The sequence below is a fragment of the uncultured Tateyamaria sp. genome (assembly GCF_947503415.1).
Lineage (GTDB): Bacteria > Pseudomonadota > Alphaproteobacteria > Rhodobacterales > Rhodobacteraceae > Tateyamaria.
The window spans coordinates 2,036,954-2,257,908 of sequence record NZ_CANNDS010000001.1 but is presented as its reverse complement, the minus strand read 5'-3'; the positions used below and the strand labels follow the sequence as shown (position 1 = coordinate 2,257,908).

The following is a 220,955-nucleotide window of genomic DNA, read 5'->3' as shown; positions in this document are numbered from 1 at the left end:
CGGCGACGTGGCCGTGCTGCGCTCGGACAGCGACCTGTCGGGCTTTGGTACGGATGACATTCTGTTCGGGTGAACGGTGCGGGGCCGTAGCGCCCCGCAAAATCACTCTCCGAACGCGTATGTCCGGGATGAGATAGGCAACAGACCGCCTGCCATTTACAGGCTTCCGCCTACGGCATTACACCTTTTGGATCACCTCTGATAAGAGCTGCGCCCAGCGCTACTCAATGTGCGCGCATATCTGATAATGGCATCTCTTATTGTGTGCTTTGGGATGATACTAGTAAGCATGGGCTTACAGCGAATGTTGGAGTAAGGACGGTGGGGTCCCTTTCCTTCCAAATTCAGGCGGTCCCTCAAGGTTGGGCCCCAGAAAGCAACCATCGGCGCGATAGCACTGAGCGGTGGCTTTGTCCCGCACTGCCCATTTTCGCAGCGTCCGCAAAGCTAAAGGCGAATTGAATCCGAGGTATATAGACTATGTGGTCTTTCAGTCGCTTTGATGAAACAAAGAAAGATGTCTGAAGAGCAACTTTTTAGAGCTCAGATTGGAACATACGCCGGGGAACAAAAGATCTGTATTCAATCGACCAAATTGCCATCGCCGGTCAACTTTGAGAATCCGTTGGCCAACATTGGCGACCAATCAAGCATCACTATCGTGCTGTAGTGGGCCCACTCCAACCTTGCCTCGAAAAAACGCTCGTTGTGTACCATCAGGCTTTTCGGTCTAATTCGTCACGCCAATTGAAGTCCAGTTCTCATTGGCCTTTTCGATCTTCCCGGCGGTGTCTTTCTTCATGTAGGTAATCGCGCCTTCGGAACCGCCCAGAAAAAGCTGTCCATCGACGATCATCCACGCTTCGGGATCAATGTCAGATTTCCGGCCCAATGACATGCCGCCCGCGCAGAAACCACCATAGCGCGGTGCGTACTTGTCCGGGTCCTCTTCAAACATTGCGCGATGCGTGTCCGACGAAAATTGCCATCGGGCATCTTGCCAATCAACCGAAATGTTGGGGTCGCCAACCACGGGACGCGCTTCGGTGAAATAAGCGACCGGATCGTACCCGGAAAGGGCGAGGTTGTTTTCGTCGGTGTTCAAAAGTTCACCCGCGCCTGCGGGCAGCCCCGCGACCGTGGCCGCAAACGCAAGGGCCAGAAAGCGCCTCCTTGCCTTATCCAATCGCATTTTTCGCAATCCTTACCACAATCAAATCATAGCAAAGGATACCTGTGTTTCCGGCTTCTGGCTAGACTTACCTCAGTGTTCCTGAACAAAGTGGACGCTGTAGCAAGCAACCGGAATGGGAAACGGTTTGGCTGAAACACTTGGTCCCACGGACCGCGGCCCCAAAGGCTCGGTGAGACAGCTAGCGGCTGTGCTACATGCAGATGCCGTGGGTTTCAGCCGTCTTATGGCCAGCGATGAAGCGGGAACGCATGAACGTCTTGTCGCCTGGCGCAGCGAAATATTCGAACGTCTTGTCGAACATAACGGCAGGATCATCGGCACAGCAGGTGATGCTGTTCTTGCCATTTTCGACAGTGTTGTGGATGCGCTTGCCGCGGCCATTGAGATACAAGCGGTACTTGCCAAGAAAAACGCGTCCCTGCCTGCGCAGGATCAGTTGCTGTTCAGGATCGGTTTGAACATCGGTGACATTATTTTGGATGGCGACGATGTATTCGGAAACGGCGTCAACGTGGCCGCCCGCATCGAAGGTTTGGCCGATCCCGGTGGGATCGCGGTCTCTGCGGTTGTGCGTGACCAGGTTGGGAACAAATTACCATTGTCGTTCGAGAGCCTTGGGTCGCACACAGTGAAGAATATCGACACGCCCCTTGAGGTATTCGCGGTGCACGATGCGGCAGATATCAGTAGCCGACCGCGGCGCAAAACGCCGATCCGACCTGGGGTCATTGCAGCCATCCTCGCAGCACTGGCAATCGGGGGCGCGGGGCTGTTCGTCATTACCGATCTGATCCCCTTGAAAAACGCAGCAACGACAGAGGAGCCATTGGAAGACCCGGCCGTAGAGGCAAACGTGCGCCCAAAAATCGCCGTTCTCCCCTTCGAAAACCAAAGTGTTGACGCTGATGGATCGTTTTTCAGTGATGGGGTGACGGAAGACGTCATTGCCGCTTTGGGCAGGTTTTCCGGATTGCTTGTATTGTCATGGAGCGCGGTGCAAGCGGTCGACGACGCAGACGTCGCAGACAAGGAGATGGTCTCGCAATTGGGTGCCGACTACCTCGTGACCGGCTCGGTTCGGCGATCTGCGGACCAGATCCGTTTGTCCGTGCAAATCAGCGACGCTACATCGGGCGTTCTGATCTGGTCGGACCGGTATGATGAGGCCGTGATCAACCTATTTGACGTGCAAGACAGGTTGACCCGGCAGGTCGTCTCGGCACTGACCGTGAACGTCACGAAGGCCGAGGAAGCGCGTGTGGCCGTGGCCCCGACCGAAAGCCTCACGGCATTTGACCTGGTGCTGCGCGGGCGCGGCCTGGTCAACCAGATCAGCCGCACCTCCAATAGTGAGGCCCGTGATCTGTTCGAACGGGCCATCGCTTTGGACGCAAGCTATGCAGATGCGTTCGTTCAACTTGGACACACCTATCTCAACGACCTGAAATTTGGTTGGACACAATGGCCGCAACAGGCTTGGGACAACGCCCGCAGCAATGCTGAACAGGCGATCAAACTCGATCCCTTCAACGCGCGCGCCTATGCGCTCAAGGCATCGACATCGAAGTTTTCCGGGCGGTTGGCAGAAGCCGAGGACACCATAAACAGGTCGCTTGATCTCAATCCTAACCTCGCTGATGGCCATGCCGAGCGGTGCAGCATTCTGATGTTTGCTGGTCGCTCCGAAGAAGCCATCGGATCAGCTCAAAAAGCATTGGAAATCGATCCTTTTCCGCGTGGCGACCAAATCAACTGCCCAATTGTGGCTTTGTACTCCACCGGGCAGTTCGAGGCAGTGTTGGAGATCGCGAGGAAGTATCCACTGGTGTCGAAAGATGAGGCAGCCAGCGTTTTCGTTCTGGCTGCAACACATGCGATGCTTGGGCAGGACACAGAGGCGAAGGACCTGATCGATGAAGGATTGTCACGTTACCCATTCTTCAATCCAAAAAGATTTGCAGAGATTTTTACCTCCGAAGATCAGCGGGAAATCATTCTTGAAGGCCTGCGTCGAGCAGGTGTCGAGTAGTCCAGCCTCACTCCGTTACGCCGATCATACTCATTCGGGCGGGGCACTGCGGTGCATCGAAACAGGCCCGCAATCTCTGTGATCGAAAAGACCTTTAGGGTGCCATTGGGCACAACCGGTAGACAATTTAGCTTAGGGCTGATCGGGCTCCGTCTTTGAATGGCCCTATCCGGCCAGTCACTCAACCCCTACCATGCTGCGTTTCGGCCCGTCGAAGGAGTCCTTCGCTGCGCCCGCAAAATCGTGAGAATTGCGACATTACAGAACGCGGGACGAAGCTGCGTTCTGAAATAGGTTGGGACCGTCGGCTTTACGCGCCTCATGACAGCGCCGGGAGCATGTTTTCAGTCATTCGCAAAAAGAAGTGTTGGAGGGATGGAAAGTCTCTTCGAGATGTACGAATTGCTGACGTCCAGGCTTGCGGAAGTTACGGCATACTGCGAGCCTCCAATCGCCTAAGCATCGCATCAATGGTTTTTTGGCCTGACCTTTGGCAATGGCGAGATCTCTGGCCAACCCCGTACAACGACCCGGTCGCTCAAAACCGGAGCCCGGTTGTCGGCGCATCCGATCTTTGTGTTCTGCCAAAAGCGGTGAACAGATAGCATAAACAACAAATTGCAAACCGGGATTTGGAAGGATCGACATGCAGATCGGAGTTATTGGGTGCGGTGTCATTGCCGCGGCAGTTGTACATGGCATTGCGGCTGACGGTCATTACATCGTCGTTTCCGAACGCAGCTCACGATATTCAAAAGAACTGTCTGGCCAGTTTTCAAACGTCTCAGTGGCAAACAATCAGAGTGTCGTCGATTCCAGCGACGTCATTTTTCTCGGTCTCATGGCGGATGATTCGAAAGACATTCTCGCACCATTGCGGTTTCGCGATGGGCAATGCGTGATCACCTTTATGGCGGGGGCCAGCCTGGAAGAGGTTAACAAGATGGTGCGCCCTGCGCGTGCTGTCGCCTTGGTCATACCATTCCCCGGTATTGCGGTCGGCGGATCCCCTGTTCTGGTGCAAGGAGAAGACGCGCTTGTCAGGGACATCTTTGGTCGTAGCAATACCGTTTACCCAGTCAACAACGCTGCGGAAATGGCCGCTTACCTGAGTGCACAGGCCGTTTTGTCGCCGGTCGCACGGCTGGTGGGTGATGCGGCGGACTGGATGCAAGGTAAAGTCCAGGACACAAAGCAAGGCGAGGCATTTTTGCGGCATTTGGTGTCGTCGAGCCTCGAGAATGCGGACTGTGCGGCGCTGATAGAGGCGTTGAATACCGAAGGCGGGTTTAACCAGCGTTTGCGCCAGCATATGGAGAAGGCAGGGATGCGCACCGATCTGAAAACCGGCTTGGACGGCTTGACATAGTTAGCTGCCAGCTGCCGATGGTATCACCCATGTGCGCTGGCCAATTACCTCATCATCCCACTTTGCATGCAGGGTGATGTGGACCTGAGGTCCTCCTTCTGCCGACTGCGCTTGTAAATCAACAACGACGCTGGCGGTGCCGTCGGGTCGAACAAACGTCATGCTATGGTCGACAGTGACCCTTTCGGTCACGCGGTCCGAGATATCCTGCTGGTGAACCATCCGCGTCGTATACCCGAACACCGAGTCGATCTGATGGTAGGCGATCCGCGTTTCCGGTTGATGCCAGCCCACCTCTGAATGGGTGTCAGATGTCTTCGACCATCGCTCCAGTTGCGGTGCGGCCACTATGGTATGTGATTTTTGCGCGGGCAGGTCTTCTGGCTCCGGCAGTGGCACCTGCAAATTGCGGACCCCATCCCGCAGAACCGGCAATGACAGGGTGCCTGTCTCAATAGCGATGTGCCCGGCGGACCCAGACGACCAGATCAACGGCCACAGGCTGTCAGAGACAGCCACGCGCAGTTTGTGGCCCTTTCGCACACGGTAAGCGGTGCTGTGCAACGTCATCATGACTTGGGAAACACCATCCATCAACGGCGGGTCAGGTTGGTCCAGCGCATCATCCAACGCAAGGTTCCGGACGCCATAACTTATTCGACAGGCGCCCCCCTGTGGATCGACATCCGACATCCGAGCGACCAATGTTGCTGGTCCGCCATTTACCTTCGCGACCAAGGACAGGCTTGGGGCGCCAAAAATCACAAGATCCTGATCCAACGGCGCAGTTTCGAATACCAGAGAGCGCGCATCGTCACGGGTCTGATCCGTGGGTAAACCTCCGGCGCGCCCGAAGTATCCCGTGTCGCCACTCGTCAGGCCAATTTGAGGATCGTTTGGAACCGCCCACGGCGCTGGAGTGCTGGCCAGGTCAAGCAACGGATGCTCAATCACAGTCGTTGCCAGTATAGGCGGATCGCTTTCGATCCATGTACCGGCTCGCTGATCCAGCGTGTCGTGCGGCGGATCAAATTCCCTGAGCCATGCGCGCAAACGTGGCCAGTCCGGTGGCGCGGGGTGGTCCGGTTTCAGCCACTGATCCCACCATTCGAGCGCGAGATGTTGAAACCCCATGGCAGGGCCCGGTGCCCCGTGATCCGGGTACTGGTGCCCCCAAGGCCCAACGACGCCCCACACCAGATCAGGGCGAGCATCGACCAGCGACATGACGGAGTTTGAGTATCTGTCGCTCCACCCGCCGACAACCAGGATCGGCACACTTAACCTGTCTGGTTCGTGAATGACCGAGCCGTGCCGCCAATACGTGCCGCGCCCCTTTTCCCGCAACCAGTTTTCAAGCGGACAGGACAGGTTTTCGATGCGCCTGCGCCAGCGGTCTTTCCAGTCGGACCCGGCATGGGGCGTGGGCGGCGAAGCCAGGATGGAAGGCAGCGTCGCACCCCATTCGAACGTGTCTGACAGCACGCAACCGCCCATGTAGTGTATGTCATCCTCGAACCGGTCGTGGGTCGCGCAAACGCCGATGACCGCCTTCAGAGCCTCGGGCGCATCAACGCTGGCCTGAAGCGATGCGGTCCCCCCCCACGAGGTGCCGAACATGCCCACACGGCCATTGCACCAGGGTTGGGCCGCCAGCCAGTTTATGACCTGCCGCGCGTCGTCCAGTTCCGCAAGCGCGTACATGTCCGGCATGTCGCCTTCGCTGTCGCCCGAGCCGCGCATGTCCACTCGGATGCAGGCATAACCATGAGCCGCAAAGTAGGGGTGGTTCCGTTCATCCCGTGCACGCACCATGTCCGATTTGCGATAGGGAATGTATTCCAAAATCGCCGGCACGGGCCCGTCTGTTCTGGGCCGCCACAACCGCGCAGCCAGACGCGTGCCATCGGCCATACCGATCCAAAGATGGTCCGTTTCGTCAACTGAAAAGGGCGGTGCCGTCATCCTGATCCTGCCGTTCCATGCGTGTTTCAGAGTGAGAGAAGAGGCCGAGAAATGCAACTGCTGCCCTAAAATGCAGCTTCATTAGAATTTGACGCAATAATTCCAGTGTGCTTACATTTGGCCATGGTATTTGCGACAGGGGACACGAGATGCCGACTGACAACGTCTTGCCTCTGCCGGGAGCGCTGTCATCGCTTGGGAGCGAAGTCCGGCAATTGCGCAAGGCGCGACAACTCACGCTGAAACAGCTAAGCGCACAGGCGGGCATATCGCTCAGCCATGCCTCTGCCATCGAACGCGGGGTCACGAACCCGTCCGTCGACGTTCTGCATGCCATCACCCAAGCGCTTAGCGTGACCCCGGACTGGTTCTTTGCCCGCCGGTCCGGCGCAGGACCAATGGAGCAGACGTATGTCGTGCGGGCGCAGAACCGGCGGAACCTGAACGCACTTTACGGTCAGGGCGTCGAAGAGTTGGGGTATTCCGACCAGCTTCTATCCAGCTCGATCGGGGGCCAGTTCTATATGGGATTGGCAGTCTACGAGCCTTTTTCCGATGGTCCGGAACAGCCGTTGCAAGAACATGAGGGCGAAGAACACGGGCTGGTTCTGGAAGGTGAGCTTGAGATGCAGATCGGGGATGAGTGCATCACCCTGCGCCCAGGCGACAGCTACAGCTTTGACGCGCGCATTCCGCATCACGGGCGCAACCGCACGGATCGCGTGTGCCGGTTGATCTGGGCGGTCTCGCCCGTCGTGATCCCCAAGGACGTAATGCACCCGGCGCGGGCGGACAAGGACACGGTCAGATGAGCCGGGATGCCCTTCTCCAGCCGTATCAGCTCAGGCATCTGACGCTGAAAAACCGGGTGATGACCACCAGTCACGAACCCGCCTATCCCGAAGACGGGATGCCCAAGGCCCGCTACCGCGCCTATCACGCGATGCGGGCAAAGGCGGGTGTGGCCCTGACCATGACGGCCGGGTCTGCCACAGTCAGCCGGGACAGCCCGCCAGTGTTCAACAATATCCTCGCCTACAAGGACGAAGTTGTCAGCTGGATGCGTGAGCTGACGGACGAATGCCACGACCACGGCTGCGCCGTCATGATCCAGCTGACCCATCTGGGCCGCCGCACAGGCTGGAACAAGGGCGACTGGCTGCCGTCGCTGGCACCATCGCATCTGCGGGAACCGGCCCACCGGGCGTTTCCCAAGAAGATGGAAGATTTCGACATCGACCGCATCGTCACGGATTACGCGGATGCGGCAGAGCGCATGCAGGCCGCCGGGCTCGACGGGATCGAGTTGCAAGCCTACGGCCATCTGCTGGATCAGTTCTGGTCGCCCTTGACGAACGAGATGGACGCCCCCTTTGGCGGTGACCTCGACAACCGGTTGCGCTTTGGTTTCATGGTGCTGGACGCCATCCGTGCCCGTGTCGGATCGGAGTTTATCGTCGGCGTTCGGTACACGGCGGATGAAACGGCAAAGGGCGGGATCACCGAGGACGAGGGCTTGGAGATCGCCAAACGCTTACGAGACAGCGGGCAAGTGGATTTTCTGAATGTCGTTCGCGGACAGATTCACACCGATCCGGCGATGACAGATGTGATCCCGGTGCAAGGCATGAAAAGCGCGCCGCATCTGGATTTCGCAGGCAGGGTGCGCGCCGCCTCCGGCATGCCGACCTTCCACGCGGCACGTATTCCCGACGTGGCGACAGCGCGCCATGCGATTTCAGCGGGATTGCTGGACATGGTGGGCATGACCCGCGCCCATATGGCTGACCCGATGATCGTGCAAAAGGTGGTCGAGGGGCGCGAGGACGACATTCGCCCTTGCGTCGGCGCAACCTATTGCCTCGACCGCATCTATCAGGCGGGTGAAGCGCTGTGCATCCACAACCCGGCAACGGGCCGCGAACTGTCGATGCCGCATGTGATCCCGACAGCCGAGACGCGCAAGCGCGCGGTGATCGTCGGCGCTGGTCCCGGTGGGCTGGAAGCGGCGCGCGTGGCAGCCGAACGGGGCCATGACGTGACCGTGTTCGAGGCCGCACCAGACCCCGGCGGGCAAATCCGCCTGACCGCGCAATCCAAACGCCGGGCCGAGATGATTGGGATCACCGACTGGCGCATGGCCCAATGCGCAGCGCGGGACGTCACCTTTCACTTCAACAGGTTTGCAGAGGCCGACGATGTAATCGCGCTGGAACCTGACGTGGTGGTGATCGCCACAGGCGGCCTGCCGGAGGTTACGATTCTGGAAAACGGCAACGATCTCGCGGTTTCCGCGTGGGATATCCTGTCGGGCGATGTGGCCCCGGGCGAAAATGTCCTGATCTATGACGATGCAGGGGATCATCCGGCGCTGATGGCGGCAGAGGCAATCGCCGCGACCGGCGCGCATGTGGAAATCATGACCCGCGACCGAAGCTTTGCACCTGAAGTCATGGGCATGAACCTCGTGCCCTACATGCGGGCGCTTCAGGACAAGGACACAACATTTACGGTCACACGCACGCTTCAATCGCTTGCCAAATCCGGCAATTTGCTGGAGGCGACGATTGGCACCGATTATTCGGGTCACACAGAAAAACGCGTGTTCGACCAAGTGGTTGTGAACCAGGGCACGCTGCCGCTGGACGATCTCTACTTCGATCTCAAGCCGCAGTCGCGCAATCTGGGTGCGGTTGATCAGACGGCGCTGGTTTCGGGGACAGGCGCGCTGTTTCCCGAAACCAATCAGGCCGGAACATTCGACCTTTACCGCATTGGCGACGCGGTGTCGTCGCGCAACACCCACGCAGCAATTTACGACGCGCTGCGTATGGGCATTCAATGGTGACGACACTTGCATATGCCGGTTTGGGTCCAACAGGCCGCAGGAAAAATACATCAAATTTCTTGCGAAACAGAAAAAGTGTCATAGCCTTTCCCGTATCCAGCCGCGATCCGGGGGGATTCGTGACCAGCAGAGATCAGAAAAAACCGGCCCGTACCGCCACCGACACAAGCCTTGCCGCATTTGGGGCAGAGGTGCGGCAACTGCGCAAGGCGCGCCAAATGACTCTCGCAGAACTGGCCACCGCCAGCGGCGTGTCGGTGTCGCATCTCAGTGCGATCGAGCGCGGCACCGTCAGTGCCTCGCTCAACAGGATTACGCGCATCGCGGATGCGCTTGGCGTGCCGGAAGAGTGGTTTTTCAACCATCGCCCCGGCGTGGGCCCGAACGAACGCGCCTTTGTGGTGCGCCAATCCAACCGCCGCAGCCTGAACCTGCTTTATGGCGAGCCCATCGAGAAAGCGGGCTATGTCGACCAATTGTTGTCCAGCTCCATTGGCGGGCAGTTTTATCTGGGCGTTTCAGAGTATCGCCCGCGTTCCGAACAGGTCGTGGACCATGTATTTTCCCGCGATGGCGAAATCCACGGTCTGGTCCTTGATGGTGTCATGGAACTGACCATCGAAGACGAAGTGATCACCGTGCGCGCGGGCGACAGTTTCAGTTTTCCGGGCAAGATCCTTCATCTGTTGCGCAACGCGACAGACAAACCCGCACGCCTGATCTGGGTGAACTCGCCCGTGATCATTCCGAGATTCGCCGCGCAGGACACGGCGCAGCCTATGCCAAGGTCAGATAAGAAAAAGAGTGGATAGCACCTGCAGGCATCCGAAATCGCGGGCGCGCCCGCGCCACCCGAAACCGGCGATGACCGGCAATGATGAAAACAGGGAGTAAGCACATGAGTTCCATTTTGAAAAAGGATATCTCGCGACGGTCGGTTCTGGCAAGCGCCAGTGCCTTTGGCGCCGCCAGCCTTGCCTTTCCAAACATGGCGATCAGCGCCGATGGCAGCGTTCTGACGGTTCGGTCCTACAGTGACCTGCAAATCCTCGACCCCGCGTTCTGGCTGTCGCTGCCCGAGGCCGACATCATCAAATCCATCTTTGCGCCATTGGTCGACAATACGCCCGGCGACGAATGGGGTTGGCGTCCGGTGGCCGTGTCCTCCATTGAACAGCTGGATGACCTGACCGTCGCCTTTACCCTGCGCGACAATATCGGCTTTACCGACGGCTACGGCCAGATGACCGCCGAGGATGTGAAGTTTTCGATCGAACGCATCGTCGATCCCGAAAACGAAAGCCCCTATGCGGGTGACTGGAGCGCGCTGAAAGAGGTCGAGGTCAAGGATAAGCTGTCGGGCCTTATCCACCTCAAGAACAAGTTCGTGCCGCTGTGGACCACGACGCTGCCCACCGCTGCGTCCTGCGTGGTGTCGCAAAAGGCGGTTGAGGAACTGGGCGGCAAGATCGGCACCGAAGCCGTTGCGCAATCGGGTCCGTATCTGCTCAGCGAATGGGTGCCCAAGCAGAAGACCGTGCTGAAGCGGAACCCCGATTGGGCCTATGAGCCCGGCGGGTTCGAGGAAATCCACATCCTGCCCATCGAGGACCCGGCCACAGCAGAACTGGGCTTTGAAGCGGGGGATCTGGACTACACGTGGACAGCAGTATCGTCCCTGCCCCGCCTCAAGGAAAACCCGCCCGCAGGCAGCGTGGTCGAGGAGAAACCCTCGCTCGCCTATGTGTGGCTGGGCATCAATCAGGACAACGAGGCGCTGAAAGACGTCCGCATCCGCCGCGCCATCCAGCACGCGATCGACCGTGAAACCGTGGTCGATGCGGCTTATTTCGGAGCGGCCGCAGTGGCCAACGGGATCATCGCACCGGGCCTGCCGGGCAACCGCGATGGCGTGACCTATGACTATGACCCCGACAAGGCGCGCGCGCTGCTGGAAGAGGCCGGGGCGACGAACCTGTTTGTGACGTTGGACATCCTGAACCAGTCGGAACGGCTGACCGCGGCGCAGGTCATCCAGGCCAATCTGGCTGATGTCGGTGTCCAGTGCGAGATCAAGCAGAACGACAGTGGCACCTTCTGGACGCTGGGGTCCAAGGACGGCGACTACTTCATGAACCTGCAACTGGTGCTCAGCCGCTTTTCCATGAACCCGGACCCAAGCTGGGCGACAGTCTGGTTCACGCCGGAACAGGTCGGCGTCTGGAACTGGGAGCGGTTCGACAACGCCGAATACAAAGCCCTGCACGAAGAAGGGCTTGTGGAAAGCGATCCCGCCAAACGCGACGAGATCTACAAGAAGATGCAGGCGCTGATGGACGAAAGCGGGTCTTACGTGTTCCTGACCCACGAGGTCGTGGGCCTGATCCACAAGGACACCATTGATCCGGGCCTGAAGCCGAATGGCGAGCCGCTGCTGCCGCTCTTCAGACCGGCATAAACGATCCTTGGGCGGCCCCTGTGGCCGCCCATTTTGCTGAACCCAAGGGGGGATCATGCTGACCTATTTCTTCAAAAGGCTGGGCTTGGCGGCGGTGATTGTCTCCGTGGCGATGTTCATCCTGTTCTGCATGATCTACCTGATCCCGGGCGATCCGGCCTCGGTCGCCTTGGGCCCACGCGCGACCGAGGAAATGCGCGCCTCTCTGCGCGAGGCGATGGGGCTGAACCAACCCGTCCCGGTCCAATTCTGGAACTTCTATTCCAGCGCATGGATGGGCGATCTGGGCACCGAGGTGCTGTCAGGCCGTCCGGTTCTGACGGTGGTGCTGGAACAGTTGCCGTACACGCTGGCCCTGATCGCCGGGGGCATCACCTGGTCGGTGGCCTTGGGCATCCCGCTCGGGTGCTGGGCCGCCGTCAGCCGCGGCAGTTGGGCCGACCGCATCGTCGGCATCCTGTCGGTGGCCGTCATCGCCGTGCCGTCCTTTGTCATCGCGATCTACGCGCTGTTGATCTTTGCCGTGCAGTTGCGCTGGCTGCCCGCCATCGGCGCAGGCGAACCGGGCGATCTGGGTGATCAGCTGACGCATCTGATCCTGCCGTCGCTGGCTGTGGGGCTGGGCTGGGTGGGCTATATCGCCCGCATGGTCCGCGCCTCCATGCTCGAAGTGCTCGAAGCCAGCCATATCCGCACCGCCCGCGCCTTTGGCCTGCCGGACCGGATGATCACCTATCGCTACGCGCTCTCCATCGCGATCCTGCCCACCGTGACCCTGCTGGGTGTCGGCATCGGGCAGATGTTGTCGTCGGCGGTCTTTGCCGAGATTGTCTTTGCCCGCCCCGGCGTGGGCAAGCTGGTCTATGACGCCATCCTCACCCGCAATTTCCCCGTTGTGTCCGGCACCGTTCTGGTCACCACCGTTCTTTTCGTCCTGCTGAACCTCTTGGCAGACCTCATCATCGGAGCCCTGGACCCCCGTGTCAGAAGCAGTTTCTAACGCCCCGCCCAGCCGCATGGCCGAACTCTGGCGCCCGATCCGCAAAATTCTGCGGGAACCACTGGGCGCGCTGGGTCTGTTCCTTGTGGTGCTGGTCATCTTCGGCGCCATCTTTGCCGATCTTCTGACCAGTTTCGACCCCACGCGCATCAACCCGCGCGACCGGTTTCAGGGGCCAAGTGCCGCACATCTGATGGGCACGGATCAGTTGGGCCGTGACCTGTTCGCGCGCGTGTTGCATGGCGGGCGGATTGCGTTGTTCGTCGCGCTGGTGTCCACCGCCGCCTCACTGGTGATCGGTATTGTGCTGGGCCTGATTGCCGGCTACGGGCCGCGCTGGCTGGACAACCTGATGATCCTGCTGTTTGACGCGATGAAGAGCTTTCCCACCGTCATGCTGGCCCTCGCGCTGGTGACCATCATGGGACCGTCCCTGACGGCCGTGATGGTGGTGGTGATCCTTGTCACCGTCCCGGGCTATGCGCGGATCATCCGAACCCAGACCATTGCCCTGAAGAACTCCGAATACGTCACCGCCGCGCAAAGCATGGGGGCAAACCCGGCGCGCATCCTGCGGGTGCATATCCTGCCCAACGTGATTGGCCCGCTGGTGATCCTCGCGTCCATGGACATTCCGGTGGTGATCGGGATCGAGGCGGGGATGAGCTTCCTCGGTCTTGGCGTGCGTCCACCCACGCCAAGCTGGGGTTCAATGCTGAACGATGGGTTCACCAGCATCCGCGACACCGCATGGATCGCGATTGCAGGCGGCATTCCGATCATTCTGACGACGCTGGGCTTCACTTTCTTGGGCGAAACACTGCGCGACGTGTTCGACCCCCGTTTGAAAGGACGCTAAGCCATGACGACGCTGGCAATCGACGGGCTGAACGTCACCTTTTCGACCGAAGACGGGCCGTTGCACGCGCTCAAAAACGTCAGCTTCGACGTGCCGGAAAACCGGATTGTCGGCATCGTCGGCGAGTCCGGCTGCGGCAAGTCCACCCTGATCAACGCCATCCTCGGGCTTCTGGCCGACAACGGCAGCATCGACAGCGGGTCGATCCTGTTTCAGGGCCGCGATGATCTGACAAAGCTGGGTCCGGCGCAGATGCGCGATTTGCGCGGGCCTAAGATCTCGACAGTGTTCCAAGACCCGATGGGCGCGCTGAACCCGGTGATCTCCGTCGGCCAGCAGATGATCAACATTCAGTACCGGTCTGACATCTCGAAACAGGAAAAGGCGCAACGCGCAGTCGACATGCTGGAACTGGTCCGCATCCCCGATGCCCGCGCGGCCCTCGCCCGCTATCCCCACCAGTTTTCCGGCGGCATGAAGCAGCGCATCGCCATCGCCATGGCCCTGATGATGGAACCGGCGCTGTTGATCGCGGATGAGCCAACCACGGCGCTGGATGCGACGCTGGAAGTCACCACAATCGAACTGCTCAAAGACCTGCAACAACAAATCGGGTGTTCGGTCTTGTTCATCTCGCACCACCTCGGCGTCATTGCCGAGCTGTGCGACGATGTGGTGGTCATGTATGCGGGCGAGGTTGTCGAACGCGGCACTGTGCGGCAGATTTTCAACGACCCACGCCATCCCTATACCGCGCGGCTTCTGGAATGCGACCCGGCGCGGCAATCCGAACGCACCCGTAGCTTGCCCACCATACCGGGCGAAATTCCCGACCTGCGGGCGCGGCCCCGGGGCTGTATCTTTGCCAACCGCTGCCACCGCGTGCACGACGCGTGCGCGGCACCGCCCCCCGATCACGATGTCGGCGACGGCCATGTGGCACGGTGTTTCGTGGCGAATGTTCCCGAAACGGTGGAGGCAACAGCATGAGCGACGATCCGATCCTCACCGTCAGGGACGTACAGGTCAGCTTTCCCGTGGGTGGGCTGAGAAAGCGCGACGCGATCCTCGGCGTCGCCGGGGTCAGCTTTGACGTGCGGCGAGGAGAGACGTTTGCCCTTGTTGGCGAAAGCGGGTCGGGCAAGACCACGCTGGCGCGCGCGGTGAACGGGTTGCAGGCCATCTCGAACGGCGAGATCACATTTGAAGGGCAACGCATCGACGGGCTGGACCGCAAATCGATGAAACCCGTGCGCAAGCGCATGTCGATGATGTTTCAAGACCCGGTCGGGTCCCTGTCGCCACGCATGACCGTGGGCGATTTGGTCACCGAACCCTTCCGCATCCACGGGATCGAGGGTCGCAATCTGCGGGATGAGGCCGCGCGCCTGTTGTCGCTGGTCGGTCTACCAACCGATTTCGTCAGTCGTTTTCCGCATCAGCTGTCCGGCGGTCAGGCGAGGCGGGTGGGCGTGGCGCGGGCCATTGCGTTGGACCCGGCCCTGATCATCGCAGATGAACCGACGGCGGGTCTGGACGTGTCAGTGCAAGGCGAGGTGTTGAACCTATTGAATGACCTGCGTGAACGGCTGGGGCTGGCGATGATGATCATCACGCACAACCTGCACGTCGTGCACCACGTCGCCGACCGCACGGCAGTGATGTATCTGGGCCGCTTCGTCGAGGCAGGCGACACCGAAGAAGTGTTCGGCGCACCGCGCCACCCCTACACTGCAGCGCTTTTGTCGGCGAACCCGGAACCCGACCCCGACAAGACCCACGACCGGATCACCCTGCCCGCCGAGGTGCCGTCACTTCTCGCACGTCCACCGGGGTGCGAGTTTCACACCCGGTGTCCATGGGCCCAGCCCGCCTGCAGCGCCAAGGCTCCGACGCCTACGCAGGAAGGCACACGTGCCGTCGCCTGCCATTTCCCGCTCGAGCCGGGCGCGCGTCCGCCAACGCAGTCCGAATCCGCGGCCTGAGGAACACCGTCATGACCATCTTTCCCGGCTTTGGACCCAATGCCGCCGCGCATACGCTGACCGCCAACGGGGTCACCATGCGCATCATTGTTGAAGGTGAAGGACCACCGGTGGTTTTCGTTCCGGGGGGTGACCAAACCGCAGAGACCTATTCGCAGCAATATGCACGTCTCGCAGACGCCTACCGTTGTATTTCATACGATCCACGCGGGGCGGGACAGACCAGCGCCCCGCCACCACCCTGGACAATGGCCGATTACGCCGCTGATTGCGCCGCGGTCATCGATGCCTTTGCCGGTGGCCAGGCAGTGGTTTGTGGTTTGTCACTGGGCGGTCTCGTCACGCAACAAACCGCTATCGATTTCCCCGGCAAGGTTCGGCTGGCCATTCCGATGGGCACTTCGGCCTATATCGACGGGTTCACACGCGACTGGATGCAGGCCGAGATCGACCTGCGCAAGGATGGGATCGCCCTGCCCGATTACTTCCTTGCTCCGCATTACGCGGTATATGCTTTCCCGGCCAAGGCCCTGCACGAGCCAAAGCTTTGGGCACAAGTCAAAGCATCCTACACGGAACGCTTCCGTGACCGCGACCCACGGGACACAATTGATCAATGGGAAGCCTGCCTTGATTTTGACTGTCGCGAGGCGCTGAAAAACTGCCCAGTCCCGATGCATGTCATCGCCTTTTCCGAAGACGTGCAAACCGCCCCGTCCATGTGCAGGGTCGTGTCCGATCTCGCCCCCAATGGCGTCTTTCACGAGATACCAGGCCTAGGCCATGTGTCGATGACCCGCCACAGACCAGAGATTGTGGCCCGTAAATTAAGGGACATACTCGACACAGAGCTGGCAAAGGATTGATCAAAGGGCGCGCCATGCGGATCGCAATTGCCGGGTTTCAGCATGAAACCAATACGTTTGTGTCCGGGCTCACGGACCTGCCCGATTTCGAACAAGCCGACAGTTGGCCCGAACTTTTGGCTGGCGACGCGGTTGTCACAGGCACCCAGGGTATGAACCTGCCCATCGCAGGCTTTGCGCAGGCCTGCGAAGAAGATGTCGAGCTTTGCCCCATCCTATGGTGTGCTGCAGAACCCGGAGGGCGCGTTACAGATCGTGCCTTTGACACCATCGTTAGCCGGATCACGGACGCGCTTGGACAGTTTGGAACGGTGGATGCCGTCTATCTCGACTTGCACGGTGCGATGGTCACGCAAAGCCACGATGACGGCGAAGGCGAGGTCTTGAAGCGCGTGCGGACGGCCATCGGCCCGGATGTGCCGCTCGTGGCCAGTCTGGACATGCACGCGAATGTGTCACCGACGATGGTCGAGATCGCCGACCTGCTGACCGTCTTTCGCACCTATCCCCATATCGACATGGCCGAGACTGGTGCACGGGCGTATCGCCACCTTCGCAATATGATCGCGCATGGCCGACCCGCCAAAGCATGGCGACAGGCCGACTTTCTGATTCCACTTCACGCGCAGCATACCGGGGCAGATCCGGCTCTTTCACTGTATGATCAGATCGCTGGGTTTGACCACCAAAACGGTCAGTTGGCTGAACTTGCACTGGGGTTTACGGCGGCCGATGTCCTCGATGTTGGCCCATCCATCCTGGCCTACGCCGCCGCGCAAAGCGATGCCGACCGCGTTGCGGATGAGATGCTGGCGAGATTGATTGCCGCCAAGCCGGAATTCGATGTAACGCTCATGAGCGCTGACGCTGCCGTATCGACGGCGATGGCAATGGATGGTGACAAACCAGTTGTCATCGCGGACGTTCAGGACAATCCGGGGGCGGGCGCGTCATCGGACACAACCGGCCTTCTCCGTGCTCTGATCCAGCATCGAGCCGGGAACGCAATCTTGGGACTGATACACGACCCGGAGCTTGCGCAGCGCGCACACGCTCTGGGCCGGAATGCTCGGTTTCAGGCATATATCGGCGGACGCGGCCCAAATGATGCTCCGGTTAAGGCAAAAGTCCGCGTGCATTATCTCAGCGATGGTCGGTGCCCATACACCGGGGCGATGTATGGCGGTGGCATTGCGACCTTGGGACCTTCAGCTGCACTTGAAATCGAAGGCACTGGAATTCACGTCGTGATCACCAGCGTTCGCAACCAGTGCCTCGACCTGGCCCAGTTTCGTCACTTCAACCTCCACCCGGAAAGGGCGCGTATACTGTGTGTCAAAAGCACAGCTCACTTCCGTGCCGATTTTGCACCGATTGCGCAGGCTATCCTGCTTGCCGAGACACCAGGCCAGTTTCCATGCGCGTTGGAAAATGTTGCTTATGAAAATGCGCGCAAGATGGACACTTGGCCCTATCAACGGTCGGCAAAGTAGAGACTTTCCTGCATGGTGTTTATTTCCATTCACCAAGGCGGGTCATTCAGAAACTCAAGGATTGCGACCGCCGCAAAAGTTGAGAGACTTTAAATGGCTTTCGCCGACCTGCGATGGCTAGGTCACATACCAGCCAATCAACCAACAGCATGGGATTTCTCAACCGCCTACCCCACGTGATGTTGCAACAAGACACTTGGCTTTGGATTGCAGCGCGAGATGCAGGCCTAACATACTATCTTGGTGGAACCGATCTGCCTGCGACCTGGCGATCGAGATGGCCACAGTTAACGCGCTTTTGAACCAGCCTAAAATTCAGATTATCACAAACAGTGAGTATCCATAACGGTGCGTCGGGTCACGCCATCAAGTATCAATTTGGGTGGCAGTTACAAGCCAACCTATCAACTTTCAATGACCGTATTGGGACCTGTCGCAATTATTCAAACATGATGCAGCATTGGAGATGTTGGGCTAGCGCCAGAGCTCGGATGCAGCATAGCATCCTGTGATATGTTGCCTCGGTCAACTTCGGGTTGTCGTTGTGGGAGGGCATGACGGATCGGAGGATCAGTCATGGAAACACCAAACCTACCAGCCATTCGCGCACTTCGCCCCGCCTGGAACAAGGGGCGCATCGTTGGTCAGAAACGGCCGTTGAAACCCAAACACGTCTGGGCAGTTCGAGTTCGGCTTGAGTTGGCCGAGAACCATCTTGACCTTGCATTGTTCAACATGGCCATCGACAGCAAGCTTCCAGGGTTTGATCTCGTCAAGATGAAAGTTGTCGACGTCATGGCCTCGGGCCAGACCAAAGAACGCGCGTCCGTTCTGCAAAGCAAAACTCAAAAACCGGTGCGCTTCGAGATTTCGGAAGGCACCCGGGCATCTGTCGAGAAATGGATGGAGGATGAGCTCATGGTCGGTTCTGAGTAACTTTGGCCTGGCCGTTTTCACGAGCGCCTTCATATCTCAACCCGCCAGTATGCGCGGATCGTCCGGGATTGGGTCACGTCGATTGGTCTAGAGGCGAGCGCATACGGCACGCACTCAATGCGGCGGACAAAGGTTACTCAGATCTACAAGAAGACAGGGAACCTTCGCGCCGTTCAGCTTCTGCTCGGACACACTAAGATGGACAGCACAGTTCGATATCTCGGAGTTGAACTTGAGGACGCTTTGGCAATCGCCGAGACCATTGAAATCTAGTTATCTAGGGTCGTCTTCGCGGGCAGCCCAAACCAGCCGTTGATTTGATCCGGCCTCGCCGCAATGCAGCTTTACCGAACCGGACCTTCGCCACGAACGCTAAATCCGGCAGTGGTCGAACTCACAATCTGCGGGACCAGGTGTGAATTCGCCGCAGACGCGACGAACGACCGCTCTGTTAATCACGCCAGTATGTGCTGCAACAGATAAGTCTCAAGCATCGCCGCGACAGTTGGAAAACTTTCGATTTGATCGCCCGACATTCGGTCGCGACTGACTGCGTTCTGGCCTTGTAAGTCGACCGTTAAGAGGTCGATACCCGTTTCACCCAGGATGACATAGGTACTATGATCCCCGGTCTCACGCCACTCCCTATTGGCGGCAATCAAGCCTTGCCAGAAGCCGCCCGGCCCGGGTTTATCAATCGACTGATACGCTCCATAGAGGAGCAGCCCATTGAAATCCGTTCCGTTTGAATGAGATAGATACACCCGAATGTCATGCGGTAGCTTTGCTGACATCTCGTTTTCAACCGCCTCTGCCAATGCGTCTATGTCCTGCGGCGCAGCAGGTCCCTGTGCAGTTTCGGCTGCAGCGACTTGCTCATGGGCAATCTGTCTTAGAAGATCTTTCATTCCATGGGACGGCATTAACAGAGTTTTCCTGTACTTAGCGTAGCTGAAACCCGTTAGCCGTGAGGTCCAGCAGTGTGAGGTCCAGTCCCGATTTCATTGCTCCTTCTGCGACGGCTGACTTTAAAGCATCCAATTGGGCGGGATTGGATTGCAGCTCCGCGATGGCTGAATCGATGAGTGCCGCTTGGACCAGATAGGCTTCGGCCAATTGCTGCTTGTCAGCCGACGATGCGTTCATCAGAGAGGGCGTGGACAGCAGGATATTCGCCGATTGCTGGCGCACAGCCTGATAAGTTTGCCGAGACGGAGTGTCTCTCACCCCGTGGCTGCCCTGGTAAGCGCTGATCCACCAAACTGTGTAAGCATCGGCCACATTGCTCGCCTCGAGCCCCACCGAGTTCATCGCGCTGGCGATCATGCCCATAACATCGGTCGAAGCGAGAATGGCACTTAGCCGCGCAGCACCTGCCGGATCGGTTTGCTGCACGCGGGCCACAAAGCTGCGCAGATTTTCGGCGCGACGGTCAGGGTCCGTTTCAAACCGAAGGGCAGATTTATCGGCAAGCGCGGGAGCTTGGGCATTGGGGTTTGGGTTCTTGCTGCGCCTGTCGAGCAATTCGCGGTTCAGATTTGACATCGCAAAATCTGGCGCAATCTGCATGGTTAAGCCCTGAGCACGCGCGCCATGTGGCAAAAGGCTTGTGGCAAGCATCAAGGCAAACAGGTGGAATAAAAACCGTCTCATCTTGCAGAGCTCCTTGTTGAACGTTCAAACGCCCGTCTGACGCGGGACGGGTTGATCACCTAGGGCATGCTGTATGTGCTGAAGCTGTCATCGTAGGTGGAGTGATAGATCATCCCGGCTGGCACATTGTCGGCATGGATCGGTTTGTCATCATAGTCGCTGACTTTCACCAGCTCCTGGCCGTCCCTCCATGACAGCAGCAATCCATGCTCGTCTTCCCAATCGCAGTTCGCCTCCAATACCACATAGAACTGTGGATCAGCTTTGGTGGCCACGCCGGACGTCACCGGGCGGGACTTGATGATGACCGAGAGTGGTCGGACATGTTGCCAGATATCATCGGGTTTGGCGGGGCGCGGCATTGTCTCATCGATCCAGCTCGTGTCGGCATGGCTGAGCATGTCCAGATAATAGGCGTAGACATGCGGCGTAATGGACGGTCGGTCGGCCGGTGTCAGTTGCTCCAGCCGGTGCAAAGCCTCTCCAGCGGCAGATGTCATCGCTGCCAAATCACTCAGTAGTGCAACGGATGCGCCATCAAACAGGGGCAGGCTGATGCTATCTGACATAAGGCTATTCACTCGCGGCAAGGTTGGATGGTCATGAACTGGTCGTCATTCGAACGACACAATGGTGCACCTTCGCCTGGACTGGCGTTCATTCTGGGTGTGCTACTCATTGGGCAGCTCTTCGAGATCAAAGTGCATGGGTGGTGTATCCAGAACAGCCTCTTGGCCAAACTCCGCAACAACCTCAAATCCTGCAGGTTGCCACTCATCCTGCCCAATCGTTTCGGACTCAATCAGCGCCACGACAATTGCGGTCTTGGATGTGTCAGGATCAGCGACGGTAACAAATAGGTGTCCCATCCCCTCTGATCCGGGAACCTCTTGCATGTCGCTGGCCTTAAACGAAAAGGCTTCGGCATTGCGATCCGGTGCGATCTCTCTCAACCAGCCGATCAGGGGCTGTTTCAAAGCCACACGTATGTCTTGGTCTGCAAGTGCTGGATGTTCCGATACCGTCAGGAGCGATTTGTGGGTCTCTTCTCCCTCAACGATCAGTTCGAAATTGACGGTTCGGCCGTATTCCTTGATCGGAGTGCCACCGGGTTTGGCCGGAATGTAAGGCCCAGGGTCCAGCACTGGCCGAACGGCGGGCCTCGGCAGGTCATCCCGCAAGGGCAACGCCGTGATCGTAAACCCCACATCTTCTGTAACCAGCGCCCAGCCCGGGTTCTCTGTCGGCCGCTTCCGGAGGGTTTGCACGCAGTTTTCGGCTGTCCTCTGAAACCGGGAGACGTCGGCGTCAATATCCGCCGTGTCGAGGAACACGGTTGTTCTAAGCTTGAAGATCTGTCCTACCGGGCGCTGATCATAAGACCGCGCCTTCTGCCAAGGCATAATGATCTTTGGAATGGCGATTGGAGGCAGCCCGCATTCATCAAACGTGTCGAAGATATGATCCGCAATTTCGTGCTGGACGTCTCTCGACCAAAGCGCAGCTGACAGTTCCGAGAGGCACTCAGAACGAGCGCACGCGTTTACAAGAACCGGTTCAAGCGGAACCGGGTCACCCGCGCGTAAAAAGACAAGCTTGGTTTTCTCGCCCCGTCCCTCAATAGAGTGAAGCTCAAGAGCGACCTCGTCAAAGCGATCCATCAGACGGTGCGCTTCGATCCGTGTCAGAACTCGACCGGCAAGCGGACTATCGGTGGCGACCAGAAAGCCGACGAGAACCACCACGGAGCATAGCAAAACTGCAAAGCGGTATCTCCGGCTAAACACTTTTGATCTCCAATAACGCGGACAATATCAACCACTAGGCGCGTTCGCTTCAGCCCTGACAACCCATGTTTTATTGATGGTCTGTGTTCGGCGAAATACGGCCTCTGAACCGGTACTCTTTCGATCGCTTGCTAGCGGGGGCTTTTGGCCGAATTTCCTGTGCTGATTTGACGGCCGCTTCGAACGGCTCTCTAATCGATCAGCCTAGCGTTCCCTAGGTGGAACCATCGCCGCCGACCTATCGACATTGCTTCAAGTCGAAGACCAATAGCCGCCCTTGGTGCAAGGTGCGGCATCTGGAACTAAGGGCTCGCGACCGCCGGTAAATCGAATGCAGCATCCTCAGAGATTTGGTAACTTGCCCCCCGCGAGGACGTCCCTTACCAGCCATTCGTCATGGGTGCGTCGTGCTGCAGCGCGACCCGTCTATAGGAGACATTCGCTGCACAAAAGCATTTGCTGTCCTGAAGCATAACCGCGAGGAGCCGCCGCTCGTGGGCTTCACAAGGCCAACCGGGTTTTGAACTTAAAGATGGGACGACCATTTTGTTCATACGCTCCAGTTGCCAAGCCGAAATTCGCCGATTGTGCGGCGATCCAGATTTCCAGTTGAAATCAACGCCCAAATCTCGAAAATTCTAGCATAGGTAGATTTTCTCTACACCAGAAACGCCGCATCAACATTTGATGAAGGCGTCACGTTTTTCAGACAGCCCCTTTGCCATCGAAGTCAGCACACGCGAAGCCCGTTGATAACTGGCGGCGTCAAATCTGGACGGCCGTTACAGCTTTCGGTTGTTCTTCAAGGAGTCACTGAAGTTGCAATTTCCGAACCAAACGAGCGACCAAAGGCAGAAGAACGACCGGACGCCGATCAAGCCTTTTGACAAAGGCCAAGACTGCGATGACCAAAATTTCGGTCGAGACCATCCCAGCTATGACAGTGCTGCGTTTCGTCGAGGGACTGTGACGCGGCGATCCTTCCGGAATGAGATGTTGGGGCCACCGGTCACAAGAGAGGAAAGTGGACTATCGCAGCCTGGCGCGAAGTCAGTGGTCTTCTCTGAACCCACGCGCTGCTTCGATCGGCTGCTCTAAACGCAAGGAGTCTAACCATTTCGACGTGATCCACAAAGCATCTGAACGTTACTCGTTCTCCCCGACGACCTGAACTCACGACATGGGCGTCTTTACAAAAGGATAATCTAAAAATGTGCATGATGTGCGAACTGGGGTACGGCCCCGAACAAGAGTCTTCTTTTGGAAAGATCGGTCTTCAAAAGACTGGCCTCCAAGTGAACTTGGGTGAAGCGGTCGCTCTTACAGCGATGATGCCCGATCTTGCGACACTCGACGAAAACGCCGCGGCTCCTGTCGAGTCGGGCGACTCTAGCGAATTCACAAGCGACGCCGACACGTCCGAGGCGCCAGGTTCGCCCGCCGATGACAGGTCAGGCGAAACGTCGACCAACATGCAAAACTATACCGACGATGCCAGTGGCCCATGGTGGGTGAACGATCAGACACCAGACAACCCTTTTGGAAAAAGTGAAGATTACGAAGCCTATCTAGACTATCTCGGCGCGCTGCCGCGGAGCTTGACGCCAGAGATCGCGGCTGAACCGCTCCGGATCAACGTTTCCGAGCTCAGCAACCATCCCGATTATCAAGAAGCCGCCGTTGGCGCGCTCGAGATGTGGGCGTCGGTCACGCCATTCGAATTCGAAATCGTCTATGACACACCATACGACGAGAACACGGACTGGATGGAGATCGTCAGCCCGGAGATTGGCGAGCAAAGTGATGGCAGCGCCTTTTCTAGCAACCGTTACATCAGCGTCGGGCAGCGGTTCCACGACACCGAGCCCAATCTGACCGATATTGGCGGCTATGTCTTTGACACCTTCATACACGAACTTGGTCATGAATTCGGGCTGAACCACCCCGGCCTTTACAACTACAGTGGCCCCGGCGGCGTGCAGATCAACTATCTGAACAACGCCACTTGGACTTATGACCGGCAGCAATACAGCGTCATGTCCTATTTCGACGGGATCGATGTGGGCGAAGACACGCGCTGGTCTGCAGCGACCCCGCTGATGGGCGATATCGAAGCGGTCATCCGCACCTATTTCTCGACCGTCGACGAAGACGGCGTGCGGACTTATCAGATAATAAATCTGAACACCGGCGATGATGTCTATGGGTTTAACAGCACGAAATATGGCTACGAACTGACCTCTTCGGGGATGCAGCGCGATATCGGCTTTGTCATCCATGACACCGGCGGCACCGATACGATGGACTTTTCCGGCTCGATTGCGGGTACCATCCTCGACATGCGCGCCGGACACTTTTCCAGTGTGAACGGCCACAACAACAACGTGTCCATCTTTGCGGGCCACAATGCCGACGAGACCGAATACTACATCGAAAACGGGATCGGCAGCCAATATGACGACATCATCATCGGCAATGCTGGCGACAACGTCCTGGATGGCCGCGGCGGTGGAGACCGGATGGCCGGGGGCGACGGCGACGACATTTATTTCGTGGATTCCCTCGATGACGTGGTGCGCGAAGAGATGGGTGGCGGCAACGACACCGTTATCGTGATGTCCAGGGACCTGGAGATCGGAAACATCGCCAATGTCGAAAACATCATCTACGTCGACAGCACAATCGCCGAGATGGTGGAGAATAATGACGACACGGCCCCCACGGCTGGCGACAACACAATAACCAGCATCATATTCGGTGACGACACCGACGAGATGATCGACGGCGGTGCGGGCGACAATACGATCTTTGGGCTGGGCGGCGACGACATCCTCATTGGGGGCACGGATTCGCTCGAGAGCCGCGACATCAACAACACCATCGACATCGAGGATCTCGAAGACCAGACAGAAAGCAATGACGGCAACGACGCGCTTTATGGCGGCGATGGCAACGACACCATTCTGGGTGGTCAGGGCGACGACCTGCTCGACGGTGGTGACGGTGACGACATGCTCAGCGGCCAGGCGGGTGTCGATGTCTTCCGGGGTGGCGCGGGCAGCGACACCGTGGACTTCAGTCGCGAAAGCCCGTTCCAGTTGATCGTCAACCTCGAAACCAACTTTGCCAATGGCGGCACCGCATCGGGCGACACGTTCTACAGCATTGAGGGCCTGATCGGATCCGATGACCGCATCGACCGCTTCATCGGGACGTCCGCGGCCAACCACTTCATCGGTCAGGGCGGCGGAGACGTTTTCAACGGCCGTGACGGCAACGACACGCTGGACGGTGGTAGAGACGGCGACATTCTATACGGCGAAGGGGGCGATGACGTGATCATCGGCGGCGCCGGTCAGGACTATCTGGACGGTGGCGAAGGCATCGATACGGTAGTCTACAGGAATAGCTCAAGTGGAGTGACGGTTGACCTTGTCAACGGCATGGCAATGGGCGGAGATGCGACTGGACCGGTTCAGATTGTAGGCCGCGGCACAGCGATCGAACACGACATCCTTGTCGGCTTTGAAAATGTGCAGGGCTCGTTTCACGATGACTGGTTAATTGGCGACGACCAGGTGAATGGGCTGTCTGCTGGCGCAGGTGACGACACGTTGACTGGCGGAGGCGGCGGCGATTTGCTGGATGGCGGTTCAGGCAGTGATACGGCAGACTATTCCGCTGCGACCAGTGGGGTAATGCTCAATCTGCGCCACGAAACATCCGAAGGAGATACCTATGTCTCGATCGAAAATCTGGCTGGGTCAGGCTTCGATGATCGACTCGTCGGAGACGCAGCCGCCAACGTTCTGACTGGACAGGGGGGAGATGACACGCTGCGTGGTGGTAATGGAGATGACACCTTGCTTGGCGATTTCGCCTATCAGGGCGACGCGCTACCAACACCCGGAATGGGCACTGGCTACACCACGCTTGGACCGGATGCGACGAACAATTCAATAGCCACTGCATTCGACATTTCAGACAACTTTTCGCTGGTCGAAGACCCAAACATCTTCGACTCGACTACCGTGCTTCACACAACCGTCGAAGCCACGGGGAACGGTCAGGGCGGCTACTACAGCATCGAGCTTGCAGCCGGGACAATCCTGTCGATCGACGTCGATGGAATCGCCGATCCAAACGTGCACGACAGTTGGATTCGGCTCCTGGACAGCAATGGGGATATCGTTACCGAGAATGACGATGGCGGTGGTGATCCCGGCTCCACCTCTATCCGGGATTCAAGTACTGTTTATGTCGTCGAAGAAACCGGCACCTACTACATCCTGCAAGGCAGCTGGACGGCAGAGTCCACGGAAGGGGGCTGGACGGAAGCCGTCCCCGAAGGCTCGACATATTCGCTCAACGTTTCGGTTGATTTCCCGCCGGCGCCTGCTGAACCAGGTGAGGCCGGTGCCGATGTACTGTTCGGAGGTCGAGGCAGCGACCTGCTGGATGGCGGGTTGGGGGCTGATACGCTCACTGGTGGAATGGGCGAGGACTCCTTCCGCTTTTCGACAGAGCTCGGGGAGGGCAATGTAGACCGGATCAGGGGCTTCGACGCCAATGAGGATCTAATCCTTCTGGACAGTCTCATCTTCGAGGAACTGGGCGACGACGGCGCGCTGTCATTCAGAGCGTTCCACAGCAGTGCAATGGGTGTTGCCCGCGACAGCGACGACCGTATCATCTATGACACCGACAACGGTGCGTTGTCTTATGACGGTGATGGCTCCGGTGATGGTGACGCAATCCAGTTTGCGCAACTGAGTAGAAATCTGGACCTGTCGGCAGACAACTTCATTATCGTCTGACGCGCTATGGAAAGGGCGCATTCAATGCGCCCTTTCCGGTTCCAGCACGCTCTGTAAAACTGAATTGCCAGCTAAGGGAGAAGCCGCAATGACGCCCCAGATCAATCGCCGCACCTTGTTTGTTGGGACAATGTTCACGGGTGTTGCCGTGGTTGCCGGAACAGTGGGAGCTCAATCCAGAGATATGCAGGGCGGCGTAACATATGAGGGTGGCAAGGTTATCCCGGCAGGCCAAATTGAAATCTTTCTGGAGGACCCTGCCAATCAGGCCAAGAAGCGGCTTGGGGACCAACAGATACGGGTCGAAAGCGACGGTAAGTCACGTCAGATCCTATTTTCCCTGATAACGCCCGCAAGCTCTTCCGCTTCGCCAACCGTACGGGTCGTTGCGCATTTGGAGCGCGAAGACGGCTGGCTGCTTGCGCGCGGCAGTGCACAGGTCGAAGATGGTGTACCCGTTTCCATCACGCTTAACACGGTGATGTATTGAATGTTCAAACTCCAGTGACACAGGCGTGCGAAAGCTCAAATTCGGACTGATCAGCTCCATCTGAATGGTCCGTTTGAGCGTTTGTACATGATCGGCCTAAGTTTCATCGGGATGACGGCTTCGGCCCAAAGCTGCCGTTGTCCACCCATTTGCCATACTGCGATCGCAGCCCGCATTGCCGACATTCGCTGCGATAGCAAAATCTAGAGGTCAATGAATGGGAATGTCGCCGTACTTTGCTGCATTTCGGTTTTTCAGCGCCATTGTCCGGTGTGTGCGCTCGCACCGGCAGGAAGCAGTCATCGCTGCGGTGCCGTGCTGTTCACCGCGTCACGGATAAGGGTGACACACGTTTGGACACGCCTGCTGCTTCAAGAGCAGCACAAAAAAAGTGGTAGCATGGTCCCACACTCAGATGGGCGCCCATAGCGCACTGCGTCCGTCGCTACCTGTTTCGCTGCTAGCCTGTGTCAATCTGGTGAACGAGAAAACAGTCCGGGAGAGTTTCAATTGCAGGACACTTTTTCCCGAGGCCACGGGTTGACAGGTACCGCCCGACGTCAACCTGAGGCTTGCGGCTTCACAGGGAAACCAGCTCATGGTAACCCTTAGAATATTATAACTGCAGACTTCTGAATTGTCTTGAATAGGTTAGCAGTCTTTGTTGATTGAAAGCCAAGCGCCTTGAGCAAATCGAAAGCGAACGCAACGGAACAAAGTACATCAAGGCCTACGGAAAGCGGTGCGGTGGATGGCGCGACGGCTGCGCAACTGACGGCGGTGTCCGATGTCATGCAGGTCTTGGGCCGGTCACGGGACGACGATGGCCCCGTTTTTCAAACAATTCTGACCAACGCCGTTGAGCTGTGTAACGCGCAGATGGCGGGTCTGATCCTCGCGACACCGCAGGACGACGTCCAGACGCTGGCTGCGCATATTGACATGGCTCCGATGGCGGTCGAGCTTTTTGAAACGGGCGGCATGAAGATGGACCCGGACCTGTCGTACACGGCGCGGGCCATTGTCGAGGCGCGCCTGATCGCGCTCGAAGACATGGGTGACAGCGATCTCTATTCTGCCGGCAGCCCTGTGGTGCGTTCGATGGTCGATGACAGCAGCATCCGCAGTGTTCTCTTTGTCCCGTTGGTCGGGCAGCAGGGGGCCATCGGCGCAATCACATTGCTGCGGGGCAAACGCGCTCCGTTTTCGTCAAACGAGATTGCGCTGGTCCAGGCATTTGCGCTTCAGGCGGTCATTGCGATTGAAAACCAGCGCCAGTTCCAGGCCGTTCAAAAACAGATGGAGCGTGAACGCGCCTCTGCCGAAGTGCTCAAGGTGATCAGTGCCTCGCGCGCGCAGGAGGCACCTGTTTTTGAGGTTATCCTGCGCAATGTCGCACAGCTGTGCGAGACGGATCTGGCGACCTTGTCGCGCGTCTCATCCGACGGTGCGCATCTGGAATACGCCGCCCATATCGGGATGGACCTGCCGACCTACAACCTCGGTCAGGATGTCTGGCCGATCGATGGCCCCATGCAGATCGCGCAATCGGTGCGTGAGGCGCGCGTGGTGCATTCGCCAGACCTGCGGCTGACGCAGCCCTATATCGAGGGCGAGCACTACCGCCGCAAGATCGCGGACGACGAAGGCATCAGAAGCATGCTGACCGTTCCGCTTTTGACAAGTGACGGCGCGGCGGTCGGCGTGGTGGGGTTGTACCGCAAACGGATGCATCCGTTTGATGACGACGAAATCGCCCTGGTGGAGAGCTTTGCCGCACAGGCGGTCATCGCCATCGAAAACGTGCGCCAGTTTCGTGCCGTGCAAACGCAGCTGGAGCGCGAGGCCGCGACGCGCGACATCCTGTCCGTCATCAGCCGCAGCCGTGACGACGAGACGCCCGTTTTTGAAAAGATCGTAAAGCTTGGTCACCGTCTGCTGGGCGCCTCTTTCTCGGCCTTGATCCTAGGACGGCAAGGCGACGCGTACCAACGCATGGCCGCCAGCGAAAATGTGCCGGACTACATAACCCAGATGTTCCACGATCAGCGGTTCCCGATGGACCCGGCCCAGTCGATCACGCCCAAATCGATCATCGGCAAACAGGTGATCCACATTCACGACATGGCCGAAACCGAGGAATACAAACGCGGCGATCCGCGATTTGTGCCGATGGTCGAAGATGCCGGGATGCGGACCAACCTGTTTATACCGCTGATCCATAACGGTGAGGGGATCGGCTGCCTGCTGCATCCGCGCGATGTCGTGAAGCCATATACCGACGATGAAATTGCGCTGATACAAACCTTTGCGGATCAAGCGGTCATCGCTATCGAAAATGCGCGCCAGTTCCGCGAGGTGAAGGAGCGGCTTGAGCGGGAAGCAGCAACCTCGGAAATCCTGTCAGTTGTCAGCCAAAGCCGCGATGACGCCGCAGCCGTCTTTCAAACCGTTCTGGAACAGGCCACAACCGTGTGCGGTGCCGATCAGGCCGCCTTGGTCCTGCGCATGCCGTCTCGCGAAACCTATCAGCTTGCCGCGAATTGGGGCCACGCCAACGAGGTGTCCAAACCGGGCGATGAATGGCCCCTAAGCGGCCCACAGACAGCGGCCACAGCAATCAGGACAGGCAAGGTTGTCGAATTGCCCGACTTGGCCGACACCGATGCGTATCGCGGCGGCGAACCGATCACCGTGTCGCTGGTCGATGGCGAAGGCATCAGGTCCCGTCTGGCCGTGCCTTTGATCCGTGACGGCGAGGCTATCGGCGCAATTGCACTCAGCCGCCGCGAGGTCCGCCCATTCACTCCGACGGACATCGCATTGATCGAAAACTTTGCAAAACACGCCGTCATCGCGATCGACAACGCGCGGCAGTTCACCCAGACTGAGGAAGCACTGGCGCACCAGACGGCCACTGCGGGCATCCTCAGTGTCATCAACCAGAATCCAGGTGACGTTCAGCCTGTTTTCGATCTGATCGCCGCATCTGCGATGGAGCTGTGTGGCGCCAAATTCTGCAATATGTGGCGCATCGAAGACGGGATGCAGCATCACTGCGCGACCGCCGGTTTTGATGAGGCCAATCTCGACAGCTATCTGGCCCAGTTTCCGCGGCCTGCAGGCCCGGATTCCCTGTCGGCCAGAGTGGTGGAAAGCGGCGCGGTCGAGCGCATCGAGGACGGACAAGCCCCTGGCTACAAAGACTACAAGCTGGCGATTGAGAACGGTTTTCGTGAAATTGTGGGTGTCCCGATTTCTGTCGGCGGTACGATCTGGGGCACGATCATTCTGGCCTGGCCCGACGGCGTCACGCCGACCGAGGCGCATATCCACCTGACGCAAACCTTTGCCGAACAGGCCGCCATCGCCATCGAAAACGTGCGGCTTTTCACCGAAACGGAGCAGCGCACCGCAGAGGTTGAAGAGGCGCTGGTGCGTGAACAGGCCAGCGCGGAAATCCTGCAGGTCATTAACGAATCGACCTTGAATCTGCAGCCGATGTTTGACCTGATCGTGCAGAAATCAGCCGAGCTGTGCGGCGCGCGGTTTTGCGTGCTGGACCGGTTTGATGGGCAGGCCTATCACTTTTGCGCGCAACACGGGTTTCCACCGAAACTGGCTGATGACCTGATGGCGGAATACCCCGTAACAGAGGCTGAAGGTCATATTGCGGCCAAGGTGGTCGAAAGCGGGTCGGTTGTCCAAATAAAGGACGCGCAAGACGGGGCGGAGTATTATGCGCCAGACCGGGCGGCCGCTGTCGGTTGGCGGCGTATGCTGGGTGTACCGATCCGTGACGGAGGGCGCATCTGGGGGGTGATCAGTTTGGCTTGGCCGGGCACCGCCGCACCACCACCCGCGAACGTTGAACTGGTCCAAAGTTTTGCGGCGCAGGCCGGCATCGCAATCGAAAATACGCGCCTGATGCAGGAAACGCGCGCTCGCACCGCAGAGGTCGAAGAGGCGCTGGAACGGCAGAAAGTCACTTCCGAAATCCTGCGCGCGATCAGTCAGTCGCCCACCGACGTGCAACCCGTCATGGAGACCATTGTCAGCAACGCCACGCAGCTGATCAAGGCCGATCTGGCCATTTTTCACCAGCGCTATGAAGACCACTATTTCCCATCAGCTGGATCAGGTCCAAAAGGCGTATTGATCACCGACAGGATAGTGGAAGTTGCGCGCAAACGGGCGCAGAAATTCACTTCTGACGGAGTGCCACTGCATCCTCTGGCCCCGGACGAAAACTTCCCCTCCCGCGCTATGGTCACCGGTGAAGTGCAGCACATCATCGACTGGCCAAACGCGGACATTCCTCCGCATGAGGTCGAGCGAGGAAAACAACTGGGGCTAAAGTCCGCGATTTATATTCCACTCATGCAGGGTGACACCAGCATTGGCTCACTTGCCATTGGGTCGACGGAACAGACCGCGTTTTCGGATCAGGATATCGCCCTGGCGCAGTCGTTTTGTGATCAGGCGGTCATCGCGCTGCGCAACACGCAGCTTTTCGTTCAGACGCAGCAGGCGCTGGAACAGCAGACGGCAAGCGCTGAGATCCTGAGTGTGATCAGCCAGTCGGTCGAAGACACCCAGCCCGTCTTTGATCTGGTGGTGCAAAAGGCCGCAGAGCTTTGCGGGGCGTCGTTCTGCGTTCTGGATCGCTTTGACGGAGAAGCCTACCACTTCTGCGCGCAATATGGATTTCCCCCCGACCGCGCCGCCGCACTATTGGATGATTACCCGTTCACCGAAGGCAAAGGTCACATGTCGCCCATGGTGATCGAAAGCGGGCAAGTGGTCGAAATCGAAGACGCGCAAAGCGGGGACGTTTACTACGCGCCTGAATTGGCCAAGGCGGTTGGGTGGCGGCGCATGTTGGGTGTGCCGATCCGCGCTGGCGCGCAGATTTGGGGCGCTGTCATTGTGGCGTGGCCGCATACTGCACCACCATCCGACTCGGATATCGAATTGATCCAGAGCTTTGCCGCGCAAGCCGGCATCGCCATCGAAAACGCACGTTTGATGCAGGAAACCAAGTCCCGGACGCTTGAGGTTGAGGAGGCGCTGGAACGCCAGACGGCGACTGCGGAGGTGCTTGAGGTTATTTCCAACTCGGTCGAAGATACCAAGCCCGTCTTCTCCAAGATCCTCCACAGTTGCGAGCGACTGACCAAATCGACCGATCTGTCGCTGATGACACTGGACGAAAGCAATCTGGTCCACCTGGCAGCCTTCCGAGGCGAGGCCGCCACACTGACCGCCCAGAATTACCAGCCGATGCCGCTTGAAGAGACAATCCTGAGCGGCGCTGTCAGGCAAGGCGAGGTTATGCACTACGCCGATGTGGCGAACGATCCTAATGCCCCCGAGGCTCTCAAGAAGATGGCCACAAAATTTGGCAAGGACACAGAAAAGATGTCTGCGATTGTGGCTCCGATGATGTGGCAGGGCAGCCCTATAGGAGGGATTCTCGTCACGCGTATGATGAATGACGATAACTGGGTCCCATTTACCCTCCGAGACAGGGAACTGCTGGAAACGTTCGCAGATCAAGCGGTGATCGCGATCCAGAACGCGCGGCTCTTTTGGGAAACGAAGGATGCGCTTGAGCGTCAGACCGCCAGCGCCGATATCCTTCGGGTCATCAGTGAAACGCAGGATGATCTTTCGCCTGTCTTTGATGCGATCCTCAGCCGTGCGGCGGACCTCTGTGACGCGCCGATGGCCAGCCTGAACATCGTCAATCCCGAACGCACGCATGCCAGTCTTGTGGCCCATCATGGCGACCGGTTGCAGGCGCTGGAAGTGGGCAAGACGCAGTGGCCGCTCGATGACGACCTGTCCAACGCCGTTGCGATCCGGAGCAAGAAAGCGGTCCAAATTCCCGACCTGAAAGAAACCGACCTCTACCGCACGGGCAACGAAATCCGCCGCCATGCGGTAGACGAGGAAGGGGTTCGCACCTTCCTCGCCGTGCCTTTGGTGCACAAGGGGCTGGGGATCGGCAACCTCGCCCTCTACAAGCGCGACGTGAAGCCCTTCACCCCAGAGGACATCGCCGTTCTGGAAAGCTTTGCCGATCAGGCCGTTATCGCCATCCAGAACGCGCGTCTGTTCAATGACACACAAACCGCGCTCGCGCGCCAGACAGCCAGCGCAGACGTTTTGCGCGTCATCAGCCAGTCTCCCGGCGATGTCACGCCGGTATTCGAAGCCATCTGCGCGTCTGCGACATCACTGCTTGCAAGCGATATGGCCTTTGTGATGACCACGGACGGCAAGACCTATGCGCCTGTCGCTGGCGCAACGCCTGCCGGGGTCATTGAAGATCTCGGGCCTCAGAGCTTGCCTGTCGATCCCGCGCAGAACTTTCCATCTCGCGCCATCCAGTCACGGCAGTTGCTGCACCTTCCCGATTGGTCGACGATTGATCTGCCACCGCACGAAGAGGGCATACATCAGAGGTATGGCGTTCATTCTGCGCTCTATCTGCCTTTGAATTTGAAGGACGGACTGTTCGGTCTGCTGGCGCTGGCGCGGAGCGCGAAACAGGCGTACAGCGAAGACGAGATTGCCCTGGCCACCTCGTTCAGCGACCAAGCCGTCATCGCCATCGAAAACACACGCCTGTTTAACGAAACCCAGACGGCCCTCGTGCGGCAAACCGCCAGCGCCGACATTCTTCGGGTCATCAGCCAGGCGCAGACGGACCTGCGCCCCGTGTTCGAGGCGATCGCAGGGACTGCGGTGAGACTGCTGGACTGTGACGTCTGTTCGGTGATGATTGTCGAAGGCGACACGTTTGTTCCGCGCGGCGCGGTCAGCACGCACGGGCCCATCCTCGACCTGGGCGATGGCAATTTGATTGATGCCGAACGCAGCTTCCCGGCGCGCACGATTGTAAACAAGGAAATGGTCCATGTGCCCGACTTCTGGGCGGTTGACCTGCCTGTTGACGAGTATTGGGCACGGGAAAAATTCGACATTCATTCGGCCCTTTACATGCCGCTTATGCGCGGCGAGACGTGTTTGGGTGCGGTCGCATTTTCGCGAACGGTGACACGTGCATTCAGCGGCGAAGACATAGCGATGGCCAAGACCTTCTGCGACCAAGCGGTGATCGCAATTGAAAACGTCCGGCTTTTCAACGAAACGCAGGATGCATTGGCGCGCCAGACAGCCAGCGCGGATGTGCTGCGGGTGATCAGCGAGTCCCCCACAGACGTGCGCCCCGTTTTCGAGGAAATTGTTCAAGCCGGGGTGCGGCTGGTGGATTGCCATATGGTCGGCGCGACGATCCTTTCGGGGGATCAGTTCAAAGTCATTGCGCGCGCGCAACAGGGCGGTCTTGAGGTGATAGATGAGACCAACAACAGCTTTCCATTCGATCCTGAGATGAACTTCCCCAGTCAGGTGATGCAATCAGGCACCATGCTGCATCTGCCGGATTGGGAAACGGTCGCGCTGACGCCCTTTGAGCAACGCACCTTTGAAAAATACAGTGTCCGCGCATCCCTTATGCTACCCTTGGTGCAGGGCGGTACGTCGCACGGCGTCATGCTGTTTATCCGGCAAGACCCTCGGCCGTTCAGTCGTGAAGAAATTGCCGTTGCAAAATCGTTCTGCGATCAGGCGGTGATCGCCATCGAAAACGTGCGCCTTTTCCGCGAGGCTCAGGACGCCCGCGAAGAGGCCGAAAAGGCCAATGAGGCCAAAAGCGCCTTCCTTGCCACGATGTCCCACGAAATCCGCACGCCGATGAACGCGGTGATCGGGATGAGCGGTTTGCTGATGGATACGCAGCTGAACGCCGAGCAGGCTGATTATGCCCGCACCATCCGCGACAGTGGTGATGCGCTTCTGGGTATCATCAACGAAATCCTCGACTTCTCCAAGATCGAAGCCGGGCAGATGGACATTGAGGACCACCCGTTTGATTTGCGCAATTGTATCGAATCCGCGCTGGATCTGATCAGCGGGCGCGCTGCCGAAAAGCAGTTGGAGCTTGCCTATGTCTATGATGACTGCGTGCCTGTCGGGATCAGCGCGGACCTGACGCGCCTGCGGCAAATCCTGCTCAACCTGCTGTCGAATGCGGTCAAGTTCACCGATGCAGGCGAAGTGGTGTTGTCGGTCGAAGCCGCCCGCTCGGACCGTGGGAAAACAACCCTCGAATTCAGCGTCCGCGATACCGGGATTGGGCTGACCGAAGAGGGCATGAGCCGCCTATTCCAGTCCTTCAGTCAAGCTGACAGTTCCACAACCCGGAAGTATGGCGGCACCGGGCTGGGCCTTGCCATTTCCAAGCGGCTCGCGGAACTCATGGGCGGGACCATGTGGGCGACAAGCGACGGTGCGGGCACTGGATCGACCTTTCACTTTGCCATCGAAGCAAAGCCCGCCGCACTGCCCGACACCGAAAGCCGCAGCCTGATCGGCGAACAATCCGAACTACAGGGCAAACGTCTGATGGTCGTCGACGACAACGCGACGAACCTCAAGATCCTCACCTTGCAGACCCAGAAGTGGGGCACGCAAACCACAGCGTTTTCGACGCCGTCCAATGCGCTGAAGGCGCTTGATGCCGGGCAGCGCTTTGATCTTGCGATCCTTGATATGCACATGCCCGAGATGGACGGCATCGACCTCGCTCGCCAGATCCAGACGCGCCAACCGGACCTGCCGAAAATCCTCTTCAGCTCGCTCGGGCTGCGCGACACGGACGAGGACAAGGACCTCTTTGCCGCCGCATTGGCCAAACCGCTGCGCCAGTCTCAGCTGTTTGACACGCTCGTCACGCTCTTTGCACCGGCAATCGCAACCAAGGTCAAACCCAAGGCACCCGGAAAGCCGCAATCGGACCCCGACATGGCCAAGCGTCATCCCCTGCGCATCCTTCTGGCCGAGGACAACCTGGTGAACCAGAAACTCGCCACACGGCTGCTTGAACAGATGGGCTATCGCATCGATCTGGCCAGCAACGGGATTGAGGCCTGCGAAAGTGTGGCGCGCCAGACCTATGACGTTGTCCTGATGGACGTGCAAATGCCCGAAATGGACGGGCTCGAGGCTTCGCGCAGGATCAACCGCGAACATGCAGAAGGACGCCCTCGTATCATCGCGATGACCGCCAATGCGATGCAGGGCGACCGGGAAATGTGCCTGGCCGCAGGCATGGACGACTACATCGCCAAACCGATCCGGGTGGATCGCTTGGTCGAAGCCCTTTTGAACGTTCCGACATCGCGAGAGGATCAGGAATGACCAAGGATATCGTGAATACCGAAACCTACGCCGAGCTGTGTGAGGCGATGGGCGCGGATTTTGCCGCCGAGCTTCTCGACACCTTCCTGAGCGAAGGACCGACGATGCTCGCAAACCTGAAAACTGCTGTGGATGCGCAGGACGCTGACGGCTACCGCCGCGCTGCGCATTCGATCAAATCGAATGCCGAGATTTTCGGGGCAAAGGCGCTGGCTGACCTGTCGCGACAGATGGAACTGACCAGCCTGTCCGACGCGCCGCCACCGGTCGTGGAGCTTGAAACCACATGGTCGGATACCGAAACAGCGCTCAGGTCTCTATGCGATGAATGATGCGCCCGGGCATGTATTGATTGTCGACGATAACAAGGTGAACCGCCTGCTCTTGACGCGCAGTGTCGAGATGCTGGGCCATCGCGTGTCCGTCGCCGAAAACGGTCGGATTGCGATGGACATGCTTGCATCTGATCGGTTCGACATCCTTCTTCTGGATATCGAGATGCCTGAAATGGATGGCTTTGAAGTGCTCGAAGCGATCAAGAGTATCCCCGCCCTGCGCCACTTGCCCGTGATCGTGACCTCGTCAATCGAAGGGCTCAACAACGTCGTGCGCTGCATCGAGTTGGGGGCCGAGGACTACATCCCAAAACCTGTGAACAAGGTGCTGCTCAAGGCCCGTGTCGGCGCCAGCCTTGAACGCAAGCGGCTGCAAGACGAGCAAAAGGCACTGCTGAACCGGTTTGCCACCCAGGAGGTTGCGGATCAGCTCACCGAAAGCGGGTTCGCCATCGGGGGGGAGCGCCGGGTTGCAACGGTGCTGTTCTGCGATATCCGGGATTTCACGGCCATTTCCGAGACCATGACGCCAGAAGCCACGATTGATCTGATCAACACCTATTACACGTTGATGTTCGACGCGGTGTCCAGTCAGGGGGGCATTGTCAGCCTCATGGTCGGTGATGGGCTCATGGCGCTCTTTGGTGCCCCCAACCCGCTGGAGAATTCGGCGCAACGCGCGGTATCTGCCGCACAAGACATGCTTGCGATGACCGCCGCCCTGAATGAAGAACGTGCAGCGGTCACAGAGGCGCCCTTGCGGATAGGTTTCGGGATCGCCACGGGTGAAGTGGTCGCTGGGTATACAGGCACGCAACACCGTGCGACTTACACCTGCGTTGGCAAAACGGTGAACCTTGCGGCCCGGTTGGAAGCGTACACCAAGGTTGCCGGCTGCGAGATCCTGTTTGACCAGACGACACGTGCCAGCCTGCTGAATGCCTCCCAAACCCGCGAGATCGCCAACGTTCGTTTGAAAGGGTTCGCAAACACAGTGAACGCGTTTACTTTTGCATGATGGTCTCTAAAGCGCACGTTCCATGAAATGGACGTAGGGTTTCCACTCGTCAGGGAAGCCTTCGGGATGCGACGCATCGGTAAATTCGGCGGCTTGATACATCGCTTTCGCATGTGTCAGAAAAGTTGCGGATGAAAAGACCACTGTTTGGTACCCGTCTTCGATCATTTGCTTGAACATTTTATCCAAAAGAAGGCGACCAAACCCGTGACCCCGGCCCGCGTCGCTTAAAAACATCCGATTGAATTCGGCAACACCAGCCGTCATTTCATTGTACATGACGCAGCCGACCGGTTGGTCGTCAAGATACGCCACAACGATACCGCCACGCGGTCTTGCGTGCAGGGGTGACACGTTCTCTAGGATGTCCTCGAACCGGACACGTTCCATCGGGTATCCGTCCACGGGCCAGTCCGATGGGTAATTTTGCTAATGCCAGTCCAGCCATTGCCGGCAAAGACCACGAGCGGTCTCAACGTCCGCGTCGTCAGATGTCAGTTTCATCGAGATCCCCTCTGCTCAAGCTCCTATCGTGTTCTCCTTTTCGGAAGAGTGTGTTTTTCATTCGGTTAAGTCAAATAAGTCAATTTGCGAACGCGATTAGTCTCCCACGTTCAGCGATTTCATCCATGAGTTCTTAATTCGAGTATGCAAACACCATAGAAACGAAAGGAATGACCACTGAGCGGGCTGCAACACAAGCAATGAAACCGATTGATGGTAACGGCTTCAGGCTGTCATCATTGGATCCAATATTGGCTCTGCGGTGCTCCTTAAAGCTTGGGACATGATACAGCATTGGGCACTTGGGCTCACTACCGAACTCCGCAGCGGCGCTGCATCGGGCCCAAACGCGCCGCCAAAATTGATGAACGGCCCGTTGCGGCCGTTGACCACGTTATCTGGATGCTGCGGTCGCAGCCCGCATTGCAAACATTGGCTGCACGCGCGAAATCCGACGAAAGCTAAATTCACAGTTCGCCGAACCAACCCGCCTTCAACTATTGGTTTCCAAAGTGTGCTGTGCGCTGTTTCAACCAAAGCGATAATCATCACCGTCGAAAAGGCATTCAGGTGGATAGTAGGTATCGCTGCCGGGCAGAAACTACGTCACACGCGCGCGATCGCCAACTGCGTGGATGTTCACCTACTGCTGCACTTCCGACAATTGACGCACATCCGCCTGTAAGCACGTTGTCTCCTTTATCGGTCCGCACCTTCATTTTTTCAGAACCAAATCGTAAGGCGGAACCAAATCAGGAATCGGCTAATCGGGGCCCGACGCGGTTATGATTTCAAGTGACGCGGCAGCAATGGCTGCGTAGGCCAAGCGCTCTTTTGTGGTCTAGGCAGCTTAAGATCTGGATGCGTTCCAAGCCGCCGCGCGTGCGGGTTGAGATTGCCCCCCTCTACTCGACCACAATCATCTGGTGCCCGGTCACATTGGGCACTGAAAACGAAAGCGAGCCATCGTGGGTACGAAACCGCAATTCGGTTCCTTGGGGCTGCAGCGTCACGCGGCTGGCGTCTTTAATTTGCAGTGTCACATCGACGTCGTGCAGCGGAACGATATCTTGGATTGGTTGGACGTTGTCACCTCTCAGCCGACCACGCAGGATCGGGTTGGCGTAGAGCAAATGCAGCACGTGTTGTGCCTCATTCCTCCGCAAGGTTGCCCGCCCTGCCACTGGCAGAGAACTCGCAATCTGTCGCGGCGCGTCGAGCGCCTGAGAAATCACGTTCCCAATAATATCAAGAAGCGCAGGCGCACCGACTTTATGGTAGAGGCCAAACACAGGATGAGCCAAGCGGGTAACTCCGTCCAAGCGTGCACCGAAGACGAAACCGTTTGGATCAGGCCGGTTGGGCGCATGCAGATGGCCGCTGAAACGGCGTCCCTCTCGGTTCAGATAGGGGTCGAAGACGCTGCCAAGCGATGCGCCGCCGTCCAGCTTCAGTTGCTGCGAGGGGCCATACATGAACAGCGGTTCATCGACGAAATCAGCGCGCAAGTCTTTGGTTGGCAGGGCGAAATCCCCACCGGAAAACGCCGAAACACCGCAACGAATGGTGCCCGCTGGAAACAGCATTTCACCATCCGCGCCGATACCGCTGGAGCCAGTGAGCAATAGTCGCCCACCCTGATCGACATGGGACTGCAGCTTGACCGCAAGGTCCGCGTTAATGGGGATGGCGTCGGGCAGGATCAGCAAGCGGTAGGCGCTGAAGTCGGAGTCGGCGTCGAGAACATCAAATGTGAATTTGTGTTCCAAGAGGACCCGTACCGCGCCGTCGTCGATGGTATTGTGATGTGGTGAAGGTCCCGCATAGCGCGGCCTTTCTATCGCTTCGGTGCTGATCAACCCGATTTCGGCCACGTTACTTGTGCCTTCGCACCACTGTTCGCAGGCGGCCACCCATTCAAAGGCCTTGCCGACATTGGCGTAGGTTGATGGATCGATGCGCCCGGTCGGGTGAAGGTGATCGCCAATGCAGATGCGCGCGCCGTGGGCCAGCATCGCACCGCATTCATAGATCAGGGCTTCGGGCTTTTTGTAGCCCCCCATATCGCCCCACAGATGGTGGAACTTGCCGGTCATGCCCAGATAATCCATGCCAAGCGCTTCGACGTAGCGCGCAGATACCGGGAAATGATCATAGCCCCATTCCGCGGTTGGCAGGCTTTCGATCTCGAGGTGGCTGAAATAAGTGCGCAAGACGTCGCTTCGGCCGCGACGTAGATGGCCAAAATTGAAGAATACGGGCAAACCCGCATGTCGCGCCATCGTGCTGATGCGGTCGAGATTGGCCAGCGAAGCGGATTCCGCAAAATCGATCAGATCGGCCTGATTGTCCGGGTCCATGCCCCGCGCGCGCATCTGGGCGACCGCAGGGTCGCCGACCGACAGGTGTTGATGGCAGATATCGATCCAGAACCCGCCCGCATCGGGGAAAAGCTCGATCACTTCCTCGATCTGGGCGTAAAGGTAGTCCTTGTAGGGCGAGCTAAGATCTAGAAAATACCATCCCTGCCGCCCATCCGTGCCGTTGTGCATCTTCTCGCCGGTTTTGGGATCGACGATGATCCATTCCGGGTGCTGTGCGGCGGCCAGTTCATCCCAGGCGGCAGTGATATAGATTGGCGTCTTTATCCCTTCGGCTTGCAAGGCGTCGATCTGCGCACGCAATAGATCAAAGTCCAGATGCGGGTGCATTTTGCCCACTTTGGTGGGATGGTAAGAATACCCGTGGTGGCACTTTGCAAACAGATTGATCGAATTGACATGCGCGCCTTTTAGCGTGCGGGCAAAGGTCTTGGAATCGAATTTTGAGCCGACACCAGGCACTTCTGGTGACGTGTGAAAATCCAGGTGAATTTGGCGGAAGCGCATTTTGATCCAATCATTTTTTCTGGTTAGACATCTTGCGCGAAAGACAGGGCGATACCGTCAACGCTGAAGATGTAAAAGGACTCCGAGGCGCATTGGACTTCGACCGTCTGGTCGCGTTCAACGTCGCGTTGGCGCGGGTATTGCACGACGATGTCGCCGTCGTCCGCATCCGCTTCGACGCTGGTAAACCCTTGGGGTGTGCCGTAGACAAGCGTCTCCCGGCCCAGGTTTTCAACAAGATTGACGTCCAGCGCAAAGCTCAGATCGCCAGTGCCTATGGCCTCGGGCCGAATGCCGAGAACGACGGTGTCCCCTGCCCTTACATCCATTCTCTCGGTCCCTTTGAGCGTCCGCTCCAATCGCACGAGGCCCGGCAAGTCTATTGTGACCTGTGCCCCATCGACCTCTGCCACGCGGGCATCGAAGAAGTTCATCTTGGGCGATCCCAGAAACCCCGCAACGAACCTGTTTGCGGGTCGGTTGTAGAGTTCGCGTGGCGAGCCGACCTGTTCGATTTCGCCGTCGCGCAACACAACGATGCGGTCGGCCATGGTCATCGCCTCGATCTGGTCGTGCGTGACGTAAATCATTGTGGCGTTCAGTTCGCCGTGCAGTCGGCCCAGTTCGACCCGCATCTTGGTCCTCAGGGCTGCGTCGAGGTTGGACAGGGGTTCGTCGAACAGAAATACCTCTGGCTGGCGCGTAATGGCCCGCCCGATGGCGACACGCTGTTTCTGCCCGCCAGAAAGTCCGGAAGGGCGTTTGTCCAGATGATCGGAGATATGAAGGATGCCCGCGGCACGGTTGATCGCGGCCATGATGACCTCTTGGGGCATACGGGCCATTCTGAGGCCAAAGGACATGTTCCCGGCAACGGACATGTGCGGGTACAGGGCGTAGTTCTGGAACACCATTGCCACTCCGCGATCAGCGGGTTCTTCATACGTCACGTCGCGCGCACCGACGAAGATCTGGCCCGCATCCGCTCCTTCGAGCCCCGCGATCGTGCGCAAGAGTGTCGACTTGCCGCAACCCGACGGGCCGACCATGACGATGAACTCACCGTCTCCGATCTCGAGATCGACGCCCTTGATCGCCTCAAAATTTCCATAGTTCTTTTTCAGGTTTGATATTCGAACGGTGCTCATATCTGCCTCCAACGGGCCGTCATTTGCCGAGACCGGCAAGGCTTCGGACGAAATATTTCTGCGCGAAGGTGAAAATCAGCAGCAAGGGCAGCGTGGCCAATGTCAGCCCCGCCATCATCGCGGGCCAGTCTGCCGAATATTCGCCGCGCAACTGAAGGATGCCGACAGGCAGCGTTTTGACTTCGGGAGAGGTCAGCGTCATCAGCGCCAGAATGAATTCATTCCAGATAAAAACCGACTGGAAGATGGCGGCACTGGCAATTGCAGGGCCGGACAGCGGCAGGATCACCCGAATGAAGGTCTGAAACCTAGAGCAACCGTCCAGCCGGGCGGCCTCTTCCAACTCCTTGGGGAAATCCAGAAGAAACGCATAAAAAAGGATCACCGTGAACGGGATGCCGTAGCCCGCATAGGGCAGCACGATTGCCAAGCGGTCATTCAGCATGCCTGCGCCCGAAATGATCTGGAATAACGGCACAAGCACGGCCTGCATCGGGATGGCGAACCCGGCCACGATCAGAAGGTAGATGAACTTGCCAATGCGACCCTCCATGCGCACCAAGGCATATGCGGCCATGCCGCTGACAACGACGATGACGACCACCGATAGAAATGTCACCATCAGTGAATTGAGCAGGAAGGACGCGATCCCGACACCCCATGCCCGTTCAAACGCATCCAGTGACAGGCTGTCGGGCCAACCCAGCGGATCAAGGAACATTGACGACTTCGATTTGAAGCCGACCATGATCATGTAGAGCATGGGCAGCAGGATGATCATGCTGAAGAGGCCGACAAAGCCATAAAGCGCAAGGATCGTTCGGTTCAGACGCGGCGTGTCCATGGTTCAGTTCCGCCGTGATGTCTTGAGTTGCAGCCAGCCGAGGATCACCGCGATCAGCAGCAGAACCACCGAAATCGCATTGGCGTAGCCCGCGTTGCCGATGTTGAATGCCTGGTGGTAGATATACGTGCCCATTACTTGCGTAGCATTCGCAGGCCCGCCCCCCGTGGTGACGAAGATCAGGTCGAAGACCTTGAAGCCGCCAACTGTCGTGATCAGCACAGCCACAATGAGGATATTGCGGATCGACGGAAGCGTTATGAACCAGAACGCCCTGAGACCGGTTGCTCCGTCGAGTGCTGCGGCTTGGTAAATCTCTTTCGGCACGGCCTGTAGTCCGGCCAGGATCAGCACCACCATAAAGCCGGTGTATTGCCATGCGGAAATGAACAGGACCACAAAGATTGAAATGCTGGGGTCTCCAAGCCATCCGAGGCGCGGCGGAGTCATTCCGAACGCCTTCACGATGACATTGAGTGGCCCGACATTGGGGTCCAGCACGATCAGCCAGACGATGCCGACGGCCACAGAAGAGATCACCATGGGCGCGAAGATGATCGTGCGCAGCAGCGTGCTGCCAACAGTGATACCCCGATCCAGAGCCGCAGCCAGCAAGGTGCCCACACCGACCTGCAGTATGATTGAGCCGATGACGATGAAAAGGTTATTGTAGAGCGCTGTCCAGAAGATCGGATCTGCAAAGGCGCGGACGTAATTGCCAAAGCCGGCAAAGGTCCATGTCGCAGAGGTCAGGCCAAATTCGAAAAACGAACTGTAGATGACGAGAACACCCGGCGTGAATACGAAGACCCCCAGCAACAACAGCGCCGGTGTCAGCATCATCGCATAGGTCAACGTGCCTTCGGATCGTATTGACCTCGCCGTTTTGGCTGACATGGCGACTGACGCTCCCGGGTCTTGTGCGTGGGGTTTCTCCGGGCCACACGACGCTGCGCGGCCCGGACAAGGTGCGCGTCTACATCGCGGCGAGCGCTACATTGCGGATCGCTTCGACCGCACCTTCGGGAGTGAGTGTTCCATTGAGAACCTCGACGCCAGCGTCGAGATACGCCTCGGCCACTGAGTTTTCGAGCAACACATCAAGAACGTTGATCGGCTGGGTGACCGAACTGATGTCCGCAGCGATCCACTTGAACTGATCCGTCAGGCCTTGGCTGCTTTCCAGCATCGTCGGGTTCGATGGGATACGGTTGTTGATCTCGGCATATTTTGCGCCCATCTCAGGCGTAACGAGATAGCTCAACCATGCAACGGTCTCTTCCGGGTTCTCAGTGGCAGTTGCCACCTGAAAACCCTGAATGAACACCATGTTGGTGCCTTCCGCACCCGCACCGCCATCTATCATTGGCATGCGGAACATAGCGTAATCGGTGAATCCTTCACTGTCGAAGATGCCCGCGCACCATGTGCCACAGTAGATCATAGGGGACGCCTCTGCCGTGAACATCGAGCGGGTCAGTTCAGGCGATGTCGCATTCGGTGCATCCTGGAAACACCCTGCGCCCTGAAGTTCGAGGAGTTTTTCCCAAGCCGCCACATAGCCGGGATTGGTGAACAGATCATCCGCCGATGCCGCCAGCGCATAGTCCGCTGCCGCAGCTTCCGCTCCGACCACCCGTTCGTTCAGCATGGTCATGAAGTGGATCAGTTTCCAACGCTCGGAATTGCCCAGCGGCATAGGTACGATATCGGCATCGATTGCGCGCACATCGCGGCAAAGCTGAAGCAAACCGTCGAAGTTTTCCGGTACGTTCAAGTCATGTTCCTCGAAGAACCCGATGTTGTAGTAAAAGTACTTGGAGTTGGCCTCCATCGGCACACCGTAAAGCCCATCATCAAGGCGCATGGAGGACAGCCAACCTTCGCTCAATTCTGCCTGAAACCCGCCCTCGTCCTTACCAAAGGCGCTAATGTCCATCGCCAACCCGTCGTTAATGAGCCGGCTGGTATCGGCCCCAACCCAGTTAAAGAACGCATCCGGCGGTTCTGACCCGTTCAGCGCCACCTGAATGGCCGTCTTGTAGGCCTCGTTGGGGAAATACTCGACAACGACGTCCACCCCCGGATTTGCCTCCTCGAAATTCTTCTCGGCAAGCTCGTAGAATTCCTGGTTGGTGGCACCTTGCAGAGTCCAGAAGCGAACAGTTGCATCTTGCGCAACCGCTATTCCGGCGACGGTGGTCAACGTGGCGCTCAGAATGCAGGCGCTCGTAATGGTCTTGAAACTCATTTATTTTTCCTCCCGATCCATCGGCCCGACAAACATCTTGTGCAGATTAATTTTGTTGCAAACGATCTATCGAACCGGTTCGATAGATTGACGGTACGCGATTCGGGCTTCAAATCAAAACGTATTTGCAACCTGCCGTGCTAGCTGACTTGATGAAACTCACGGCGAGGTTCCATTGACCGAAAAGATCAGACGCACGACCTTGGCTGACGTTGCACGCGCCGCCAACGTCGCCAAATCCACTGCTTCGCTTGCATTTTCTGCACCTCAACGGGTGGCACCTAAGACCGTAACGCGGATCCGTCAGGCAGCGACTGAACTCGGTTTTAGCCCCAACCCCATTGCCCGAAGCCTCAAGTCGCAAAGCAGTGCGATGATTGGCTTGCTGATCGTTGACATGCACAACCCGCTGAATTCAGAGGTCCTGACCCAAGCGCAGCAGACCGCCGCTGAAACCGATAATCTCCTCCTGACGGCGACAAGTAACGGAGACGCAACAAAGGAGCTTACGATCCTCCGACAATTTGAGCGACTGAACGTCAAAGGTGTCATTCTGACCAGCGCGGGGCATAGCAAAGAGCATTTGGAGCAGTTGAAAGCTCTGAGTATTGAGATTGTGACGTTGGACTTGAAACTACCCGGCCTCGGATGTGACCATGTTGGCCTCGACAACGCTACGGCAACTAGGATTCTGTGCGAGCATCTGATCGAGCAGGGGCACGAGCGTATCGCGTATGTGTCTGGTGAAAGAGATATATACACCGCCGCGCGCCGACTGGAAGGATATGAGCGGGCGATGTCCGATGCCGGCCTTTCGGTTCCAGACGAAAACGTGGTCCATGCAGACTTTGCCGGCAAGCGGGCTTTGGCAATGACGCGAAGTCTACTGTCGCGGCAAATACGGCCGAGCGCGATCATCGCGGCCAACAACCTCATATGTGCAGGTGTGATTGAAGCCGTGTGGGATGCTGGGCTGAGTTGCCCGGACGACATCTCCATTGTTTCCGTCGACGCTGCACCCTGGCCGAAATTCATGTCTCCGCAGATCACGTATGCAGAGCAGCCGTTATCCAAAATGGCAGAACTCGCGACCAAATGGATAGTCGATCGGGGCGAACGACCGGAGGAAGACAAAGGGCCAAGGCTGTCAGAACTGAAGCCCAGACTGATTACCGGCAATTCGGTCATGACACTGTCCGGCAACACTTAATACTAAACGGGCCGAAACCCGGAAGAATAGACAATCCCACCCATCCAAGCTGTGAACACGGAACACTCTTTCCATCGCGTAGGCACGGATAACTGCCTCGCTACTCAGACGTTTAATCGAGCAGTCCTTGGAGCGCGAAGCCTGACTGGTGTTCGTCGTCTGACGCGACGACGGGCTACGGCTGTAATTGATCGAAAGGATATCACATACCCGATGAGGTCTTAGGCACTGCGATAGACATGCAGAGTTTAATTGTGAGGCTGAGCGGCAAGCGTGGTACTGCGAAAGCGGTTTGAGCATGGCGGGGCTTAGCGGACAATCGTACTTCGTGACGGATTGCCCGCTTTTTGAGATTGACTAGGCTTCGAACTCTTCAAGAAGATAGCCATTCGCATAGGTCTCTGTTCTGACTCGAGACATGCTGATGGGGCGAGCACACGCGCGAAATAAGGTCGTGCCGATCCCGAGGACGCATGGCGCACGCTTGAGGATGATACGGTTGATCAATTCTCGTTCCAGCATCCACCCTGCGAAATCGCCACCTCCGCAAAGATACACTGGGCCATCCGCGTTGCGCGCCAAAGCCCTGATCTCGTCAGGTGTGGGTCGGCTGCAAACTGAGACTTCAGAGCCTTGCGGAACCTCCAAAGCGTCGGAGAAGACAACTGTTTTCATGTGTGGATAAGGGTTTTGGCCCGGTTCAAGGCCAAAACGATATCCGAACTCATAGGTCTTTCGGCCCATGATTGCCACTTTGTAGGCTTGAAGGCGCTTTGCGTAGTCGTCTACGACAGGCCCTTCATGTGCGAATTTCGATATGTCCCCGGAAGCACCAGAGATAAAACCGTCTACCGAGACGGCGACGTCGTAAATAATGGGATGCATGAGATGCTCCTGTTCAATAATTCCCTAAAAGCCGTTGGGCTTCTGCATAAGTTGGAAATTATTTGATCACTGGCAGAGCACTCCTTGATTGGGTGTGCACCTAGAGAGATTTCTTTGTTTGGTCAACACGCAGCCACTTAGAAGCGGACCTTCGAACAAGATGCAGCAGCATGCCGGTTGGGCTCCCAGCAGCCCCAGGATCGGTCGCAGCATGTTAGCCGGACCGCGTACCATACCTCCAACAGAGCGGTCCAAAGCGATATGATTTCAACGGCTGAGGTCCCTGTTGGCGGAGGCAAGCAAAGCGGCCTTGCCCGTGAGGGATCACGACATGGGATCGATGATGTCATGACTCTCAAACATGTCTGTATGTCCGTTTGAAGAAAAGAGCTGGGACGCGCATGGGCCCTCACTGAAGCAGAAGGTTGTATTGAAGCCAAGTCTGGAGCAAGGAATTGCAAACATGATTACAATTCCTGCCCAAGCCTTTTGCGGTAGATCCATTGGTCCAAGGCGCTCGGCACCAGTGTGGTAAGATACGCGGTACAAAGCCAGGACAGGTTCATTTAGATTTGAAGAGATCCGTACCGGAACGGGCTGCTGCGTCGCGGCGCCCGATCCGAGTAACGATTGTACTGGTCAGCCAAACATCAACTCTTCACCGAGTGAGATGGGCAGATGATCGCCGCCGACCGGTGCCCAGCCACCGGGTCCTCCGCCCAGGCCTTCACTATGCCCGTGAAACAGACTGCTGTCGGCGATTGCTTCTGACAGAACTGTCAAGCCAATGCCTTCAAAGGTGGCAATATGCACCCACCCTTCATTGGCGCGCGCCATGAGCGCGCTGTCACCGGGCTGATCAGCGAAGAAGGCGTAGACTTCGCCAACATAGTCTTCGCCGACACCTGGTGCGTTCGCGAGGAAGTCGTCAAAGACAATCCGGTCGGTGCCCAGCTCGAAGTCGGTTATCGTATCTGCGCCGGAATCACCGCCGGCGAAAACGAAGCTGTCAGCCCCGGTGCCGCCTGTCAGTTCATCGAGCCCGTCGCCTCCACGGATCCGGTCATTGCCCTCACCACCCAGCACGATATCGTCACCAGACCCGCCGCGCAGGTCATCGTCGCCGCCTTCGCCATAGATGATGTCCACGCCGCCATTGCCTGCCACGATGTCATCACCCCCACCGCCCAGAAGCGTGTTGAACGCGTGGTCGCCACTGATCACGTCCCCGAAGTCACTTCCGACAATCGATTCAATACTGAAGAGCTGATCGTTCCCTGCAGCACCGACAGCAAAACCACGGTCCCAGGACAAAAGCACGGTAACTGAACCTCCAGCGTCTTGGTAGCTGGCAGTGTCAAAGCCGTCGCCGCCATATATTGTGTCGTCCCCCGACCCGCCTGACATCTCGTCATTGCCGCCCCATCCAAAGAGGGTATCGTCGTGTGCACCGCCATGAATGAGGTCGCGGGCGTTGCTGCCGTGGATCACGTCGTCCCCTTGGTCCCCCCAGGCCTCGCCGCCGTCACCTAGGGTGATGCGATCTTCGCCCCATCCACCGCGGATGGAGTTATCTCCGCCGCCACCATGGAGCTCATCGTCTCCGCTGCCCCCGTCGATGGTATCATCACCTTCGCCGCCGTAGATCGTATCTGCACCCTCGTTGCCGTGTAGCTTGTCGTCGCCGCCGTCGCCATAGATCTGGTCATCGCCGACGCCGCCACTGGCGGAATCATCATCCGCGCCGCCGTGGATTTCATCATCTCCGGCACCGCCCCAAAGACGATCCTTGCCCTCATCGCCATACATCAGGTCATCGTGATCTTCGCCGCGCATCGCATCATCGCCAGCACCACCACGCATGGTGTCATCGCCAAGGCCGCCCCACATGACATCATTGCCGCCCAGCCCGTGCAAGACGTTGTCTTCCCAGTTGCCACGAATGCGGTCCGCATGGTGTGAGCCCGTCGCATTTTCGATGGAAATCAGATCGTCCCGCTCCGCCCGAATTATTCTCGGATGATTCCAGTTCTGGCCAAAACGGTAGCCAATCCCCGCTTCAAGATTGATGGCCGCACCAACGCTTGCCCTGATATAGCTGACGGTATCTGTACCTGTCCCACCGTTGAAGACATCCACTAGGATGTCGGTGTCGATACCTCGGTATCCGAGACCATCCACGGTGTAAAAGATATCGTCCCCACCCTCGCCCCAGAAATGCGAAGGCCCAAACGCCCATCCATTTGGCATATTGTCCGAGGCATAGTGATTTATCTCGTAAAAGACATCGTCCCATTCCGTCCCAGATACATATGTATCGTCATCCAACCCGAAGATACCGCCACTTTGCGCATGAACGGCGGCTGCCGTATCCAGCAAGGCGCCATGCGGCGTTTGTGAAGTGGCGCCGCCTAAAGTCGACACCCAATGGCTTTCAAATGACCGCGTGGCGTGCAACGCCGGCTCTGCGCGGTTCTCTAATCCACTTGTGGCGACCGGCCCCAACCCGCTTGTTATCACCTCCGACCGTTGGTCGAGATCAAATTCCGTCGGTGCCACGTCAGGAACCGGGATCAGGACACTTTCATTTGCAACTTCGATGGCGCGCTCGAAATCGAGCGGGTCTTGGATACCGGGTGCATCTATGATGATTTCGGGTTCCAGCCATCCCAGGCTGAGTGCAGTCCAATCAATTGTTTGATCTGTCGTTTTGGCGCTATGCGCGACAGCGGCCAGATTGCCGATACTCGTACCCATCTTGTCCTCATTTCTATTACTGATGAAAGGCTCCGGAAAAGCGGAGCGTCATGGTTTGTCATAAAAAGTGCCGATGCCGGACAAGAGCTGCGCTCTGCATCCGGCGCACCATTAACTGTCATGTCTTTGTGTCTGATGCTTTTCGCGCTTGTAGAAATTTGTATCACCTGCGCACCGCTTCAAAGACCGTGCCACGCGCACGACAAACCAAGCTGTCATGGGCGCTGAGGGGCGTTCGGCGGGCACAATGTGGCCAGCTATCGTCCACCGTCAGATACAAACGATACAATTGAATCGAATCCTGACACATTCCGGATCAAATCCTGACCCATTGGTCTGGGAGCGCACGACAGAGAAGCGAGCATGCAGAACGCGTCCCTTTCAGAACAGATCAATTGTATCGAACCCGAACCTTTGCGCGCAGCCTTTGATGCGCTGAACCAGGCGACCATCCTGTTCGATGCCGATGGCACCTGCATTTTGGCAAATGCCCGCGCAGAGGACATTCTTGCTGACGCTGATCCGGAAGGCTTGACAGGAAGGACGATAACTCAGGTTGCTGAACATCTGATCCGGGGTGGCCAGATCGTCTTCCCCCCTTCTGTCAGCATTGAAAGTCTTGCAAAGAATTATGAAACCGCCGTCAAGTCTTTCGTGCAGGACGCAGATGTCGAACTTGCGAGCGGGCATATGCTGAGCGCAACATCCAGTCCAACCGCAGATGGCGGGTATCTTGTCACGTTCCGGGATCAGCACCGGGGCGTGGTGAACGAGCGCCGTACGCTTGAATTGCTGTCGGCGGCGTTCGGGTCTGTCGACATGGGCATGATCCTGTGGGACGCGACCCTACGCGTGCAAATGTGCAACGCGGCTTGGCGCGATCTGGCCTGGACCGTCGGAAAGGGGCGTTCGATCCTCGAGGCCAACAAGCAGATGGCACAGGTGGGGCTGTTCGATTTGGGTGATGGTCAAACCGTGGCCACTGCTGCTGCCGATGCTGTCGTGTCGATGCACGCTGGCCCGCAACAATACATGATCACCAAGGCAGCTGACCGCACAGTCCAGATTTCGACCTTTGTCACGCAGTTCGGCGGTGTCCTTGCGACAGCGGTTGATATCACCGAACGAGAGCGCGCCGAAGAACGGGAAAGGGATGCTGATGCGCTGGTTCGCAAGATCGTTGAGGCAAGCCCCACGACATTCCTCGTGACCCGCGTTTCGGATGGGCATATCCTCTACTCCGCGCCCGCATCGCGCGAGCGGTTTGGCCCCGTTACAAAAGCGTCGTCCTTCTTTCTCGAGCCCGACGCCCGGACGCGGTATCTCGAAGCACTTTTACCCACCGGCAAGTTGAACGACTATCCAGTAAAATTCCGCCGTGGCGATGGCACCACAATGGACGGCCTGACATCAGCCCGGGTGACCGAGTTCAGCGGCGAACAGGTCATCGTGTCTTCGACGCGTGACATCACCGAACAGCTTGCCATGCAGAAAGAGCTGGAACGCCAGAGAGAGTATGCGCATCAGACTGAAAAGCTGTCGGCGCTTGGGGAACTCTTGGCAGGTGTTTCACATGAACTGAACAACCCTCTATCGATCATTTCCGGTTGCGCGTTGATGCTTCAGGAGAGCACGGCGAATCCGAAAACGCTAACGCGGATCAAACGGATCTCTTCGGCAGCTGACCGATGCATTCGGATCGTAGATACGTTTCTAGCGATGGCACGCCAACGCCATACCATGGTCGCACCCTGCCAACTGAATGATCTGTTGTCGGAAACCACCGATTTGGTCAGTCACAGCTTTTCCAAAGACGGCATACAAATCTTCCTCGATTTGCAGCCAGACCTCCCCCTGATAGAGGTCGACGCCGATCAACTGGGCCAAGTCTTTATGAATTTGATGGTCAATGCCCAGCAAGCCCTGAAGCGACACAATAAACGCGGAGAATTGATGATCCGAACCTGTTGGGATGTGGAAGGATCCCGTGTTGTTGTTGAGGTTTCAGACAATGGCCCCGGAATTCCGCCCGAAGCTATGGGGCGAATTTTTGAACCCTTTTTTACAACGAAAGAAGTTGGCATGGGGACCGGGATTGGTTTGGCGTTCGCCGACCGCATCGTGTCGTCACATGGCGGACAACTGACGGTCGCATCACCGCCGGAAGGTGGTGCGACCTTTCAGGTGAAATTGCCTTGCAGACAGGAGGCTTAGGCAAGCGAATGTCAATGCCATACATCCTCATTTGTGATGACGAAGAAGACCTGCGCGAGATGGTGATCGACTATCTTGGGGAGCGGGGATATCGGGTCGAAGGTGTTCCGGATGCGGAGGGCTTGCGCGCGGCGCTCGGCAGGACCTCTCCCGAGTTGATCATTCTTGACGTACGCATGCCGCGCGAAAGCGGTATCACCGCCCTTACCAATTTGCGTGCTGAAAGTCGCATCCCGGTCATAATGCTCACTGCCGCTTCGTCTATCGTGGATCGAGTCGTCGGACTTGAGCTTGGCGCTGACGACTATATCGGAAAGCCCGTCGATCTGAGGGAACTGGAGGCGAGGGTTAAAAGCGTTCTGCGTCGTACAGAACCTGCCAACACCACAGCCATCAACGATAACCAGGGCTTGGTCCCCTTTGGTCATTGTACGCTTGATATGCATTCAGCGCGGCTGTTCAGCGAAGACAATGAAGAAATTCCAATCACGTCCATGGAGTTCGCTCTGTTAAAGACCTTTACCTCAAATCGTGGGCGCGTGCTCAGTCGTGACCAACTGCTTGAGCTCGCGCATAATCGAGGCTGGGAGCCTTTCGACCGCTCGATAGACCTGCGCATCTCACGATTGCGGAACAAGATAGAGAAAAACCCGAAAAAACCGGAGATCATAAAGACCGTCCGCGGCATCGGATACCGTTTCGTTTAGCTCGGCGACTTCGGCTAAGTAAGTGATCACTTAGATTGGCCAGACGCTTCATACTGCAAACTGGAAGAGAGGCAGCTGACACTGACCTGCTTCCTGTGGTCGGACCACCCGACCGGAGATTTTCCGGGGGCTGAGTTCAGGGCCGTTCGTAGGCCCCTGAACCGTTGATTAGCAATATCGGAGGGTTGTTCCCGATGGCGGCTTACTGAAACGACTCACCGAGAGCTGGGAAGAACCGGGCGAACCCGCCGGCACTCGCACAATTAGCCGATCTGTAGTTTTGATCCGCGATTGGCCTGCGCATGTATTGCAGTTCGAGGCGGCCATAAGGTTCACAAAATTACCGGGAAACTTTTATGGACTTCACAAGCTTTCGATAGACTTGGTGGACTCCCAGGCAAGGAAGCTAATGGAGCTTCCCGCAGAGTCGGACCAAATGGTGTCCATGATTGATACAGATCACTGCGGCACATGAAAGAATCCGTTGATCGTAAAGAAGACGTTTGAGGTTGTTCTCCCAGACGGATGGTCCGAGAATTTCAATCGGGAATATCGAAAAGCTAGCGGAATATATCTTGGCCTCCAGGAAGCTGAAACTAAACGGATCGTCCGGCCGTTCGCATGGCTCTGCTTTTTGATTTTCTTTTTTGTCTCATATCATCAATCCTAGGATGTATCCAACGAACGCTTTGCTGGTCGGAACTCGTTGACGGCTTTGGTCTGTAGACAACAGTGGTTTGCTTCTGAAGCGAAGGTCCGCTTTCCGCCCTTCTTTGAAGAAATGCTAGGGGACTTCGTCCCCACGCACCTGCAACACAATTAGACAGCGCCGTGTCCTCTGCATCGCCTACGGGCCGCACCAGCCCTGTCGAATTGTGTTGCACTTGCTACCCCCAAGCCCCGCCAGGAACAGGTTTTTGAGACGAGCGCCCTGAAGGGCTTCGCTCAAAACCAGTTTTTGAAGAGCAAGGATGATACGTCAGTCCACAAAGATCGAAGGCAAGACCATGCGTCGGAAAAGGGAAGGTTCTGTCTCACAAGGAAGGACTATGCGTCGCTTAACAAAAAAGAAATGGCGGACCGAGGAGGATTCGAACCCCCGACCCCCTGATTCGTAGTCAGGTACTCTATCCAGCTGAGCTATCGGTCCACTGGCGGGCGGTTTAGTCCCGCCGCCGCAGGTTTGCAAGGGCTTATCGCGGCAAAAGCGATGCCGGGATCAAATCTCATCCCCTTTCGGCAAACGGATCGAAAACACCGTTCCCTTTGGGCCCGTCCGGTCCAGCTCCAACGCGCCGCCATGGCCGCGGATAAGCTCTGATGCGATGGCAAGGCCCAGACCGGTACCGCCCTTTGCCACACCGCCCTGAAATGGCTGAAACAGATGCTCTTGCGCCTTGGGCGGTAGGCCTGGACCAGTATCGGCAATCTCGATCCACCAATTGTCGGCATCTTCATATGCGGACACGTTGATCTCGCCCGGATTGCCCGTGGCGATAATGGCCTGCCGGGCGTTGCGCACAAGGTTCGACACGACACGAAACAGTTGCTCAGGATCGGCGCGCAACGAAAAGAGCGGGGGGATGTTCTCGCTGAGGGACAGGTCGTGATCGCCCACGGCCAGGCGTTCGCTGTCCAGGACGTCAGACACCAGATCGTCCAGCGTAAAGATCATCAGCGACGGGCTTGGCTCCTCCGCCTTGCCAAAGGCAAGCGTGCTTTCGCAGAGGTTCACGGCACGTGTGATGGACCCGACCAGCTTGGGGGCCATCCGACGGACAAGTGGGTCCTCGGAGGTTTCGATCCGGTCCGTGAAGAGCTGAGCGGATGTCAGAATGTTGCGCAGATCGTGGCTGATCTTTGATACGGCGCCACCCAGTTGAGCCAGCCGATCCTTTTGACGCAGCGCGGAGATGAGTTCCGTTTGCAGGCTGCGCAGTGCCTCCTCGGCCTCGCGCAGTTCGGTCACACCGGCATTTGGCGTGATGATGCGGCGCGCATCCTCGGGAGCCGCGGCATAGCGCTGCATATGCCCGACAACACCCCGTATCGGCTTCACCAAAATGGCCCGCACCGCAATAAACAGTAAAAACGCCGTCACAATCGAAATTACGGCGGACAGGACAAGGATGCGGATGCCGTAGTCGATCATCGCGGCCCGCAAGGGCGCTGTTTCCATCGTGACTTCGATAAGCAGCCCCGCTTCCCGCGTTGGGGCACCGATCACTCGGATCACCTGATTTTCCGTCTGCACGATGCGCATCAGTGCATCGCGGATCAGAACGGGTGCTGTCCCCTCACGCAGGTCGAATGTGCCGTCAATCGGCTGCGGCATGGGGGATGCGAGCATCAGCTGCCGAACCTCATCGCGGCGCAGCACAACGTTGAAGACGCCTGCGTTTTCCAGCAGCTCTTCCTCAAGTTCACTGTCGATCATGTCATCCGCGAGCAAAGCAAGCGACGCGATTTGCGCCCGCTCCAATCGGTTCTGCAGGTATTCCTCGCGGAAACGCGCGATGGACGGCACGAAAATCAGAATCTCTGCCAACATCACGAAGATCGTGGTCAGGATCAGGAAACGGCCGGAGAGTGAGTTCATCATCTTACTATGTGGTCAAGGAACAAGGCGTTGCACAAGCCCTACCACCCGCTTGACCATAGCGCTTTCAAAAAGGCGCGGACTGAAATAGGCACCTGCGGCACGTTTGTTGACCTCTCCTATGGTCGGATAGGGTGAAACCATGGCGGCAACCTGACTCATCTTCATATTGTTCGCGATGACAAGAGACCACAGATTGATCAGCTCGCCCGCCTGATGACCGGCGATCGACGCGCCCACCGGGCGCCCCTTGACCACCATCACCTTGATCAGGCCGTCGGTCTTGCGTTCAGCAATGGCACGGTCGTTGTGATTGAAGTGGAAGCGCACGACCTCCAATTTGTCGCCGTGGGTGTCCTTGGCCTGCGCCTCGGTCAGGCCCACCTGAGCCAATTCCGGATCCGTATAGATGGCCCATGGAATATGCGCCGTCTTGGTCTTGGACGGCAGTGCGAACAGCAGGGACCGGATGATGACCCCGGCGTGATAGCCCGCCACATGGGTGAATTGCAGGCCACCGGCGGCATCGCCCACCGCATATACCCGGCGATTGGTCGTGCGCAGGCTGTCATCGACTTTTACGCCCTTTTTCGTCGTCTCGATGCCCGCAGCTTCAAGGTTCAACTTGTCGGTGTTTGTCTTTCTGCCAACGGCCACAAGCAGGTGCGAACCGGTGAAGCTCCGCCCATCTTTGGTGTGCACGGTGATAGTGCCCTCGCCGCCCTCGATCTTCTCGGCCAGCGCGTCTTCTGCAATCTCAACGCCCTCTGCGCGCAAGTTGGTCAACACCACCGCCGCCATTTCGGGGTCGTCCTTGCCCAGCGCCTTGTCGCCTTCGATCACGGTCACTTTCGACCCGAGCCGCCGATGCGCCTGCGCCATTTCCATTCCGATGGGTCCACCGCCGATGATCAGCAGGTGATCGGGGCGCTCTCGCAACTCCCACAGGTTTTCATTTGTCAGGTAAGGCACGGTATCAATGCCATCGATCGGAGGGACCAACGGGCTCGACCCCGTTGCAATCACGATCCTGCGCGCAGTGATGACGGTATCGCCTGCCTGAACCTCGGTGTCCGAAATAAACTCGCCAAACGCGCGAATGACATGCACGCCCAGACCTTCAAACCGCTCTTGGCTGTCGACAGGTTCGATCTGAGCGATCACCTCGTGCACATGATCTTTGGCTGCGGCGTAATCGATCTTTGGCTCGGTGTTGGACACCCCGTAAGCCGCGCTATGCGCTTGGCCGTACGCCATCTTGCCGCTGGCGATCAGAGCCTTGGATGGCACGCAGCCATAGTTCAGGCAGTCGCCACCCATCTTGTGGCCTTCCAGCAGGACCACCTTGGCCCCCATCTGAACGGCCCCGGCGGCCACAGACAGGCCACCAGACCCGGCCCCGATGACCAGGATATCGGTCTTGATACGTTTCATTGGAGTCAGAGACCTTTCTTGCCCGTCACAGCCTTGACCACCACCGGCAGAAGCGACAGCGCGGCCAGACCAAGGATTGGAAGCAGGATGTGCGGCTCAAAAATGATGCCAAGGTTCGGCGTCTCACCGCGGGCAAACACCTCGCCCAGACCGGCACCAACCGAATTGAAGACAACAGAGCCGGGGATGATGCCGAAGAACGTGGAGATAACGTAGCGGTGCAGCGGCACCTGCATGAAGGCCGGGATCAGGTTGGCGACAAAGAAGGGTACGGCAGGGACAAGGCGGATGACGAACAGCATGGACCACTGGTTTTCATCGATGCCGTCCTTGATCTTCTTGATGGTTCCCTTGGACGCTTCCATCTTCTGGCCCAGCGTCTCACCAAAACCGTGGCGGGCCGCCAGGAAGATGATGGCGGCGCCGATGGTGGCAGCGGTCACCGCGAACAGCGACCCGAAGATGGTCCCGAACAGAAAGCCCCCTGTCAGTGTGGCAATGCTGGCCCCCGGCAGCGAAAAGCCCACAATCAGCACATAGATCGCCACAAAGACCAGCGCCGTCAGCAGATAGTTGGCGTCGCGAAACGCAATCAACGCCTCACGGTTGTCTGCAAGCGTTTGAAAGCTGAGATAGTCGCGCAAGGTAAATGCGCCGATGGCCGCAATGATCAGGATACCGATCAGCGGCAGGTTCCGCATCAGGGTCGATTTGCGTGGTTCGCTTGTGTCGGTCATACCGTGTCCTTCGGTGCATCTGACGGGCTGCGCCAAGTGTTGCGCGGTTTGTGACCTGAAAATGCGCCTGCCGCACCCGTCAAAACAGGGGTATCACGCCGCGTTGAACGGAAGTGCCCATTTATGTGAGGTTTAATCGGCTTCGTGTCACAGATTGAAACATAGCAACGTGATGATACCGCGTTTTGTTGCAATCTGCGCTGATTTCGATGTCCGGAGGGTTTACTTGCCTCACCCTCCCCTTTAGAGGACGGGCTTCGAATACTGCCCCATCCCGAATCCGCGGGTGAAGGGGCCAACAGATCCGGAGCCAATGCGATGAAACGCACCTATCAACCTTCGAACCTCGTGCGCAAACGCCGTCACGGTTTCCGTGCCCGCATGGCAACCAAGGCTGGCCGCAAGATCCTCAACGCCCGCCGCGCCCGCGGCCGGAAGTCGCTGAGCGCCTAAAGCACACCCCGAAAGGGAAGTTCATGACCCCGCCGGAGGCCTTTTCGCCCAGCTTTGACGCTGGCGAGAACATGCCGCTGGCGGGGCCATTGCGTTTGGGCACTCTCAAAAAGCGCGCTGACTTTCTGCGCGCCGCGCGGGCGAGGCGCGTTGTCATGCCAGGTTTCATCCTGCAGGTCCGGCCCCGTGACGATGATGACGCAATCCGCATCGGGTTCACCTGTTCGAAGAAAGTGGGCAACGCCGTCGCCCGCAACCGCGCCAAGCGCCGCCTGCGCGAAGTGGCGCGCCATGTCCTCAGCCGTCGTGGTGTACCCGGAACGGACTACGTCTTTGTTGGACGTGCGGATGTTACGGCAACCCGCCCCTTCTCGGTTCTGATTGACGATTGCAACGCCGCACTGGACCGGTTGCCATGAGCCCGCTGGCCTTTGTCGTGTCGCTGCCGGTCCGGGCGTACCGCCTGCTCTTTTCCCCGTGGGTCGGGTTCAATTGCCGCTATCAGCCCACCTGCAGTGCCTATGCCATGGAAGCGCTTGAAAAGCATGGCGCGATCAAGGGCAGCTGGATGGCGGCCCGCCGGATCGGTCGGTGCCACCCCTGGGGCGGTCACGGGTATGACCCGGTGCCGAAACGCGACGATCCCTAGCGACCAAGGCCTGTTCAAACAGGCGCATCAGTTCATTTGAGTCGGCGCGCCGCGTTCCAGCGACATCATTGTTTTTCAAACGTGATGATCACATCACCAATGTCGACGCCTGCACGCTTCATATATGCACGGTTGAGCAATCGATCCTCACTCAGCAGCCACATCCAGTCGTCAAACGTCACCCGCAGCGTGCCATCGGGCACCGGCAGATCGATCGTGTACTGCCAGTTGAACGTATCGCCGCTTTCTTGCCCCGTCGCCGTACCGATCACACCCGGAGCGGTGCCCTCCCAACTGTCTGGACCTGTCTTGGTCAAAGTCCACACCCGCCGTTCGGTGCTGTCATCCTCATAGACAAAGTCCTCGACCAACATCAGCACGTTGCCATCCCACGTCCCGTCAATCTCGACCGTAAAGCGACGCCGGACAGTGCCAAATACGTCCTGAAACTGCCCGTACGCAGTCACTTTGCCATCAAAGAATTCCTCGAGGTTCAGTTGCCGATCTGACAACGCTTCGTCCTGCAGCGAAGGCTTTCCAGTACAGGCCCCAAGAAGAAGCACCCCCAGCACGATCATTATTCGCCACATCACATCATTCCCCGTTCCTTTTGAAACGATACGGCGCGGCAGCCCTTTTGGTTCATTACCTGCTTGGTATATGAGGACGCGACTTCAGCCCAAAGGTGGCCCAATGCTTGATGACAGTGACGACATTCACCCGCTCTTTGCCGGTGCGCCCTCCTCCACCGAGTTCAAGAAGCTGCGCAAGCGGATCGTGCGGCACACCCGCGAAGCGATTGAGCAATACGGCATGATCGAAAAGGGCGGCAAATGGCTCGTCTGTCTGTCAGGCGGCAAGGACAGCTATACGCTGCTGGCCGTGCTGTATGAACTGCAATGGCGCGGTCTGTTACCGGTGGAGCTGTTGGCCTGCAATCTGGATCAGGGGCAACCCGGTTTTCCCGCGACCGTATTGCCGGAATTTCTGGAACGCATGAAGGTCCCCCACCGGATCGAATATCAGGACACATACTCCATCGTGGTCGACAAGGTGCCCCAGGGTCGAACCTTTTGCGCGCTCTGTTCGCGCCTGCGCCGGGGCAACCTCTACCGCGTCGCGCGTGAGGAAGGGTGTACCGCCATCGTATTGGGGCACCACCGGGATGACATTCTGGAAACATTTTTCATGAACCTGTTTCATGGCGGCAGGTTGGCGACCATGCCGCCCAAGCTCGTCAACGAAGAAGGGGATTTATTCCTTTATCGCCCTCTTGCGCATGTGGCCGAAGCCGATTGCGAAAAATTCGCCAAAGCGATGGAGTATCCCATTATTCCATGTGACTTGTGCGGCAGTCAGGACGGGTTGCAGCGCCAACAGGTCAAGCAAATCCTGGACCAGTGGGAAACCAACAGCCCCGGGCGCAGACAGGTGATGTTTCGGGCATTGATGAATGCGCGCCCATCACACCTGCTGGACCCAAAACTGTTCGACTTTGCAGGATTGGCGCTCAGTTCGGAAAAATTTGAAGAAAAAAACGTGAACATTCCCGATCTGCGTTAAGCGCTGGCTTACCTCGTTTCCCTACAGCTTTCTCAACCCGACAGTGCAGCCGGGTGGTTCGGAAAAGGGGTCACATATGCAATTCCGCACGCCAGAAAAGCTGAATATCTTGCGCGAGCGGGCAGCGTCCGCCCTCACCGGGCCACAAACGCTGGCTTTTATTCCAGCGGCGATGCTGGCCGCCTATTGGCTGGGGGGCGAAGTGGCGTTGACCACAATTGCAATCGCGATGCCCATTCTCTGGTTCGCCTTTGGCGGGGTCGAGGATTTGTTGCGCAGGCGGGATGCACATACCCTGCAACCCGGTCTGGTGTCGCAGGATGAATTCAACAACAAGATCGACACCATGCGAGAAGATGCGCCAGGTGCCGACAAGTACAGCGCCATCTTCGCGATTGAAATTGATGAACATACGTCGCTCGGTGAACGTTTCGAACCCGCCGCGCAGGATCGTATTCTGAAGGCTGTCGCAGATCGGCTTGTCGCGACCATGCGTGACACGGACGTGGTGTGTCGGACGGGCGATTTCAGGTTTTCTCTCTGCCTTGGGGCAGTCCAGCATCTGGACCTGGAAAGCTGCATACAGATGTGCAGCCGCTACCAAAACGCTATCGAAGAGCCAATCGCGATTGACGGCGCAACGGTGTATGTGTCCGTCGCCATCGGATTTTGCCTGTTGAACCGCGCGCCGGGAAGCACCGGGCGCGACTGGGCCAATGGGTCTCTGGCCGCTTTGGCAGAGGCACAACGGCGTGGTCCCTCATCCGTTCGCGCCTATTCGACCGAACTGCATTCACGGCTGAAAAACCGCGCGAACCTGCGGGATGAAGTCGCTGGCGCACTGGAACAAGGACAAATTCAGCCTTGGTTCCAGCCGCAAATCTCGACCGACACAGGCAAAGTGGCCGGGTTCGAAGCCCTGGCGCGCTGGATCCACCCCGACAAGGGCGCGATCTCACCAGCTGAGTTCCTGCCTGCCATCGAAGACGCGGGTCTGCTCGAACGCCTTGCCGAGATCATGATTTATCACAGCTTTACAGCCCTCAAGGCATGGGACTCCGCAGGTTTGGTTGTCCCCCATGTCGGCGTCAACTTCAGTGGCTCCGAATTGAACAATCCAAAGCTCGTGGACAAGATCCGCTGGGAATTGGACCGTTTTGAGCTCACGCCCAGCAGGCTGGCCGTTGAAATTCTGGAAACGGTTGTCACGGACACTACGCATGACACGATCACTCGCAACATCAATGCGCTGACCAAACTGGGGTGCCGGATTGATCTTGACGACTTTGGCACCGGTCATGCGTCCATATCCTCCATCCGCCGCTTCGGGGTTGGCCGGATCAAGATTGATCGGTCCTTCGTGATGAAAGCGGACCGCGATCCCGAACAACAGCGGATGATCAGTGCGGTCCTGACCATGGCCGAGCGTCTCGGCATCGAAACCCTCGCTGAGGGTGTGGAAACCGTGGGTGAGCACGCGCTTCTGTCACAACTTGGATGTGACTACGTGCAAGGGTTTGGCATCGCGCGCCCGATGCCCTTCGAGAAAACTCTCGACTGGGTGCGCGCCCATGAAAGCAAGCTGATGGATGCACCATCCCTGCCGGTGCGTCGCACCAACTGACCAAAGGGCGCTTCGTCCGGCGGCGTGCAAGCGCCCGGATTTCCAAGACATCATAGCCCATGCTTGAAAGCGGCATCGGCACGGGGGGCTGTTAGGCCGCGAATCCGCTTGACCTTTGGTCCTGCACTCTGTTGAACCCGTGCAACGTTTCAGACAGCAGGTGGCAGTCCCCGATGGACGATCAGAACAAGAACCTCATTCTTGCAACGGCGCTCAGTTTCCTTGTTATTCTGGTGTGGTTTGTACTGTTTCCTCCACCCGAGCCGGAGGTTCCGCTTGATGCGCAAGTCCCGGCGACGGCTCAGACACAGGACACCGGCACAGTACCTACGGCACCGACAGCCGACAGCACGGCACAGCCCACCACCGAAGCCGCGTCCGAAGTCGCCGACGCGCCGCGTGTCGACATCGAAACGCCGCGGTTGTCGGGGTCCATCTCGTTGTTGGGCGGTCGCATCGATGACTTGCGCTTGAAAGACTACCGCGTCAGCCGGGACGACAACGCAGACATCGTTACAATGATGGCCCCTGTCGGCAATCCGGATGCTTACTATGCAGTCTACGGCTGGGCGCCCGGCAGCGGACTTGACGCGGAGGCCGTTCCCGGCCCGAACACAACATGGACCCAGACGGGTGGCGACACCTTGGCCGTCGGGGCGCCGGTTACACTGGCATGGGACAATGGTGCGGGCTTGCTGTTCGAACGGACGGTCAGCATCGATGACCAATACATGTTCGACATCACTCAGTCGGTGACCAACACCAGCGGTTCCGCTGTCCGCGCGGCCCCCTACGGTATGCTGACCCGGCACGGTGAACCATCTGATCTGAAAAACTTTTTCATCCTGCATGAAGGCGCCGTGGCCATGGCAGATGGCGAACTGGCAGAAACCGATTGGGATGAAGTACCGGATGCGGATGTCGATCCCGCGTGGGGACGCCCCGCCATCGTCACCGCAGGTGTGACCAGCGGATGGGTGGGCTTTACCGATCACTATTGGCAATCGATCCTGATCCCGTCCGGCGTTCAGAACTTTGATCAGGCCCTGACCTACGCACCGCGCACCGATGTGTATCGCGCTGTGACCCGCCTGCCCACGCAGGACGTCGCAGACGGCGCGACAGTCGCGATCCAGACCCAACTGTTTGCGGGTGCCAAGGAATGGGAAACGATCCGCGAATACCAATCGGCCGGCGTCGAAGGGTTCATCGACAGCATCGACTGGGGGTGGTTCTTTTTCCTGACCAAGCCGATTTTCTGGCTGCTGCACGAACTGAACGCCCTGATCGGCAATATGGGCTGGGCAATCATCGGCCTCACCCTGATCATCAAGGCCGTGCTCGTACCACTGGCCTACAAATCCTACGTCTCCATGGCGAAGATGAAAGAGCTTCAGCCACGGATGGAGGAACTCAAGGAAAAAGCAGGCGACGACAAACAAAAGCTGCAACAGGGTATGATGGAGCTTTACAAGAAGGAAAAGGTGAACCCGGCTGCGGGCTGTTTGCCGATCCTTTTGCAGATTCCGATCTTCTTTTCGCTCTACAAGGTGATCTTCGTCACGATCGAACTGCGGCACGCGCCCTTCTTCGGCCCGTTCCAGGACCTCAGCGCGCCCGACCCGACCTCGATCATCAACCTGTTCGGTCTGTTGCCGAATGATGCACCGGAACCAACCAGCCTGATGGCGCTGGTCTTCATTGGCATCCTGCCGATCCTGCTGGGCATCTCGATGTGGTTGCAGCAAAAGCTGAACCCGGCGCCCACTGACCCAACACAGCAAATGATCTTTGCGTGGATGCCTTGGGTCTTCATGTTCATGCTCGGTGGCTTTGCCAGCGGCCTTGTCGTTTACTGGATCGCCAACAACGTGATCACATTCACGCAGCAATACCTGATCATGCGCAGCCAAGGCTACAAGCCGGATCTGCTGGGAAATATCAGGGGCAGTTCCAAGAAGCGGTCCGCCGCGGATGGCGACTGATGCAGGTCACCGAACTCTGGCGGCATCCGATCAAAAGCCATGGTCGCGAGGCTGTTTCAGCCGTCACGCTGATCGCAGGCCAGTCGATGCCGTGGGATCGCGTTTGGGCCATCGCCCATGACGCCGCCAAGGCGGGGCCCGGCGTTTGGGCCTCATGCCATCACTTCAGCCGGGTGTCCAAGGCGCCTGGACTGATGGCTGTGACCGCCACGCTGGATGAAGTGACGGAGACGGTCACTCTGATGCACCCGGATCAACCCGATCTGACCGTGCGCCCGGACGACGGTGGCGAGGCTATCGTCGCATGGACCAACGCACTGGTACCGCAAGACCGCGCACTGCCATCGCATGTCATGCGCCTTGATGGACGTGGCTACACCGACAGCGACTTCGCCTCGGTGACGTTGTGCAACCACGCCTCGCACCGTGCGGTTGAGATGCAGATGGAACATGCCCTTTCCATCCACCGCTGGCGCGGCAATATCTGGTTCGACAGCGATGCACCGTGGGTCGAATTTGACTGGATGGGCCGCGATATCAAAGTCGGTGAAGCCGTGCTGCGCCCGCGCGAGCGGACGGATCGCTGCCTGGCAACCGCAGCCAACCCGGACACAGGTGCGCGCGATGCGGACACGCTTGCAGCACTGGACAGCTTCGGACATCGGGACTTTTCCGTCCGGTGTGACGTGATCCAAGGTGGGCTTGTGCGGCCCGAGGACGTGGTGGTGCCGCTGTGACGTCTTTGCCCTTCCCCATTGCCGAAGACCCGGACCCCCAAACGCTGGAACGCGGTCGGCTCCTATTTGCAGGTGAAACCGAGTTCGTTAAAGGCGTGGTCGCAATGTCCGGTTTGCCACCTGCCGACCGGATGGAAGTGTGCTTTGCCGGACGGTCGAATGTCGGCAAGTCTTCGTTGATCAATGCGTTGACCGGTCGCAAGGGCCTTGCCCGCGCCTCGAACACGCCCGGGCGCACGCAAGAGATCAACTATTTCACTGCAGGTGACGAACACTACCTCGTTGATTTGCCGGGCTATGGCTATGCAAACGCGCCTTTGCCCGTCGTGGAAAAATGGCAAAAACTGCTCAAGCAATATCTGTCCGGCCGGCAAACCCTGCGCCGCGCCTTTGTGTTGATCGACGCACGTCACGGGATCAAAGCGGTCGATCAGGAAATTCTGAAGCTGCTCGACACCTCGGCCGTTACCTTCCAGTGCGTTTTGACCAAGACGGACAAGGTCAAGGCCAAGGATCGCGAGGCCGTTCTGGCGCAAGTCCGCGCGGCACTATCCAAACATCCCGCGGCGTTTCCCGAAATCGTACTGACCAGCAGCGAAAAGGGTGATGGCATCGCCACCTTGCGCGCCATCATCGCAACGCTTGTCTGAGGGAAGAGATTTTTCGTACGAAAAATCTTGGCCCGTCGCACGGTCTCGGGCAAGACAAGCCAACATGGTTACTACCCTAGACCCAACATGAAGACGCAAGACATGAACCGCGACTGGATCGCCACCGCCCGCACCCTCAGCCAGGCCCTGCCCTACATGCAGCGCTATACCGGTGCCACCGTTGTCATCAAGCTGGGCGGCCACGCCATGGGCTCTGACGAGGCGATGGATAGTTTTGCCAATGACGTGGTCCTGATGCGGCAGGTCGGGGTCAATCCGGTGATCGTGCATGGCGGTGGTCCCATGATCAACGACATGCTCAAACGTCTCGACATCCAGTCGGAGTTCGTGAACGGCAAGCGCGTCACGGATGCAGCCACTATGGAAGTGGTTGAGATGGTGTTGTCCGGTGTCGTCAACAAGCGCATCGTGCAAGCCATCAACCGCGCAGGCGGCAAGGCTGTGGGCCTCTCGGGCAAGGACGCCAATCTGATCACCTGCGACCAGACGGACCCGGCTCTTGGCCTTGTGGGCACTCCTGCCCAGATGGACCCGACCATTCTGTCCACCTTGTTCGAAAGGTCCATCATCCCGGTCATCGCGCCGTTGGGGTCAGGCCAGAACGGCGAGACTTTCAACATCAACGGCGACACGGCCGCAGGGGCCATTGCAGGCGCGTTGAAGGCGGATCGCCTTCTGCTGCTGACAGACGTATCCGGTGTCAAGAACGCGGACGGCGACGTCCTGACTGAGTTGACCGCCGACCAGATCCGCGATCTGACCGCAGACGGCACCATCGCAGGCGGCATGATCCCCAAGACCGAGACGGCTCTAGACGCGATTGCCAGTGGCGTGCGCGCCGTCGTGATCTTGGATGGCCGCGCACCAAATGCCTGTTTGCTTGAGCTTTTCACGGATCACGGTGCAGGGTCGATCATCCGCCCCCGCTAACACAAACGTGTCTGTAGGCCGCATTGCACCGTGCCTCTTTGGCAGTAGATATGCGGTATGGAAAACGAAACCGTCATCCGATTTGGTGTCTTTCTGGGCCTGTTTTCGCTGTTTGCGCTGACGGAGGCTGTATTGCCACGGCGCGTGCGCAGCCAAACCCGGTCAAGGCGTTGGGTGACGAACTGGGGTATCACGATTGCCAACACCGTATTTGTACGGCTGATGGCCTTCGTCTTGCCCGTGCTCGCGGTCGGCGCGGCGGTGGATGCCACGAACCAGGGCTGGGGTCTGTTCAACGCGCTGATGCTGCCGGCCTGGTTGGAGATCGTGCTGGCCGTCATCATCCTCGACTTCATCATCTGGGCGCAGCACTTGATCACACACAAGGTGCCGCTTCTGTGGCGCCTGCACCGCGTGCATCATGCCGATGTGGATATGGACGTGACCACAGCCATCCGCTTTCATCCCATTGAGATTGGCCTGTCGATGCTGATCAAAATCGGCGCGGTGTACCTGCTGGGCCCCGCCGCCCTCGCCGTGATCCTGTTCGAGATCATTCTGAACGGCACGGCCATGTTCAACCACGCCAACATCCGCCTGCCCTTGTGGCTGGACGCCATCGTGCGCCGTGTGCTGGTCACGCCAGACATGCACCGCGTGCACCATTCGGTGCACCGGCATGAACATGACAGCAACTACGGCTTCTCCCTGTCGATCTGGGACCGCATGTTCGGCACCTATATCGCGCAGCCTGAAGCCGGGCATGACGAGATGGAAGTAGGTCTGGAATGGCAAGATGATCGCCCCGCCAGACTGGGCTGGTCGCTGGCCCTGCCCTTTGCCCGGAAATGACACCTGACGCGGTGCAGACCGCTGTGGCGCCCTATGGTCTGAGCGTCATGGGGCACACCGACACGCGCGTCCTTGTGGGGCCCGATGCAGACTGGTGGGACGGCTTCACGCGCAGCACAGAGTACCGCGATGGACAGCCCGACCCCATTGATCGATGGTCCAAGCGGGTGCTGGGTGACGTCGCCCAAGCGCTTGGGGCCGTTGCGGTTTTTCCGTCTGACGGGCCGCCCTATGCGCCCTTCATTGCGTGGGCGCTGGCAACAGGCCGCTTCTGGCAAAGCCCGACGGGCATGATGATCCACGACACCGCCGGGCTGATGATATCCATCCGTGGTGCGATCGAATTTTCCGACCCGATCGAGAGTGTCCCCGCGGGGACAAACCCCTGTGTCACGTGCGATGACCGCCCTTGCGTCACGGCCTGCCCGGTTGGCGCACTGTCCGCTGACGCGCCCTATGACGTGCCTGCGTGCAAGGCATATCTTGATATGCCGGCGGGCGTTCAATGCATGAAACGGGGGTGTCACGTCCGGCGTGTTTGCCCCGTCAGCCAGCGCTTTGATCGATCAGATGCGCAGACAGCTTTTCATATGAAGGCCTTTCACCGATGACCCTGAAACTGATCTTGATGCGGCATGCCAAGTCCAGTTGGGACAGCCTTGAACTAGACGATCACGACCGGCCCTTGAATGCGCGCGGCACGGCTTCTGCGCAGGCGATGGGGGACTGGTTGCGACAACAGGACCATGTCCCGCAGGCCGCCGTCAGTTCGTCCAGTGAACGGACCGGGCAGACGTTTCTGGGGTTGGGCTTTGACGTGCCTGTCACCTTTACCCGCGCGCTCTATCACGCGGGGCCGGAGATGATAATGCAGGTGCTGCAAGAGCAGACGGCCGCATCGGTTCTGATGCTGGGCCACAACCCGGGCATTGCTGATTTTGCAGACAGGATCGTGGCGCAAGCCCCGCCTCATCCACGCTTTGTGGACTATCCGACCTGCGCCACAACCGTGATCACCTTCGATGCAGACAGGTGGAACGACATCGGCTGGCGCGAAGGCCAGCCGATTGATTTCGCGATCCCGCGAGAGGTTATGGCGGGCTGAGTCGACGCCCGCATTTACCTTGTTTTCATGGAGATAAACGCCGGTGGCGGGGTGTCACCCCCCGTGCACCCTGCGTGCACCCCCTGTACACCGGGTGCGCACGGGCAGGTGGAGGTTAACGCAACGGTCGCTGCGTTAACCCGATCGTGGCGTCAGTGGCCGAGGATCTGGCTGAGGAACAGCTGCGTCCGTGGGCTTTGGGGATTGTTGAAGAACTCTTCGGGTTCGTTCTGTTCCACGATCTGCCCTTCGTCCATGAAGATCACGCGGTTCGCCACCTGACGGGCAAAGCCCATCTCGTGCGTCACACACAGCATGGTCATGCCCTCTTCGGCGAGCTCCACCATGGTGTCCAGAACCTCCTTGATCATCTCGGGATCAAGCGCCGAAGTCGGTTCGTCAAACAGCATGATCCGCGGACGCATGCAAAGCGAACGGGCAATTGCCACACGCTGCTGCTGACCACCGGACAACTGACCGGGGTACTTGTCGGCCTGATCGGGGATCTTCACCTTTTCAAGGAAATGCATCGCGATCTCTTCGGCTTCCTTCTTGGGTGTCTTGCGCACCCAGATCGGAGCCAGCGTGCAGTTCTCAAGGATCGACAGATGCGGGAACAGGTTGAAGTGCTGAAAGCACATGCCGACCTCTGACCGGATTTTGTCGATGTTCTTGAGGTCCGAAGACAGCAATGTGCCGTCCACGGTGATCGACCCTTGCTGATGCTCTTCCAATGCGTTGATGCAGCGGATCAGCGTGGACTTGCCGGAGCCCGAAGGCCCCGCAATCACGATCCGTTCGCCCCGGTACACTGTCAGGTCGATGTCGCGCAGCACGTGAAAGGTGCCGTACCACTTGTTCATCTTGTCGATGGACACGGCCACTTCGTCGGACACATTGGCGTCCACATGTGGCAGATCGCCCGTGTCGGGGGCTGCGATTGTTGTGTCAGTCATATCATGTTCCTTTACCCTACCGCTTTGCTACTTGAGGGCAGCCATTAGCGGTGATCGGTCGCAAGCTGGCGTTCCAGCCACTGCGAGTATTGAGAGATGCCGTAGCAGACGACGAAGAAGAGCGTGATGGCAAAGGCCCACAGCTCCCAATAGACGCCGTTCCAGTCGGTCGAGGCGAGGATCGGTCCGCGGATCATGCCTACGAGGTCGAACATCGAGATGACCGAGACAAGCGTGGTGTCCTTGAAGAGGCCAACCGCCACGTTCACGATCCCCGGAATGGAGATCTTGAGCGCTTGCGGCAGGATGATCAGCCGCATGGATTGGGCATAATCAAGGCCCAAGCTGTCGGCCGCTTCGTATTGTCCGCGTGGCAAGGCGGCAAGGCCGCCCCGGATCACCTCGGCGATATAGGCTGCCGAGAACATCGTAATCATGATGATCACCCGCAGGATCAGGTCGAGGTTCGAGCCGGGCGGGAAGAAGAACGCAAGGATCACGTTTGCCACGAACAGCAGCGTGATCAGGGGCACGCCCCGGATGAACTCGATGAAGACCACGCAGATCCACTTGATGATCGGCATGTCCGACTGGCGCCCAAGCGCCAGCGCGATCCCGATGGGCAGCGACAGCGACACACAGATCGTGCCGAGGATCATGTTGAGCATGAAGCCCCCCATGTCGCGCGATGGCACGGCCTGCAGCAGCGTCTCTTCGGGGGCGATGGCTCCGACGATGTATCCGCCAATCCACCATGTCACCACCGCAGCGGCAACGCCTCCGAAAAAGCCCATGGCAAAGGACTGGTTCACCAGACGGCTGTAGACCAGATAGCCCACGACAATGCCCACAAGGGCCAAGAGCGGGTTCAGGATCGTGCCACCCCAGATCAGCCAGAAGGCCAGAAACGGGTAGAGGCCGGTAAAGATCAGCATCTTGCGCGGCAGGTTCATGAACAGGATCGGGGCCGCAGCCACGAACAGGAGAATGAACGTCAGCGTAGGCCGCCAGTATTCTTCGCGGTCATAGCCCGTGCCAAAAATGAGCTGGTTCCAGCGTTCCGTCAGGACCGAGAAACAGCCCCCCGACACGCCGTTCAGCACTTCGCGGCATTCGCGGATGTTGCTGGTATTCCAGACCCCGTTCAGCGCCCACGGCACGAAGCCTGAAAGCATCAGGTAGATGCAGTACAGCGCAACCAGCGTCAGGATCGAATAGGGGATGTTGGAAAACAGGTTTTTCCGCATCCAGCTGACCGGTCCGGCTGCCGTGGATGGCGGTGCCAGTTGCGGAAGCTGTTCGGTCCGCACAAAGGCGACGGAATGTGCATGTGTATCAGACATATTACCGCTCCTTCAGGCTGACAGAATTGTTGTAGACATTCATCACCGCCGAGATCAGCAAACTGATCGTGAGGTAGAACAACATCAGCAACAGGATACATTCGATCGCCCGCCCCGTCTGGTTCAGCGTGATGCCACCCAGCGTCGCGGTGATGTCTTCGTACCCCACGGCGATGGCCAGGGACGAGTTCTTGGTGATGTTCAGGAACTGCGAGATCAGCGGCGGAATGATCACCCGCAACGCCTGTGGCAGGACCACAAGGTTCATCACGCGGTTGGGGCGCAGGCCCAGCGACGCCGCCGCTTCGGTCTGGCCTTGGCTGACCGCCTGAATGCCTGCACGGACGTTTTCCGCGATGAAGGCCCCCGTGTAGATCGACAGCGCCAGCCAGAGCGCAATCAGCGGTCGCCCGATCTGCGTGCCCCCCTGAAAGTTGAAGCCCTGCAGCGCAGGTACGTCGACACCGATGGGACGGCCCATGATGAAGTACATCAGGATCGTCGGGATGAAGAAGATCGCCAGCGATGGCAGGAAGGTGGGCAGGTCCCGACCGTGGTCGTAGAGCTGCTTCACCGCGTAGCGCCGGTACCAGATGATCGCCGCAATGGATGCAAAGAACGTCAGCACCACCAGAAGCGAGCCGGGTCCCCACGTGGGGGCCGGGATGTAGATGCCCCGGTTGGTATAGGCGATGATGCCCATGAACATCTCGACCTCGGGTGTGTCCCCGCGATAGGCGCGTGGGCCGGGCATCGAGATCACGATCGTGTTGATCACGAGGATCCAGATCAGCACGGGCACGTTGCGGAACGCCTCGACATAGGCCGACATCAGCTTGGCCACGAGCCAGTTGTTCGACAGGCGCAGCACACCCGCGATCACGCCGAGGATCGTTGCCGTCACACAGGCCAGAAAGGCCACCAGAAGGGTGTTCAGAATACCGATCAGTGCCGCCCGCATATGCGAGTCCTGACTGTCATATTCCACAAGGTTCTGCGCGATGCCGTAGCCCGCAGGTTCACCCAGGAAGTCGTAGGAAATGTTCAGGCCCTGATCTTCGAGGTTCGCGAACAGGTTGCTCATCAGATAAGCAATTGCGCCGATCAGGACGATGAGGGCAATGAATTGAAACGTATATGATCTGTACCGCGTGTCGTTCAAAAGCATCGACGGGCGGAACGACTCCTGAGGAGGGTCGGTCATCGTGGTCATGGAGATGGTCCCCGTGGTTCCGGCCTTTGGTTTTTCGCGACAAGCGCGGGGCCGGGTTTTCAGTTGTTGGCTGCATTTTGGACAGTCCTGCCGCTGTTTTCAGCGGTCCCGTGCCCAAATGCACGAGGGGCGCAGGTTTGACCCTGCGCCCCTCGGCTTGATATCTTAACGGAAGGGCGGGCTGTAAAGCAGGCCGCCATCGGTCCACTGAGCGTTCAGGCCACGGGCCAGACCGATCGGTGTGCTTTCGCCGATGTTCTTCTCGAAGATTTCGCCGTAGTTGCCTTCGGCCGAGATCGCCTTCATCGCCCAGTCAGCGTCGAGGCCCAGCATCTCGCCCAGGGTACCTTCGGTGCCCAGGATACGGTTGATTTCAGGGTTGTTGGTGCCAGCACCCATTTCGGTGATGTTGGCCGACGTGATGCCCAGCTCTTCTGCCGAGATCAGTGCGTTCAGGGTCCAGCGAACCACATCGCCCCACTCGTTGTCGCCGTGACGGACCAACGGGCCCAGCGGCTCTTTCGAGATGATTTCGGGCAGCAGAACGTGGTCACCGGGGGCTTCGAATGTGGCGCGTGTTGCGGCCAGACCCGAGGCGTCGGTGGTGTACACGTCGCAGGCACCGGCAAGGTACTGTTGCTGTGCTTCAGCGTTGGTTTCGATCGGAACCGGCTCGTAGTTGATGTTGTTCGAGCGGAAGAAATCCGCCAGGTTCAACTCGGTTGTGGTGCCGGTCTGGATGCAGACGGTCGCGCCATCCAGATCCTTGGCCGACGACACGCCCAGGTCCTTGGGAACCATGAAGCCTTGGCCGTCATAGTAGTTCACGCCAACGAAGGTGAACTTCAGGTCCACGTCGCGGCTGAAGGTCCATGTGGTGTTGCGCGCCAGCATGTCGATCTCGCCCGAGGCAAGTGCCGTGAAGCGCGTTTTGCCTGTTGTGGGCACGAATTCGACTGCGGCGGGGTCACCCAGCACAGCTGCGGCCACGGCACGGCATACGCCGACGTCGAAACCTTTCCATTCGCCATTCGCATCCGGTGCGGCAAAGCCCACCAGACCGGTTGTCACGCCGCAGTTCAGCGTGCCGCGTGCTTTCACGTCATCGAGCGTACCAGCAGCCGCAGCGCCGGCAGCCATGCCGGCGGCGGTCAGCGCGCCAAAGATTACGGTTTTTTTCATTTTTACCTCTTCCTGATTTTCCGCCATGTTTTGGCGGTACGATCGGCGCAGCCTGAGTGTTCACGCAACGCCGAAGGCGATACGGCCAGGGTTATCCCCAACCAATGGGCCGCAGTGTGGGGGGATTCATCGCAAAACGTCAAGGGTAGGGTCACCAAAAACGATGCATAATTGTGCGCTTTCCGGTGTGCTTCACGGGTGGGTTGTCAGGTCACTTTCGCCGCATCAAAGAAGGCTTTTGCGTGCAAAAACGACCCTTCCTTAATCTTTGCAAGCTCCTGCGCTTCCTCATCTTCGCCCCACTGCTCTTCCTGCCAAATTTCATCTAGGCGGGACGCTGCCCAAATTGTGAGCACGGGGTGCAGGTCATGGGCAGCCGCGAAACCCAGGATCAGCGATCCGGACAGGCTGACAAGGTCGTGAAATGCGGCCAATTCAAAGTTCGACATGCCATGGACCGGTGCGGACAGTGCAGCCAAGGCCGCAGCATCCTGTGATTCGTGCATCAAGCCAGTCCGCGGCATCAAACGCGCACCAAGCGCCTCAGCCGCCCAGTCCAGGTAGGGGTCCCATGTCACTGCCTGCCGGTCGACCAACGGCTGCGGCGCATCTGCGCGGTAACACAGCAGGTCAGCATCCCCATAAGCGGCCAGCATGTCGGCGACTTCGGCGTGCTGCACGGCCACCTTGTCGATGGCGGCATTGGCACTGCGGGTGAAGGGCATCGACAGCGGGTTCACAACCTCGTCCTGCGCGTCCCATTCAGCGGCCACGGCATCGGCCATCCCCGACGTGGGCAAGATCAACGCGGCCTTGGCCGGGGTTTTGACGGACCGACCGTCCAGCGTCACCGTCCACCCGTCATCAACAACCTCAGCCGTCGCCGTTTTCCAGAACCGCTTTTGCTTCCATTCGCTCATGTCAGTCTGCCCACACTGCGCCCAGCGCGTCATCAAGTTCGGAGAAATCACTGAGAACGCTGTGCGCGCCCTGCAATCTGTCGGTTGGGTGATACCCCCAGTCTACGCCGATGAACGGCATCCGGGCCGCCTGTGCCATGTCCGCATCAAAACTGGTGTCCCCGATCATCACGGCCGCTTGCGCCGTCACGCCTGCATCCTCCATCGCCGTCAGCAACATCGATGGATGCGGTTTGGAAGGGTGAAAATCTGCCACCTGCCGGGTGATAAACATGCCCTCAAGCCCATGCGCCTCGATCAGGCCGTCAAGCCCGCGCTTGGACTTGCCGGTTGCCACGCCCAGCAGGATATCGTCGCGCGCCTGTAACCGATCAAGTGCCGCGCGGGCCCCGGGATAGAGCGGCGAAGAACTGGCACCCTTCGACACGCGCAGGCGTGCATAGCTGTCCTTGTAGGCTTCGACCATCATTGGGGTATCGGCATCGGGGGCCAGGGCCTCCATCGCGACGGGCAAGGACAGTCCCACGATGCTCAGGATGTCGGACCGGCTCGGGGCACCAAGGTTCACGGCTGCGAATGCCGCCGCCATGCTGGCAACGATATCGGCCTGACTGTCGACCAGCGTGCCATCCACGTCAAAGACCACCAGCCGCATGTCAAATCGCCTCGAACGGGTCTTCGGCGGCCAGATCCTCGGTCCAACCAAACGTGTCCCAACTGTCTTTCATGTGGTCCGGCAGCGGCGCGGTCACAGTGATCACCTTGCGTGTCTCCGGTTGTTCGAACCGCATCATGCGGGCGTGCAGGTGCAGCTTTTGCGAGATGATGCCGCCCACCTTCGCGCCCCAGCCGTCGCCCATGTTTTCCTGGCTGGAGCCGCCATACTTGCCATCGCCCACAATGGGGTGCCCGATCTCTGCCATATGCGCGCGCAATTGGTGCGTTCGGCCCGTGATCGGCTCCATCGCGACCCAAGCGGCGCGGGACGCCACACGGTACAGTGTCGCGTACATTGTGTGCGCCCGCTTGGCCCCTTTGGTGTCGTCGACATCGCGCGGATGCACGGCGATCATCTTTTCGCCCTCACCGCCCTTGCCACGGCCCGGTGCCTTGACCAGCCCGTACTTGATCTCGCCCAGATAGGGCGTCGGCACACCGGCGACGAGCGCCCAGTAAATCTTGCGCGTCTCGTGGTGCCGCATGGCCGCTGTCAGCGATTTCGCCGCCAGTCGCGTGCGCGCCAGTAGCAGAACGCCCGATGTGTCCTTGTCCAAACGGTGCACAAGGCGCGGCTTTTCATCCAGATCGAACATCAGCGCTTCGGCCAAACCATCGACATGTTTGGTCTGGCCCGAACCCCCTTGGGTCGGAAGGCCCGACGGCTTGTTGATCGCGATGATCTGGTCGTCCTTGTAGATCACAGCGTCGCGCATCATTTGCGCGTCTTTGTCCGAGATGCGCGTTTTCTGCAAGGGCGGCGCAGGTCGGTCGGGCAGCGGCGGGATGCGCACGCTTTGCCCCTCTTCCACGCGGGTCGAGGATTTGACGCGGCCCCCGTCCACACGGCATTCGCCCTTGCGGCACATCTTTTCGATCATGCCCTGGCTCACCTGCGGAAAGCGCCGTTTCATCCAGCGGTCAAGGCGTTGGTCGCCCTCGCCCTCGTCTACGGTTACAGTCTGAACGCCACTCATGCGAAAACTCCTCGGGCCAGGATGAGGCCAAGGGCCAGTGCGCCGACGGACAGACCCACCGACAAAAGAATATAGAGGCTGGCCGACGCCACTTGTCCGCGTTCGATCAGGGTCATGGTCTCAAGGCTGAATGCGCTGAAGGTGGTGAAGCCGCCGAGGATGCCCGTCATGACAAACGGCGACAAATGCGTCAGCCCCTTATGCGCCGCAGCCACGACGAAAACGCCCATCAGGAAGGACCCGATGACATTCACCGTGAGGATCGCCAACGGAAAATCCGTAGGGCCAAACGCCCGCAGGACAGCAACACCGCTGAGCCAGCGCAGGGATGCGCCGATGGCCCCGCCAAGGGCCACAAGGGAAAGGGTTGAGATCATGCGCGGTCTGTCGTCGGTTCCCCGCAAAGAGTCAAGCGGGGCTAACTGTTCCGCTTCGTTCTGAGCCGCGCAAAGTAATCGAGCCGCTTTTTCAGGTCCCGCTCGAACCCGCGTTCGACGGGTTGATAAAGGTCGGGCCGGTCCATGCCCTCCGGGAAGTAGTTGGCCCCCGAAAACCCGTCTTCGGCATCGTGGTCATAGGCATAGTCCTTGCCATATCCCTGATCCTTCATCAGCGATGTGGGCGCGTTCAGGATATGCTTGGGCGGCGGAAGTGATCCGGTCTGTTTGGCGGCCCGGCGCGCGCCTTTGTACGCGTTGTATGTCGCGTTCGATTTGGGCGCGAGGGCGAGGTAGACAAGCGCTTGGGCCAGCGCCAACTCGCCTTCGGGGGAACCAAGCCGTTCATAGGTTTCCCAGCTTTGCAGACACACAGCTTGGGCCTGCGGGTCGGCCAAACCGATATCCTCGACCGCCATACGGGTAATGCGGCGGGCCAGATACCGAGGGTCTTCGCCCCCTTCGAGCATCCGCGCAAACCAGTAAAGCGATGCGTCCGGGTCCGAGCCGCGCACCGATTTATGCAGGGCCGAGATCAAATTGTAATGCGCGTCCCCCGACTTGTCGTACTGCGCAGCACGACGCATCAGGCGCGCGGCCAGAGCGGTCTTGTCCAGTTTGCCGTCCACGGTCCATGCAGTGACCTGTTCGATCAGGTTCAAAAGTGCGCGGCCATCGCCATCCGCCATCTCAAGCAGCGCCTCGCGGGCGGGGCCATCCAGCGGCAAGGCCTTGTCCAACTCCTGCTCGGCCCGTTGGGCCAGCAATTCGAGGTCCTTGAGGTCCAGCCGTTCCAGCACCAGCACTTGCGCGCGGGACAGCACAGCGGCGTTCAACTCGAAACTGGGGTTCTCGGTCGTGGCACCGACCAGCAGGATCGTCCCGTCCTCCATATGCGGCAGAAACCCGTCTTGCTGCGCCTTGTTGAAACGGTGGATTTCGTCCACGAACAGCAATGTCCCCTGCCCGTTCTGACGTCTGATCCTGGCAGCCTCAAACACCTTTTTGAGGTCCGGGACACCTGTAAATATCGCCGAGATCTGCACGAAATGGAGGTCCGTCTCATGCGCAAGCAGCCGGGCGATGGTCGTTTTGCCCACCCCGGGCGGCCCCCAGAACACCAGCGAACTGAGAGCGCCCGAGGACAGCATGACGGTCAAAGGCGCTTCAGGCCCAAGCACTTGGCGCTGGCCGATCACCTCGGACAGCTTTTGCGGGCGCAATCGGTCCGCCAGCGGTCGCGGGCCAGTGTCGGCAGGTGCGGGATCAGAGGCGAAAAGGTCGGCCATCCTAGAAGCGTAACATGACGCGGCGGTTGCCACGAACGGCGCGCACGGTGGTGCCGCGCCGGGCTTCGGACAGCAGGCGCGCGGCTTGCGCAGTGGTTTCGATATCTTGGCGGTTGATGCGTTCCAAAACGTCACCACGGCGCAACCCGACGCGGCGCCCAATGGCGCCTTCGTCCAGCACCACAACCCCATCGGCAGCGATCGGCAGGTTCAGCTCGGCCAGCACCGCCGGGTTGATCCGCGCCAGTTGCAGGCCCGGCAGGCTGCTGTCCTCTGCCAGGGTCACCTCGTTGCGAGGCGGCGTGTCGGGCGGCGGGATCAGGGCAACGGTCAGATTGTCCTCCTCGCCATCGCGCAGACGGGTCATGGTTGCACTGTCCTGATCGCTGGCAACGCTCATGCGGAACAGCATCTCGCCCGGGCTGCCCACAGGCGCACCATCAACGGCCAGCACGACATCGCCCACCTCGAACCCGGCCTCAGCCAGCGGGCTTGCGGGGTGCAGACCGGCCAGCATGATGCCGCCGGGACGGTCGCGGCCCAAAGTTTCGGCCAGATCGGAATCGACGGACTGCCCCGTCGCCCCCGCCCATGGGCGCACGAAACGGTCATTGCCGTCGCGCGCCTGTTTGACAAAGGCCGCAACCAGATCGGCCGGAATGGCAAAGCCGATCCCGTTCGACCCGCCCGACCGGCTGAGGATGCGTGTGTTGATGCCCAGAAGATCGCCACGCATGTCGATCAGCGCACCGCCCGAGTTGCCCGGATTGATCGGCGCATCGGTCTGAATGAAGTACCCGGCACCGCGCCCATTGCTGCCGCCCGACCGGGCAAGGCCCGACACGATGCCAGACGACACAGTTTGACCCACGCCAAACGGATTGCCGATGGCGAGCGTCAGCTCCCCCACCTCAACCGTTTCGCTGTCGCGCAAGGACAGGAAAGGCAGGTCTTCCACGTTGTCGATCTTGAGAATAGCGAGGTCGCTTTCGCGGTCCCCCAGCAGCACGCGCGCATCAAATTCGCGGCCATCGTTCAGAACGATGCGGATGTCCGTCGCCTGCCCGACCACATGATAGTTCGACACGACAATACCGTCGTCACTGAGGATCACGCCCGACCCAAGCGAGTTCTGCACGCGCGGCTGGGTTTGCCCGAACCCTTCGAACAGCCGCTCGAAAAACGGATCGTCCATGAAGGGCGTGCGGGCACGGGTTTGCGTCACAAACCGCACATAGATGTTCACAACGGCCGGGGCCGTCTCGCGGACAAGCGGCGCAAAGCTGAGGGTGATTTCAGTCTGGCTTTGCGGCACACGGGTTTCTGCCGTGGCGCTGAATGGCAGCAGACAGAGAACAAGAAAAAGCAATCGTTTCATGCCGCCAAGATATGCTGAGTGCGGCCGCACAATACAAGGCAGACAACGAAAAAGCCCCACCACGAGGGGCGGGGCTGGTCGCATGGGCCTCTGGGCCTATGCTTATTCTTCGGCAGCATCCTCGGCTGCGACGCGGGCCTTGTCACCGGCGCCTTTGGCGTCGCGGTCGCGGTCCACGAATTCGATGATCGCCATGGGCGCCATGTCGCCATAGCGGAAGCCAGCCTTCAGCACGCGGACATAGCCACCCTGACGGTCGGCATAGCGCGGGCCCAGAACGTCGAACAATTTGGCGACGTATTGCTCTTCTTTCAGCTTGGACGCGGCTTGACGGCGGGCGTGCAGGTCGCCGCGTTTGGCAAGCGTGATCATCTTTTCGATGATGGGCTTGAGTTCCTTGGCCTTGGGCAGGGTTGTCTTGATTTGCTCATGTTCGATGAGCGAGCCGGCCATGTTAGCGAACAGAGCCTTACGGTGCTCATGTGTCCGGTTCAGGCGGCGGTAACCACGTGCGTGACGCATATGTCTTCTCCTAATGTGCCCTCTACGGGCGGTTTTGCTTTGTCTGGCCCGCGATGCGTGTCTTGGGCTCTCCTTGGGGTCAGCGTTTTCAGAACGAAAGCGCGTAACCCGGAAATTGTCCGCCCAAGGGCGGGCAATGAGAGGGCAGTCTGCCCGGGTGCAAGGGCCAAGATTTTTCGTACGAAAAATCTTGGCCGTCGCGATCTTAAAAGTTGTCTTCGAACTTCTTCGCCAGATCTTCGATGTTGTCCGGCGGCCAGTCCTCGACATCCATGCCAAGGTGCAGACCCATGCCCGACAGAACCTCTTTGATCTCGTTCAGCGACTTGCGGCCAAAGTTCGGCGTGCGCAGCATTTCTGCTTCGGTCTTCTGGATGAGATCGCCGATATAGACGATGTTGTCGTTCTTCAGGCAGTTCGCCGAGCGTACGGACAGTTCCAGTTCGTCCACTTTCTTCAGCAGAAGCGGGTTGAATTCGAGACCGTCGTCGTCGTCCTGACGCGAGGCGCTTTCCGGCTCGTCGAAGTTGACGAAGATGCCCAGTTGGTCCTGCAGGATACGCGCGGCGAAGGCCACGGCGTCGTCCGGCGTGATGGAGCCATCGGTTTCGACCTTCATGGTCAGCTTGTCATAGTCCAGCACCTGGCCCTCGCGGGTGGGCTGGACGTCATAGCTGACCTTTTTGACGGGCGAATAGATCGCGTCGATCGGGATCAGGCCGATAGGCGCGTCTTCGGGCTTGTTCTTGTCTGCCGACACATAGCCCTTACCGGTGTTGACGGTCAGTTCCATGTAGACGTCGGCACCATCGTCGAGGTGGCAGATGACCAGATCGCGGTTCAGGATCTCGATCCCGGCGCTTTCCGAAATGTCACCAGCCGTCACAACGCCCGGACCCTTTGCGGAGATCGACAGGCGCTTGGGCCCTTCGACTTCCATGCGCAGGGACACCTGCTTGAGGTTCAGGATGATGTCGGTGACGTCTTCACGCACACCGGCCACGGATGAAAACTCGTGCAGCACGTTGTCGATTTGCACGGATGTGATGGCGGCACCTTGCAGCGAGCTCATCAGCACGCGGCGCAGGGCATTGCCCATGGTCAGACCAAAGCCACGCTCCAGCGGTTCGGCCACGACGGTGGCCTGGCGCGCGGGTTCGTTGCCCGGCTTGACGTCAAGCTGCTGTGGCTTGATCAGTTCGGCCCAGTTCTTGTGGATCATGCGTCCCTCCATTCCTGTCTGCGTGCCATGTCCCAACATGCAGACGCCCGAGGTTTCAAAAAGCGGATTGGGGCCGCGCAAAAACGCAGGCCCCAAAGGTGTTCAGATGTCACTTAGACGCGGCGGCGCTTTGGTGGGCGGCAGCCGTTGTGGGCAATCGGCGTCACGTCACGGATCGACGTGATGTTGAAGCCAACAGCAGCCAGCGCGCGCAGTGCCGATTCACGACCCGAACCCGGGCCCTGCACTTCGACTTCCAGCGTTTTCACGCCGTGGTCCTGCGCCTTCTTACCTGCATCTTCTGCGGCCATCTGGGCGGCATAAGGTGTCGACTTGCGCGACCCCTTGAAGCCCATGGTGCCTGCGGACGACCATGCAATGGCGTTGCCTTGCACGTCCGAGATCAGGATCTTGGTGTTGTTGAACGAAGAGTTCACATGCGCCACGCCTGCGGCGATGTTCTTGGAGACCTTTTTCTTGGCTCCACGGCGGGTATCACGTGCCATTGGTGCGTCTCCTTATTTCTTCTTGCCGGCAATGGCCTTTGCGGGGCCTTTGCGGGTGCGAGCGTTGGTGTGTGTGCGCTGACCGCGGACGGGCAGGTTGCGACGGTGGCGCAGGCCACGGTAGCAGCCCAGGTCCATCAGGCGCTTGATGTTCATCTGTGTCTCGCGACGCAGGTCACCTTCGACTGTAAAGTTCTCGTCGATATGCTCGCGGATTTTCAGAACTTCAGCGTCGCTGAGTTCGTTCACGCGACGGCTGGCGTCGATGCCAACGGCTTCGCAGATTTTCTGGGCGGAGGTGTTGCCGATGCCTGTGATGTAGGTCAGTGCAATCGGAACGCGCTTGGCTGTGGGGATGTTGACCCCTGCAATACGTGCCACGTAAGGCTTCCTTTCGTTGCGAGCCCGTCATTCCAGGCCCTTTTTTCACAACATAAGGCCCAAGGATTTTGCCCCCGGGCCTGCCGCTGATCAGGTGATCCGACGGGACGCGTTCCCGTCTTGATTCTCGTTAGAGATGGCGTGAGATAGGCGTTGATTAAGGGGGCGTCAAGTATGCTTTACGCAAACTGTTAAGAGGGGACAGGTTCTATCCCCTCAGGCCAGCCACTTCCGTCTACATGTGCACGCAACAGGGCGGCAAATCTGGCTGTATCTTGTGCGGGCCAGGCATGACCCAAACCGGATGCGCGACACGCGTCAGCCTTTTGCAAAGCCGAACAAATTGTCGCCTGCCCCTCAAGGATCGTTTGGTGTTCCTTGGTCCCTGCCGCAATCAACACATCTGTCGATACGCGATCCAACCCGTCGGGCAGGGAGAAATCGACCACATCGCATGTGGCACGGGCAAAAGCGCCCGGCCGTGTTTGCGCTGCACCCGCCACATAGGCGTCAAGTACATCGCCGGACAACCCCATGGCACGGGCATTCCGCCTTGCAAAGAAGGGCCGCGATACAAGGGGTGCCATCGCGTAGCTGAGCACACGCATCAAGCGTGGATTAGGCATGTCGCTGGGGTGCAGGCCGCTAAACAGTGCAAACCGGAACCGATCCGGGGCAAGCGCAAGCATCATCAGGCCCACATATGCCCCGAGTGACACACCGGCGAGGGTCGTCACCGTCTCTGGCAAGGTGGCGAGTGCAGACAGGGCGGCGTTGTCCAAATCGGTCCACGGGATGTCCCGGCTGCCGCCGTGACCCGGCAGATCCACCAAAAGGCATCCCGTGTCCGGAAAGTGCGCTGCAACCGGTGCAAAACTGGCCCCCGACATCGCAACACCCGGCAAAAATGCAAAGGCCGGCGCATCCGCCGGCCCAACTGATGTGACGTTCAACACTTCCCTAAGTGAGGATGGCAGCAATCGCCGCCTTCACATCAGAAATCTCGCCCAACCCGTCGATCTTGGTCAGCTGACCCTTTGCATAGTAGTAGCCAATCAGCGGCGAGGTCTTCTTGTAGTACTCCATCAGGCGGGTCTTGAGGCTTTCCTCGTTGTCATCCGCCCGGCGCTTGAACTGGTTCTCGGCGCCACAGTTGGTGCACTTGCCATCTGATGGGATGGGCTTGGTGTTGTCATTATAGACCTCACCACACATGCCACAGGTCGACCGGGCGACGATGCGGGCGACAAGCGCCTCGTCATCCACTTCCATCTCGATCACGGCATCAAGGGTCTCGCCCTTTTCCGCCAGAAGATCAGCCAACGCATCGGCCTGCGCCAACGTGCGGGGGAAGCCGTCAAAGATGAAGCCGTTGGCTTTCACGGTCTCGAGCTGTTCGCGGATCAGACCGATGACAATCTCGTCTGTGACAAGCGCGCCACGGGCCATGACGTCGGCCACGATCTGGCCCATCTCGGTGCCAGAGTCCTTGGCAGCGCGCAGCATGTCACCGGTCGACAGCTGCACCATGCCACGCTCTTCCACCAGAAAACGCGCCTGCGTTCCCTTGCCCGCGCCCGGCGGGCCCAAGAGAATAATATTCATCAGCTGTCCCCTCCCTGCGTCGCGCCTTTAACGGCGGACGGGGCTCCGTTTGCGGCGGGTCTTGCTGCCCTTGCCGCGCAGTTGCGATTTCTCGATCAAGCCTTCGTACTGGTGGGCCAACAGGTGGCTCTGCGCTTGCTGGATCGTATCCATGGTCACAGATACCACAATCAGCACAGATGTCCCGCCAAAGTAGAACGGAATTGCAAATTCACCGCGCAGGATTTCCGGCAGCAGGCACACCAGCGCCAGATAGGCAGAGCCAAGCACCAGCACGCGGTTCACCACATATTCCAGATACTCTGCCGTCTTCTTGCCCGGACGGATACCGGGGACAAAGCCATTCTGGTTCTTCAGGTTCTCTGCCACATCGTCGGGTTTGAAGCTGACGTTGAAGGTGTAGAAATAGGCGAAGAACACGATCATGGCCGCAAAGAACAGCAGGTACAGCGGCTGACCGGGGCCAAAGTTGGCCAAGAGCCACGACATGATCGGGCTGGTCGAGTTGCCCGAGAAGGTGGAAATCGTGATCGGCAGCAACAGCAGGGACGAGGCAAAGATCGCCGGGATCACACCTGCGGGGTTCACCTTGACCGGCAGGTCGGATTTGCCGCCGTCATACACCTTCATCCCCACCTGACGGCGCGGGTACTGAATATGGATCTTGCGCAACGCGCGCTCCATGAACACCACAAAGGTGATGGTCACGACCACCATCAATATCACGCCGATGATGATGGCAGGGCTCAGCGCACCGGAGCGGCCAGAGGCAAAGAACTGCGCCAGAGCGGCAGGCACTTCGGCAATGATGCCGACAAAGATGATCAGCGAGATACCGTTGCCGATGCCGCGTGCGGTGATCTGCTCACCCAGCCACATCAGGAACATGGTGCCGCCCACAAGGGTAATCAGGCACGACACACGGAAGAACAGGCCCGGATCCGTGACCAGATCGCCGGATTCCAGCGACACGGCAAGGCCGTAGGCCTGCAAGGTGGCAAGGGCCACGGTGCCGTAACGGGTGTATTGGTTGATCTTCTTGCGCCCCTGCTCGCCCTCTTTCTTGAGCTGTTCGAGCTTGGGCACCATCGACGTCAGAAGCTGCACGATGATCGAGGCCGAGATGTAAGGCATGATACCAAGGGCAAAGATGCCCATCCGGCCCAGCGCACCGCCGGTGAACATGCTGACCATGCCGCCAATGCCTTGGCCTGCACTTTCCATGAACTCCCGCAGGGCCGCGCCATCGATGCCGGGCACCGGGATAAACGTCCCAAGCCGGTAGACGATCAGCAGACCGAGGGTGAACAGGATGCGGTTGCGCAGGTCGGTGGCCTTACCAAGAGCGCTCCAGCTCGTGTTGGCGGCCATATTCTCGACGGCAGATACCATGCGGGCATGTTCCTTTATGGCGAAACGCCGCCCTGACCGTTTTCCGGCGGGCGGCGTAGGAAAAACTAGAGACTATGTAAGCCGCATGTCCGCGGCTCACAAGACGTCAAAAGGGCTTACTCGGCGGCCGCCGCGGTTGTGGTCAGCGACCCACCCGCTTTTTCAACGGCTTCGACGGCGGATTTGGACGCGCCGGTCACAGCAAGTTCAACTTTCGTGGTGATGTCACCCTTCGCCAGAACGCGAATACCGTCCAGCTTGCGGCGCACCAGACCGGATGCGATCAGCGCATCTTCGTCGATGGCTTTTTTCGCGTCGATCTTGCCAGCGTCGATGAATTTCTGGATCAGGCCGAGGTTCACTACAGCGAATGCCTTGCGGTTCGGCTTGTTGAAGCCACGCTTGGGCAGACGTTGGTAGAGGGGCATTTGCCCGCCTTCGTAGCCGTTGATGGCCACACCCGAACGGGATTTCTGACCTTTGATACCCCGGCCACCCATCTTACCGGTGCCGGAGCCCGGACCACGGCCAACGCGTTTTCGGGGTTTGGTTGCGCCAGGATTGTCGCGCAGTTCATGCAGTTTCATATCGCTTCTCCTTGCCGGATGTGCCCCACGAAGCGTGAACGGGACAACCACGGCGTTTCTTGGTTTTGATTCTGCGGCGCAGGACGCCACCGGGGGCGTATAGACGGCGCACCTCACCTGATCAAGCCCATGCGTTGATCTGAACGCTCCACCCCACCATCACATGACAGATTGCGGGCCAGAGTAAGGAATACCCGACTGAACAAATCCCGCCGGGGCATATAGACAGGTCGCATACCAAGGATCTGCCGCACAGACATTTTCAGCGACACAGCCATTTCAGACAGCGCGGATTGTGCGCACCCGAGTTTTGGAGACACCTCTTGCTTGACGTCCTTTCGCAAGGCGACGATCCCTTGCGCCTGTTTGGCATCGCTTCTGCCGTTCTGAGTGCCTATGCGTTTCTTCCCTATGCCCGCAACACGGTCCGGGGGCGCACCCATCCGCAGCGGGCCAGCTGGTTGATCTGGTCGGTCCTCGGCCTCATCGCGTTCGTGTCCCAAGCCGCCGAAGGCGCCACCGCATCGCTGTGGTTTGCGGCCATTCAGGTCGGCTGGACCCTCACCATCTTTGCGCTTTCCATCCGGCGCGGCACCGGTCGGCTGCTGAATGCGGGCGATGAATACGTTCTGGGGGCCGCCGCCCTTGGCCTCGGGCTTTGGGCGCTCACCGACAACGCCGCCTATGCGCTGGGGATCACCATCACGATTTCCATGCTCGGCGGTGGGGCCACGATCCTCAAGGCCTACCGCCACCCGACGTCCGAGACGATGGCGACATGGGTCCTGTGCTTTCTCGCGGCAGTGCTCGCGGTGCTGGCCGTGGGCCGGTTGGACTGGGTCCTGCTGGCCTACCCGCTCTACCTTCTCTCGCTCTATGCGGGGATACTGATCGCCATGGCGCTCGGACGCAGCCAGATGCCTGATGAAGCACGGGCAGCCCCGGCACACCCAACCGTCATCGAAGCTAACGCACGCATATACGGACCATGACAAGGGGCCCTTGCGGTCACGTACTTTCCACAGGTGGGTTCACCCAAGCCGACGGACAGAAAGGCTGCGTGATCGCACGCTCCAGCATCTCCAACCGGTCCTGCCCGTAAAACATTTCGTCCCCCAGCACGTATGTCGGCGACCCCATCACCCCCGCCTGCAACGCGGCCTCCGCATTGGCCTGATAGGCCTGCGCCACGGGCGCTGACCGGGCCTGCGTCATCAACGCGTCAGGGTCATGTCCCAACGCGGTGGCCAAGGCGCGCAACGTCGCCTCATCCGACAGATCCGCATCATCACGCCAATGCGCCTGCAACACCGCGTGGGCCATGGCATCGACCTGCGAGCCGCGGTCCCCAAGGGCAAGGATCATACCGCTCGCCAAGGCGTAGTCTGCATCATGATAGGTGGGCCGAAACGGCACCACAGGCACGCCGCGCCACTCCGCCCACCGCTCGATCTCGCGCCCAAAGAAGTAATCCACATGCGCCTGCGTCCGCTTCCGAAACGGCAGACTGCCCTGCGCCTCGACCACGGGCGACAGCGGAATGGGACGGTGCACAAGGGTCAGATCATGGGCCTTGCACAACGCCATCAGCCGCGCCGACCCAAGATAGGCAAAGGCGGAATGGGCAGAATAGTAATAGATCAGGTCTGTCATGGACCGCAGGCTAGGCATCAAATCGACGGCACACAATGCGCGCAGGATTGTTTTGCCCCGACGGCAGTGCCAGTCTCGCACGCATGGGACGTTTCCAAACACTGATCGCCACCGCACTCATCGCCACCCTGCCCTCCACAAGCCTCGCCACGGGCTGCGCCCGCGACGCGATGCTGGTCTTTGACGGATCGGCCTCCATGGACGAGCTGAGCTTCGACGTCTCCCGCAAAACCCGCATCGTGGACGCACGCGATGCCCTGCGGGACGCCCTGCCCGACATCACGCCCTTCCGCCGCGTGGGCCTGCTGACCTACGGCCCCGGCGCCAATGCCGACAGCTGCGCCAATATCGACCTGCGCTTTGGACCCCGTGCGGATGCGGCGGTGGACATCATCAGCCAGATCGACGGGATGCAGCCCAAGGGCCTCACGGCGCTGGCCGCGTCCGTCCGGGCGGCCGCAGACGCGCTCGACTACCGCAACCGCTCCGGCATCGTGGTGCTGGTGACAGACGGGAATGAGACCTGCGGCGGGCGGCCTTGCGCTTTGGGCACGGCACTGACCCAAGAGGCGCGCGACCTGACGGTGCATGTCATCGGCTTTCAGGTGGTTGTGGATTTCTTCAGCTGGGACAACCCCGAACAGGTGGACGTGGGCGCAGGCAACACGGTCGCCAAATGCCTCGCAGACCGGACAGGCGGGCTCTATGTCTCGACCGAGACGGTGGACGAGTTGGCCGATGCGTTACGGGCGACGTTGGGGTGTGCGTTGATTGGGGCGCTGACATATTTCGACAAAATTATAAAATCATAGGTTGGCACTAATTTTGCGTCCAAAACACATTCTTGATAACACACCATTTGGCTTGTTCGTTGGTGCAGTAGTCGCCTCCGTTGTGGCAATCGTTTTAGATGCCGAAATCGCTAGTGAGTGGAAGAGATGGGCCACGTACGGCGCTACCGCTTTGGTCTCTTTGCTGTCCGCAACTTTGGCGGTCGCAGGTGTTCTAACCAACATATCAAAACAAGACGAACTTGCCGCTGCATCCCGGAAGCGCAAATTTTTATCCGCAAAGGCATACCTTCCGCTTGCCTTAAGTGGAGCATGCGAAATCTTTCGAAACGGGATCCGCTTCTCACATCAACTCGCCTCACTAATCGAGAGTAAGAACAGTGAAGAAATTCGCCGCGAGAGCCTCGACGCTCTCGAACTTGGTGACGAAGAAATCAAGGTCTTTAGAGAGCTCGTCGAGCACAGTGAAAGTGACGAATTCGCTTCTTACATCGCCACGCTGTTAGGTGAATATCAAGTAGCACTAGCGCGCTGGAAAGGGACTCTCGACTCTGCTGAAAACGGTGTGCAGTTCATCGATCACGGGTCAGAGGTTCGAGAACGGACTGTCTTTTGGGCCTATTTGTACGCTGCTACAGCAGCAGTTTTCCACTATGCAAGGAATGACATCGACAAATTCGACCCAGATGTATCCGAAGAAAACATAGCTTCAGCACTGAACATGGTCACGGTTGCGGGACTACAATCCCAAGACTTTTCTGACGAGATCGGATTGTACCACCGAACATTCATTCGCCGTTTCAAAAACAAAGAGCCCGACCACGAAGGGCCGGGCTAGTTTGCAGTTCTGATGGGGCGTTTAGCCCTTCTCTTCGATAATCTCGACCATGTGAGAGATCGATCTGATCATGCCGCGCACGGAAGGGGTGTCTTCCAGCTCACGGGTTTTGTGCATCTTGTTCAGGCCCAGACCGATCAATGTCGCGCGCTGTTTCGCGGGACGACGGATGGGGGAGCCGATCTGCTTGACGACGATTGTCTTTGCCATCTGACTTAGGCCTCCTCAGCCACTTGAGCGGACTCGTTGGGCGCTTCATCCCGCTTGGGCAGGATGTCAGCAACCTTCTTGCCACGACGTTGGGCCACACCACGGGGCGACTGCTCTTTGCGCAGGCCGTCCATGGTGGCGCGGATCATGTTGTAGGGGTTCTGCGAGCCGATGGACTTGGACACAACGTCCTTCACACCCAGCATTTCGAACACGGCACGCATCGGACCACCGGCGATGATACCAGTACCTTCAGGCGCGGTGCGCATGACGACTTTGCCGGCGCCGTGACGCCCTTCCATGTCGTGGTGCAGGGTCCGACCTTCGCGCAGTTGCACGCGGATCATCTGGCGCTTGGCTTGCTCGGTGGCTTTGCGGATGGCCTCGGGGACCTCTTTCGCTTTGCCTTTGCCAAAACCAACGCGGCCCTTCTGGTCGCCCACAACAACGAGTGCGGCAAACCCAAAGCGCTTACCACCCTTCACGGTTTTCGACACACGGTTGATCGCAACCAGGCGATCTGCAAATTCCGGTGCCTCGTCGCGGTCGCGACGGTTGCCCCGGCGGTTATCACGTTCTGCCATCAGAACATCCTTTGAATTGGTGGCTTGCGCCAGTTTACTCAATCCTGGTGGGCCATCATGGCCCCCGGATCATCGGAGGGGCGTCGCCGCCCCTCTCAGGGTCTTAGATCTTGAGACCACCTTCACGCGCGGCGTCGGCAACTGCCTTCACCTTGCCATGAAAGAGGAAACCGCCGCGGTCGAAATATGCTTCGCTCACGCCAGCTTTCTTTGCACGCTCGGCAATCGCGGTGCCCACTTTCGAAGCGGCCTCCACGTTGTTCTTGCCAACCACGCCCAGGTCTTTTTCCAGGGTCGAGGCCGAGGCCAGTGTCACGCCGTTCACATCGTCGATCAGCTGCACGCTGATGTTCTTGTTGGAACGGTGCACGCTCAGGCGGGGACGCCCGGCGTTGACCTTGCGAAGTTTGTTCCGGACGCGCAGGCGGCGCTTGAGGAACAGGGTCCGTTTGCTGTTTGCCATCTGTCTGGTCCTTACTTCTTCTTGCCTTCCTTACGGAAGATGAACTCGCCCTTGTAGCGGATGCCTTTGCCTTTATAGGGCTCGGGCTTGCGCCACTCGCGGATTTTTGCGGCCACTTCGCCGACCTGCTGCTGGTCGATACCTTCGACAACAATCTCGGTCTGTTTGGGCGCCGTCACGGTGATGCCCTCGGGCGCTGTGAAGTCCACGTCGTGGGACAGACCAAGGTTCAGCTTCAGGGTGTTGCCCTGCATGCTGGCCCGGTAACCCACGCCCTGGATTTCCAGCTCTTTCTTGAAGCCGTCGGTTACGCCGGTCACGCAATTCTGCACCTGCGTGCGGGACATGCCCCACTGCTGGCGCGCGCGCTTGGACTTGCCGCGAGGCTGAATGGTAACAACGTTGTCCTCAACATTGAGGGTCACGTCGTCGGTGGCGGTGAAGCTGCGGGTCCCCTTGGGGCCCTTCACTTCGATCGTCTGACCGGAGACGGATGCGGAAACACCCGAGGGCAGATCGACCGGTTTTTTACCAATACGAGACATCTGCTGTTCTCCTTAGAAGATCGTGCAAAGCACTTCGCCGCCAACATTCTGGCTGCGTGCGTTTGCATCCGACATCACGCCCTTGGACGTGGACACGATGGACACGCCCAGACCCTGACGGACCTGCGGGATGTCGCCCACACCCATGTACACACGACGGCCGGGCTTGGACACGCGCTTAAGCTCGCGGATCACAGGCTCGCCTTCGTAGTACTTGAGGCTGATTTCAATGGCCGGGTGGCCGTTCTCACCGGTGGTTTTCTCGAAACCACGGATGTAACCCTCGTCCGCCAACACTTCGAGCACGTGTTCGCGCAGTTTCGACGCAGGAGTCGAGACCACGGATTTGCCGCGCATCTGGCTGTTGCGGATACGGGTGAGCATATCGCCGATAGGATCGTTCATATCGTTCTCTCCCTTACCAGCTTGATTTCACGAGGCCGGGGATTTGGCCCTGAGAGCCAAGGTCCCGCAGCGCGATCCGGCTGATCTTCAGCTTGCGGTAATACGCATGCGGACGACCGGTCAGCTGGCAGCGGTTGTGAAGGCGTGTGGCCGAGCTGTTGCGGGGCAGTTTTGCCAGCTTCAGCGAGGCGCGGAAACGCTCTTCCATCGGTTTGGTTTCATCGCTGATGATTGCTTTGAGCTCGGCACGCTTTGCGGCGTACTTCTTCACCAGCTTTTCGCGCTTCACTTCGCGCGCGATCATGGATTTTTTAGCCATATCTTGTCTCTCCTGCGCTTACGAGTTGAAGGGCATGTTGAAATGCTTGAGCAAGGATTTTGCTTCGGCATCGGTGTGGGCTGTCGTGGTGATCACGATGTCCATCCCCCAGGTCTCGTCAACTTTGTCGAAGTCGATCTCGGGGAAGACGATGTGCTCTTTCATGCCCATGGCATAGTTGCCACGGCCATCAAAGGAATTGCCGGACACGCCGCGGAAGTCGCGGACGCGGGGCAAAGCGATAGTGATCAGACGGTCCAGGAATTCATACATGCGATCGCCGCGCAGGGTGACTTTGGCACCCAGGGGCATGTCTTCACGCACCCGGAAACCCGCGATGGATTTCTTGGCTTTCGTGGTCAATGCCTTTTGACCGGCGATGGCGGTCAGATCTTCCTGTGCGGATTTTGCTTTCTTGCTGTCACGGACAGCTTCAGCACCGCAGCCGATGTTCAGAACGATCTTGTCCAGACGCGGGATCTGCATGTCGTTCTTGTAGCCGAATTCCTCTTTCATGGCAGCGCGGATGCTGTCCTTGAACTGGGCCTTCAGGCGCGGGGTGTAGTTTGCTGTGTCAAGCATCAGATCACGTCCCCTGTTGTCTTGGCAAAGCGCACTTTCTTGTCGCCGTCCATTTTGAAACCAACGCGGGTGGGTTTGCCGTTCGCGTCCAGCAAGGCCAGGTTGGAAAGGTCGATGGGCATCGCTTTGGGGATGCGGCCACCTTGGCTTTCCTGGCTTTGACGTGTGGCGCGGATCGCGATGTTCACACCGTCAACAACGGCTTTGTTGGCAGACGGGTTCACGGAAGAAATGGTGCCTTCCTTGCCCTTGTCCTTGCCTGTCAGCACGACGACCTTGTCGCCTTTTTTCAGTTTCGCAGCCATGTCACAGCACCTCCGGCGCAAGCGAGATGATTTTCATGAAGTTCTTGCCGCGCAACTCACGCACGACGGGCCCAAAGATACGGGTGCCGACGGGCTCGTTGTTGTTATTCAGGATAACAGCTGCGTTGCGGTCGAAACGGATGGCGGTTCCATCTTCGCGACGAACTTCCTTGGCGGTGCGGACGACGACGGCCTTGCGGACGTCCCCTTTTTTCACGCGACCGCGTGGGATGGCTTCCTTGACCGACACGACAATGACGTCGCCGACGGATGCGTATTTACGCTTGGAACCACCCAGAACCTTGATGCACTGAACTCGGCGGGCGCCAGAGTTGTCAGCAACATCCAGGTTTGTTTGCATCTGGATCATATGGTTTCTCCCGACCTTTGGGGGGCTGATGCGTTCGCCTGATCCCCAGGGTTTCGATTAATGCGGCAAAATGCCGGGGGCTTACGCCTCCAGCACCTCCCAGCGTTTTGTCTTCGATTTCGGCGCGCATTCAATGATGCGAACGGTGTCACCGACCTTGAAGGCATTCTGTTCATCGTGCGCCCGGTACTTCTTGGACTTACGAATGGTTTTCTTCAGAACCGGATGCGTAAAGCGGCGCTCGACGGACACGGTGACTGTTTGGGCGTTTGCGTCGGAAGTCACGACGCCAGACAGGATACGCTTTGGCATTTCGTGCTCTCCTTATTCGGCCGCTTTGGCGGCTTGTTCGTTGAGGATCGTCTTGACGCGGGCTGCATCGCGACGGACCGAACGCAGACGCGCCGGGTTCTCAAGCTGACCTGTGGCCTGCTGGAAACGCAGGTTAAAGGCTTCTTTCTTCAGATTGGCCAACTCATCACGAAGTTGGTCCGGGGACTTATCCCGAAGTTCCTGGGCGTTCATGCGCCTTTTCCTTTCAACATCACGAGGGTGCCGCCAAAGACGTGACACCGATTCCCGTGGAGTGGGTGAATAGAGGGGCGGTATATGGGGGCCACGGATGTATGGCAACCCCATTCCACAAAGGAAATTCGCCGCTCCGACGCAGGAAACGTGGACCGCGTGACACGGGCTCACACATGGCGCGGTATCAACCCGTACCGCAACTTGACTCGCATTGGCGTCAAACCTAGCGTTCCAGCCAGTGATGGGGGGGCATGCAAATGGGTGCACTTGCGCTTTTGGGATTGCTTGGGGTGGTGGTCTCCATTCCGTTTTTCGAAGATGATGACGGACCTGTTGCGCGTGATGACGACACCGCAGAGGGTGCTCCGGACGAGGACCTCCCCCCGGCAGAGCCTGACACCGAAGTCGATGGCGCAGTGCTTGCGTTTGACGGCACCGAAGCCGTGACCGGGACCGAAGGCGACGACACGCTGATCGCTGGCATCTCGTCCGAGGACCTGCTTCCCATGATTACCACGGTCGACCTGGCCGGTGGCGACGATGTCGCAACCATCACGGGCGGGGAAAGCTTCGACATCCGCGGTGGCGTAGGCGACGATTCAATCGTGATCGAAGGGTTTGGGGTCAATCACAGCATTCATGGCGACGACGGCAACGACACGCTTGTCGCGGGCGAAGGGAACTTTCTGTTGGGCGGCGCAGGGGATGACGTCCTCACCATCAATCTGTCTACAACCATCTTTGATTCATTTACCCAAAGCGACGCAGGCGCTGGCGACGACACGATCACAGTGACCTCTTTCGTGGGCGACGCTGTGCCAGACTTCTCGTCGGTGGGCGTCACGGGGGGCGAGGGCAACGACGCCTTCACCGCAGAATTGACAGTGATCGAGGATCAGTTCAACGGCCCGGACAGTACGGCCACATCGATCCGCTCGTTTTCCGGCGTGGTGTTCAACGGCTTTGACACGGAAGAAGACACGTTGGTTATCGAAATCGACAGGGCCGAAGGACAACAGGACCGGATCCTCGCCAGCACAGACCTCCTGCCTCTGTCATCAGAAGGCGATTATCAGGTGCAACTGACCTTCAGCGCGACCAACGATGATCCCGAAATGACGACCTACATCACGTTGCGCGATGTCGAAGGGCCACTGACCATAGACGACATAGATATCGTGGACTTGGTGACAGCGGCATAGGCCGCGCGGCGCAGTGTCTCTGCCCAACCGGACCCGGGCAATCCGGCTGGATCACTCCCGTCGGCCATGATACCCACATCGGATCAAAGACACCGCAGGGCACAAGCGCATGTCATCGCATCCCAAACGACAGGTCCTGATCAAATTCGGCCTCCTGCTCAGCCTGCTGGTGGGCTATTTCGCCTATCTCAACTACCAGTACGATCTGGCAACCAGCGGCATCGTCGCCCTGCTGACCTGGAGCTTTTTCGTTCTCTGCACCCCCGTGGCCGACGCGGGCTTCCTTCTGGACTTCCCCCTGCGCCTGCTGTTCGGCATCCGCATGGTGATCTCGGAAATCGCGGTCTGGGCCGTGGCCGGGGCCGTCAACGTGACCGCCCTGCTCTTCTGGCCCAATGCTTACGACACCACCGTCCTGACACGCGCCTTCCACACCATCCTGACCACGCCCGTGCCCTACTGGGCCGTGATCGCGCTGTCGGCCATCGGCACTTTCCTGTCGATCCGGTTCGCGGATGAGCTGATGGATGTGATCCACCACCACGACCGGCACTTCTTTCACTCGCACCACTTCAAGCACGAATTGGTGCTGTTCGGCTTCTTCCTCGCCGCCATGTTCGGCTACTACCGGCTGATGTCCTCCATCGGTCTCGATGTGGGCTGACCACCGGACGTCACACCCGGGTCGCCAAGCCCCCCGGTCTTCGCTATCACAGCGCCATGTCACGTATCACATCGCTTTTCGCCACCCGCCTCTACCACGCCCCCCTGTCCGACTTCGCCCCCAAGATCGACCCGGACGAGCTGGAACAACACTGCTACGCCATCGCCGAAGATGACGAAGCAGGCCACGACTGGTGCGAGGCCCAAGGCTATCCCGGCTACACCTCCTACGCGTCGCTCGACGACCTGCCATGGCGCTTCCCGATCTTCGCCGACCTTGTCAAAACGCTCGACGCCCATGTCGCCGCCTTCGCCAAAGCGCTCGCCTTCGATCTGGGGGACAAGGCGCTGAAACTCGACAGCATCTGGATCAACATCCTGCCCGAAGGGGGCATCCACACCGGGCACATCCACCCCCACTCGGTCATCTCCGGCACGACATACGTGGCCATGCCCGAAGGGACCTCCGCCCTGAAACTCGAAGACCCCCGCCTGCCCATGATGATGGCCTCACCGGGCCGGACCAAGGACGCGCCCGAAGACCTCGCCCAATTCCACTACGCCAAACCGTCCGTGGGTGACGTGCTGCTCTGGGAAAGCTGGCTGCGCCACGAGGTGCCCATGAACATGGCCGAGGACGAACGGGTGTCCGTCTCCTTCAACTACGGCTGGGACTAGATCACGGCGATTTGGCTTGAAGCACCCGGCAACACGCTACTTGAATAGCCAAGCGCACCGCGCGCGTGTCGCCCGCCCAAGTCACTCAAAAGGATATGTCCATGCCTCTGCCACGCTTCCTCCTGCCCACCGCATCCCTGCTTGCATCGACCGGTCTGGTTCTGGCCGAGGGGGAGCCTGTTGGCGATGACGTGATCGCGGCCCAACGCGCAGCACTGGCGGCAGAGACAGCTGGCAAAGGCTACGGCCCGCAAGCCCCGCGCGACCTCAACACGCTGACAGGCGACAACGCCCGCGCGTTCGAAGCGGCCCCCGCCTACACAGAGATGAACCTGTGCAACATCCACTTCCACGAAGGGGCCGAACATTCAGGCGGCGAATTCACCACCTATATCGGCAATGGCGACGGGACGGGCTACGGCACCGGCTTTGCCTATGACGGCGCACTGACCGAGGCGGAACTGACCCCCGTCGACTATCCCGTGGGCCCCTCGAACGGCAAAGGCGCATTGGCGCCGGGCGACACGATCGAAGTGCACTATGTCCACACCACGGCCCAGATCGACCCCGGCCCCACGCTGGGGTCCTGCCTGAGCGAGGCGATCATCAATCCGCAATTGCGGGTCGAGACGCAGGTGTTCGTGCTGGTCAACGACGACAGCGCCGCCGACTTCATGGAGCTGTCCGAAGTGGGGCTGGTGAACGGCTACCATCAGGCGCTGAACATTCCGTCCGACACGGGCACGCCGATCACCTATGACGGCTCCACCACCGGGCCCGACTACAACGAAAAGGGCTCGCCCATACAGGTCAGTTGGAGCGTGCGGCCCCAGGTCCAGAAGCTCTATATCGGGTCGGTCGCGGAATGGATGCGCGCCAACATCTTCGACGAACGCAAGGCGCACGGCGTGCGCAATCTGGTGAAAAACCCGGATCTGATCTCGGACATCGACGGATAAGTGTCACCGGGGGCGGACGACACGTCCGCCTTACGGGCCCGGCACGCCATGCTGTCCGGCAGGGCCATCTGAACCTATGTTCGTGTCGTCTGGCATTGGAAAAAGCACGCGGCGAGACGCCATTTGACCAAGTAGGTCCAAACGTTCAGCGCCCTATTTGGGCGTCTCTGCGGCCTTCCTGGCCGCCTTTTCCTCTTTGGTCAGCTTGTTGCCCCACTGGTTGTTGGACAGGCCCAGCCCCTCCGGCATCGGCTTGGTCTTGCCCTTCTTGACCTCACCGCCCTTGTCGAGGAATTGCTTGATCAGATCTTCGTCGGTGGTGGGCTTGGGGACGTGTTTCATGATGCGCGCCTCGCTGTGGGGGTGTGAGCCAGCTTAGACATCCCGCGGATAATAGCCACCGTTGAATAGGCCCAGTGATAACCAAGGCGCAAAGCCGCGGCATCATTTGCCCGGCAGGCGATTTGGCAATTGCCAAATCTGCCGAGAGGGGACAGGCCACGGTCTGTCGACCCAACGGATATTCTACAGCGCTTTATGGAAGCCAAACACATCTTCGACCCGAGCGGTGTGCTGGCGTTAGACGTATCGACAGGCCCGGGGGTGGCCTGTCAATGGCGCGGCGGCCTGCGGCCTTGATTCCGCGCTTTGGGCAACACGTAGACAGACCAAGGCTTTACGAGAGTTTGGATTGCTTTTCGCAGACCCACGCACACAGGTCTCGAAACAGTCCCTTGTGCATTTCGGGCAACAATCCCTCTGCCATCATGACCTCTGACGCAAACTCACCAATTGTATTGAGAGACATGGCACAAATTCTGTCATTGTCATCTTGTGACAGGCAGTAGCCCATTTCGGTACACGCCCCAAATAGCAACTTTGCGATCACAGTGTTAGTACCATCTAGAGGCCAATCAGAGAATTGAACTTTCATGATCTATAATGTCTTCGATCTCCTCACATTTCTCAAGGCTCCACAAAGGCCAGCGCCCGACCGACCTGGAGGGCTTCTGAACAGAGCGACCCCTCACCGTCAGGCACAACATCACCGCTCAGCGCGGATGTCGACATAGCGCCCGCCCTCCGGGGGGAGGTCGGTCGGGCGCTGGCCGGGCTAGGTGCCCGGCTTGGGATGCAATTCACTCGTTGCGCTTGTTCGATTTGGGAAGAAATTTGAAAAAAGCAGCCAAACTGTCCCCCCGCCTGCTCCGCAAGACTACAGCCAATGCAACCAGCGCCAACAGCACCGCGCCCAAGCCATTTCCGGACATAAGGAAAAGGTCCAATTCCGCTTCTCTAAGGGTGGTCCAGAACTCCATATACATTCCTCGCTATAGAATGATGAATGAAGCTCCTAGCTCCGCTAATAGCGTACGGCTTCACAGGCGGTCAACTTCAGAGGGTGGCATCCACAAGAATCCATTGGGAGACTCACATGACTCGTCAACACTCTGTGGAAAACTCAGTTTCTATAGTAGAATGGGAATAGAAAACCCCCGGCGCTCTCACGCCGAGGGTTCTCAATGTCTACCGGGTGCTGCTCTCGTGCATTTGCGTTGCAAATACCCTGCCGCACACTGTTGAGAGAAGACTTACCAGTCTTCTCTCACTACAACGCGTGTCTTGATCGGCAGCTTCATCGCCGCCAGACGCAGCGCTTCGCGCGCGACATCATCATTCACACCGTCGATCTCGAACATCACGCGGCCGGGTTTGACCTTGGCCGCCCAACGGTCGACCGAGCCCTTGCCCTTACCCATCCGCACTTCGATCGGCTTGGCGGTCACAGGCACGTCGGGGAAAATCCGGATCCAGACCCGGCCCTGACGTTTCATGTGACGCGTCATCGCACGACGCGCGGCTTCGATCTGACGGGCGGTGACCCGCTCGGGCTGCAGTGCCTTCAGGCCGTAGGTGCCAAAGTTCAGGTCGGACCCGCCCTTTGCCTGACCCTTGATCGAGCCTTTGAACTGCTTACGGAACTTCGTACGCTTTGGTTGAAGCATCTCTACTCTCCTTTAGCGACGGCCACCGGCACCACGTGGGGCCGGACCGTCCTGGAGTTCTTGGGCCTTGCGATCACGCGCAGCGGGGTCATGTTCCATGATCTCACCTTTGAAGATCCAGGTCTTGATCCCGATGATGCCATAGGCGGTTTCCGCCTCGACATGTGCGTAGTCGATGTCAGCACGCAGGGTGTGAAGGGGCACACGGCCCTCACGGTACCACTCGGTGCGGGCAATCTCTGCCCCCCCCAGACGACCGGCCACGTTCACGCGGATGCCCAAGGCACCCATACGCATGGCGTTCTGCACGGCGCGCTTCATGGCACGGCGGAAGGACACACGACGCTCCAGCTGCTGCGCAATGGACTCGCCAACAAGGGCCGCGTCCAGCTCGGGCTTGCGGACCTCAACGATGTTGAGATGCAGCTCGCTGTCGGTCAGCTTGGCCAGCTTCTTGCGCAGACCTTCGATGTCTGCACCTTTCTTGCCTATGATGACACCGGGGCGGGCTGTGTGGATCGTGACGCGGCACTTCTTGTGCGGACGCTCGATGATCACACGGGCCACACCGGCCTGCTTGCACTCGGTCTTGATGAAATCACGGATCTTCAGATCTTCCAGCAGAAGATCACCGTAATCCTTGGTGTCGGCATACCAGCGGCTGTCCCATGTACGGTTCACCTGCAGGCGCATGCCAATCGGATTGACTTTATTCCCCATCAGGCTTGCTCCCCTGAAACTTCTTCAACTTGACGCACCTTGATCGTGATTTCCGCAAAGGGCTTCATGATCTTGCCGAAACGGCCACGCGCCCGGGGACGCCCGCGTTTCATGGTCAGGTTCTTGCCAACCCAGGCTTCGGCAACGATCAGCTCGTCAACGTCCAGGTTGTGGTTGTTTTCAGCGTTGGCGATGGCCGACTGCAGGCACTTCTTGACGTCCTGCGCGATGCGCTTTTTCGAGAACGTCAGATCGGTCAGGGCCTTATCGACCTTCTTGCCGCGGATCATCTGGGCAACCAGGTTCAGCTTCTGCGGAGACGTGCGCAACATGCGCGTCTTCGCCATCGCTTCATTGTCCGCCACGCGGCGTGGATTCTTATCCTTGCTCATTTGCGTTTCGCCTTCTTGTCAGCCGCATGACCGTAATAGGTCCGCGTGGGCGAATATTCCCCGAACTTCTGACCGATCATCTCTTCGGACACGTTCACGGGAATATGCTTGTGGCCGTTGTACACACCAAATGTCAGCCCCACGAACTGGGGCAGAATGGTGGACCGACGGGACCAGATCTTGATGACTTCGTTGCGACCGCTCTCGCGCGACGCTTCCGCTTTCTTCAGCACATAGCTGTCGACAAACGGACCTTTCCAAACTGAACGAGACATATCTTAACGCCCCTTCTTCTTGGCGTGACGCGAGCGGATGATCAGCTTTTGCGACGCTTTGTTCTTGTTGCGGGTACGGGCACCCTTGGTCGGCTTGCCCCATGGGGACACAGGGTGACGACCACCGGAGGTCCGGCCTTCACCACCACCATGGGGGTGATCGATCGGGTTCATGACGACACCACGGACACTCGGGCGAATGCCCTTGTGACGCATGCGACCGGCTTTACCGTAGTTCTGGTTCGAGTTGTCGGGGTTGCTGACGGCACCAACGGTGGCGCGGCATTCCTGACGGACCAGACGCAGCTCGCCCGAACTCAGGCGGATCTGGGCATAGCCCCCATCACGACCCACGAACTGGGCGTAAGTACCAGCGGCACGCGCGATCTGACCACCCTTGCCGGGCTTCAGCTCGATGTTGTGCACGATTGTCCCGATGGGCATGCCCGAGAACGGCATGGTGTTGCCGGGCTTGATGTCCGCCTTCTGGCTCGAAATGATCTTGTCACCAACAGCCAGACGCTGCGGGGCCAGGACATAGGCCTGCTCGCCATCTTCGTATTGCACGAGGGCGATGAACGCGGTCCGGTTGGGGTCATATTCGATGCGCACGACCACGGCCGTGACATCCATCTTGTTCCGTTTGAAATCGACGATCCGATAGAGACGCTTTGCGCCCCCGCCTTTGCGGCGCATCGTGATCCGTCCGGTGTTGTTGCGGCCACCATTCTTGGTGAGACCTTCGGTCAGCGCCTTGACGGGGCGCCCCTTCCACAGCTCCGAACGGTCGATCAGAACCAGCCCACGCTGGCCCGGCGTCGTCGGCTTATACGACTTGAGTGCCATGTTACTGTCTTCCGTTTTGCTAAACGACGGTTGGTCCGATGACCCCCGCCTATGGTTAAAGGCCCCCGAAGGTGCCCGGTAGTGTACTCAAACGAGCAATAACAAAGCCCCGGACGAATCCGGGGCCTTGCCGATGGGGTCTGTTAAGGCAGGCATGGGGTGGGGTCAACCCGTAGGGCGGGCATTCCGCCCACCATTGCGTCCCCCACCGTAGGCCGTGCTTCAGCCCGGCAAAGCCAGCCCAACGTAGGGTGGGCAGTCTGCCCTTCACCTTTGCGCAAGCCTGCCGCACCCAAAGGGGGCTCACACAAATTCTTCGTATTTTGCAGATCCAAGCACAGGCGCGTTTTCGTCGACCGTCGCAAAAGCCGCCCATTCAACCGCTTGGACGTACCAGGGGTGGTCATCTGAAAACGAACTTCCAAACAGATGTGTCCGCATCTTCTCTCTCGCACGCGGCCCCATGCTTACCTTCAACACAAAACACGGACGGTGTTCAAAGCGCCTCCAGATATCTTGTACATCGCCCATAAACGCCGCTCCCAATGCAGACGACAGGTCCAGCTTAAAGACACGGACATCCATGGATACGTCTTCGATCTCGCGCCCTCCATACGTAGCTTTGACCGCACGCTGCGCTTTAAATGTAATCTGTGAAGCATCGGACTCTGAATCCGATATCCAGACGTGGTCCTCCGGGTACGCCTCCACATACCCATGCCGTTTCAATTCCTGCCGACGGGCATCACACTCAAAGGGCGGAAACATCGCCCTTTGAAACATTGTTCTGACACCCCTGCAAAGGTCGTCTTTGTTCTCACCGGCACGGGGAACAGGCTGCCCAAACAAGCCAACATCGCCTTTCGCAAATGCGATATCCCGGACAGTCTTGATACCGGACGGACTGCGGCGCACCTGAACACGGGGCAGCTTGGCCAACTCAGCCGAAATTTCTGACACAGACCGCGCCGCCCGAACCCGTTGACGGTCCATTCGGGTCTCCACGGGCGCACATCGCCCGGTGAAAGCGCGCGCCTCCTCAACCGAGGTCTTACCGGTCAATAAGTCCTTGGTCACACCAGCCAAACGATCCAACGTTTTGCCAATTGCGCCGTGCTGCCAATCTGCCTGCGATGCACCAATCATTTTGCCGGATGCGCGGGCGCTCGTCGAACGGACCAACTCCAATTCTCGACGTAGCGCGCGCTTTGTGTCGTTGGATACCATGTCCCACTCTGCCGCTGTCTTTGCTTGTCGCGACATAGCCTCAATATAAGGCATTTCTGTGGACGTCGTCGGCCCATATCGCCGCTTCCGGTCCCGCCGGACCAGGTCAATTCCCATCCCACACAAGCCCACGACACTATCACCAGCCCTCCGACCAAAGAACACCCCATTGCCGCCGCCCGCTCGGCCTCCAACCCTGCCATCGCGCAAGGAGATCACAACCGACTGCACCCGCTTTGCGATGGACCGCGTGCAAAAGGGTTTAGAGGCACAACGCGCCATCGCTACCCCTGTCTCTGCAGTCTCTTGGAGGTGTCACAGCCGGAACCGCGTGAACTCCCGCGCCACCCACTCAGCGCAAAGCGATGCGACGTTCAACCTGCATTGCAAGTAAACCAATGCTGATCAGAGCAAAGGCAGCGCACGATCTAGCCGGTTCAACAGAAAAGCGGTGTGCGATTGCACGACAAACGTGAACAGGCGGCCGCGTGCCTCGTTTTATTCGGTTGCCGCGACAAACGCCTCGCGCAGCCTGTTTTCCAACCCGACAACCGCGTCTCGCGTGGCCCCATCTTGCAGCGCGATAGCGACTTCGCTTGTGCGGCACATCATCCCCCGAATTGCGGCGATCTTGCGCGGAACCTTCATCTCCCTGAAGCAAGTTGCAAGATCGGGGTAAGTCTCAAAAAGACCGTTGTCCGAAACACCAAGTGCCTCAAACGTTGCGCGCAGACGGCAACATTTTGGACAGTGACCACAATTACCGCCTGTACTCCGATCAGAAAAACAGACGGATAAATGCCGCACGACATCTTCATTCCACTCCAGAATACGACGTAATTTTTCTACGCGATCCGCATTTTGACCATATGTCCTGATACCGAAACGTTCCGTGGACATAAGTCCATCCAGCGCGATGTGGTTGCCCCAGGGATGCCGGTGCAGGTTCTGAACTGTTGTGTTGTCTTGCGCAATTACACCAAACTTGAACTGATCCGAGAAGAGATTCAAACACGCTCCCAAATTCAAGCCATGCATTTGGCTCCAGACATATTTGTTGTCCCTGATGCTGGAATTGACGAACAGCATCTCAAATCCAAATGCTCTCGCAATGTTTTCAACACGCGCTCGCAGTTCCACGAACCCTGGCGCAGTGCTTGAGTCGTAGTCGAGGCCCGCAACCAGCAGCGCGTGGTGAACATCGCCGTCCTCTTTTGCCTGCAACGCGGCATACATTGAATCCAATCCACCGCTCAGACATATGACACCGGTTTGTGCGATGTCGTTGCGCGGGTGTTCGTCATCAACAACATTGCTCAGCGACAACCGCAAAGGCGCCAGCCCATCTATTGTCCATAAACGGTATGCATTGGACAGTTCGTCGATTTGCCGCGCCATTCCCTTCGAAACCGGCCCATCATATGTGAGTTGAGCGTTGATCGACATGGAAACCCCGGCCAAGGCCAGTGCAGTATGATCTCTCAGACCGGGCAACTCAGAGACGCCATTCAAAACGGACATTTGAAAACTGTAAGGACCATAACTTAGTGTCGTATTCGGTCCCTCAATTTCTTCTCGCACACTCCAATCATGTTCTGCCGTCTGAAGTTCGTGATACCTCGAGATCCTTCGCCTTTGTTGTTTTCGCCAGTTTCGGAACGCTTTGACTTGCTGGAATATGGATTGAACGTCTTGCAAGGCATCTCCCAACCTGTTCGGCGGCTTCATTTCGTGCGGGTTTAGTTGCTAAGCGTTGACCGGGCAACCAGACTTGGATGTGATCGAGCTGAAACAGCGTCTGGATGCAGCATTGCCGTGGCACATTGAGGCGGAGGATCCCATCGCCACGCGGGATGCAGGCAAGCCATGGACCGAAGCGATGAGCGCCCCCACACGATCCATATCAATTCCCATCCCACACAAACCCGCTACACTGTCCCCAGACCTCCCACCAAAGGACACCCCCATGCCCAAATCCAAAACGCCCGAGACTGACCCCAACCCCATGGCCGCCGCCCTCTCGGCCTTTAACCCTGCCGCCGCGCAAGCGTGGATGGAGATCACAACCGAATGTACCCGCTTTGCGATGGACCGCGTGCAGAAGGATTTCGAGGCGCAGCGCGCCATGATGGCCTGCACCTCGCCCGTTGAACTCATGGAATTGCAGTCGAGCTACTGCCGCGACGCCGCACAGCAATACGCGGATCAGGCCACCCGCATGGTCGAACTGATGACCAAGGCCGCCTCCGGTACGTCCCCCCTCACCACGTCGCGCAAATACGACGACATCCCGCTCTGACGCGGGTCTCAAGATCGGCACATCCCATTGCGCCGTGGGGCGGGGTTTCACCCCGCCACACCCACCCCTCCGCGCGCATAAATCCCTAACACTTTCCTAACACGCCCCTCTAACCCCTTGATTCCCTGGGGCCCATGTCCTGTCCCAGCGTGGGACATGAAAAAAACCCCGACCGCTCACGCAGCCGGGGTTCTCAGAATTTTGCAGGGTGGGGTTTCACCCCACCACCCGGATCAAAGACCGGTGGTCACATCGATCGTGTTGCCTTCTTCCAGCGTCACATAGGCCTTTTTCACGTCCTTCCGCTTGCCCAACTGGCCGCGGAAACGCTTGACCTTGCCCTTCGTGATGGTCGTGTTCACGGCCTTCACTTTCACACCAAAGAGCGCCTCAACGGCCTCCTTGATCTGAGGCTTGTTGCTGTCAATCGCCACCTCAAAGACCACCGCGCCGTTCTCGGACGTAATGGTTGCCTTCTCCGTGATGATCGGCTTGCGGATCACGTCGTAATGTTCTGCCTTGGCACTCATTTCAAACGAGCCTCCAGTGCTTCGACACCCGCCTTCGTGATCACCAGCGTGTCACGCTTGAGAATGTCATATACGTTTGCACCCATCGTCGGCAGGATATCCAGACCTTCGATGTTGCGCGATGCTTTCAGGAAGTCCTCGTTCACGGACGCCCCGTCAATCACCAGCGCACGTTTCCAGCCCAGGTCAGCAACCTGTTTGGCCAGAGCGGCGGTTTTGCCTGCCGAAGCCGCATCCTCGATGATCACCAACTCGCCTGCTTTGGCCTTGGCCGACAGCGCGTGCTTGAGACCAAGCTTGCGGAACTTCTTGGGCAGGTCGTGGCCATGCGAACGCGGCGTCGGACCCTTGTAGATACCACCCTTGCGGAAGATCGGCGCGTTGCGGTCACCGTGGCGTGCGCCGCCGGTGCCCTTCTGGCGATAGATCTTCTTGGTCGAGTAGCTGGTTTCCGAACGGGTCTTGACCTTGTGGGTCCCCGCTTGCGCGTTGTTGCGCTGCCAGCGGACCATGCGGTGCAGGATATCGGCGCGGGGCTCAAGACCAAACAGGTCCTCGCTCAGCTCGACAGACCCGGCTTTGCCGCCGTCCAGTTTGATGACATCAAGTTTCATTCGTCACCTTCCTTCTTCTCGGCAGCAGGGGCCTCGTCTGCCTTGTCGGCAGCAATCTCGGCTTCTGCGGCTTTCAGCGCTTCGGCTTCGGCAGCTGCCTGCTCTTCGGCCAGACGCTGTGCTTCGGCTTCCGCTTCGGCGGCTGCGGCAGCAGCGGCTTCTTCGGCGGCTTTCGCAGCTTCTTCCTTGGCGGATTTCAAAGCGGCAGGCAGGATCGCATTTTCAGGGAACGGCTTTTTGACCGCGTCCTTGACGGTGACCCAGCCACCTTTCGATCCGGGCACGGCGCCTTTGATCATGATCAGACCACGGTCGCTGTCGGTGCGGACAACCTGCAGGTTCTGCGTGGTCACCTTTGCGGCACCCATGTGGCCGGCCATTTTCTTGCCTTTGAACACCTTGCCGGGGTCCTGACATTGGCCGGTCGAGCCGTGCGAACGGTGGGAAATCGACACACCGTGCGACGCGCGCAGACCACCGAAGTTGTGGCGTTTCATGGCACCGGCAAAGCCTTTACCAATCGACGTGCCCGTCACATCGACAAACTGACCTTCGAAATAGTGGTCGGCGATGATCTCTTCGCCCACACCGATCAGGTTGTCCTCGGTCACGCGAAACTCAACCAGCTTCCGCTTGGGTTCAACCTTGGCGGCGGCGAAGTGGCCGCGCATGGCCTTGCTCACGCGCTTGACCTTGGGCGTACCTGCGCCAAGGGTCACGGCGGAGTAGCCGTCCTTGTCGGACGTGCGCTGACCGACAACCTGAAGGGCGTCGAGTTGCAGCACGGTGACGGGCACTTGCTTGCCATCTTCCATGAAGAGGCGGGTCATGCCGACTTTCTTTGCGAGAATTCCAGAGCGCATAATCATACCCTCCTTACGACTGCAGCTTGATCTCGACATCCACACCAGCAGCGAGGTCGAGCTTCATCAGCGCGTCCACTGTCTGGGGGGTCGGATCAACGATGTCGAGAAGACGCTTGTGCGTCCGGATCTCGAACTGGTCACGGGATTTCTTGTCAACGTGCGGGCCGCGCAGAACGGTGAACTTTTCGATCTTGTTCGGCAGCGGGATGGGACCGCGCACGGAGGCACCTGTCCGCTTGGCAGTGTTGACGATTTCCTGCGTGGACGCGTCCAACACACGGTAGTCAAACGCCTTCAGACGAATGCGGATGTTTTGGCTTTGAATGGCCATTTGTCCATATTCCCTTTTCGGGTTTTCAGTTGAGAGGAAGAGGCACGACCACCGCGCCCCTTCATCGAACCGTTTTTTGTAAGCGGGCCAAGATTTTTCGTACGAAAAATCTCAGCCCCACCTGTGTCCGATTTACTCGGTGATTTTCGACACAACACCCGCACCAACCGTGCGGCCGCCTTCGCGGATCGCAAAGCGCAGGCCCTGCTCCATCGCGATCGGTGCGATCAGCTCAACGCCGAATGACACGTTGTCACCTGGCATCACCATCTCGGTGCCCTCGGCCAGCTGAACCGTGCCCGTCACGTCCGTCGTGCGAAAGTAAAACTGCGGACGGTAGTTCGCGAAGAACGGCGTGTGACGGCCACCCTCGTCCTTGGTCAGGATGTAGGCTTCGGCTTCGAACTTCGTGTGCGGCTGCACAGACCCGGGCTTGCACAGCACCTGACCGCGCTCAACCGCTTCACGGTCGATGCCGCGCAGCAGCGCGCCGATGTTGTCGCCCGCTTCACCACGATCCAGCAGCTTGCGGAACATTTCCACGCCCGTGCAGGTCGTTTTCTGGGTGTCCTTGATGCCGACGATTTCGATCTCGTCGCCCACGTTGATCACGCCACGCTCGACACGGCCCGTCACAACGGTCCCACGACCGGAGATCGAGAACACGTCTTCGACAGGCATCAGGAAGGGCTGGTCCACGGCGCGTTCGGGCGTCGGGATGTACTCGTCCACAGCCGCCATCAGTTCGCGGATCTTGTTCTCACCGATCTCGGGGTCACGGCCTTCCATCGCCGCCAGGGCCGAGCCTGCGATGATGGGCGTGTCGTCGCCGGGGTACTCATAGGTGTCCAGCAGTTCGCGGACTTCCATTTCAACCAGTTCCAGCAGCTCTTCGTCGTCGACCTGGTCCACTTTGTTCATGAACACGACGATCTTCGGGATGCCAACCTGGCGGCCCAGCAGGATGTGCTCGCGCGTTTGCGGCATGGGGCCGTCCGCGGCGTTCACAACCAGGATCGCGCCGTCCATCTGGGCGGCACCGGTGATCATGTTCTTGACGTAGTCGGCGTGGCCGGGGCAGTCGACGTGGGCGTAGTGACGCGCGTCGGTCTCGTATTCCACGTGCGCGGTCGAGATCGTGATCCCGCGCGCTTTTTCTTCCGGCGCGCCGTCAATCTGGTCATAGGCCTTGAAGTCACCAAAATACTTGGTGATCGCCGCCGTCAGCGTCGTCTTGCCGTGGTCAACGTGGCCAATCGTGCCAATGTTAACGTGCGGCTTATTGCGCTCAAACTTTTCCTTTGCCATCTTTTGGCTCCTCTTTCTCTCAAGGGTGGCGGGGTGAACCCCGCCCTACAGTGGGTGGTAGGGCGGGGTTCACCCCGCCTTCCCGATTAAGCGTATTTGGACTGGATCTCGTCGCTGATGTTCTGCGGCACGGGATCGTAGTGGTCGAACTGCATGGTGAACTGGGCACGGCCCGACGACATCGAACGCAGGGTGTTGATGTAGCCGAACATGTTGGCCAGCGGCACCATCGCGTCGATGGCGATGGCGTTGCCGCGGTTTTCCTGACCAGACACCTGACCCCGACGCGATGTCAGGTCACCGATGATGCCACCGGTGTATTCTTCAGGCGTGATGACCTCGACCTTCATGATGGGTTCCAGCAGCTTGGCGCCGGCTTTCTTCATGCCTTCGCGCATGCCCATGCGGGCTGCGATCTCAAAGGCCAGAACGCTCGAGTCAACGTCGTGGAACTTGCCGTCGATCAGGGCCACCTTGAAGTCGATGACGGGGAAGCCCGCCAAAGGACCGCTGTCCATGACCGAGTTGATGCCTTTTTCCACGCCCGGAATGTATTCCTTGGGCACGGCACCACCAACGATGCGGGACTCAAAGCTGTACCCTTCGCCTGGCTCCGTGGGCGAGATGATCATCTTCACCTCGGCAAACTGACCAGACCCACCCGACTGTTTCTTGTGGGTGTAGGTGTGCTCGACTTCGTGACCGATGGTCTCGCGGTAGGCTACCTGCGGTGCACCGATGTTGGCTTCGACCTTGAATTCGCGCTTCAGACGATCCACCAGGATGTCCAGGTGAAGTTCGCCCATGCCCTTCATGATGGTCTGACCGGATTCCATGTCCGTTTCCACGCGGAAGGACGGGTCTTCGGCCGCCAGACGGGCCAGACCCTGGCTCATCTTCTCTTGGTCGCCCTTGGTTTTGGGCTCGACCGCAATCTCGATGACGGGATCGGGGAAGTTCATGGTTTCCAGGATCACCGGGTCGCTCTTGTCACACAGCGTGTCACCGGTGGTGGTGTTCTTCAGACCGCCAAGCGCGATGATGTCACCCGCATAGGCTTCGGTGATCTCGTCCCGGTCGTTCGAGTGCATCATCATCATACGACCAACGCGCTCGTTGTTGCCTTTGGTCGAGTTCAGCATCGAGTCGCCCTTGTTCAGGGTGCCCGAGTAAACGCGAACGAAAGTCAGCGAGCCCACGAAGGGGTCGTTCATGATTTTGAAGGCCAGACCGGAGAACGCCATGTCATCATCCGCACGGCGGGCGATGTTACGCTCTTCGGTTTCGTCACCGGGTTTGAAGCCCATGTAGTCGACAACGTCCAGCGGGCTGGGCAGATAGTCGATCACGGCGTTCAGAAGCGGCTGGACACCTTTGTTCTTGAAGGCCGAGCCACCCAGAACAGGTACGAAGTCCAGCGCCAGCGTGCCCTTGCGCAGCAGTTTGCGCAGGGTTGGGACGTCGGGTTCGTTGCCTTCAAGGTAGGCTTCCATCGCGTCGTCGTCTTGCTCGACGGCGGCTTCGATCATCTTCTCGCGCCATTCGGCGGCCATGTCGGCCAGATCGGCGCGGATTGGGGCCTTGATCCAGGACGCGCCCAGATCTTCACCCTGCCACAGCCACTCTTCCATGGTCACGAGGTCGATCAGACCTTCCAGCTCGGTCTCTGCACCGATTGGAATGCCGACGGGCACGGCGCGGGCGCCGGTGCGGTCTTCGATCATGTTGACGCAGTTGAAGAAGTCAGCGCCGATCTTGTCCATCTTGTTGACAAAGACCATGCGCGGCACCTTGTAGCGGTCAGCCTGACGCCACACGGTTTCGGTCTGCGGCTCAACACCCGCATTGGCGTCCAGAACACAGACAGCGCCATCGAGAACGGCCAGCGAACGCTCGACTTCAATGGTGAAGTCCACGTGGCCGGGGGTGTCGATGATGTTCAGACGGTGCTTGGGCGTCTCGGCAGTCTCACCGTCTTCGGTGCGCTCCCAGAACGTGGTGGTCGCAGCCGACGTGATGGTGATCCCGCGTTCCTGCTCCTGCTCCATCCAGTCCATGGTGGCGGCCCCATCGTGGACCTCACCGATGTTGTGGGACTTGCCTGTGTAGTACAGGATGCGTTCCGAACAGGTGGTCTTGCCGGCATCGATGTGAGCCATGATGCCGAAGTTGCGGTAGCGGTCGAGCGGATATTCGCGTGCCATGGGGCTGCTTCCTCAGAGTGTCTGGGTTACCAACGGTAGTGGCTGAACGCTTTGTTGGCGTCGGCCATCTTGTGCGTGTCTTCGCGCTTTTTCACGGCTGTACCGCGGGATTGCACAGCATCCAGCAGCTCACCGGCAAGGCGCTCTTCCATCGTGTTTTCATTGCGGCCGCGGCTGGCAGTGATCAACCAGCGGATGGCCAGCGCTTCGCGGCGCTCGGGACGAACTTCAACAGGCACCTGGTAGGTGGCACCACCGACGCGGCGCGAACGCACTTCGACGGAGGGTTTGATGTTGTCCAGCGCTTCGTGGAACACTTCCACGGGGGCGCGCTTGATCTTGGATTCAACCCGGTCGAACGCGTTATAGACGATGCGCTCTGCGGTCGATTTCTTACCATCGACCATCAGGTTGTTCATGAACTTGGTCAGAACCTTATCGCCATACTTGGCGTCGGGCAGGACTTCGCGTTTCTCGGCGGCGTGACGACGTGACATCTGCTGCTCTCCTTATTTGGGGCGCTTGGCGCCGTATTTCGAACGGCGTTGCTTACGATCTTTGACGCCCTGGGTATCCAGAACACCGCGCAGGATGTGGTAACGCACACCGGGAAGGTCTTTGACACGACCGCCGCGGATCAACACAACCGAGTGCTCTTGCAGGTTGTGGCTCTCGCCGGGGATGTAGCTGATGACCTCGAACCCGTTGGTCAGGCGCACTTTGGCAACCTTCCGCATGGCCGAGTTCGGCTTCTTTGGTGTGGTGGTGTACACACGTGTGCATACGCCGCGCTTCTGAGGGTTGCCCTCAAGGTGCAGCGACTTCGAGCGTTTTACTTTGGGCTGCCGCGGTTTGCGGATCAGCTGTTGGATCGTTGGCATTGCAGGTCTTTCCCCGTCTCATCAACATATGTCGTGCGGGGCGGCCCCGCGGTTTCAATTCCATCGCTTGCTGTGCGTCCACAACAGCGCAAAAACCGCAATCGCTCCGGTGTGCGGGGCGACGCGGTGGGTTTCCAGAGGATCGGGCCAATGCAGGGGCCGGATCGTGTCCACTTAAGTTTTGATTTCGGTGCCGGGGCGACCCCCTTGCCGAGATAGCGGGCGTATAGGGGGAGTCGGAGGTACTGTCAACAGCCACAGGCGGCTTGCGCAGGCCCCGCAGGCTAAGGCACAGTCGCCCGCAATACGAGCAGAAAAACAAGGGCCTTTGCCGCCATGCAGATCATCGGGCTATGCCGCTTTTCCTACCCTGCCATCGGCGGCTTTCAGGTGGGTCACGACAGCGTCGAAGACCGCATGGCCTATCTTTGGGCGCATGACCGGATCGAAGAACGATTTCGCCTGCTTGAAACCATGGCCCTGCCTTGCCTGCGGGCGCAAACGGACGAAGATTTCGACCTTTTGATCCTCGTCGGAGATCAATTTCCCAAGGACCACCGCGACCGGCTGCATGACCTCACGGCAGACCTCAAACAGGTCCAGATCATCGCCGAACCCCCGGCCCCCAGCCGCGACACATCCAAGAAATTGCTGAACGCTGCCCGGCGCGACCCGTCCAAACCATGCCTTCAGTTCCGTCACGACGACGACGACGCCTGTGCCGTCGATTTCATCGCCAAACTGCGCCAAGCGGCCAAGGATACCGAGGCGTTGACGCGCAAAAACAGAACCGTCGCCTTTGACTGGAACCAGGGCTACGTGGCTGAAGTGGGCGCAGAGGGCATCGCCGCGTCACAGACCCACCGGCCCTTCTATGTCTCGGCCCTCGGCATGTATATCAAGGGCAATTCCAAGGCCACGATCCACAACTTCATGCACGAACGCATCCCGCAATTCATGCCCTGCGTTACGTTTTCCGACCAGGACATGTTCGTCCGCACGCACAATGGTTTCAACGACAGCCGCCAGAAAAAGGTCAAGGATTGGCCGGTCGAGCCACTGACAGCCGATCAGGTTCAGCTGTTCCGCGACCGTTTTGCCGTGGACATCGACGACGTGCGCCGCGTGTTCTCAGCGCCCTGACACCCGCCGTTCGCGGTAGAGTGTGAACAGGCCCGTCGCCGCGACGATCCCCGCCCCGACCATTGTCAGCGCATCCGGCCAATCGCCAAATACGACAAACCCAAGGATCAGTGCAAAGACCAGCCCGGTATAGCGAAATGGTGCGATAAACCCGATATCGCCCTGCCGCATGACCTGCACTGAAAACCAGTACGCGCCGATGATCAGCACCGCAGCACCGCCGATCAGGACCGACAGGCGCGGGGTCAGCGCCACCCACGGCTCTGTGATGGATACGGCTCCAAAGAACAGCGTGATGGTCACGGCGGCCATCAACGTGACGGTCATCGTGGGCACTGACGCACTCAGACGACGCGTCGCCAGATCCCGTACGGTGACACAAGCAACCGCCCCCAACGCATAAAGGGACCAGACGGAAAACCCCTCCGCCCCGGGGCGCACAATCAGCAGCACGCCAACCAGACCCACGCCAATGGCCACCATCCGCCGCCACCCCAGCGGCTCGCCCAGAAAAACCGCCGCCGCAACGGCCACGGTCAGGGGCAACGCCTGCAAGATCGCAGTGACATTGGCGATGGGCATGTTCAAAAGCGCGGAGATAAAGAAATACGCAGCCCCAATCTCCGCCCCCGATCGTACCGCGATCCGGCCCCAATCCGCCCGACCAATGGCAAAGCTGATGCGCCCCAGCCACCGGGCAAAGATCAGGATCAACGCCACCGACAAAGCGCCGCGCAGAAACAGCATCTGGCCCAACGGCACCGCCCCATCAGTCATCTTGATCAGCGTATCATTGAGCGTGAACGACGCCATCGACGCCATCATCAAAAGCGCGCCAAAGCTGTTGGGGGACATGCGAAAAACCAGTCATCAAAAAGGGCTGGCGCGACGCTACCCGCGCCTGCACAAACTGACCAGAGGCGGGCACATGATTTCCGCTTGACCTCAAGGGCCCTTGAACACCTACAGCTTGTCCAAGAACACATATCAGGACGCAGAATGACCAAGCCAAATCAACTGCCGCGCTTCATCGCGGCCAGCGGCATGACAAACCTCGCGGACGGCATCGCCGTGGTGGTCTGGGCGTGGATTGCGTCCCTGCTCAGCCGCGATCCGCTTCTGATTGCGCTCATGCCCATCGCGCTGCGGTTGCCGTGGTTCCTTTTTGCCCTGCCCGCGGGGATTGTCACGGACCGGGTGGACCGGCGGCGGTTGATCCTTGGCATGGACGTGGTGCGCGCCGTGGCTTTCGCAGCGGCGGCCCTGTTCGTGTACCAAGCCATTCCCCTGCCCACCCCGCCCTCTGACGGCACAGCCAATCCAGCTCTCTTCTTCGCCCTTCTGGGCTGCGCCCTGCTGGTCGGCACAGCCGAGGTGTTTCGCGACAACGCCGCCCAGACCATGCTGCCAGCCCTGGTTCCCCATGCCCAACTGGAGCAGGCCAACGGCAGGCTCTGGAGCGTCGAACTTGTCGGCAACTCCCTCCTCGGTCCTGCCCTTGGCGCGTTCCTGATCGCCGCTGTCCTCTGGGCACCCTTCGCCGTCAACGCCACTATGTTCGCCGTCGCCGCCCTGCTGGTGCTCAGCCTGCCGGGCCAATTCCGCCCCACCCGCACCCAAGGCAATTCGTGGCGCACCGACCTGCGCGAGGGCATCGGGTTCCTGCGCGCCGCGCCGTTCCTGCAAGTGCTTGCGGTCATCACTGGCGTCTGGAACCTGCTGCACCAGATGGTCGTCATCGCACTGATCTTGCACGTGCAGGAAAACCTGAACATCGGGGCACAGGGCTACGGCCTGATCCTCGCTGCCGGGGCCGTGGGTGGCATCGCGGGTGGGTTTGTGGCTGACCGCGTGGTCCGCGCCATGGGTCAGGGTCGTGCTGCCAAGTGGATGACACTCGCATCTGCCGTGGCCTTCGCCATCATCCCCTTCGCGCCCAACGGTTATGTGCTGGCGCTGGTGCTGGCCGCGTTCGAATTTACCGGCCTGATCTGGAACACCGTGTCCGTGTCCTACCGCCAACGCTACATCCCCGACGCGCTGCTGGGCCGGGTCAACAGCATCTACCGGTTGCTCGCATGGGGCATGATGCCGGTGGGTTTGCTGCTCTCGGGATTGATCGTCAGCATCGCCGACGGGCCCCTGCCCCGCGACCTCGCCCTGATCTCGCCCTTTGTCGTGGCAGCCGCTGGGGCGGCACTCTTGACCCTATTGGCCTGGCACCCGCTAGGACGCGGGTTCAAGCCAATTTCCACGGCAGGCCTGGATCCGTCGGCCACTCAATAGGCACAAACGAAAACCCCCGCCGTGTCGGGCGGGGGCTTCCAATCTCAAATCATGGACGTTGATCAGTCGCGGCTGTCTTCCGAATGATCGATGACCGTGTCGAACACGTCGCCACCCACCACATCGTCGGCACTTGGTGCAGCCAGAGCAGCGGCCGCTTCGGCCTCTTCCCGACGCGCTTCGATGACGACGTTGTCGCGGTCCGTTGCGATCTTGCGCACGGCTTGGGTCGCGCCACCGGTGCCCGCCGGAATAAGGCGACCCACGATGACGTTTTCCTTCAGACCGACCAGCTTGTCCTTCTTGCCCTGTACCGAAGCCTCGGTCAGAACACGCGTCGTTTCCTGGAAGGACGCGGCAGAGATGAAGGACCGCGTTTGCAGCGACGCCTTGGTGATGCCAAGCAGGATCGGACCGCCTTGGGCTGGACGACCGCCTTTCGACAGTGCCTTCTCGTTGGCCGCGTCAAACTCTTGCTTGTCCACATGCTCGCCTTTGAGCAGCGTGGTGTCGCCCGAGTCTTCGATCTCCCATTTCTGGAGCATCTGACGCACGATGACCTCGATGTGCTTGTCGTTGATCTTCACGCCTTGCAGTCGGTAAACCTCCTGCACCTCATTGATCATGTAGTCAGCAAGCGCTTCGACGCCCATGATGGCAAGGATGTCATGGGGGGCTGGGTTGCCGTCCATGATGTAGTCACCCTTCTGGATGAAGTCGCCTTCGGCCACCGGGATGTGCTTGCCCTTGGGCACCATGTACTCGACCTTTTCCATGGTCTCGTCGCTGGGCTCAATCGCAATGCGGCGCTTGTTCTTGTAGTCCTTGCCAAAGCGCACGTAACCATCGATTTCGGCGATGATCGCGTGGTCCTTGGGACGACGGGCTTCGAACAGTTCGGCCACACGGGGCAGACCACCGGTGATGTCCTTGGTCTTGGCACCTTCGCGCGGAATACGGGCCACAACGTCACCGGCGGCGACTTCCTGACCGTCTTCCACCGACAGAACGGCATCCACAGACATCGCGTACGTGATCGGGTTACCCGCCTCGTTGCGCACAGGCTCACCGTCTTCACCCACAAGGATGATTTCCGGCTTGAGCTCGTTGCCCTTCGGTGCTGTCCGCCAGTCGATGACGATTTTCTGCGTCATACCAGTGGCTTCGTCGGTCTCGTCGCGCACGGCAAGGCCGCTGACAAGGTCGACATAACGGGCCGTACCGGCCTTCTCCGCGATGATGGGCAGCGTGTAGGGGTCCCACTCGAACAGCTTGTCGCCACGCTTCACATCCTGACCATCGGTCACGAACAAGGTCGTGCCGTAGCCCAGCTTGTGGTTCGCGCGCTCGTCGCCATTCTCGTCCTGAATGACCATCTTCATGTTCCGACCCATGACCATGACCTGCCCTGCGGCGTTGGTCAGTGTCTGGGGGTTCTCGAAAACGATCCTGCCCTCTTGGCTGGCCTCAAGGAACGACTGCTGACCGCCCTGCGCAACACCGCCGATGTGGAAGGTCCGCATCGTCAGCTGCGTGCCGGGCTCACCGATGGACTGAGCCGCGATGATGCCGACGGCTTCGCCGGTGTTCACCTTGGTCCCGCGAGCGAGGTCACGACCATAGCAAGTCGCGCACACGCCCTCTTCGGCTTCACAGGTCAGGGGCGACCGGATGCGCATGGACTGCACGCCGGCCTCGTCGATGGCATCCGACATCCGCTCGTCAATGAGCGTACCTTGGGTCAGGATCACCTCGTCCGTACCGGGACGCAGCACGTCGTCTGCAGCTACACGGCCCAGCACACGTTCGGCCAGCGATGCAACCACTTCACCGTCATTCACCGCCGCTTCGGCAGTGATGGCGTTTTCGGTGCCACAATCGTTGTCACGCACGATGCAATCCTGGGCCACGTCCACCAGACGGCGGGTCAGGTAGCCCGAGTTCGCCGTTTTCAGAGCGGTGTCCGACAGACCTTTCCGCGCGCCGTGGGTCGAGTTGAAGTATTCAAGAACGGTCAGACCTTCCTTGAAGTTCGAGATGATCGGCGTCTCGATGATGTCGCCATTCGGCTTCGCCATCAGGCCACGCATCCCGCCCAGCTGCTTCATCTGCGTAACCGAACCACGGGCACCGGAGTGGGCCATCATGTAGACCGAGTTCGGCTCCATTTCAGACCCGTCCTCGTCCCGACGATCTGCCGAGATCGAGCCCATCATAGCGTCGGTGACCTTGTCGTTACATTTCGACCAGGCATCGACCACCTTGTTGTACTTCTCACCCTGGGTGATCAGGCCGTCCATGTACTGCTGTTCGAAGTCCTTCACCTGATCGCGCGTCTCATCGACGATGGTCCACTTGGTTTCAGGGATCAGCATGTCGTCCTTGCCGAACGAAATGCCCGCCTTGAACGCGTGACGGAAACCCATGGTCATGATCTGGTCACAGAAGATAACCGACTCTTTCTGACCGCAATACCGGTAGACGGTGTCGATGACCTGCTGCACTTCCTTCTTCCGCAGAAGGCGGTTCACCAACTCAAACGGTGCCTTATTGTTCAGCGGCAAAAGCGCGCCCAACAGCACACGACCGGGGGTCGTGTCGAACCGTTCCATGACCTCAAGCCCTTCGGCATTGATCTGGGGCAGACGTGCTTTGATCTTGGTGTGCAGATGCACGACGCCTGCGTCGAGGGCGTGTTGCACTTCCTCGATCGAGCCAAAGACCATGTCTTCGCCCTTCATGCCTTCGCGTTCCAGCGTGACATAGTAGAGGCCCAAAATCATATCCTGCGACGGAACGATGATCGGCGCACCGTTCGCAGGCGACAGAACGTTGTTCGTCGACATCATCAGGACGCGCGCTTCGAGTTGGGCCTCAAGCGAGAGGGGCACGTGCACAGCCATTTGGTCACCGTCGAAGTCGGCGTTGAAGGCCGAACAGACCAGCGGGTGCAGCTGGATCGCCTTACCTTCGATCAGAACCGGTTCGAACGCCTGAATGCCCAAACGGTGCAGCGTCGGCGCACGGTTCAGCATGACAGGATGTTCGCGGATGACCTCATCCAAGATATCCCAAACTTCGGGACGTTCTTTTTCCACCAGCTTCTTGGCTTGCTTGACGGTCGAGGACAAACCCTTCGCTTCAAGCCGCGAATAGATGAACGGCTTGAACAGCTCGAGCGCCATCTTCTTCGGCAGACCACATTGGTGCAGCTTCAGTTCCGGCCCGGTCACGATGACCGAACGGCCCGAGAAGTCGACCCGCTTGCCCAAAAGGTTCTGACGGAAACGACCCTGCTTGCCTTTCAGCATGTCGGACAGCGATTTCAGCGGGCGCTTGTTGGCCCCCGTGATCACGCGGCCGCGACGGCCGTTGTCGAACAAGGCGTCGACGGATTCCTGCAACATCCGCTTTTCGTTGCGGACGATGATGTCAGGTGCGCGTAGTTCGATCAGGCGCTTCAGACGATTGTTCCGGTTGATCACCCGACGATACAGATCGTTCAGGTCGGACGTCGCGAAACGGCCTCCATCCAGTGGCACCAGCGGGCGCAGTTCCGGCGGGATCACGGGGATCACGGTCAGAACCATCCACTCGGGCCGGTTGCCGGACTCAAGGAAGGATTCCACCACCTTGAGGCGCTTGATGATCTTCTTGGGCTTCAGTTCGCCTGTCGCTTCCTTAAGGTCAGCGCGCAGGGTTTCGGCCTCTTGCTCCAGATCGATCTGGCTCAGCATCTCGCGAATGGCTTCGGCACCAATGTTGGCAGTGAACGCGTCCATGCCGAACGCGTCCTGCGCGTCCATGTACTCTTCTTCCGACAGCATCTGGCCATAGGACAGGTCGGTCAGACCGGGTTCGGTCACAACGTAGTTTTCAAAGTACAGCACACGTTCCAGGTCGCGCAGCGTCATGTCCAGCATCAGACCGATACGGCTGGGAAGCGATTTCAGGAACCAGATGTGGGCCACAGGGGCCGCCAGCTCGATGTGGCCCATACGCTCGCGGCGCACCTTTTGCAGCGTGACTTCCACACCGCATTTCTCGCAGACAACGCCGCGATACTTCATGCGCTTGTATTTGCCGCACAGGCATTCGTAATCCTTGATCGGGCCAAAGATACGCGCGCAGAACAGACCGTCACGCTCGGGCTTGAACGTCCGGTAGTTGATGGTCTCGGGCTTTTTGATCTCGCCAAAAGACCAGCTAAGGATACGTTCGGGCGACGCCAGCGACACCTTGATCTCGTCAAAGACCTTGGGCGGCGTCAGCGGGTTGAACGGGTTGTTTGTCAGTTCCTGGTTCATTTTGTTACCTCAGATAGTGGGCAAATGCGGTGGAAGCGGCACCAAGATTTTTCGTACGAAAAATCTTGGCCGAGGAAATTCGCAGAATTTCCTATTCATCTTCCTCCGCATCCAGGAGTTCCATGTTGAGGCCCAATCCGCGGACCTCTTTGACGAGAACGTTGAACGATTCCGGCACACCGGCTTCGAAATTATCCTCACCCTTGACGATGCTCTCATAGACCTTGGTCCGGCCGGCCACGTCGTCCGACTTAACCGTCAGCATCTCTTGCAGAGTGTAGGCTGCGCCGTAGGCTTCCAGAGCCCAGACTTCCATCTCACCAAAGCGCTGACCACCGAACTGCGCCTTACCACCCAGCGGCTGCTGCGTAACAAGCGAGTAAGGCCCGGTCGAACGGGCGTGGATCTTGTCGTCCACGAGGTGGTGCAGTTTCAGCAGGTACTTGATGCCCACGGTCACAGGGCGGCTAAACTGCTCCCCCGTACGACCATCAAACAGCACCGACTGTCCCGAGGTCGAGAACCCGGCACGCTCCAGCGCGTCGTTCACATCCGCCTCTTTCGCACCGTCAAAGACGGGCGTGGCAATGGGAACGCCGCGTGTCACGTTGCCAGCGGCTTCAACGAGGTGATCCTCGTCCATACCCGCCAGACCCTCTTCGTAGACGTCACCGCCATAAGCCAGGCTCATCGCTTCACGCACCGGCGTCAAGTCACCTGACCGACGATACTCTTGCAGCGCCTCATCGACATTCACGCCCAGACCGCGCGCGGCCCAGCCCATGTGTGTCTCAAGGATCTGGCCCACGTTCATACGCGACGGCACACCCAGCGGGTTCAGACAGAAATCGACCGGGGTGCCATCGGCGAGGAACGGCATGTCCTCCATCGGCACCACTTTCGAAATCACACCCTTGTTGCCGTGACGACCAGCCATCTTGTCGCCCGGTTGCAGCTTGCGCTTCACCGCCACGAACACTTTGACCATCTTCATCACGCCCGGAGGCAGATCGTCACCACGACGGACCTTCTCGACCTTGTCCTCGAACCGGGCATCGAGGGCACGCTTCTGCGCCTCGTATTGCTCGTTCAGGGCCTCGACCACCTGTGCGGACTGCTCGTCTTTCAGAGCAATCTGCCACCAGGCAGAGCGCGGGAAGGCTTCAAGCAAGTCGGCGTCAACGTTCGACCCCGCCCGAACACCTTTCGGCCCCTTGGCGATCTCTTTACCCAGCAGCATGTCACCCAGACGGGCATAGATGTTGCGGTCCAGAATGGTCAGCTCGTCGTCGCGGTCACGGGCAAGGCGTTCAACTTCCTCACGCTCGATCTGCAGGGCACGTTCGTCTTTTTCCACACCGTGGCGGTTAAAGACGCGCACCTCAACGACCGTCCCGAAGTCACCGGGTTTAACACGCAGCGACGTATCGCGCACGTCCGAAGCCTTCTCACCAAAGATGGCGCGCAGCAGCTTTTCTTCCGGCGTCATCGGGCTTTCGCCCTTCGGTGTGATCTTGCCCACCAGAATATCGCCCGGCTCAACGTCCGCACCGATATACACGATGCCCGCTTCGTCGAGGTTGCGCAGGGCTTCCTCACCGACGTTCGGGATATCGCGGGTGATCTCTTCTGGCCCCAGCTTGGTGTCTCGGGCGGCGACTTCAAATTCCTCGATGTGGATCGAGGTAAAGACGTCATCGCGCGACACGCGCTCGGAGATCAGGATCGAGTCCTCGTAGTTGTAGCCATTCCACGGCATGAACGCGACAACCACGTTCTTGCCCAGCGCCAGTTCGCCCATATCGGTCGAGGGACCATCTGCGATGACCTCGCCCTTCTGAACGGTGTCACCCACCTTCACCAGCGGACGCTGGTTAATGCAGGTGTTCTGGTTCGAACGCTGGAACTTGCGCATGCGGTAGATGTCCACACCTGCGTCGCCCAGCTCAAGGTCATGCGTGGCACGGATCACGATCCGGGTGGCGTCCACCTGGTCGATGATACCGGCACGTTTCGCCATGATGGCCGCCCCGGAATCGCGGGCCACAACCTCTTCGATGCCGGTGCCGACCAACGGCGCCTCGGCTTGCAGAAGTGGAACCGCCTGACGTTGCATGTTCGAGCCCATCAAGGCCCGGTTGGCGTCGTCATTTTCAAGGAACGGGATCAACGATGCCGCGACCGAGACCAACTGCTTGGGCGACACGTCGATCAGGTCAACCTGATCTACGGGCGCCAGCGTGTAGTCTCCGGATTGGCGCGTGTTGACCATCTCGTTGATGAACTTGCCGCTTTCGTCCAGCGTCGCGTTGGCCTGCGCAACAGTGTGACGCATTTCTTCGGTGGCGGACATGTAGTGCACTTCGTCCGTCACCTGACCTTCGTTTACAACCCGGTACGGTGTTTCGATGAAGCCATACTTGTTCACCCGCGCAAAGGTCGCGAGGCTATTGATCAGACCAATGTTCGGTCCTTCCGGCGTCTCAATCGGGCACATCCGACCATAGTGGGTCGGGTGCACGTCGCGCACCTCAAAGCCTGCACGCTCACGGGTCAGACCACCCGGCCCAAGCGCCGACAGGCGACGCTTGTGTGTCACTTCGGACAGCGGGTTGGTTTGGTCCATGAACTGCGACAGCTGGCTTGATCCAAAGAACTCGCGCACAGCGGCAGCAGCAGGTTTCGCGTTGATCAGGTCCTGCGGCATGACGGTGTCGATCTCGACGGACGACATCCGCTCTTTGATCGCACGTTCCATGCGCAGGAGACCCACGCGGTACTGGTTCTCCATCAGCTCACCAACGGAGCGGACACGACGATTCCCAAGGTGGTCGATATCGTCGATATCGCCCTTGCCGTCGCGCAGTTCCACCAACGCCTTGATGCAGGCCACAATGTCTTCGCGGCGCAGGGTGCGCTGCGTGTCTTCGGCGTCCAGCGCCAGACGCATGTTCATCTTCACACGGCCAACGGCGCTGAGGTCATAGCGCTCGCTGTCAAAGAACAGCGTGTCGAACAGGGCCGATGCCGCATCAACGGTGGGCGGCTCGCCCGGACGCATGACGCGGTAAATGTCCATGAGCGCGGTTTCGCGGTTCATGTTCTTGTCGGTCGCCATGGTGTTGCGCATGTAGGGGCCGACATTGACGTTGTCGATGTCCAGTACCGGGATCTCGGTGATGCCTGCGTCCACCAATTCCTTGACGGTGCCGCCGATCAGATCGCCGTCCTTGTCGTATTCCAGGGTCAGCTCATCACCGGCTTCGACATAGATCGCGCCGTTTTCTTCGTTGATGATGTCTTTGGCGACAAACTTGCCCACGATGTTCTCGTAAGGGACCAGCAGGTTCGTGACATTGCCCTCGTCGATCAGCTTCTTGACGGCGCGGGGCGTGACCTTCTTGCCGGATTCGGCAATCACTTCGCCTGTCTTGGCGTCAACCAGATCATATGTGGGACGGGTGCCACGCACACGCTCGGGGAAGAACGGCGTGACCCAGCCTTTGTTCTTCTGCAGCTTGTAGGTGACGGTGTTGTAATACGCGTCCATGATGCTTTCCTGGTCAAGACCCAGAGCATACAGAAGCGTCGTCACCGGCAATTTGCGGCGACGGTCGATACGGGCGAACACGATGTCCTTGGCGTCGAACTCAAAGTCCAGCCAGCTGCCGCGATAGGGGATGATGCGGCAGGCGAACAGCAGTTTGCCCGAGGAGTGGGTCTTGCCCTTGTCATGGTCAAAGAACACACCGGGCGAACGGTGCATCTGGCTGACGATCACACGCTCGGTGCCGTTCACGATGAACGTCCCGTTGGGTGTCATCAGGGGCATGTCGCCCATGAACACGTCTTGTTCCTTGATGTCCTTGACGGACTTGGCGCCAGTGTCTTCGTCGACATCAAACACGATCAGACGCAGCGTCACCTTGAGCGGCGCGCTGTAGGTCATGTCGCGCTGCTGGCATTCCTCTACGTCGTATTTGGGTTTTTCCAGCTCATACTTGACGTATTCCAGCACGGAGGTCTCGTTGAAGTCCTTGATCGGAAAAACCGACTGGAACACACCCATGATGCCTTCGCCGTCCATGGGCGTGGGTTCATCACCGGAATTCAGGAACAGGTCATACGAGGATTTCTGCACCTCGATGAGGTTGGGCATATCCAGAACTTCACGGATTTTGCCATAATATTTACGAAGACGTTTCTGGCCAAGGAACGTTTGCGCCATACTGATGTCACCTTTCAGCGTTTCTCTGGATGCTGCAGCGCCGTCGGGCCCCGGCACGCTGCACCCGTGAGACGATGGGTTTCAGGTCAATTCATGGCCACCGTCCCACCGGCAGCCTCCCGACCTTGCAAACCGCATCTTGGAAAAGACTTCTTTGGGAAAAGCCCTTACCAAGACGGGTCGGGCCGGACGCGCGATATGCGCATCCAGCCCATCGTTTTCAAGTGGGGGTGTGGAATTCGGCAAGAATTCCTGTCGCCCTTGATGCTCAAGAGTGCCCCCGTCCCAGCGGGACTTAGGCCAGTTCGACCTCGGCGCCAGCTGCTTCCAGCTTGCCTTTGATCTCTTCGGCTTCGTCTTTGCCGCAGCCTTCTTTGATCTTGCCACCGGCTTCGACCAGGTCCTTGGCTTCTTTCAGGCCCAGGCCCGTGATGCCGCGAACTTCCTTGATCACGTTGATCTTGGAGGCGCCGGCGTTCTTCAGAACGACGTCGAATTCGGTCTTCTCTTCCTCAGCTGCGCCACCGGCATCAGCAGGGCCCGCCATCATGACTGCGCCACCGGCTGCAGGCTCGATGCCGTACTCGTCTTTGAGGATTGTTTTCAGTTCTTGTGCTTCCAGCAGGGTCAGACCCACGATGCTTTCTGCGAGTGCTTTCAGATCAGCCATTGTATCAGCTCTTTCCGTTTACTTGTGTTCCAACGTGCGAGGTCAATCACACGCCAATCAGACAATGCCTTAGGCCGCCTTTTCTTCGATGGTCGAGAGAATAGAGGCGATGTTGCTTGCAGGTGCGCCAATGGCCCCGGCGATGTTCGATGCAGGTGCGCCAAGCATGCCCGCGATGGTGCTGATAAGCTCCTCGCGCGAAGGCATCTTCGACACAGCTGTAACGCCAGCCCGGTCCAACGCGTTCTCACCCATCGCCCCGCCCAGGATCACGAACTTGTCGTTGCCCTTGGCAAAGTCCTCGGACACCTTGGCAGCCGCCACGGGATCTTCAGAATAGGTCAGAACGGTCATGCCCGTCAGATAGTCGGCGATGCTTTCGCATGGCTTCCCGTCCAGGGCGATCTTGGCGAGCCTGTTTTTGGCAACCCGAACAGACGCCTCCGCGTCACGGGCACGTGCGCGCAGGTCCTGCATTTCGGCAACTGTCAGACCGGCGTAGTGGGCAACCACAACGACGCCAGAGCTTTCAAAGATCTGGCCGAGTTCCTCGACCACTTTCTCTTTCTGGGCTCTATCCACAGTTTTCTCCAAATTTGGGGGCCTTGATGGTCCCCGGCTCAGTTTGCACCGGATCACTCCGGCGGTTTGGTCCTCGATAAAAACGGGTCCAAAGCCGCCAGAAGCTCGACAGAGCATCTGAGTAAGTAAGGCCTGTTCCCGCCTCGGGCAGGAATTATGACTGGCCTATCCCAATCACCCACCGTCTCGGACGAAATAAGGACGCGCCCGAATCACAGACACGTCCTTGAATGGGTGGTTAGAGGGTTTGGCCCCAGATGCCAAGGGGGTAAGGGTGTGAGAGCCGGTTTGGGCGAGGTGTGGCTGGGGAGCGGGCCAATGCCGCAATTATACCTGAGAGCGGTGTACCCAGGAAGCGGACATTGCAAGGTCTTCATGTATGTCCGCGACCAGCCCATACTTGCGAACGCTGCGCGAAGCACGAATTGCCGCAAAGCGTACTGAACTTTGATTGCAGTGCATAAGGTCAACGATCGAATTTAAACTTCCGCGATGGCAGAGACCGAAACGCTTCTTCATTCAAACTGTCGTAAAACAAACCCTATGTTACAGTTCGGCCAAAGGCCCAACAGATACGACTTATTCCACCGCATCCCGCCATGAGTGCTTTGGTTGAAAACCTACCATTTTTCTGGCCTTCTTGTTGGAGAAAAAGGTCTCGTTCGGGCCCATTTCGCCGCGCAGTTCGACGCCCTGATAGAACTGCTCGATCACCTGATCAGATGTGATACAAACCGACATATCGTCGTTCGATACGTTGAAGACTTCGTACCCCATACCGTCAGTTTTCAGGCAGCAATCGACCATGTGCCCCAAATCCCGGGCATCGATATACGCAAATATGTTTCGGCGGCGAAGCGCTGGGTTCTCGATGAAGGCCGGGAACATCTCTGCATACTCGTGCGGCTCAATCACGTTGTTGATCCGCAATCCATAAATATCGGCACCTGTCCGAGCTTGAAAGGAACGGGCCGTCATCTCATTGCAGACCTTCGACATAGCATAGCTGTCATGGGGTATGGTCGGGTGGGTCTCATCAATTGGTACAAAATCCGGTTTCAACTCTCCGTCCGCAAAGCAAATGGCATAGGTTGTTTCAGAGCTTGCAAAGATCACCTTTCGCACGCCCAGTTTCACGGCTGCCTCGATCACATTGTAGGTTGTCAAGGTGTTCTGCCGAAAGCACTCGCCGTCGGTCCCGATCATGACGCGGGGAATAGCCGCAAAATGCACAACAGCATCATAGGTTGGAACGCCGGTACCGGCATCCAATTCTGCGGCTTCGACAAACTGAGACATGGCACCGATGACCTGACCGGCGTCGCAGAGGTCAATCAGCAATTCTGGACAGTCGAGCCCCGAAGGAGTTTGATCGACATTCACGACATGATGGCCTTGCGCGAGCAGGTGCCGGATCGCCCATTTGCCTGCTTTTCCGCTGCCGCCCGTAAAGAAAACCCTCATCTCATCATCCGATCTTTAGCGCCTGAATGGCATTCCGATTTGATCCTCATGATGAACCATCTTTGATTTCGACAGCAAGGCTGGACCTCAAAACCAACCGCTTTCCATCAGAAGGCTCGGGAAATGGGATTTTCATGCAGGATGACCAAGAGCAGTACGACTTCGCCAAACCGACTAAATTTCGTTGAAGCGGCCGTTCGTTCGACTGCAGCCAATTCACCGTTAGTCCCACATTCTCGCCATATGTAGAGCAGTTTGACAACGTCCGTTTCCGTCCGACGACAGACGTTACCTCGTCCGGGTTCAAGCCGAAGGCGCGTCGCCATTGTTGCTCGGACCGATGGCGTTCCAATGGCAACCATCGACAGACCGTCCCCACGGGCTGGCGATGCATCCTCACCCGCACATGGCTCAAACGGAAGACGACCCAGCACTCGCAAAGCGTCCCGCACCAACCCTGAGACCGTCATCCACCGGTCCGAAGATGTCCGCCTCACGCGCCGCAGGGCGGGCTTCAGCCCGCCATCCTCCGGCAATTACACACCCAAAAAACCGAGAACCCGAAAACCGCCCGCCTTCGGGCGCAATGCTACAAATCAACTCATTAAAATCTCAAAAAGCCACCGGGCGCAGGCCCAACCTCCTGATCCCTCGCCACTTTCACAAACCCATGAACATCCCGTGGCCCAACCGAACAGCCTGTCCCCGCGGGGACAAACCTCACGAACCCGCCTCAGCCCACATAATCCTCGCGCAATTGTCGCCGCAGCACCTTGCCCGACAGCGTCACCGGCACCTCGTCCACAAAGCGCACCACCTTGGGCACTTTGTAGTTCGTCAGCCGCGCTCGGCACGCCTCCAGAATGTCTTCTTCCCCAACACTCTCGTCCGACCGGACCACGAACGCGGCGGGAGCTTCGGCGGTCTTGGCGTCTTCGATCCCGATGACCCCCACCTGCACCACCCCCGGCACGGTCGAGATGGCGTCCTCGATCTCATTCGGCGAGACGTTGAAGCCAGACACGAGGATCATGTCCTTCTTGCGATCCACAATTTCCAGATAGCCTTCGTCGTCCATCACGCCGATGTCGCCCGAGTAGTACCACCCATCCTTGATCACCTCTGCCGTGGCCTCCGGGTTGTCGAGATAGCCGTCCATCATGCCGGGGCTACGCCCGATCACCTCGCCCGGTGTCCCTGCGGGGACGTCCTTGCCAGCATCATCCACGATCCGTATATCGGCGCCCGGTGCAGGCACGCCCACCTTGCCCAACCGGTTCGCGCCCGGCGGGTTGAACGTCAGGATGCCCGACACTTCCGTCATGCCGTAGCCCTGCAGGATCTCGACCCCCGTCATCTCCTGCCATTTCTGCGCCACCCCCGTCTGCTGCGCTGCCCCGCCCGAGCCGCAGAACCGGATGTTGGAAAAGAGCGCCCGGTCGAATCAAGGCTCCACCATAAGGGCGGCAAAGAGCGTGTTGATGCCCGTAAACCACGTGATCCGGTACTTTTCGAATGCGGCCTTCAGGTTTGATGGTGGACGCGGGCTGGGCGCCAGAATGCCATGCCCCCCGACCGTCAAACCCGAGATGAAGATTAGGCTGAACGCGGTGATATGATACAGCGGCAAGGCCACCAGCGCGACCTCGTTGCCCTCTTGCAGCAGGCCAGTTGTCATCAACCGCCCCTGCTCTGCGTTGGCGAGGATGGCCTGATGCGACAGAACCGCGCCCTTGTTCTGCCCGTCGTGCCACTGGTGTATTGATACAGCGCAGGCGACGCAGGCGTGACATCGCGGGTGTAGGACGGGATGTCAGCAGACGCCAAGCGCGCCCGCCCCTTGGCCAGCGCCTCGGCCATGGGTGTCGCGGCGGTGGTCATCGCCGGGATCACCTTGCGCACGCGTTTGAGGACGAATTTCAGCAGTGTCCGCTTCAATGTCGGAAAGAAATCGACCACAGACAGCGTGACCACATGCGTGACCCCGGTGCGCGCCACAACCGCGTCCAGCTTGTCGCCAAACAGATCGATGATGACGATGGTCTTGGCCTTGCTGTGGTTCAGCTGATGCTCAAGTTCGTGAGGGGTATAGAGGGGGTTCACATTGGTGCCCACGCACCCGGCCTTGGCGATCCCAAGCGATGCAATACAGAACCCGATGCAATTGGGGGACATGATGGCCACCGTATCACCGGCAGCCAGACCCAACTCCTCGCGCAGGTACACGGCAAACGCCTCCGCATGGGCTTTCATCTCGGAAAATGTGACGGTGGTTTCTGCCCCTGTTGGCAATATCGTCGTCAGCGCGGGCTTCGTGTCATACAATTCCACAGCGCGATCCAGGCTTTCAGCCAGCGTTCCGGTCTCAAGAACGTCCAGCCCAAATTGCGCAGCCTGCTCTCCAAACGGATATGTCATTGGTTGCGTCATCTGTGTCCCCCGTTGACCACCTTCAGGATGGCGTTGGGCGAGTATACGCAGAATCCGCTGTGGAGATAGAGACAGGGCACTGAGGCTCCCAAGCCCGCACGCGTCGAATCCTCAGCCATTCCAATGCCAAATTGGTTTCTACATCCAAAGAAGCTAAAAACTGCGGAAACAAATGGCCCCGCATTTACCGTTCCTCAAGCCCGATATCGTGTCACTCATCCCAGTGCTTTTGATGCGAGTGAAGGATTAACGAAATGCTCGGCTTACGGTTTTTTATTTTTGGTATTGCCGCAATTGCTGCAATTTGGGCGTCCGTCAGCCTTGGTGTGAACAAGGCCGTGGAAAACGTTCTTTTCCGAGAATCCGTTGATAAAGCAACGCATTGGGGCACCCATATGGCACGGCATATCCCCGATATTGAAGCCCTTGTGGAAACCGGCGTGCCCAATGAAGAGCAGACCGATGCGATAGACAGCATCAAGGAACTGGGCGATATCTTCAGGTTCAAGTTGTTCACAGCGGACGGGCGTCTGTCGCTGGTGTCCGATGACGTGTCGACGGCAGAGTACAAGGGCACCTCTGATGTCGTCGATCCAGAGCCTGAAAGGGTCGCGCGAACCGGGGCGGCGGTTGTCGATGTGTTTGACGGCACTCAAAAGGCCAATCGGCCCGACCTCTACGCCGAGGCATATGTTCCACTGCTGGACGAGGCTGGCCAACCTTTGGGCGTGGTTGAAGTGTACGTGGATCAGACGGCCACGGCCCGATATTTCAAAGACAGCTTTCAGACATTTGGCCTCATGCTCATGCTGTTCTGCGGGGCCATTTTTATCCTGCCCAGCCTCGCTTACTACCTGCAACGCGTGTTGGCCGAACGGTCGCGGAAAGATGCTGAGTTTCTGGCCCGTTTTGATCCGCTGACGGGGTTGATGAACCGGCGCGAGTTCGCGGTTCAAGCCGAAGCTTATGTCGAGCAGGGCAATTTGTCTGTGGCGTGCTACCTCGACCTTGATCACTTCAAAACGATCAACGACACGCACGGGCATGCGGTCGGTGATGCGTTTCTGTCGCATATCGCGTCCATTCTTCAGAAAAACTGCCGCAAGGAAGACTTGATCGCCAGGTTCGGCGGCGACGAATTCGTCATTGGGTTCCACCGTGTTTCTCTCGAACAGGCGGCAAACAGGGTCAGAACGATTTTGAAGTCCTGCGCCGAACAGATTGATATCGACGATGCGAGTTTTGCCGGCACGGTCAGCATCGGGTTGGCGGAAATCAAGCCTGGAAACGACGTAGAGACGATCCTCAGGAATGCAGACACGGCACTGTATTATGCGAAATCCTCCGGCCGGAACAATTTCGCGATTTATGGCGACGAAATGGGTGAGGAACTCAAGGAGCGTTACAAACTGGAATCCCGGATCAGACAGGCAACGGAAGATCGCGATTTCGAAATCTACTTCCAGCCGCTGGTGTCCAGCAAGGATCAACAAGTCACCGGTCACGAAGCACTGCTGCGCTTGTCGGATGGAGACGGCAATTTCATTCCACCCGCCGTGTTCATTCCGGTGGCGGAAAACCTTGGCCTGATCGATGAGATCGGGGCGTGGACAATTCACGCAGCGATCCAGCAAGTGTCCAAGGCACGTCATGACAAGGTCCTCGCGATCAACCTGTCATCGATACAGTTCGAAAGTGGCGAGTTGGTTGATACGGTGCGCGACGCGCTGGACGCGGCGAACTTCCCGGCCCATCAGCTGGAGCTTGAGATTACGGAATCCCTGTTGCTGGCGGACAGCACCTTTGTCGAAATGCAGATCGATTCCCTGCGCGAGATGGGTGTCCGCATCGCGATGGACGATTTCGGCACTGGATTTTCCAGCCTGAGCTATTTGTGGAAATACGGCTTTGATCGCTTGAAGATTGATCGGTCCTTTGTCGCCGCGCTGGACGAAAACTCCGAAAGATCCCGCGAGATCATCGAATCTGTCGTCATGTTGGGCTCGCGTCTGAAAATGAAGATCACCGCCGAAGGTGTCGAAACGCCGGAACAGTCGAAATTCCTGTCGGATCTGGGCTGCGACACATTGCAGGGGTACCTTTATGGCAGGCCCGCGCCTCTGGTGGCGGAAGATCAGCACATAGAACCCGTGACCTCTGCAACGCTGGGCAAAGCCGGATGAAGGTGCGGTGAGGGTCGCTTGGCACGGTAATGTCAGGCGACAGCTGGCGGCGTGACGGGTTCGAAAGCTAAGGGACTGAGACAGCGACACGATGCATTGGTCGGCATCTTGGATCCGAAAATGCAGCATCTGCGCCCGGCCCCATGAAACCGCCCCGCTTCAAGGGGCAGGCTACCGGTTCACGAGTTAACATCCGCAAAACCTACCGTGCGCTGGGTCAAATCCATGATCTTGCGTGACTTTCCAGGCTTTCCGAACATCCCGTGAACGAACCGAACCCCTTGTCCCCGCGGGGACAAAACGAAAAAATGGCGCGTACCCGGACGGGCACGCGCCATTTCTCATCATGTTTTCGCCCGATTATTCGGTAACGGCGTTCTCGACGTCAACGCTGACGCCCGGACCCATGGTCGAGCTGAGCGAGACTTTCATCATGTAGGTACCCTTGGCGCCAGATGGCTTTGCCTTGGCCACGGCACCGACGAACGCGCGGACGTTTTCGACCAGTTTGGCTTCGTCGAAGGACGCTTTGCCAACACCTGCGTGCACAACGCCGGCTTTCTCGGCCTTAAACTGAACTTCACCACCCTTGGCCGCTTTCACGGCGTCAGCGACGTCCATGGTCACGGTGCCGACCTTGGGGTTCGGCATCAGGTTGCGCGGGCCCAGCACCTTACCGAGACGGCCAACGATGGGCATCATGTCAGGTGTAGCAATGCAGCGGTCAAAGTCGATGGTGCCGCCCTGGACGGTTTCCATCAGATCCTCGGCGCCGACGATGTCGGCCCCTGCGGCTTGCGCTTCCTCGGCCTTGGGGCCGCGGGCGAAGACAGCGACGCGAACGTCCTTGCCGGTGCCGTTGGGCAGGCCAACCACGCCGCGCACCATCTGGTCCGCGTGGCGGGGATCGACGCCCAGGTTCATCGAGATCTCGATTGTCTCGTCGAACTTGGCCGTGGCGTTGCCTTTGACCAACGCGACCGCGTCTTCGACGGTCAGGTTGTCTTTGCCGGCGAAGGCTTCGCGGGCGGCTGCTGTGCGTTTTCCAAGCTTTGCCATCTTACTTCACCTCGATGCCCATGGAGCGGGCGGAGCCCAGGATGATCTGCATTGCGCCTTCGATATCGTTGGCGTTCAGATCTTTCATTTTCGCCTCGGCGATTTCCTTGACCTGAGCGGCTGTGACGCTGCCCACGGTTTCACGGCTCGGGTTGTTCGCGCCGGATTTCACCTTGGCCGCCTTCTTCAGATAATAGGACGCTGGTGGCGTCTTGATATCCATGGCGAAGGACTTGTCCTGGTAGTAAGTGATCACGGTGGGGCACGGTGCACCGGGCTCCATATCTGCGGTCTTGGCGTTGAACGCCTTGCAGAATTCCATGATGTTGATGCCGCGCTGACCCAGCGCCGGACCGACCGGCGGGGATGGGTTTGCCTGACCGGCGGGCACCTGCAATTTCATGGTGCCTGCGAGTTTCTTGGCCATGTGCCAATCTCCTGTTCAAACAGCCGTGGGACGCGTCCCTTGGCCTATGTTGATGTGGTCTGGTCCGAGCCTCGCGTGGCCCTCGCCTCCCACATGGGATGCTGCAAATGCAACAGGAGCGCCGATTACCGCGCTCCTGCCCGCATTACAAGGGGTTTGTGCCAGTTTGTCCCCGCGGGGACACGTCATCAGCCGTCGTGAAGGACCGCGTCTATATGATGCGACTGTCGGGGCGCCCCACGTCGGTCAGTCGATGTGATGGGGTCGATGATCGAGCACGGGATGCGATGGTCATAACAGGAATTGGGTCGGTCAACGGTCGGGTCGGAGCACGCATCGGCTTGGATTGCTGGCTGGAGCAGCGCTATGCAAATGGACAAGGTCAGACGCGCTACTCAGCGCTACACTCCTTAGCCGTTGAATTGCCGTATGGAGCACATGCCTGCGCCTGATCAGCCGAAGCGCGGAGGCGTTCTGTGCGTTGCCGCAAGGCTCTTATTTCGGAGCCAAAGGTGGTTTCATGGGACGCGGAGGCTGCTTGCGGCTACCGTGGATTGCAAAAGAGTTGCGTGTGCGATCTGTCGGGGAAGGATTTTTTCACCATCCAATCCCGTGACAGGCAAAGCGGCATCTGTTGGTGCGAACATAGAAATCGTTTGCTCTAATACGCGGGCGCTGTCGTTTTCACTGCCAAACTTCAGAATGCCACATGCGATGCGTACGATTGTTGTCGGCGGGACCCGCGATTTGAAGCAGTTCCTCGAATACTTTGATTCTCGGAATCATCCCGAGTACGACGCGCGTTGGCGTTTCCACATCCCGCGAGGATGTAACGGGAAGGCGCAATGACCGGCGTCCGGGGCAGCGCATATTGTGGATGAATCTGTGGACAAAGCGACGGCCAGTCAGACACCAGCGCATGGAAAAAAGGCGCACAAGCGTGCGCCTTTGGCTGTTGCGATATATCGGCAATCAGGTCTGTTTGTTGACCTGCGTGTATTCCAGTTCGACCGGCGTTTCGCGGCCAAAGATGGACACGGTGACCTTGAGGCGCTGGTTGTCTTCGTCGACCTCTTCGACCATGCCGTCGAAATCCTCGAACGGGCCGTCGTTGACCTTGACCTTCTCGCCCACCTCGAAGCTGATCATCAGCTTTGGTGCGTCTTCGCCTTCCTGAACGCGGTTCAGGATCTGGTTCACTTCGGCATCGCGCATCGGCATCGGACGGCCTTGCGGACCGAGAAAGCCAGTGACGCGATTGATCGAGTTGATCAGGTGATAGCCCTGATCGGACATTTCCATATGGACCAGCACGTAGCCGGGCATGAAGCGGCGTTCGGTGGTCACTTTCTTGCCGCGCCGGACCTCGATCACCTCTTCGGTGGGGACCAGCACTTCGTCGATCTGATCCTCAAGGCCGTTTTCCTCAACCGAGGTTCGGATCTGCTCGGCGATCTTCTTTTCGAAATTCGAAAGAACGCTGACCGAATACCACCGTTTTGCCATGTCTTTTCTGGCCCCTCGCCCGATAAGTTACGTCTGTTGCGGCGGCGTGTGCCGCTGCCCTGAATGAAAATCGGCGCGGGGCTCGAATCGCCGCGCGCCTGCTTCAGATCAGTTTTGGGGGATACTCTGCACCATTTCAAAGTGCAAGAGGGTCAGCGCCCGGTTGCGTCACCCGAAGGTGGTCAGCACCATTTCCAGACCGCCGCGGATCAGGATATCGACCAATGCGAAGAACACCGCTGTCAGTGCTGCAAGGATGAACACCATGACGGTGGTCAGGAACACCTCGCGCCGCGTCGGCCACACCACTTTTGAAACTTCCGAGCGAACCTGCTGGATGAACTGAAGTGGGTTTGTTGTGGCCATGGATCATGTCCTTTGCTGCGGATGGATGGCATGTAACGGCCCCGCAAGCTGAATTCAAGACGGGATTGTCCCCCGCCTTGTGTCACATCGGCGGCAAAAACGCTCAGCTTTCCTGAACCATTCGGTCAAGCCTGTCGGCCACCACGGTCTGGTGGTCGATGTCCGCCTGCTGCATGGCCTGAAAGTCTGGCATGTAAAGGCTGTCCGCCGTTCCATCCGGCAGCAGGTCAAGCACGCCATCCCAGCGACAGGCAAAGGCGTCCAGCCTTGTGCGTAAGCCGGCGGCACGGGCGCTGTCGCGCGTCTCGACCCGGTTGAGCCACGCAAGCACGCCCCGCCATATGCGATCAGCCCCGAGGGTCAGGAATGCCCCTACACCCAGCATGAGCGTCAGCGCCGCCCCGATCACAAACCAATGCGGTCGAACGACAAAAAGGAGCGCCGCGCTGGCAATGGCGAGGTGCCGGGTTTTGGGGTGAAACGCACGAAGTCGATCAAAGACCAAGGTTATGGGTCGGGCCACCACCGATCTGGCGCGCGCCAACAGACCGGGCCGTGTGGGCTGGGCGGGCTCTTCAAGCTCCGGCAGATCAGAGGCCCGGCGGCGTGGGGCAGGATCGGTCGTCTGCTCGACAAAGGCGCGCGGTTTCGTGGCTGTATCCTGCGTGTCGGGTGTCGCGTCGATTGTAGCGTTTGCGTTCGACGTCGGGGGCGTCGCGCTGTCTTCGGTCAGGAGCGACCGGATCATCGACATGGTCTCTTCCTCACTCGGCTCGTGAGACTGACCGGGGATCAAAGTATATTTCATCTGGCCGCTTTCTTGCCCCGTTACAAACCGGGGATCCGTTTACCAACCTGTGTCATTCAGGCGTTTTTTACCGCTCCGCGCGTGGCGGATAAGGCGAAGCTAGGGCCGGAATATGCGGCGCTGGTGTCGGGGATGTGGCGAAAAGATGGCACTGTTGCCATGTGCGGAACAGCCAAGGTGTCTGCGCAAAATCGTTTCCGGGCTGTGCTGCCTGTGATCGCTGCGTGCGTTTTGGGTCCATAGTTTTGGCGCAACTGGGTGAATCGGCCCGGCGCTCAGTCCGGGCGCCGCAATGTCGGCGGCGCCCGGTGCATGATGCTTAGTGGTGCTGATCCGAGAACGGCTTTTTCGGCCGGGGATAGATCGGCAGGTGCGGCACCAGCACATGATCGGGTTGTTCGATCACATACATGAACGCCCTGGCAATGTCGTCGGGCCGCAGGGCGTCGGGTTTGGGATCGTCAAAGAATGGCGTGTCCGTCATGCCGGGATGGAGGCAGGTCACACGTCCGCCCGCGTCCCCCAGTTCCGCACCCAGATTATCGGCATAGCCGCGGATGAACCACTTGGTCGCGGAATAGACCGATCCCCAGACCGTGCCTTGCGCCGCAAGCGATCCGACCAGCACCATGTGCCCTTTGGACGCTCGCAGATGCGGCAGCGTGTACTTGGCGGTGAGCGTCACCCCCAGACAGTTGACGTTGATCATCTGCTGGAAGCTTTCGGGATCGCCCGCTTCGGTCCCGCGGGAGGACGCGCCCAGTCCGGCGTTTGCAAAGACCACGTCCAGGTGCCCGAAATGGGCGACGGCGTCTTTCACCATCTGCTCTTGTTGCGCGGCATCCGTGACGTCGCAGGTCAAGGCGATTGCATTGTCTTCACCGAACTCCTGAACCAATGCCGCGAGTTTGTCGGCGCTGCGTGCGGCCAGTACCACCTTGTGGCCCGCCCGCACCGCGTATCGGGCACAGATCTCTCCGATGCCGGACGATGCCCCTGTGATGAGAATAACCTTGGACATCCTGTGCCCCCCTTTCTGCGCGCTTAGGCCGCTTTCTGGATGTCAGATACGGCTTCCAGCGCCAGATCGGCCGTTTTATGTGCCGATGCCGGGTTTTGGCCTGTCACAAGGGTGCCATCACGGACGGCAAAGGGCTCAAAGTCCGGTGCAGATTCGTAGTTTGCGCCAAGCTCCTTCAGCTTGGTTTCCAGCAGGAATGGGACGGCGTCCTGCAAGCCCACGGCGTGTTCTTCGCTGTCGGTGAAGCCAGCCACCGTGCGGCCTTCGACGAACGGTTTGCCGTCGGTGGCCTTGACCCCGACGAAACAGGCGGGTCCGTGGCAGACAGCGGCGACGATTTTGCCCGCACGGTCGAATGCTTCGATCACTGCGGCGAGTTCCGGATTGTCGGGGTAGTCGAACATTGTTCCATGGCCACCCGGCAGAAACACTGCGTCAAAACCGCCGGTATCGATGTCGGTAAACCGAGGGGTGGTGGCGACCTTCTCGATCAGATCCTTGTCCTTGAGGTAGCGCTCGACCGAGGCATCATTCTCGCCGTCTTCGGCGACACTGCGTGCGTCAACGGGAATGGCGCCGCCTGAGATCGAGGTCAGCGTCACGTTCGCGCCTGCGTCCAGAAAGGCGTAGTAGGGTGTCGTCAACTCTTCGAGCCACACGCCGGTGGGCTCACCGTTGTCCATCTTGGCGGCAGAGGTCACGATCATCAGGATGTTTGCGTTGGTCATTGTCTAGCTCCGTTCTGTGCTGTTCGGTTGGAGAGATAACGCTGAACATTCATAATTGATCCCCAGTAGATTTGCGCTCTGCTATAAATTTTCTTATAGGCCCCGTATGAGCCTTCAAAATCTGCGATCTTTCGTCGAAGTCTACCGGTCGGGGACGATCAGCGACGCCGCGCGCGCCCTTGGGCTGACGCAGCCTGCGGTGTCGCAGCATATCGCGGCACTTGAAACGCAACTGGGCCGCAAGCTGTTTACGCGGCAGTCGCGGGGCATGACCTCGACGATGCTGGCGGATGATCTGGCACAACAGGTTGGCGATGGTCTGGACCGGGCTGAGGCTGCGTTGTCTACAATGAAGGCGCGATCCGTGAGCCTGACGGGGACGGTGCATATCGCGGGCCCGGCGGAGTTGATGGCAGAGCATGTCGCGCCGCATCTGTCGGTCCTGTGGCAGGCGGGCTTGCAAATCCGCATGCAGTTTGGCGGACGGGATGCCTTGTATCAGATGCTGTTGGATGGGCGTGTCGATCTGGCCTTTACAGCCTCGACCCCATCGGACACGCAGCTGGATCACCTTGGGATCGGAACCGAAAGACTGATGCTGGTTGCGGCCCCGGCACTGGCACAACAGCTGACGGAAGCACGTGATCTGAAGGCTGCTTTGCGCGAGATGGATCATGTTGCCTATGACACGGATCGTCCGCTGATCCGCAGTTGGTGTGATGCCAATGAAATTGATCTGGTGGGCACGGTCCCCGCCGTCATAGCCCCGGACATTCGTGCCTTGCGCGCCTGTGCCGAAGCCGGAGCGGGATGGTCGATCATGCCGGATTATCTTTGCGCCCGCAGTCTTGAGGCGGGCACGTTGCAACAGGTTCAGGCACCGACACGCACCCCGCAAAACCAGTTTTACCTGGTCTGGGTGAAAAGCGCGCTGCGCCACCCGCGCGTGGCCTTTGCCCGTCAAAAGCTGTTGACTGCCTTGCAAGGCGCACCTGCTGCGTAAAGACGGCGTAGGCGCGTACTGCTGGCAAAATGTGGAAGATTTGGCAGGGGCAGCAGGGTTCGAACCCGCGACCTACGGTTTTGGAGACCGTCGCTCTACCAGCTGAGCTATACCCCTGTGGTGCAGGCGGGATATGCGATGGTCTGACCAAGATCAAGACCTGTTTCGCCTCTCTGCGCGCCGGATAATTTCCGCCCATTGCAGCGGCCACATGGAACCCAAGCGCCTGCGGCCCCGTTTCATTCGTGAATGGAAATCACGGAGAGGAATTTGAACCATGGCCATCAATACGCTTCACGACGTGTATCACGATCAACTGCAAGACCTGCACAGCGCTTGCAGCCAAGCCATCGAGGCCACGACTGCATTGGGTCGCGCCGCATCGGACAAGGAGTTGTCGGAGGCACTGATCGCGGGCAGCAACGGCATCGCGGACGGGTTGGATCAGATCAAATCAATCTGCGCCAAGCACGACCTCGACCCAAAGGGCGAGCATTGCAAGGGTATGGAGGGGTTGGTCAAAGAGGCCCACGCCCATGGTATCGACGCAGAATTTGGCGATGATGATGCGCGGGATGCGATGATCATCACGCAATACCAGCGGATGGTGCATTATGCGCTGGCGGGCTACGGTTGCCTCGTTGCGTTTGCCAACCGTCTCGGGCTCGACGAAGATGGGGCGCAGCTGCAAAAGCTGCTGGACGAGACGTATGATGGTGACCGTCGCATGACCGACATCGCGACAGGATCGGTGAACAAGGCTGCGGCCTAAAGGATCCCATTCACCAAATGAAAAGGGCCGCTCTGGAAGGAGCGGCCCTTTAGTTTTAGAACGGCGGATCGAGATCCGCCTTTTTATTGCACCCGTCGCGGTAAACCGCGACTTACTCGGTGATTTTCGACACCACGCCGGCGCCGACGGTGCGGCCGCCTTCGCGGATCGCGAAGCGCAGGCCTTGCTCCATCGCGATCGGTGCGATCAGCTCAACACCGAACGACACGTTGTCGCCCGGCATCACCATCTCGGTGCCCTCGGCCAGCTGAACCGTGCCCGTCACGTCCGTCGTGCGGAAGTAGAACTGCGGACGGTAGTTGGCGAAGAACGGCGTGTGACGGCCACCCTCGTCCTTGGTCAGGATGTAGGCTTCGGCCTCGAACTTCGTGTGCGGCTGCACAGAACCGGGCTTGCACAGCACCTGGCCGCGCTCAACCGCTTCACGGTCGATGCCACGCAGCAGCGCGCCGATGTTGTCGCCCGCTTCACCACGATCCAGCAGCTTGCGGAACATTTCCACGCCCGTGCAGGTCGTTTTCTGGGTGTCCTTGATGCCGACGATTTCGATCTCGTCGCCCACGTTGATCACGCCACGCTCGACACGACCGGTCACAACCGTGCCACGACCGGAGATCGAGAACACGTCTTCGACAGGCATCAGGAAGGGCTGGTCCACGGCACGCTCGGGCGTCGGGATGTACTCGTCCACAGCCGCCATCAGTTCGCGGATCTTGTCTTCGCCGATATTGGCGTCACGGCCTTCCATCGCCGCCAGCGCGGAACCCGCGATGATGGGCGTGTCGTCGCCGGGGTATTCATAGGTGTCCAGCAGTTCGCGGACTTCCATTTCAACCAGTTCCAGCAGCTCTTCGTCGTCGACCTGGTCCACTTTGTTCATGAACACGACGATCTTCGGGATGCCAACCTGGCGGCCCAGCAGGATGTGCTCGCGCGTTTGCGGCATGGGGCCGTCGGCGGCGTTCACAACCAGGATCGCGCCGTCCATCTGGGCCGCACCGGTGATCATGTTCTTGACGTAGTCGGCGTGGCCGGGGCAGTCGACGTGGGCGTAGTGACGCGCGTCGGTCTCGTATTCCACGTGCGCGGTCGAGATCGTGATCCCGCGCGCTTTTTCTTCCGGCGCGCCGTCAATCTGGTCATAGGCCTTGAAGTCACCAAAATACTTGGTGATCGCCGCCGTCAGCGTCGTCTTGCCGTGGTCAACGTGGCCAATCGTGCCAATGTTAACGTGCGGCTTATTGCGCTCAAACTTTTCCTTTGCCATCTTGTCAGACGCCCTTTTTTAAGTTGCCGGTCGGAACCCTGCGGTTCACTCCGCGCGGCATGTATTGCGATTGGGCGGGAAAATCAAGCGGGCTTAGGTATCGTTTGGCAGTCCGCTGATGGCGCTTTTGACCGCAACCGAGAACCCTTCGACCGTCTGGTCATAGTCACGTTCCGGCGTGGGGCTGGTGGCGACACCGATGACGCCGGGCAGGCGCAGGAATTCGGATGTGCCCTTGATGTCTTCGGGGCCGAACAAAATAGCGCCCGACACTGCATCTGTCACCGTTACCTCGGCCTCGATCGAGCTGGGACCGCCAAAGGCGAAGGCCGCACCCGGAGAGGTCAGGCGCACGGATTGCAGACGCACGTCGATATTGGCATTGGATGGCCCGCCATCGCCCATGCGACGCCCAAGCGCGCGGCCAATGTCGCTGGCGATCTTCTCGCGCGAAATGTCCAGTGTCCGCCCCTCGACGCCCGCGAAAGACGACGTGTCAACGCGCACCTCGTTGGCGACAATGTCTGCCGGGCTGATGCGGGATTGCGACTGGGGCGCCGTGTCCATGCAGGCGGCGACCGTAAGCGTGCAGGTCAGCCAGAGCGCAAGGCGTAAGAATTGGGTCATGGTTGCGCTCCTCCGCTGTCACCACCTTGTTTATATATCGGCGGCGGTGTCCGTATTCTCGATTCGTGCGGTTTCGTCGGCGTCAGGCACGTCCGCCTCGGGGGCGTTTTCGTCCGGTGTGAACCAACCCTCCTGGTTTTGCTGCCGCACCAAATAGCGTTCAACGGCCTTGGCGGCGTTCTGGCTGAGTTCCTTGAGCTGTTCTTCGGCGGTCTTGGTATAGCCCGTGCCGATGATCGGAGCCGTGCCAAAGGTTTCCAGAACCGTGATCTGTTCCGGCTCATCGTTCAGCTTGCCGCCCGCGGCATCATCCCACACGGTGACATTCAGGATCAGCGCAGACTTGGGTGCCAGAACAAGCGGGATTCCGGGTTGGGCCAGCACGTACCCTTCGACCGAGATGCCGAAGTGATAGCGGCTGTCACCCGAGTAGCGCCCGAACCGTTCCGACATCGCATCTTTGACCGCGACGGCCAGTTGCTGTTCGGTGGCTGGGCGGCTCAGAGGGCCACGCTGCGCCTTGTCGGCAATGACGATATTATGCTCAAGCCGGAAGTCGCCAAGTGGCACAGGTGCTTCATCAAGGTCGCGATTGCTTGCACACGCCGACAGCGTGACCAGCACTATTAGGCCCAATACCCAACGTATCATTCCTGCACTCTCCCCGTTTTTGTTCCACATCGGATAGCGCAGGTGCGACCAAGGCGCAATTGCCGGGCCGACAATGCGTTTTACATCGTTGCATAGATACGGAGGGAGCCATGCCTGACACTGCCCTGCCCGAGGTGCTGCCGGTCCGCGTGCAGCTGGTAGACGAAGAATGGGGGATCTGGAAAAGCCTGCAGATGGCGCGCACCAACGTGCTGCGCATCATTCCCGAGATTGCAACGACCCAGCCCATTGTTTCCGGCAAGACGGGCAAGCGATGGCATATGGTCATGGACCCCGCTGCCATTCGCGGCATGCTGCTGGACCGGCTTGATCAATACCCCAAGTCCATCGTGACCAAGAACCTGTTGAAGCCTGCCATTGGCGAGTCGATCTTTATTGCCGAGGGCGCGGACTGGCGCTGGCAACGGCGGACTGCAGCCCCTGTGTTCACGCACCGCAACATGATGAACCTGGCCCCGATCATGACGGCAGCCGCCGAACGCTGCGCGGGCCGCATAGCTGCAGCCGCACCCCGCGCAGTGAACATGCTGGACGAGATGGTCACGACCACCTTTGACGTCATCGCCGATGTGACCTTTTCCGGGGGCGAAACCTTTGATCGGGACGCTGTGCACAACGCCATTGACGACTACATATCGGAGGCGGGCAAAATCTCTCTGTTCGACATTCTCGGGGCACCGGATTGGATTCCGCGTCCCGGCCGCATCGTGTCCGGCAAGGCCATGCGGGACACCAAGGCCGTCGCTGATCAGGCGATTGAGGCGCGCGCCAAGCAGCCACATGGCGGCGTGCCCGATCTGCTGGACCTGTTGCTTGAGGGCGAGGACCCGAAATCCGGGCGCAAGATGACCACGGCGGAGTTGCGGGACAATCTGCTGACATTCATCGTGGCTGGCCATGAGACGACGGCGCTGACCTTGGCGTGGTCCATGTATCTTGTGGCCTTTGATCAGACTGTGCAGGACCGCGCGCGGGCAGAAGCACAGTCGGTGCTTCAGGGCCGCGCGGCCACAGGCGAGGATGTAGAGAACCTGCCCTTTATCCGCCAGATCATTGACGAAGCGCTGCGCCTTTACCCGCCCGCCGGGATGGTGTCGCGCACTGCCATGGCCGATGACGTGCTGTGCGGGCGCGAGATCAAGAAGGGCGATACCTGCATCATTCCGATCTATGCCTTGCATCGGTCCAAGCTGCTTTGGGACGAACCCGACGCGTTCCGGCCTGACCGTTTTGCGGATCGCAAGTCGGTGGACCGCTATGCCTATCTGCCCTTTGGGGATGGCCCCCGCATCTGCATTGGCGCGTCCTTTGCCTTGCAAGAGGCGGTGATCATTCTGGCCACTGTGCTGAGCCGTTTCAAATTCGCCCCTGTTGCGGGCAAGGATCCCGACCCGGTGATGATCCTGACGTTGCGCCCTGATGGCGGTGTATGGCTGACGGCGGAACCCGCCTAGCTGTCGCAGATCGCCTGCAGGTCTGCCCATTGCTCACCGGACAGGATGGGTGTCCAATCACGCCCCTCGGGTGCGACGGTGCGGGCGGTGTCGATACGCTCGGACAAGGTGGGGTGCGACAGGAAGTGCGCCACGATGCCATCATTGTCGCCATACCGCGCACGCAGCCGTTCGAACATGTCCCCAAGTGCTGCGGGGGACACGTTCGCCTGTTCCAGAGCTTCGTGCGCGAAGGCGTCAGCAGCGGTCTCAGCGGCCTGGGTGTAGCTGGCGTCAATCAGACGCTCCGTCAGGAACAGCACCACCGCACCGCCCGCAAAGTCCCCAAAGAGCAAGCCCAGCACCCCGATGCTGCCTGCTGACCGCAAGGCGTGGCGGGTGGGGTCGCGGCTGACCACGTGGCCCAGTTCATGGGCGAAGACGGCCGCCACTTCCTCGGGTGCTTCGGCCGCATCGATCAGGCCACGGAAGAAGACGACATTGCCGCCAGGCAGCGCGAAGGCGTTGATCATCGGGTGGTTCAGCACAAACACCGATGCTTCGGTGCCGTCAGGCAGCGATGGGGCGAAAGTCTCTGCCATGGCCTCAAGTGCGGCGCGCCCTTCGGGTTGTTCGCAAAAGGCCAGCGGCCCGAGGCTTTCGGTGCCCAACGCGCTGCGGATTTGATCCAGCGTTGCCGTGCCCAGCGCGCGTTCGGCCCTTTGCGGGATGATGTTCGCCAATTGATCCGCCATGAGCGGGATCAATACCGCGATTTGGAACGCAACGGCGGCAATGGCCCCTGCCGCCCACAGTGCCAGACGACCGCGGCCTTTGGGCGGGGCGCGTTTGGTCAGTCGCGGCAAATGCGGCAGCGTGCCCGCGTTGGGCACATGCAGCCGCGCCACGGGGTCTGTCGTCAGGCGTAATACCTGATCGATACCGGAGGGCAGATCATCGACGGCCCGGATATCCGCTTTGGCCCAGAGCATGTCTTCGCCCGCATCAGGCGACAAAACAAGAAACGCGCCATCGTCACTGGGCCTGATGTAGACCTGCACTGGTGTGGGCGTGTTGCCGTCAAAATAAGAGCCGCAGGTCATATGGCAGCCCCCAGATCAAGCGCTTCGGCAAAGCCTTCGGCTTCGGCAAATTCGTCCCGTTCCCGCTGGCTGATTTGGGCCAAGCCATCATGGGTGGGCAAAGCCGTCGTTGAGGCCATGTGGCGCATCAGCGGGAAGGTCACAAATGTGTTGTAGACCACCGACCAAAGCAGGAAGACGCCGAAATAGACCACGATTGACACCGCAATCGTCAGCCACTGCGGCAAGTCGAAGGACAGACCAGTTCCGTCTTGGGTGATCTGGCCCATGATCTGGATCCCCACCAACGGCAAGAGCAGCAACATGATCAAGATGATCCCAAGCGTCAGAACCAGGTAGGCCAGGAAAGTGCCCCCGGCGTAAATCCACGCCACTCGTCCCGTGCGCAACCGCGAGCGGAAGGTGATGCCGGGCGCGGCCTTGTGGTTTGCCATCAGACGTCGCGCGCCAAAGATGTAGTGCACCACGCCGTAATAGAGGCCGAACAAAAGCGGGATCAACAGCCAGAGACGCCAAAGATCCTTGGTGTCCGTGGATGTCACCAACAGGTTTTGGGCCATTTCCAAACCCAGCACCTCAACCAAAATTTCGCGCCAGAACAAGGTCCATACCGGGCCCAACGGCTGTAGGTAAGACACCCAGATCGTCCATACCGCTGTCAGGATCATTGCCCCGATCAGGGGCCACGCCGCCCCGTACAGCATGGTCCAGCGCCCGCCTTGCGTGAGTTTTGCTGAGCCAAAGAAGGTCCGGTCCGTGCGGTATTTTTCGAGGGCGAATGTCATGCGCGGCCAGAGCGCGCCGAGTGTGAGAATCGTCAGCAGCCAGTGCCCGCAGGCCCGCCATGCGTAGCCCCATGCCCCCGGTTCCAGCCCAAAGCGGACGCCGCGCCAGCGGGTGCGGCCAAGCACGTAGCGGCGGGCGCGGTAGCGGGCGTAGAACCACAGCGGGATCACACCGAGGAAGCTGAGAAAATAGCCCGCGACGTTGCCGTCAAAGAACGAGAAGCTGATGAACATCAGCAGAAGGTTCACCACCCCGATGTAGAAAGTCAGGATGACCACGGCGATGAAAAAGCCCAGCAGCTTCTCCCACGGGTCGCCGACATATTCCATCGGGTGGCCGCCGGGACGGATGGAGCCCCAGAAGTAGCGGCGCAGGCGGGTTTTCATCCAGAAGCGGTAAAAGCCCAGCGTCAGGATCGACCAGAACCCGGTTTTCAGCGCCAGCCAGAACACGGCGCCGCGCCGACCGGAGAACCCGACCGACAGCGTGCCATCAGGTGAACTTGTTGTCCCTTGGGAAGCCGCGGGGGGCCATCCGCCCTGCCCCGGCGCGTTTTCCGCGCCACTCGTCGAGGTCGGTTTCGGTGCGTGTCCGTCCTGCGGGGTCGAGCCAGCTGAGCCCGTCTGCCAGGGTGAAGGTGGTTGCATCGCTCAGGCCCCCGTCCTTGTACTTTTGGAGCCGGACGCCCTTGCCGCGTGCCATCTCCGGTAACTCTTCAAGTCCAAACACCAACACCTTGCGATTCTCGCCCACGACAGCAACGCAATCGCCATCGACGGGCCTGCATACGGCCACTTTCACATCACCGCGCACGTTCAGCACCTGTTTGCCGGTGCGGGTCTGCGCGATCACTTCGTCCTCGGGAACGATGAACCCATCGCCTGCCGACGATGCGACCAAAAGCTTACGACCGGGTTTATGGGTCAGCAGGGAATGGATTTGCACCTCGTTCGGCAGATCGACCATCAAGCGCAGGGGTTCCCCCATGCCGCGCCCACCCGGAAGGTTCGAGGCCGACAGGGTGTAGAACCGCCCGTTCGATCCAACCACCAGCAGACGATCCGTCGTTTCAGCGTGGAAGATAAAGCGCGGGGCGTCCCCATCCTTGAACTTCAATTCGCGGGTCAGATCGATATGGCCGGTCATGGCCCTGATCCAGCCCATCTGACTGCACACCACGGTGATCGGTTCGCGGTCGATCATGGCCTCAAGCGGCACATCCTCGATCTCGCCCGCTACGGCAAAGGTGGTGCGGCGGGCACCGCCTTCGTAATCCTTGCCAAACTGCTTCTTGGCGTCGCGCAACTGGTCGGAAATGGCCTGCCATTGCAGGTCTTCGCTTTCGAGCAGGTCCTCAAGAGCGGCGCGTTCTTCCATCAGTTCGGACTGTTCGCGCAGCAGCTCCATCTCTTCGAGACGGCGCAGCGAGCGCAGGCGCATGTTCAGGATCGCTTCGACCTGCACTTCACTCAGCTCGCCATCACCCGGACCGGGGGGCACATAGTCGGCCTCGGTCATGGCCCGCGCGTGATCCTTGCCCCAATCCTCGCGCATCAGCGCGGCCTTCGGTTCGTCATCGTAGCGGATGATGTCGATCACACGATCCAGGTTGAGGAAGGCGACGATCAGCCCCTCTAACACCTCAAGCCGGTGGTCGATCTTTTCCATCCGGTGCTGGCTGCGGCGGATCAGCACTTCGCGCCGGAAATCGAGGAAGGCGCGCAGCACTTCCTTCATCGAACAGACCTTGGGAGTGACGCCGTCAATCAGCACGTTCATGTTGAGCGAGAACCGCACTTCAAGGTCCGAATTGCGGTAGAGCATGCCCATCAACACATCCGGGTCCACGTTCTTGGACCGCGGTTCCAGCACCAGGCGGATGTCGTCGGCGGACTCGTCGCGCACATCGCCAAGGATGGGCACCTTCTTGGTCTGGATGACCTCGGCCAGCTTCTCGATCAGCTTGGATTTTTGGACCTGATAGGGGATCTCGGTGACAACGATCTGCCATTGGCCGCGGCCCAGATCCTCAACCTCGTAGCGGCAGCGCAGGCGGAATCCACCCTTGCCCGTGCGGTAGGCTTGCGCAATCGCTTCGGGTGGTTCGACGATGATGCCACCAGTGGGGAAGTCGGGGCCCGGCACATAGTTCAGCAGCGTGTCGTCGCGCGCATCAGGCGTTTTGATCAGATGCAGGCAGGCGTCGCACAGTTCGGCAATGTTGTGCGGCGGAATATTTGTCGCCATGCCCACGGCGATGCCCGAAGAGCCATTGGCGAGCAGGTTGGGAAACTGCGCGGGCAGCACCACCGGTTCGGTCAGCGTGCCATCGTAATTTTCGCGGTAATCAACGGCGTTTTCGTTGAGGCCCTCAAGCAGCGCCTCGGCCACGGCCGTCATGCGCGCTTCGGTATAACGCGAGGCGGCAGGGTTGTCGCCGTCGATATTGCCGAAGTTCCCCTGCCCGTCGACCAGCGGATAGCGGACATTGAAATCCTGCGCCAACCGCGCCATCGCGTCATAGATCGCGGCATCGCCGTGCGGGTGATAGTTGCCCATCACGTCGCCGGAAATCTTGGCTGACTTGCGGAAGCCCCCTGACGACGACAGCCGCAATTCCCGCATAGCGAATAGAATCCGACGATGAACCGGTTTCAGCCCGTCCCGCGCATCCGGCAGCGCACGGTGCATGATCGTGGACAGCGCATAGGTCAGGTACCGTTCCCCAAGTGCGCGGCGGAGCGGTTCGGACAGGTCCATGTTGGGGGTGTCGGTCGTATCGGACATAGATGATGTGTAGCCGCACGCCCTGTCGGGAACAAGCAGTCAGACCAGTATTCTTCCGTTTGGGAACCTTTGGCTGGCTTGCGCCGTTGCTCAGACACCACAGACAATCGTCATGGGGAAAATTGACCGGAATTAACCAGTGCTGGGAATCGGTCGGTTTGATATCACAAACCTGTGTCATCAAGCTGCTGATGTGACACAACAAGTATGTTTGGGGGGACGCACGGTATGGCGCGGTTCATTATCGTCACTTTTGGGTTTTTGGCATTCGCGTTTTACGAGATGAGCGGCGGATCAGATTTCGACGCCGAGGAAACGCGGTTGTCGCGCATTGATGCACCTGCGGTTGTGGAAGAAGAGGCGCTGGACAGCGAACCAGTGGTGGTTGCCAATGCACCCGAACCCGTCCTGCCGGAAAACGTGACGCGCGTTGCGCTTAACCTCAACAGCGTGAATGACGTGCTGCGCCCGCAGCGCACTGTACGGACGACAGCAGCCCGCGTGCGCGCAGCCGAGCCCGAGGTGACAGAGGTCGCGCTGTCTGAAGAAGAGCCGACACTTATTCTGCCAAGCCTGATTGTGGATACAGCGGTGATCACGCCCGTCGATTTCGGCGCGCCCGCACCTGAGGCGCCTGTGGCGTCGGGCCGCGACATTCGTGCTGTGTCAGCCCGATCCGTAAACGTGCGCGGTGGGCCGGGCACCGATTATTCGGTTGTGAACCGGCTGACGCGCGGGGCCGAGGTGGAGGTCTTGCAGGACCCCGGCAACGGGTGGGTCAAGTTGCGCCCAGTGGATGGCGGCACAATTGGCTGGATGGCTGATTTCTTGCTGAACAAAGGCTGATTGCAAGCCCTCCTGATCCGGCTATTGTCCCGCGCGAAACACGACGGGGCACCATGTCACAAAAATCAGTACTCATCACGGGGTGTTCCTCCGGCATCGGATATGCGTCCGCGGTAGGGCTGCGCGATGCCGGATGGCAGGTGTTTGCATCATGCCGCCAAGAGCACGACTGCGCCCGTTTGCGGAGCGAAGGTTTTGTAAGCCCACTTATCGATTATGCAGACACGGCCACAGTGACATCCGGTTTGGCGGAGGTGTTAGACGCAACCGATGGCACATTGCATGCGGTATTCAACAACGGCGCCTTTGGCACACCGGGAGCCGTCGAAGACCTGCCGACGGACGCGCTGCGGGCCATCTTCGAGGCGAATTTCTTTGGTTGGCACGAACTGACGCGGCAAGTGATCCCGGTCATGCGTGCGCAAGGCCACGGACGGATTGTGCAATGCTCATCAGTGCTTGGGTTCGTGACCATGCCATGGCGTGGTGCGTATAATGCGACGAAGTTCGCGCTCGAAGGTCTGACGCATACATTGCGGATCGAGATGCGGGACACGCCGATTCATGTTATCCTGATCGAACCCGGTCCGATTGAAAGCAAGTTTCGCACCAATGCCATTCTGCAGTTCGAGCGGTGGGTCGATTGGGAGGCATCGCCGCGCGCGGAGCAGTACCGCACGAAGCTGCTGCGGAAGCTGTATAAGAAAGGTGGGCCAGACCCGTTCGAACTGCCCGCCGAAGCAGTGGTCAAAAAGCTGCGTCATGCGCTGGAATCGAACGCGCCGAAATCCGCGTATCTCGTGACCACGCCAACCTACCTGATGGCGGCCGCGCGCCGGATCCTGCCGATGCGTGCGATGGATTGGGTGCTGTCGCGCGGGTGACTTAAGGACGCGTTCGCTTTTGCAGGCGGGCCGCCTACATCAACCAAACGGAAGAAAAAGGGACACCGAGACATGGGCTCTGACGCGCTATTCATTCTGATCGTTCTGGCCTGTTTGGCCGTTGTTGTCGTGCTGATGCTGGGCCTTGGCGGTTTTGCCAAGGGGTCGGGCTGGGCCAAGACCAACTCGAACAAGTTGATGCGCTACCGGATTGGGGCGCAATTCGTGGCGGTCCTCTTGATCCTTGGCTATGTGGCACTGCGCGGAATGGGGAACTGAACATGGTTGTTCTGAACAAGATTTATACAAAGACCGGTGACGCGGGCGAAACCGCATTGGGCAACGGCGCGCGGGTTGCGAAACATGCGATGCGTGTCACGGCCTATGGCACTGCGGATGAGTTGAACGCATTTCTGGGCGTGGCGCGGCTGGAAGCGACGGGCGATGTGGATGCAGCCCTGAGCCGTATTCAAAACGATCTGTTCGATCTGGGTGCGGACCTGTGTCGCCCGGATATGGAGCAGGACGCCGAAGCCGAGTACCCGCCGTTGCGCATGGCGGATGCGCAGGTGACCCGTCTCGAAAACGAAATTGATGCGATGAACGGCAAGCTTGAGCCGTTGCGCAGCTTTATCCTGCCCGGCGGCTCTGCGTTGTCGGCACATCTGCATGTGTGTCGGACGGTCGCGCGCCGGGCCGAACGACTGTCGGTTGAGTTGGCCACGATGGAGGCGGTGAACCCGGCGGCGGTGAAGTACCTCAACCGCCTCAGCGATTGGTTCTTCGTTGCGGCGCGCATTGCGAACAATGGTGGCAAGGACGACGTCCTGTGGGTTCCGGGTGCGAACCGCGACTAGCGACACGCCATCCGGCAGAGGGCTTGGTACCCGGAAGGGAGGAGCGCCGGGCCGTCGCCTCAACCCGACATCCTAATCCGTCGCAGGTTCCCACAACTCAATCGGTGTCCCTTCGGGATCGGTGAGGTGCGCGAACCTGCCGATCCCGGGCATGTCCCCCACCATCTTTACAGCCACGTCGGCATCTTCAAGCTGTACGATCATGGCGTCCAGACGCGCGACCCGGAAGTTCAGCATGAACCCCTTTTCCGCGGCGAAATAATCGGTGTCATCGGCAAAGGGCGCAAAGACTGTCGGACCGCCATCCGCCATCCATGGTGCCTGTCCCTCTGAACTGGGGACAAGGTCGATACCCAGCATGTCGCGATACCAGGCAGCCAAAGCCGATGGGTCCTTTGACCGGAAGAAAAAGCCGCCAAATCCTTGAACACGTTCCATGACTGTCCCCCTTTCCGACAATGTACCAAAGTTTCCGTTGGGCCGCATCTCACTGAAAACGCGGCGTTCAATCGTAGTGACGTGACGATTTTGTCCTGTTTCCGTAACTGTGACTTGGGTAAACCACACTGGACCGACTATCTCGGCTATCAAGCTGAGTCGTTATTTTGAGGAGAGGAACGCTCATGAAGGTGCTTGTGCCTGTCAAACGCGTGATCGACTACAACGTGAAGGTGCGCGTGAAAGCGGACGGATCGGGTGTGGATCTCGCCAATGTGAAAATGTCGATGAACCCGTTTGACGAGATTGCCGTCGAACAGGCCATCCGCCTGAAAGAAGCGGGTCAGGCCGAGGAAATCGTCGCCGTCTCCGTCGGCGTGAAGCAGGCGCAGGAAACGCTGCGGACCGCCTTGGCCATGGGTGCCGACCGCGCGATCCTCGTGATTGCCGCCGACGACGTGCATACCGATATCGAGCCGCTGACCGTTGCCAAGATCCTTGCGAAAGTAGTCGAGGAAGAGCAGCCCGGTCTGGTTCTGTGTGGCAAGCAGGCCATCGACAACGACATGAACGCCACTGGCCAGATGCTGTCGGCCCTCATGGGCTGGAGCCAGGCCACGTTTGCCTCCGAAGTCGAGATCGAAGGCGACAAGGCCAAGGTCACACGCGAAGTTGACGGTGGTCTGCAGACCATTTCGGTCACCATGCCGACCGTCATTTCGGTCGACCTGCGCCTGAACGAGCCGCGCTATGCGTCGCTGCCAAACATCATGAAGGCCAAGAAAAAGCCGCTCGATGAAAAGACAGCTGCCGATTACGGCATCGATCCTGCACCGCGTCTTGAGATCGTGAGCACGGCGGAACCCGAAGCGCGTGCTGCTGGTATCAAGGTAGGCTCTGTCGAAGAGCTTGTGGCGAAACTCAAAGAAGCGGGGGCTGTGTAATGGCTGTTCTTCTTCTCGCAGAGATCAATGACGGTGAACTGGCGATGGACGCCACGGCCAAAGCCGTGACCGCCGCGCAGGCACTGGGCGACGTAACCGTGCTGGCAACAGGCGCAACCTGCGCCGATGCCGCGGCGACCGCTGCCACCATCGACGGTGTCGCAAAAGTGCTGTGCGCCGAAGACGCGCTGTACGGCAAGCGTCTGGCCGAGCCTGTCGCTGACCTGATCGTGTCGCTGGCTGGCGACTACGAGCACATCGTGGCCCCGGCCACCACCGACGCCAAGAACATCATGCCCCGCGTGGCTGCCCTGCTTGACGCGATGGTGATTTCGGATGCGACGGCTGTGGTTGATGCCAACACGTTCGAACGGCCCATCTATGCGGGCAACGCGATCCAGACCGTGAAATCGGGTGACGGTAAGAAGGTCATAACCTTCCGGACGTCGACCTTTGACGCGGCTGGCACGGGTGGTTCGGCTTCGGTCGAAAACATCGGGGCTGCGGCTGATCCGGCCCTGTCATCGTGGGTCGAGGACAAGGTGGCGGCAAGCGACCGCCCCGAACTGACATCGGCAGGCGTGGTTGTGTCCGGCGGTCGTGGTGTGGGGTCGGAAGACGACTTTGCCCTGATCGAAAAACTGGCTGACAAGCTGGGGGCTGCCGTTGGCGCATCGCGTGCTGCGGTCGACTCGGGCTATGCACCTAATGACTGGCAGGTGGGTCAGACCGGTAAGGTTGTTGCCCCTGACCTTTATGTGGCTGTCGGCATTTCCGGTGCGATCCAGCACTTGGCGGGCATGAAAGACTCGAAAGTCATCGTGGCCATCAACAAGGATGAAGAAGCGCCGATCTTCCAGGTGGCAGATTATGGTCTGGTTGCCGACCTGTTCGACGCCGTGCCCGAGATGATCGAAAAGCTCTAACCAGCTTTTTCTTTTAAAATCCAAAAGCCCGCCGTTTCGGAACGGCGGACTTTTTTTGTCAGTTCAGGACTGAAACCAGCGCTTGCGCAATTTCGCGATGCGCGACAGGTCCCAACATGGTTTTCGCCGCGGGTGCGTCCATTTCGCCAAAGACCATACCCTCAGTCCCGGCTTTGACTGCATCTTCGGACATCACAGCCTCAACATACTCCGTGGCGAGTTCGGACACCTTGTTGACCATGTCCCGCGACACCAGTCCCAAGTCCGAATCAAGGTCATTTGCGGCCTCTTCCGGAGCATGGCACCCTGCCCACAAGAGCACCGTGCGACCGGGTATCTGACTGAGTACAAGCCGCATTCTGGCCACCCATGCCATCTGCAATTCTTCAACAACCGTCTGGAAGCGTTCTGGCGACACAAGGTGCAAGCGGCTCAGCATATGATTGGTGAAATTGAATTCGGCAAAATCCACTTCGCGGTATATTGCGCGCAGCAACGACGACGCTTCGACAAAGCGATCATTGCGCCGTGGATGCACACGGTAAAACCGGTTGGACATGTTGCGGGGGCTGGTGATCTGGATCACCGTCGTCTGCGCCATCCCAGACACTTCCCGCAAATAGGGATCGGTCGCAAAAACATCGACGCCCCCATTGAGCGATCCGAAGTTGACGCAGGTTGTTCCCAGCGATTGTTCGACCAAATCCGGGAACGGCGTGCGCACGAATTTTCCGTACGTGGCCGATCCACCGAAGAACGCGACAAATGGTGCGTCCAAGGACCGGCGTGGCCCACGAAACAGGACCTTGGAATTGCCGTATCTACACGGCAAGTAATCGAGCCCTCCCGGACCCAGCGATTCAATACTCATGAGACCCACTCTCATTAATTTACCCGTGCCCACATTGGCAGTCTCAGGTTGACGAACCCCTAACAAACAAGGGCTTCATTAAGGCATTTCGCGCCCTTGCCCCCGGTAGGTGCCTGACCCTATGGTGCTGCGACGCGATATGAGGGCGAACATGGACATCCAGACAGTCGGAATCGTTGGTGCCGGACAAATGGGCAACGGCATCGCCCACGTCATGTCGCTTGCGGGCTATGACGTGATGCTTAACGACATCTCGGGAGACGCGCTGGCCGCAGCGATGGCAACGATTGATCGCAATCTTGAACGGCAGGTCAGCCGTGAAAAGATCAGCGCCGAGGAAAAGTCAGACGCGGTCGGTCGCATCAAGACGACGCAGAAGCTGACCGACCTTGGGCAGACCGATCTGGTGATTGAAGCCGCAACAGAGCGCGAAACGGTCAAACAGGCCATTTTTGAAGATCTGTTGCCGCATCTGCAGCCGCACACGATTCTGACGTCGAACACATCGTCCATTTCCATCACACGTCTGGCAAGCCGTACGGATCGGCCCGAAAAGTTCATGGGCTTCCACTTTATGAATCCCGTTCCGGTGATGCAGTTGGTCGAATTGATCCGGGGCATCGCAACTGACGCCGAAACATTCGACGCCTGTGCCGCAGTGGTCGAAAAACTGGGCAAGACGGCAGCGACGGCGGAAGACTTCCCCGCCTTCATCGTCAATCGCATCCTGATGCCGATGATCAACGAAGCGGTCTATACGCTCTACGAAGGGGTCGGATCGGTCAAATCCATCGACTCGTCCATGAAGTTGGGCGCGAACCACCCGATGGGTCCATTGGAACTGGCGGATTTCATCGGATTGGACACGTGCCTTGCCATTATGAATGTGCTGCATGACGGCTTGGCGGACACGAAGTACCGCCCTTGCCCATTGCTTACCAAATACGTGGAAGCCGGATGGTTGGGTCGGAAGTCACAACGCGGTTTCTATGACTATCGCGGCGACACGCCTGTGCCGACGCGGTAACTGCCTTTTGCGTGAAAATGGGACTGAAACCTGAGCGGGCGTTCAGCGTCAGATCAGCCCTTGAGTGCCATCGTGTGGTCGCGCAACCACGCCATGAAACCGCGTGGATCGTCTTTGAAGCCCGAGACAATCTCGGGATCAAGCGGATCTCCGACAATCGGGCCCTGCGGTTTGTTGCAGGACCGAACAATCTCGTGCAGCAGCAACCCCTGACGCAGCATCGGCGACACTTTGTCGGCGATATGGTACGCCCGGCTGTTCTCGCCCGGGAACCGCATTGGGACGACAGTGGCCCCTGAACGGCGGATCAGTTGGGCCGTAAATACGTTCCATTCGGCTTCCACCGCGGGACCCCACCACGTCTCCGACGTGGCAACCACACCCGACGGGAACAGGGCAACCACACCCCCCTCCTTCAAATGCGCCATTGCCTTGGACCGCATTTCGACCCCCTTGCGCTGTGCGTCCGGGTCGTGCGGGAATGGCACCGGGATCATATAGCTGCCCGCGACCTCATCGATTGCAGTCAGCAGTGATCGGGTCAGAATGCGATAATCCGGGCGCACACGGCCAATCAGATCCGCAAAGATCATCCCGTCCACCATCCCATGAGGATGGTTCGCCACGACGATGACGGGCCCCTTCTTGGGCAAGCGGTCCAATTGTTCCTGCGGAGTGGTGAGGTCGATGCCCATCACGTCCAGACAGGCCCGCCAAAATGCCTGACCCGAAGGTGCGCCCTGTTTCTCAAATTTGCGAATGAGGCGCAGGATTGTCAGTTTGCCGGTAAACGCCTCCATCACACGAATGAAGCTGGCCTTCCAAGGATCTTCGAACGTGGACGCATAGGACAAGCTACGCCGATCATACTTGTTGAAGTTGACCAGCTCAGGTTCCGGTTTGGCAACCTTCGTCATGTTGTGTGTGCTATCGACCAATCGATCGTCACCTTCTATCGACGTGCGAACCCGTTGCGGTTCCCGGTTCAGACTTCTTCCCCGAACTTGCCGGCCACGAGCGAGCTCAACGCGTCCGCCAATGGCTCAGCGTCTGGGCCCGAAGTTTCAATGTCAATAAAACTTCCCTTTGACGCTGCCAACATCAAAAGCCCCATAATACTGTCGCCTGATGCAGACATACCATCCTGACTGACCATCGCACGGGCGTCAAATGCCTCGACCACTTCGACCAGCTTGGCCGACGCACGCGCGTGCAAGCCTTTGATGTTCACGATTTCCAATTTGCGTTGGGTCATAGTCAGGTGTCTGCGCCTATGTTCTGGCTATCGATGTATTTTTTGCCTGCGCTCAAAGCCGCCTGCACGGCGTCCGAGACGTCCATGGTTCGGCTTTTGGCCAGCTTGATGAGCATGGGCAGGTTCGCGCCGTACAGGATGCGGCGGTTTTGAGGCTTGCAGGCCAAAAGGCTGAGATTGGACGGCGATCCGCCAAACAAGTCAGTGACAACGATGACGCCGTCGCCTGTGTCAACGTCGTCTGCGGCGACGCAGATTTCGGTTTCCTTGGCCTTTCGGTCGTGGTCTGCCTCGATTGCGATGGCCCTGATCCCGGCCTGCGCGCCAACCACATGTTCGATAGCCCGCAAGTATTCACTCGCGAGTCCGCCATGTGCGACAATCACAATCCCGATCAAGCTGATGCCTCTTCGCGTTTACGGCGATCCAATTCCCGATGCCGAATAGACACCTGCCAGCCAGCCTCTGCAAGGGCTGCAGCCAAGGTTTCCGCCATGGCAACTGACCGATGTTGGCCACCAGTACACCCAAATGCAACCGAGAGGTGAGATTTCCCTTCGTCCAACACAGCAGGCAACTGCCAGAGCAGCAAGTCACGCAACCGCATTTCAAATTCCGCCGCGCGCTCATCTGACCAGATGTGTGCCTTTACGTCCGGGTCCAGCCCGGACTTTTTCCGCAGGCTCGGCTCCCAATATGGGTTTTTCAGAAAGCGACAATCAAACACCATGTCGACTGACCGGGGCAGTCCGCGTTTGTAGCTGAAGCTTTGCACCGACACCGCCAGTTGGCTCTGTACGCCTGGCGAGAACCAATGTTCGACCTCGGCGCGCAGCTGGTGCACATTCAGGCTGGATGTATCAAGAAGGACGTCAGCGCGTTCGCGCACGGGCTCCAGAAGCTCTTTCTCTCGCAAGATCCCCGCTTCGACCCTGTCAGCCTCCGCCAGAGGATGGCGCCGGCGGGTTTCCGAAAAACGGTTGAGCAACACGTCGGTCTGACAATCGAGGTACAGGAGCTCAGGTACGAGCCCCGGCACGCCAGCAATCTGGCCAAGCGCATCTGTAATGGCAGCGGCCGAAAAATCGCGGTTGCGCGGATCAATCCCAAGGGCAATCGGCTTGTCCGGTGTCGGGTCGTCCAGCAAGGCGCGGATCAGGCGCATTGGCATGTTGTCGATGGCCTCATAACCCAGATCCTCAAGCACACGGATGGCGCTTGAGCGCCCGGCCCCCGAAGGGCCGGTTACAAGTACAAGGCGGCGTGCAGCAGACATGGTGGCAATCATTCCGGGCTTCTTCGTCCGCCCTTTAGATATTGTAAGACCGCGAAGGGCCAAACAGAATTGTCCACTTTGTGAAGGCACGGAAATGTTTTGCCGAGGATCGTGTGGCTGTGTGCGTCGGGCAATCGCTTTGTTTCTATTGAATCCAAGTCGATGATCAGGTGCAATGGTGCGCAGGTCACGTCGGCCTTCAGTAATCCGACACCACGGGCTTCGATCAATCCGGCGATGCCGCTCGGCGCGCGCATATGAACGCGTTCATTCAGAAGTTCTACCTCGGTTTGATCATCAGAGATGAGCGTTGCGCCCAATTGCATGAGGTGCAGGGCCAGAGTGGATTTTCCCCTACCTGACGCACCGAGGATCAGGACACCGCGCCCCTCATACGCGACAGCGCTCGCGTGCAGGCGCGCTGACATCGGCATCTGGATTAGACCGGAAGGCCAACAACAAATCGGGCACCCAATGGTTCAGACGCAATGTCCGCATCGGTTGGACGAATATTCTCTGCCCAAATCACGCCGCCATGCGCTTCGATAATCTGCTTGGAGATTGCGAGACCCAGACCGGAATTATTCCCAAAATGCTCGTCAGGCCGCTGCGAATAGAAGCGTTTGAAGATTTTCGTCAATGCCTGATCCGGGATTCCCGGGCCGGTGTCTTCGACCACCACAAGTACACGATTTTCCCGTTTGCGGGCCCATACGCGGATGGCGTCGCCGTCCTCACAGAACGAGATTGCGTTGGTGATCAAGTTTACGAACACCTGCGCCAGCCGGGCTTCGAGCCCCTGAACCTCAATCGGGTGAGCAGGCAGATCTGTGATGAATTCGATGCCTTTGCCGCGTGCATCCTCACCCAGATACTGGCCAAGATTGCCCAGCATTTGCAGCAGGTTGAACGGCTCTTCCTCTTCCTTGACCAATTCGCTGTCCAGGCGCGACGCATTGGAGATATCGCTGACCAGTCGGTCCAGGCGACGCACGTCGTGGTCAATGACGTCAAGCAGCTTCTCGCGTTGGTCATCACGCTTGACCATCCGCAGCGTGCCGACGGCGGACCGCAGGGACGCAAGCGGGTTCTTGATCTCGTGTGCCACATCGGCCGCAAATTGTTCGTTGCCGTCGATACGGTTGTAGAGGGCGGCAATCATACCTCGCAATGCGCCGGACAGTCGCCCAATCTCGTCCGGGCGCGCGGTCAGATCCGGAATACGGATCCGCCCCGGGTTCACTTTGCGGGCGTTCTTGTCGCGCCCTAACTCAGCAGCTGCGGCCAGATCCGCGAGCGGATTGGCGATCGTCGATGCCAGGACCAGGCTAAGGCCGATAGAAACCAATGTGGCGATCACGAACATCTGCAAGACGCGTTCCCGCTCGCCCCGCACCAGTGCGTCAATCTCACCGGAGGCGCTGGTCAGTGCTATGACACCAACCGCCGACCCATCATGCTGCACTGGGGTAACCACGCTGAACATGGTGCCGCCCGCGATGCTCAGATTCTCACTGATCTGCGTGTCGCCCGTCAGACTGCGTGCCACGAGCGGGCGCAACTGATTTTCGATAGTGACGGGTTCGGCCGGTTCGGTCTTGGAAAACGGTCGCGAGATTTGCTGCCAAAGCCACCCCAGCCCATCTGTGAGGACGGCGACGTTCTCAGTCTCTGTGATTTGCGAGTTCAGTGGCGGAAGTGTGCCCTCGCTTTGCGCGACCAAAACTTCGGCGGAATCAAACACGTAGACCTCGTGCCCGACCCGCAGATCGAGCGCCGCAAGCGTGTCAGGAACATTCGCTCCGTCGCCTGTGGCCAAGCTGACAGGAGCACCCACCGGCAATTGAGCTTCAAGGACATCCGCAACCAGTTCAGCTTGTGCAACCAAGGCTGAGATGCGCTGGACTGCAAGGCTCTCTCGTGTCGAATTCAGGTACAGAATACCTGCGACCAGCACGTTCAACGCAATAAGGTTGAACGTGATGATCTTGCGGGCTAGCGGTGAGGCCCGCAAAGACATCAATCCGCGGCGCGCGCGGCCATCGCGAAGCTCTGTCGCAGCGGAAGTTTCCGGTGCGACCCAGTCTTCCCCCAATACAACGTCACCGTCGCGGGAAGGAGGGATGCTCGTGTCTCGCACTACTGTCCTCTCGGCCTGCGCCTGTTCTGGGCGCAAGCGCATTTATTATTCTTCGTTGTAACGATACCCGATGCCATACAGCGTCTCAATCGCCGAGAACTCATCGTCCGCCGTGCGCATCTTCTTGCGCAAGCGCTTGATGTGGCTGTCGATCGTGCGGTCATCCACATAGACTTGGTCGTCGTAGGCCACGTCCATCAACTGATCGCGCGATTTCACGAAGCCGGGGCGCTGTGCCAGTGCCTGAAGCAGCAGGAATTCGGTCACGGTCAGTGACACGTCCTTGCCTTTCCAGCTGACGGCATGGCGAAGCGGATCCATGCGCAGATCGCCCCGATCCATCACCTTCGTTTCTTCGGTGTCACCCACGATGTCACCTGCAACGGCATCTTGCCGACGTAGCAACGCGCGAATGCGTTCCACCAGCAAACGCTGCGAAAACGGCTTCTTGACGTAGTCATCCGCCCCCATGCGGAGGCCAAGCACTTCGTCAATTTCATCGTCTTTCGACGTCAGGAAGATGACCGGCATGGTTGTTTTCTGGCGCAAGCGCTGCAGCAGATCCATCCCATCCATGCGAGGCATCTTGATGTCCAACACAGCCATATCGGGCAGACGCTTGTTAAAGGCGTCCAGTGCTGCCTGACCATCGTTATATGTTTCGACCTCGAACCCTTCAGCTTCGAGCGTCATGGACACTGACGTCAGGATGTTCCTGTCGTCGTCCACCAATGCAATCTTTGACATTGCCTGTTTCCTTATACTGCTCGTACTTATTGTTTTTTCGGGCATTGTTTCGGTTTTGACCTTTCGAATCAATCCATAAGTGCGAATCAGGTGGTGAAATCGGGTTCAGACTGACCAGAAAGTGGTTAGGAATGGCTAAATTGCCTCACTTTCCCGCTTGGGCGCGTTTCGAGGACTCACTGTTTGCGCAACCGGGCGCCATGGTGGCGCTAACCTTGGCCGCGCCCCTATTCACGTTGTGAATCCGCGTGTTAAGACGCCGGAACAGGTCGGCACGATGCCGTTTCTGGGCCTTTTGGCCATCCTCTGACCCAATAGAGCCGCCGCGCGGCATCAGGAGAGTTCACATGACATTTGGACGGGTAAACCCGGAGTTCCGCCTCGAAGATCAAGGGATCAAAGGGCTGGGCGATGTCTACTACAACCTGATCGAACCCGCCCTGATCGAATATGCGCTTGAGCGGAAAGAGGGCACGCTTGGCAAAGGTGGTACGTTCCTAGTGACCACAGGCAAGTTCACCGGACGGTCGCCCAAGGACAAACACGTGGTCAAGACCGACAGCGTGGCCGACAGCATCTGGTGGGAAAACAACGCCGCCATGTCTCCCGAAGGGTTCGACGCACTGTACACGGACATGCTGGAGCATATGAAGGGGCGCGAATACTTCGTGCAGGACCTCACCGGTGGTGCAGATCCCAGTTACTCCATAAATGTGCGCATGGTGACGGAACTGGCTTGGCACGGTCTGTTCATCCGCCACATGCTGCGTCGTCCGGATGCTGAAGACCTGCAAGACTTCATAGCAGATTTCACAGTCATCAACTGCCCCTCGTTCAAGGCTGATCCGGCAAAGCACAACTGCCGGTCCGAAACGGTCATCGCGATGAACTTTGACCGCAAGTTGATCCTGATCGGCGGCACCGAATACGCAGGTGAAAACAAGAAGTCTGTGTTCACGCTACTGAACTACCTGTTGCCGGACCGTGGCGTGATGCCGATGCACTGTTCAGCCAACCACGCGCAAGGCAACCCTGTGGACACTGCCATCTTCTTTGGCCTTTCGGGCACAGGCAAGACAACCCTGTCCGCTGACCCGCAACGTGTCCTGATTGGTGACGATGAACATGGCTGGTCCGACCGCGGCACCTTCAACTTTGAGGGTGGGTGCTATGCCAAGACCATCAACCTCAGTGAAGAGGCGGAGCCTGAGATCTACGCCACAACCGAGAAATTTGGCACCGTCATTGAAAACATGGTCTTTGACCCCGACACGAAGGACCTGGATTTCGAGGATGACAGCCTGACCGCCAACATGCGGTGCGCTTACCCGCTTCACTACATCTCGAATGCTTCAGCCTCGGCTTTGGGAGGGCACCCAAAGAATATCATCATGTTGACCTGTGATGCTTTCGGGGTGCTGCCGCCGATCGCGCGGCTGACACCGGCACAGGCAATGTATCACTTCCTGTCCGGCTTCACGTCCAAAGTGGCAGGCACTGAACGTGGCGTGACAGAACCGGAACCGACGTTCTCGACCTGTTTCGGTGCGCCGTTCATGCCGCGCCGTCCAGAGACGTATGGAAAGCTGTTGCAAGAAAAGATCGCCAAGCATGGTGCAACCTGCTGGCTTGTGAACACGGGCTGGACAGGCGGCGCATACGGCACCGGCAGTCGCATGCCGATCCGCGCCACTCGCGCGCTCTTGACAGCAGCTTTGGACGGCACACTCGGCAAGGGCGAGTTTCGCAAGGATCAGAACTTCGGCTTTGATGTTCCAGTATCCGTTCCGGGTGTTGCGGACATTCTGCTGGATCCACGACGCACGTGGGACGACGCCTCAGCTTACGACACTCAGGCGGAAAAGCTGGTCGAAATGTTCTCAAACAATTTCGAACAGTATCTGCCCTACATTGATGACGACGTGAAAGCCGCCGCCATCAGCTGATACGGAACCGGGGCCTCAAGCGGCCTCGGGCACCACATCGGACAGTGGAATATCCAGCAGATACTCCAGATCTTCCCGACTGTTATAGGCAAGGAACGTGTCGATGGGCGCATCGCGGCCGTCGACAATCCATTTCAGCACGCTCGGCTCAAGGTGCAGGTAACCGATTCGCGCTCCGAAGCCCTTGTAGGCAACAACATTCAGAATGAAGCCGTAAATCCAGTCCGGATCCCAGCGCTGCATCATTTCCAGCATGCCGGTGCGCCCCAGAACGGGGGCCAAGCCAACGCCGCGGTATTTCCCACGCTCGGGCGCGACCCAGAACTCACCATGATAGGCCGCCATTCCATTGATCCGGTGCGTCCCCGGCGTCGCCCGAAAGCGCGAGCGGGCGAGGTCAACGCCTTTCAATGGAGGCGGAAAGGCTCGGAATTGCCGCAGCAGGTAGCTGCTGAGAGGGCGCCCTGATAGACGGACCCGTTTTGCGGCTTGCGTATGGATCAGTTCGCCATCTTCGTTCCGGCCGGTCAGCCAGAAAGCGTTGGACTTGTTGAGGCCATGAAGTTGAGGATCGAAGGGGGCGCCAAGTTTCTGCATCGGCCGTTCTTCAGCGACGATCTCCCGGTACTCGTCGAAGTCAGTGCCAATCGTCAAAGTGATCCCTTGAGAGATCAAAATATCGCGGCTCGTTGCGATGAACGGAGCCGCGTTTCCGGGGAATTGAATGGTCATAAATATCTCTCCTTTGACGTACTTACGCCAAAGTTAGGACAATTTATGTAAAAATACCCGAAAAACTCGCCAAATGAGTGTAGATCGGATTAGGGGGGCTGATTTGCTACTATTTCGAACCTCGCATCTGCCGGGTCAAAGTCGGGTTTGGTGATCTCTGTCATCGCCGCGCGCTGTGTCTCGTCCAGTGCTGCGATCTTTATGTTGATGGTCGGGACAACCAAGGTCAGCACCGCAGGCGACCGATCCGGAAAAAATCCAGCCATCATAAGACGTTGGTAGGCCATGGTGGCCTGTTTTGCATCATGTCGTTCGGGCATGCGCGTGTAGACATGGTCGAGCCGCGCCATCTGCGTCGTCTGAATATCCAGAAAGGATTGGTCCAGCATGCGGCCGAATTCTTCGCCCGCAGGAAGGCGAGCAATCGGCCGCCCGATGCTGGAGCGTGCATAATCCTGTCCAAACCATTTCACGTAAGCCGAGCGGGTACCGAACTCGACGCAGATCCAGCCCGAATCAGAATTGCGATACACCATCAGAAACGGGCGCACGTGCGCGAGGTTTGGACTCTCGATTTCGCCCGATGACATCATCCACGCACGATAGGTCTCGCGCAGCAAAATCGACTCGCCGTCCCAGATGTCACCCATGGGTTGCTGTTGCTGGTAAAAGGCCCAATCGCCTTCCCGCGCTTGCAGGTATTGTAACGCGCTGCGCACACCGGTTTGACCTCGTGACCATGCACGCGCATGCATCAACAACTCGCGCGCCTCAGGCAAGGCAGCCTCGCCTGCTTCCGTCAGTTCGTAGCGGCGGTCCTTGGTCCGAAACAACTCTTCACCACGCAGCGCCTCCAACTGAGAGATGTGGCGCCGGACAGTCTGGCGCGTGCTGTTCAATTCGGTCACCGCGTGCGACAGGTTCAACGTCTGCGCAAGCGTCGTGAACGAGCGGATCATTTCAAACAGCAGCGGCTGGTTCATTTCAGTCAGGTTGGGCGTTGGTGCGTTCACATTCGAACCCAATGTATGATCAACAATACATCTACGTTAAACAAATCATACATTAATGCAACATTTACGTGTGGTTTGGGGTGTGAATCTACTCAATTGAACCAATGCGTGTGCTGGGCGATCACTTTTGTCAGAACAACCGGAGGTAATTAGTCATGTCGCATCCTGTCGACGTACATGTTGGTAAGCGTCTCAAACAAATCCGCACTCTGCGTCGGATGTCACAAACAGACGTGGCAAAACGTCTGAACCTGTCTTTTCAGCAAATCCAAAAATACGAGATCGGCTCGAACCGAATCGCTGCCAGTCGACTTTTTGAGTTGTCCCGCATTCTGGATGTTCCAACGTCCTACTTTTTCGAAGGTATTGCAGACGCTGAACCGCTGACGCGCAGCGACCGTGGCCTGGATATCGTGAATGCATTGGCCGCTATCGAAGACGAAAAGATCAAGTCGCGCATTGTGACATTCATTGAAGATGTATCCGGGCTTACTGTCGCGCGTCGCGCATCCTGAATTTTAAGAAGGAGCCGGCCTGGAACTTACGAAGGCCGGACCAGGGGCTAAGGGGTCCCAACGGATTTACTAAAGTCTTTTTATAACCAGTGCCATTTTACCTAAACCGCGCCTTCTACAGGCGCGGTTTTCTTATTTTGGCCTGCGCGTCCGGGCGATTCTCATGGACCGAGGATATAGGCTACAACGAACCGAATCGATTGGCTCGCACGCACTGGGATGTCCGCCTGCCCTTCACGTCACGCGTTCCGGTGGTACATAAAATGCAGTTGCCCACAGTTCTGCGACAGATCAATGCCGCGCTGCAAAATAATGCCACGCAATAAACGTACAAATAGCCGCAGCAAAATGAATATTTGTTGCGCTGCACTTGCAAACTAGATAACCCGTGACGGAGCCGAAAATGAGGAGCCACGCCATGGCACATGATGGACAGGATATGGGAACCGCTACGTCGGTTTTGTTGAACGATCTGCTGGCATTGACCCGTGCGGCCATTGGCCCGGTTGAGGCGATTACCGACCTCGCACGCACCCGTTTACGCGATCAGCTGAGCATTGATGGTCGCGTGTCCGGTGCGCTGGTCGAACAGCATCAAACGGCGGCCCATGGTCTCGCGTGGCTTGCCACCTATACCGAATCGCTGCGGCAGATGCAGAAATGGGCCGAAGCGCTCGAAGCCGATTCGAAGTTCGGAGAGGTCGAAGCGCTGATTCATCAGATCGCCTTTGGTGAATACCTCTGGCAGATCTACGGCGGCATACAGATGAATCAGGGCGAGGTGCTGCGCCTGCAAGACCTGGGCCTGAGCCAGGACGATATGCGCGGCATGATGGACAGCGCCGTCATGACCCTCACCCGATCTGGCAACACGCAAGCTGCACGGGTGCGCCTTGGGGAACTGATGCAGGAACGCAGCGCCGAGATTACTGTGGGCGCTTCCGGGCTTGATGAAGAACTGGAGATGATCCGCGAACAGTTCCGCCGCTACGCCGTGGAAAAGGTCGAACCCTTTGCTCATGACTGGCATCTCAATGACGAGCTGATTCCGATCGAAGTGATCGAAGAACTGGCTGAAATGGGTGTTTTCGGCCTGACGATCCCCGAAGAATACGGCGGCTTCGGCCTTTCGAAGGCATCGATGTGCGTCGTGTCCGAAGAACTCAGCCGCGGCTATATTGGTGTCGGCTCTCTCGGCACGCGCTCTGAAATCGCCGCCGAGTTGATCATTGCGGGTGGCACGGACGAACAGAAAGCCAAATGGCTGCCACAGTTGGCCAGTGCTGAAACGTTGCCCACCGCAGTTTTCACCGAACCCAACACCGGGTCCGACCTCGGCTCGCTGCGTGCACGCGCGGTCAAGGACGAGCATGGTGATTATAAAGTCACTGGCAACAAGACATGGATTACACATGCCGCCCGCACCCATGTGATGACACTGCTGGCGCGCACAGACCCTGACACGACCGATTACAAAGGCTTGTCCATGTTCTTGGCTGAAAAAACACCCGGCACGGACGAAATTCCTTTCCCGACCGACGGCATGACCGGCGGCGAAATCGAAGTGTTGGGGTATCGGGGTATGAAGGAATACGAACTGGCCTTCGACAATTTTCACGTCAAAGGGGAAAACCTGCTGGGTGGCGAAGAGGGCAAAGGCTTCAAACAGCTGATGGAGACCTTTGAATCCGCCCGTATCCAGACCGCGGCCCGTGCCATTGGGGTGGCGCAGTCGGCGCTCGACATCTCGATGCAATACGCGCAGGACCGCAAGCAGTTCGGCAAATCCCTGATCAACTTCCCCCGCGTCGCCAATAAACTCGCAATGATGGCGGTCGAGATCATGGTGGCGCGCCAACTCACCTATTTTTCGGCTTTCGAAAAGGACGAAGGCCGGCGCTGCGATGTCGAAGCGGGCATGGCGAAACTGCTGGGCGCGCGCGTGGCGTGGGCCGCTGCTGACAACGGCCTGCAAATCCACGGCGGCAACGGTTTTGCACTCGAATACAAGATCAGCCGGGTGCTTTGCGACGCGCGCATTCTGAACATCTTTGAGGGCGCTGCCGAAATCCAGGCTCAGGTGATTGCACGCCGCTTGCTTGGTTAAAAGCACTTGTAAAAGAATAGGTAAGGTCGGGCCCATGACTGCGCCCGGCCTTGTCATTGACGCACAACGAAAATCGGCCATGGTGGCGCAATGCTGACCTTTGCCGCCGCTGTCTTTTTCCTGATCATCACTCCCGGTCCCGGCGTCTTTTCCGCAGCGGGAGTTGGCGCTGCCTTCGGTATGAAATCTGGCCTGCGATACGTGCTTGGCCTGTTCATTGGAAACAACCTGGTCATCTTGGCCGTCGTTACCGGGCTTGCGGCCATAGTGCTGGCAAATCCAACTGTGCGCACAGTTCTTTTCGTACTGTCGACCTGCTACCTGCTCTATCTGGCTCTGCGTATCGCATTTGCGGGATCAAAGTTGGCTTTCGTACCCGCCAAGTCCGAACCGGGCGTCATAAACGGCATCCTGCTGCAACCCATCAATCCAAAGGCCTACGCCGTAAACACGGCCCTCTTCTCCGGCTTCGCACTCATGCCTGATGCGCTGGTGGCCGAAATGATCTGGAAGCTCGTGATCGTGAATGCAATCTGGGTCCCGATACATATCGTCTGGGTCTGGTTTGGCGTGCGTCTGAAACAGCTTGAACTGGCAGCACATCGGCAACGCCGGATCAATCAGGCCATGGCTTTGTCCATGTTGCTGGTTGTGGGATTGGCTGTATGGGCGGAATTCTGACTGCAGAAAGGTCGAAATCTTGCTTGCATGTTAGGCAAATTTCACCCGGCCATGTGCGGCAAAACGCTCATACCGCAAGTTGTAGCGGCTTTCGCTTGCACCGCAGCATACCCGGACGTATCGCAAGGTCATGGCCAAAGCACCTCTATCCCCCGCCGCCTGGATCGACGCCGGTCTGCAACAGCTCACCGCCCAGGGCCCGCTGGCCCTGAGGGCCGAACCCTTGTCCCGTCATCTCAAGACGTCCAAGGGCTCATTTTACTGGCATTTCAAGGACGTACCCGCATTCCAGAAAGCACTGCTTGCTGAATGGAAGGCGCGCGCGCTAGCCACATTGGCAGAAGACAGTGCTCAAGATGGAACAGCCACCGACAAGATGATCCGCTTCGGTCAGAGTGTGCAGGAAGACACCGCAGGTCCTGCCCTGCGGGCTTGGGCACAACAGGACAAGGCAGTGGCCAAGGCACTCAAGGACGTTGACGCCGCGCGACTTGTGCGACTAACCGAATTGATGTCCGACATTGATGTGACGAACGAAGAGTTTGCCAAGGCGGCCTACGGTTCGCTCGTCGGCCTGAAACAAATGCATTCTGATGATGGTGATGCACTTGTCGCCTTTGCGGCCCTCGTTGATTTGGTGATGGCTCTGAAATGATCCGCGCCGCCGCGCTTACGCTGATGGCGTCCATACCGGCCTGCCAGGCTGATGAAACTGTCGCGCGCTATGGCGCAGCGGACCGATTGTGGGAATTGCAGACGCTAAACGGCACCGCATTTTCTGCGACAGCGACTCTGGAGTTCGAAGCAGGTGGCCCGGTATCAGGGCAAGCACCCTGCAACCGGTTCACAACTACCAACACGGTGCCGTATCCTTGGTTTGAACTTACACCCATTGCGGCCACGCGCATGGCATGCTCGGACCTTGATGCGGAAACGGCTTATCTCAATGCGCTTGGCAAGATGACACAGTCCGAGGTGCGCGAGCGCAAATTGTTCCTGCGCAATGATGACGGTGACGAGATGGTATTCACAACGTCCGACTAAACGCATCGACAAACCGTGCCCGCGCTTCGGGCAAGGGTTTCGACCCCAAATCGGGCGCGAGGTGGTTGGTCAGGAAATAGCCCGTCGTTTCCAATCCTTGCAGGATCTCCGCATCAGGCGCGTTTCCCTGACGGCGCAACACAGCGGGTAACGGCAACAGACGATCGGCCCAAGTTCCTGCTGCATCACGAGAAACCGCACGGCCAGACTTTGGCGAGACGTAGATCAAGTCCTCCGAGGTTCCCGTCACAGCGCAGACGCTCAGATCAAGTCCAAACCCCATCTCCTCAAGCAGGGCCAGTTCCCATTGCAAATAGGCCAGAGGCCACAGATCGTCTTGGCCAAGCAAATCCAAGAGCGCTTCTGTACGGCGATACAATGGTCCATGCGCCTCACGCTCTGGCAGACAAAACACCAGAATCCCGGTCACCGCATTCAGACCAGCCAACGCCAAACGATTGCCCATTACCAACGCCGCGCGACTGCGTACCGGTTCCACGGCAAAGGTTCCGATGTGATCTTCGAGCCGCGCACGCCACGCAACATCCAGCTGCGCCCCCGGTTGCAGAATGGGTGCGATCTTGCGGCTGGTGCCACCCCGCACGACGCCTGCATGACGCCCCCTGTCTTCGGTAAAAACATCGATGATCGCACTGCTTTCCCCATGGCGGCGCACGCTCAGCAATATGCCCGTGCCGCGCCACTCCATCTCAGGTCAACCCCTCCTGATCCAGCAGATGGCGCCCGGCCCGATCCTCAACCTCGATCACCCAAAGGTCCGGATCAAACCCACGCTGCCGGGCAACAGCGTCGTCCACTTCCGGCTCAGGTCCTGACGCCAACTCGGCCCAGACCCGGGTGTCAGACATCAGATCAAACGACCGCTGATACAGCACTGCCTCCCCGTTCAGAGTATTCAGTTTGACCAGCACCGCCCCACCCGTGTCATCGCCATGCGCCACGACAAAACCGGGAATGTCCGCAAAACGCAGCCGCGCCAGATAGGCATCCACCCAGAACCGTGAGGTCAATCGAGGCGACACGCAAGCTCCTTCACTTTGCCAGGTAAACTCCCCCCGGAGGGCCGATCAGTAAACTGGTCAAGCATTGCCATCTTTGAAATTCAGACCCATCTGGTCATAGCGCTCGGCGTCCTCCTGCCATTTCTCGCGCACTTTCACCTGCAAAAACAGATGCACCTTGCGGCCCAGAAACTCGGTTAATTCCTCCCGTGACGCACGGCTTACGGCTTTGATCGTCTCGCCCTTGTGGCCCAAAACGATGCCCTTATGGCCGTCGCGGCTGACATAGATGATCTGGTCCACCTTGGCAGATCCATCCTTGCGCTCTTCCCAAGCCTCCGTCTCGACCGTCAACTGATAGGGAAGCTCCTGATGCAGGCGCAGCGTCAGTTTCTCACGCGTCATTTCGGCCGCAATCATGCGCATCGGCAAATCGGCAATCTGGTCTTCAGGATAAAGCCACGGGCTTTCGGGCACCTGCTCCGCCAACCATTTGCGGAGCGCATCAACGCCATGGCCTTTTTCGGCCGAGATCATAAAGGTATCAGCAAAGTCGAACCGCTCGTTCAGATCCTTCGTCAGTCCTAACAGAACAGGCGCTTCGACCCGGTCGATCTTGTTGATCGCGAGCGCCACGGTGCGCCCCTGCCCGATCTCTGTGATCCCCTCAAGAATACGCTCGACGCCCGGCGTCACCCCGCGATGCGCCTCAATCATCAGGACAACAACATCGGCATCCGCCGCCCCGCCCCAGGCCGCAGCCACCATGGCGCGGTCCAAGCGGCGGCGGGGTTGAAACAGGCCGGGCGTGTCCACAAACACGATCTGGCTGTCGCCCTCCATCGCCACGCCGCGAATACGCGCTCGGGTGGTCTGCACCTTGTGGGTCACGATGCTGACCTTGGCCCCCACCATGGTGTTCAGCAGGGTGGACTTGCCTGCGTTGGGCTCACCGATCAGTGCCACAAAGCCCGCGCGCGTGGTCATGATGACCCCTCCAATTCATTCAGCAGGGCCTGTGCCGCCGCCTGTTGTGCCTCGCGCTTGGACCCGGCGGTGGCAGTGGCCTCCGCCCCGGTCGACAAACGCGCAGCAATTGTAAATACGGGCTGATGGTCCGGGCCAGATCGGTCAGTTTCCACATATTGTGGCGGGGTCAAACCCCGCGCCTGCGCCCATTCTTGCAAGGCCGTCTTAGCATCCCGCGCATCCGCATCCACACGCGCCACCCGGTCACCCCACAGGCGCAGGATCAGCGCCTTGGCCGCGTCGAACCCCGCATCCAGATAAACGGCAGCGATCACAGCCTCGATCGCATCGCCCAAAAGCGCCAGCTTGCGGCGTCCACCGGACAACATCTCGGACCGACCAAGGCGTAGCACCGCACCCAGATCGACTTCACGGGCCACGTCGGCACAGGTTTCCTTGCGCACAAGCGCATTGAAACGTGGCGCCAAAGCACCCTCGGCCGCACCCGGATCTGCCTCCAACAGCGCTTGCGCCATCACAAGTCCAAGGACCCGATCGCCCAGAAATTCAAGTCGTTGGTTGTCTGACCGCGTGGCCGACGACATTGATGCATGGGTCACGGCCTCAACCAACAAGTCGGGCGAGGCAAAGCGGTGCCCGATCCGGCCTTCAAAGGCCGTCAACTCCGCTCCCAGCTTCACTCGATTCCCTTGAAGTAGCGATCACTGCGCCACGTCCAGAAAAACAGCATCGACCGTCCAGCAGATGAGAACATGATGCGATCCGCACGACCAATCAGGTTCTCAAAGGGCACATATCCGACACCACCCGCAACCTGCGCCAAGCGGCTGTCGGATGAGTTGTCGCGGTTGTCACCCATGAAAAAGAAATGCCCCTCAGGCACGCGGTAGTTCGGTGTATTGTCCGATTGCTGCGTGCCGACATTCAGAACCACATGCTCCTCACCATTGGGGAACGTCTCAATAAACCGAGACTTCGTGCAGTCGGCGCCTTGGCCCACGGCACCGCTCTCGCAGCGCGGCAGCAAGCCTTGCGGCCCCTGCCGGTCAAATACTTCGGAAAAGTTGCCCGCGGGCTCCTGCGGCACGGGGATGCCGTTCAGGATGATCTGACCATTTGTCACCTGCACCGTGTCGCCGGGCAGACCCACAACGCGCTTGATGAAATCGGCCCCCGACACCGGGTGACGGAACACCACCACATCGCCCCGCTCAGGCTCACCCGCCCAGATACGCGTGTTGTCACCGTCGATGAAGCCACAAAGCGCCTCGGCATTGAGCCCAATGGCCGGGATGGACGGGCACGAGGCATAGGAATAGCCGTAAGCCATCTTGTTCACGAACAGGAAATCCCCGATCAGCAGCGTCTCTTTCATGGACCCCGACGGGATCCAGAACGGCTGGAAAAACAGGGTCCGGAACACACCTGCAATCAGCAGCGCATAGACGACGGTTTTGATCGTTTCGATCACGCCGTTCTGGGACTTTTCCTTGGCGGCCATTGCGCGCTCCTTGAGGGGGTGGGGTCAGCGCTACATGCGGGCGCGGCCATTGGGTGTCAAGCCACCGGCCCTGATTGAATCAGGCGCGCTTCGATCACGACAAAGGCCTGCGCCCAAGGGTGGTCATCGGTCAGCGTGACATGGATAATCGCCTCGTGGCCGTCAGGCGTCATGTTGGCCAGCCGTTCCGCCGCCCAACCGGTCACATGCATGATGGGTTGGCCTGTCCTCAGGTTGGTCACCGCCATGTCTTTCCACGAAATCCCCATACGCAGACCAGTGCCCAAAGCTTTGGAGCACGCCTCCTTCGCGGCCCAGCGTTTGGCATAGGTGCCTGCCGTATCGGCGCGACGCTCCGCCTTGGTCTGCTCGATCTCGGTGAAGACGCGATTGCGGAACCGGTCGCCAAAGCGGTCCAAGGTACCCTGGATACGCTCGATATTCGCCAGATCGGTACCAACACCCAGGATCATTGCTGCCTCACGCGGAAAAGAGCGGAAAGGATACGCCCAACGCCCAAGCCAGAACAAGCCCCAGCGCAAGTCCTGCCGTCGAGGGGCCAGTGGCGCGGGCCACAGCACGGCCCATCAGCCCAAAGGTCAGGAAGAACAGGATAATGACGGGCGCAATCATGATGAGGAAAAACAGCCCTTCAAAATCCAGTGCCACTGCAATACCCAGTGATACCAGCAGCGCCACGCGTAAGGCCAACCGCTGCCACAATGGCGCGCCAAAGGCGGCGCGCGCATCGGCCAGCATGAAAGGCAGCGCCCCAAGGATAAGAGCTGCAATGATCGGCAACCGCTGCGGCGTCGGCCAGAAATTCGCGCCATAGCGATCCAGCGCCAGCCCGAAGACACCTATCCCCCACAGAACAAGGACGGCGGCGCCAAGCGCAGATGGCTTTGGCAATCGACGACCCAAAGTGCGCAACACCCCTAATTGGAGCACCCCGTAAAGCGCCAGATGCAATGCAAGATAGTCAGCCACCAGAACGGGAAGGATTCGCGAATCGACAGGGGCTGCGATCAATGGGGCCAACAGTGCCGGAACAATGGCGACCGCCAAAAATTGACGAGCGGACAAGGGTTGCACGGTCGCCGGTTGCGTTGGCAACAGACGGGTCAGCGTCACCGCCAAAGCTGTGATGGAGGCCAAAAGCCCAAGAAGCGCCCATCCGGTCGGCGGCACAGGCGCGCTTTGCTCACGCGCGTAAGACCTGTTGAGCCAGCCCAAAGCTTCGGCCCGCCCGACACGCGACTGCAGGATCGCAACATGCTCGACAAGAGGCGCAAGCACGGCGCGGCGGGACACATCCGCGACAGTTACAGTCTGCCCTGCACCTGCAGCACCATCGACCATTTGCACGGCGTCTACGGCAAAATCGGTTAACCTTGGCTCCCACTCGCCGGTGATCAGCAACATATCGGTTGGGTGAGTTGCATCAATTGCGCGCGAAAACGCAGACAGCAGGACAATGGGTCCGACTCTTGGCTCGTCTTGCGCTACACGCACCAAAATATCCGTTGCCATCGAATGCCCCAGAAGCGCGATGGGTACATCAGCCGCAACTTGATCAAGAACACCACGCGTCTGCTCCACAAGACGCTGCGTCGTGCCATCAAGCGCATTCACGTCCCCACCCATCGGCATGGGATGCAGTCCGTGCCCTTCGAAATCAAAGGCGTGCACGGTGTACCCAGCCTGCGCCAAAACAAGGGAATAGCCCTGCATCATTTGTCGTGATCCAGCAAAGCCATGGGCAATTATGACAGGCGGACCATCCGTCCCGTCGGTGTAGATGGTGACAGGCGTTTCACCAATTTGCACATCTGTAATGGATAACCCCGTGCGGGCGCTTTCGAGCACGACCAACGCCCAAACGCCAATGATCATCGCAAGGGCGGTCGTGATCCAATGGCGCATGGAAAGGTTAAACCGCGTCGATATCGAAAACGGTAATGCCGTCTGCGCCACCTTGGCAAAGGGCTACCAGGCGTGCGCCCAAAGCTTGATGCTCCGGGTCCACGGCATAGGCGGCCAAGGCCGCCGCGTTCTCTGCGTCCAGCGTGAAACCGTAGGGGTAGTCCGGCGTCTTGCCTTCATAGTCACGGTTGGGACCGGCTCGAAAACCTGAACACCCGTCCAACCGGCGCACCAGATCCTCAAGATCCAACATGATCTTGTCCAATTTGGCGCTGTCAGCCTTGGGCTTCAATTTCAGGAAAACACAGTGGCGGATCATTTCGCGCTCCTCCCTTTTCCATGTGTCCGGGCGTTGACCTTGTGCTGGTTGCGGGCACCCAAGTGCAAGAACAACCGCGCCGTAAGAAAGGAAAGCAGAACAAAGCCGACGAATAGCCAGCCAATGTAAATATGCAGTGCCCAACGGGTCGTTGTTGGATCGTACCATAGAACACCGGCAGCCTGAACAAGCGAAATGGGAACCCCAATGCACGTCAGTGTCAGCGCCAAAGTCCACGCGCTTTTGCCTTGTGGACCGATACCGTCGGCTCGGGTCAACCAGACCCCAAGCTGCATGGTCGCGAGCATCATGGGCATGGTCGCGACACTGGCATTCAACAGATCGAAACCCGCAAATTCATACAGTGCATAGGCCGCAATCGTGCCCCCAAACGCAAACGCTGCGTAGAGAGCGGCAAATCGCCAATAAAGGACAGAGGTCATTGCGCGCGCGCCTCATCCATCAGCCGCCGCATTTCACGAATGGCGGGATCGAGGCCAAGAAAGATCGCCTCGCCGATCAGGAAGTGTCCGATGTTCAGCTCCATAACCTCGGGAAAGGCCGCGACGGGCGTCACCGTCTCATAAGTCAGACCGTGGCCGACATGGACCTCCAGCCCAAGGCCATGCGCGAAGGCGGACATCTCGCGCATGGCTTCCAGTTCCCGATCGCGATCTTCAAAACGGCCCTCGTGATAGGCATCGCAATAGGCACCTGAATGCAATTCGATGACTTGTGCACCAATGCGGTGCGCCGCTTCGATCTGGCGCTTGTCCGCAGCGATGAAAATCGACACACGACACCCCGCGTCGCGCAGGGGCGCTATGAAATGCGCCAGCCGGTTTTCTTCGCGGGCCACTTCGAGCCCGCCTTCGGTCGTGCGCTCTTCGCGCTTTTCAGGCACGATGCAGACCGCGTGAGGCTTGTGGCGCAAGGCGATGCCCTGCATCTCGTCCGTAGCCGCCATCTCGAAATTCAGAGGCACGGACAGCACATCCATCAACCCTTCGATGTCGGCATCCGAGATGTGACGGCGGTCTTCACGCAAATGCGCGGTGATGCCGTCAGCACCGGCGGCTTCGGCCATCTTGGCTGCGCGCAAGGGGTCCGGCGTGTCGCCGCCGCGTGCGTTGCGCACGGTGGCCACGTGGTCAATGTTCACACCAAGGCGAAGCTGTCCCAAAGGGGCTGTCATCGGCGTAGTCCTTCAATTGTCATCCACGACCAATCTAGTGCGCGGACAAGTCTCTGGAAATGCGGACAAAGCCGCATAATTGTACCAACAGTCAATCGATCTTCTGCTTGGCAGCTGCCTTCGCCGCAGCCTTGGCTTTCAACACTTCGAACTTGGCCTTGATCGCGCCCTTGCGGCGTTTCTGGTAGGCGCGGATGACAGGAACAGACAGGTAGTAGCAGACGGTCGCCGCCACAACACCGGGAATTATGCCGCCAATCATGTAGGGAAAGAAAATCTCGTCATAGAAGATTCCCAGATTGGTCCAGTCCCGTGGCTCGCCCAGCCATACATGCTTGAGGTTCAGCCAAAGATCGGCGCCGGCATCCACGAACTTTCCACCGAACGACCGCTCGGTCTCTTCCTTCATCTCAGCCCCCAAAAGCCAATGTCCGGTCTGAAGGGACACGACGCCGATAGGCACATAGGTCAAAGGATTGCCAAAAAAGGTCGCCATCAAGGACGCTATGATATTGCCGCGCATGGTGGTCGCGATAAAGGCAGCGATAAAGAAGTGAATTCCGTAAAATGGCGTGAAGGTGGTGAACACACCAGCCCAGATGCCGCGGGCAATCTTCTCGGGCGGGTCGGGCAAACGGCGGACCCTGTGTTTGACATACTGGAACGCACGGCCCCATCCTCCGCGCGGCCAGAGAAACTCCAGCATCGCGCGCAGAAACGGTTTGGGGTCACGGCGCTTGAACACCAAAGTCTTTCCGCCCTTCGCTTTCGCCCTAGCCCGCGATCATTGCCTGCCCAGCGGATTGGGCGGGGCGACGGTAGCGGTCAATGGCGGCCACATCACTCTCTGCTTCCAGGGCGCCCATCAGCGTATGCAAATGCTGAGCATCCCGAAGTTCTACGTAAATCAGAAGTCGGTAAAAGTCCGGTTTCCGATCCATGAACTCAAGATTGGAAATATTGGCCTTGCTCTCGCCAATCAATGTGCAAATACGCCCCAGTACCCCCGCATCATTGCCAATGGTCAGGTCCAGCGTCGCACCATAGACCGCAGGGTGGCTGCCATCATGCCAATGCAGGTCGAGCCAGCGATCGGGCTGGTTCTCATATTCGACAAGTCGGGCGCAGTCGATGGCATGCACCACAACTCCTTCGCCCCGAAAGGTGATACCGACGATGCGTTCGCCCGGCAGCGGGTCGCAACATGTCGCGCGTTGAAAGGATTGGCCCGGCAGCAGACCAATCACGGCGCGGCGGGCATCCACCTGCTTGCCGGGTTTGGGCGTCAGATCAGGATATATGGCCTGCACCACATCGCGTCCTGTCAGCTCAGCCGACCCAAGGCGGGCCAGCACCTCATCGGCATCCTTCAGACGCAGATGCTTGGCTGCTGCTTCCAGTGCCTTATCCGTCGCCTTCTTGCGAACGTGAGCAAAGGCTGAGCGCGCGAGTTCGCGACCCAGCGTGATGAACCGGTCCCGGTCCGCTTCGCGCAGGGACCTCCGGATCGCTGTCTTGGCCTTGCCCGTGGTCGCAATCTCAAGCCATGTGGCCTGAGGTGTCTGACCTTCGGCGGTAATAATGTCGACCGACTGGCCATTTTTGACGCGCGTCCACAACGGCACGCGCATCCCATCCACTTTAGCACCGACGCAAGCGTTGCCGATCCGCGTGTGGATGGCATAGGCGAAATCAATCGGTGTGGCCCCCTTGGGCAGTTTCACCACCTCGCCCTTGGGCGTGAAGCAGAACACCTGATCCGAATACATCTCCAGCTTCACGGCTTCGAGAAAGTCTTCGTGATCCTCTTCGCTGTCGAATTGCTCGGTCAGTTGCGAAATCCACTTGGCCGGATCGACGGCAAAGGGGTTCTGCGAGCGCACACCGTCGCGATAGGACCAATGCGCGGCCACACCGGTTTCGGCCACATCGTGCATCTGCCGGGTCCTGATCTGCACTTCGACGCGCTTGCCGTCACGGCCCGAAACGGTTGTGTGGATGGACCGGTACCCGTTGGTCTTGGGCTGGCTGATGTAGTCCTTGAAACGACCGGGCACCGCGCGCCAACGCTGGTGGATGGCCCCCAAGGCACGATAGCAGTCCTCTTCGGTGCCTGTGATGACGCGAAAACCGTAGATGTCGGACAACCGGGAAAAGGACTGATCCTTTTCCTGCATCTTGCGCCAGATGGAATATGGCTTCTTGGCCCGGCCAAATACCTCCGCCTCGATATCGACCTTTTCCAACTCGTGACGCATATCGCCGGTAATGCGTTGAATGACGTCACCGGTTTCGCGCTGCATGGTAATAAAGCGGCGGATAATCGAAGATCGCGCATCCGGATTCAACACTTTGAACGCCAGATCTTCCAGTTCTTCGCGCATCCACTGCATACCCATACGTCCGGCGAGGGGGGCGAAGATATCCATGGTCTCGCGCGCTTTTTGCACCTGCTTATCGGCGCGCATTGACCTAATCGTGCGCATGTTGTGCAAACGATCGCTCAATTTTACGAGAATTACCCGCATGTCTTTTGACATAGCCATAAAAAGCTTGCGGAAATTTTCTGCCTGCTTGGTTTCAACTGACGACAGCTGCAGATTTGTCAGTTTCGTCACGCCATCGACCAGCTTGGCGACCTCGTCGCCGAACTGGTCAGCCACCATGGTGTAGTTGGCTTTGGTGTCCTCGATCGTGTCGTGTAACAGAGCCGTAACGATGGTTGCATCGTCCAGCTGTTGCTCGGTCAGAATGGCAGCCACAGCGACCGGATGGGTGAAGTACGGCTCACCTGAATGACGGAACTGACCATCATGCATCTGACCGCCGAACTCATAGGCGCGGCGGATCAGGTCTTCGTTTGTTTTTGGGTTGTAGTTGCGGACCAGCGCGATCAGGTCGTCGGCAGATATCATATGGTCCGCACCCCGGGCGGCGTTAGCCTTGGCCTTGGGCGGCCATCAGCTGACGCAGAAGCATCTCTTCGGACATGCTGTCTTCTTCCGGCTTGTCCTGTTCGGCACCCATCAAAAGCGCCATTGCGTCTTCCTCGGCCTCATCGACCTCGATCTGGCTCTGGTTCGATTCGATCAGACGCTCGCGCAGCTCTTCCGAGCTCTGCGTCTCTTCCGCGATCTCGCGCAGAGACACGACGGGGTTCTTGTCGTTGTCGCGATCCACAGTAATCGGCGCACCGCTTGAGATTTCGCGCGCACGATGTGCAGCCAGCATCACCAGCTCAAAACGGTTCGGAACCTTGTCAACGCAGTCTTCAACGGTCACGCGGGCCATGGGTGTGCTCCAGATCAGCCATAATAGGTAGAGGAGCGCTATTTAGGCGCGATTGGGGTGAATGACAAGCGGCTATTCGGCTGTAACGATCATAGAAAGGTCCTCAGGCGGCAGCGCATCACGCATCTCGACAACACTGCGGCGCGTGATGGGATGCACCCAATCCGGGGCGACGTCGGCCAGCGGCACCAGAACAAAGGCACGTTCATGCATGCGAGGGTGGGGCAGAAGCAGCTGCCCAGGGGCCGTATCGCGCTGTTTGTCGAGCGGCAATTCCATCCATGTACGCACCGTCGCTACGTTGGGGCGAATGGCATCACCGTGGGCAAGCAGATCCAGATCGATAATCCTCTGCTCCCAACGCCCGGCACGACGACGCCCCAAACCGGCTTCTATCTCGTGAAGCCGCGTAATTGTCTCGGGCGCAGACCATGGCGCATCGATAGCCAGGGCCGCGTTCACAAAATCGGGACCGCTCCCGGAAGGCACCGCTGGGGTCCTGAAAAACCGACTTTTGCCGCGAATCACTGCACCCAAATTTTCGAGCTCAGAGGTCGCCTTTTGAAGCGTTTCGATGGGTGACCCTACGTCAGATGACATGTTTGACCCTAGGGCAACTAGTATGTTTGACCGATTTTGAGGCAGAGTTCCGCCTGTTTTGACCCCAACCGTGACTTGCGGCATAATTAAAATCACCTATTTTTCCATCCACCGTCTTTCTCGCGTTTTAACGCATTCACTCACGGAAATCACAGGCGGTACCCGAATTTTCGGAAGGACATTTTATGTTTTACAAAGACGAACGGCTGGCGCTGTTCATCGATGGGTCAAATCTTTACGCTGCGGCCAAAGCGCTTGGGTTCGACATCGACTACAAACTACTGCGTCAAGAGTTCATGCGTCGTGGCAAGTTGCTGCGCGCTTTCTACTACACCGCCTTGCTGGAGAATGACGAATACTCACCCATTCGCCCGCTTGTGGATTGGCTGAATTACAACGGCTTCACCATGGTGACCAAACCGGCCAAGGAATACACCGACTCGATGGGTCGGCGTAAGGTCAAGGGCAACATGGACATCGAGCTTGCCGTAGACGCGATGGAACTGGCGCCGCGCGTCGATCATATCGTTCTGTTCTCTGGTGACGGCGACTTCCGGCCTCTGGTCGAAAGCCTGCAACGTCAGGGCGTGCGTGTGTCGGTTGTTTCGACCATTCGCAGCCAGCCACCAATGATCTCGGACGATCTGCGCCGTCAGGCCGATAACTTCATCGAACTGAACGAGCTCAAGGACGTGATCGGCAGGCCTCCGCGCGAACCGATGCCTGAACGTGAAGAACGGGTTCAGGCCCAAGGCTAAACGTCCCGCCGGGCTGGACCCTGCGCGCCGAACACCTTACCTCTGGGGCATTCACTGCCCCGGAGACGTGCGCCCATGACAAAGCCTGCATTGACCCTCTACCTTGCCGCCCCGCGTGGGTTTTGCGCAGGCGTTGACCGTGCCATCAAGATCGTCGAAATGGCGCTCGCCAAATGGGGTGCGCCCGTCTTTGTGCGGCACGAGATCGTGCACAACAAATTCGTCGTAGACGGCCTTCGGGACAAAGGTGCTGTCTTTGTCGAAGAGTTGAGCGAGTGTCCGGATGATCGGCCTGTCATCTTTTCGGCCCACGGTGTGCCCAAGTCTGTGCCCCAAGCCGCCCAGGCGCGCGAGATGATCTATGTCGACGCCACCTGTCCCTTGGTCAGCAAGGTACATATCGAAGCACAGCGCCATTCCGACAACGGTTTGCAAATGATCATGATCGGCCACGAAGGCCATCCTGAAACCGTCGGCACCATGGGGCAGCTGCCCGACGGTGAGGTTCTTCTGGTGGAAACGGTGGATGATGTGGCGACCGTTCAGGTCCGCAACCCGGACCAATTGGCGTTTGTCACACAAACCACCCTGTCCGTGGACGACACCAAGGATATCGTGGCGGCCCTGCACACGCGTTTCCCCAATATCGTCGGCCCACACAAGGAAGACATCTGTTACGCCACCACCAACCGTCAGGAAGCGGTGAAGGCGATGGCCCCCAAGTGCGATGCCATGTTGGTCGTGGGCGCGCCCAACTCCTCCAACTCAAAACGCCTTGTTGAGGTCGGCGCACGGGCCGGTTGCAGCTATGCCCAGCTGGTGCAACGGGCGACCGACATTGATTGGCGCGCACTCGACGGGATCACATCCATGGGCATCACCGCTGGTGCGTCGGCCCCTGAGGTGCTGATCAACGAAGTCATAGACGCATTTCGCGACCGCTATGACGTGACGGTTGAGATGGTGGAAACTGCGGTTGAGAACGTGGAGTTCAAAGTGCCGCGCGTCTTGCGCGTCCCGGCCTGATCAGCCCAATCGATCACCGCACCACGCGGCGATATACTCGGCAAATGCCTCGACCCGTGCCGGGCGGCGTGCGCCAGCCGCCAAAGCAAGATTGACGGGCAAACGGGCTGCGCGCCAATCTGGTGCAACATCGACCAGCATGCCGTTGTCCAATGCAGACGCGACGAACCATCGCGGCAGGATGGCGACGCCAACCCCCTGACGCACAGCCTGTTGCACTGCAAAGATGTTGTCGCTGGCCATGCGGGGCGACACGGAAAAGACGGTTGCGACCCCCTCCCGATTGAACAGTTCTATCCGGTTGCCCTCAAACGGGCCTAGAGTCACCCAAGGCAAGGCCGCCAAATCCACATCGCCCGTTTCCGGCAGACTTTCCGGCGCTCCCACCACCAGCCGTTCCACCCGCGCCAGCTCACGCACCACAAGCGTGTCATCGGGGACCGGTCCAACCTTCAGCCAGCAATCGCACCCTTCCTCGGCAAACCTGATAGGATCGTCACGCAACTGCCAATCAACGGTGACGTCAGGGTGCTGTTTCATGAACCGCGCTGTCCCGTTGACAAGCAGGCTTTGACCCAAGGCCACAGGCGCAATGACACGCACACGCCCGGCAAGCGTTCCACCCTCGGCGGTACGCTCCTCGATTGCTTCCCATTCGCCGATCAGTCGCCGCGCGTCTGCCAACAGGTCGAGGCCATCCGGTGTCAACGTCACATCATGGGTGGTGCGGCGCATGAGGACCACGCCCAGGCGTGCTTCCAGAGCTGCCAATTGCCGTGACACTGAAGGTTGCGACACATCCAGATCGCGCGCCGCTGCAGAGAGCGACCGGCGCTCGGCCACGCGTACGAACGTATCCAACAGAGACAGGCGATCAAATCGTGATGTCATACGCCAAACGCATAGCAGTGTTACGTATCATACGGCTACCGATATTCGCAACGACACGTACCTTTCTGTCATCGCAAACGGAAAAGGACCCGCACAATGACACAGACAACTTTCAGCTTTGCCAATGGCAGAACCGTGAACCGCATTGGCTTCGGGGCAATGCGCCTCACCGGGCAGCCCCGCAACTTCGGCTCCTACCCAGACTGGCAAGGCGGCATCGACCTCTTGCGACAGGCGCGTGAGCTTGGGGTCAACCACATCGACACTGCGCGGGCCTACGGTCCGCACCACAACGAGCGGCTGATCGCAGATGCGTTACTGACCGACGATGGTACCTATGGCGACATGTTCATCGCATCCAAAGGCGGCGTGGAAAAAGACGCCACCAGCATGTCACGGGATACATCCGGTGCCACCCTCTTGCGGCACCTCGATGAAAGCCTGGCGAACCTGCGCACCGATCGGATCGATCTTTACTATGTGCACATGCCGGATGGCGTAACGCCGATCGCTGAAAGTGTCGCGGCGTTGGAACAGGCGCGACAAGCGGGCAAGATCGATATGATCGGTCTGTCGAATGTCACCCGTGCCCAAGTGGAAGAGGCCCAGAAAGTCGCACCCATCGCCGCTGTCCAGAACAGGTATTCACCCGCTGACACCCGCGACGACGCGCTCGAAAAGCTGATTGACTGGCTTGATGACCAAGGCATTGCTTTCGTGCCGCACGGACCCTTGGGCGCAAACCCGATGAAACACGGCGCAACGGTCAATCCGCAACACGCTCTGCAGACGCTGTTGGCGCGCGCGCCAAACATGCTGGTGATCCCCGGCACAACCCGCATCGCGCACCTGCAGGAAAACGCAGATGCTTGGGTGGCATGACGTGCGCCGTCTCCTGATCACTTGGGCAGCAGCGTGGGTCACGATCACCGCGCTGCTGACCCTACTGGGCGAGATGATCGAGCAGTGGCCACTGATGGGTCAAACACTGCTGCTGACCGGGCTGATGGTCCCGCTGATGCAAGCAGTGGTGCCTTTGGTCACCCAGCTGACCGACCACAGGTCCTGAGCAAGCGCATCCTCCCTTTACCGCACAACCGTCTGCGCCTAGCGTCGGCACAGACATCCAGAAGGCGCACTCCATGCTCTCACTCCAATTTCTGCTCACCGCCCTTGTGGTCGTCATCGCGCCGGGCACCGGCGTCATCTACACCCTTGCCCTTGGGCTTGGGCAAGGCAGGCGCGCCGCACTTTGGGCGGCACTGGGCTGCACTTTCGGTATCGTGCCGCACCTGGCCGCCGCGACGCTGGGGCTGGCGGCGATCCTGCACACCTCTGCACTGCTTTTTAACATCGTGAAATTCGCAGGCGTCGCTTACCTGCTGTACCTTGCCTGGGGCAGCCTGCGGTCTGGCGGGGCACTGAACATCTCATCCCAACGCAGCGCAGATGCAGGATGGCGGATTGCGCGGCGGGGCGCGTTGATTAACATCCTGAACCCGAAGCTGTCGATCTTCTTTCTCGCCCTCCTGCCGCCTTTCCTGTCGGGCAACGCCGCTACAGCCACTATGGAGATGACCACGCTTGGCCTCGTTTTCATGGCTATGACCTTTGCAGTCTTTGTTCTTTATGGCACCTTCGCGGCTGCCGCGCGGCATTGGGTTCTCGGCTCAGAAACTGTCATGCGCTGGCTGTCGCGCAGCTTCGCCGCCATTTTTGCAGCGCTCGCAGGTCGTTTAGCCTTTGAACGGGCATGACTGGCGACAAGCAGGCCGGTTTGCACCTTGTCAACGGCACCAAAACGGCCGACACCCCGGGCACCCAACAAACCAAACCGATTTCCGACCCATGACGCAGATCCCACGTGCAGCTTTGATCCTTGGCCTTGCCGGCCTGATCCCCTTCCTGTGGGGCGCGGCCACCGTGCTCAGGCCCGATCTTGCCGCGTTTGGGCAGAAATACATGGGACCACGTTTCGTTGGGCCATATGTTCAACTGTTCTATGGTTCAGTGATCCTGTCGTTCATGTCGGGTGTGCTGTGGGGCTTCGCAACCAAAGCCAGCGGTGCGCAGGCCGCAACGGGCTACGCCCTGTCGGTGATCCCGGCCTTGTGGGCCTTCTTCATGACCGGAGGCGGGCCAACAAGTGCTGCGCTCAACCTGATCATCGGCTTCGTAGGTCTTCTGATGCTCGACTTTTCCTTCTCCCGCTGGGGGCTGACTCCACCGTGGTGGATGCAACTGCGGCTCTTGCTCACGGCGATCGTCGTGGCCTGCCTGACCATAACGGTGATCTGAATGAGCGACCGCGAGACACTCGACGTTTATGCGTCCAAGGCCGCTGAATATGCGGACATGGTGCAGGAGACGGGCGAAAACCCGATGATCCAGAAATTCATTGCAGCCATCCCTGCGGGCGGCTCCATTCTCGATATCGGGTGCGGGCCAGGCTTTGCCGCTGGTGCCATGGCACAGGCGGGGCTGGATGCGCACGCATGGGACCCGGTGCTTGAAATGCTTGCACTGGCCCAAGCCTACCCGGGTGTTACCGCGCGGCAAGCAGGGTATGATGACCTGACGCAAACCGATACGTTTGACGGCATCTGGGCCAACTTCTCAATGCTGCACACACCGCTCAGCCGGTGGCCCGATCAGTTCGCGGCTATCCATCGCGCCCTTAAACCGGGCGGCATTTTCCACTTTGGCACTAAACTCGGCACCGGAGAATCGCGCGACAGCATTGGGCGGCTCTATTCCTACATGACCGAAGCGCAGTTGAACGAGGTGCTGACAGCCACCGGTTTCACCGTGACCTACACTCGCACCGGGGAAGAGGCGGGTCTGTCCGGCGAAGTGGCGCCCTTCATCGTGTTGCAAGCCATTGCCTAAGCTGTTCGCCTACACAGACGGTGCCTGCTCCGGCAATCCCGGCCCGGGCGGCTGGGGCGCCCTCTTGCGCGCGATGGACGGCGATACGATCGTCAAGGAACGCGAGCTGAAAGGGGGCGAGGCGCAGACCACCAACAACAAGATGGAGCTGATGGCCGCCATCGCAGCACTTGAAGCGCTCGACCGGGCCAGCACCATCACCGTCGTGACGGACAGCAACTACGTCAAAAACGGGATCACCAGCTGGATTCACGGCTGGAAACGCAACGGATGGAAAAATGCATCAAAGAAACCCGTCGCCAATGCTGATCTCTGGCAACGGCTCGATTCTGCGCAGGCAAGGCATGATGTGACGTGGGAATGGGTCAAGGGACACGCAGGGCACCCTGAAAACGAACGTGCGGACGAGCTTGCGCGGGCAGGTATGGCCCCGTTCAAGAGCAAGTGACGCAGGGGCACTTCGGGTAAACAGGCCAAAAAACACCTAATCCAAAAAAGAATTCGGGCCGTTTGTTACAAGATTTTTGGACCTTACTGCCTTGATTCAAATACACTTAATCGACAAACGGCTCTGAATTTCTCACTCAAATCTACCATTTCCATGACAGTTTGTGACCGTTTGGTCCCTTATTGTTACAGCCCTTTTCCGCTATCTCTTTCCCAAGACGAACGGCCATACCGGCCCTAACGCTAAGGAGAAGAGAAGATGAAACTGACAGCCACAAAGACCCCGCTTCTGATCGCAGCCATGGCCACTGCCGTTACACTGACAAGCCTCAGCCCCGCCAGCGCCAATGCAGTTTGGGCCAGCGCCACGGCCGTAGATGTCGAAAGTGCTCAGGTGATTGATGCAAACTTCAAAGTGAAACTGAAGAAGCACAAGTTCCACCACGGCTACAAATTCCACGGCGTGAAGAAAAAGAAATACGTCTCGCCCAAGAAAAAATTCGTCACGAAGAAAAAATTCAAGAAATTCTTCTGATGCAGCGCTTTCAGTGCGCACGAATGCGAACGGCCCGCTCCTCCCCCAGGCGGGCCGTCTTGCTGTTTGAACAGTAGATTGCGCCCCGGACGTGATTGCGTCGTGAGCAGCCAATCCCCTGTTTCAAAAGCACCTTTTTAACGATCAGACCGATCCTGAGCACCCACTGCACACGCGCATGTGCACAGCTCTGCCCTTATCGCAGAGGTCGAGCGGCCCTAGCTTTTGAATATGCACGGCACACCCGCGCACCAAAAGCAGGAGAGCGACATGGCCCTGAAGATGACAAAGACCCCGTTTCTTATCGCAGCCATTGCCACGACCGTCGCGCTTATGGGCGCGGGGCCTTCTCGTGCCACGGTAACAGATCCCGGACTTCACCTGATTTCCGAACCGACTGAGGTTGTTGAGGCCAAGTTCAAGGTCAAGAAACGCAGCGTGCACAAACATCGTGGTTTCAAGCACCGCAGTCTGAAACGACACCGCAGCTTTCATCATCGTAGTTTTCGGCATCCACATCGGCTAAAATACCGTGGTTACCGGCACCACCCAAAGACCCGTTCGCGGATTATCATCAAGAAACGGTTTTAATGAAGGCGCGGCATGACACAACGCACACGGTTTTTCTGGATAAATGTGGTGGCTGCCAGCGTTGTGTCCGCGTCGATGGTACAGGCCGGTGATCACACCCGAACCGGCAGCAACCTCCACAAAAACCAAACCATTATTCAGTTGCAACGCCCCAAGGGGTTGACGTCAGGGTTCCGCGCGGCAAAGCCGTCCAGTCATCTTTCGCCCAATGTTCGACTGGCCAAACCCTCAAGCCATCTTGGCCCGAACTTCCGAACGACGCCACATGGGCATGTGGGACAACCCGGCGCGCGCCACTGAACCATCCGCCCGCTTACTTGCGCCAATGGGTCGGCACGATGATCAGCGCGCCAACGGACGATACAATCGCGTTCAAACCGGGGCTGGAGAACCCAAATCCGAACATCAGCCGCACAAAGTAGAACAGGAACGCGCCACCGATGCAGATGATGATCGACTGCAAAATCCCATTATGGGTAAAGCGTGTCTTTTCCGACAGGTAGCCAACGATGCCTGCAATGACGACGGTTCCGATCAGGGTGGGAAACATGCCCGCTCTCCTACAGTTGCGTGCCTTTGGTCATCGGCATCCCGCGCAAAAACACTTCAGCATCCTGCGCGCCTTTGCCCGCCCGTTGCAAGCGGGTCAAGCGTACGGCACCGGTTCCACATGCGACGGTCAGCGCACCATCCAGCAGCGTTCCAGGTGTGCCCTGCCCGTCCGCAAGTTCTGACCCAAGTACCTTGATGCGCAAGCCAGCATGCTCGACCCACGCGCCCGGAAAGGTTGACAACCCGCGGATCTGACGGTCGACCTCGACGGCATCGCGGCTCCAGTCAATAGCGGCTTCGGCCTTGTCGATCTTGTGGGCGTAGGTCACGCCCTCCTCGGGCTGCGGCATTGCCGAAAGGTCAGGCAATTGCGCCAGCGTATTGACGATCAATTCAGCGCCAATCCCCGCAAGTCGGACATGCAGCACCGCAGTCGTCTCGTCAGGTCCAATCGGCGTTACTTCCCGCATAAGAACCGGACCGGTGTCCAGACCCGCCTCCATCTGCATGATGCACACGCCCGTTTCGGCATCGCCCGCCATAATCGCACGGTGAATGGGCGCCGCCCCGCGCCAGCGCGGCAAAAGGCTCGCGTGGATGTTCAGACAACCATGGGCCGGCGCATCCAGAATGGGCTGCGGCAGGATCAAACCATACGCCACAACCACCGCGATATCGGCGTTCAAGGCTGCAAACTCCGCTTGCGCCGCCTCATTGCGCAGGGACACCGGATGGCGCACTTGCAATCCCAACGCCTCGGCGCGCACCTGCACCGGGCTGGGGCGATCCTTCTTGCCTCGCCCGGCAGGGCGCGGCGGCTGCGTATAGACACAGACAATCTCGTGGCCGGCACTGTGCAGCGCGTCCAAGGCCGAGACCGAAAAATCCGGCGTTCCCATAAAGATCAGGCGCATATCAGGTTGCCTTCCTTGCCTTGCGCAGCAGCATATCGCGCTTCACCCGCCCCAGATTGTCAAAGAACATCCGCCCTGCAAGGTGATCAATCTGGTGCTGCACGCTGCGCGCTTCCAACCCGGCAAAGTCGCGGCGGTCGATGACGCCCTGTTCATTGAGAAAACGCACGGTCACAGCTTTGGGCCGCGCGATCTCTGCGGACACACCGGGCAGATTCGGGCTCGCTTCCGTGCCCTTCACGATCTCGGGGTCAGATGACAGGATTTCCGGGTTCGCCAGCAGGACCCGGCGGCTTCGATCCGGTGCAGCGTCGACCACGGCAAGGCGCAGCATGACACCGATCTGCGGGGCGGCAAGCCCCACACCATGACCGGGCATCGCAATCATTGCATCGACCATATCTGCCCAGATGTCCCGCACCGCATCTGTAATTTCAGTCACGTCTTCCGCAGGCGTTCGCAAGCGCTTGTCCGGCCACGGAATGAACGGGCGCACGATCACGTCTGCGCCTCATAGGCGTCCAGAATGGTTTCGCGCTGCACATCGTCCACTCGGTCCAGGGTCAGAATTCCATCCAGATGATCCAACTCATGCTGGGCACAACGCGCGGCAAAGCCGGTCAGCCATTGTTCCTGCACCACACCATCCAGATCGGTCCACACCATCCGCACGGACGCAGGACGCTCCACCTGAGCTGTCACACCGGGGATCGACAGGCACCCTTCGCCTGCAATCTCGACATCATCGCTGCGGTCCAGAATGTCAGGATTGATGCAGATGACGGGCGAAGGCTCACCCTCTTTCCAGGTTGCATCCATGACAAACAGGCGCAGCATCTCGCCAATCTGCGGCGCTGCCAGGCCCCGTCCCGGCGCCGCATACATTGTCTCAAGCATATCGGCCGCCAAGGTGCGCACTTCAGGGGTAACCGCCTCAACCGGTGCACATACCGCCTCAAGGCAAGGATGCGGCCACTTCAGGATATTGCGCAGGCTCATGCCCGCGCACGCTCCCGCTTCAGTTTGACCATCTTGCGGGTGATCATCTGGCGTTTGAGGGGTTTGAGGTAATCGATGAACAACTTGCCATCGAGGTGATCAATCTCGTGCTGCACACATGTTGCCCACAGCCCGTCCATGGACTCATGTCGCTCGTTTCCATCACGGTCAATCCACCGCACCTCAACCTCAGCTGGTCGGGTCACATCGGCAAACTGATCAGGGATCGAAAGGCACCCCTCTTCGTAGGTGTTCAATTCGTCCGATGACCCCACGATCTCGGGGTTGAACATGACCAGCGGTCGGGGCGGTTCATCATCGGCTTTCACGCAGTCCAGAACGATCAAACGGGTCAGCACGCCCACCTGCGGCGCCGCCAGACCGATGCCTGGTGCGTCATACATCGTCTCCAGCATATCATCAGCGAGGCTGCGCAATTCATCCGACAGATCGGGCACAGCAACAGCCGACTTTTTCAAGCGTGGATCGGGGTGCAAGATAATGGGTCGTTTCATGCCCTGCATGTAAGACAACCGACCTTGCCGTGCAATGTCCCCTTGCACCCGCGCACGTGCACGCTAGCCTGCCTCTCAACCAATGACCGGAGACACCCATGAGCTTTGATACCATCATCGACCGCCGCGGCAGCCATTGCGTCAAATGGGACATGATGGAGGCGATCTACGGCGTTGATGGCGACAAGGGCCTGGCCATGTGGGTGGCCGATATGGACTTTCGCCCGCCGCAATGTGTGCTCGACGCGGTGCAGGCACAAATCGATCATGGTGTCTTTGGTTATTTCGGGGACGACAGCAAATACCGCGAAGCCATCCAATGGTGGATGAAGGAACGTCACAACTGGACAGTAAATCCTGATCATATCTTCACCACGCACGGGCTGGTCAACGGCACCGCCATGTGCGTGGAGACCTACACCCAACCGGGCGACGGGGTGGTCCTGTTCACGCCCGTGTACCACGCCTTCGCCAAGGTGATCAAAGCCAACAATCGCCGGGTCGTGGAATGTGAATTGCCTTTGGCAAACGGCCGGTACGAGATGGACTTCGACACTTGGGACGCCCAGCTCGACGGGTCCGAAACCATGGTCATCCTCTGCTCGCCGCACAACCCCGGTGGCCGGGTCTGGACGCGCGATGAACTGGAAGGGGTCGCGGCCTTTGCCAAGCGGCACAACCTGATCCTTGTTTCGGACGAAATTCACCACGATCTGGTCATGCCCGGTCACACGCACATCCCCATGACGCATATCGAAGGGATCGAGGATCGGCTGATCATGATGACGGCCACAACCAAGACTTTCAACATCGCAGGCTCGCACTCTGGCAACGTCATCATCCGCGACCCCGACCTACGTGCGAAATTCGCGCAGCGCATGGCAGGCTTGGGCCTCTCGCCCAATTCATTCGGGCTGTTCATGGCGACAGCCGCATATTCTCCCGACGGAGCCGTGTGGGTAGATGAGTTGGTCGATTATCTGGACGGCAACCGCAAGCTATTCGACGAAGGGGTCAATGCGATCCCCGGTCTATACTCCATGCCACTCGAAGCAACCTACCTGTCATGGGTCGATTTCGACGGAACCGGCATGTCGCGCGAGGAATTCACGAAACGCGTCGAAAAGGACGCCTGCATTGCCGTCAACCACGGTCCGACGTTCGGCCAAGGCGGGGACAGCTGGTTAAGGTTCAACATCGCAACACCCCGCACGCGGGTGCAGGAAGCGGTGGAACGCCTCGCGCAAGCTTTTGGGGATTTGCAGTAACGGGCGGGCGACCGATCTTTCGAAATGCCGCACGGCAATCGGTGCACCTTGCGCGGGAATACCTCGGGCATTCATTGAAACTGCATGTTTCCGAAGCGCCATTTGGTCTGCCCGACGGACCAACAAAATCAGCCAAGTCTAAGCCCAAATCACCAGTGTCCTGACGGCATGTGCATCCGTTGCCGAACCTCGCCTGCTTTGCGATGGCACCAAAAATGTGTTACTATTCACGCGGGGCGGGTGCATTCATTTTTCGCACGCGCTCTCGTCAACTTGATTTAATACGCTGTTTTTAAATATTTATTTAGGAGATTTCCCATGTTCACAGGGCGCTTTCGCACTGATATTTTGAGTAATGCGATCAACACTCCCTTGCGCACCATCACCAAGAAGGACCTGACCAGCCAGCTTGCCGGACGTCTGGGCAATGTGCCCGGCGTCGTCCAGTCGGACGGGCCGGACATCAACGAAGACCCGCCGCAGAAGGAAGGTGAACGGTCAGGATTCATCGTGATCAGACTGGCAGAGGTGGACAACGTTCACGCGCTGGATGATGCCGACACGCTTGCAGAGGTCGCCAAAGCGATGAACCTGACAAGCCTTGCCAAACTCATGGACGAATTCGACCTTGGCGAAGGGCGGCGACTTGTCACCGCAGTCAGGCCCGGCCAGTTGCGCGAGATGGAAAGCATTGCCCGGCAAAGCCCGTTTCCGCCACTTCACAGCCTGCTGAACTATTGGGTTGTCGATGCCCGCAACCATGGTGGCCGGGAAAGCGAGATTGCCAAACGGCTCCAGGCGACGGCTGGCGTAGACAGCGCCTACCCACAGGAAAATGGTGACGATCCGGCCGTAAACCCTGCCAATGACCCCTACAATGCCCAACAAGGGTATCTCGATGCCGCGCCGACGGGGATCGATGCCCGGTGGGCATGGACGCAGCCTGCAGGATGCGGAGACGGCATGGGAGTTGTCGATGTCGAACGTGGTTGGCGGCTGGCCCACGAAGACTACGTGGCAAAGGCTCCGACCTTGCTGAATGGGGACAATCGTCCTGCAAGCGAGAACCACGGCACCGCCGTTCTGGGTGAGATGATCGCCGTGGACAACACCGTCGGCGTTGTCGGCATCGCGAATGCGGCGGCTGTCGTCCACGCATCCTCCTACTACGACGCAGCCACAAACACCTCGGCAGACTTCACCAATGCCATTGTCGCTGCGATTAACGCGCTGAATGCGGGTGACTGCATCATTCTCGAGATACAGATCGGCGGCGCCCCCGTGGAACGGGTCGACGACGCATTTGACGCGACCCGATTGGCAAGTGCCCTTGGGCGGATCGTGTTTGAAGCGGCAGGGAACGGGTCGGTCAACCTCGACACCCTGATGGTTGGCGGCCTGAATATCCTCAACCCTGCCTCTGCGGACTTCCGCGACAGTGGCGCCATAATCTGCGGCGCGGCTATTGATACAGTTCCCCATGAGCGGGCGGGGTTTTCGTCCTTCGGTGCCCGTGTGAACTGCTATGGATGGGGTCAGAACGTGGTAACGGCCGGATACGGGACGCTGGACCCCGGCACCGGTCCGGACGACCGATATGCGAACGCCTTCAACGGCACCAGTTCTGCCACGCCGATTGTCACGGGGGCAGGCATGGTTGTGCAGGCGATGCACGAGAATGCCACCGGCGCCCGGCTGTCCCCCTCGCAGATGCGGCTCATCCTGTCGAACCCTGCAACCGGCACGGCGCAGGGCCCGATGGTGGCTGGCAACATCGGCGTGATGCCCGATCTGCGTGCGATCCTCGAAGGGAACCTCGGCCTGTCTGCCGACGTCTATGTGCGTGATAACATCGGTGATGATGGCAGCATTCCGTCGTCGGGTGGTGTCAGCGCCAGCCCCGATGTGATCGTGCGCCCTGTACCCGTCGCCGATCCCCAAGCCAGCTTTGGTGAAGGATCGGGCACTGAGAATTCGACCACGCTCGGGTATCAGGTCGAAGCCGGACAGGACAATTTCATCTATGTCCGCATGCGTAACCGTGGCAGCCAGACAGCCAACAACGTAACAGCCAGGGTCTTCTGGAGCGAGGTGTCAACGCTTGTCACGCCAAACATGTGGAACCTGATCGGCACGACAGCCCCAGTGACGGCACCTGACGACGACAGCCTTGTTGTGGCTGATGGTGTCACATGGCAGGAGGCGGATATTCCCGGTCCCGGTCACTATTGTTTTGTCGCGATCCTCGATCATCCGGCGGACCCGGCCCCGGTGCTGCCTGCAAGTTTTCCCAGCTTCAGCAGCTTTATCCGGGACAACAACAACGTGGCCTGGCGCAACTTCAATGTTGTCGATGACATTGACGACCCAGCTGGCGATCCGTCGATACAGGACTTTCTGATCGTGAACTTCCCGGATCAGGAACGCCGTGTGTTTGACTTCGTGATTGATCGCCGATTGCCACGCGAAGTGCAGGTTACGATGGATGTGCCGGTACAGTTGGCCCATGCCATCTGTGGTGAACTGGATCTGAAATGCGAGTTCACGGACAAACGTCAGCGCGCACGCATCCTGATACCGTCTGCGCGCCGCATGGTGGTGCCGAAAGTGATCTTGGGGGCAAACGCCCAGCTAAAATGTCGCTTCATCGTCGAAGGCCTGTCGAAATACGGGCGTCCCGGCAATGCGCTGTCCATCGGGCAATTCTACAAAGGGCAAGAGCTTGGCCGTGTGAGCTGGCAATGGACCAAGAGGCGTGACCCGAAGAAACTCGGGTAATACCAACACCGCTGGCGCTAAATTATCGGCGCCAGCGCTACCACCATTCCCATAGTCGCGTTCCACATGGGTGCATTCATACAGTGCCAAAACGCACGGACGTCCTACATCGTCAGTTGAGGCACGCACGCGCCAAAGACACTAAGGACAAGCGGATAAGGCTTCAAAACTCCCAATTATTCGCAGGTGCCCGTACCTGCTGGCAGCGACAGTGTTCGGGCATCGCCGGAGAGTACGAGCGCGAGCGACCCTTCTGTCGAAGGCGGAAGCAAAACGAAGCGAATGCCGTTCGGCCCATCCATCGGCACCTGTCCATTGATGGCAGTCAGAGTAACACCCGGCTCGACAGCAACGACCCGCTCCTTGCTCGCCGTGCAGCCCGTGGTCAGCGCTATACCATCGCCAAGGTCAAATGTCTGTCCGTCGCGCCCGGTCGCATCCCAGTTCGGGCGCGATTGCCACGTGCCAGTGGGCGCAGAGCTTCCCGCGTTCGACGTGGCAATTGTCTCTTCCGCAAAGGCCGCAGTGCCATTCGCAAGGGCGGCAAGCCTGTCCGTTCCCATCTGTCGAAGCGCGTCAATGCAATGAGTTTCGCCGTCAGCCCATCCGAGCATGGGACTGGCCGCCTGATCGTAGTCCTTGCTGTCGGTATTGGGGTTGTACCGTTCTGGCACACTGCGCCAGAACTGCACCACAAATACGGGGCGTCCGCCTGACGACGGCGTGGCATGGGTCACGCATGTTGCAAGATGATCGCCGGGTCGTCCGGTAAACGGGGCTTCCATCGCCATACCCACAGGCACCAATGGGACTGTCCTGTCGATCTGCGCGATCCGTGTCCCGCCGCCACCGTTCAGATCAACCTCCCATACAGAATAGCTGACAACCGTCTGAAAGCTTTCATCGAAGCCGGTGCCCTGACTTGCGCTGTAATAACCGCCGATGTACCCGAGATCGCTGTAGTCATGGAAGATGATCATTCGCCCAATTTCACTGGCCACGCGCGGCGGCAAGCCACCTCCATCCGGCGCGCCAGCGGGCATCATCCAGGCGGCTGTTGCCACGCCCGCAGCTTGGGTTGCCCGCAACGCATCAGCGATGGGCAAAAGCGCCCCGCTGCCGTCACCCGCACGCGCGATCAACCCGACAAGCCCATTCGTGGGATGTGAAACCGGCGCGCCGATACTGAGCGTGTTGAAGGCGTCACTGCGCAAGATCACCCGATCACCACTTCGACCGGACGGCGTGGCAAGCGCCAACGGGCGTTCCCAGCCACCCAGCGCGTTTTGCGTCATGAAGGACAGTCCGTCGGCCGAGGCAGGATCATATGTGCTGGTCAACGGTTGGCGCGTCATCGCAACATTTGCGAACTTGGCGTTCATCTCCTCTTGGGTCGGTGCAATGGAGATCAGTGCCAGACTGTCATGCCCAGGCATGGGGATATAACTGGTCACGCTATGGCAGGCAGACTGCTCCCACGTCTTGACGCAAACCCCGGGTGTTTCCGCGACAGCGCGCCCCGTCACGAAAACAAGGTTCCCCGGCTCCCCTCCGATCGCCGTCGCGGTTGCAACGGGTGTCCCTTCGGGGCCTTCCACCATGGCTCCGAACAAAAAGAGCTCGTCCGCGGTCTGTGCAGTTGCGACAAAAGGCATTGCAATCAATGCGATGAAGGCGAAACACCTCATGGCTGCGCCTCCATTTGGGTTCCGTTCCACGTCCAGATCACGTCACAGACCTGCGCTGGTCCACCGCATGTCTGTCCTTGCGTGGTGGTTTGCAACGCACTCAGGCCGTAGGCGCGATCAACAAGCCTCGGGTTCACGCCAAGGATCTGTTGTCGTCCCCCCGTCTGCGTAAATACCAGATCAATGGTGCAAAATGCGGCCCCGCAAAATCCAGCTCCGCGGCCTTTTGAGCGGTCATCACAGGTGACGCCAGCCCAATTCAGAATGATGTCGGGCCTGTCATCCCCGTCCAGACGACCGGTGAACTCGGCCCCTTGCGCCAGTGCATAGCCGCCACCGCAGGCTGATGTGATCAATTGGTCCAGCAGCGCACCAGGTACGGCCGGTGTCGGACTTGCCGCCACAGTGCTGCATCCGTCCAGAACAGTAGCCAATGCACGCGACGACCCGCGCAGCGACACACTGACCGGAGGCTGGTTTTGCGTCCCGATTGCGGCCTGTGACCCTGACTTCAATGCTTCGACCAGTCCGGATGGCGGGGTGCCGTACCAAAGCCCGTCCGGCGGCACATGGGTTCCATTGATCACAAAGCTGACCCCGTCCACAATCACGGCGAACTGTTCGACACGCTCCGCCCCAGCAACGGCGGCAGCCCAACCCTGTGTCCAAAGGAATGGCTGGCGATCCAGACACATGACGCCAAGCGCACCCCCTTGCGCCGTCACGCCAAAAGCAGAGTCGTAGCCGACGAAGATTTCCGAGCCCGGTCCGATCCGCCACTCAGCCGCTGCGGCAACTGGATGCAGACAAAGAAAAAGCACCAGCAAAAATGCGCGGGTCATATGTAAAATCTCCCCTTCTTAAATGGGGAATATGGTGCACAGCTGATTTTGGCAGTCAATCGCAATGCCCTGACGTGTGCCAGCGCGCACTTTCAAGGAGGCACGCCCCCGACTTCGGCATCCATCTGTCAGAAGTCGACCGTCAGATCCGTGACCGAAGGATTAGTCCGCGCCACCACGCGCCCGTTTGAGACGACGAAAAGGCGTGCAGGGCGCAGGCGCAAGGCATCTATCCGATCCATCGCATCCAGAACCACAAGACTGCCCCGCTTTCCGGGTTCCAGACCAAATTCCATCCCCATGATCTGCGCTGGCGTTCGGGTCACCATGTCAAACGCGGTTCGCATGGCATCGGGTGCGGTCATATGGGCAACGTGCAGACCCATATGGGCGACGTCCAACATGTCGCCGGACCCCAGCGGATACCAAGGATCCCGCACGCAATCCTGTCCAAAGGCCGCAGTAACCCCGGCCGCCAGCAACTCCGGCACACGCGTCATGCCGCGCCGTTTCGGGTAGCTGTCCATGCGCCCCTGCAAGGTGATGTTGATCAGTGGGTTGGGGATCGCCGACACGCGCGCCTCTGCGATCAACGGCAGCAGCTTGGCTACATAGTAGTTGTCCATGGAATGCATCGACGTCAGATGCGATCCGGTCGTGCGGCCCTGAAGCCCACAGCGGATCGTCTCGGATGCCAATGTTTCAATGTGGCGGCTGAGCGGGTCATCACTTTCATCGCAGTGCAGATCAACCATCAGACCACGGTCCGCCGCCAGTTCACAGGCGGCCCGCACTGCCGCAGCACCATCGGTCATCGTCCGTTCGAAATGCGGGATGCCGCCAACCACATCCACACCCGCATCCAGTGCACGCACAACGTTCGCTTCCGCTGTCGCGGACCTGAACCAGCCGTCTTGCGGAAAGGCGACAAGCTGCAGGTCCAGTACGTCGCGCACATGGTCACGCACCTCAAGCAATGCCTCAACGGTTTGAAAGCTCTTGTCGGTGACGTCCACATGGCTGCGGATCGCCAGTACGCCTTTCCCAATCGCCTCACGGCAATAGCTCAGGGCACGGGCCACAATGTCCTCTCGGGATTGCAGTTTTTTCAACTCACCCCAAAGCGCGATCCCCTCGAGCAACGTGCCCGACATGTTGACCCGCGGTGTGCCGTAGCTTTGTGTCGCATCCATGTGGAAGTGCGCGTCGACAAATGGCGGGCTCACCAATTTACCACCTGCGTCAACGACCTGAGCGGCGTCAGCAGTGATGTCGGGTTCCACTGCCGCGATCATACCATCCGCAATTGCGATATCGACCGTGCGGCCATCGGGCAGAAGACCGTTTTTGACGAGCAGATCAAAAGTCATATGCGCTAATCCTCCATCACATGGGCTGCATCGGGCGACCAACTCAGCCAGAACCGCTGGCCGGGTTCCGGCGACAATGCCGCAAGCTGTGTCTCGTTCACTTGCGCCTTCAGTTCCTCGCCGCCCGGTCCTTCGAAATAGCAGATGATACCTGTGCCCGCGAATTCCTCCGATACGAAATCGGCCGGGATGGCGGCTGTCGAAGGCGGGGTATCATGTATTTCCATACGATCAGCGGCCACCACAATCTCCGTGTGGCCTTCCGTGGCACCGGGCAATGGATACTCTGTACCGTCGATTATGATGATGCCGCCGGTCACGGTCCCTTCCAGAATATTGTTGCGTCCGACGAACTCAGCCACAAACCGGTTTTTAGGCGCGCGAAATATCTCTTGGGGTGTGCCGATCTGCGCGATTTCACCCTGCCCCATGATGACAACCCGGTCCGCCATCGCGAAGGCTTCGGATTGCGAATGGGTCACGTAGACAAAGGTGATCCCCAGCTCTTTCTGCAACTTGGTCAGAACACCCTGCATCCGAATGACCAGATGCGCATCAAGCGCGGACAACGGCTCGTCCAGCAACAGCATCTGAGGTTCGGTCACAAGCGACCGCGCCAATGCAACGCGTTGTCGCTGGCCGCCGGACAGGTCGTCGATCCGGCGTGTTTCGAACCCTTTGAGCCCCATGCGGTCCAACCACAACATTGCGCGGGCGTCACGCTCGCTGGCGGGGACCCCGCGCATTTTCAGGCCGAACTCGACATTTTCCTTGACGTTCAGAAACGGAAACAAGGCCAGGGATTGCCAGACCAGCGGCGTGTCGCGGTCGTGCACAGACACGTTGTTCATCGCCTTCCCATCAATGCGTATGGTCCCGGCGGTTGGCGTTTCCAAGCCCGCCAACATGCGCAAGCTTGTTGTCTTGCCACAGCCCGAAGGCCCCATGATGGCCACGAACTCACCACGCCCGATGGTGAGGTCGAGCGCTTTGACGGCCTCGAACGGGCCATAGCTTTTCTTGATACCCGAGAAGTCGACAAGTGGATCAGCTTCGGTCATTTCGCGGACTTTCTGAGGATAAGAAGTTGTGCCACGATGACGAGGGTCATCGACGTCAGAAACACGACGGTCCCGATGGCATTGATCTGTGGATCGACATTGCCTTGAAGGATTTCAAGGATCATCACCGGCACCGTTTTGTTCAGGCCCGAGACGAACCACGCGACAATGAATTCATCAAAGCTGACCGCCGCCGTCAGGCAGTAGGCCGAGATGATGGCAGGCGCGCAAAACGGTATCACGACGGAACGCATCGCCCGCCAAGGGGACGCACCAAGGTTCCAGGCTGCGGCCTCCAACGACGGGTCCATCTGCTGCAAGCGCAATCTGCAAATCGCCATGGCAAAGGGCGCTCCCATAACTGTGTGGGCAATAATGATACCCGGCAATGTGCCTGACAGCCCCAGCCGGGACAGCCACGCCAACATCGCCAGCCCCATGATGACCAGCGGAATGGTGGGCGGCAGCAAGGCCAGCGCCAGGTATGCGTTCTTGAAGCGGAACCCGTACCGGAAATCTGTGTAGGCGGTCGCAAACCCCAGGCACGTGGACAGGGCCGCCGCTGCGGCTGCCACAATCAGTGAATTGCGAAATGCCGTCCAGACTTCGGGCCGGGAAAAGGCTGTTTGATACCATTGCAACGTAAACTCACCCAACGGGACCGTCGGAAACCGGTCAGAGTTGAATGAGAACACCATGCTCGTCACGATGGGTGCAAAGACGAAGGCAAACAACGCCGTCAGATAGACCCACGACAGGGTGTTTCCCAGACGCATGCCTTACGCCCTCCGCCTGTAGGCTGCGGCGACAGCACCAAAGGCAACCACAAACAGCGTGACAATCATCATAACCGCGACAACGGCGGCACGGGGCCATTGTTGTCCGGATTTGGTTGTATCAACGATCAGGATGGACAGCGTCGGCGGGTTCGATCCCCCCAAATAGAACGGGCTCACAAAATCGCCGAAGGTCAGGATGAAGGCGAACACAAATCCAATGATCAATCCGACCTTGGCCGCCGGTACGATGACGCGAAACAGGGTCTCGCGCGGATTGGCCCCAAGATTGCGCGCAGCCTCAATCAATGACCGATCGACTGCGGCCAGACTGAAGGTCTGCAGGATGACAACCAGCGGCAACACCAGCGTCATGTATCCAACCATCACACCAAAACCGGAGTTGAGCATCGTGTATGGACCCAACCCAAAGAACCCGAGAATCGCATTCAAAGGGCCACTGCCCGCCAAAAGCACCTGCCACGCGTAAATACGCACAAGATAGGACGTGAAGAACGGGACTATCAGAAAGAAAACCGCCCAGCGACGCACCGTATCCGAAGTGCGAAAGGCCAACGCAAAGGACGCGGGGAAGGCAATCAGGCTTGCAAGTGTGGCCGCGAGCGTTGCCCGCCAGAAGGTCACGAAATAGGCGTCCCAAAAGAAGCCGCGGCTCAGCATCCGATCCCAGTTGTTGAGAACGAAATCCGGCTCCATCCGGTAGTTGCGCACCAACCAAAAGGACATTGCGACCATCAAAAGCAGTGGTCCGACGAAAAACAGCCCCTGCCAGATCAGCAGCGGCAGTCGCCAGACATAGGGATAGGTTGCGTCTCGTTTCGCCATGAAGTCTTTCAGCAGAAATCACCCGCACCACAAGGGCGGCACGGGTGCCATGTCACCACAGCTCAGGCTGTTTTGTATTCCGACCAGAAATCGTTCCAGTCCTCCAGCGTTTGTTGCCGGGGAATGTCGCGGAAGAACAGCCGCCCTTCGGACAGCAGCTTGATCGGGCTTTGGGCGTGGCCCTCTATCATGCCGGAACGGTCTGCCTCGGCGGGGTTCGCGTCCTGAATGGCGGCCCAGCCTGACTTGGTTGGCGACAGACCCGGATAAGCTGCCATCTCAATCGATTTGACCTGTCCGCGCGGGCTCAGCATGTACTGGATGAACTTGTTGACGACGTCCTGCTTGCTGGACCCTTTGCCGATGGAATAGCTCTCGGTCCATTGAACGCCGCCCTCCTCTGGAATGACACTGGCCACAGGTGCGCCGTCTTTCTGAAGCACGCCTGTGATCCAGTCGCCGATACCGCACATCGCCAGCATCTCACCGTTCTTGAGCGATGAGAAAGAGCCGCCATAGTCGAAATATCCACCGACCTGCGGTTTGAGGCTCAGCGTCTTTTCCTGCAAGGCATCCCAAGCCCCACCGTCAATATCGAACGGCGACGGGTTGCGGTTACCGTTCAGCAACGAAATCTGCCCGAGGCTCGGCAAGTGCCAGTCAAAATGGCCAACCTTGCCGGTGACTTTCGGGTTCCAGAACGCATTGTAACTCATGGCTTCTTCGGCTGTCAGTGCGTCGGTGTTGTAGGACACGCCCAGCAGACCGTACCGCACCATGACGGACCAAAGCTGGTCACCGGTCCAGTGCCCGGGGAAGTTCTGATATTCAGGGTAGAAATCATCGAATGGAAACAGCGATGCGTCCATTTCGTCGATATACCCGGCTGCGTTCAGTTGCTGAACGAATTCTGCATCCGATAGGATAAGGTCATACGTTCCCGGAGGGGACTGGGCGATCAGTGCCAACATGTTGTCCCCGCCCGCATAGTATTTGGGCACGAACTTGACGTTATTCTCCGCCTCGAACTCGGCAACGATATCCGGCTCGGCATGACCGTACCACGCCAGCATGTTGATCTGCACCGGGTCCTGGGCCCATGCCCGGTTGATCATCGGTACCGTCAACGCGGCGCCAGCAGCGCTCGTCAGCAATCCGCGCCGGGTGAATGTCATCTTCGATTGGGACATGGGACCTCCTTGTTGATTGCACCGATGGTGGGGGCAAAGCGCATGTTTCACGCGTCCCCCTCATCGCTTGCAGCCAAGGTTAGTCACGACTCGATGCATTTGGGAAATTTGCAGTTTGTATACGTCGATAAATTTTGCTTATGCAAAATCCGGTTTGTCGTTTTTCCGGATATGATCAAGCAGGTGCTGCGTCAGCGCGTGCCCTGCATCATGAAGCACAGCATGTTTGTAAAACAGGCCGATGCTCAATTGTGTAAGCGCAGGAAAGCCTTCGTCGTCGCGCACTATGCGCATGCCGGGTTTCAGAGTGGCTGGCGTCAGCGCGGTGGCGCCCAAGCCGGCCAGAACCGCGGATTGCAGCCCTTCAACATCGCGCGACACCAGAACCGTCCGCCAGCCACGGCCAGAGGTTCGCAGCGCATTGCGCATCCGTGACGCGTATTCGCAAGGGTCTGGGTGGCGTACGATGGGAACCGGTTTTTTGGGATCAAAAGACGCGTCTTTCTTCAACGCCCAAAGCGGCTCAATCGCGGTCGTCTCCACCAGGTACGGCACGTTGCCTTCAGGGACGAGAGCGACCGTGATATCGAGCCGATCATCCGCCAAAGCGACCCGCAGGTCCGAAGACAGCATACTTTCGATTTCGATGCGCACATCAGGATGGCGCGCTGCAAATTCTGATATCGCTTCAAGCAAAAAGCTATGTGAAAAGTCCGTGGGCACACCCACGCGTATCCATCCCGCGAGCGCGGAATCTGCGAAATGCGCAACGATATCATCATTCAACCGCAACAGCTGGCGGGCATAAGGGCCAAGAGCCACACCATCATCGGTCAGCCTGAATTGGCGTCCGGCCGTCCTGATCAGCTTGGTTTGCAACAGATCCTCCAGCCTGCGGATCTGAAGGCTGACGGCAGGTTGCGTGCGACCAAGCGCCTTGGCTGCTTTGGTAAACCCGCCGAGATCGACAACGGTCACAAAACTGCGAAGCAGATCGGTTGGAATATTCTTTGGCACACATCCATTTTGGAAATTTATGAATACATATCAACTATCAATTTTTGAAATTTCAGCTTCTTGGCTAGGCTTGTCTGCGCAACCCCGGAGTCATCCTTGACACACCAAGACTTCACAACAGCCCTGCGAGGTCCGGAAACACTCGTGACACCGGTCATCCACGTGTTGGATGCGGGTCAGGCGCTGCGAAATCTCGACACGGTGGACGCCGCAGGCTGTCCCGGGGCGTTCCTCATCAATCACGATTTCTCCATGGAAGAGTTCCTGCCCATCCTCAAAGAGGTTCGGGCCGCCCGCCCCGACCTTTGGCTCGGCGTGAACTTTCTGGATCAACCCGGCGACATTGCCTTTCCCATCCTCGGGCAATTGGCCGGGGACGGCTGCCAGATCGACGCTTATTGGGCCGACGACGCGCGGATAGATGAGCGTGTCGATCAACAGGACATCGCAGAGGACATTGCGCGCATACGCAAGCAAAGCGGTTGGACCGGCGTCTACCTTGGCGGCGTCGCATTCAAGAAACAGCGCTCCGTGCCCGAAGAACAATACGCCCGGGCCGCCCGGCTCTCCGTGCCCTATCTGGATGTCGTGACAACATCCGGCATCGCCACAGGGCACGAGGCGGATCTGTCGAAAATGGAAACCTTCCGGAACGCAATCGGCGATGCGCCACTGGCACTTGCCTCGGGGATCACACCTGAGAATGCCGCGGAATATTGCGGCCTCGTGAACTGCTTTCTGGTTGCGACGGGCATCAATTATCCGGGCGATTTCTACAACATCGATCCCGCGCGGCTGGACGCGTTGCTCGCGATCACCCGCAAACAAGGAGAAACAGTATGACCGATCTCAAAGGCCCCCGTGACGCGCGCTGGTACTTGTCGCTCATGTCGCCGAACACAAAGGGTCCTCAGTTTGCGTGGCTTGATCCAACATCAATCTACATCAACGCGGCGGCGTTCGATGATCTGCTGGATGATCTGTGCGCCGACCTGAACGCTGACGACATCGACGTTGTCGCCGGGCTGGACGCCATGGGTTTTGTGCTTGGCGCGGCACTGGGTGCACGATTGGGACGTGGCTTTCTGCCGATCCGCAAATCAGGCAAGCTTTGCGTCGACACGGACAAGGTCAGCTACGGCAACTACTCAGGCCGGACACAGGACATGGAAATGCGCACACCGGCGTTTGCAAAAGGCACGCGGGTGTTGATTGCCGATCAATGGGTCGAAACCGGCGGGACAATGGACGGCGCAGTTCGCCTGATCGAACGGCAAGGCGGCAAGGTGGCGGGCATGGTGGCGATTGCCATGGAAGAGAACGCAGCCACGAACGTCTACCGCGAAAGCTACAAAGTGGTCACAGCTGTCCTGCAAAACACGCCGTGGCAGACGGAATGCAACGCGCAAACCCTGTCCAGCTTCGGAACCTACCAGCCAGAGCGGACATTCCCAGCAGCCGGTCGCACAAAAAGTCCCGAAGCCATCCGGGGCTAGACGGCCCCTGCTGCCCTGCCGCGCAGGGGCGGAAAGCACCATCTTCGAAACGGCCCGCGCGGCGCCAGTGCCAATCGCGCTACAGCGCGCCGCACGTGATGGACAGCAAATCACTCCGTTCGGAGGCGTTTGCCAAAGCGCAAGTCGAACGGAAAAACGGGGCGTCAACCAAAGGTGCCACGGCAACATCTTGCCGATCTGCTCAATTTCGCGACGCCGAAGTCACAACCTTTGGGCGAAATCGCTCTCGACACAAATTCTCGTTCGACTGTTCACCAACTTTTACAATTAGATGAGAGCTCAAGCCAAGAACGTCTATTTTACGGGGGAAACGACATGGGCCGTCATCAGCGCAACTTTGAATTTGGATCTTTTGGGGCAGATACCCTGACGGGAACAGACGGCCGGGACGTCGTCTTTGCATTCGGTGGGCACGATTCAATCTCGTCGGGGGCCGGTAACGATTTGGTCTTTGCCGGATTCGGCAACGATACGATCAACGGCGGTGCCGGAAACGACCGCATCTTCGGCGGGCTCGGGTTCGATACGGCCCAATATGCAGGTGCTGTCGACGATTACTCCATCAGCACAAAGGGCCGCTGGGGACCGACCACCGTCACCTCCACCAATCCAGACGTCGAGGATGCAGGCCGGGACAAGCTCTACAGTATCGAGGCTCTGTACTTTGCCGCTGACGACTACACCCTGTTTCTGAACGGCCAGAACAACGCGGTGCTTGCAGGCGACGATGCCGTTTCAACCACAGAAAACGCGACCCTGACACTCGCGACAGACACATTGCTGGCGAATGATCGTGAATTCGACGGGGACACGACCGAAATCACAGACGTCTCGGCCACAAGCGCGGCAGGGGCCACAGTGAAGTTTGCCGGAGGCGAGATCAGCTACGATCCGGGCACCCTTTTTGATTTTCTGGCTGCGGGTGAAACCGCAACGGACACGTTCACCTATGTCGTGGACGACGGACGCGGCGGGACGGACACCGCCACCGTGACTGTGACCATCACGGGCGAAAACGACGCGCCCAACCTGCTGACAGTCGACCAGATTTGTCTGATCGAAGGCAACAGCACGGTTCAGGCCGTGATCGACGCCAGCGACCTTGATGGCGACGCTTTGACCTTCTCGTTGTCGGGCCCGGATGCGGACCTGTTCACGATCGATGCCGCGACAGGTGCAATCAGTTTTACCGCGCCGCCTGAATTGGCAAATCCGCTCGATCAGGGTGGCGACAACATCTACGACCTTGAACTGACGGTATCGGACGGCACGCAAAGCACGACACGGAGCGTTGCGGTACAGGTGGTTCCCGCGCCCCCGACCGGCGGGACGGGATCAACACCCATTGCCTTTGACATGGTCGGAAGCGCATCGCTGGGACTGCTGGGTTTCGTAAACACGGCGCCCGCATTTTCGAGTGCTGCGGACGGGTTCGGGTTATTCCAGGCCGGTGCAGGCTCCGTTCCATTCAGTCTGATCGACGACAGCGCCGCCGTGTTCCCGGGCGACATGCTTGGCATCATCGACAGCAACAGCAACACGGATGTGTTCTTTGGTGCGACCGACACGCAGAACGCAGACAATGATGGCCCCGTTTCAGCAACGTGGAGCTTCGACGTCTCAGGCGCGAGCGATCTCAGCCTCAGCGTGGATGTCGGCGCCATGGGCGATTTCGAAAGCTCCGACAGCTTTGCGCTGACTTACAACATAGACGGTGGCCCCGACATTGTGCTGTTCGAATTCGTAGCTGACGAAGACGCAACAGGCACCTATACCTTGGCCGGCGGCACCGAAGTATCTCTGGACGATCCACTGATCGTGGCCGGCACGGGCGAGGTTTTGTCCAACACGCTCCAGACACTCAGCGCAGACTTGGCCGGAACCGGATCCGTGCTGAACGTCACATTGACCGGCAGCAGCGACGGCGGGTCAGAAGCGTTCGCCATACAGAATCTGGTTATTGAGGATACGGCACCGTCCGTGCTGCAGGTGGTGGCTTCGGCGCTGACGGGCGAAGCGGACGTGAACCTGATTTCGTTCACCAACAACGCCCCGGTTTTCTCAAGCGCGGGCGACGGATTTGGCGTCTTCCAAGTCGGCACAAGCGCATCAATACCCTTCAGCCTGATTGACGACAGCGCCGCCACCTTCCCCGGTGACAGCCTTGGCATCATCGACAGCGACGGCAACACAGACCCGTTTTTTGGCGCCACCGATACCGTCAACGGCGACACAACCGGTCCGGTGTCGGCGACATGGGCTTTTGATATCTCCGGGTTCACCGACTTGATACTGTCGCTCGACGCCGGAGCGATGGGTGACTTCGAAGGCACGGACAGTTTCAGCTTTACCTACAACATCGATGGCGGCACCGAGATGTCGTTGTTTGACTTCGTCACGGACGATACGGCAACGCTTGACTACACGCTTGCCGGTGGCAGTGTTGTGTCCCTCGACGACCCGCTGACCCTGTCGGGGTCGGGTGAGGTTCTCTCCAACGTCCTGCAAACGCTCAGCGCTACGATCGAGGGCACCGGCGCGACCCTGAACCTGACATTCACCGCCAACACTGATGGCGGGTCCGAGGCGTTCGCCTTCCAGAACATCGTGATCGAAGGCGCGGGCGAAGGCGGCGTCGGAGAGCCGGAGCCACCGACCTATGCCGTCTCGACCGACAGCGGCGATGTGTTCGAGGGCGACGATGGCGTCACCGAAGTCACGTTCGAGATTACCCGCGACGGCGATGTGTCCGAAGCAGGAAGCGTTGATTTCGCCATTGGTGGTGACGTCGATGCCGCCGATTTCGGTGGGGTGCCTCCCGCGGGAACGGTTCAGTTTGCCGCCGGTCAAACCTGCGCCACGGTGACCTTTGCAGTGACGGGCGACACCGTGATCGAAGACGATGAAACCTTCACCGTCACCCTCGCCAACCCCGTGGGCGGCGATATCACCACGGACAGCGCCTCTGTCGTGGTGCTGGATGATGATGACCGGGTTCTGATCTCGGACATTCAGGGCGATGGCGCGGAAAGCGAACTGGTCGATCAAGTTGTCACGGTCGAGGCAATCGTCACCTACGTCACATCGGACGGATATTTCCTGCAGGAAGAGGACGCCGACAATGACGCCGATGCGCAGACATCCGAAGGTATCTTTGTCTTCACGGGTGGGACGAACCAGCCACAGGTCGGCGATCTGGTTGTCGTGCGCGGTGTGGTCGACGAATTCTTTGGCACCACGCAATTGGGTCAGGACACGGTCCGCGTTGTCTCATCGGGCAACGACCTGCCAACGGCAGCCACCGTTCTGCTCAGCGGCGCGGCACAGAACTTCGAGGCGATCGAAGGCATGCGCTTCTCCCTCGACAGCGGGATTGATGGGGAAAACATCACGGTGATCGAGAATTTCAATCTCGACCGCTTTGGCGAAATCACCGTGTCGGCCGGCATACAGACACAACCAACCCAGCTTTTCGATGCCCAGACCGAAGCCGCCGATGTCGCAGCACTGGCGGAAGAGAATGCCAACAACCGGCTGCTGATCGATGACGGGAATTCTGCGCAAAACGCCGACGAATTCCAGTACATCCCCAACACGTCGCCCGGCGACAATGGCAATGGCTTCCTTGATGCGGGCGATACCTTCACCGAAACCGGACCCACGCTCCGGCTCGGGGCGGAGATCGACGGACCAACCACGGGGATCATGACCTTTGGCTTTGGCGAGTACCGGATGCTGGTCGAAGGCACGCTGAACATCGACGAAAGCACCAATTCCGGCGCGCGCGAACAGACAGCGCCGGATGTCGGGGGCGACATCCAGATCGCATCGGTCAACGTGCTGAACTACTTCTCCACTCTGGTCGGTGATGGCGGTTCGGGGCCCAACGACCTCAACCCACGCGGCGCCGCCTCCGAGGGCGATCTGGAACGCCAAACCGAAAAACTGGTCGAAGCCATGACCGGTACGGGGGCCGAGGTTTTTGCCCTGCAAGAGATCGAGAATGGGGGCTTTGGCGCGGACTCGGCCATTGCCACACTCGTCGGGGCACTGAACGACGAAGCGGCCCTCACTGGATCAGGCGCAGACTACGCGTTTGTCGATCCGACGACCGATGCGGGCTTTATCGGCACCGACGCGATCACCACCGGCATTGTCTATGACGCCAACGCGGTGTCGGTCGTGGGGTCTGACTTCCTTGCGTTCGAAGAAAGCTCTGCGGCCACAACCTTTGCCTTGGCCGAAGTGCTGAACGCGGTGGTGCCAACGGGAGACCAGGTCGGTGATTTCCAAAGGAACCGTCCCGCTGTTGCGGCCACTTTCGAGGACAATGAAACCGGTGAGACGTTCACAATCGTATCGAACCACTTCAAGTCCAAAGGTCCAAGCGGGCTGGACGGGCTGGTCGAGGCCGCACAGGACTACCTCGATGGTGGCGGCACGGACATCACGCAGGCCGATATCGACGCGCTCATCAACGATCCCAACTATGATCAGGGCGACGGCCAGGGCTTCTGGAACCAGGTTCGCGCAGACGCGGCCGCCGAAGTGCAGACGTGGATCGAAAACGACTACATGGGCGGTGGCGTCACGAACTTCATCATCATGGGTGATCTCAACGCCTATGCGCAGGAGGATCCTGTCCAGACGCTGACGGACGACCCCGACCTTGTCGATCTGATCGACGAATTCATCGGCCAGGACGAAGCATACAGCTTTGTCTTTGACGGCCAACGGGGCGCGTTGGATCACGCCATCGCATCTGGCGATATGCTCGGCATGATCACCGGCGCGGCAGAGTGGCATATCAACGCCGATGAACCGGACCTGCTCAACTACAATTCGGCGTTCAACAATCCGAACTTCTTCGAAGGCAGCCAGTTTGCCGCGTCAGACCACGACCCGTTGATCATCGGCCTTGATACATCTCCGAACGACATCTTGCTCGGCTGATCTGAACGCAAGGAACACGCGCCTCGCCAAGTCCCGGCGGGGCGCAACTTTCGTGATCCGGCGGATTTGTCTGCTGGGCACGCGCCCCACTTGCCATAACCGGGATGCCCTTCCGGAGCCATATCCGCCACCTTAAACGTGGTCACATAACCAGTCCGCTCAACGGCGGCACGCACGGAACCACCAATGTCAGCCATCCTCGTCTGGCTTGCCTTTCTCTCCTTTCCGCTGGCGATTGGCGTCCTGATGGTCAAAGTCAATCGGACCGGCTGGAAAGCGCAATACAAGGCGGCGGTCCAAACCGCGCTGGGAACCGTATTGCTGCTGGGACTGCTCTTGGGATTTGTATGGATAAACGCCCTCGTCGGGCGCGTTGCATTGTTTGAATTCGTGGCTGGATGTCTGGTCGGAACAGGCGTCCTCTGGAAGACCTCCGGCCGTTTCGGACCCGGCCCGTAATTCCTTAACCGCGACGGTTGCCGCTTAACCGATCTGAACACTCCATGACCGGTCCATCGCCTCCAGAGAACACTCAGTCTCGCTCCGACACTTCCATCGCACGCCGCGTGAACGCGGCTGCGCTCAGTCCACCTCGCGGGTCAGCAACGCCACCGGGGCGTCTTCGGCCCTGACGAAATCCAGCGCGGGTTTTTCCGCCACCGCCGTCAGCCGTTTGAACTCGTACCGCATCTCGCCCAACTCCTCGTCGGACGCCACGATCAGGCATTGGAACAGGTGGATTGCCCCATCATAGAGGTCCACATATCCCCGCATATGCGGAGCGTCGGAGGTCATCGAAAACCCGGTCTTCCACATGCGCAGAACAGGATATGTGTTCCCATCTGCGGCAAGGCGCAGGCGCGATGCAGCTTTCAAAGATTGCAGACGCGCGCTATCCAGCCCCGCTTGCACTTCCTTCGGTACGAATGTCGACATGGCAGTCTTTCCTTTCCGTCCCCACGGCAGAAGATGTCCGACAAATGAGTCGTTCCAGTTAAATTCCAATGACATGGCAGGAGTCTTTCGAAATGTGGCTTTCCTGTGACTCCGGTCTTTCTCATATGTGTGTGCACAAACGCAGGCGCAATGCGCACAACAGGCGCGTTGCGCGAAAATCCGCAACCGCTACATCTGACCCAGCACAAGCAGGAGAAGCGGCATGGGCCTTTTGGTAGACGGCATCTGGCACGACCAGTGGTACGACACGAAAAAAAGCGGTGGAAAGTTCCAGCGCAGCCAGGCCAAGTTCCGCAACTGGATCACTGCAGATGGCAGCGCCGGTCCTTCGGGTACAGATGGGTTCAAGGCCGACAGCGGACGCTATCATCTCTATGTCTCCTACGCTTGCCCATGGGCACATCGCGCACTGGTCTTCCGCAAGCTCAAGGGGCTTGAGGACCATATCAGCCTTTCTGCCGTGCACCCCGACATGCTGTCCGAGGGTTGGACGTTTGAGACAGATGACAAGGGTGCCACCGGCGACACGCTCTATGATCTTCCCTTTGCCCGCGACATCTATACCAAGGCCGATCCCCAGTTTTCGGGCCGCGTGACCGTGCCGATCCTGTGGGACAAACACCGCGAAACCATCGTGAGCAACGAAAGCTCCGAGATCATCCGCATGTTCAATTCGGCCTTTGACAACATCACTGGCAACACCGCCGATTACTGGCCCGAAGACTTGCGTGGCGACATGGAGCCGGTGAACGACCGCATCTATGACACGTTCAACAACGGCGTTTACAAGTCCGGCTTCGCCACCACGCAAGAGGCGTATGACGACGCGGTTCATCCGCTCTTTGATACGATGGATTGGCTCGAGGACCGGCTGTCAGGCGCACGCTATCTGATGGGCAACCGGCTGACCGAGGCCGACTGGCGGCTCTGGACGACACTGGTGCGGTTCGATGCGGTCTATCACCTGCACTTCAAGTGCAACCGCAAGCGGCTGATGGATTACCCGCACCTCTGGGCCTTTACGCGCGAGCTGTATCAGGTGCCCGGCGTGGCCGAGACGGTGAACATGGATCACATCGTGCGCCACTATCACTACAGCCACGAAAGCATCAATCCGCACAGAATCGTGCCCATCAATCCGGTTCTGGACTTTGATGCGCCGCACGGGCGCGACGCGCTCAGCTGACCCCGTAGTGCTCGACCATGGCCGCCAGGTCTTCTGGCGGCGTGCCCGCTGGCAAAAAGGCGCAGGCATTGCTGGAATGGTTGAAGATCGATCCGTCCGAGAAGAACGTCGTGTCGGTCACAAAGATGACCCGCGCGTTAGGATGACGATAGCTCGCAAAATCGGCGACGGCCAAAGCGCTGCCCTCGTCCAGAACAAGGTCCATGACGATAATGTCCGCCGCGTGATCAGACAGATGCTCAACGGCCTCGTCTTGCCCCTGGACCAGGGAGACAACGGCACCCTGTCGCTCAAGATGCCGCTTCCACAGCACCCCAAGCTCACGCCGACTCTCTACAATCAATACGTTCATGGTCACTCCGAGCCACCCAACATGGCCCTCGTTTTAAGTACTGGGCAAGATTGTCTTAACAATCAGTTAATGATTCACATTATTCGTTAACGGATCGGCGTACTCTTGAAAACTGCGCGACATTCCGCTTTGAGCGGGCCAAATGCCGCCGAAATGGCCACAATCGGCAAGGGGGACTTGCATTTTGCTTCAAAAGCGAGATCACGGGGGTGGGCTTGATGCAGCCGCTGTACGGCACGGAGGAACCCGGTCAGATTGGATCGATCTGTCCACCGGCATCAATCCAGTCCCCTACCCCGTCCCCACAGTCGCAACAGATGCCTGGACCGCATTGCCGGATGCTGCAGCAAGCGCGCGGTTGGTGGCCGCCGCGCGGCACTTCTGGGACGTTCCCGCCTCAGCCGACATTCTGGCGACACCCGGCGCCTCTGCCGTCATTGCCCAGATTCCAAGGCTCGCAAAACCCGGCGCGGTGCGCATCCAGACACCAACCTACAATGAACATGCGGCAAGCTTCGCACATCACGGTTGGCAGGTATGTGCTTCGGGTCCCGCAGATGCGTGTGTCGTGGTGCATCCGAACAATCCCGACGGGCGCATGTGGGCATCAGCAGACATCGACACAACGCTCGCCATTATCGACGAAAGCTTTTGCGACGTTGCCGAACAGGACAGCCTGATGACCTTGGCGGCACGGCCCGGCACACTTGTGCTCAAGAGCTTTGGCAAATTTTGGGGACTTGCAGGTCTACGGCTCGGGTTCGTCATAGGCGACCCCGCACTGATTGCACGACTGGCAGACATGCTGGGACCGTGGCCCGTATCGGGGGTCGCATTGGAAGTCGGAGCGACAGCACTGGAAGATGCAGAATGGGCCGACGCCACCCGGACACGGCTGGCGACAGATGCTGAGCGACTGGATGCGCTCATGGCACATCGCGGCGCAAACATCGTTGGGGGGACATCCCTGTTCCGGCTTTACGACGTGGATGATACGCAGGCCTGGCAGGACCGCTTGGCACAACACCACATCTGGTCGCGGGTCTTTCCCTACAGCACGCGCTGGCTGCGTCTGGGGCTCCCCCATCCCAAAGACTGGGCACGGGTCGAGGCCGCCCTTTGAACGCGGCACTTGTTCTTGCCCTCGCCATGGCGCTGGACGCACAGGTTGGAGAGCCGCGGTGGCTGTGGTCCCGCCTGCCCCACCCCGCTGTGCTGATGGGGCGCGCTGTGGGCTGGTTGGATACGCATCTCAACACAGGCCCCAACGCGCGCACGCGGGGAGTTCTGGTCGTGGCACTGCTTGTCGGTGGCGCCGCCTTGATCGGTTGGACCATCGCACAAGCTGGGTGGGTGATTGAGCTTCTCGTGGCGGCAATCCTCCTCGCGCATCGGTCCCTTGTGTCGCATGTCGCCGCAGTTGCGCACGGGCTGCGCCAATCCGTTGATGAAGGGCGCCGGGCCGTCGCGATGATCGTCAGTCGGGATGTCAGCGCGTCGTCGCCATCGCAGGTGGCACGCGCGGGCATCGAGAGCCTGTCCGAGAATTTCAGCGACGGCGTCATCGCGCCTGCGTTCTGGTTTCTGATCGGGGGCGTGCCCGGCATCCTCATCTACAAGGTGGTCAATACGGCTGACAGCATGATCGGCTATCTGACACCCCGCCATGCTGCGTTCGGCTGGGCAGCGGCGCGGCTTGACGACGTCCTGAACTGGATACCAGCCCGCCTGACCGGCGCACTGTTCGCAGCGATTGGCGGGGTGGCCCGGGACTGGCCCAACATTTCCAACGATGCGCGCCTGCACAAGTCCCCCAACGCCGGATGGCCCGAAGCGGCCATGGCGCGCGCACTGAACATCGCTCTGGCCGGCCCCCGCTCCTACCATGGCAAGGTCGAGGATCTGGCATGGGTCAACGCCTCAGGGCAACAAGAGCTGCGACCTGCAGATATTGACGCCGCACTGTCGATGGTGTGGAAAGCCTGGGGCCTGACCGTGGGCCTGCTTGGTTTGGTAGGAGTGATCTTTTGGGTATTCTGAAACACGCGGCGACACTGGCCTTCATGGCGATGGCACCCACGGTTGCACTGGCCGAATGCGGCGGCAGCTTCTCAAACTTCAAGGCGGGGTTGAAATCCGAAGCCGTGGCGCGCGGCATCGCCCCGGCAACGGCTGACCAATTCCTCGCATCCGTCCGCCAGGACCCAGCCGTCCTGCGCGCCGACCGCGCCCAAGGCGTCTTCCAACGCCCGTTCATCGACTTCTCCCGGCGTCTGATCTCGCAAAACCGCATCAATGCAGGGCGGGCGAAGGCGCAGCAATGGGACGGCATCTTTGACCGCGTCGAACGCGAGTATGGTGTGGATCGTCACGTGCTCTTGGCATTTTGGGCGTTCGAGACGGATTACGGGGCATTTCAGGGTGACTTCAACACGGCCAACGCATTGGCGACACTGGCCCATGATTGCCGCAGGCCGGACCTGTTTCGCCCACAGGTCTTTGCCGCCATGCAACTGTTCGCCGACGGCAACTTTGACCCGCAACGCACCACGGGCGCATGGGCGGGAGAGATCGGCATGGTCCAAATGCTGCCCGCCGACATCATAGAGAATGGTGTTGATGGCGACGGCGACGGCGCTGTGCGGCTTAAGTCATCCGCCCCGGACGCGCTCCTGTCCGGCGGCAAGATGCTGCAACATTTCGGCTGGCGCGCAGGTCAACCGTGGCTGCAAGAGGTCACCGTGCCAAGCCGGATGGATTGGAGCCAGAGTGGGGTTGGCAAACCCCGCTCCATCGCAGAATGGCAAGCAATGGGCGTCCGTGCGCGCAGCGGGTCGCTGACAAACCTGCCCGCTTCTCTGATCCTGCCACAAGGGCACAAGGGGCCAGCGTTCCTCGCCTACCCGAATTTCGATGTGTATTTCGAATGGAACCAGTCCTTCACCTATGTGCTGACAGCCGCCTATTTCGCAACGCGGCTGGATGGGGCGCAGGTCTATGACGCGGGCACACCGGATGCGGGGCTTGGTCCGGATCAGATGAAGCAATTGCAGCGCAAATTGCAGGCGCGTGGTCATGACGTGGGCAAGATCGACGGCATTCTGGGGGCAGGCACACGCGCCGCAGTGCAGGCGGAACAGACGCGTCTGGGCCTGCCAGCAGACGCTTGGCCGACGCCCGCGTTGCTGGGTCGGCTTTGACAGTGGTGCACCTGTGATGGCCCGAGCGCCTGTCCGGGCCTGATCAGAATAGTTCCCGCCAAAAAGACCTATGGACGGACCGGGAACCGCTCCCCATTTTCCGTCAGCATGACCACACGCCCGGCACTTTCGACATAGCGATCGCAGCGGCCAAACCCGTTGCGAAAGGCGATACATACAGTGCCGTCCTCGCCCACCTCATAGGCCCCGAACGCGGTCCCGCCGCCATTGGCGTAGGTGTAGGAATAAGCACCCCCCGCAGAAAACTTGGACTGCCCATCATCAAAGAACGTCAACGCACTCCCTTCAAGCAGGGCAATGACCGCCTGCCGGTCCAGAACCTTGTCCGTCTCGCGCACGGCCCAACCGTCGGCAAATGCGGACGTGGCACAAAGGGTCAGCAGGAATATCAGTCGCATGAACCAAGGGTAGCACGACCATTGCGCACTGCACGTCACGACGCGGTGACCGGCTCAGGCGACCATCGTCTCCGCCTTCTTCAGGTCCACGGACACCAATTGGCTCACGCCTTGCTCGGCCATCGTCACCCCGAACAACCGGTCCATGCGGGCCATCGTCACCGCATGGTGCGTGATGATCAGGAACCGCGTGTCGGTGCGGCGACACATCTCGTCCAGCAGATCGCAGAAGCGCGTCACGTTGGCATCGTCCAAAGGCGCGTCCACCTCGTCCAGCACACAGATCGGCGCGGGGTTCGCAAGGAACACGGCAAAGATCAGCGCCATGGCCGTCAGCGTCTGCTCGCCCCCTGACAACAGGCTCAGCGTCGACAGCTTTTTGCCCGGCGGTTGGCACATGATCTCAAGACCAGCCTCAAGCGGATCCTCACTTTCCACCATAACCAAATTCGCCTCACCGCCCCCAAAGAGGTGGGTAAAGAGCAGCGAGAAGTTGGAATTCACCTGCTCGAACGCCGTCAACAACCGCTCGCGTCCTTCCCGGTTCAGACTGGCAATGCCGCTGCGCAGGGTCTTGATGGCTTCCTCAAGATCGGCCTTCTCGCCCACCAGCGTATCATGCTCCTCCTGCACCTCCTTGGCATCTTCCTCGGCCCGCAGGTTCACAGCCCCCAGCGCATCGCGCTGACGTTTCAAGCGGCCCACTTCGGTCTCCAGCGTCTCCGCCCCCGGCATCTGATCCGGGGCGACATCCAACGCCGTCAGCAACTGGTTCGGCGTCATCTGCTGCTCTTCCGCGATACGTTCCGCGGCATAGGCAACGGTCTCGCGCGCCGCTTCCGACCGCGCCTCGGACCGGGCGCGAGCCTCGCGGGCCTCGGACGCCAACCGCTCCGCCTCACGCTCGGCCAGGGTCGCATCGCGCAACCGGCCCTCAGCCTCCGACAGCGCATTGGCGGCCTCCGCCTTGCGTGCCTCGGCCCGTGCAATCTCTTCGCTCAGGGCCTCGCGTTTGGCCGCCAATTCACCGGGCGCGGCCTGCGCCTCTTTCAGTTCGGCCTCGGACGTTCCCTTGCGGTCCACCAACTCCGCTGTCCGACGCTCGGCAGTCTCAAGGCGATGCCGCCAGCCGCTGATCTCTTTGGTGATCTCCTGCGCGCGCTTCACCCGCGCCTCGCCCGTGCGGCGCAGATCGTCATGGGCGGACCGGCGCGACATCATGGTGATGCGGGCGGCCTCGACAGTCATGCGCAGATCCTCGACCTCGGCCCGCGCCGCGTCCAGATCCGGCAAATCCGCCAGCGCCCCCTCGGCCTCCGCCACCCGTGCACGGGCGGCCATGGCGTCTTCCTCATGCCGGGTCACAGCCAACCCAAGGGATTCCAAACGCCCCTCCGCCAGATTGCGATCCGCCTCCGCCCGACTCAACGCACGGGCGGCGTCTGCCACCATCCGGTCCGCCTCGCGTCGGGCATGACGGGCCTGTTTATCTGCTTCGGTCAACTCCGCCATGCGGGCGGTCAACGCCTCATGCGCCTGCCGCGCGCCTTCGGCACGGGAGGACGCATGCTCCAACGACTGCTTCAATTCTTCCAGCCGGTTCAACTGCTGCAAGCGCAGGGCCGCAGCACTCGGCGCATCCTCGGCCCAGGCGCGGAACCCGTCCCAACGCCACACATCGCCTTCCACAGACACAAGGCGCTGACCGGGCAGCAACAGGGGCTGCAACCGGGCCGCATCGTCGGCATCCACCAGACCAATCTGCGACATCCGGCGCTGCAACACCTCAGGCACGGACACATGCTGGGTCAGGGCCGTGACGCCATCCGGCAAAGGCTGATCCCGATCATAAGCAGGGAGCACGGACCACCCCGACGGGCCGTCGGCATCGACCTCGGGCGCTCGCAAATCATCGGCCAAGGCTGCGCCAAGGGCCTTCTCAAACCCCTGTTGCACCTGCAACCGGTCCAGGATCTGTCCACCCTCAGCCGTGTCCCGCTCCACAAGCTTAGCCAGGGCACCGGCCTCCGCACGCAGGGCGTTCATCTCGCCCTCCGCCTCTGACCGTTCGGCCCGCGCATCCGCCTCGCGGCCTTGCGTCTCGGCACGGGCCTCCTCGGCGGCCAGCAACGTGGCATCGGCCCGCTGCGCTGTGGCCTCGGCCTCTGTCGCCGCAGCCTGCGCGGCCTCAAAATCCACACCTGCCTTGTCGAGCGCGGCACGGCTGGTCGCCACGGCATCACGCGCCTTATCGGCCTCGGCCTCGGACTTGGCTTCCACCTTGCGGTTGTCCTCAAGCAATCTTTGCGCCGATCCATGACGGGCCGCCAAACGCGCCACATCCTCGGTCCGGTCGGACTGATCGCTCTCGCGGGCCTGCAACACCTGACCGGCCTCACGCGCTCCCTCGGCGGCCTCTGCAAGCAGCGCTTCATGGCCCTCACTCGCCTTGGCAATCTCGGACGCTTCCCATTCGAGCCGGGCAATCGTCTCGCCCGCATCCTTGTTCAGACCACCTTCACGCTCGATGTCCCGCGCCAATTGCGCAATGCGACCCGTCAGCGTTTCAATGGTCTGCTCTGCCTGCCGCTCCTGATCGGACAGGGTATCGCGCTGCACGGCCAAACGCTGCACGACAGCTGCCGCAATGGCATCTTCCTCGCGCAAGGGGGGCAAAGCATCCTCACCGGCTTGCCGGGCCCTAGCAGACACTTGCACAGCGCCCTCGGCCTGCGCCGCAGCGGTGGTGCGGCCCCGCAATTCCTCATCTGCAGCGGCGCGCGCCTCGTCCGCCTCACGCCAGCGCCGGTACAGCAACTGGCCCTCGGCCTTGCGCAACAGATCGCCAATCTCGCGATACCGCGCCGCTTGCCGCGCTTGCCGGGCCAGTTGCGCCAATTGCGCCGCCAGTTGCTCGATCACATCATCGACGCGGGACAGGTTCTGCTCCGCCCCTTTCAGCTTCAACTCCGCCTCGTGACGGCGCTGATACAGGCCCGAAATCCCCGCCGCTTCCTCAAGGATACGACGGCGGTTCTTGGGCTTGGCGTTGATCAACTCAGCAATCTGACCCTGCCGGACCAGCGCGGGCGAATGCGCGCCGGTGGAGGCATCGGCAAAAAGCATCTGCACATCCCGCGCCCGCACATCCTTGCCATTTGTCTTATAGGCGCTGCCCACGTCCCGCGTGATGCGGCGCACAATCTCAAGCGCGTCCTGATCGTTGAACCCCGCAGGGGCCAACCGCTCCGAATTGTCGATATGCAGGCTGACCTCGGCAAAATTGCGCGCGGGCCGCGTGGCGGCCCCGGCAAAGATCACATCCTCCATCCCGCCACCGCGCATCGCCGTGGGGCGGTTTTCGCCCATCACCCAGCGCAGCGCTTCCAGCAGGTTCGACTTGCCACAGCCATTGGGGCCCACAACGCCCGTCAGACCATCCGCGATGATCAGATCGGTGGGGTCCACAAAGGATTTGAAGCCGGTCAGTTTGAGTTTTGAAAAGCGCACGAATGGCTGCCCTGCTGAGTCTTGTTGGGCTGACATGGTGAACGGGACGCGGCACTCCTGTCAACGGCGCCACCCCATAATGTGCGGATACACGCAGGTTATCCACAAGATATTGCGGTCACGCGCCTCAGATCACGGTGCAATCGACATCCAGAACCAACTCACCCGTTGCGGGGCTGACATAGCTGTCGAGGGTGTAACAGCTGTATTCCCCTTGCGGTTTCAGCCGGTCAATGCGTGGTCCGCCCTTGCCACAATCCAGAATTCCCGTGGCCAGTGCCTGGTCCCCGCGCACCTCTTTGACAGTGCAGCCGCTGACCATCTCCATCGCCTTGGCGGCGCGGTGTTTGATGGGGCCAAAGCGGGGGGCATATTCCATATTGGTGCGCAATGCCTCTGCCAACCGCCCGTTGACGCGCACGTCAAAGGTGGACCCGTCCACGGTCACAGTCGTGGCAGGCAATCCCCGGAAATGGGGCCCGGGCGTGTTGCATGCGGCCAGCAGCAACAGCAAAGGAAGAAACAGACGCATACCGCCACAAAGCCTGCGTATTGGTTAACATCTCATGAAGAAGCCCAGGCGCGCGTTGCGTTAACTCTGGGGTCTGCGTGCGTTGGGGGTGCACAGGGGGTGTACGCAGGGTGCACGGGGGGTGACACCCTGTGTTTGGCGTCAATCTTTATGAAAACAAGGTGAATGATGGCCTGCGATGACCCCCAACCATCGCGGATTGCACCCCCGGCGTATTGGTCATATGATTTTACCAATTCTACCGGAGAGCCCATGCCCTTTCGCCCCGTCCAGCCCGACAAACTCTCTGCTGCCGTGATCCGGCAGATTGAGCAATTGATCCTGCGCGGCATCCTGCGACCCGGCGAGCGGCTGCCCCCGGAACGCGATCTGGCCGAGCGTATGGGCGTGTCCCGCCCGTCCCTCCGCGACGCCATCGGCACCTTGCAAGAGACCGGGTTGCTGACCGCAAAACCGGGCGCGGGCGTCTACGTGGCCGACGTGCTCGGATCGGCCTTTGCCCCTGCTTTGACTGAGCTTTTTGCCCGCCACGACGAGGCGGTGTTCGACTATCTGAGCTTTCGCCGGGACATGGAGGGGCTGGCCGCCGAACGCGCCGCCCGCCTTGCCTCGGACACCGACCTGGCCGTCGTGCAAAAGGTGTTCGAGAAGATGGAAGCCGCCCATCCCAAACGCAATGGAGAGGAAGAGGCGCGGCTGGATGCGCAGTTCCACATGGCGATTATCGAGGCCAGCCACAACGTCATCATGCTGCACATGATGCGGTCGATGTACCAGCTGCTGCGCGACGGCGTGTTCTACAATCGCCAGATCATGTTCAAGCAGCGGACGACCCGGCAGGCGCTTCTGGACCAGCACCGCCAGATCAACGAAGCCCTGCAAACCCGCGACCCGGATGCCGCCCGCACGGCCGTTCATGCCCATCTCGATTATGTGGAACGCGCCCTGCGCGATCAGCAAAAAGCCGAGCATAATGAAGAGATTGCGCGGCAACGGCTGGATCACGAAACGGGTGCCTGATTTCAAGGACGCGCTGCGCGCGACGCCAGGTTTCAGGGGGCTCTGCCCCCGGCCTGCGGCCTCCCCCGAGATATTTTCAGCCGGAAGAAATGAAAAACCCCGGCGCAAATGGCCGGGGTTTCCTGATGCGTTTGGTGGGGGGCCGCTTAGTGCAGGCGCGCGTCCACTTCTGCGATGGCGTCGTCGATCAGCTTATTGCCGTCCGCCGCTGTCATCTGCTTGGCGATCACGTCGCGGGCGGCTTGCACGGCCACTACGGCGGCGGTGTCGCGCACCTCTTTGACAGCGCTTGCTTCGGCCGATGCGATCTGGTCCGTCGCAGCTGCCAAACGGCGCTCGATGGATGTTTTCAGGTCAGCACGGGCCTGTTCCGCAGCCGCTTCCGCGTCTTTCTTGGCCTGTGCGACGATCTTGTCCGCCTGGCCTTGCACTTCCTTCTGCTTGCGCTCGTAAGAGGCCAGCAAGGTCTGCGCTTCTTCCCGCAGCGCGCGGGCTTCGTTGATCTCGGACTGGATGCCGCTTGCGCGGTCGTCCAGCATTTTCGAGATCATGCCCGGCACCTTGAAATAGAACAGGACGCCGATGAACAGGATGAACGCGATCAGGACGATCAGGTCCGTGTTGCTGAGCTTCCAGAACTCTGCGGAGAACGGATTTTTCGAGGCCGCCATGGCCGGGCCTGCAGCCAGAACGGCCAGTGATGTCAGGGTGAGATAACGCATGATCTTAACCTTTCATCCGGGCATTGACGGCGGCTGTGATGGACTTGGCGTCGGCCTTGCCACCCATCAGGGCGACGATGTCCTTGGCGGCGTCCTTTGCCACTTCCTTGATCGCGTCATGCGCGCCGGCGCGAATGTCGGCGATGGCCTTTTCGCTTTCGGACGCCTTGGCCGCAATCTCTGCATCCGCTTTTTCGATGGCGACGTCGAGGTCGGCTTGAATGGCCGCCTTGGTTTCGCCCGAGATGCGTTGCGCTTCGGCACGGGCATCGGCCAGCGCTTTGTCATAGGCTGCTTCGGCAGCCTCTGCCTTGGCTTTCAGATCCTCTGCCGCGGCGATGTCATTTGTGATGGTCCCCTGCCGTTCGGCAAGGATGGCCGCGATCCGCGGCAGGGCCACGCGCGACAGCACGAAATAGATCACCAACAGCGTGATGATCAGCCAGAAGATCTGGTTGGCAAAGTAATCCGGGTTCAGCTGCGGCATGCCCGGAGGCGCGCCTGCTGCCACTTCGCCTGCAGCGTTTGTGTTTTCCGCCATATCGGTCGTTCCCTTGAGTTCGCCCCATAACAGGGCCGAATTGCGAGCCGTTACTTCGGGCAGCGTAAGCGTATCACGCCGCCCGATCGTAAGGAATGCGTCGGGTACGTCTTAGACGGCGAACATCAGCAGCAGAGCGACGAGGAACGAGAAGATCCCCAGAGCTTCTGCGAAGGCGATGCCAATGAACAGGGTCGCTGTCTGGCCGGCAGCTGCCGACGGGTTGCGCAGAGCGCCAGCGAGGAAGTTGCCAGCCACGTGGCCCACACCGATTGCGGCTGCGCCGGAACCGATTGCTGCGAGACCTGCGCCGATGTGTGCGAGTTCACCTTCCATGAGAATTCTCCTTACGATTGGAAGTTGGTAGTTGTGTCCGGCGGGATCAGCCCCGCCATACATTAGTGATGCGGGTGCAGTGCGTCCTTGAGATACACGCATGTGAGGATCGTGAAGACGTAGGCCTGAATGGCCGACACCAGCACTTCGAGCCCGTAGATCGCCATGACGCCGATGATGGCGACGGGGGCAATGGCTGCCACTTGGGCAAAGCCTGCGAACACTTTGAGAACCGCGTGGCCCGCCATCATGTTGCCCGCCAGACGAATGGAGTGGCTCACGGGGCGCACGAAATACGAGATGATCTCGATGATCGCCAAGATGGGGCGCAGCGGCAGCGGCGCGCTGGAAACCCAGAACAGGCCCAAGAACGACGCACCGTTCTTGACGAAGCCCAGAATGGTCACGGCAAAGAACACGCCGAAGCCAAGGATTGCGGTGACCGCGATGTGCGACGTGGTTGTGAACGACATCGGGATCAGGCCAAGGAAGTTGGCGCAGAGGATGAACATGAACAGTGTCATGATGTAGGGAAAATACTTGATCCCGTCCTTGCCCGTGACGTCTTCGACCATCTTGTAGACAAAGCCGTACATCAGCTCGGCAATGGATTGGCCACGGCCCGGCACGGTATCGCGCTTGGA

Annotated in this window: 214 protein-coding genes, 2 tRNA genes and 2 pseudogenes (1 of these 218 cut by a window edge); 82 read left to right on the top strand and 136 right to left on the bottom strand. The window is 59.1% G+C overall.

Annotated elements, in window-relative coordinates; genetic code table 11:
- Positions 1-730: 730 nt before the first annotated feature.
- Positions 731-1,192, bottom strand: a complete 462-nt coding sequence (locus Q1A32_RS11095) for a YHS domain-containing (seleno)protein (RefSeq protein WP_299652691.1) — start codon at positions 1,190-1,192, stop codon at positions 731-733.
- A 115-nt stretch (positions 1,193-1,307) separates the two neighbouring features.
- Between Q1A32_RS11095 and Q1A32_RS11090 the strand changes: the two genes are divergently transcribed.
- Together Q1A32_RS11090 and Q1A32_RS11085 are read left to right on the top strand one after the other, a co-directional pair.
- On the top strand, positions 1,308-3,224 hold the full coding sequence (locus Q1A32_RS11090) for an adenylate/guanylate cyclase domain-containing protein (RefSeq protein ID WP_299652688.1): 1,917 nt from the start codon (positions 1,308-1,310) through the stop codon (positions 3,222-3,224).
- Between the two features lie 646 nt (positions 3,225-3,870).
- Positions 3,871-4,593 carry an NAD(P)-binding domain-containing protein gene (locus Q1A32_RS11085; RefSeq protein ID WP_299652685.1) on the top strand — a complete coding sequence of 241 codons (723 nt, stop codon included), beginning with the start codon at positions 3,871-3,873 and terminating at the stop codon, positions 4,591-4,593.
- Here the strand turns inward: Q1A32_RS11085 and Q1A32_RS11080 are convergent, their stop codons facing one another.
- Positions 4,594-6,558 (bottom strand): CocE/NonD family hydrolase, encoded by a 1,965-nt coding sequence (locus tag Q1A32_RS11080; protein ID WP_299652682.1) that lies wholly within the window; start codon positions 6,556-6,558, stop codon positions 4,594-4,596.
- Between the two features lie 149 nt (positions 6,559-6,707).
- Here Q1A32_RS11080 and Q1A32_RS11075 point away from each other — a divergent pair, with 149 nt between their 5' ends.
- From Q1A32_RS11075 to Q1A32_RS11025, 11 genes and pseudogenes are all read left to right on the top strand, one after another.
- Positions 6,708-7,370: a helix-turn-helix domain-containing protein gene (locus Q1A32_RS11075; RefSeq protein ID WP_299652678.1), complete on the top strand. Its 663-nt coding sequence runs from the start codon at positions 6,708-6,710 to the stop codon at positions 7,368-7,370.
- Positions 7,367-9,406 carry an NADH:flavin oxidoreductase gene (locus Q1A32_RS11070; RefSeq protein ID WP_299652676.1) on the top strand — a complete coding sequence of 680 codons (2,040 nt, stop codon included), beginning with the start codon at positions 7,367-7,369 and terminating at the stop codon, positions 9,404-9,406. The genes Q1A32_RS11075 and Q1A32_RS11070 overlap by 4 nt, the downstream gene beginning before the upstream one ends.
- Positions 9,407-9,525: 119 nt before the next feature.
- Positions 9,526-10,218: a helix-turn-helix domain-containing protein gene (locus tag Q1A32_RS11065; RefSeq protein ID WP_299652673.1), complete on the top strand. Its 693-nt coding sequence runs from the start codon at positions 9,526-9,528 to the stop codon at positions 10,216-10,218.
- Between the two features lie 86 nt (positions 10,219-10,304).
- Complete coding sequence (locus Q1A32_RS11060; RefSeq protein ID WP_299652670.1) at positions 10,305-11,864, top strand: ABC transporter substrate-binding protein; 1,560 nt, start codon at positions 10,305-10,307, stop codon at positions 11,862-11,864.
- Between the two features lie 55 nt (positions 11,865-11,919).
- Positions 11,920-12,864 (top strand): ABC transporter permease, encoded by a 945-nt coding sequence (locus tag Q1A32_RS11055; protein WP_299652667.1) that lies wholly within the window; start codon positions 11,920-11,922, stop codon positions 12,862-12,864.
- A gap of 16 nt (positions 12,865-12,880) precedes the next feature.
- Positions 12,881-13,723 (top strand): ABC transporter permease, encoded by an 843-nt coding sequence (locus Q1A32_RS11050; protein WP_299652664.1) that lies wholly within the window; start codon positions 12,881-12,883, stop codon positions 13,721-13,723.
- Positions 13,724-13,726: 3 nt separating this feature from the next.
- Entirely contained in the window at positions 13,727-14,713 is a 987-nt protein-coding gene (locus Q1A32_RS11045) for an ABC transporter ATP-binding protein (protein WP_299652661.1), read from the top strand.
- Positions 14,710-15,708 (top strand): ABC transporter ATP-binding protein, encoded by a 999-nt coding sequence (locus Q1A32_RS11040; protein ID WP_299652658.1) that lies wholly within the window; start codon positions 14,710-14,712, stop codon positions 15,706-15,708. The genes Q1A32_RS11045 and Q1A32_RS11040 overlap by 4 nt, the downstream gene beginning before the upstream one ends.
- 11 nt (positions 15,709-15,719) lie before the next feature.
- Complete coding sequence (locus Q1A32_RS11035) at positions 15,720-16,574, top strand: alpha/beta fold hydrolase (RefSeq protein WP_299652655.1); 855 nt, start codon at positions 15,720-15,722, stop codon at positions 16,572-16,574.
- A gap of 14 nt (positions 16,575-16,588) precedes the next feature.
- Positions 16,589-18,067 carry a M81 family metallopeptidase gene (locus Q1A32_RS11030; protein WP_299652652.1) on the top strand — a complete coding sequence of 493 codons (1,479 nt, stop codon included), beginning with the start codon at positions 16,589-16,591 and terminating at the stop codon, positions 18,065-18,067.
- 576 nt (positions 18,068-18,643) lie between these two features.
- Positions 18,644-19,276, top strand: a pseudogene (locus Q1A32_RS11025) (tyrosine-type recombinase/integrase).
- A 182-nt stretch (positions 19,277-19,458) separates the two neighbouring features.
- Here Q1A32_RS11025 and Q1A32_RS11020 read toward each other — a convergent pair.
- The 4 genes from Q1A32_RS11020 to Q1A32_RS11005 form a co-directional block, all read right to left on the bottom strand.
- The gene (locus Q1A32_RS11020; RefSeq protein ID WP_299652649.1) at positions 19,459-19,911 is read right to left on the bottom strand and encodes a YrhA family protein; all 453 of its coding nucleotides are present in this window, start codon (positions 19,909-19,911) and stop codon (positions 19,459-19,461) included.
- 34 nt (positions 19,912-19,945) lie between these two features.
- Complete coding sequence (locus tag Q1A32_RS11015; RefSeq protein WP_299652647.1) at positions 19,946-20,656, bottom strand: hypothetical protein; 711 nt, start codon at positions 20,654-20,656, stop codon at positions 19,946-19,948.
- Positions 20,657-20,715: 59 nt separating this feature from the next.
- Positions 20,716-21,225: a hypothetical protein gene (locus tag Q1A32_RS11010; RefSeq protein ID WP_299652644.1), complete on the bottom strand. Its 510-nt coding sequence runs from the start codon at positions 21,223-21,225 to the stop codon at positions 20,716-20,718.
- 102 nt (positions 21,226-21,327) lie between these two features.
- Entirely contained in the window at positions 21,328-22,443 is a 1,116-nt protein-coding gene (locus Q1A32_RS11005; protein ID WP_299652641.1) for a hypothetical protein, read from the bottom strand.
- Between the two features lie 1,211 nt (positions 22,444-23,654).
- On the opposite strand from Q1A32_RS11005, the gene Q1A32_RS11000 reads away from it, so the two are divergent.
- From Q1A32_RS11000 to Q1A32_RS10980, 5 genes are all read left to right on the top strand, one after another.
- Positions 23,655-27,260: a M10 family metallopeptidase C-terminal domain-containing protein gene (locus Q1A32_RS11000; RefSeq protein WP_299652638.1), complete on the top strand. Its 3,606-nt coding sequence runs from the start codon at positions 23,655-23,657 to the stop codon at positions 27,258-27,260.
- A gap of 88 nt (positions 27,261-27,348) precedes the next feature.
- Positions 27,349-27,750, top strand: a complete 402-nt coding sequence (locus Q1A32_RS10995; protein WP_299652635.1) for a hypothetical protein — start codon at positions 27,349-27,351, stop codon at positions 27,748-27,750.
- 684 nt (positions 27,751-28,434) lie between these two features.
- On the top strand, positions 28,435-37,020 hold the full coding sequence (locus Q1A32_RS10990) for a GAF domain-containing protein (RefSeq protein ID WP_299652632.1): 8,586 nt from the start codon (positions 28,435-28,437) through the stop codon (positions 37,018-37,020).
- On the top strand, positions 37,017-37,352 hold the full coding sequence (locus Q1A32_RS10985) for an Hpt domain-containing protein (RefSeq protein ID WP_299652629.1): 336 nt from the start codon (positions 37,017-37,019) through the stop codon (positions 37,350-37,352). The genes Q1A32_RS10990 and Q1A32_RS10985 overlap by 4 nt, the downstream gene beginning before the upstream one ends.
- Positions 37,345-38,373 carry an adenylate/guanylate cyclase domain-containing response regulator gene (locus tag Q1A32_RS10980; RefSeq protein ID WP_299652626.1) on the top strand — a complete coding sequence of 343 codons (1,029 nt, stop codon included), beginning with the start codon at positions 37,345-37,347 and terminating at the stop codon, positions 38,371-38,373. The genes Q1A32_RS10985 and Q1A32_RS10980 overlap by 8 nt, the downstream gene beginning before the upstream one ends.
- 6 nt (positions 38,374-38,379) lie before the next feature.
- Here Q1A32_RS10980 and Q1A32_RS10975 read toward each other — a convergent pair whose 3' ends face one another.
- The 6 genes from Q1A32_RS10975 to Q1A32_RS10950 form a co-directional block, all read right to left on the bottom strand.
- Positions 38,380-38,778, bottom strand: coding sequence for a GNAT family N-acetyltransferase (locus tag Q1A32_RS10975; RefSeq protein ID WP_299652623.1), 399 nt, complete (start codon positions 38,776-38,778; stop codon positions 38,380-38,382).
- Between the two features lie 1,004 nt (positions 38,779-39,782).
- On the bottom strand, positions 39,783-41,765 hold the full coding sequence (locus Q1A32_RS10970; protein WP_299652620.1) for an alpha-amylase family protein: 1,983 nt from the start codon (positions 41,763-41,765) through the stop codon (positions 39,783-39,785).
- A 23-nt stretch (positions 41,766-41,788) separates the two neighbouring features.
- Positions 41,789-42,913, bottom strand: coding sequence for an ABC transporter ATP-binding protein (locus Q1A32_RS10965; RefSeq protein ID WP_299652617.1), 1,125 nt, complete (start codon positions 42,911-42,913; stop codon positions 41,789-41,791).
- 19 nt (positions 42,914-42,932) lie between these two features.
- Positions 42,933-43,757: a carbohydrate ABC transporter permease gene (locus Q1A32_RS10960; protein WP_299652614.1), complete on the bottom strand. Its 825-nt coding sequence runs from the start codon at positions 43,755-43,757 to the stop codon at positions 42,933-42,935.
- Between the two features lie 3 nt (positions 43,758-43,760).
- A complete protein-coding gene (locus Q1A32_RS10955; RefSeq protein ID WP_299652611.1) occupies positions 43,761-44,654 on the bottom strand; it encodes a carbohydrate ABC transporter permease in 894 nt (297 codons plus the stop codon).
- Positions 44,655-44,733: 79 nt separating this feature from the next.
- Positions 44,734-46,008, bottom strand: a complete 1,275-nt coding sequence (locus tag Q1A32_RS10950) for an ABC transporter substrate-binding protein (RefSeq protein ID WP_299652608.1) — start codon at positions 46,006-46,008, stop codon at positions 44,734-44,736.
- A gap of 175 nt (positions 46,009-46,183) precedes the next feature.
- Here Q1A32_RS10950 and Q1A32_RS10945 point away from each other — a divergent pair, with 175 nt between their 5' ends.
- Entirely contained in the window at positions 46,184-47,218 is a 1,035-nt protein-coding gene (locus Q1A32_RS10945; protein ID WP_299652605.1) for a LacI family DNA-binding transcriptional regulator, read from the top strand.
- Positions 47,219-47,575: 357 nt separating this feature from the next.
- Here the strand turns inward: Q1A32_RS10945 and Q1A32_RS10940 are convergent, their stop codons facing one another.
- Complete coding sequence (locus Q1A32_RS10940) at positions 47,576-48,103, bottom strand: dihydrofolate reductase family protein (protein WP_299652602.1); 528 nt, start codon at positions 48,101-48,103, stop codon at positions 47,576-47,578.
- Between the two features lie 639 nt (positions 48,104-48,742).
- Entirely contained in the window at positions 48,743-50,860 is a 2,118-nt protein-coding gene (locus tag Q1A32_RS10935) for a calcium-binding protein (RefSeq protein WP_299652599.1), read from the bottom strand.
- A gap of 363 nt (positions 50,861-51,223) precedes the next feature.
- Here Q1A32_RS10935 and Q1A32_RS10930 point away from each other — a divergent pair, with 363 nt between their 5' ends.
- Both Q1A32_RS10930 and Q1A32_RS10925 read left to right on the top strand, forming a co-directional pair.
- On the top strand, positions 51,224-53,074 hold the full coding sequence (locus tag Q1A32_RS10930; RefSeq protein ID WP_299652596.1) for an ATP-binding protein: 1,851 nt from the start codon (positions 51,224-51,226) through the stop codon (positions 53,072-53,074).
- Between the two features lie 14 nt (positions 53,075-53,088).
- Positions 53,089-53,781: a response regulator gene (locus Q1A32_RS10925; protein ID WP_299652593.1), complete on the top strand. Its 693-nt coding sequence runs from the start codon at positions 53,089-53,091 to the stop codon at positions 53,779-53,781.
- Positions 53,782-54,854: 1,073 nt separating this feature from the next.
- Here the strand turns inward: Q1A32_RS10925 and Q1A32_RS10920 are convergent.
- From Q1A32_RS10920 to Q1A32_RS10905, 4 genes are all read right to left on the bottom strand, one after another.
- Positions 54,855-54,931: transfer RNA gene (locus Q1A32_RS10920), tRNA-Arg, on the bottom strand.
- A 69-nt stretch (positions 54,932-55,000) separates the two neighbouring features.
- On the bottom strand, positions 55,001-56,383 hold the full coding sequence (locus Q1A32_RS10915; protein WP_299612546.1) for a sensor histidine kinase: 1,383 nt from the start codon (positions 56,381-56,383) through the stop codon (positions 55,001-55,003).
- Between the two features lie 12 nt (positions 56,384-56,395).
- Positions 56,396-57,814 (bottom strand): NAD(P)/FAD-dependent oxidoreductase, encoded by a 1,419-nt coding sequence (locus Q1A32_RS10910; protein WP_299652590.1) that lies wholly within the window; start codon positions 57,812-57,814, stop codon positions 56,396-56,398.
- 5 nt (positions 57,815-57,819) lie between these two features.
- Complete coding sequence (locus tag Q1A32_RS10905) at positions 57,820-58,551, bottom strand: TVP38/TMEM64 family protein (RefSeq protein WP_299652587.1); 732 nt, start codon at positions 58,549-58,551, stop codon at positions 57,820-57,822.
- A gap of 318 nt (positions 58,552-58,869) precedes the next feature.
- Here Q1A32_RS10905 and rpmH point away from each other — a divergent pair, with 318 nt between their 5' ends.
- The 3 genes from rpmH to yidD all read left to right on the top strand — a co-directional run bounded on the left by rpmH (position 58,870) and on the right by yidD (position 59,653).
- Entirely contained in the window at positions 58,870-59,004 is a 135-nt protein-coding gene (rpmH, locus tag Q1A32_RS10900) for a 50S ribosomal protein L34 (protein WP_005980833.1), read from the top strand.
- 71 nt (positions 59,005-59,075) lie between these two features.
- Positions 59,076-59,423, top strand: coding sequence for a ribonuclease P protein component (gene rnpA, locus Q1A32_RS10895; protein ID WP_299652878.1), 348 nt, complete (start codon positions 59,076-59,078; stop codon positions 59,421-59,423).
- A complete protein-coding gene (gene yidD / locus Q1A32_RS10890) occupies positions 59,420-59,653 on the top strand; it encodes a membrane protein insertion efficiency factor YidD (RefSeq protein WP_299612556.1) in 234 nt (77 codons plus the stop codon). Before rnpA ends, yidD begins: the two co-directional genes overlap by 4 nt.
- 65 nt (positions 59,654-59,718) lie before the next feature.
- Here the strand turns inward: yidD and Q1A32_RS10885 are convergent, their stop codons facing one another.
- Complete coding sequence (locus Q1A32_RS10885; protein WP_299652583.1) at positions 59,719-60,243, bottom strand: DUF3833 domain-containing protein; 525 nt, start codon at positions 60,241-60,243, stop codon at positions 59,719-59,721.
- Between the two features lie 103 nt (positions 60,244-60,346).
- On the opposite strand from Q1A32_RS10885, the gene ttcA reads away from it, so the two are divergent.
- The 9 genes from ttcA to Q1A32_RS10840 all read left to right on the top strand — a co-directional run bounded on the left by ttcA (position 60,347) and on the right by Q1A32_RS10840 (position 69,120).
- Positions 60,347-61,216 (top strand): tRNA 2-thiocytidine(32) synthetase TtcA, encoded by an 870-nt coding sequence (gene ttcA, locus Q1A32_RS10880; protein ID WP_299652580.1) that lies wholly within the window; start codon positions 60,347-60,349, stop codon positions 61,214-61,216.
- A 76-nt stretch (positions 61,217-61,292) separates the two neighbouring features.
- Positions 61,293-62,840, top strand: a complete 1,548-nt coding sequence (locus Q1A32_RS10875) for a bifunctional diguanylate cyclase/phosphodiesterase (RefSeq protein WP_299652577.1) — start codon at positions 61,293-61,295, stop codon at positions 62,838-62,840.
- A 173-nt stretch (positions 62,841-63,013) separates the two neighbouring features.
- On the top strand, positions 63,014-64,825 hold the full coding sequence (gene yidC, locus Q1A32_RS10870; RefSeq protein WP_299652574.1) for a membrane protein insertase YidC: 1,812 nt from the start codon (positions 63,014-63,016) through the stop codon (positions 64,823-64,825).
- The gene (locus tag Q1A32_RS10865) at positions 64,825-65,562 is read left to right on the top strand and encodes an MOSC domain-containing protein (RefSeq protein ID WP_299652571.1); all 738 of its coding nucleotides are present in this window, start codon (positions 64,825-64,827) and stop codon (positions 65,560-65,562) included. The genes yidC and Q1A32_RS10865 overlap by 1 nt, the downstream gene beginning before the upstream one ends.
- Positions 65,559-66,212 carry a ribosome biogenesis GTP-binding protein YihA/YsxC gene (gene yihA / locus Q1A32_RS10860; protein ID WP_299652568.1) on the top strand — a complete coding sequence of 218 codons (654 nt, stop codon included), beginning with the start codon at positions 65,559-65,561 and terminating at the stop codon, positions 66,210-66,212. Before Q1A32_RS10865 ends, yihA begins: the two co-directional genes overlap by 4 nt.
- Positions 66,213-66,299: 87 nt before the next feature.
- Positions 66,300-67,163 carry an acetylglutamate kinase gene (gene argB, locus Q1A32_RS10855; RefSeq protein WP_299652565.1) on the top strand — a complete coding sequence of 288 codons (864 nt, stop codon included), beginning with the start codon at positions 66,300-66,302 and terminating at the stop codon, positions 67,161-67,163.
- A gap of 57 nt (positions 67,164-67,220) precedes the next feature.
- Positions 67,221-68,015, top strand: a complete 795-nt coding sequence (locus tag Q1A32_RS10850; RefSeq protein WP_299652563.1) for a sterol desaturase family protein — start codon at positions 67,221-67,223, stop codon at positions 68,013-68,015.
- On the top strand, positions 68,012-68,626 hold the full coding sequence (locus tag Q1A32_RS10845) for a ferredoxin (protein ID WP_299652561.1): 615 nt from the start codon (positions 68,012-68,014) through the stop codon (positions 68,624-68,626). Before Q1A32_RS10850 ends, Q1A32_RS10845 begins: the two co-directional genes overlap by 4 nt.
- A complete protein-coding gene (locus Q1A32_RS10840) occupies positions 68,623-69,120 on the top strand; it encodes a histidine phosphatase family protein (RefSeq protein WP_299652559.1) in 498 nt (165 codons plus the stop codon). Before Q1A32_RS10845 ends, Q1A32_RS10840 begins: the two co-directional genes overlap by 4 nt.
- A 152-nt stretch (positions 69,121-69,272) precedes the next feature.
- Here Q1A32_RS10840 and Q1A32_RS10835 read toward each other — a convergent pair whose 3' ends face one another.
- The 18 genes from Q1A32_RS10835 to rplO form a co-directional block, all read right to left on the bottom strand.
- A complete protein-coding gene (locus tag Q1A32_RS10835) occupies positions 69,273-70,076 on the bottom strand; it encodes an amino acid ABC transporter ATP-binding protein (protein WP_299612586.1) in 804 nt (267 codons plus the stop codon).
- Between the two features lie 44 nt (positions 70,077-70,120).
- Positions 70,121-71,419 carry an amino acid ABC transporter permease gene (locus Q1A32_RS10830; RefSeq protein WP_299652557.1) on the bottom strand — a complete coding sequence of 433 codons (1,299 nt, stop codon included), beginning with the start codon at positions 71,417-71,419 and terminating at the stop codon, positions 70,121-70,123.
- A gap of 1 nt (position 71,420) precedes the next feature.
- A complete protein-coding gene (locus tag Q1A32_RS10825; RefSeq protein WP_299612592.1) occupies positions 71,421-72,632 on the bottom strand; it encodes an amino acid ABC transporter permease in 1,212 nt (403 codons plus the stop codon).
- A gap of 165 nt (positions 72,633-72,797) precedes the next feature.
- The gene (locus Q1A32_RS10820; protein ID WP_299652555.1) at positions 72,798-73,814 is read right to left on the bottom strand and encodes an amino acid ABC transporter substrate-binding protein; all 1,017 of its coding nucleotides are present in this window, start codon (positions 73,812-73,814) and stop codon (positions 72,798-72,800) included.
- A 206-nt stretch (positions 73,815-74,020) separates the two neighbouring features.
- Positions 74,021-74,734 carry an ATP12 family chaperone protein gene (locus tag Q1A32_RS10815; RefSeq protein ID WP_299652553.1) on the bottom strand — a complete coding sequence of 238 codons (714 nt, stop codon included), beginning with the start codon at positions 74,732-74,734 and terminating at the stop codon, positions 74,021-74,023.
- A gap of 1 nt (position 74,735) precedes the next feature.
- The gene (locus tag Q1A32_RS10810; protein ID WP_299652551.1) at positions 74,736-75,389 is read right to left on the bottom strand and encodes an HAD-IA family hydrolase; all 654 of its coding nucleotides are present in this window, start codon (positions 75,387-75,389) and stop codon (positions 74,736-74,738) included.
- A gap of 1 nt (position 75,390) precedes the next feature.
- On the bottom strand, positions 75,391-76,428 hold the full coding sequence (locus tag Q1A32_RS10805; protein WP_299652549.1) for an RluA family pseudouridine synthase: 1,038 nt from the start codon (positions 76,426-76,428) through the stop codon (positions 75,391-75,393).
- Positions 76,425-76,805, bottom strand: coding sequence for a fluoride efflux transporter CrcB (gene crcB, locus Q1A32_RS10800; protein WP_299652547.1), 381 nt, complete (start codon positions 76,803-76,805; stop codon positions 76,425-76,427). The genes Q1A32_RS10805 and crcB overlap by 4 nt, the downstream gene beginning before the upstream one ends.
- 41 nt (positions 76,806-76,846) lie before the next feature.
- Positions 76,847-78,154 carry a replication-associated recombination protein A gene (locus Q1A32_RS10795; RefSeq protein WP_299652545.1) on the bottom strand — a complete coding sequence of 436 codons (1,308 nt, stop codon included), beginning with the start codon at positions 78,152-78,154 and terminating at the stop codon, positions 76,847-76,849.
- A 1-nt stretch (position 78,155) separates the two neighbouring features.
- Entirely contained in the window at positions 78,156-79,532 is a 1,377-nt protein-coding gene (locus tag Q1A32_RS10790; protein ID WP_299652543.1) for a trypsin-like peptidase domain-containing protein, read from the bottom strand.
- Positions 79,533-79,634: 102 nt separating this feature from the next.
- Positions 79,635-80,054, bottom strand: coding sequence for a 50S ribosomal protein L17 (gene rplQ, locus Q1A32_RS10785; protein WP_299652541.1), 420 nt, complete (start codon positions 80,052-80,054; stop codon positions 79,635-79,637).
- Positions 80,055-80,259: 205 nt separating this feature from the next.
- Positions 80,260-81,276 carry a DNA-directed RNA polymerase subunit alpha gene (locus tag Q1A32_RS10780; RefSeq protein WP_299046663.1) on the bottom strand — a complete coding sequence of 339 codons (1,017 nt, stop codon included), beginning with the start codon at positions 81,274-81,276 and terminating at the stop codon, positions 80,260-80,262.
- Positions 81,277-81,389: 113 nt separating this feature from the next.
- A complete protein-coding gene (rpsK, locus tag Q1A32_RS10775; RefSeq protein WP_299210882.1) occupies positions 81,390-81,782 on the bottom strand; it encodes a 30S ribosomal protein S11 in 393 nt (130 codons plus the stop codon).
- A 12-nt stretch (positions 81,783-81,794) separates the two neighbouring features.
- Entirely contained in the window at positions 81,795-82,163 is a 369-nt protein-coding gene (rpsM, locus tag Q1A32_RS10770; protein ID WP_299210879.1) for a 30S ribosomal protein S13, read from the bottom strand.
- Between the two features lie 191 nt (positions 82,164-82,354).
- Positions 82,355-83,116 (bottom strand): alpha/beta fold hydrolase, encoded by a 762-nt coding sequence (locus tag Q1A32_RS10765; RefSeq protein WP_299652539.1) that lies wholly within the window; start codon positions 83,114-83,116, stop codon positions 82,355-82,357.
- 7 nt (positions 83,117-83,123) lie between these two features.
- The gene (locus Q1A32_RS10760; protein ID WP_299652537.1) at positions 83,124-83,768 is read right to left on the bottom strand and encodes an adenylate kinase; all 645 of its coding nucleotides are present in this window, start codon (positions 83,766-83,768) and stop codon (positions 83,124-83,126) included.
- Between the two features lie 27 nt (positions 83,769-83,795).
- Positions 83,796-85,160: a preprotein translocase subunit SecY gene (gene secY / locus Q1A32_RS10755; protein ID WP_299652535.1), complete on the bottom strand. Its 1,365-nt coding sequence runs from the start codon at positions 85,158-85,160 to the stop codon at positions 83,796-83,798.
- Between the two features lie 116 nt (positions 85,161-85,276).
- Positions 85,277-85,747, bottom strand: a complete 471-nt coding sequence (gene rplO, locus Q1A32_RS10750; protein WP_299612619.1) for a 50S ribosomal protein L15 — start codon at positions 85,745-85,747, stop codon at positions 85,277-85,279.
- Between the two features lie 323 nt (positions 85,748-86,070).
- Between rplO and Q1A32_RS10745 the strand changes: the two genes are divergently transcribed.
- Positions 86,071-86,739: a hypothetical protein gene (locus tag Q1A32_RS10745; protein WP_299652533.1), complete on the top strand. Its 669-nt coding sequence runs from the start codon at positions 86,071-86,073 to the stop codon at positions 86,737-86,739.
- A gap of 16 nt (positions 86,740-86,755) precedes the next feature.
- Here Q1A32_RS10745 and Q1A32_RS10740 read toward each other — a convergent pair whose 3' ends face one another.
- Positions 86,756-87,400: a 2-hydroxychromene-2-carboxylate isomerase gene (locus Q1A32_RS10740; protein WP_299652531.1), complete on the bottom strand. Its 645-nt coding sequence runs from the start codon at positions 87,398-87,400 to the stop codon at positions 86,756-86,758.
- 83 nt (positions 87,401-87,483) lie between these two features.
- Between Q1A32_RS10740 and Q1A32_RS10735 the strand changes: the two genes are divergently transcribed.
- Positions 87,484-88,212 carry a VWA domain-containing protein gene (locus Q1A32_RS10735; RefSeq protein ID WP_299652529.1) on the top strand — a complete coding sequence of 243 codons (729 nt, stop codon included), beginning with the start codon at positions 87,484-87,486 and terminating at the stop codon, positions 88,210-88,212.
- A 1-nt stretch (position 88,213) separates the two neighbouring features.
- The gene (locus Q1A32_RS10730; protein ID WP_299652527.1) at positions 88,214-89,029 is read left to right on the top strand and encodes a hypothetical protein; all 816 of its coding nucleotides are present in this window, start codon (positions 88,214-88,216) and stop codon (positions 89,027-89,029) included.
- Positions 89,030-89,050: 21 nt separating this feature from the next.
- Here Q1A32_RS10730 and rpmD read toward each other — a convergent pair whose 3' ends face one another.
- The 11 genes from rpmD to rpmC form a co-directional block, all read right to left on the bottom strand.
- Positions 89,051-89,239 carry a 50S ribosomal protein L30 gene (gene rpmD / locus Q1A32_RS10725; protein ID WP_299612633.1) on the bottom strand — a complete coding sequence of 63 codons (189 nt, stop codon included), beginning with the start codon at positions 89,237-89,239 and terminating at the stop codon, positions 89,051-89,053.
- A gap of 5 nt (positions 89,240-89,244) precedes the next feature.
- Entirely contained in the window at positions 89,245-89,823 is a 579-nt protein-coding gene (gene rpsE / locus Q1A32_RS10720) for a 30S ribosomal protein S5 (RefSeq protein ID WP_299612636.1), read from the bottom strand.
- A 103-nt stretch (positions 89,824-89,926) separates the two neighbouring features.
- The gene (gene rplR / locus Q1A32_RS10715; RefSeq protein WP_299612639.1) at positions 89,927-90,286 is read right to left on the bottom strand and encodes a 50S ribosomal protein L18; all 360 of its coding nucleotides are present in this window, start codon (positions 90,284-90,286) and stop codon (positions 89,927-89,929) included.
- A gap of 11 nt (positions 90,287-90,297) precedes the next feature.
- Positions 90,298-90,831, bottom strand: coding sequence for a 50S ribosomal protein L6 (gene rplF / locus Q1A32_RS10710; RefSeq protein WP_299612641.1), 534 nt, complete (start codon positions 90,829-90,831; stop codon positions 90,298-90,300).
- 12 nt (positions 90,832-90,843) lie between these two features.
- Entirely contained in the window at positions 90,844-91,236 is a 393-nt protein-coding gene (gene rpsH, locus Q1A32_RS10705) for a 30S ribosomal protein S8 (protein WP_299612643.1), read from the bottom strand.
- 13 nt (positions 91,237-91,249) lie between these two features.
- Positions 91,250-91,555 (bottom strand): 30S ribosomal protein S14, encoded by a 306-nt coding sequence (gene rpsN / locus Q1A32_RS10700; RefSeq protein ID WP_299612645.1) that lies wholly within the window; start codon positions 91,553-91,555, stop codon positions 91,250-91,252.
- An 18-nt stretch (positions 91,556-91,573) separates the two neighbouring features.
- Positions 91,574-92,137: a 50S ribosomal protein L5 gene (gene rplE / locus Q1A32_RS10695; protein ID WP_299652525.1), complete on the bottom strand. Its 564-nt coding sequence runs from the start codon at positions 92,135-92,137 to the stop codon at positions 91,574-91,576.
- On the bottom strand, positions 92,137-92,442 hold the full coding sequence (rplX, locus tag Q1A32_RS10690; protein WP_299548553.1) for a 50S ribosomal protein L24: 306 nt from the start codon (positions 92,440-92,442) through the stop codon (positions 92,137-92,139). The genes rplE and rplX overlap by 1 nt, the downstream gene beginning before the upstream one ends.
- A 1-nt stretch (position 92,443) precedes the next feature.
- Entirely contained in the window at positions 92,444-92,812 is a 369-nt protein-coding gene (gene rplN / locus Q1A32_RS10685; RefSeq protein WP_299210834.1) for a 50S ribosomal protein L14, read from the bottom strand.
- An 81-nt stretch (positions 92,813-92,893) separates the two neighbouring features.
- The gene (rpsQ, locus tag Q1A32_RS10680) at positions 92,894-93,124 is read right to left on the bottom strand and encodes a 30S ribosomal protein S17 (RefSeq protein ID WP_076628854.1); all 231 of its coding nucleotides are present in this window, start codon (positions 93,122-93,124) and stop codon (positions 92,894-92,896) included.
- A 12-nt stretch (positions 93,125-93,136) separates the two neighbouring features.
- Positions 93,137-93,337, bottom strand: coding sequence for a 50S ribosomal protein L29 (gene rpmC, locus Q1A32_RS10675; protein WP_299612652.1), 201 nt, complete (start codon positions 93,335-93,337; stop codon positions 93,137-93,139).
- A 260-nt stretch (positions 93,338-93,597) separates the two neighbouring features.
- Here rpmC and Q1A32_RS10670 point away from each other — a divergent pair, with 260 nt between their 5' ends.
- The 4 genes from Q1A32_RS10670 to Q1A32_RS10655 all read left to right on the top strand — a co-directional run bounded on the left by Q1A32_RS10670 (position 93,598) and on the right by Q1A32_RS10655 (position 96,842).
- Positions 93,598-94,542, top strand: coding sequence for a calcium-binding protein (locus Q1A32_RS10670; protein WP_299652523.1), 945 nt, complete (start codon positions 93,598-93,600; stop codon positions 94,540-94,542).
- 109 nt (positions 94,543-94,651) lie between these two features.
- Positions 94,652-95,206: a hypothetical protein gene (locus Q1A32_RS10665; protein WP_299652521.1), complete on the top strand. Its 555-nt coding sequence runs from the start codon at positions 94,652-94,654 to the stop codon at positions 95,204-95,206.
- Positions 95,207-95,262: 56 nt separating this feature from the next.
- Positions 95,263-95,883, top strand: a complete 621-nt coding sequence (locus Q1A32_RS10660; protein ID WP_299652519.1) for a TIGR02466 family protein — start codon at positions 95,263-95,265, stop codon at positions 95,881-95,883.
- A gap of 101 nt (positions 95,884-95,984) precedes the next feature.
- A complete protein-coding gene (locus Q1A32_RS10655) occupies positions 95,985-96,842 on the top strand; it encodes a delta-class carbonic anhydrase (protein ID WP_299652517.1) in 858 nt (285 codons plus the stop codon).
- A 153-nt stretch (positions 96,843-96,995) separates the two neighbouring features.
- Here Q1A32_RS10655 and Q1A32_RS10650 read toward each other — a convergent pair whose 3' ends face one another.
- The 9 genes from Q1A32_RS10650 to Q1A32_RS10610 form a co-directional block, all read right to left on the bottom strand.
- Positions 96,996-97,184: a hypothetical protein gene (locus tag Q1A32_RS10650; RefSeq protein WP_299612664.1), complete on the bottom strand. Its 189-nt coding sequence runs from the start codon at positions 97,182-97,184 to the stop codon at positions 96,996-96,998.
- A gap of 334 nt (positions 97,185-97,518) precedes the next feature.
- Positions 97,519-97,650 carry a hypothetical protein gene (locus Q1A32_RS10645; RefSeq protein WP_299652515.1) on the bottom strand — a complete coding sequence of 44 codons (132 nt, stop codon included), beginning with the start codon at positions 97,648-97,650 and terminating at the stop codon, positions 97,519-97,521.
- A 784-nt stretch (positions 97,651-98,434) separates the two neighbouring features.
- Complete coding sequence (gene rplP, locus Q1A32_RS10640; protein ID WP_299046720.1) at positions 98,435-98,848, bottom strand: 50S ribosomal protein L16; 414 nt, start codon at positions 98,846-98,848, stop codon at positions 98,435-98,437.
- 12 nt (positions 98,849-98,860) lie between these two features.
- Positions 98,861-99,568 (bottom strand): 30S ribosomal protein S3, encoded by a 708-nt coding sequence (rpsC, locus tag Q1A32_RS10635; RefSeq protein ID WP_299612668.1) that lies wholly within the window; start codon positions 99,566-99,568, stop codon positions 98,861-98,863.
- The gene (gene rplV, locus Q1A32_RS10630) at positions 99,568-99,960 is read right to left on the bottom strand and encodes a 50S ribosomal protein L22 (RefSeq protein ID WP_108838856.1); all 393 of its coding nucleotides are present in this window, start codon (positions 99,958-99,960) and stop codon (positions 99,568-99,570) included. Before rplV ends, rpsC begins: the two co-directional genes overlap by 1 nt.
- Positions 99,957-100,235, bottom strand: coding sequence for a 30S ribosomal protein S19 (gene rpsS, locus Q1A32_RS10625; RefSeq protein ID WP_025059469.1), 279 nt, complete (start codon positions 100,233-100,235; stop codon positions 99,957-99,959). The genes rplV and rpsS overlap by 4 nt, the downstream gene beginning before the upstream one ends.
- Before the next feature lie 3 nt (positions 100,236-100,238).
- Positions 100,239-101,081: a 50S ribosomal protein L2 gene (gene rplB, locus Q1A32_RS10620; RefSeq protein ID WP_299652513.1), complete on the bottom strand. Its 843-nt coding sequence runs from the start codon at positions 101,079-101,081 to the stop codon at positions 100,239-100,241.
- 303 nt (positions 101,082-101,384) lie between these two features.
- On the bottom strand, positions 101,385-102,308 hold the full coding sequence (locus tag Q1A32_RS10615; protein ID WP_299652511.1) for a hypothetical protein: 924 nt from the start codon (positions 102,306-102,308) through the stop codon (positions 101,385-101,387).
- A 498-nt stretch (positions 102,309-102,806) separates the two neighbouring features.
- The gene (locus tag Q1A32_RS10610; RefSeq protein ID WP_299652509.1) at positions 102,807-104,006 is read right to left on the bottom strand and encodes a hypothetical protein; all 1,200 of its coding nucleotides are present in this window, start codon (positions 104,004-104,006) and stop codon (positions 102,807-102,809) included.
- Between the two features lie 268 nt (positions 104,007-104,274).
- Between Q1A32_RS10610 and Q1A32_RS10605 the strand changes: the two genes are divergently transcribed.
- Positions 104,275-104,607 (top strand): phasin family protein, encoded by a 333-nt coding sequence (locus Q1A32_RS10605; protein WP_299652507.1) that lies wholly within the window; start codon positions 104,275-104,277, stop codon positions 104,605-104,607.
- Between the two features lie 233 nt (positions 104,608-104,840).
- On the opposite strand, the gene Q1A32_RS10600 is transcribed toward Q1A32_RS10605, so the two are convergent.
- The 8 genes from Q1A32_RS10600 to rpsL form a co-directional block, all read right to left on the bottom strand.
- Positions 104,841-105,137, bottom strand: coding sequence for a 50S ribosomal protein L23 (locus Q1A32_RS10600; protein WP_299652505.1), 297 nt, complete (start codon positions 105,135-105,137; stop codon positions 104,841-104,843).
- On the bottom strand, positions 105,134-105,751 hold the full coding sequence (gene rplD / locus Q1A32_RS10595) for a 50S ribosomal protein L4 (protein ID WP_299652503.1): 618 nt from the start codon (positions 105,749-105,751) through the stop codon (positions 105,134-105,136). Before rplD ends, Q1A32_RS10600 begins: the two co-directional genes overlap by 4 nt.
- Positions 105,748-106,617, bottom strand: a complete 870-nt coding sequence (gene rplC, locus Q1A32_RS10590; protein WP_299613770.1) for a 50S ribosomal protein L3 — start codon at positions 106,615-106,617, stop codon at positions 105,748-105,750. The genes rplD and rplC overlap by 4 nt, the downstream gene beginning before the upstream one ends.
- A gap of 10 nt (positions 106,618-106,627) precedes the next feature.
- The gene (gene rpsJ / locus Q1A32_RS10585) at positions 106,628-106,942 is read right to left on the bottom strand and encodes a 30S ribosomal protein S10 (RefSeq protein ID WP_108838874.1); all 315 of its coding nucleotides are present in this window, start codon (positions 106,940-106,942) and stop codon (positions 106,628-106,630) included.
- Between the two features lie 138 nt (positions 106,943-107,080).
- Positions 107,081-108,256 carry an elongation factor Tu gene (gene tuf / locus Q1A32_RS10580; protein ID WP_299612684.1) on the bottom strand — a complete coding sequence of 392 codons (1,176 nt, stop codon included), beginning with the start codon at positions 108,254-108,256 and terminating at the stop codon, positions 107,081-107,083.
- An 86-nt stretch (positions 108,257-108,342) separates the two neighbouring features.
- The gene (gene fusA / locus Q1A32_RS10575; protein WP_299652501.1) at positions 108,343-110,460 is read right to left on the bottom strand and encodes an elongation factor G; all 2,118 of its coding nucleotides are present in this window, start codon (positions 110,458-110,460) and stop codon (positions 108,343-108,345) included.
- Between the two features lie 26 nt (positions 110,461-110,486).
- Complete coding sequence (rpsG, locus tag Q1A32_RS10570) at positions 110,487-110,957, bottom strand: 30S ribosomal protein S7 (protein WP_076628880.1); 471 nt, start codon at positions 110,955-110,957, stop codon at positions 110,487-110,489.
- Between the two features lie 12 nt (positions 110,958-110,969).
- Positions 110,970-111,341: a 30S ribosomal protein S12 gene (gene rpsL, locus Q1A32_RS10565; RefSeq protein WP_024809820.1), complete on the bottom strand. Its 372-nt coding sequence runs from the start codon at positions 111,339-111,341 to the stop codon at positions 110,970-110,972.
- A 336-nt stretch (positions 111,342-111,677) separates the two neighbouring features.
- On the opposite strand from rpsL, the gene Q1A32_RS10560 reads away from it, so the two are divergent.
- Positions 111,678-112,484 (top strand): putative rhamnosyl transferase, encoded by an 807-nt coding sequence (locus Q1A32_RS10560; protein WP_299652499.1) that lies wholly within the window; start codon positions 111,678-111,680, stop codon positions 112,482-112,484.
- Here Q1A32_RS10560 and Q1A32_RS10555 read toward each other — a convergent pair.
- Positions 112,473-113,339, bottom strand: a complete 867-nt coding sequence (locus Q1A32_RS10555; RefSeq protein ID WP_299652497.1) for a DMT family transporter — start codon at positions 113,337-113,339, stop codon at positions 112,473-112,475. The two genes, Q1A32_RS10560 and Q1A32_RS10555, sit on opposite strands and share 12 nt — an antisense overlap.
- A 144-nt stretch (positions 113,340-113,483) precedes the next feature.
- Between Q1A32_RS10555 and Q1A32_RS10550 the strand changes: the two genes are divergently transcribed.
- Complete coding sequence (locus tag Q1A32_RS10550; protein WP_299652495.1) at positions 113,484-114,770, top strand: MFS transporter; 1,287 nt, start codon at positions 113,484-113,486, stop codon at positions 114,768-114,770.
- Positions 114,771-114,832: 62 nt separating this feature from the next.
- On the opposite strand, the gene rpoC is transcribed toward Q1A32_RS10550, so the two are convergent.
- From rpoC to Q1A32_RS10515, 7 genes and pseudogenes are all read right to left on the bottom strand, one after another.
- Entirely contained in the window at positions 114,833-119,077 is a 4,245-nt protein-coding gene (rpoC, locus tag Q1A32_RS10545) for a DNA-directed RNA polymerase subunit beta' (RefSeq protein WP_299652493.1), read from the bottom strand.
- Positions 119,078-119,168: 91 nt separating this feature from the next.
- Positions 119,169-123,305, bottom strand: coding sequence for a DNA-directed RNA polymerase subunit beta (gene rpoB / locus Q1A32_RS10540; RefSeq protein ID WP_299612701.1), 4,137 nt, complete (start codon positions 123,303-123,305; stop codon positions 119,169-119,171).
- A gap of 295 nt (positions 123,306-123,600) precedes the next feature.
- On the bottom strand, positions 123,601-123,975 hold the full coding sequence (gene rplL / locus Q1A32_RS10535) for a 50S ribosomal protein L7/L12 (protein WP_299612704.1): 375 nt from the start codon (positions 123,973-123,975) through the stop codon (positions 123,601-123,603).
- A gap of 69 nt (positions 123,976-124,044) precedes the next feature.
- Positions 124,045-124,557 (bottom strand): 50S ribosomal protein L10, encoded by a 513-nt coding sequence (gene rplJ / locus Q1A32_RS10530; RefSeq protein ID WP_299612707.1) that lies wholly within the window; start codon positions 124,555-124,557, stop codon positions 124,045-124,047.
- Between the two features lie 579 nt (positions 124,558-125,136).
- Positions 125,137-126,021 carry an NAD(P)-dependent oxidoreductase gene (locus Q1A32_RS10525; protein ID WP_299652491.1) on the bottom strand — a complete coding sequence of 295 codons (885 nt, stop codon included), beginning with the start codon at positions 126,019-126,021 and terminating at the stop codon, positions 125,137-125,139.
- Positions 126,022-126,754: 733 nt separating this feature from the next.
- Entirely contained in the window at positions 126,755-127,054 is a 300-nt protein-coding gene (locus tag Q1A32_RS10520) for a hypothetical protein (protein WP_299652876.1), read from the bottom strand.
- 171 nt (positions 127,055-127,225) lie between these two features.
- A pseudogene (locus tag Q1A32_RS10515) lies at positions 127,226-128,439 on the bottom strand (AMP-binding protein); the annotation flags it as partial.
- Between the two features lie 407 nt (positions 128,440-128,846).
- Between Q1A32_RS10515 and Q1A32_RS10510 the strand changes: the two are divergent.
- Complete coding sequence (locus Q1A32_RS10510; protein ID WP_299652489.1) at positions 128,847-130,634, top strand: EAL domain-containing protein; 1,788 nt, start codon at positions 128,847-128,849, stop codon at positions 130,632-130,634.
- A gap of 360 nt (positions 130,635-130,994) precedes the next feature.
- Here the strand turns inward: Q1A32_RS10510 and rplA are convergent, their stop codons facing one another.
- From rplA to Q1A32_RS10475, 7 genes are all read right to left on the bottom strand, one after another.
- On the bottom strand, positions 130,995-131,693 hold the full coding sequence (gene rplA, locus Q1A32_RS10505) for a 50S ribosomal protein L1 (protein ID WP_299612717.1): 699 nt from the start codon (positions 131,691-131,693) through the stop codon (positions 130,995-130,997).
- Position 131,694: 1 nt separating this feature from the next.
- Complete coding sequence (gene rplK / locus Q1A32_RS10500) at positions 131,695-132,120, bottom strand: 50S ribosomal protein L11 (protein WP_299652487.1); 426 nt, start codon at positions 132,118-132,120, stop codon at positions 131,695-131,697.
- A gap of 972 nt (positions 132,121-133,092) precedes the next feature.
- Entirely contained in the window at positions 133,093-133,626 is a 534-nt protein-coding gene (gene nusG, locus Q1A32_RS10495; RefSeq protein ID WP_299612722.1) for a transcription termination/antitermination protein NusG, read from the bottom strand.
- 168 nt (positions 133,627-133,794) lie between these two features.
- On the bottom strand, positions 133,795-133,992 hold the full coding sequence (gene secE / locus Q1A32_RS10490; protein ID WP_299612724.1) for a preprotein translocase subunit SecE: 198 nt from the start codon (positions 133,990-133,992) through the stop codon (positions 133,795-133,797).
- A gap of 103 nt (positions 133,993-134,095) precedes the next feature.
- Positions 134,096-134,800, bottom strand: a complete 705-nt coding sequence (locus Q1A32_RS10485) for a hypothetical protein (protein WP_299652485.1) — start codon at positions 134,798-134,800, stop codon at positions 134,096-134,098.
- A gap of 319 nt (positions 134,801-135,119) precedes the next feature.
- On the bottom strand, positions 135,120-135,821 hold the full coding sequence (locus tag Q1A32_RS10480) for an SDR family oxidoreductase (protein ID WP_299652483.1): 702 nt from the start codon (positions 135,819-135,821) through the stop codon (positions 135,120-135,122).
- Positions 135,822-135,844: 23 nt separating this feature from the next.
- On the bottom strand, positions 135,845-136,549 hold the full coding sequence (locus Q1A32_RS10475) for a type 1 glutamine amidotransferase domain-containing protein (RefSeq protein ID WP_299652481.1): 705 nt from the start codon (positions 136,547-136,549) through the stop codon (positions 135,845-135,847).
- 106 nt (positions 136,550-136,655) lie between these two features.
- Between Q1A32_RS10475 and Q1A32_RS10470 the strand changes: the two genes are divergently transcribed.
- Positions 136,656-137,552, top strand: coding sequence for a LysR family transcriptional regulator (locus tag Q1A32_RS10470; RefSeq protein ID WP_299652479.1), 897 nt, complete (start codon positions 136,656-136,658; stop codon positions 137,550-137,552).
- Between the two features lie 41 nt (positions 137,553-137,593).
- Here the strand turns inward: Q1A32_RS10470 and Q1A32_RS10465 are convergent.
- Positions 137,594-137,669 (bottom strand) — tRNA-Trp (locus tag Q1A32_RS10465).
- Positions 137,670-137,829: 160 nt separating this feature from the next.
- On the opposite strand from Q1A32_RS10465, the gene Q1A32_RS10460 reads away from it, so the two are divergent.
- Positions 137,830-138,324: a ferritin-like domain-containing protein gene (locus tag Q1A32_RS10460; protein WP_299612734.1), complete on the top strand. Its 495-nt coding sequence runs from the start codon at positions 137,830-137,832 to the stop codon at positions 138,322-138,324.
- Positions 138,325-138,436: 112 nt separating this feature from the next.
- Here Q1A32_RS10460 and tuf (Q1A32_RS10455) read toward each other — a convergent pair whose 3' ends face one another.
- The 3 genes from tuf (Q1A32_RS10455) to Q1A32_RS10445 form a co-directional block, all read right to left on the bottom strand.
- Positions 138,437-139,612, bottom strand: a complete 1,176-nt coding sequence (gene tuf, locus Q1A32_RS10455) for an elongation factor Tu (protein ID WP_299652477.1) — start codon at positions 139,610-139,612, stop codon at positions 138,437-138,439.
- A 93-nt stretch (positions 139,613-139,705) separates the two neighbouring features.
- Positions 139,706-140,239 carry a hypothetical protein gene (locus Q1A32_RS10450; protein WP_299652475.1) on the bottom strand — a complete coding sequence of 178 codons (534 nt, stop codon included), beginning with the start codon at positions 140,237-140,239 and terminating at the stop codon, positions 139,706-139,708.
- A gap of 30 nt (positions 140,240-140,269) precedes the next feature.
- The gene (locus Q1A32_RS10445) at positions 140,270-140,890 is read right to left on the bottom strand and encodes a hypothetical protein (protein ID WP_299652473.1); all 621 of its coding nucleotides are present in this window, start codon (positions 140,888-140,890) and stop codon (positions 140,270-140,272) included.
- A gap of 110 nt (positions 140,891-141,000) precedes the next feature.
- Here Q1A32_RS10445 and Q1A32_RS10440 point away from each other — a divergent pair, with 110 nt between their 5' ends.
- Complete coding sequence (locus Q1A32_RS10440; RefSeq protein ID WP_299652471.1) at positions 141,001-142,365, top strand: cytochrome P450; 1,365 nt, start codon at positions 141,001-141,003, stop codon at positions 142,363-142,365.
- Here Q1A32_RS10440 and Q1A32_RS10435 read toward each other — a convergent pair.
- From Q1A32_RS10435 to Q1A32_RS10425, 3 genes are read right to left on the bottom strand one after another with little or no spacing between them, the layout of a single operon-like run.
- A complete protein-coding gene (locus tag Q1A32_RS10435; protein WP_299652469.1) occupies positions 142,362-143,447 on the bottom strand; it encodes a M48 family metallopeptidase in 1,086 nt (361 codons plus the stop codon). The genes Q1A32_RS10440 and Q1A32_RS10435 overlap by 4 nt on opposite strands.
- Entirely contained in the window at positions 143,444-144,718 is a 1,275-nt protein-coding gene (locus Q1A32_RS10430; RefSeq protein WP_299652873.1) for a DUF898 family protein, read from the bottom strand. Before Q1A32_RS10430 ends, Q1A32_RS10435 begins: the two co-directional genes overlap by 4 nt.
- Positions 144,719-144,725: 7 nt before the next feature.
- On the bottom strand, positions 144,726-147,020 hold the full coding sequence (locus tag Q1A32_RS10425; RefSeq protein ID WP_299652467.1) for a DNA topoisomerase IV subunit A: 2,295 nt from the start codon (positions 147,018-147,020) through the stop codon (positions 144,726-144,728).
- 228 nt (positions 147,021-147,248) lie between these two features.
- On the opposite strand from Q1A32_RS10425, the gene Q1A32_RS10420 reads away from it, so the two are divergent.
- The 4 genes from Q1A32_RS10420 (at position 147,249) to Q1A32_RS10405 (ending at position 149,607) form a co-directional block, all read left to right on the top strand.
- On the top strand, positions 147,249-147,866 hold the full coding sequence (locus Q1A32_RS10420; RefSeq protein ID WP_299652464.1) for an SH3 domain-containing protein: 618 nt from the start codon (positions 147,249-147,251) through the stop codon (positions 147,864-147,866).
- 53 nt (positions 147,867-147,919) lie between these two features.
- Positions 147,920-148,750 carry an SDR family NAD(P)-dependent oxidoreductase gene (locus Q1A32_RS10415; RefSeq protein ID WP_299652462.1) on the top strand — a complete coding sequence of 277 codons (831 nt, stop codon included), beginning with the start codon at positions 147,920-147,922 and terminating at the stop codon, positions 148,748-148,750.
- 72 nt (positions 148,751-148,822) lie between these two features.
- Positions 148,823-149,029, top strand: coding sequence for a twin transmembrane helix small protein (locus Q1A32_RS10410; RefSeq protein ID WP_299612755.1), 207 nt, complete (start codon positions 148,823-148,825; stop codon positions 149,027-149,029).
- 2 nt (positions 149,030-149,031) lie between these two features.
- Complete coding sequence (locus Q1A32_RS10405) at positions 149,032-149,607, top strand: cob(I)yrinic acid a,c-diamide adenosyltransferase (protein ID WP_299652460.1); 576 nt, start codon at positions 149,032-149,034, stop codon at positions 149,605-149,607.
- Between the two features lie 72 nt (positions 149,608-149,679).
- Here the strand turns inward: Q1A32_RS10405 and Q1A32_RS10400 are convergent, their stop codons facing one another.
- Entirely contained in the window at positions 149,680-150,045 is a 366-nt protein-coding gene (locus Q1A32_RS10400) for a VOC family protein (protein ID WP_299652458.1), read from the bottom strand.
- Positions 150,046-150,230: 185 nt separating this feature from the next.
- Between Q1A32_RS10400 and Q1A32_RS10395 the strand changes: the two genes are divergently transcribed.
- Both Q1A32_RS10395 and Q1A32_RS10390 read left to right on the top strand, forming a co-directional pair.
- A complete protein-coding gene (locus Q1A32_RS10395) occupies positions 150,231-150,989 on the top strand; it encodes an electron transfer flavoprotein subunit beta/FixA family protein (protein WP_299652456.1) in 759 nt (252 codons plus the stop codon).
- A complete protein-coding gene (locus Q1A32_RS10390; protein WP_299612764.1) occupies positions 150,989-151,915 on the top strand; it encodes an electron transfer flavoprotein subunit alpha/FixB family protein in 927 nt (308 codons plus the stop codon). Before Q1A32_RS10395 ends, Q1A32_RS10390 begins: the two co-directional genes overlap by 1 nt.
- A gap of 58 nt (positions 151,916-151,973) precedes the next feature.
- Here Q1A32_RS10390 and Q1A32_RS10385 read toward each other — a convergent pair whose 3' ends face one another.
- Positions 151,974-152,786 carry a DUF6473 family protein gene (locus Q1A32_RS10385; RefSeq protein WP_299652454.1) on the bottom strand — a complete coding sequence of 271 codons (813 nt, stop codon included), beginning with the start codon at positions 152,784-152,786 and terminating at the stop codon, positions 151,974-151,976.
- 151 nt (positions 152,787-152,937) lie between these two features.
- Between Q1A32_RS10385 and Q1A32_RS10380 the strand changes: the two genes are divergently transcribed.
- The gene (locus tag Q1A32_RS10380) at positions 152,938-153,813 is read left to right on the top strand and encodes a 3-hydroxybutyryl-CoA dehydrogenase (RefSeq protein ID WP_299652452.1); all 876 of its coding nucleotides are present in this window, start codon (positions 152,938-152,940) and stop codon (positions 153,811-153,813) included.
- A 53-nt stretch (positions 153,814-153,866) separates the two neighbouring features.
- On the opposite strand, the gene Q1A32_RS10375 is transcribed toward Q1A32_RS10380, so the two are convergent.
- The 7 genes from Q1A32_RS10375 to Q1A32_RS10345 form a co-directional block, all read right to left on the bottom strand.
- Positions 153,867-154,730, bottom strand: coding sequence for a lysophospholipid acyltransferase family protein (locus Q1A32_RS10375; protein ID WP_299612771.1), 864 nt, complete (start codon positions 154,728-154,730; stop codon positions 153,867-153,869).
- A 68-nt stretch (positions 154,731-154,798) separates the two neighbouring features.
- On the bottom strand, positions 154,799-155,068 hold the full coding sequence (locus Q1A32_RS10370) for an HPr family phosphocarrier protein (RefSeq protein WP_299612773.1): 270 nt from the start codon (positions 155,066-155,068) through the stop codon (positions 154,799-154,801).
- A 2-nt stretch (positions 155,069-155,070) separates the two neighbouring features.
- Positions 155,071-155,466, bottom strand: coding sequence for a PTS sugar transporter subunit IIA (locus Q1A32_RS10365; protein WP_299612775.1), 396 nt, complete (start codon positions 155,464-155,466; stop codon positions 155,071-155,073).
- Positions 155,463-156,356: an RNase adapter RapZ gene (rapZ, locus tag Q1A32_RS10360; protein ID WP_299652450.1), complete on the bottom strand. Its 894-nt coding sequence runs from the start codon at positions 156,354-156,356 to the stop codon at positions 155,463-155,465. Before rapZ ends, Q1A32_RS10365 begins: the two co-directional genes overlap by 4 nt.
- The gene (locus Q1A32_RS10355; RefSeq protein ID WP_299652448.1) at positions 156,353-156,772 is read right to left on the bottom strand and encodes an HPr kinase/phosphorylase; all 420 of its coding nucleotides are present in this window, start codon (positions 156,770-156,772) and stop codon (positions 156,353-156,355) included. Before Q1A32_RS10355 ends, rapZ begins: the two co-directional genes overlap by 4 nt.
- A gap of 11 nt (positions 156,773-156,783) precedes the next feature.
- Positions 156,784-158,484 (bottom strand): sensor histidine kinase, encoded by a 1,701-nt coding sequence (locus tag Q1A32_RS10350; protein WP_299652446.1) that lies wholly within the window; start codon positions 158,482-158,484, stop codon positions 156,784-156,786.
- A gap of 45 nt (positions 158,485-158,529) precedes the next feature.
- Complete coding sequence (locus Q1A32_RS10345; protein WP_299612786.1) at positions 158,530-159,231, bottom strand: response regulator transcription factor; 702 nt, start codon at positions 159,229-159,231, stop codon at positions 158,530-158,532.
- 347 nt (positions 159,232-159,578) lie between these two features.
- Between Q1A32_RS10345 and Q1A32_RS10340 the strand changes: the two genes are divergently transcribed.
- A complete protein-coding gene (locus Q1A32_RS10340) occupies positions 159,579-161,177 on the top strand; it encodes a phosphoenolpyruvate carboxykinase (RefSeq protein ID WP_299652445.1) in 1,599 nt (532 codons plus the stop codon).
- 15 nt (positions 161,178-161,192) lie between these two features.
- On the opposite strand, the gene Q1A32_RS10335 is transcribed toward Q1A32_RS10340, so the two are convergent.
- Positions 161,193-161,909: a hypothetical protein gene (locus Q1A32_RS10335; protein WP_299652443.1), complete on the bottom strand. Its 717-nt coding sequence runs from the start codon at positions 161,907-161,909 to the stop codon at positions 161,193-161,195.
- Between the two features lie 89 nt (positions 161,910-161,998).
- The gene (locus Q1A32_RS10330) at positions 161,999-162,922 is read right to left on the bottom strand and encodes a LysR family transcriptional regulator (protein ID WP_299652441.1); all 924 of its coding nucleotides are present in this window, start codon (positions 162,920-162,922) and stop codon (positions 161,999-162,001) included.
- Between the two features lie 155 nt (positions 162,923-163,077).
- Here Q1A32_RS10330 and Q1A32_RS10325 point away from each other — a divergent pair, with 155 nt between their 5' ends.
- The 5 genes from Q1A32_RS10325 (at position 163,078) to Q1A32_RS10305 (ending at position 167,269) form a co-directional block, all read left to right on the top strand.
- Positions 163,078-163,437 carry a helix-turn-helix domain-containing protein gene (locus tag Q1A32_RS10325; protein ID WP_299652439.1) on the top strand — a complete coding sequence of 120 codons (360 nt, stop codon included), beginning with the start codon at positions 163,078-163,080 and terminating at the stop codon, positions 163,435-163,437.
- 418 nt (positions 163,438-163,855) lie between these two features.
- Positions 163,856-165,544: an acyl-CoA dehydrogenase family protein gene (locus Q1A32_RS10320; protein WP_299652437.1), complete on the top strand. Its 1,689-nt coding sequence runs from the start codon at positions 163,856-163,858 to the stop codon at positions 165,542-165,544.
- A gap of 90 nt (positions 165,545-165,634) precedes the next feature.
- On the top strand, positions 165,635-166,225 hold the full coding sequence (locus tag Q1A32_RS10315) for a LysE family translocator (RefSeq protein WP_299652436.1): 591 nt from the start codon (positions 165,635-165,637) through the stop codon (positions 166,223-166,225).
- 130 nt (positions 166,226-166,355) lie between these two features.
- A complete protein-coding gene (locus Q1A32_RS10310) occupies positions 166,356-166,880 on the top strand; it encodes a TetR/AcrR family transcriptional regulator (RefSeq protein WP_299612804.1) in 525 nt (174 codons plus the stop codon).
- A complete protein-coding gene (locus tag Q1A32_RS10305; protein WP_299652434.1) occupies positions 166,877-167,269 on the top strand; it encodes an META domain-containing protein in 393 nt (130 codons plus the stop codon). Before Q1A32_RS10310 ends, Q1A32_RS10305 begins: the two co-directional genes overlap by 4 nt.
- Here Q1A32_RS10305 and recO read toward each other — a convergent pair.
- The 14 genes from recO to folK all read right to left on the bottom strand — a co-directional run bounded on the left by recO (position 167,253) and on the right by folK (position 178,197).
- Entirely contained in the window at positions 167,253-167,978 is a 726-nt protein-coding gene (gene recO / locus Q1A32_RS10300; RefSeq protein WP_299652432.1) for a DNA repair protein RecO, read from the bottom strand. The genes Q1A32_RS10305 and recO overlap by 17 nt on opposite strands.
- Position 167,979: 1 nt before the next feature.
- Positions 167,980-168,312, bottom strand: a complete 333-nt coding sequence (locus Q1A32_RS10295) for a DUF1491 family protein (RefSeq protein WP_299652430.1) — start codon at positions 168,310-168,312, stop codon at positions 167,980-167,982.
- Between the two features lie 57 nt (positions 168,313-168,369).
- Complete coding sequence (gene era, locus Q1A32_RS10290) at positions 168,370-169,278, bottom strand: GTPase Era (protein ID WP_299652428.1); 909 nt, start codon at positions 169,276-169,278, stop codon at positions 168,370-168,372.
- Positions 169,275-169,961, bottom strand: a complete 687-nt coding sequence (gene rnc, locus Q1A32_RS10285; protein ID WP_299652426.1) for a ribonuclease III — start codon at positions 169,959-169,961, stop codon at positions 169,275-169,277. Before rnc ends, era begins: the two co-directional genes overlap by 4 nt.
- Positions 169,958-170,782 carry a signal peptidase I gene (gene lepB, locus Q1A32_RS10280; protein ID WP_299652424.1) on the bottom strand — a complete coding sequence of 275 codons (825 nt, stop codon included), beginning with the start codon at positions 170,780-170,782 and terminating at the stop codon, positions 169,958-169,960. Before lepB ends, rnc begins: the two co-directional genes overlap by 4 nt.
- A gap of 56 nt (positions 170,783-170,838) precedes the next feature.
- Positions 170,839-171,255, bottom strand: coding sequence for a holo-ACP synthase (acpS, locus tag Q1A32_RS10275; RefSeq protein ID WP_299652422.1), 417 nt, complete (start codon positions 171,253-171,255; stop codon positions 170,839-170,841).
- 7 nt (positions 171,256-171,262) lie between these two features.
- Positions 171,263-172,708, bottom strand: coding sequence for an alpha/beta hydrolase (locus tag Q1A32_RS10270; protein WP_299652420.1), 1,446 nt, complete (start codon positions 172,706-172,708; stop codon positions 171,263-171,265).
- Between the two features lie 7 nt (positions 172,709-172,715).
- Positions 172,716-173,027 carry a Dabb family protein gene (locus Q1A32_RS10265; RefSeq protein ID WP_299652418.1) on the bottom strand — a complete coding sequence of 104 codons (312 nt, stop codon included), beginning with the start codon at positions 173,025-173,027 and terminating at the stop codon, positions 172,716-172,718.
- Positions 173,024-173,470, bottom strand: coding sequence for an ABZJ_00895 family protein (locus tag Q1A32_RS10260; protein WP_299652416.1), 447 nt, complete (start codon positions 173,468-173,470; stop codon positions 173,024-173,026). The genes Q1A32_RS10265 and Q1A32_RS10260 overlap by 4 nt, the downstream gene beginning before the upstream one ends.
- Positions 173,467-174,222: a pyridoxine 5'-phosphate synthase gene (locus tag Q1A32_RS10255; RefSeq protein ID WP_299652414.1), complete on the bottom strand. Its 756-nt coding sequence runs from the start codon at positions 174,220-174,222 to the stop codon at positions 173,467-173,469. Before Q1A32_RS10255 ends, Q1A32_RS10260 begins: the two co-directional genes overlap by 4 nt.
- Positions 174,223-174,313: 91 nt before the next feature.
- Entirely contained in the window at positions 174,314-174,970 is a 657-nt protein-coding gene (locus Q1A32_RS10250; RefSeq protein WP_299612832.1) for a DUF2062 domain-containing protein, read from the bottom strand.
- Between the two features lie 25 nt (positions 174,971-174,995).
- Entirely contained in the window at positions 174,996-177,137 is a 2,142-nt protein-coding gene (locus Q1A32_RS10245; RefSeq protein ID WP_299652412.1) for a bifunctional (p)ppGpp synthetase/guanosine-3',5'-bis(diphosphate) 3'-pyrophosphohydrolase, read from the bottom strand.
- Positions 177,138-177,159: 22 nt separating this feature from the next.
- Positions 177,160-177,513, bottom strand: coding sequence for a DNA-directed RNA polymerase subunit omega (gene rpoZ / locus Q1A32_RS10240; protein ID WP_039682236.1), 354 nt, complete (start codon positions 177,511-177,513; stop codon positions 177,160-177,162).
- Between the two features lie 72 nt (positions 177,514-177,585).
- Positions 177,586-178,197: a 2-amino-4-hydroxy-6-hydroxymethyldihydropteridine diphosphokinase gene (gene folK / locus Q1A32_RS10235; protein WP_299652410.1), complete on the bottom strand. Its 612-nt coding sequence runs from the start codon at positions 178,195-178,197 to the stop codon at positions 177,586-177,588.
- 101 nt (positions 178,198-178,298) lie between these two features.
- Here folK and Q1A32_RS10230 point away from each other — a divergent pair, with 101 nt between their 5' ends.
- Together Q1A32_RS10230 and ispH are read left to right on the top strand one after the other, a co-directional pair.
- Entirely contained in the window at positions 178,299-178,871 is a 573-nt protein-coding gene (locus tag Q1A32_RS10230) for an NYN domain-containing protein (protein WP_299612840.1), read from the top strand.
- Between the two features lie 75 nt (positions 178,872-178,946).
- A complete protein-coding gene (ispH, locus tag Q1A32_RS10225; protein WP_299652408.1) occupies positions 178,947-179,897 on the top strand; it encodes a 4-hydroxy-3-methylbut-2-enyl diphosphate reductase in 951 nt (316 codons plus the stop codon).
- Here the strand turns inward: ispH and Q1A32_RS10220 are convergent, their stop codons facing one another.
- Positions 179,898-180,788 (bottom strand): LysR family transcriptional regulator, encoded by an 891-nt coding sequence (locus tag Q1A32_RS10220; RefSeq protein ID WP_299652406.1) that lies wholly within the window; start codon positions 180,786-180,788, stop codon positions 179,898-179,900.
- 96 nt (positions 180,789-180,884) lie between these two features.
- On the opposite strand from Q1A32_RS10220, the gene Q1A32_RS10215 reads away from it, so the two are divergent.
- The 9 genes from Q1A32_RS10215 (at position 180,885) to Q1A32_RS10175 (ending at position 185,550) form a co-directional block, all read left to right on the top strand.
- A complete protein-coding gene (locus tag Q1A32_RS10215) occupies positions 180,885-181,670 on the top strand; it encodes an aldo/keto reductase (RefSeq protein ID WP_299652404.1) in 786 nt (261 codons plus the stop codon).
- A complete protein-coding gene (locus Q1A32_RS10210; protein WP_299652884.1) occupies positions 181,654-181,857 on the top strand; it encodes a hypothetical protein in 204 nt (67 codons plus the stop codon). The genes Q1A32_RS10215 and Q1A32_RS10210 overlap by 17 nt, the downstream gene beginning before the upstream one ends.
- Positions 181,858-181,930: 73 nt before the next feature.
- Positions 181,931-182,545 (top strand): LysE family translocator, encoded by a 615-nt coding sequence (locus tag Q1A32_RS10205; protein WP_299612850.1) that lies wholly within the window; start codon positions 181,931-181,933, stop codon positions 182,543-182,545.
- Positions 182,546-182,636: 91 nt separating this feature from the next.
- Positions 182,637-183,086: a DUF3429 domain-containing protein gene (locus Q1A32_RS10200; RefSeq protein ID WP_299652402.1), complete on the top strand. Its 450-nt coding sequence runs from the start codon at positions 182,637-182,639 to the stop codon at positions 183,084-183,086.
- Entirely contained in the window at positions 183,087-183,677 is a 591-nt protein-coding gene (locus Q1A32_RS10195; RefSeq protein WP_299652400.1) for a bifunctional 2-polyprenyl-6-hydroxyphenol methylase/3-demethylubiquinol 3-O-methyltransferase UbiG, read from the top strand. It abuts the gene before it with no gap.
- Complete coding sequence (gene rnhA, locus Q1A32_RS10190) at positions 183,670-184,125, top strand: ribonuclease HI (protein ID WP_299612857.1); 456 nt, start codon at positions 183,670-183,672, stop codon at positions 184,123-184,125. Before Q1A32_RS10195 ends, rnhA begins: the two co-directional genes overlap by 8 nt.
- A 258-nt stretch (positions 184,126-184,383) precedes the next feature.
- The gene (locus Q1A32_RS10185; protein ID WP_299612859.1) at positions 184,384-184,659 is read left to right on the top strand and encodes a hypothetical protein; all 276 of its coding nucleotides are present in this window, start codon (positions 184,384-184,386) and stop codon (positions 184,657-184,659) included.
- 270 nt (positions 184,660-184,929) lie between these two features.
- Positions 184,930-185,250 (top strand): hypothetical protein, encoded by a 321-nt coding sequence (locus tag Q1A32_RS10180; RefSeq protein ID WP_299652398.1) that lies wholly within the window; start codon positions 184,930-184,932, stop codon positions 185,248-185,250.
- 12 nt (positions 185,251-185,262) lie between these two features.
- Positions 185,263-185,550: a hypothetical protein gene (locus tag Q1A32_RS10175; RefSeq protein ID WP_299652396.1), complete on the top strand. Its 288-nt coding sequence runs from the start codon at positions 185,263-185,265 to the stop codon at positions 185,548-185,550.
- Positions 185,551-185,563: 13 nt separating this feature from the next.
- Here the strand turns inward: Q1A32_RS10175 and Q1A32_RS10170 are convergent, their stop codons facing one another.
- The 5 genes from Q1A32_RS10170 to def (Q1A32_RS10150) are packed head-to-tail and all read right to left on the bottom strand — an operon-like array spanning position 185,564 to position 188,230.
- The gene (locus Q1A32_RS10170) at positions 185,564-185,800 is read right to left on the bottom strand and encodes a hypothetical protein (RefSeq protein WP_299652394.1); all 237 of its coding nucleotides are present in this window, start codon (positions 185,798-185,800) and stop codon (positions 185,564-185,566) included.
- Positions 185,801-185,810: 10 nt separating this feature from the next.
- Positions 185,811-186,716 carry a methionyl-tRNA formyltransferase gene (gene fmt / locus Q1A32_RS10165; protein ID WP_299652392.1) on the bottom strand — a complete coding sequence of 302 codons (906 nt, stop codon included), beginning with the start codon at positions 186,714-186,716 and terminating at the stop codon, positions 185,811-185,813.
- A 1-nt stretch (position 186,717) separates the two neighbouring features.
- The gene (gene def / locus Q1A32_RS10160) at positions 186,718-187,218 is read right to left on the bottom strand and encodes a peptide deformylase (RefSeq protein WP_299652390.1); all 501 of its coding nucleotides are present in this window, start codon (positions 187,216-187,218) and stop codon (positions 186,718-186,720) included.
- A complete protein-coding gene (def, locus tag Q1A32_RS10155) occupies positions 187,215-187,715 on the bottom strand; it encodes a peptide deformylase (RefSeq protein WP_299652388.1) in 501 nt (166 codons plus the stop codon). Before def (Q1A32_RS10155) ends, def (Q1A32_RS10160) begins: the two co-directional genes overlap by 4 nt.
- A complete protein-coding gene (def, locus tag Q1A32_RS10150) occupies positions 187,712-188,230 on the bottom strand; it encodes a peptide deformylase (protein WP_299652386.1) in 519 nt (172 codons plus the stop codon). The genes def (Q1A32_RS10155) and def (Q1A32_RS10150) overlap by 4 nt, the downstream gene beginning before the upstream one ends.
- Before the next feature lie 98 nt (positions 188,231-188,328).
- Here def (Q1A32_RS10150) and Q1A32_RS10145 point away from each other — a divergent pair, with 98 nt between their 5' ends.
- Together Q1A32_RS10145 and Q1A32_RS10140 are read left to right on the top strand one after the other, a co-directional pair.
- Positions 188,329-189,498 (top strand): MalY/PatB family protein, encoded by a 1,170-nt coding sequence (locus tag Q1A32_RS10145; RefSeq protein ID WP_299652384.1) that lies wholly within the window; start codon positions 188,329-188,331, stop codon positions 189,496-189,498.
- Between the two features lie 318 nt (positions 189,499-189,816).
- The gene (locus tag Q1A32_RS10140; RefSeq protein ID WP_299652382.1) at positions 189,817-192,276 is read left to right on the top strand and encodes a S8 family peptidase; all 2,460 of its coding nucleotides are present in this window, start codon (positions 189,817-189,819) and stop codon (positions 192,274-192,276) included.
- A 176-nt stretch (positions 192,277-192,452) separates the two neighbouring features.
- Here Q1A32_RS10140 and Q1A32_RS10135 read toward each other — a convergent pair whose 3' ends face one another.
- The 8 genes from Q1A32_RS10135 to Q1A32_RS10100 form a co-directional block, all read right to left on the bottom strand.
- Positions 192,453-193,964, bottom strand: coding sequence for a hypothetical protein (locus tag Q1A32_RS10135; RefSeq protein ID WP_299652380.1), 1,512 nt, complete (start codon positions 193,962-193,964; stop codon positions 192,453-192,455).
- Complete coding sequence (locus Q1A32_RS10130) at positions 193,961-194,806, bottom strand: hypothetical protein (protein ID WP_299652378.1); 846 nt, start codon at positions 194,804-194,806, stop codon at positions 193,961-193,963. The genes Q1A32_RS10135 and Q1A32_RS10130 overlap by 4 nt, the downstream gene beginning before the upstream one ends.
- A 128-nt stretch (positions 194,807-194,934) precedes the next feature.
- On the bottom strand, positions 194,935-196,176 hold the full coding sequence (locus Q1A32_RS10125) for a cytosine deaminase (protein ID WP_299652376.1): 1,242 nt from the start codon (positions 196,174-196,176) through the stop codon (positions 194,935-194,937).
- A gap of 5 nt (positions 196,177-196,181) precedes the next feature.
- Positions 196,182-197,237 carry an ABC transporter ATP-binding protein gene (locus Q1A32_RS10120; RefSeq protein WP_299652374.1) on the bottom strand — a complete coding sequence of 352 codons (1,056 nt, stop codon included), beginning with the start codon at positions 197,235-197,237 and terminating at the stop codon, positions 196,182-196,184.
- Positions 197,234-198,013, bottom strand: a complete 780-nt coding sequence (locus tag Q1A32_RS10115) for an ABC transporter permease (protein ID WP_299652372.1) — start codon at positions 198,011-198,013, stop codon at positions 197,234-197,236. The genes Q1A32_RS10120 and Q1A32_RS10115 overlap by 4 nt, the downstream gene beginning before the upstream one ends.
- A gap of 3 nt (positions 198,014-198,016) precedes the next feature.
- Entirely contained in the window at positions 198,017-198,859 is an 843-nt protein-coding gene (locus Q1A32_RS10110; RefSeq protein WP_299652370.1) for an ABC transporter permease, read from the bottom strand.
- Positions 198,860-198,921: 62 nt separating this feature from the next.
- A complete protein-coding gene (locus tag Q1A32_RS10105; protein ID WP_299652368.1) occupies positions 198,922-200,049 on the bottom strand; it encodes a PotD/PotF family extracellular solute-binding protein in 1,128 nt (375 codons plus the stop codon).
- Positions 200,050-200,187: 138 nt separating this feature from the next.
- The gene (locus tag Q1A32_RS10100) at positions 200,188-201,027 is read right to left on the bottom strand and encodes a LysR family transcriptional regulator (protein WP_366141228.1); all 840 of its coding nucleotides are present in this window, start codon (positions 201,025-201,027) and stop codon (positions 200,188-200,190) included.
- Between the two features lie 135 nt (positions 201,028-201,162).
- Between Q1A32_RS10100 and Q1A32_RS10090 the strand changes: the two genes are divergently transcribed.
- From Q1A32_RS10090 to Q1A32_RS10075, 4 genes are all read left to right on the top strand, one after another.
- Complete coding sequence (locus tag Q1A32_RS10090; protein ID WP_299652366.1) at positions 201,163-201,909, top strand: BtpA/SgcQ family protein; 747 nt, start codon at positions 201,163-201,165, stop codon at positions 201,907-201,909.
- Positions 201,906-202,562 (top strand): phosphoribosyltransferase family protein, encoded by a 657-nt coding sequence (locus Q1A32_RS10085; RefSeq protein WP_299652364.1) that lies wholly within the window; start codon positions 201,906-201,908, stop codon positions 202,560-202,562. Before Q1A32_RS10090 ends, Q1A32_RS10085 begins: the two co-directional genes overlap by 4 nt.
- Positions 202,563-202,898: 336 nt before the next feature.
- Positions 202,899-207,536 carry an ExeM/NucH family extracellular endonuclease gene (locus Q1A32_RS10080; RefSeq protein ID WP_299652362.1) on the top strand — a complete coding sequence of 1,546 codons (4,638 nt, stop codon included), beginning with the start codon at positions 202,899-202,901 and terminating at the stop codon, positions 207,534-207,536.
- 186 nt (positions 207,537-207,722) lie between these two features.
- Positions 207,723-207,995, top strand: a complete 273-nt coding sequence (locus Q1A32_RS10075; RefSeq protein WP_299612912.1) for a hypothetical protein — start codon at positions 207,723-207,725, stop codon at positions 207,993-207,995.
- Positions 207,996-208,118: 123 nt separating this feature from the next.
- Here the strand turns inward: Q1A32_RS10075 and Q1A32_RS10070 are convergent, their stop codons facing one another.
- On the bottom strand, positions 208,119-208,472 hold the full coding sequence (locus tag Q1A32_RS10070) for a hypothetical protein (protein ID WP_299612914.1): 354 nt from the start codon (positions 208,470-208,472) through the stop codon (positions 208,119-208,121).
- Between the two features lie 223 nt (positions 208,473-208,695).
- Between Q1A32_RS10070 and Q1A32_RS10065 the strand changes: the two genes are divergently transcribed.
- Positions 208,696-209,679, top strand: coding sequence for a glutathione S-transferase family protein (locus Q1A32_RS10065; protein WP_299612917.1), 984 nt, complete (start codon positions 208,696-208,698; stop codon positions 209,677-209,679).
- On the opposite strand, the gene Q1A32_RS10060 is transcribed toward Q1A32_RS10065, so the two are convergent.
- A complete protein-coding gene (locus Q1A32_RS10060; protein ID WP_299612920.1) occupies positions 209,672-210,031 on the bottom strand; it encodes a response regulator transcription factor in 360 nt (119 codons plus the stop codon). The two genes, Q1A32_RS10065 and Q1A32_RS10060, sit on opposite strands and share 8 nt — an antisense overlap.
- A 184-nt stretch (positions 210,032-210,215) precedes the next feature.
- Between Q1A32_RS10060 and cobD the strand changes: the two genes are divergently transcribed.
- Genes cobD through Q1A32_RS10045 form a run of 3 tightly spaced genes read left to right on the top strand, consistent with a single transcriptional unit; the run spans position 210,216 to position 213,231 of the window.
- Positions 210,216-211,154 (top strand): threonine-phosphate decarboxylase CobD, encoded by a 939-nt coding sequence (gene cobD / locus Q1A32_RS10055; protein WP_299652360.1) that lies wholly within the window; start codon positions 210,216-210,218, stop codon positions 211,152-211,154.
- Positions 211,151-212,071: an adenosylcobinamide-phosphate synthase CbiB gene (cbiB, locus tag Q1A32_RS10050; protein ID WP_299652358.1), complete on the top strand. Its 921-nt coding sequence runs from the start codon at positions 211,151-211,153 to the stop codon at positions 212,069-212,071. The genes cobD and cbiB overlap by 4 nt, the downstream gene beginning before the upstream one ends.
- Positions 212,072-212,094: 23 nt before the next feature.
- On the top strand, positions 212,095-213,231 hold the full coding sequence (locus Q1A32_RS10045; protein ID WP_299652868.1) for a lytic murein transglycosylase: 1,137 nt from the start codon (positions 212,095-212,097) through the stop codon (positions 213,229-213,231).
- 68 nt (positions 213,232-213,299) lie between these two features.
- Here Q1A32_RS10045 and Q1A32_RS10040 read toward each other — a convergent pair whose 3' ends face one another.
- From Q1A32_RS10040 to Q1A32_RS10030, 3 genes are all read right to left on the bottom strand, one after another.
- Entirely contained in the window at positions 213,300-213,650 is a 351-nt protein-coding gene (locus Q1A32_RS10040; protein WP_299652356.1) for a hypothetical protein, read from the bottom strand.
- A gap of 54 nt (positions 213,651-213,704) precedes the next feature.
- A complete protein-coding gene (smc, locus tag Q1A32_RS10035; RefSeq protein WP_299652354.1) occupies positions 213,705-217,160 on the bottom strand; it encodes a chromosome segregation protein SMC in 3,456 nt (1,151 codons plus the stop codon).
- Positions 217,161-217,287: 127 nt separating this feature from the next.
- Positions 217,288-217,692: a hypothetical protein gene (locus tag Q1A32_RS10030; protein WP_299612935.1), complete on the bottom strand. Its 405-nt coding sequence runs from the start codon at positions 217,690-217,692 to the stop codon at positions 217,288-217,290.
- Positions 217,693-217,944: 252 nt separating this feature from the next.
- On the opposite strand from Q1A32_RS10030, the gene Q1A32_RS10025 reads away from it, so the two are divergent.
- The gene (locus Q1A32_RS10025) at positions 217,945-218,712 is read left to right on the top strand and encodes a FadR/GntR family transcriptional regulator (protein WP_299612938.1); all 768 of its coding nucleotides are present in this window, start codon (positions 217,945-217,947) and stop codon (positions 218,710-218,712) included.
- Positions 218,713-218,858: 146 nt separating this feature from the next.
- Here Q1A32_RS10025 and Q1A32_RS10020 read toward each other — a convergent pair whose 3' ends face one another.
- The 4 genes from Q1A32_RS10020 to Q1A32_RS10005 form a co-directional block, all read right to left on the bottom strand.
- The gene (locus tag Q1A32_RS10020; RefSeq protein WP_299652352.1) at positions 218,859-219,434 is read right to left on the bottom strand and encodes a F0F1 ATP synthase subunit B; all 576 of its coding nucleotides are present in this window, start codon (positions 219,432-219,434) and stop codon (positions 218,859-218,861) included.
- Positions 219,435-219,438: 4 nt separating this feature from the next.
- A complete protein-coding gene (locus Q1A32_RS10015; RefSeq protein WP_299652350.1) occupies positions 219,439-219,975 on the bottom strand; it encodes a F0F1 ATP synthase subunit B' in 537 nt (178 codons plus the stop codon).
- Positions 219,976-220,086: 111 nt separating this feature from the next.
- Positions 220,087-220,311: a F0F1 ATP synthase subunit C gene (locus Q1A32_RS10010; protein WP_015496525.1), complete on the bottom strand. Its 225-nt coding sequence runs from the start codon at positions 220,309-220,311 to the stop codon at positions 220,087-220,089.
- 62 nt (positions 220,312-220,373) lie between these two features.
- On the bottom strand, positions 220,374-220,955 hold the 3' portion of the coding sequence (locus Q1A32_RS10005) for a F0F1 ATP synthase subunit A (RefSeq protein ID WP_299612948.1). It continues 171 nt past the right edge of the window; the window shows 582 of its 753 coding nt (coding positions 172-753); the start codon falls outside the window, past its right edge; it ends in the stop codon at positions 220,374-220,376.

Bases quoted from the DNA above. Each gene is read 5' to 3' on its own strand.
- Q1A32_RS11095 (WP_299652691.1), bottom strand. From the start codon at position 1,192: ATGCGATTGGATAAGGCAAGGAGGCGCTTTCTGGCCCTTGCGTTTGCG.
- Q1A32_RS11090 (WP_299652688.1), top strand. From the start codon at position 1,308: ATGGGAAACGGTTTGGCTGAAACACTTGGTCCCACGGACCGCGGCCCC.
- Q1A32_RS11085 (WP_299652685.1), top strand. From the start codon at position 3,871: ATGCAGATCGGAGTTATTGGGTGCGGTGTCATTGCCGCGGCAGTTGTA.
- Q1A32_RS11080 (WP_299652682.1), bottom strand. From the start codon at position 6,558: ATGACGGCACCGCCCTTTTCAGTTGACGAAACGGACCATCTTTGGATC.
- Q1A32_RS11075 (WP_299652678.1), top strand. From the start codon at position 6,708: ATGCCGACTGACAACGTCTTGCCTCTGCCGGGAGCGCTGTCATCGCTT.
- Q1A32_RS11070 (WP_299652676.1), top strand. From the start codon at position 7,367: ATGAGCCGGGATGCCCTTCTCCAGCCGTATCAGCTCAGGCATCTGACG.
- Q1A32_RS11060 (WP_299652670.1), top strand. From the start codon at position 10,305: ATGAGTTCCATTTTGAAAAAGGATATCTCGCGACGGTCGGTTCTGGCA.
- Q1A32_RS11055 (WP_299652667.1), top strand. From the start codon at position 11,920: ATGCTGACCTATTTCTTCAAAAGGCTGGGCTTGGCGGCGGTGATTGTC.
- Q1A32_RS11050 (WP_299652664.1), top strand. From the start codon at position 12,881: ATGGCCGAACTCTGGCGCCCGATCCGCAAAATTCTGCGGGAACCACTG.
- Q1A32_RS11045 (WP_299652661.1), top strand. From the start codon at position 13,727: ATGACGACGCTGGCAATCGACGGGCTGAACGTCACCTTTTCGACCGAA.
- Q1A32_RS11040 (WP_299652658.1), top strand. From the start codon at position 14,710: ATGAGCGACGATCCGATCCTCACCGTCAGGGACGTACAGGTCAGCTTT.
- Q1A32_RS11035 (WP_299652655.1), top strand. From the start codon at position 15,720: ATGACCATCTTTCCCGGCTTTGGACCCAATGCCGCCGCGCATACGCTG.
- Q1A32_RS11030 (WP_299652652.1), top strand. From the start codon at position 16,589: ATGCGGATCGCAATTGCCGGGTTTCAGCATGAAACCAATACGTTTGTG.
- Q1A32_RS11020 (WP_299652649.1), bottom strand. From the start codon at position 19,911: ATGAAAGATCTTCTAAGACAGATTGCCCATGAGCAAGTCGCTGCAGCC.
- Q1A32_RS11015 (WP_299652647.1), bottom strand. From the start codon at position 20,656: ATGAGACGGTTTTTATTCCACCTGTTTGCCTTGATGCTTGCCACAAGC.
- Q1A32_RS11010 (WP_299652644.1), bottom strand. From the start codon at position 21,225: ATGTCAGATAGCATCAGCCTGCCCCTGTTTGATGGCGCATCCGTTGCA.
- Q1A32_RS11000 (WP_299652638.1), top strand. From the start codon at position 23,655: ATGTGCATGATGTGCGAACTGGGGTACGGCCCCGAACAAGAGTCTTCT.
- Q1A32_RS10995 (WP_299652635.1), top strand. From the start codon at position 27,349: ATGACGCCCCAGATCAATCGCCGCACCTTGTTTGTTGGGACAATGTTC.
- Q1A32_RS10985 (WP_299652629.1), top strand. From the start codon at position 37,017: ATGACCAAGGATATCGTGAATACCGAAACCTACGCCGAGCTGTGTGAG.
- Q1A32_RS10980 (WP_299652626.1), top strand. From the start codon at position 37,345: ATGAATGATGCGCCCGGGCATGTATTGATTGTCGACGATAACAAGGTG.
- Q1A32_RS10970 (WP_299652620.1), bottom strand. From the start codon at position 41,765: ATGCGCTTCCGCCAAATTCACCTGGATTTTCACACGTCACCAGAAGTG.
- Q1A32_RS10965 (WP_299652617.1), bottom strand. From the start codon at position 42,913: ATGAGCACCGTTCGAATATCAAACCTGAAAAAGAACTATGGAAATTTT.
- Q1A32_RS10960 (WP_299652614.1), bottom strand. From the start codon at position 43,757: ATGGACACGCCGCGTCTGAACCGAACGATCCTTGCGCTTTATGGCTTT.
- Q1A32_RS10955 (WP_299652611.1), bottom strand. From the start codon at position 44,654: ATGTCAGCCAAAACGGCGAGGTCAATACGATCCGAAGGCACGTTGACC.
- Q1A32_RS10950 (WP_299652608.1), bottom strand. From the start codon at position 46,008: ATGAGTTTCAAGACCATTACGAGCGCCTGCATTCTGAGCGCCACGTTG.
- Q1A32_RS10940 (WP_299652602.1), bottom strand. From the start codon at position 48,103: ATGCATCCCATTATTTACGACGTCGCCGTCTCGGTAGACGGTTTTATC.
- Q1A32_RS10935 (WP_299652599.1), bottom strand. From the start codon at position 50,860: ATGGGTACGAGTATCGGCAATCTGGCCGCTGTCGCGCATAGCGCCAAA.
- Q1A32_RS10930 (WP_299652596.1), top strand. From the start codon at position 51,224: ATGCAGAACGCGTCCCTTTCAGAACAGATCAATTGTATCGAACCCGAA.
- Q1A32_RS10925 (WP_299652593.1), top strand. From the start codon at position 53,089: ATGCCATACATCCTCATTTGTGATGACGAAGAAGACCTGCGCGAGATG.
- Q1A32_RS10915 (WP_299612546.1), bottom strand. From the start codon at position 56,383: ATGATGAACTCACTCTCCGGCCGTTTCCTGATCCTGACCACGATCTTC.
- Q1A32_RS10910 (WP_299652590.1), bottom strand. From the start codon at position 57,814: ATGAAACGTATCAAGACCGATATCCTGGTCATCGGGGCCGGGTCTGGT.
- Q1A32_RS10905 (WP_299652587.1), bottom strand. From the start codon at position 58,551: ATGACCGACACAAGCGAACCACGCAAATCGACCCTGATGCGGAACCTG.
- rpmH (WP_005980833.1), top strand. From the start codon at position 58,870: ATGAAACGCACCTATCAACCTTCGAACCTCGTGCGCAAACGCCGTCAC.
- rnpA (WP_299652878.1), top strand. From the start codon at position 59,076: ATGCCGCTGGCGGGGCCATTGCGTTTGGGCACTCTCAAAAAGCGCGCT.
- yidD (WP_299612556.1), top strand. From the start codon at position 59,420: ATGAGCCCGCTGGCCTTTGTCGTGTCGCTGCCGGTCCGGGCGTACCGC.
- Q1A32_RS10885 (WP_299652583.1), bottom strand. From the start codon at position 60,243: ATGTGGCGAATAATGATCGTGCTGGGGGTGCTTCTTCTTGGGGCCTGT.
- ttcA (WP_299652580.1), top strand. From the start codon at position 60,347: ATGCTTGATGACAGTGACGACATTCACCCGCTCTTTGCCGGTGCGCCC.
- Q1A32_RS10875 (WP_299652577.1), top strand. From the start codon at position 61,293: ATGCAATTCCGCACGCCAGAAAAGCTGAATATCTTGCGCGAGCGGGCA.
- yidC (WP_299652574.1), top strand. From the start codon at position 63,014: ATGGACGATCAGAACAAGAACCTCATTCTTGCAACGGCGCTCAGTTTC.
- Q1A32_RS10865 (WP_299652571.1), top strand. From the start codon at position 64,825: ATGCAGGTCACCGAACTCTGGCGGCATCCGATCAAAAGCCATGGTCGC.
- argB (WP_299652565.1), top strand. From the start codon at position 66,300: ATGAAGACGCAAGACATGAACCGCGACTGGATCGCCACCGCCCGCACC.
- Q1A32_RS10850 (WP_299652563.1), top strand. From the start codon at position 67,221: ATGGAAAACGAAACCGTCATCCGATTTGGTGTCTTTCTGGGCCTGTTT.
- Q1A32_RS10845 (WP_299652561.1), top strand. From the start codon at position 68,012: ATGACACCTGACGCGGTGCAGACCGCTGTGGCGCCCTATGGTCTGAGC.
- Q1A32_RS10840 (WP_299652559.1), top strand. From the start codon at position 68,623: ATGACCCTGAAACTGATCTTGATGCGGCATGCCAAGTCCAGTTGGGAC.
- Q1A32_RS10835 (WP_299612586.1), bottom strand. From the start codon at position 70,076: ATGACTGACACAACAATCGCAGCCCCCGACACGGGCGATCTGCCACAT.
- Q1A32_RS10830 (WP_299652557.1), bottom strand. From the start codon at position 71,419: ATGTCTGATACACATGCACATTCCGTCGCCTTTGTGCGGACCGAACAG.
- Q1A32_RS10825 (WP_299612592.1), bottom strand. From the start codon at position 72,632: ATGACCACGATGACCGACCCTCCTCAGGAGTCGTTCCGCCCGTCGATG.
- Q1A32_RS10820 (WP_299652555.1), bottom strand. From the start codon at position 73,814: ATGAAAAAAACCGTAATCTTTGGCGCGCTGACCGCCGCCGGCATGGCT.
- Q1A32_RS10815 (WP_299652553.1), bottom strand. From the start codon at position 74,734: ATGAGCGAATGGAAGCAAAAGCGGTTCTGGAAAACGGCGACGGCTGAG.
- Q1A32_RS10810 (WP_299652551.1), bottom strand. From the start codon at position 75,389: ATGCGGCTGGTGGTCTTTGACGTGGATGGCACGCTGGTCGACAGTCAG.
- Q1A32_RS10805 (WP_299652549.1), bottom strand. From the start codon at position 76,428: ATGAGTGGCGTTCAGACTGTAACCGTAGACGAGGGCGAGGGCGACCAA.
- crcB (WP_299652547.1), bottom strand. From the start codon at position 76,805: ATGATCTCAACCCTTTCCCTTGTGGCCCTTGGCGGGGCCATCGGCGCA.
- Q1A32_RS10795 (WP_299652545.1), bottom strand. From the start codon at position 78,154: ATGGCCGACCTTTTCGCCTCTGATCCCGCACCTGCCGACACTGGCCCG.
- Q1A32_RS10790 (WP_299652543.1), bottom strand. From the start codon at position 79,532: ATGAAACGATTGCTTTTTCTTGTTCTCTGTCTGCTGCCATTCAGCGCC.
- rplQ (WP_299652541.1), bottom strand. From the start codon at position 80,054: ATGCGTCACGCACGTGGTTACCGCCGCCTGAACCGGACACATGAGCAC.
- Q1A32_RS10780 (WP_299046663.1), bottom strand. From the start codon at position 81,276: ATGATCCACAAGAACTGGGCCGAACTGATCAAGCCACAGCAGCTTGAC.
- rpsK (WP_299210882.1), bottom strand. From the start codon at position 81,782: ATGGCACGTGATACCCGCCGTGGAGCCAAGAAAAAGGTCTCCAAGAAC.
- Q1A32_RS10760 (WP_299652537.1), bottom strand. From the start codon at position 83,768: ATGAATATTATTCTCTTGGGCCCGCCGGGCGCGGGCAAGGGAACGCAG.
- secY (WP_299652535.1), bottom strand. From the start codon at position 85,160: ATGGTATCTGCCGTCGAGAATATGGCCGCCAACACGAGCTGGAGCGCT.
- rplO (WP_299612619.1), bottom strand. From the start codon at position 85,747: ATGAAACTGCATGAACTGCGCGACAATCCTGGCGCAACCAAACCCCGA.
- Q1A32_RS10740 (WP_299652531.1), bottom strand. From the start codon at position 87,400: ATGACAGACCTGATCTATTACTATTCTGCCCATTCCGCCTTTGCCTAT.
- Q1A32_RS10735 (WP_299652529.1), top strand. From the start codon at position 87,484: ATGGGACGTTTCCAAACACTGATCGCCACCGCACTCATCGCCACCCTG.
- rpmD (WP_299612633.1), bottom strand. From the start codon at position 89,239: ATGGCAAAGACAATCGTCGTCAAGCAGATCGGCTCCCCCATCCGTCGT.
- rpsE (WP_299612636.1), bottom strand. From the start codon at position 89,823: ATGGCAGAACGTGATAACCGCCGGGGCAACCGTCGCGACCGCGACGAG.
- rplR (WP_299612639.1), bottom strand. From the start codon at position 90,286: ATGGCAAACAGCAAACGGACCCTGTTCCTCAAGCGCCGCCTGCGCGTC.
- rplF (WP_299612641.1), bottom strand. From the start codon at position 90,831: ATGTCTCGTATTGGTAAAAAACCGGTCGATCTGCCCTCGGGTGTTTCC.
- rpsH (WP_299612643.1), bottom strand. From the start codon at position 91,236: ATGAACGATCCTATCGGCGATATGCTCACCCGTATCCGCAACAGCCAG.
- rpsN (WP_299612645.1), bottom strand. From the start codon at position 91,555: ATGGCTAAAAAATCCATGATCGCGCGCGAAGTGAAGCGCGAAAAGCTG.
- rplE (WP_299652525.1), bottom strand. From the start codon at position 92,137: ATGCTTGACACAGCAAACTACACCCCGCGCCTGAAGGCCCAGTTCAAG.
- rplX (WP_299548553.1), bottom strand. From the start codon at position 92,442: ATGGCTGCGAAACTGAAAAAAGGCGACAAGGTCGTCGTGCTGACAGGC.
- rplN (WP_299210834.1), bottom strand. From the start codon at position 92,812: ATGATCCAGATGCAAACAAACCTGGATGTTGCTGACAACTCTGGCGCC.
- rpsQ (WP_076628854.1), bottom strand. From the start codon at position 93,124: ATGCCAAAGCGTATCCTGTCTGGCGTCGTGACTTCCGACGCAAACGCC.
- rpmC (WP_299612652.1), bottom strand. From the start codon at position 93,337: ATGAACGCCCAGGAACTTCGGGATAAGTCCCCGGACCAACTTCGTGAT.
- Q1A32_RS10670 (WP_299652523.1), top strand. From the start codon at position 93,598: ATGGGTGCACTTGCGCTTTTGGGATTGCTTGGGGTGGTGGTCTCCATT.
- Q1A32_RS10665 (WP_299652521.1), top strand. From the start codon at position 94,652: ATGTCATCGCATCCCAAACGACAGGTCCTGATCAAATTCGGCCTCCTG.
- Q1A32_RS10660 (WP_299652519.1), top strand. From the start codon at position 95,263: ATGTCACGTATCACATCGCTTTTCGCCACCCGCCTCTACCACGCCCCC.
- Q1A32_RS10655 (WP_299652517.1), top strand. From the start codon at position 95,985: ATGCCTCTGCCACGCTTCCTCCTGCCCACCGCATCCCTGCTTGCATCG.
- Q1A32_RS10650 (WP_299612664.1), bottom strand. From the start codon at position 97,184: ATGAAACACGTCCCCAAGCCCACCACCGACGAAGATCTGATCAAGCAA.
- Q1A32_RS10645 (WP_299652515.1), bottom strand. From the start codon at position 97,650: ATGTCTCTCAATACAATTGGTGAGTTTGCGTCAGAGGTCATGATGGCA.
- rplP (WP_299046720.1), bottom strand. From the start codon at position 98,848: ATGCTTCAACCAAAGCGTACGAAGTTCCGTAAGCAGTTCAAAGGCTCG.
- rpsC (WP_299612668.1), bottom strand. From the start codon at position 99,568: ATGGGGAATAAAGTCAATCCGATTGGCATGCGCCTGCAGGTGAACCGT.
- rplV (WP_108838856.1), bottom strand. From the start codon at position 99,960: ATGAGCAAGGATAAGAATCCACGCCGCGTGGCGGACAATGAAGCGATG.
- rpsS (WP_025059469.1), bottom strand. From the start codon at position 100,235: ATGTCTCGTTCAGTTTGGAAAGGTCCGTTTGTCGACAGCTATGTGCTG.
- rplB (WP_299652513.1), bottom strand. From the start codon at position 101,081: ATGGCACTCAAGTCGTATAAGCCGACGACGCCGGGCCAGCGTGGGCTG.
- Q1A32_RS10615 (WP_299652511.1), bottom strand. From the start codon at position 102,308: ATGGTATCCAACGACACAAAGCGCGCGCTACGTCGAGAATTGGAGTTG.
- Q1A32_RS10605 (WP_299652507.1), top strand. From the start codon at position 104,275: ATGCCCAAATCCAAAACGCCCGAGACTGACCCCAACCCCATGGCCGCC.
- Q1A32_RS10600 (WP_299652505.1), bottom strand. From the start codon at position 105,137: ATGAGTGCCAAGGCAGAACATTACGACGTGATCCGCAAGCCGATCATC.
- rplD (WP_299652503.1), bottom strand. From the start codon at position 105,751: ATGAAACTTGATGTCATCAAACTGGACGGCGGCAAAGCCGGGTCTGTC.
- tuf (WP_299612684.1), bottom strand. From the start codon at position 108,256: ATGGCAAAGGAAAAGTTTGAGCGCAATAAGCCGCACGTTAACATTGGC.
- fusA (WP_299652501.1), bottom strand. From the start codon at position 110,460: ATGGCACGCGAATATCCGCTCGACCGCTACCGCAACTTCGGCATCATG.
- rpsG (WP_076628880.1), bottom strand. From the start codon at position 110,957: ATGTCACGTCGTCACGCCGCCGAGAAACGCGAAGTCCTGCCCGACGCC.
- rpsL (WP_024809820.1), bottom strand. From the start codon at position 111,341: ATGCCAACGATCCAACAGCTGATCCGCAAACCGCGGCAGCCCAAAGTA.
- Q1A32_RS10560 (WP_299652499.1), top strand. From the start codon at position 111,678: ATGCAGATCATCGGGCTATGCCGCTTTTCCTACCCTGCCATCGGCGGC.
- Q1A32_RS10555 (WP_299652497.1), bottom strand. From the start codon at position 113,339: ATGTCCCCCAACAGCTTTGGCGCGCTTTTGATGATGGCGTCGATGGCG.
- Q1A32_RS10550 (WP_299652495.1), top strand. From the start codon at position 113,484: ATGACCAAGCCAAATCAACTGCCGCGCTTCATCGCGGCCAGCGGCATG.
- rpoC (WP_299652493.1), bottom strand. From the start codon at position 119,077: ATGAACCAGGAACTGACAAACAACCCGTTCAACCCGCTGACGCCGCCC.
- rpoB (WP_299612701.1), bottom strand. From the start codon at position 123,305: ATGGCGCAAACGTTCCTTGGCCAGAAACGTCTTCGTAAATATTATGGC.
- rplL (WP_299612704.1), bottom strand. From the start codon at position 123,975: ATGGCTGATCTGAAAGCACTCGCAGAAAGCATCGTGGGTCTGACCCTG.
- Q1A32_RS10525 (WP_299652491.1), bottom strand. From the start codon at position 126,021: ATGAGGGTTTTCTTTACGGGCGGCAGCGGAAAAGCAGGCAAATGGGCG.
- Q1A32_RS10520 (WP_299652876.1), bottom strand. From the start codon at position 127,054: ATGATCCTCGTGTCTGGCTTCAACGTCTCGCCGAATGAGATCGAGGAC.
- Q1A32_RS10510 (WP_299652489.1), top strand. From the start codon at position 128,847: ATGGCACGGCATATCCCCGATATTGAAGCCCTTGTGGAAACCGGCGTG.
- rplA (WP_299612717.1), bottom strand. From the start codon at position 131,693: ATGGCAAAGCTTGGAAAACGCACAGCAGCCGCCCGCGAAGCCTTCGCC.
- rplK (WP_299652487.1), bottom strand. From the start codon at position 132,120: ATGGCCAAGAAACTCGCAGGCACCATGAAATTGCAGGTGCCCGCCGGT.
- nusG (WP_299612722.1), bottom strand. From the start codon at position 133,626: ATGGCAAAACGGTGGTATTCGGTCAGCGTTCTTTCGAATTTCGAAAAG.
- secE (WP_299612724.1), bottom strand. From the start codon at position 133,992: ATGGCCACAACAAACCCACTTCAGTTCATCCAGCAGGTTCGCTCGGAA.
- Q1A32_RS10485 (WP_299652485.1), bottom strand. From the start codon at position 134,800: ATGAAATATACTTTGATCCCCGGTCAGTCTCACGAGCCGAGTGAGGAA.
- Q1A32_RS10480 (WP_299652483.1), bottom strand. From the start codon at position 135,821: ATGTCCAAGGTTATTCTCATCACAGGGGCATCGTCCGGCATCGGAGAG.
- Q1A32_RS10475 (WP_299652481.1), bottom strand. From the start codon at position 136,549: ATGACCAACGCAAACATCCTGATGATCGTGACCTCTGCCGCCAAGATG.
- Q1A32_RS10470 (WP_299652479.1), top strand. From the start codon at position 136,656: ATGAGCCTTCAAAATCTGCGATCTTTCGTCGAAGTCTACCGGTCGGGG.
- Q1A32_RS10460 (WP_299612734.1), top strand. From the start codon at position 137,830: ATGGCCATCAATACGCTTCACGACGTGTATCACGATCAACTGCAAGAC.
- tuf (WP_299652477.1), bottom strand. From the start codon at position 139,612: ATGGCAAAGGAAAAGTTTGAGCGCAATAAGCCGCACGTTAACATTGGC.
- Q1A32_RS10450 (WP_299652475.1), bottom strand. From the start codon at position 140,239: ATGACCCAATTCTTACGCCTTGCGCTCTGGCTGACCTGCACGCTTACG.
- Q1A32_RS10445 (WP_299652473.1), bottom strand. From the start codon at position 140,890: ATGATACGTTGGGTATTGGGCCTAATAGTGCTGGTCACGCTGTCGGCG.
- Q1A32_RS10440 (WP_299652471.1), top strand. From the start codon at position 141,001: ATGCCTGACACTGCCCTGCCCGAGGTGCTGCCGGTCCGCGTGCAGCTG.
- Q1A32_RS10435 (WP_299652469.1), bottom strand. From the start codon at position 143,447: ATGACCTGCGGCTCTTATTTTGACGGCAACACGCCCACACCAGTGCAG.
- Q1A32_RS10425 (WP_299652467.1), bottom strand. From the start codon at position 147,020: ATGTCCGATACGACCGACACCCCCAACATGGACCTGTCCGAACCGCTC.
- Q1A32_RS10420 (WP_299652464.1), top strand. From the start codon at position 147,249: ATGGCGCGGTTCATTATCGTCACTTTTGGGTTTTTGGCATTCGCGTTT.
- Q1A32_RS10415 (WP_299652462.1), top strand. From the start codon at position 147,920: ATGTCACAAAAATCAGTACTCATCACGGGGTGTTCCTCCGGCATCGGA.
- Q1A32_RS10410 (WP_299612755.1), top strand. From the start codon at position 148,823: ATGGGCTCTGACGCGCTATTCATTCTGATCGTTCTGGCCTGTTTGGCC.
- Q1A32_RS10405 (WP_299652460.1), top strand. From the start codon at position 149,032: ATGGTTGTTCTGAACAAGATTTATACAAAGACCGGTGACGCGGGCGAA.
- Q1A32_RS10400 (WP_299652458.1), bottom strand. From the start codon at position 150,045: ATGGAACGTGTTCAAGGATTTGGCGGCTTTTTCTTCCGGTCAAAGGAC.
- Q1A32_RS10395 (WP_299652456.1), top strand. From the start codon at position 150,231: ATGAAGGTGCTTGTGCCTGTCAAACGCGTGATCGACTACAACGTGAAG.
- Q1A32_RS10390 (WP_299612764.1), top strand. From the start codon at position 150,989: ATGGCTGTTCTTCTTCTCGCAGAGATCAATGACGGTGAACTGGCGATG.
- Q1A32_RS10385 (WP_299652454.1), bottom strand. From the start codon at position 152,786: ATGAGTATTGAATCGCTGGGTCCGGGAGGGCTCGATTACTTGCCGTGT.
- Q1A32_RS10380 (WP_299652452.1), top strand. From the start codon at position 152,938: ATGGACATCCAGACAGTCGGAATCGTTGGTGCCGGACAAATGGGCAAC.
- Q1A32_RS10375 (WP_299612771.1), bottom strand. From the start codon at position 154,730: ATGACGAAGGTTGCCAAACCGGAACCTGAGCTGGTCAACTTCAACAAG.
- Q1A32_RS10370 (WP_299612773.1), bottom strand. From the start codon at position 155,068: ATGACCCAACGCAAATTGGAAATCGTGAACATCAAAGGCTTGCACGCG.
- rapZ (WP_299652450.1), bottom strand. From the start codon at position 156,356: ATGATTGCCACCATGTCTGCTGCACGCCGCCTTGTACTTGTAACCGGC.
- Q1A32_RS10355 (WP_299652448.1), bottom strand. From the start codon at position 156,772: ATGTCAGCGCGCCTGCACGCGAGCGCTGTCGCGTATGAGGGGCGCGGT.
- Q1A32_RS10345 (WP_299612786.1), bottom strand. From the start codon at position 159,231: ATGTCAAAGATTGCATTGGTGGACGACGACAGGAACATCCTGACGTCA.
- Q1A32_RS10340 (WP_299652445.1), top strand. From the start codon at position 159,579: ATGACATTTGGACGGGTAAACCCGGAGTTCCGCCTCGAAGATCAAGGG.
- Q1A32_RS10335 (WP_299652443.1), bottom strand. From the start codon at position 161,909: ATGACCATTCAATTCCCCGGAAACGCGGCTCCGTTCATCGCAACGAGC.
- Q1A32_RS10325 (WP_299652439.1), top strand. From the start codon at position 163,078: ATGTCGCATCCTGTCGACGTACATGTTGGTAAGCGTCTCAAACAAATC.
- Q1A32_RS10320 (WP_299652437.1), top strand. From the start codon at position 163,856: ATGGCACATGATGGACAGGATATGGGAACCGCTACGTCGGTTTTGTTG.
- Q1A32_RS10315 (WP_299652436.1), top strand. From the start codon at position 165,635: ATGCTGACCTTTGCCGCCGCTGTCTTTTTCCTGATCATCACTCCCGGT.
- Q1A32_RS10310 (WP_299612804.1), top strand. From the start codon at position 166,356: ATGGCCAAAGCACCTCTATCCCCCGCCGCCTGGATCGACGCCGGTCTG.
- Q1A32_RS10305 (WP_299652434.1), top strand. From the start codon at position 166,877: ATGATCCGCGCCGCCGCGCTTACGCTGATGGCGTCCATACCGGCCTGC.
- recO (WP_299652432.1), bottom strand. From the start codon at position 167,978: ATGGAGTGGCGCGGCACGGGCATATTGCTGAGCGTGCGCCGCCATGGG.
- era (WP_299652428.1), bottom strand. From the start codon at position 169,278: ATGACCACGCGCGCGGGCTTTGTGGCACTGATCGGTGAGCCCAACGCA.
- lepB (WP_299652424.1), bottom strand. From the start codon at position 170,782: ATGGCCGCCAAGGAAAAGTCCCAGAACGGCGTGATCGAAACGATCAAA.
- acpS (WP_299652422.1), bottom strand. From the start codon at position 171,255: ATGATCCTGGGTGTTGGTACCGATCTGGCGAATATCGAGCGTATCCAG.
- Q1A32_RS10270 (WP_299652420.1), bottom strand. From the start codon at position 172,708: ATGCGCCATTGGATCACGACCGCCCTTGCGATGATCATTGGCGTTTGG.
- Q1A32_RS10265 (WP_299652418.1), bottom strand. From the start codon at position 173,027: ATGATCCGCCACTGTGTTTTCCTGAAATTGAAGCCCAAGGCTGACAGC.
- Q1A32_RS10260 (WP_299652416.1), bottom strand. From the start codon at position 173,470: ATGACCTCTGTCCTTTATTGGCGATTTGCCGCTCTCTACGCAGCGTTT.
- Q1A32_RS10255 (WP_299652414.1), bottom strand. From the start codon at position 174,222: ATGACAGCCCCTTTGGGACAGCTTCGCCTTGGTGTGAACATTGACCAC.
- Q1A32_RS10245 (WP_299652412.1), bottom strand. From the start codon at position 177,137: ATGATATCTGCCGACGACCTGATCGCGCTGGTCCGCAACTACAACCCA.
- rpoZ (WP_039682236.1), bottom strand. From the start codon at position 177,513: ATGGCCCGCGTGACCGTTGAAGACTGCGTTGACAAGGTTCCGAACCGT.
- folK (WP_299652410.1), bottom strand. From the start codon at position 178,197: ATGCCGCAAGTCACGGTTGGGGTCAAAACAGGCGGAACTCTGCCTCAA.
- Q1A32_RS10230 (WP_299612840.1), top strand. From the start codon at position 178,299: ATGTTTTACAAAGACGAACGGCTGGCGCTGTTCATCGATGGGTCAAAT.
- ispH (WP_299652408.1), top strand. From the start codon at position 178,947: ATGACAAAGCCTGCATTGACCCTCTACCTTGCCGCCCCGCGTGGGTTT.
- Q1A32_RS10220 (WP_299652406.1), bottom strand. From the start codon at position 180,788: ATGACATCACGATTTGATCGCCTGTCTCTGTTGGATACGTTCGTACGC.
- Q1A32_RS10215 (WP_299652404.1), top strand. From the start codon at position 180,885: ATGACACAGACAACTTTCAGCTTTGCCAATGGCAGAACCGTGAACCGC.
- Q1A32_RS10210 (WP_299652884.1), top strand. From the start codon at position 181,654: ATGCTTGGGTGGCATGACGTGCGCCGTCTCCTGATCACTTGGGCAGCA.
- Q1A32_RS10205 (WP_299612850.1), top strand. From the start codon at position 181,931: ATGCTCTCACTCCAATTTCTGCTCACCGCCCTTGTGGTCGTCATCGCG.
- Q1A32_RS10200 (WP_299652402.1), top strand. From the start codon at position 182,637: ATGACGCAGATCCCACGTGCAGCTTTGATCCTTGGCCTTGCCGGCCTG.
- Q1A32_RS10195 (WP_299652400.1), top strand. From the start codon at position 183,087: ATGAGCGACCGCGAGACACTCGACGTTTATGCGTCCAAGGCCGCTGAA.
- Q1A32_RS10185 (WP_299612859.1), top strand. From the start codon at position 184,384: ATGAAACTGACAGCCACAAAGACCCCGCTTCTGATCGCAGCCATGGCC.
- Q1A32_RS10180 (WP_299652398.1), top strand. From the start codon at position 184,930: ATGGCCCTGAAGATGACAAAGACCCCGTTTCTTATCGCAGCCATTGCC.
- Q1A32_RS10175 (WP_299652396.1), top strand. From the start codon at position 185,263: ATGACACAACGCACACGGTTTTTCTGGATAAATGTGGTGGCTGCCAGC.
- Q1A32_RS10170 (WP_299652394.1), bottom strand. From the start codon at position 185,800: ATGTTTCCCACCCTGATCGGAACCGTCGTCATTGCAGGCATCGTTGGC.
- fmt (WP_299652392.1), bottom strand. From the start codon at position 186,716: ATGCGCCTGATCTTTATGGGAACGCCGGATTTTTCGGTCTCGGCCTTG.
- def (WP_299652388.1), bottom strand. From the start codon at position 187,715: ATGAGCCTGCGCAATATCCTGAAGTGGCCGCATCCTTGCCTTGAGGCG.
- def (WP_299652386.1), bottom strand. From the start codon at position 188,230: ATGAAACGACCCATTATCTTGCACCCCGATCCACGCTTGAAAAAGTCG.
- Q1A32_RS10145 (WP_299652384.1), top strand. From the start codon at position 188,329: ATGAGCTTTGATACCATCATCGACCGCCGCGGCAGCCATTGCGTCAAA.
- Q1A32_RS10140 (WP_299652382.1), top strand. From the start codon at position 189,817: ATGTTCACAGGGCGCTTTCGCACTGATATTTTGAGTAATGCGATCAAC.
- Q1A32_RS10135 (WP_299652380.1), bottom strand. From the start codon at position 193,964: ATGAGGTGTTTCGCCTTCATCGCATTGATTGCAATGCCTTTTGTCGCA.
- Q1A32_RS10130 (WP_299652378.1), bottom strand. From the start codon at position 194,806: ATGACCCGCGCATTTTTGCTGGTGCTTTTTCTTTGTCTGCATCCAGTT.
- Q1A32_RS10125 (WP_299652376.1), bottom strand. From the start codon at position 196,176: ATGACTTTTGATCTGCTCGTCAAAAACGGTCTTCTGCCCGATGGCCGC.
- Q1A32_RS10120 (WP_299652374.1), bottom strand. From the start codon at position 197,237: ATGACCGAAGCTGATCCACTTGTCGACTTCTCGGGTATCAAGAAAAGC.
- Q1A32_RS10115 (WP_299652372.1), bottom strand. From the start codon at position 198,013: ATGCGTCTGGGAAACACCCTGTCGTGGGTCTATCTGACGGCGTTGTTT.
- Q1A32_RS10110 (WP_299652370.1), bottom strand. From the start codon at position 198,859: ATGGCGAAACGAGACGCAACCTATCCCTATGTCTGGCGACTGCCGCTG.
- Q1A32_RS10105 (WP_299652368.1), bottom strand. From the start codon at position 200,049: ATGTCCCAATCGAAGATGACATTCACCCGGCGCGGATTGCTGACGAGC.
- Q1A32_RS10085 (WP_299652364.1), top strand. From the start codon at position 201,906: ATGACCGATCTCAAAGGCCCCCGTGACGCGCGCTGGTACTTGTCGCTC.
- Q1A32_RS10080 (WP_299652362.1), top strand. From the start codon at position 202,899: ATGGGCCGTCATCAGCGCAACTTTGAATTTGGATCTTTTGGGGCAGAT.
- Q1A32_RS10075 (WP_299612912.1), top strand. From the start codon at position 207,723: ATGTCAGCCATCCTCGTCTGGCTTGCCTTTCTCTCCTTTCCGCTGGCG.
- Q1A32_RS10070 (WP_299612914.1), bottom strand. From the start codon at position 208,472: ATGTCGACATTCGTACCGAAGGAAGTGCAAGCGGGGCTGGATAGCGCG.
- Q1A32_RS10065 (WP_299612917.1), top strand. From the start codon at position 208,696: ATGGGCCTTTTGGTAGACGGCATCTGGCACGACCAGTGGTACGACACG.
- Q1A32_RS10060 (WP_299612920.1), bottom strand. From the start codon at position 210,031: ATGAACGTATTGATTGTAGAGAGTCGGCGTGAGCTTGGGGTGCTGTGG.
- Q1A32_RS10045 (WP_299652868.1), top strand. From the start codon at position 212,095: ATGGCGATGGCACCCACGGTTGCACTGGCCGAATGCGGCGGCAGCTTC.
- Q1A32_RS10040 (WP_299652356.1), bottom strand. From the start codon at position 213,650: ATGCGACTGATATTCCTGCTGACCCTTTGTGCCACGTCCGCATTTGCC.
- Q1A32_RS10030 (WP_299612935.1), bottom strand. From the start codon at position 217,692: ATGCGTCTGTTTCTTCCTTTGCTGTTGCTGCTGGCCGCATGCAACACG.
- Q1A32_RS10025 (WP_299612938.1), top strand. From the start codon at position 217,945: ATGCCCTTTCGCCCCGTCCAGCCCGACAAACTCTCTGCTGCCGTGATC.
- Q1A32_RS10020 (WP_299652352.1), bottom strand. From the start codon at position 219,434: ATGCGTTATCTCACCCTGACATCACTGGCCGTTCTGGCTGCAGGCCCG.
- Q1A32_RS10015 (WP_299652350.1), bottom strand. From the start codon at position 219,975: ATGGCGGAAAACACAAACGCTGCAGGCGAAGTGGCAGCAGGCGCGCCT.
- Q1A32_RS10010 (WP_015496525.1), bottom strand. From the start codon at position 220,311: ATGGAAGGTGAACTCGCACACATCGGCGCAGGTCTCGCAGCAATCGGT.